The organism is Veillonella faecalis (assembly GCF_024677885.1).
Taxonomy (GTDB): domain Bacteria; phylum Bacillota; class Negativicutes; order Veillonellales; family Veillonellaceae; genus Veillonella; species Veillonella nakazawae.
The window spans coordinates 230,687-461,372 of the sequence record NZ_JALBWL010000002.1 but is presented as its reverse complement, the minus strand read 5'-3'; the positions used below and the strand labels follow the sequence as shown (position 1 = coordinate 461,372).

The window sequence follows — 230,686 nt, the reverse complement described above, 5'->3', positions numbered from 1 at the left end:
CCAACTCTTGAAGAGTTACGTAATGGGTCCCATAACACGACGATTACATTACCTAAATACAAAGATCTTAAAACAGCATTAGAGGCTGCAAAGCAAGATAGCCCTACTCCATACGAAGATGTAAATCAATCAACTAATGATGTATTAGCAGTGCTAGATCAATTGATTCCTGTTGCGGATCAATTGCAAGCCTACTATGTAGAACGTCGTTTTGAAAAAGATAATTTCAAAGGTAGCGATGAGTTAGCAGCACAGTATGTACCTCTAGCTGAACAATTCTACGCTACATACAACGCTTTAGATTTAGCCTTAGATAATCGTAATAATGAGCTCTATACAGAACGCATGACTGAATATCAAGGTGAAAAACGTGAAAATGCAGTTAACTTCATCGAGTTAAATCTCATGACTGCCCAAACAATCGACCTTATCGATCCAGATGGAAATACGGATACCCAAAAGGTTGAAGCAAACTTGCAACAAATCACGCAACGCATCAACAAATTACAACCTGGTACAACATCAGAAACGCAAAACGCAGTTCGCGAGTATCAAGATTCTGTAAAAGAATTTGTCGCAGAGGCTCGCAACTATATCATCATCAATTCTTCCTACGGCGAAGCATATACACAACTTTTTATAAAATATAATAAAATGGTTGGTAAAGCAAATGTCGTAAATATGGCAGAACTTGATGCAACAGAGCAAAAGAAAAAATAAGGAACCTACAAAAATAGGACTAGCTCAAAGCTAGTCCTATTTTTATTATTTACGCTTTAAATCTTTCGTAATGATATAGTATTCAGATGGAGATATCTTAATACCATCAATATGGTTATTCCCTACAATGTTGATTTTAGGATATCCAAGGAAAAGTGCTACGGAGTCATCAAGCATCAATTGTTGTGCATTGATCACCGCATTACGACGCACCAGTGGATCGTTAGCGCTTTCACCAAGAGCTAACAATTCATCGAAACGTGGATTAGAGAATCCAGAGCCGTTTGTATCACTACCTGTCCCCCAGTATTGTTTCAAGAACCATACAGGTTGGCCAGTATTAGCAGTAACTACACTAGAGATGAGCATATCGTAATCTCCAGATTGCGCCAATGTATCAATCACAGCATAGTCTACGATTTTAATTTGTAAATCTACACCAATTTTTTTGTAGTCCGCTTGTAATGCCTCTGCATATAATGGCAATTCAGGCCGAGATGTATAGGCATAGAAATCAAGTACTAGGTTTTCACCATCTTTATCTACAATACCATCACCATTTGTATCAATATAACCTTCACGTTTAAGTAATTCTTTAGCACGTTCAACATTATATTTATTAGGATCCCGCAATTGATTGAATCCATAATCAATGGACGGTGGCAATGGAGCCTTGCCGGCAATAAAGGTATCCTTCATAAGGTTCTTTGCATAGGACTCACGATTCGCTCCGGCAATGAGGGCCGCTCGAAGATTAGCATTCTTAAGCTTGCCTTTTTGGCTCATCCGAACGAATACATCACGTAAAGATGATACTTCATAAATAGTAAATTTCTTATCGTTTTGGAAGATACCATATTCGCCAGGTCCAATGCTAACGGCCATATCTACATCACCCGCTTGCAATGCCATAGCTCGTGTATTGGCATCGTTAATAGATGGAATTTCAACCTTACCGAAGCCTGGCTTGCCATCCCAGTAGTTATCATTCCGTGCTAGCTCAGCACGCTCTTTTGTAAATGATGTCACTACATAAGGACCAGTACCAATAGGACCTTCCTTTGCAATATCACGACCATTTGCCTCAGCAGTTACATCCATAATCAAGAATAATGGATCTCCCAACAAGTTTGGCAAATTATAGTAAGGCTTATCGGTCTTAATTGTGAGCTCTTGACCATTAGCCGTCATTTCAGTGTAATTAAAGAATGATTTTGCCCGTTTACTCTTCCCGAAGGTTCGTTCCAAAGACGCCTTTACGGCCTCAGCAGTAAGAGCATTACCGTTAGAGAACTTAACCTTATCGTTGATGGTGAAAGTCCAAGTCAGCTTATCATCACTTTGTTTCCAAGAAGATGCTAACCAGGGTTTAGCATTCATGTGATCATCAAATTTTATTAGTGTTTCCCCAACACCATATCGTACAACGGCCCAGCTAAAATAGTTTTCTGTTGGTTCTAATGTACCTGCAAAGCTAATAGCTCCTACCTTTAATACATCATTAGATGAATCGGATGATTGATTCATACAGCCTACAGTACCAAGAACCGTAACACCCAGCATCATACCAATCAGTAACGCCTTACGCAATCCTTTCATTCACACACCTAACCTTTCTCTATATGTATATGTATATCACTTCATATGAGCATATTTTAAATATACCCATAGGGGTATATTGCTTAGTCAACTATACTATATATCTAGTGTTAACACAATCATTTTCGAGAAAATTTTCGATATATTTATGTAGAAGAAAAAATTATCCGCATAATAAATAATAGATAATATAAAAATAGCAGTTAACCAAATGGCTAACTGCTATTTTATATAATCAAAATTTACGCTTTCCCAGCTTCTTCTAAGGTAAGTGGCTTATGATCTTTACCAATTTCAAAGATAGAGCTCAATAGAACCTTTGTATAAGGATGTTTTGCATCTGCTAAATGGAATGCGTCTAGCTCTTCAACGATAGCGCCTTTGTACATTACGACCACCTTATGACACATCGTGCGAATGAACGCAATATCATGAGCAATGAATAGGTATGTTAAGTTTTTCTTTTTTTGTAAACGCGCTAGTAAATAGGCGATGGAGTCTTGTACAGACACGTCTAGAGCACTAGTTGCCTCATCTAGAACAAGAATTTCTGGTTCAAGTACAATGGCACGAGCAATAGCTACACGTTGACGTTGACCACCAGACATTTCATGAGGATAACGATGCATAAACTCGCGAGGTAGGTCTACCATTTCAAGATAGTCACCAGCGATTTGTTCTTCTTTTCCTTTTTCAAGAAGCCCAAAATTGTATAACGGTTCAAGGATAATATCCTTTACCTTCATACGCGGATTGAAGGCTGCAGATGGATCTTGGAATACCATTTGAATTTTCTTGCGGTATTCTTTCGTTTGCTCAGAGTTCATATGTTGAATCTCTACACCATCTACATAAATCTCGCCTTCCGTAATAGGCAGCATCTTCATAATCATACGAACCAAAGTCGTTTTACCAGAGCCAGATTCCCCTACAATCCCAAGGGACTCGCCTTTTTCTAAGGTGATATTAATACTCTTACACGCTTCGAGCTCACCACCAGTAGGAAGTGGGAATCGTTTACATACATTTTTTAATTCTACAGCGTAGTTAGTCAATGTAACGACCTCCTTCCAATGTTGGTACAGCATCTTTTAATTGCTTCGTATATTCGTTAGATGGGTTTTCCAAAATATCTTGCGGTGTGCCAGCATCAACAACACGACCCTTTTTCATAACAATAATATAGTCGGACATATAGGCCGCTACACCAAGGTTATGCGTAACCATTACGATAGCAGAATTATGCTCTTTAGCAAGTTCTAGCATTTGCATAACAACTTGTGATTGTGTTGTTACATCTAAAGCAGATGTAGGTTCATCACCAATTAATAACGCAGGATCCATCGCTAATGCCATAGCAATGCCCACACGCTGGCGTTGACCACCAGATAATTCATGAGGATAACGGCGCAATATATCTGCCCCATTAGGAAGAGACACAGATTCTAATAACTCAATTGCTCGTCGATCACATTCATCATTGGTAATTTCTATATGAGATTTGAATAATTCTCTAAACTGTTTACCAATGCGAACTATTGGGTCTAAAGCACTACCACTATCTTGGAAAATCATGGCCATGTCTTTACCACGTATAGCTCTCCATTCAGACTTAGATAGGGTGCGAAGGTCTTGACCATTAAAGAGCATTGTACCATCTGTGACCTCACCACCTATAGGCAATAAACCCATGAGGGCCCGGATCACGGTAGTTTTACCGGATCCAGATTCCCCTACAATGGTCAATACCTTACCGCGTTCCAAGGTAAAGTTTACATCCATAACAGCAGGCACACCTTGGTACGCGATGTTAAGGTTCTCTACAGTTAGTATGTTTTCTGCCATTATAGCTCCTTATTATTTTGTAATTTTATTAGTAATCCAGTAGTAGTCACTTGGGTACATGACAGCACCTTTCAAGTAAGAACCAGTAACGATATTAGTTTTAGGGTAACCTAAGAACAATGCAGCACCATCATTCATCAATAATTGTTGAATTTGAATTGCATAGTCACGACGTTTTGCAGGATCAAATTCAGTTTCAGCAGCATCTAACAATTGGTCAACTTGTGGATTGGAGTAACCAGAACCGTTTTGAGGGTTGGAACCATCCACATTAGTATGCCAGTAGTTAGCTAAGAACCAGATTGGATCGCCTGTATTAGCAGTTACGATGTTGGAGATAAGCATATCATAGTCGCCATCTTGACCCATTTTATCAATCAAGTTATAGTCAACTGTTTTGATTTTCATGTCGATACCCACTTTTTTAAGGTCTGCTTGAACAGCTTCTGCATAAAGTGGTAATTCTGCACGAGAATTATATACTACGAAGTCAAATGTTAATGGTTTGCCATCTTTATCAAGGATGCCGTCCCCATCAGTATCTTTCCAACCATCTTCTGCTAATAATTGTTTAGAACGTTCAGGGTTATACGCATTAGGATCTTTCAAATCTTTGAAGCCATAGTCCATGGATGGTGGAATTGGTGCGGAACCAGGAATGAATGTACCTTTTAACAATACATCAGCATAGTTTTTACGGTCTGTTGCGGAAATAACTGCAGCACGTACTTTGTCATCACCAAGAACACCTTTTTGGTTGATACGAGCCAATACTACGCGAAGAGATGCGATTTCATCAACCTTGAACTTATCGTTATTTTGGAATAAGCCCATTTCACCAGCACCGATGTTAACCGCCATATCTACGTCACCAGATTGCAAGCTCATAGCACGCGTATTAGGATCGTCGATGGAAGGAATTTCTACAGTTTTAAATGGTACTGTACCATCCCAATAGTTTTCGTTAGCAGCCATCTCAGCACGATCTTTTGTGAAAGATTTAACTACGTATGGACCTGTACCGATAGGACCTTCCTTGGCAAAGTTACGGCCATCTTTTTCAGATTGAACGTCAACGATTAGGAACAACGGATCCGCTAAAAGGCCAGGCATATTAGGATATTCTTTTGTTGTATGAATAACTAATTGTTGACCATTAGCTTCCATAGAGTCATATTCGAAAAATGTTTTTGCACGATTGGATTTTTCAAAAGCCCGTTCGATAGATGCTTTAACTGCTGCAGCATCAACTTTTTTACCATTAGAGAATTTCACCTTATCATTGATTGTGAAAGTCCACGTTTTATGGTCTGGGGATACTTCCCATTTAGATGCAATCCATGGTTGAGGTTTCATGTGTTCGTCAAACTTAGCCAATGTTTCGCCTACACCATAGCGCATAACAACCCATGCGAAGAAGTTTTCTGTAGGTTCTAATGTGGATGCGAAGTTAGTTACACCAACTTTTAAAACATCCTTATTAGCAGCACCATTATTATCAGAGCCGCAACCAGCGATGAAGGAACCCATCACTACAATGCTAAGACCTGCTAAGAGGGCTTTTTTCCAAGATTTTTTCATGTAAAATCTCCTTGTTCCATTACATATAAACATAAAACATACACATCATGACCACTACAATCTACAATAGTCATAATGGAAAAACCTTATTACCGCCTATTTATATAACAACTTTCACAACACAACCTATAAATAAGCATCACACATAACTAACCTTGGTTCTTAGGATCCACTACGTCCCGTAAGGAATCAGACCAAAGGTTAAAGATAGCAACTACGATAAGGATGGACATACCAGGGAATGCCATCAGCCATGGACTGGTTTGTAAATATTGACGACCTTCGTTAAGCATAAGGCCCCATTCTGGTGTTGGTGGTTGAGCACCAAATCCAAGGAAGGAAAGACCAGCAACCTCAATCATAATAGCCCCAATATCTAGTGCACCTGTTGTAACAACAAGAGGAAGGATATTGGGAATGATATGACGTCTTAGAATAGTCGTTGTAGAGGCCCCCATCATGACAGCCGCCGTTACATACTCTTCACCGCGAACTTTCAACGTCATAGACCGTACAAGACGAGCATATTTTGCCCAACCAACTACAGATAGCGCTATAATCGTATTCACAATGCTACCACCCAAAATACCAGCAATGGCAATGGCTAATACTACACCCGGGAAGGATAGCATAATGTCCGCAAGACGCATGAGGACCATTTCGATTTTCCCGCCGAAATAACCAGCTACAGCACCGATAATAGTACCAATGCTTACCATGATAACAACGATACTGACACCCATAAACAAGGATAACTGTGTACCATAAATGATGCGAGACAATACATCACGACCAAGCTTATCTGTACCAAACCAATGTTGACTACTTGGCGCTTGTAATGCTTGACTCAGATTTGAGCTAAAAGCATCACCCGGAGCAAGCCATGGTGCAAATATAGCTATGAGAACTACCACAATCATCAAGGCGCTATAGAAAGAGAACAATTTATGTTTTTGAATAAATTCTGCCATTATGCTCTCTCCCTTTTTAATCTAGGGTCTAACAAGATATATGACGCATCAACTAATGCATTAATACACATATATGCTAAGGCAACCCACAACACAAAACCTTCGATCAATGGATAGTCGCGCATGGTAATGGCATATACTGCCATATTCCCAAGGCCAGGCCAGGAGAATACCATTTCAATAACTGCAACACCGCCTAATAACCAACCGATAACAACGCCCAGTATAGTGATAAGTGGTAATACTGCATTAGGCAAAATATGACCGAATAAAATTTTCATCTCACTCACACCACGAGCACGTGCGCCGATAACATAATCCTTTTGCATTTCTTCAAGAATAACGAGACGAACTTGGCGCATGTACTTGGACCCGACTACAACAGCTAATGTAACGGCTGGTAGAATTACACCGATAGGAGTTACACGAGAAGATGCAATAGGAACAAGTCCTAATTTAAGGCCAAAGATATAAATCAGTACAAGGCCTAACCAGAATGATGGCATAGACACGCCTACAAAGGAAGCAACGCGCAACAGATAGTCGATCCATTTGTTTCGATTTAAGGCGCTTATAATCCCTGCCGGCAATGCATAGAGCAATGTAAATACTAATGCTGTACCTGCTAGCATAACTGTCCCTGGCAAAGCCTCCAACATACGATCTACAACAGGCTTTTTAGCAGAGTAACTCATCCCTAAGTCACCTTGTGCAGCATTCACAACCCAGTTTGCATATTGCACTATAAACGGTTTATCTAACCCAAGCTGAGCTCGAGTTTCATCGATAAGCTCCTGAGATACAATTGTATCTGCCGTTTCTAGTAACATCGTTACTGGATCGCCTGGTGCTAAATAAGTGAGACAAAATGTTAAAAAAGTAATGCCAAACAGTGTAACAATGAATTGACCTAGCTGTTTAGCAAAGCGTTTGCCCATAGGCGCCTCCTCCTATACTCTCTAAATACTACAATAATCTAAATGAACAACTAATATGCTTATTTCTCCCGATATAGCAGAGGTGCATATAGGAAAACGACAAAAAAGGTTAGTCCACCTGACTAACCTAAATTAAGTATAGTATGTACAATACCATACATTTAGAGCAGGCTTTCTGACTCATGATTCATCGCAATATTTCGGCCTTCCCAGTTTCCCAGTGACCCTATAATGAAACCTTGCTCCTCATTACAGCTATTTGCATAGTATGGGATTTACACCCATTTTCCTCTTTTACGCTCGGTAATACCGACACTCATTAGTTTATTCATTTTTATCGATTATAAATATACTATATTAATAATATGTTTACAATACATATACCCCTTAGGGGTATTGTTATATTTAGTAAAATCAATATAATTTTTATACTAATAAAAATTATCGATTACTGAACAAGTCTCTATTTATGTATAAACCCATACAAATCACTTTATATATATGATTTTTTCCGTATTAACTGTATCCAACTGTATATATATTAATTATTATTATAATGGTAATTTTCTCATGAATTTTTTTTATACATACCGAAAAAACTCTTAATCACTTTAGCAACTATCAATTATTTATAATTAATAAAATCATAATTAATAAGTCTGATTAATATACCAAAAAGAGGCTGTTACTAAGTAACAACCTCTTATAAGACGAGAGTTATTTAATTAATCGATACTTTGTTGTAAGCGGTGCGCTTTGCGTGTAGCCCACGCTTTACGCAAAACATAGATCACAAGACCAATGCTTACTGCCACGGCACTACCAACCATAGCATCAAAGCCACATGCGTAAATAGCATATAAGCAGTAGATAACGCCAGCACCAAATACGTAGTTAAAGCGTTTAATGCGGCTTTCAGCTACGCCAGCCATACGCATCATTGTAGGTACTGCTAAGATGCACAATACATATGGTACTACGTTAGTTACAACCGCCAAGTTTACCAATACTTCAAATTGCTCACGCAAAGAATCACTTGCAGTGAACAATGTAAGTAATGTTTCAACAGCGAGTAGAATGAATACGCCACGAACAGGAGCATCATTACTATTTACACGAGCGAATACTTTAGGGAAGTAACCATGTTCCGCTGCGCTTTTAAATACGCGAGACAATGTGAATTGCCAGCAAAGTAAAGCGCCAAAGCAAGAAATAACCATTGCAGCCATCACGATGTTTGCAATTGTATCATTGAACATGTATACGAATGTCAAACCAAATGGTGCATTAGAATTTAACAAGTCGATGTTAGGCACGATACCGGCCATAACATTTGTGGACAAGATGTAAACCACTGCCACTGCTAATGTACCTGCCACAGTTGCGATAGGTACGTTTTTCTTTGGATTCTCAACAGCATCAGCATTAGCCGCTGCGGACTCAAATCCTAGGAAGCCCCACAAAGTGAGGGAAATGGATTGTTTTACTGCATCGTAAAACGGAAGATCATTTGGGTTCCAAGCCGCCCAATAGATAGACGGGTCAAACCAATACCAGCCGATTGTACCAATTAATAAAACCGGCACAATAGAGCCCCAAATAGTCATGTTGCTGAGTCGACCTGTGAAGCGATTACCACGGAAGTTCAAAATCGCTGCAAACCACAAAAGCACAATTGTTACTTGGCTTGTTTGTGTTGCATTGAGGTCAACACCAAAGAAAGCTGCGCCATAACCTACGGCAGATACCGCGATGGCGATATTAGCAATGATGAGAGATATGCTGTAAGCATAGCTCGCCATAAAATGTCCAGTTTTACCGAAGCGGTGTTCTGCATAACCGCCCATGCCCCCCTTAATCTGGGAGAACATACCCGCTTGAGCAAAAATATACGCTAACAAAAGCGCACCCACAGCTGTTACGAGCCAAGATAAAACTGAAATAGTACCAACTTGAGCCAAATTAGTTGGTAACATAATGATTCCAGCTCCTAGCATATTGGCTGCTACCATTGTGGTTAGCTGGAATACAGACATTTTTTTAGCGGTGGTTTTCATGTATCAATCCCCTTTCAAAAGGTGAATTTTTTCTCGTCCATAATTCACTTAAATATAATATACCGCTAAGTAAATTCAGTTCGTGCTGTGATGGGCTTGAATGTGAATTTACCGTTGTTATTCTTATTACGAATTAAATAATAACACCTATGAACTCAAAATGAAAGTACTTTATTGGCGGACAAGCCATATTACACGAATTGAATAAATCATAGTTAATTTATCATCTAAAACGAACAGAACTCATTTTAACAATGACAGAGTATATTTTTACCCCATTTTATTCTGTGTATATATGTGATTTTTACTATCTATCATGGTTATGGTGTCGTAGTACAAGACTATTGTTTTCGCACAGTCCACTGTACGCGTACATAAATTTACACTATTTTAATAGTAATTTATCAATTAGAATGACTCTTTTTCTAGGTATCATCTATCATATAAATAAAAAATCGATATACACATAAGCTTAAAGGTTAATATAAAGCGCTTTACCATAAGACTTATATGTATATCGATCTTAAAATTTTAATATCACAAGTAACTGTTACTCTGAATGTTACTCTTGTACAGGATGTGGCCCTAAATCAAAATATTAGGCTTACTAAAGCAGCTATGCTTGCACAGATTCAACAATTGCTTTCCACTGAGCAATTTGTTTTTCTTCTCCGGCGATAACAGCTTTACCATTGTTCCGTTGTCTTTCCACACATTCTGGAGCAGTACCAGAATAGTTATTACGACCAGCTATGCAAGCTTCGATGGAAATGGCATCAAGGATATCTGCATCAAAATGATCGGATATAGCTTTAAAATCCTCAACAGATAAATCAAGCAATACGCAACCTTTTTCAATGCAATGATGTACAGCATTACCTACGATTTCATGAGCTTCACGGAATGGAACGCCTTTTTTCGCAAGGTAATCGGCCATATCTGTAGCATTAGAGAAGTCATCATCGAGGACTGCTTTCATATGCGCCCCATTGACCTTCATACCACGGACCATCGCCGTATTAATGGACAATGCAAAGTGTACTGTATCGATAGCATCAAAAATGCCCTCTTTATCCTCTTGCATATCTTTATTATATGTAAGTGGCAAGCCTTTTAATGTAGTTAATAAACCTAACAAGTGGCCATAGGTACGACCTGTTTTACCACGAACAAGTTCACATACGTCAGGATTTTTCTTTTGTGGCATAATGCTAGAGCCTGTGCAGTGAGCATCATCAAGTTCAATAAAATTAAACTCATTGGTAGACCACAAAATCAATTCTTCGCTAAGACGGCTCAAATGCATCATCACAAGAGATGCAAAGGACAAGAATTCAACCACATAGTCACGGTCGGATACGGCATCCATACTATTTTCGTAAATACGAGAGAAGCCTAACAGTTTTTGTGTATAGGTTTGGTCAATACCATATGTAGAACCTGCTAAGGCCCCTGCACCAAGTGGCATGATGTCTGCGTGTTTAAAGACCATCAACAAACGATCAAAGTCGCGTTCTAGCATAGAGAAGTATGCCATCATATGATGACCGAACAATACAGGTTGAGCCCGTTGTAAATGCGTATAGCCAGGCATGATAACATCGCTGTATTTTTCAGCCGTTTCAATGAGGGCTTTTTGCATATCTACGATGAGCTCGCCCATTTCTACTACGGCTTTACGCACGTACATATGTAAATCTACTGCACATTGGTCATTACGGCTACGACCTGTATGTAAACGACCACCTGCTTCGCCAATATCATCGGTTAAGCGCTTTTCAATATTCATATGAATATCTTCAAGAGCCACGGAGAATGGGAACTCACCTTTATAGATTTGGTCTTTAATCTTTGTTAAGCCCTCAACAATAGCATCCCGATCTGCGTCGGAGATAATATTTTGTTTTGCTAGCATAGTCGCATGTGCTTTACTGCCTGCAATATCTTCGGCGTACATCCGCGCATCAAAAGCGATAGAGGATGTAAAATCCTCTACCGCTTTATCAGTGCCTTTTGTGAAACGCCCGCCCCACAATTTAGCCATTATTTACCTGCCTTTTCTTTCATTAATGCATTAATTTTAAGAGGTAAACCGAACAAGTTGATGAAACCAGCCGCATCAGCTTGGTTGTATACATCATCTTCTTCGAATGTTACGAAATCTTCGCTGTACAAGGAGTATGGAGAAGTTGCACCAGCAGAGATAATGTTGCCTTTGTACAATTTAAGTTTTACTTCACCAGTTACAGTTTTTTGAGTTTCATCAACGAATGCTTGCAAAGCGTTCATCAATGGTGCGAACCACATGCCATCGTATACAAGTTCAGCGTATTTGTTAGCAATGAGTTCTTTGTAGTGGTATGTAGCTCTGTCGAGGCAGAGGTATTCAAGTTCTCTGTGAGCATACATGATAATGGATCCACCTGGGTTTTCATAAACGCCACGGGATTTCATGCCTACTAATCTATTTTCAACAATATCTACAACGCCTACGCCATAGTGTGCACCGATTTCGTTGAGTTTTTCTAACAATTGTAATGGAGTACCTTCTTGGCCATCTACTGCTACAGGTACGCCATCTTTGAAGGATACAGTTACATAACCAGCTTCATCTGGAGCTTGTTCAGGAGTATGTGTTACTAAGTATACATCATCTTTAGGAGCATTTGCTGGATTTTCAAGATCGCCGCCTTCATGGGACAAATGCCATACGTTTTGGTCCATGGAATATGGATGGGATTTCGTAGCTACAACTGGAATATCATGTTTAGCTGCATATTCCATGCAGTCTGTTCTGGATTTCAAATCCCATTCTCTCCAAGGAGCGATGATTTTCATATTAGGAGCCAATGCTTTGATAGCAAGTTCGAAACGAACTTGGTCATTACCTTTACCAGTCGCACCGTGAGCGATAGCATCAGCGCCTTCTTTTTTAGCAATATCTACAAGGATTTTACCAATTAAAGGTCTAGCGAAGGATGTACCTAATAAATATTTACCCTCATAAACTGCACCAGCTTTTACTGTTGGCCATACATAATCTTTTACGAACTCTTCTTTAGCATCAACGATGTACGCTTTAGAAGCACCAGATTTGATTGCTTTTTTCTCAACTGCATCATAATCCTCAGGTTGACCTAAATCTACGCATACGGCGATAACTTCAGCGCCATAATTTTCTTTTAACCAAGGAATGATAACGGATGTGTCTAAACCACCAGAATATGCGAGTACTACTTTATTTGCTTTACCCATGATAACACCTCATAAAAAACTTACTATGTATTTTAACTCATATAATCAATATTATATCAGATAATTGTGAAAGCACCGTGGCATCTAGCTCAACGGTCATTCCCTCTTTCTGACAAAAAATAGTATACACCTGTATAATTATAAATGCAAGCATTATTTTTATTCAATTTAGTAATATATTTCGGAACGTAACCATCTTCGCAAAAAAATCTCTGTTCGCCAATTAATTATTCATTAGCAAACAGAGATTATAAAATATATTCAATTATTCGTCCACAAGTTCCAAGTCTTGTTGGTATGCATAGTCTGCTTCCGCTTGTGTAATCATGCCTTGGTCTACCATTTGTTCAAGCACCAGTTTTTGTCTAGCCTTAGCCCCTTTATAGTTCGTATAGGGATCTAAATAGGATGGTGCATTAGGTAGTGCTGCAAGGAGTGCACTTTGCCCTAATGTCAATCGGCTTGGGCTCGTTCCAAAGTAGCCATGCGCAGCTTCGTAAATGCCGTAATAATTATGACCATAATATACTGTATTTAAATACATGGTGAGGATTTCTTCTTTCGAGTAGTAATGTTCCATTTCACTAGCAAGGATTGCCTCCTCCACCTTACGGCTCATGATGCGTTTTGATGAAAGGAAGAGATTTTTTACTACTTGTTGTGTAATAGTACTACCCCCCTCTACGGTTTCGCCTGCTATAGTATTGGTATAAAAGGCGCGAATAATACCGAGCACATCAATAGCTCCATGCTTATAGTACCGCTTATCCTCAATGGCGATAAGTGCATTCTTTGTATATTCTGGAATGACATCCCCCTTCACCCAGTGTTCTTTAGAAACACGTTGATTAAGGGCCGCCTCTACCTTTTCTTTAAATGTAAATATTCGTATGATACGATCTGTACGGCTGAGGGTATCTTCACTTTGTTCTATGCGTTTTTCAACAGTTGTGTGAGCCTTACTTTCAAGATCTGTACCTTGAAAGCTATGGTATCCGTCATATATAAACATGGCCAATATGATGACCACCACGAACACCACTAGATTCCGAAGGTAGCGAAACACTTTCATTGCTTTCACCTATTTCATAAAGGACCTTAGTATACATACAGTTATTAACTAACAGTATCTACAACGCCTTATATACATATACTACTATAATGTGTATTAAATGTATTGTATCACATCAATCAAGAAGAAGATATGGATAGACCTTGCTATTATAGCTGTTAGGAAAAGAATTCTAACAATATAAAAGAGAGAATCTTAATATTTATAACCAAGCGTATATCTACATATACAGATTTTATTCATATTAGGTATACTTATAAAGTTGTATTATAAACTTTACATGGAGTATAATAGTAAAGATGATAAAAACATGCCCATTGGAGGAGTATTATGAAACAATGTATGGATTCAGAAAATCTACATCGTCGATTGCGTAAAATCCTTGGTCAAGTGCAAGCTATTGATCGAATGATTGAAGAAGACATTCCATGCGAAGATGTGTTGAGCCAAATTAATGCAGCTAAATCTGCACTACATAAAGTAGGTCAAGTAGTTCTTGAAGGACATATCAACCACTGCGTACGAGATGGTATCGAACACGGTGACGTAGAAAAAACCATTAGCGACTTTACAAAAGCTGTAGAGCGTTTTGCAAACATGGGAAAATAAAGAAGAGGCTAAGAGGCCTCTTCTTTTTTTACAAAAAATAAGGCTCTACTAAATCTCGAAGACCTCACAATAAAGCAAATAAAAATCAAATCTGATTAAAGCATCCATCATATATAACTCAAGAAAAAAGGACTCTACATTCGTAGAGTCCTTTATATTACCACAAAGTATTAGTCGTGGTTAGTTGTTAAGAATTCGCTCAATGCAGCGAGTGCGTCATCTTCGTCAGCACCGTCAGCTGTCAATGTAACAGATGTGCCTTTTGTAGCGCCCAAAGTCAATACAGTTAAAATGGATTTAGCATCAGCTGTTTTACCGTTAGCAGCGATTGTCACTTTGGAAGCGTATTTAGCAGCCAATTGTGTGAAAGCTGTAGCAGGACGAGCATGTAAACCAGATTCGTTAGTAATTTCTACTGTTAATTCTTTCATGATAACCTCTTTCTATCTCGATAGGTAGTACCTATCCCATACGTTCTAATAGATATATTGTATCAATTTCAAGCATTTTAATTCAAGTATATAAAAAGTTCTTTGCTATATACTGATGAGCTTAACAATTTTCTTAGAGTTATACAGAATTATAATAAGCCTTTTTCGGCTAGTACAGATTTAGCATATTCTGTAATCTCTTCAGCTGTATCCATAGCAAGCGCTTTATTAGCCACCTCTTCACATTCTGCTTTAGAAACGGAACGCAAGATTTTCTTAATAAGTGGTATAGATGACGCTGTCATAGAGAATTCGTCAAGACCAAGGCCTAATAAAATCATTGTAGCTACAGGGTCACTAGCTAGTTCACCGCACATGCCTGTAAATTTACCTTGTTCATGGCTCGCATCGATAACAAGCTTGATAAGACGTAATACACCTGGATGCAATGGTTGATATAGAGAACCAATAGACTCGTTCATACGGTCTACCGCCAAGGTGTATTGGCATAAATCATTTGTACCAATACTGAAGAAGTCTACGTATTTAGCCAAAATTGGAGAAATAACAGCCGCCGCTGGTACTTCGATCATAATGCCAACCTTGATATCCTTGTTGAATTCTTTGCCTTCAGCTGTAAGTTCTGCCTTACATTCTTCGAGCATAGCATTCGCTTGTTTCACTTCTTCTACGGAAGCAATCATAGGGTACATGATGTGAATATCACCAAAGGAACTAGCACGCAATAACGCACGTAATTGTACTTTAAAGATATCCGGACGGTTCAAGGAAATACGAATCGCACGATAACCAAGGAATGGATTCATTTCACTTGGCAAATCAAGGCATTTCAATTCTTTATCGCCACCGATATCCATGGTACGGATAATAACAGGTTGGCCCTGCATATCTTCTGCAACCTTTTTATATTCTTCAAACTGTACATCTTCTGTTGGCAATTCATCGTTTTCCATGTACAAGAATTCTGTACGATATAAGCCGATGCCTTGTGCGCCCATTGTAAGAGCGTGTTTAGCATCTTTAGACTTACCGATGTTACCGAATAATTCTACATGATGACCATCAGTAGTCTTAGCTTCAAGATTGGCAGATTCGCGCAACCGTTTCAATTCTTCTTGGTATGCAGCCGCTTGATTTGTATATTCAGTCCAATCCGCATCAGATGGATTTGTTTCCACAATACCATCTGTACCAAGTACAACTGCTTTCTCGCCATCTACGAAGCCTTCAATATCACCAACGCCCATAACGGCAGGAATTTCCAAGGTGCGCGCCATGATAGCTGCATGAGATGTAGGACCACCAGCAGCTGTTACAATGCCTTTTACCACATTTTTATCAAGAGAAGCTGTATCAGATGGTGCCAAATCATGAGCCACCAAGATAACCTCCCCAGAAATATGGGATAAACCACGAGGGTTCATGCCTAACATATTGCGCATCAAACGATCACCAATATCTTTGATATCTGCACCGCGTTCACGCATATATGGATCGTCCATACCGAGGAAGATATTCGCAAAGGTTTCAATAGTTTGAGCTGTAGCCGCTACCACATTAGTATGGCTAGTCTCAACAAGGGATTTAATACCATCAGACAAAGATGGGTCTTGAGCAATTTGCATATGTGCTTCGAAAATAGCCGCCTCTTCAGGGCCCATGTCTTTCAACGCCTTTTGACGAATTGTATCCAATTGCTTTAAGGTAGCTGCCATAGCAGAAGCGAACTTACCAATTTCCACTTCTACCTTATCCTCTGCTACAGTGTAATCAGGAATGACAATTTCCTCTTGAATATATCTATATACATTGCCTACTGCAACGCCACGAGATCCAGAAATCCCTTGAATTCGCATATGTGTTCCTCTTTCTATTACGATAAACTACATTACTCTATATTTTATCATTTCTCTGACAAACAATAAAGTAATAGAGCCCTTTATATCCGCCCATTTAATCGTCCCACGTGGGTTATTTTTCGCTTACTTTCGCTATAATTTTATAAAGTTCCACCACATAATTAAGGGTCATTTATGATATAATATAGAATATATAATAATATACATATGAGACTTTCACGGGCTTCATGGTGAAAGTCTTACTTATTGATAGGAGACTTTATGAAATTAACTAAAATGCATGGTCTTGGCAATGATTTCATCCTCTTTGCCGACCCTCAAGGTGCTAACAAGGACTATACTGATTTGGCGATTCGCCTTTGCGATCGTCGTACTGGTATCGGTGCTGATGGTCTTGCCATTCTAGTTCCTTCAAAAACCTGTGATGTGCGCATGCGCATCATCAACTCTGATGGTAGTGAAGCAGAAATGTGCGGCAATGCAATCCGTTGCTTTGCCAAATATGCCTATGAACACGGAGAAATTACTAAAGAAACTTTTACCATCGAAACCTTAGCCGGTGTAATGAAGCCAACCTTGACCATCGAAAATGGTATAGTCACACAAGTTACTGTAGACATGGGCAAGCCATTCTTTGCAGCCCAAGACATTCCGATGGATGTAAACATGGATAAGGTTATCGACGTAGACCTCGATGTAAACGGCGAAACAGTAACGGTAAGCTCCGTATTACTCGGCGTGCCTCATACAGAGGTGTATATCAATGACATTACAAAGGCGCCTGTAACGACACAAGGTCCTATCATTGAAAAACACGATGCATTCCCATCCAATACAAATGTTAACTACATTGAGGTAGTAAACAACAAGCACATCAAGGTTCGCACATGGGAACGCGGTGCTGGCGCTACACTAGCATGCGGTACAGGCTCTTGTGCTTCTGCTGTTATGTCCTTCGAAAAAGGCTTAACTGGTCGCGAAGTAGATGTAGAGCTCTATTTAGGAACATTACATATTTCATACTTGGAGGATGGCACGGTGCTCATGACTGGCCCTGCTGAGGAAGTCTTCGAAACAGAACTTCCTATTGATTAAGATGAAGTGGTTACAACTCATATTAAATGCATTTCTAAAGTATCAACAAGGCCGTTCTCTAATGCCGAAAAATACGGAGTCGCTCATAGGTTTACTCATATCTATCCTCGTCATTATTATCGCCGTAGCTAACGGTATTGCTATTGGTTACGCCTTGATAGTGGTATGGTGCATCATGGCCTATGTATTCTATCGCAAAGGATACCAACCAAAAGAACTGCTAAACCTATCATGGACAGGTGCAAAAAGCTCGATTGTAGTAATGCAAATATTCTTGCTTATCGGTTGGCTCATTGCTATGTGGCAAGCAGCAGGGATCATCCCTATGATTATCGCCACCGGCATCGACTTGATTGATCCGTCCCTCTTTATTGCTTGTGCCTTCTTATTAACAGCGATTGTTAGCATGCTATTAGGTACAGCTTTCGGTACTGTAGGCACCATAGGCATTGTACTCATCACGATGGCAAGAGCCGGTAATATTCCAGAGAATATCGTAGCTGGTGCCATTATAGCCGGTGCATACTTTGGTGATCGCAACGGCCCATTGTCATCTAGCGCATCACTGGTGGCAGCCTTAACACATACTAAGATTTCTAGTAATATACCAATTATGTTTAAAGCGGGACTACCTGCACTTGTTATTTCTACAGTGCTCTACCTAATACTGTCCCAGTGGTTCCCTCTAAACTATGAAAATAGTTTGTTATCCGATACAATCCACTTTATCTTCAATATTGATTGGACATTGTGGATTCCAGTGATTATCGTCATCGCTTTATTGCCTTTGAAAGTATCCATCCGTTGGCCTATCGGCCTCAGCGCATTAGCTGCAGCCATTCTGGCTTATACTAATCAAGGGGCTACCCTTTCCGATTTAGGCTGGTATACCTTAACGGGCTTTGAACTACCACATTATAATCCACTTGCCAATATCATTCATGGCGGCGGATTACAAACGATGTTTATCCCTACCCTATCCATCTTTATGGCCACTGCCATTTCAGGCATGCTCGAAGGGGTTGGCTTCTGGAATGATCTTAGACAACTATTAGAGCGAGCTAAAACGCGGAGCGATGTATTTGCTGCCAATGTAGGTCTCGCACTCTTAACTGGTGCTGTAGGTTGTAGCCAAGCTATTGCGGTTGTAATGACACATTCTATTATGCGTATTACCTACGCACAACGGGGTATTCAAGATGAAGATGTGATGCTCGACTTTGAAAACAGTGGCATTCTCATTGCTCCACTATTACCATGGAACATCGCAGCTTACGTACCTATTGTTATGCTGGGTACTAGCATAGCTGGCTATGTGCCATTCGCCTTCTTCCTATACCTCGTACCACTCCTTTACTGGTTACGACTACGGAATCAAGATCAATCAATGATACGCTAATTACAAAATCAACAAATCATAGGCTAATTAATTAATCTTAAAGGGGAATTTGTATGATTTATACCATTACCTTTAACCCAGCCCTCGATTATATCGTACGACTTGAGCAACTCAAGACTGGCACCATTAATCGCACCACCCAAGAATACGTTCTTGGTGGCGGCAAGGGTATTAACGTATCTATCGTGCTCAACAACTTGGGCATGGATACAACGGCACTCGGTTTCATCGCCGGCTTTACAGGTGAAGAAATCGTTACGCAGCTCAATAGCTTCGGCGTAAAAGAAGATTTCATTCGACTCCGCGAAGGATTAACCCGCATCAATGTTAAGGTGAAAGCTTCTGATGAGGAAACAGAGATCAACGGCCGTGGACCAATTATCTCAGATGACGAATTAGAAGCACTTTACAAACAGCTCGATGCATTGACAGATAAGGATACACTAATCCTTGCAGGCAGTATTCCTTCTAGCTTACCAAGCGATATGTACGAGCTCATTATGGAGCGCTTACAACATAAAAACATTCGTATCGTCGTAGATGCGACAAAGGATTTACTTACACGAGTATTGCCATATAAACCGTTCTTGATTAAACCTAACAATCATGAGCTTAGCGAAATCTTCGGTCGCCCCCTTTCTACAAAGGATGACCTTGTAGAATCTGCCAAAGCATTGCAAGAGAAAGGCGCACAGCATGTGCTTATCTCCATGGCTGGTGATGGGGCTATCTTGGTCGCAGCTGATGGCACTGTATATACGAGCCCTGCCCCTAAGGGGACGCTCGTAAATTCTGTAGGCGCTGGCGATTCCATGGTAGCAGGCTTTATTACAGGCTTTGAAAAGACAGGGGATCTACAAGAGGCACTTTACTGGGGTATCTCCAGTGGCTCTGCCTCCGCTTACTCTGAAAACCTCGCTACACTGGCAGAAGTAGAAGCATTACTTTCACAAGTACGAGTTAACTAGTTTTACATTTTATTTGCATCAAGGAGTACACATATGCAAATCACTGATTTATTAAAACCTCAATCCGTCCTGCTAAATGCAGACCCTGTTACAAAGGCTGACGCTATTTATACCTTAGGCGAGTTAATGGAAAAAGGCGGTAACCTCATCGACAAAGGTGAGTACTTAGCAGCCGTTTTCGCTCGTGAGGAATCTGGCTCTACCGGCCTTGGTGACGGCATCGCTACACCACATGCTAAATCTGCAGGCGTAAAAGAAGCAGGCCTAGCAGCTATGGTTGTGCCTCACGGCGTAGACTTCGAAGCACTCGACGGTCAACCTTCTCGTTTATTCTTCATGATCGCTGCCCCTGAAGGCGCAGCTGACACTCATGTAGAGGTATTGAGCCAATTAGCTATGATGGTTATCGACCCGGATTTCAAAGAAGCCCTCATCGCTGCACCAACTGTAGAACGTTTCTTGGAACTCGTAACAGCTAAAGAGCAAGGTAACTTTGACCCATCCGTTGAAGGATATATCAAACAGCCAGAATCTCAAGAGACTCCAAGTATTACCGATGCTATCGAAGCTAAAGCTACGGAAGCTATCGAAAAAGTGGCTCCTAAGATTTCTGTAGATAACCCGCACTACGATGTATTGGCTGTAACTGGTTGCCCTACTGGTATTGCTCATACCTACATGGCTGCAGAATCTTTAGAACGAAAAGCCAAAGAAATGGGCATTTCCTTAAAGGTTGAGAAAAATGGTGCTTCTGGTGTTAAAGATGCTCTTACAGCAGAAGAAATTGCTCATGCTAAATGCATCATCGTCGCTTCTGACCGTCAAGTAGAAATGGCGCGCTTTAACGGCAAACCTATGATTCAAACTAAGGTTGCGAACGGTATCAATAAAGCAGAAGAGCTTTTAACCGAAGCCATGGCTGGCACAGCACCTGTATACCAAGCATCCGCGGCAGACCGCGAAGCTGCTGAAATTGCTGCTAGCGCATCTGACAGCGTAGGTCGTCAAATCTACAAACACTTGATGAACGGCGTATCTCACATGTTGCCATTCGTTATCGGTGGCGGTATCTTGATTGCCCTTGCATTCTTGTTCGATACATTTGATCCTGCGAACCCTAAAAACTTCGGTTCCGGCACACCTTTATCTGGCTTCTTAATGCAAATCGGTGGCGCATCCTTTGGCTTCATGTTGCCTGTACTCGCAGGTTACATTGCAATGAGTATTGCGGACCGCCCAGGTCTTGTAGCTGGTTTCGTTGGTGGCTTATTGGCTAACCAAGGTGGCTCTGGTTTCCTTGGCGCATTAATCGCCGGCTTTGCAGCAGGTTATTTAGTATTATTAGTTAAAAAATTAGTCTCTGGTTTACCTCAAGCGTTAGAAGGTACAAAACCAGTTCTCTTCTATCCTGTACTTGGTGTATTGTTCATAGGTCTTGCCATTACCTTCGTAATCAACCCTCCTGTATCTGCACTTAACCACTGGTTAATGGACTCCTTGCAATCCATGGGTACTACTAGCCGCGTATTGTTAGGTCTCATCTTTGGTGCTATGATGTCCGTTGATATGGGCGGTCCTGTAAACAAAGCGGCTTACGTTATCGGCACTGGCGCACTTGCTACTGGTGAATATGGTATTATGGCGGCTGTAATGGCAGGTGGTATGGTTCCTCCATTGGCAATCGCTCTTTGTACTACATTCTTCCCTAGCCGCTTTACAGAAGCAGAACGTAAATCTGGTATCACTAACTACATCATGGGCCTCTCCTTCATCACAGAAGGGGCTATCCCATTTGCAGCGGCTGATCCAGTTCGCGTATTACCAGCTTGCATCATCGGTGCTGGTACAGCTGGCGCATTGTCCATGTTCTTCGAATGTACATTACGCGCTCCTCACGGCGGTATCTTCGTAGTACCAACAATCGGTAACCCACTCCTATACCTTGCATCCATCGCAATCGGTTCCGTCGTGGCTTGCTTCATCTTGGCACTTGTAAAACCAAGCCTAAAAAAATAATTGTAAAAGCTAGTTTAATACTAGTACATATGACAAAAACGTACATAAGCTAAATAAGTACATATAGCAAAAGGACTAGAACAAAATGTTCTAGTCCTTTTCTTATGTAAACTATCGACTTACATCATCATAAAATATGCCAAATACTTTCTTGAAAACTCGATTTGCTACATGATAGCTTTCAAAATCAAAGTCAGTCGGTGTTAAAAATGTAACATGCTCATACCCTTTATAACCTGGTTGTGTAGGTTTACTTTCACCATTAAGAGTATAATCCTGTTGCGCCTTAACAGTACCTACAATACCAGATTCATCCATTTTAAGATTCCATATATCATTTAAACTAAAATCAGGAAATCGTTGTTTAAACTCTGGCATTTTTGCTACTAAATTGGCAAAGGAGTAATTTAAGTTATAGTCATACCGAATTGTGTATTCCCGAATCAAATCAGAAGACGGTAATACAACGTATATCTTAGTCTCTATACTTTTTGTACGTGCATCGGTAGATATATCTCGAAGTGTGCTCAACTCAATATATTTACCATCTCCACCACCTGTGTCACCTTTAGAAACGATATGTTCAAAACGACTTGTATCTTGTAGCTCAGCATTAGAAACAGCTTTTACAGAATTAAAAGAAATACACCAAATACATAGTAGTGCCATAAAAAATAAGAAACGTTTCATAAGGCACCTCATTTCACCACAATATCATCAAAATGCTGCTGATATGCAACGACAAACATGGCATCTGCTATAGCAAAGAGATCTTGATCGAAACGACTGCGATCAAGCGGTCGTGATTGATGTAGCAATCTAGCTGGGCTATTAATCACAGTGCCATCCCAAGTGTATCGTTTGACCGCTTGTAATTCAATTTGTATACCAGACTCATCTTGTGCAGCCTTAATCACTGCATACATAGCTGGTGATGATTTTACACTCTGTTGAGCTTGTATTAGACTAGCTAACGAGTAATTCGTATTATAGGTGGCAGTCAATTCATATTCCGTAATAGCCTCACCACGAGCCCGCTCGCTAACAGAATAAATAATACCTTTCAGCTTATAATGTGGAGCTGCATACTCTAAACTTTCCACAAAATAGGTATTTAAAAAGAATACATCCCTATTACTTGAATTATCATCATAAGAATATGTTTTCTCATATACATTTTTAAACTGGGGCGAACTATTTAACTCATTAATCGATATCGCTTGTGTCTGTATGGTAAAAGTAGCTAGTACCATACAGGCTAGCAAGAATTTTCTAAACATACTCTCTCCTTTATAATTGAAATTCCGTTAAATTACAAAAAGCATATCATATTTTATAGAAAGATGTACACATACGAAAAATGCCATTTCAAATCATTATAGATAATATAAAAGTAATGATCACTATTGTACGTACTTTAAATTTATTTATATTTTTCTAAGTTTATCTTCTTCGTACTCATCCAGTATTCATCTATCCTTCTATAAATTGTACAAATATATCGATTTATGTTAAACTATATAAATATAAATAAATTTTAAAATTATAAATTATTTTTTTCAATTCTAGTTCGGAGAGTAATTCATGAAATCATCTAGGAAACGTAAGGTCACTGCCGCATTTTTTGCAGCAGCAGCGTTGGGTGGTGTTGCCCACGCAGCCCCTACCCTCAACATGAATGATTTAGTAGGTTCGAACACTACCACTGAATCAACGGCTCAAGGCAATAATAATATTGCTACTCCAGTCGTACGACCTATGGCAACTCAGCCTACCCCTGTAACTACACAATCAGTTCCAAAGGTAACACCTTTAATACCGCGTGTACGTCCAGTACCTGTAAACGATATTGCGAAAGCTTTATCAGATCAACAACGGGCTGTTTCACAACCACAATATGTTGTTAACAAACAAACTAATGCTGTCATGGAACCAACATTGGCCATGCATAGCTTGATGAACGTACAACGTAAAACTGAACCTGTTACAGTACAAAAACAAGTTGATGGCAAACAGCAAGTACAAACGACACAGGTACAACGTACTCCTGTAATGGTTCAACAAGAATCTACAACACCTTTAGTTATTGCTAATACAACTCAAACTAAAGCCGTTGTAGCAAAACAAAAATTAACTATTCGAGATATTCAACGTGCAGAACGTGAAAGATTAGCTCAATTAGCAGCAGAAGAAGCGGCGCAACAAGCAGGTACAAACCAAGTTGATCAGCAAATGGTTGCTCAGAAACAAGCTGAAGCTCAGCGTCAAGCTGCAATTCTAGCAGAACAACAACGTCAAATGGCTATGCAAGCGGAACAGCAACGGATTGCACAGCAACAAGCTGAGGCTCAACGCCAAGCGGCTTTGCAAGCTGAACAACAACGTTTAGCTACCGAGCAAGCTGAAGCTCAACGTCAAGCAGCTCTAAGAGCCGAGCAAGAGCGTATCGCTGCACAGCAAGCTGAACAAGCTCGTATCGCTGAAGCACAAAGTCAAGCTGCAGAGCAAGAACGTCTTCGTATCCAAGAGCAACAACGTCGCATTGCACAACAACAGGCCGAGGCTCAACGTCAAGCGGCTATACAAGCGGAACAACAACGTATGGCTGCAGAGCAAGCTGAAGCTCAACGTCAGGCGGCTTTGCAAGCGGAACAACAACGTATTGCTGCAGAGCAAGCTGAGGCTCAACGTCAAGCGGCCTTAAAAGCTGAACAAGATCGTATTGCAACAGAGCAAGCTGAGGTTCAACGACAAGCTGCCTTAAAAGCGGAACAAGAACGTATCGCTGCTGAACAAGCTGAGGCTCAACGTCAAGCGGCCTTAAAAGCTGAACAAGATCGTATTGCAGCAGAACAAGCTGAAGCTCAACGACAAGCGGCTTTGAAAGCGGAACAACAACGTATCGCAGCAGAGCAAGCTGAAGCTCAACGCCAAGCTGCCTTAAAAGCTGAACAACAACGTATCGCTGCTGAACAAGCTGCTCGCCAACGTGCAGAAGCTGCTGCTAAAGCTGAGGCAGAACGTCAAGCGGCTATAAAAGCTGAACAAGAGCGTATCGCAGCGGAGCAAGCTGAGGCAGAACGTCAAGCAGCTTTGAAAGCTGAACAACAACGTATTGCTGCCGAACAAGCTAAAGCTGAACGTGAAGCGGCACTCAAAGCTGAACAAGATCGCATTGCAGCACACCAAGCAGAAATGGCTAGACAAGCTGCAATTAAAGAAGAACAAGAACGTTTAGCTGCTGAGCAATTAGCAAAAGAAGAAGCTGAATCCGCTGCTAAAGCTCAAGCTGAGGCAGAGGCAAAAGCTAAAGCCCAAGCTGAAGCTACCGCTAAAGCTCAGGCTGAGGCAGAGGCAAAAGCTAAAGCCCAAGCTGAAGCTGCCGCTAAAGCTCAGGCTGAGGCAGAAGCAAAAGCTAAAGCCGAAGCTGAGGCAAAAGCTAAAGCCGAAGCTGAGGCAGAAGCAAAAGCTCAAGAAAATAAATTACCTCAATCTTATGTAGATGCTCGTAATGAAGCTTCCACAAAAGGTGCTGGTGTAACGGAAGAAAAAAATATTCTTTCTCAACCAATAGAACCACCATTGCAGGCCGATACATCTGCGAAGATTAGCCTTGCTTTCGACGTGAAGAATTATGAATCCATGTCTACTACTGTAGATAATAAGGAAATCAAATATCGCGCCTTCGAATATATCCCTTACGTGGCTAATCCAATCGATATCGATCAACAGTACATGAACATTTATGTACCAGAAGAATACTTCAACAATGGCACTATAAATGGTTACAATACGCAAACAGCCCCTATCTTCATGCCAAATGCGGTAGGTGGTTATATGCCAAGCCAAGCTATGACTCCAAAAGTAGAAAATGGCAAACCTAATAGTGTTCTTTACGCATTATCCCGTGGCTATGTAGTAGCTTCCCCGGCTACACGCGGTCGTACAAATAAAGCATCCGATGGCAACTTTATCGGTAAAGCGCCTGCAGTTATTGTTGACTTACAAGCTGCTACAGCATACTTACATGCTAACGATTCCACAATGCCAGGTAATGCAAATCGTATCATCACTAATGGGACAAGTGCTGGTGGTGCTGTATCCTTATTGCAAGGTGCCACTGGTAACAACTCTGACTTCCAACCATATTTACAAGCATTAGGTGCTGCTACAGCGGCAACCAATGTATATGCAGTTTCTGCCTATGCACCTATTACAAACCTTGATGCGGCTGATATGGCCTATGAATGGAGCTATAAAGGTATTACATCTTTCAATAAAGTAACGATGGGCCAAGGTGAATTGCCTCAAGCCAGCGCAGGTGGCAATACAGCTCCTCCGCAACGTACAATGCAACGTGTAAACTTGAATGCTGATGATGTAGCATACTCTAACTTACTAAGCGAACACTTCCCAGAATACGTAAATAATTTACAATTGCATGACTCTATGGGGCGTGTATTGAAACTAGATAAGAATGGCAATGGTACTTTCAAAAATTATGTGAAAGCATTCATCATCGATGCAGCTAATAAAGCACAAGCTAAAGGTACTGATTTATCTAAACATACATACTTTGTACGAGATAATAAAACAGGCGCTATAAAAGATATTAACTGGGAAGCTTACAATCAATTTGTAAGTCGTTCTAAAGCACCAGGTGCATTTGACTCCCGTTCTAATGACTCTGGCGAGAATAACCTATTCGGTACAAGTGCTACAGATAATAATCACTTTACAATTACTGCTGCATTACACGATACAACACCTAACCAAGATGTATACGTAGAAAATGCTAAAATTGTTACTATGATGAACCCAATGAACTATCTCGGTTCTCCAGCAGCGACAAATGCACGCTACTATCGTATCCGCTATGGTACAGCTGATAGCAATACATCCGTAGCCATCCCATTGATCGTAGGTACACGTGCTCAAAACCTTGGGTACAACGTAGATATGGCAACACCATTTGGTGTAGACCATTCTGGCGACTACGATTTAGATGAATTATTCAACTGGATGGATAATATCGTTAAAAACGGTAGATAATAACAACTAAATACATACCATAACAAAAAAGGAGCTACCTAGTAGCTCCTTTTCTTTATGTTAAATTAAATATCTCTAACATAAACTTCCACTATGTTAAGCACGAAAAAGCCCCTCTACCGAGGGGCTTTGCTATATCAGGAAAGCATATTCACTACTTTCACCAATCGTATTCTATTACACTTCAGGGAATAAAGCTGTAGACAAGTAGCGTTCACCTGTATCAGGAAGAATTACTACGATGTTTTTGCCTTTATTTTCAGGGCGTTTAGCCAATTCTTGAGCAGCCCAAAGAGCAGCACCAGAGGAAATACCAACTAAGATACCTTCTGTATGGCCAAATGCTTGAGATGTAGCGAATGCATCATCGTTAGTTACTTGGATTACTTCATCGTAAATATTGGTATCCAAAGTATCCGGAATGAAGCCAGCGCCTAAGCCTTGGATTTTGTGAGGACCAGGTTTGCCATTGGACAATACTGGGGAATCAGTTGGTTCAACAGCCACAATTTTTACGTCAGGGTTTTGTTCTTTTAAATAACGACCTGCACCAGTCAAAGTACCGCCTGTACCAACACCAGCTACGTAGATATCTACTGCACCATCTGTATCTTGCCAGATTTCAGGACCAGTTGTTTTATAGTGAATTGCTGGGTTTGCTTGATTTACGAATTGGCCTGCTTCGATTGCACCAGCTGTAGCTGTTACTATTTCTTTAGCTTTTGCAATAGCACCTTTCATACCAAGAGAGCCATCAGTCAACACGAGTTGAGCACCATAGCCAAGCATCAATTTACGGCGTTCGATGGACATTGTTTCTGGCATTACGATTACAACTTTATAGCCAAGAGCAGCACCAACAGCGGATAAACCGATACCAGTGTTACCAGATGTAGCTTCTACGATTGTACCACCTGGTTGTAATTCACCAGATTCAACAGCTGCTTGAATAATTGCTGCAGCAATACGATCTTTAACAGAGCCACCTGGATTAAAGTATTCCAATTTAGCAAAAATATTTGCATCTGCGCCATATTTTTTACCAAAACGTGTAGCTGCCAACAAAGGTGTTTTACCAATTAATTCAACGAAAGATTTTGCAATATTAGACATAATAGTTACTCCTTATTAAATAGAACCATCCCAATTATCATATTTTGTATCAAGTTTAGCGTAAGTTCCATCAATTACATCTTGAAGAGTTACGTTTTCTAGATAATCATGAATATAGTTTTGTAATCCTGCCCAGAAACCAACAGTTCTTTCATTGATTACTGTATCAGTACTCACCCCTTCATCAAGAGTGGAGATGATAGCCATGGATTCTTCCGTGGCAAGCAAAATTTCAATAATAGTGTACTCTTTAGGGCTTTTAGATAAGCGATAGCCTCCGTATTTACCACGAATACTATCCACTAGGTTAGCGGCACCCAAACGAGCCACAATACCCTCAAGGTATTTCTCAGATATACCTTGTCGTTCTGCAACGGATCGCAAGGAAACCGGTTTATCCTGACCTTCCTCTGCTAAATCGATGAGAACCATCAATGCATAGCGACCTTTTGTGGAAATCCTCATATATCTTGCCTCTCTTTGTAAAAGTTAGTGCTAACACACCCCATGTTATAAAGCACTTATCCTACTTCATTTATAAAACCTTGTGTATCACTAGGAATTAATTTCATTATAGACCACTAAATCTAAAAATGCAAGAACTTATTTCCTACTTTTATAAAGGGGTATTTAAAAACCCTTATATTTATTGGCCTAAGCCTATATTATTGATTTATTTTATTCTATTATTAGACTAGCAATCACACATATCGATACATTAACTATTTTACATAACACAAAAGGACTAGCCCGAAGGCCAGTCCTTTTGCGTATAGTTTGTAGTTTGTTATATGAGGTTTACCATGATGAATTGGAGAGGGTTCATCTGGTATTGGGACTTACCGTATCGTCAGGAAAACGATGCGCGCCCGTTTTGTCATTTGAGGAGTTGTCTAGATTATTCTAGCGTCTAAGTTATTTCTAAATTAGATTTTACCTACTAGATCAAGACCTGGTTTCAATGTGTCTTTACCTGGTTTCCAACGTGCAGGACACACTTGGTCACCATGTTTTGCTACGAATTGAGCCGCTTGTACTTTACGAACCAATTCTTCAGCAGAACGGCCGATACCCATATCATGGATTTCAGCTGTACGAACGAAACCTTCTGGATCTACTACGAATGTACCACGGTAAGCCATAGCAGATTCTTCTTGGAATACGTCGAAGAAATCAGCTAATTCATGTTTTTTATCAGCTAACATGTAGTACTCGATTTTATTAATGCTTGGAGAAGCATCAGACCATGCTTTGTGAACGAATTCAGAGTCACAAGATACGGAGTAAACTTCGCAACCTAGTTCTTTCAATTCTGCATAAGAGTTTTGTACGTCTTCTAATTCTGTAGGGCAAACAAATGTGAAGTCTGCTGGATAGAATACGAAGATGGACCATTTGCCCAACACATCGGCAGTACTAACTTTTACTAATTCAGGTTTTTTGAAAGCATCTAGAGTAAATTCAGGAAGTTGTTTACCAATAATAGACATGTTATGTCCTCCTTAATTGAGTTCTAATGTAACAGTTATATTATTATCAGTGTACTTATCACCAAATCTATATCTATATCTATCTTTGTCTATATAATAACAAATATCATTCAAGATTGCAAGTGTTATTTTTAAATTTATCGATATATTTTTCCAATATTTTTCGATGTAAACAAAAAAGAAGAAAGATGCTCATTTCTGAGCATCTTTCTTCTTTTTACGTACTACAATAGATTTACTACTTACAGTAGAATAGTAGTCTATTTTTTAAGTTCCAAAATCGCATCTACGAAGCCGCGGAATAATGGATGTGCATTATTTGGACGGGATTTAAGCTCTGGATGAGCTTGTGTACCAATGAAGAATGGATGATTCTTCACTTCAATACTTTCAACTAAACGACCATCTGGAGATGTACCAGAGATAACAAGGCCAGCATCAGTCAATTGTTGACGATATTCATTGTTGAACTCATAACGGTGACGATGACGTTCATAAATCAAATCTTCACCATAAGCTTCATGAGTTTTTGTACCTGCTTCTACTTTACAAGGATAAATACCAAGACGCATTGTACCGCCTTTTTTATCTACATCAACTTGATCACTCATCAAGTCGATTACTTTGTATTTAGCATTTTCGTCGAATTCGCTAGATGTAGCACCTTCCATACCGCATACGTTGCGAGCAAATTCCATTACTGCAGATTGCATACCAAGGCATAGACCGAGATATGGAATATTATTTTCACGAGCATATTGAATTGTACGAATTTTACCTTCTACACCACGGGACCCAAATCCACCAGGTACGATGATACCTTCAACACCATCAAATACATCTTTAGGATTTACAGATGTATCATCTAGTTCTTCGGAGTCAATCCAACGAATATTCACTTTAGTACCCGTAGCAATACCAGCATGATCTAGAGCTTCCACTACGGATAAATACGCATCATGTAATGCTACATATTTACCAACGATAGCCACTGTAATGTCTTTACTAGGGTTCAAGATTTTATGAACCATTTCTTTCCACTCAGTCATATCGCAAGGGCGTTCTTCAAGGCCTAATTTTTTGATAACAATATCATCAAGACCTTGATCTTGCATCATCAATGGTACTTCATAGATGGAGCTACAAGTTTGGTTTTCAATAACTGCTTCTGGTTCTACGTCGCAGAATAAAGCAAGTTTTTCTTTCATTTCATCAGAAATGTGTTTTTCGCTGCGGCATACCAAGATATCTGGTTGAATACCAATGCTGCGCAATTCTTTTACGCTATGTTGTGTAGGTTTAGTTTTCAACTCGCCTGCTGCATTGATGTAAGGCACCAATGTTACGTGAATGTAAAGTACATCATTACGACCTACGTCTTTTTTCACTTGGCGGATAGCTTCCATGAATGGCAAGCTTTCAATATCACCTACAGTACCGCCGATTTCAGTGATAACTACATCTGCGTTATCCTCTTTACCTACGCGGTATACGTTTTGTTTGATTTCATTTGTAATGTGTGGAATTACTTGTACAGTGCTGCCCAAGTAATCACCTTTACGTTCTTTATTGATTACAGACCAATACACTTTACCTGCTGTAATGTTGGAACGTTTACTAAGGTTAATGTCGATGAAGCGTTCATAGTGGCCTAAATCAAGGTCAGTTTCAGCGCCGTCATCTGTTACGAATACTTCACCGTGTTGGTAAGGGCTCATCGTACCAGGGTCAATATTAATGTATGGGTCAAATTTTTGAATCGTTACATTGAAACCGCGGTTTTTAAGCAAGCGACCCAAGGATGCTGCTGTAATCCCTTTACCAAGAGAAGAAACAACGCCGCCAGTTACGAAAATATACTTAGTTGCCATGATGCCTCCCACCTATTACATTTTTTCCGGAGCAGAAATACCTAAAATACCCAAGCCTTGACGAAGTACGAGGGCAATCGCTGTGATTAATCCTAGACGAGCTTGTTGCAACGCTGGATCTACGCCAATGATACGACCTTGACGATAGAAGGAATGGAACATGCTTGCCAAATCGAATAAGTAACGAGCAATACGATGTGGTGCACGATGTTCGGCAGATTGAACGACCTCTTCTGGATATTCAGCTAATTTTTTAATCAATTCTAATTCCATTTCGCTTGTAAGCGTTGTGAAATCAGTTTCACTATAATCACCAAATGCGATGCCTGCTTCACGCACTTGGTTGTAAATGCTGTGAATACGAGCATGAGCATATTGGATATAATATACTGGGTTATCATTGCTACGAGATTTAGCCAAGTTAATATCGAAATCAAGTTGACTATCTAGAGAACGCATCAAGAAGAAGTAACGAGATGCATCTACGCCAACCTCTTCAATCAATTCATCTAATGTAACGCTATCACCGCTACGTTTAGACAATTTAACGAGTTGTCCATCGCGGAATAATGCTACCATTTGTAACAATAATACTGTTAGTTTATCTGGGTCATAACCAAAAGCAGCCATAGCAGCTTTTACACGGCATACATAACCATGATGGTCAGCGCCCCAAATATCAATCATTTCTTTGAAGCCACGATCATATTTATTGCGGTGGTATGCAATATCTGCCGCTAAATATGTAGGAACTCCATTATCACGAATAACTACGCGGTCTTTATCATCGCCATAGTCAGTAGATTTCAACCACAATGCACCGTCTTTTTCATACACTTTGCCAAGAGCCTTTAACGCCTCTACGGAGTGATGAATTTCATCAGCTTCATGAACAGTACGTTCAGAGAACCAATTATCGAAAGTAACACGGAAATTGCTTAATGTTTCCTCTAAGCGAGCTAATTTTTCTTTTAAGCCCTCTTCTTTAAACAATGCTACACGATCAGCTTCGTTCATAGCATTTAATTTATCGAAGCCTTCTCGTTCTGCAATAGCTTTTGCAGTCTCGATAATATCAGGACCACGGTAGCCATTTTCAGGGAATACGAGAGCCCCTTCTGGAATATCGAATTCAGGCATGGAACCATCTTCGTTGCGCTTAGGTGGGAACACTAATGTAGCACCTTGCAACTCTTGGAAACGGTACTCAATGGAGATAGCCATATTATCGATTTGGTTACCTGCATCATTGATGTAGTACTCGGATTGTACATTGTAACCTGCTGCACGCAACAAGTTTACAAGCGCACTACCATACGCAGCACCACGACCATGGCCGACATGTAACGGACCTGTTGGGTTCGCACTTACGTACTCTACTTGAATCGTATCGCGTGCACGCAATGGTTGAATACCATACTGATCGCCAGCATTTAAAATAGCTTTCAACGTATCGTATACTATATCAGATTTCAAGAAGAAATTGATGAAACCTGCACCAGCAACCTCAGCGCGTTCGAGCCAATCAAAATTCATATGGCTAATCAAAGCCTCTGCAATAGCACGAGGGTTTTGACGGGCTACACGAGCGGATTGCATAGCGATATTTGTAGAAAAATCACCGAATTCTTTTTGAGGTGGCACTTCGAGAACGATTTCTGGATATTCACCAGCTGGTAAGCCACCGCTGTTAATCGTATCTTGTAATGCCTGTTCAATCCCCGATTTCAGGATTTCCTTCATTTCCATGCTCTGTATCCTCCCGCACGTCTATATCTAACTGATTATAAAATTGCCATTCACCTTCGACGGAAATGTCATATCCTAAATGAACATGACCTACGCCTTCGTGAAAGTCTACTGTTAATTCATGAGTGTTCACGGCCATGTGTAAATCACCATACGGTGTTTCATACACGGACTCGCGCTCTTCACCACGGACATATTGATGACGCATATTCACAGCCCCTGTTCGAAGCAATACAATAGAGTCATCATGGATTTTAATGGTCGTCTTTACCCCATCTAAGCCAGTCACACTAGATTCTTCGTAACGCACATACTGGGCATTACCCTTTTCATGTGATGTACCTGGGGAAATCAGTTCCACTACGGTATCCTTGCCGTCCATATCTCGTTGTACACTTTTTACGGACACTAGAACCCGCTTCATTTTTCAACCTCCATGGCAGTAATTAATCATCATATTATACCATAATCAAAGACTATTTTGCACCCTCAATGAGTCGCAATTTCTTAGTCTTTGTCATCTGTTTTATGGCATATTCTCTACGTTGTGCATCTTGTTTATTGTGAAAGCTTTCAGAATACACCAATTCAACAGGACGTCGCCCTCTCGTATACTTAGCACCGCCTGGAATAAGCCCATTATGAGCCTCTATACGGCGTTCAATATCGGTGGTCCACCCACAATACAAGGAATCATCTGCGCAACGCACCAAGTACACATAGTGCCGCTCTTCAGACTTAACCTCCTTATTTGCCATTTTTTGCATCATCAGTAATCGGTTCCAACGTAATAGTATTGATGATTACTGGCTCTACTGGTTTATCATTACGGCCTGTTTTTACTTTGCCAATTTTTTCAACTACATCCATACCTTGTACTACGGTACCAAAGATAGTGTGTTTGTTATCTAACCAATCTGTAGGTCCCAAGGTAATAAAGAACTGAGAGCCACCTGTATTAGGGCCTCGGTTTGCCATGGCAAGAACGCCCATTTTATTGAAGTGTAAATCATTGGAGAACTCATCAGGAATTGTATAGCCTGGACCGCCAGCACCTGTACCATCTGGATCCCCGCCTTGAATCATAAAGCCTTCGATAACGCGGTGGAATGTAACACCATTATAGAAACCTTTTTTCACTAGGTAATCAAAGTTTTTTACTGTAATAGGTGCTTTAGAGCCTAACAATCGAACTTTGAATTGACCATAATTTGTATCAAAAATAGCGTATTCATCAGCAATTGGTGCGTTAGAGAAGTTAGGCATAGCTACCGTTTCTGCTTTTACAGTATTTCCTTGTGGTTGTTCCCCACTTTTTGTACCACATGCCGCTGTACCAAGCATTGTAATCCCTAACATTGCGCATAAAGCCAAGCGTTTCCAGTTCATAGTTCCCCCAAAAATATATCGTATATACTAACATGTATGTAAAATTCACATAGAAAAGCCGCTCAACCCGTGAGCGGCTCTTTTTTAGTATATCATGTTTTAGAGAAAATTTGGTTTAAATAATTATTAAATTTACCAATTTATATAACCTTATACTTTCAGTTATATATTATCTATTATTTACCATCAAATTGTTCTGGGTTCGTACTGTTATAGGTATCAATATAAGCATTGAAGGATTGAATCATTTCGTCAAGATTGTTTTCGTTTGAATCTGCAAGTACTTGACGTACGGAACCGACTACGGAATTGTAACGATCAGCCAGAACTTGTCCACGATCATTATTCACACTCTTGAGCAATGCATCGATTTCTGAAAGCTCTTTTTCTACAGCTGCCTTATCAGCTTTTTGAGGAGCTTTTTCAAGGTTTTCTACAAGGTTAGTCAAGCGAAGCGTAGATTCCATTGCTGCCGCATAACCTTTCTTGCCTTCTTTTTTCAATTTTTCAACTTGTTTTTGAGTTTGTTCATTGTTAGTTTTTGTAAGAACATCACTAAATTTAGCATACGCTGCATCAAATTTTTCTACAGAGGCTACATATTTAGCAGCTAACTCTTTACCTTTAGCACCGCCATCGTTCATATAGGCTTTAGAGTCATTATAAGCAGTCAACTCTTTATACACTGGCACTAATTCATTAAGAACATTCAATAGATTGTCCCGTTCTGCATCAAGATCTTTGAATGTAGAACCTTCTTTTTTAGATTTTTCCAAAGCGTCTTGTAATCTGTCATAGTGAGGTTGATTAGTAATAGCACCTTCTTGGAAGCCACCTTTTAATTGCGCCAAACCGTCTGCTTGGAATTGAGCAAATGCCGCATTATTGCTATTGAACTGGTTAGTTGCATCGATGAGAGTATTAAGCTTTGCAGCCGCCTTCTCATCATTATCACCGACTACAGAGGATACAGCAGAGCCAAGATTACTTACCTTATTAACACTACAACCAGAAATCAATAGACCTGTCGTCAGGGTTGCTACACATAGTAAAGTGGTAAAAAATTTGCGTTTGTTATTCATGACTTCTCTTCTCCTATAAATACACAAGTATGAATCTAAGCGCATTATACTAATTAATCTACCACAAATCTGTAGCTACGGTTACCAAACATTATAATTCACATAACTTACAGGAATTAACTCAAACTAATCAATCCACTTGAAATGCTTACACGCATTATAAATACCATCCTTATCACAGTCGGTAGTGATATAATCGGCTTTTTCTTTTAATTCAGCACGTGCATTCCCCATGGCAATATTAAGCCATTCTGGTCTAAACATAGACAAATCATTATATCCGTCACCAAACACTACGGCTTGATTAGGTTTCATACCAAAATGATCAAGCATATTGCGAATACCCAAAGCTTTTTCCATTGGTTCATATAAAACACAGCCATCGCCATAACGAATGAGCTTATGCGTCATATGCTCAATTTCTTTTTCCTCTTCTTCCCCTTCTTTAAAGAACACATAAATCTTATAAAACTCTTCTACATTATGAAAGTCAAAATTAGGATCTACTGTCGTTTTAAAAACATCCCAATTCGGATGCCAATCTAATATCTCCTTATACGGCGTAATTCGGCCTAATTTATTCCGATCTGTTACAGCCCAAGGAATATTATGGGACTCTAAATATTCCAAATAGTTAATGCATGCATCACGATCCATGCCAATCATGGACACTAGTTCATTATTAACAGTAACACTATGTCCGCCATCTGCTACAAAATCTGTAAGACCTGCTTGCTCAGCAAAACGCTTTGCATCTACTTGGATACGGCCTGTCGCTAGTGCCACCCTATGACCACGGCGCTTTAATTCATCTAAGCTATATTGAGCACTGTCAGGAATTTTACCTTCCGGCCACACAGCTAAGGTATTGTCTATATCGAAAAAGAAAAATTTCTGTTCCACAGGCCCTCCTAATCACGTCCGCTCATTAACTTAAATCGCTCTTTCTGCTCTACATCAGGATATTTTTCTTGATCCACATCACTCAAAAACATATCTAGTGGTCGTACATATAAGTCACGTTGATCATATAATTTTTGATACACTACGAACTGTTCACTCGTTTCCGAATGAGTTGCAACATCTAACACATAATAGTACATGCCTTTAAAATGACGATATAAGCCACCCTTTACAATTTTTCGCATTTATAACCTCATCACATAACATACACAAACGGTTACAAATTATATTAATCAAGAGATTCCATGTATTGAATAGCCTTAGTCAACATATCTGCTGTAATTTTGTACGGAGATACATCAATATCATGAACAGATGTAGCCTTTTCAACAATTTGAGGAATATGCGATGCAGTAAGACCTAACTGTGAAAGTTTAGTAGGCCAACCTAATTCCCGGTATATTGGCAACCACCGTTGTAATTCATCCATTTGTTGGTCAACGGTTAACAAAATAAGTAAGCCATATGCTACCATTTCACCATGCAAATGGTTTTCTTCTGTTTCTTTATTAGTAACACAGCCATAACATACAGCATGAGCCATATTACTATTATATGCCATAGGAACACAACCCGATACAATACCGGTAGTAAAGATAACAGTCATAGCAATAGTATCAAATGCATCACTACGTTTTTTAGCTTGACTGTCTTTATAGGCTTGTATACCATGTACTAAAATTGGTTCACTACACATAGAAGCTAGAGTAAGGCCTAACTGAGTATTATAATCTTGCTCACGATTGCGAGCAGAAAGATGAGTTTCATAGTGTTTTGCAATAGTATCTCCCATTCCCGCCCACAAGTAACGGCTTGGTGCTTCTACGAGAATATCAGCATCAATAAAGCAGTGCACAGGAGGATGATTTACAAAGGCTACGTCATCAAAAGTATGCTCTGCAGTGTATACAGCTGCTACTTCTGACGTTGCAGCACAAGTAGAGGCAATGGTCGGAATTGTAAAGAATGGTTTATCATCTAACTCTAGAGCTACTACTTTTACCGTATCCATGGCCTTACCACCACCAACAGCAAACATAAAGTCCGCATCTTTTACAGAAGCCATTTGTGCAATTTCCTTACCTCGAGCGAAAGTACACTCTCCACCAAAGTGAATAATATCTAGCACTTTAATCCCCGCTTTATCAAGCACTGGACGAATGTGTGGCAAAGCTTTAGAAAGAGCTGTCTCACCACCGATGATAGCTACAGACTTACCATATAATTTTGTAAATTTGGGAATAGCGTCAAACACCTCATGACCGCCAAAACTATAACTAGGTAAACAATGAGTACTACGCATAAAATCTTCCTTCCTTCTTTCATTATCTATATTCTTATTATAGAAACTTCTACTCACAAAATCAATTTTATATGACAACCCTTAAGACACTAAAAAGGTTCTATACTTTCACCCAAAACGAAAGTATAGAACCATTAATGATATTATTTATTTTCGGACACAAGACCTTTATGGATAAGACCTACAACGAAGCCTAATACCGCAAAGCTCACCCAGCCCATCCCAGCAGCCTGGAATGGAATGTATTGAGTAAAGAGCTGTTCCAATGCAGCAGGTGCAATACCTGCCGTTTCAAGACCAGTCATAAGAGCAGAGATCATTGTGAAAGCCATTGTCCATGCGTATACGCAACGACGACCACCGAACACATTGTGAAGAAGTGCCAACAAGATGATTACAATCGTTAACGGATACAAGAGCATCAACACTGGAATCGCTGCACTGATGATTGTTTTCAAACCGAACATGCTAAGACCAAATGCTGCTACGGAGAAGATTACTACATATAATTTATAGCTAATCTTCGGTGTCAACTTGTGGAAGTACGTACCACAAGAAGTGATAAGACCGATACTTGTAGACAAGCAAGCTAGAAGAACGATGATAGCCAAGATAATTTGACCGAATTCACCGAACAAGTAGTTAGCACTTACGGACAACACAGGAGCACCTGTATCAAACAAACCAAAACGTTCAACACTAGTAGCACCAATGTTAGCGATAAATACATAAACAATACCGAGAAGACCTACAGCAATAGCGCCTACTTCCATTACTGTTTTTGTAATAACCGCACGAGATGTAGCGCCGCTAAGACGAACAAAGTCGATTACAAGAATAGCAAATACTACGGAAGCCAACGCATCCATCGTATTATAGCCGTCCAAGAATCCTTGCAACACAGCTGTAGGTGCATCACCATACGCTGGTTGTGGCACTGCATAGCCGCCTAGCGGAGTCATAAAGGATTTAATAATTAACAACAGAATTACAAGTAGTAATGCTGGTGTCAAAATATTACCGATACGATTAACAAGCTTTTGTGGACTAATGGATAACCACAAAGAAACACCAAAGAATAATGCCAAGAAAATTGGTTCCATATTCATGCTTAAACCTTCTGTGAAAGGTTTAATTGCAATTTCATAAGCTACAGTACCAGTACGTGGCGTCGCAAACATTGGACCGATACTCAAGTAAAGAGAAATTGTGTACAACAAGCCATAAATCGGATGAACACGGCTCGCAAGTTCTTCAACATCTTTACAGGAGGAGTACCCCATCGCTGCAACACCTAATAGTGGAAGGCCTACACCTGTTAATATGAAGCCGAGCAAAGCCCAACCTACGTTATCACCAGAATGTTGACCTAAGGCCGCTGGGAAGATCAAGTTCCCTGCCCCAAAGAATAGGGCGAATAACATCATGCCTATAGCCCAATAGGCACGGGCAGATAATTTATCATTACCATTCATAAACGTAACCCCCTTCAGGTTATATATAGAAATAATATTACTATTATAATCCTAATGAGGATATGTATGCAATAAAAATATTCTTGTTATGACATATTAGCATAACGTTATTCCTATAAGTAAAGGAAATTAAACATCCGCCTTTTTGATGTGAACTTGCACATCGTAGAATGTACTACCCCAACCTTGATCCGTAGGTCTGTCTGCTGTAAGTACATTAATACCTACATTAGGATCACTAGATTGTGATTGCCACCATACGCCAAGGGTTACCAATGTACCTCGTTGTACCTCTTCATCGTAGTAACTTTTAATTCTTACACTACCACGTTGATTATAGATTTCCACTTCGTCGCCATCATTAATGTTATATACTTTTGCATCTTTAGGATTGATGCGTAGTTTCATCAATTCAGGATCATCAAATTCTAACTCACAGAAGCTAGAATCTAAAATGCGAATATCATTGCCGATAATAAGCCAGAATGGTGCACTATCTCCATAAGGCGGTAAATAACGAATTAGTGGCTCCACATCATGTGGATTATATAACTCAATCTTTCCAGATGGCGTTTTAAAATCTAATTTATAATTTTCAGGCAACGTCATCTCTACTGGTTCACCTTGGAGAATTAAATTTTGATCATCCTTAGAAATACGGTGCGACGCACTTACAATTTGGTCTATTAAATCTCGTTCACTATGCTTAAAGAATTCATCTGTAAGTCCCATACGTTTAGCTAATTCAGAAATCACTTGCCAGTTAGAGCGGGATTCGCCAATAGGATCGATTAATTTATAACCCGTTCCAATTGTATAGTGCCCATAGGAGTTATATATATCGTCATGTTCTACTGATGTTGTGGCGGGCAATACAATATCGGCGTATTTACATGTGTCGGTAAAGAAGCGTTCGTGAACAACCGTAAATAAATCATCTCTCATCAAGCCTTTTCGCACTACATTTTGATCAGGTGCTGTTATAGCCGGATTACTAGAGAATACATAAAGACTATGCACAGCTGTACCTGATGGGTTTGTAAGCATTTCACCTAGTTTAATCATAGGCATCAATCGCTTTGCTGGTGCATCCACATGAGCCTGTTGCATCACTTCTTTGCCCACAAACTTACTACCACTAGCACTCGATAATAAGCCACCGCCTAAATATTGCCAAGCTCCAACTACAGCAGGTAATGCATTAATAGCACGACAGTTCATAGCACCATTCCCATAGCGTGATAACCCACTGCCAAGACGTATAAATGGAGCCTTAGCTTTAGCATAGGCATGGGCAAACTCAATCATACGTTCTACGGAAACGCCACAAAGTTCAGATGCTTTTTCCGGTGTAAAATCAAGCAACACATCGTTTACGAGTTCATCATAACCTTGTACATGTTTCTTAATAAAATCTATATCTGCTAAACCGTCTCGATGAATAATATGAAGCATACCTAACGCTAAGGCGCCATCACTACCAGGTTTTACGTAAATATGTTCATGAGCTTGATTAAAAGTATAGGTTTTATGAGTATCAATAATCCAAACTTGAGCGCCATTCTTTTTTGCTATGTTTACATCATGTAAGATATGAACATCAGTAGCAGTGGCATTAATACCCCATAGAACAATTAAATCACTATGTTGTGCCTCTTGCGGTTTAATGGCTAGTGTATCGCCATAAACAGAGCGGAATCCTGCCTGTTTTGCAGGGGAGCAAATACCACGGTCCTGGTCTGTAGCACCAATACGGCGGAAAAAGTAATCTGCTGCTGGGCTTTGAATCACACCCATCGTACCTGCATAGGAGTAGCGCAAAATACTTTCACTGCCATGAGTACTAATAGTTTCTTTAAAATTATTAACAATGGTATCTAATGCCTCATCCCAACTGATACGTATATATTGGTCTTCACCGATTCCTTTTTTACCAATCCGTTTCATTGGGTACTGTAAACGCAATGGAGAATGAACCACTTGTTCGTAATGCGCCATTTTAGGGCACAATGTACCTCTTGTAAAAGCATGATCTCTATTACCACGAACAGATACTACTCTATTGTTCTCTACCGATACAATTAGACCACATGCGTCTGGGCAATCATAAGGACATACTGATTTGTATTCTTTCAAAATAAGCACCTCGCTTATAAATTATATAAACTATAGGATGTATATTTATATTATATTACAGCATTGTCTGTATAAGTGTAACCTTTAACACATTTTCTATCTTCACAAAGATTAAAATCATTGCATATCATGCATATCAATACATTCAGTTATCACAATACGTTGCTATACATATCAAAAATTTTTATATATGTTATTGAACATTTCAAGTTTTATCGATGTTTATCCATTCTCATTCTTGCTCAAAGCCTAAACAGATATACTAATAAGCTCTATAAAAATACTGAAAATCTATAAAAAAATCATGCAATTATAACTAAAAGTCATAACCATATAGTTTTAGGTATAATCGGATGTTTCAGTAATCGACCTCGGAATATGTGACAAACATCACCGGTACGTATGCGTATTTAGTAATGTGTTTCAGACTGTAAGACTATTCAATCTCACTTCTTTCTGTGCTATACTGACATTGTCATTTGAGAGGATATAGAGCTCACCAGATATCATTTAAACTTCATGATATTTTAGAGTGACGTTACTATATCAGGTACATATTTTCTGAAAAGAGGTTTTAACGATGGCAGACGCAAAAAACACTGTGTTATTCCCTTATGAAACATTGAAAAAATTAAGCATGGACGCTTTCCAAAAATTCGGTTTCTCCGAAAAAGAAGCTGACATCATCCAAGACGTACTTTTGACTTCCGACTTGTTCGGTATTCAAAGCCATGGTATGCAACGTATGGTTCGTTACCACAAAGGTATCACTAATGGCTTGATCAAAATCGACGCAAAACCTGAAATCGTAAAAGAAACTCCAATTTCCGCAGTTATCGACGGTCATGACGGCATGGGCCAAATCTTGGGCCACATGGCTATGGAAATGGCTATCGAAAAAGCTAAAAAATCCGGTGTTGGTATCGTATCCGTACGTAACTCCAACCACTATGGTATCGCTGGTTACTATGCTAAAATGGCATCCGACCAAGGCTTAATCGGTTTCTCTTGTACAAACTCCGAAGCAATCATGGTTCCTGTATATGCTCGTAAAGCTATGCTTGGTTCTAACCCTATCGCTTGGACTGTACCAGCTGATCCTGTTGACTTCTTCTTCGATTGCTCCACTACAGTAGTAACTCGTGGTAAACTTGAAATGTACAACAAAATGGGCAAAGCTACTCCAGATGGTTGGGCTGTTAATAAAGACGGCGTTCCTTCCACTGATGCAGCTGAAGTATTGGGCAACATCTCCCGTCATGAAGGCGGCGGTATCCTTCCTTTAGGTGGTGCTACAGAAGTTCTTGGCGGCCACAAAGGTTATGGTAACGGCATGATTGCTGAATTATTCTCCTCCATCTTGTCCCAAGGCGGTACTTCCAACAAATGTATGGTTGGCGGTAAATCCAATATCTGCCACGGCTTCATGGCTATCAACCCTGAATTCTTCGGTGACCCAGCTGAAATCAAAAAACACTTCTCCCAATTCTTACAAGAATTACGTGAAGCTCCTAAAGCTGCTGGTCAAGACCGCATTTACACTCATGGTGAAAAAGAACATGAATCCGTTGAAAAAGTTAAAGCTGAAGGCATCCCTGTACTTAACGGTACAATGCTAGAAGTTCAAGATCTTTGCAACGAATTAGGTCTAGACTTCAAATCCTACTTCGGCGATTATGTACCAGAAGCTCCTGCTACAATGTTCAAAGGTAACTACTAATACCTAAGACCTTACAAAGGCCCTAACACGGACATGTAGTCAGTAAAGAAGGGGACATAAACACTGTTTATGTCCCCTCTCTTATATTCTTAACCTCATGTGTAATGAGGTTAAAAATTTTTAAGAGACATATCACTTTTTATGATAAGTATATCTGTTATTTTATTGTAATCCTTTATTTTAACTGAACTTTTACAACTTAATACAATAGCGATTTACTCATCAATTAAATTGATTAAGCTACATCGTCCTGTTAAGCATATATTTTTATTTTTCTTGAAAGGATGATTTTAGAAATGAGTGCTATCACCGTTCTATTAGCGCTATCTCCAATCATTTGGTTGATCGTAGCGTTATCCATCTTGAAATTACCAGCATGGCAAGCAACAAGTGTTGCTGCAATCGGTTCTTTCATCATCGCTATTACAGCATTCCAATCTGATCCATTTATTATGGTCACTGGTGCCCTTGAAGGTGCCGCTTTGGCAATCTGGCCAATCCTATTAGTTATTACAGCTGCTATCTTCGTTTATAACTTGGTAGTACATACGAAAGCAATGGAAACTATTAAAACAATGCTTTCTTCTGTAACATCTGATACTCGTGTACTTGCATTGTTACTTGCATGGGGCTTCGGTGCCTTCATGGAGGGTATGGCTGGCTTTGGTACTGCCGTTGCAATTCCAGCTGCTATGATGGTTGCAGTAGGTTTTGACCCACTAAAATCTATCATCGCATGTCTCGTTGCGAACTCCGTACCAACAACATTTGGCTCCATCGGTATTCCAACAACTACTTTGGCATCCTTAACAAACCTTGATCCAAGCCATTTAGGTACATTCATTTCCGTACAATTATTCTTACTTAACCTTATCGCTCCATTCTTCGTTGTTATGATTATTGGTGGCGGTATCAAAGCGTTAAAAGGCGTATTCCTTGTTACATTACTTTCCGGTTTAGCATTAGCTGTTCCTGAAACTATAATCAACGCTGTAATGGGTCCAGAATTATCCGTAATTTCTGCATCCATCGTAATTATGGCAGTTATCATTGGTTGTGCAAAAATTATGCCTCCTAATGATCCTGAATATGCAGTTAAACAAACTGGCGAAGTTCCTAAAGTTTCTGGTAGCGAAGGCCTTATTGCCGCAATGCCATTCATCTTGATCTTCGTATTATTGTTATTAACTTCCAAATTATTCCCTGCAATTAATGGTCCTCTTGCATCCATTAAAACATCTGTACCTATTTACCAAGGCGCTGGTGCAAAACCTTACACATTCGTATGGATTGCAACTCCTGGTATCATGATCTTCATCGCTGGTATTGTTGGTGGTTTCATCCAAAAAGCAAAAGCTGGCGAAATCTTCGGTACATTGGGTTCCACAGTTAAAAACTTGAAATTCACATACCTTACAATCATCACAGTTGTTATGACAGCTAAATTGATGACTTACTCTGGTATGACTGCAGATATTGCGAAAGCAATGGTTGCTGGTACAGGTTCCTTGTATCCTCTATTCGCTCCTATCGTAGGTGCGTTGGGTGCCTTCTTAACTGGTTCCGGTACAAACTCCAACGTATTGTTTGGCCCACTTCAAATCGCTGCAGCTCAAGGTTTAGATCCTACAAACTTCGAAGACCTTGGCTTCTGGTTGGCAGCTGTTAACTCCGGTGCAGCTGGTATCGGTAAAATGTTGTCCCCACAATCCATCGCGATTTCTATTGGTGCCGTAGGTCCTGCTTTGAAAGCATACCTAGAAAACCACAAAGAAATTAACTCTGAAGAAGCTCACAACTTAGAACATGAAATCGAAGCAAGCGTTATCATGAACAGCGCATTCAAATACTTCTTGATCTTCATCGTTATGCATGGTTGTATCTCCTTCTTCGGTCAACATTTCATCCATGAAATTCACCACTTCTTCTTCTAAGATTTGGTAACATAAAAAGAACAGCTCTTGATGAGCTGTTCTTTTTTATTGCCACATATAAAATATACAAATAATACTGACTAATGATAATACGTTTAGAGTTCACTAATTTGCTACATATAATTGTAACAATCTATTAATAAACCTCTTGTTCTACTTCCCATTTAGTAATGGTCCCAGTATCTGCATCAATTTCAAAATCATATTCATAACCGTTATAATGAATTTCACCTTCATACTCTAAACGGCCATTTTCATAATCACGATTGAATTCAGTTACATTTGTAACTGTTGCACCCGGTACACGTGCTAAGGCGCTTTGAACAGCCTCATCAGAACTAATTGCTTCTACAGATGAAACCGTAGCTGTCCCGATTACTACTATTGCAGCTAACACAAAACCTTTTATTAAATATTTCATATAATTCTCCCATCGACAACAAGTATATTGATGTTTTTAGATATAATTAATATACTAATTGTAATCTATAAATAGAGATAAAGCAAACTCAATATTTCATATAGATATTTTTTCTCAATCATGATAAAATACATCGTATCAAATAGAAAAAATTAAATGCAGTCTGCGAAGTGCGATTCGCAGGCTTTTATTTTTCCCATTTTAAGATAGGAGGATTGTATGACTCAAGAAAATTCTGCTAAGGTTTCCTTTATCTTGGTAGTATTCCTTGGCATGTTAACAGCTATTACACCGCTCGCAACAGATCTGTATTTACCGGCATTACCGATTATGCCTGGCGAATTAAATACAATAGCATCAAATATTCAAATGACCATTGGTATTATGACCTTTGGCGTTGCATTAGGCCAATTATTTGGCGGTCCTATAAGTGATACAATGGGGCGTAAGGTACCACTTATTATAGGTAATTTACTATGTGTTATTTCTGGCCTTATATGTGCCTATGCACCGAGTATCGAAATACTTTTACTAGGAAGATTTCTACAAGGTTTAACCGGATCTGTAGGCGTTGTAATTGCCAAAGCCATTGCTCGAGACTTTGCATCTGGTCAAGAACTGACTAAACTTTTTGCTATGCTCATGATGGTTAACGGACTCGCACCAGTCCTTGCACCTTTAGTAGGCGGTCAACTGCTCTTATTTACTACATGGCGTATAATCTTTGTTATCTTAGCAGTATTCTCTGCTATTTTATTGGTAGGCTCTTTTCTTTTCCGTGAAAGCTTACCAAAAGAAAAACGTATAGCAGGCGGTATCGGGACAGCAACAAAAAACTATATTACACTTATTAAAGATAAACAATTCTTAGGACAAACATTAATTCAATTCTTTGCTTTCGGCGCTTTCTTTGCCTATATCTCAGGTTCATCCTTTGTATACCAAAATATTTTCCAACTTTCAGCCCAGAAATTTAGTTATCTTTTTGGTATCAATAGCTGTGGTATTATCTTGGCCAGTGCCATTAGCGGACGAGTAAGTAATGCTATAACATCTCGTCAACTACTTACGTTCAGCCTATGGGAACTTACAATCGGCTCTTTACTATTCTTAGTAGCCATGATTTTTGAATGGTCTCTCATTCCTGTAACAACAATCCTATTCTTTACGGTGTGTACAGTATCCCTATTCGGTTCTGCCTCCTTCTCTATGGCTATGACTAACTATGGAAAAATGGCAGGCAGCGCCTCTGCCATACTAGGCTTTGCAAGCATGTTTGCAGCAGGTATTGTATCTCCATTAGTTGGTATAGGTGGGGATCATACGGGCATACCAATGGGGATTACAATGCTAGTATGTGCGGCGCTTTCCTTATTGTGCTTGTATGGTTTGGTAGAGAAAGAATAATCTCTTTTAAACATTTGTGTGAGCCCTACAATGGGGTCCAACTACAACAGAATAATTTTAGTATATAAATAAGATACCCCTTTCCTTGCTCAGTACGGCGCTACGCTTCGTAAAATCGCTTCGGAAAGGGGTATCTTATTTATATTAACACTACCTGTAGAGGCGTCCCATTGTGGGGCTATACAGCTTAAATTAAAATCTGCTAATTCTTTTTTACAAATACACTATGCACAATAAAGGAAAGCACCTGTCCAACTGATTGTAGGGAATAAACTAAGTCGTAATGGGGCCCCGTTACAATTGAATAAATTTAAGTATAAAAATAGCACCACCTTCTTCTTGCTCAGTACGTCACTACGTTCCGTAAAATCGCTGCGAAAAAGGTGGTGCTATTTTTATTAACATTTTTTGTAAAGGTGTCCCATTACGACATAAGAGCATCAATGTAAGTACCTAGACACATATATTTAACATAATTTTACCTTGGCACTATTCTTTTCTATCTACACCAATATTAAGCACAATAACGGAAAGCGCAGGCTCAACTGATTGTAGAGAAAGAGATGTGGCACAGCCACATCTCCTCCCTACTGCAATAGTCGTATTTTCAATGGGACATCTTCATAATTAGCGTACATAGAAAAGAATACAGCCCTCTCTGCAGCGATTTTACGGAACGTAGTGACGTACTGAGCCAAGAGAGGGCTGTATTTTTTCTATACTAATGATATGCAGTTGTATCCGGGCCCCATTATAAAATGAAAGCACCTTATCACTTATTACTTATTCACTAACTCCCCTCCCGTCTCCTCCTCCCACTGCACTAGTTATATTTTCAATGGGACAGCTTCATAACAGGTGTATATAGAAAAGAACACAACCCTCTCTCCTCTTTTCCGTTAGATGTATTGCGAATTTTTTTGTAAATAATGAGATAAATAACTCGATGGAGCTATTTGGTATATAGTAGGTTCGATCATTTACATTTTATAATGGGACATCTTCATAATTAGCGTACATAGAAAAGAATACAGCCCTCTCTGCAGCGATTTTACGGAACGTAGTGACGTACTGAGCCAAGAGAGGGCTGTATTTTTTCTATACTAGTAATATGCAATTGTATTCGGGCCCCATTATAAAACGTAAGCCTCCTTATGACGGATTAAGTAATAGCACTTTTCCCTTCCCCCATCTGCACTAGTTATATTTTCAATGGGACATCTCCATAATTAACGTATATAGAAAAGAACAAAGTCCTCTCTGCAGCGATTTTACGGAGCGTAGCGACGTACTGAGCCAAGAGAGGACTTTGTTTTTTCTATACTAGTAATATGCAGTTGTAACAAGGCCCCATTGAAAATATAACGGAGCACGCTTTTATTCAAACATTGTCGATAGTAATAGTTTTAGTCGATTTGCTTGGTTTACTGCACTGGAGCCTGGATCGTAGTCGATAGCGGCAATGCGCACGTCTGGGTAGGCAGCGGATAGTGTTTTTACCATGCCTTTACCTGTTACGTGGTTTGGTAAGCAGCCGAATGGTTGCAAGCATACGATTTGTTTTGCCCCTTTTTCGATGAGGTCGATCATATCGCCTGTGAGGAACCAGCCTTCACCACATTGGTTACCAAGTCCGATGAATTGAGCAGCTTCTTTTGCTACTTCTGTCATACGTTGTAGAGGGTCGAAGTGTTTGGACGCCGCTACGGCTTTAGCGTATGGCAATCGGTAGAGTTCAAGGGCTTCACGAGCCAATGTTCCGAAGAAGCCAGATAGCCATGTACCATCAAGGTGTTTAGCACGGTATGTGCTATCCATTGCGCAGTACAAGAAGAAGTCTAATAGGCCAGATGTAACAACTTCGCCACCTTCTTTTTCAATGAGTTCATTGATATGGTTGTTAGCGCTTGGATGGAATTTAACATAAATTTCCCCTACGACGCCAACGCGAGGTTTTTGTACATCTTTATTGACCGGTAAGTTATCAAAGTCATGAATGATTTCTTTGATGTACTTATTATACTGACGAAGGCTGGCAGATGTAATGTTTTCACGTAATTTTTTAATCCAGTAATCACATAATGCATCTGTAGAGCCCGGATTAGTTTCGTAAGGACGTGTAGCCAATACGCATTGCATAAGAGCATCACCGTAAACAACGGCTTGAATCATGCGATGCAAGAAACCTTTTGTCAATTTGAAGCCTGGTTGACGTTCCATATCGCTTGCATTAAGAGATAGGATTGGCACTTGTTTCATACCAGCGTCAATCAATGCTTTACGCAAATAGCCAATATAGTTTGTAGCACGGCAACCACCACCTGTTTGAGAGATGATAACAGCTGTTTTATCGATATCGTATTTACCAGATAATAGTGCAGACATGAGCTGACCAACAACGATAATCGCTGGGTAACATGCATCATTATTGATATATTTCAAGCCCACTTCAATGTCGTCACGCGTTGGTGCTGGCAACATTTCAAAGTTATAGCCTTCGTTTTTGAGGACTGGATCTAAGAGGCTAAAATGCAATGGTGACATTTGTGGCACCAAGATTTTATAGGTCTTACGCATTTCCTCTGTGAACACCACGCGATTATAATCGTAGGTTGGCAATTGTTCTTCCACCACTTCTGGTGCCTCTGGGTTGTGATGACGACGCAAGCTACGTTCCATTACAGATTGCAAGGAACGCAAACGAATCGTTACAGCCCCAAGGTTTGTACCTTCGTCAATTTTGAGTAAGGTATGAATCTTATGGTTTGCTGAAAGTATATCTTTTACTTGATCCGCTACGATAGAATCGAGACCGCAACCAAAGGAGTTAAGCTCAACAATTTGGAAGCCTTCTGTTCTACTTACGAATTCAGCAGCGCGGTATAAACGGCTATGGTAAGACCATTGGTCTACAACACGTAGATGCTTGATTTCATTCCCCAGTGGCGCAACGCCATCTTCTGTAAGAACAGCCATACCAAGGGATGTAATAAGCTCTGGGATACCGTGATTAATACCAGAGTCCAAATGATATGGACGGCCAGCCAATACGATAGTAGGAATTTGTTCTGCTACGAGGCGAGATACGGTTTTCTTCGTTGTTTCACGGTAAGAAGCCTTACAGTTTTCTTGTTCTTCCCAAGCTTTTTCTACAGCATTAGCAATATCTTTCTTCTTGAGGTTCAAGAAGTCCAATGCTTTCACAAGAGCAGGAACAAGAGATTTCTTATCAGCCAATGGCAAGAATGGTGCGTGGAATGGAGTATCCCCTAGAACCTCCTGCATGTTATTTTTAATAAGTTCTGGATAGGAAATAACCATTGGACAATGGTAGTTATTGTCGCGGCTAAATTCCTTAGGGCCATGTTGAATACAAGGGTACCAAACAAAGTCTACTTGTGCATTCGCAAGATCACGAATATGACCATGTACCGCTTTTGCTGGGTAGCAAGCTGTATCGGATGGAATCGTATCGATAGCCTTGTTGTATTGGTCCTTTGTAGTGTAATCGGAAAGGATTACTTCGTAGCCAAGTGTATTAAAGAATGTAAACCAGAATGGGAAATCCTCATACATATTGAGGACACGAGGAATACCTACGCGCATTTTACCTTCGAACTCTGGAATATTTTTCTTCAAATAATAGTCGAAGTAACGACGCAATTTAACGTCTACTAAGTTAGGAACTGCTTTGCGTTCCTCTTGAATCATACCGCCCGCACCGCGGTCACAACGGTTACCCGTTACGTAAGTACGACCATCAGAGAAAGCATTGATGGTAAGCATACAGTTATTGGAGCAAAGTCCGCAGTTACGCATTGTCGTAGATACTTGTAAGGAGTTAAGACCTTCACTATCAAGCAAAGTACTTTTTTCCTTTTGTAACTCTTCTGCCGTTTCAGCTGCAAGAAGGGCCATACCATAAGCACCCATCAATCCAGATACGTCAGGACGAATTACTTCTACGCCCATCAATTTCTCGAAGGCACGCAATACGGATTCATTGTAGAATGTACCACCTTGTACAACGATATGATCACCCAATTCTTTAGGGTCTTTTACCTTAAGAACCTTATAAAGGGCATTTTTAATAACAGAATAAGCAAGACCTGCCGCGATATCTTGTACCGTAGCACCTTCTTTTTGAGCCTGCTTAACCTTAGAGTTCATAAATACAGTACAACGAGAACCCAAGTCGATTGGCAAGGATGCCAATAAACCTTCCTTCGCGAATTGATCGATTGGAATGCGTAGACCGGATGCGAATGTATCGATGAAGGAGCCGCAGCCAGAGGAGCACGCTTCGTTCAATACGATATCTTCGATATAGCCATCGCGAACCTTACAGCATTTCATATCTTGACCGCCAATGTCCAAGATAAAGGATACATCAGGGCAGAAGTAACGAGCTGCACGATAGTGAGCCATTGTTTCTACTTCACCAATATCGATGCCAAGGGCGCGTTTAAGGAATGCTTCACCGTAACCAGTTACACCAGAATGCGCAATATACGCGCCTTTTGGTAACAGTTCATAAATCTTCTCGATCATTTCACGAGATTTTTCTAATGGTTTACCATGGTTAGGACCATAGTGAGAGAATATGATTTCCTTATTACTATTGATGAGAACTACCTTAAGAGTGGTAGAACCAGCATCAATACCAAGGTAACAAGGACCTTGCGCATCTTCAATATTCGCTTTTGGCGTTACTGCCTTAGCGTGACGAGCGCGGAATTCTTCTAATTCTTGTTCATTTTTAAATAGAGGTTCTACACGATCTGTAGCCTCCATAGGAATACCGATGAGGGCACCAATTTCCTTTGTTAATTGACCAACCGTAATCTCACGACAGTCTTCTTTCATCAAAGCCGCCCCTAAGGCGATGAATAATTCACCGTTTTCAGGGATAATGCGATGTGCTTCATCTAGTGCTAAGGTATCGCAGAAACATTGACGAAGTTCGGACAAGAATGTCAACGGACCACCAAGGAATGCTACATTACCTTCAATTTTATGACCGCATGCAAGGCCCGCAATTGTTTGGTTTACAATAGCTTGGAATACGGATTTTGCAATATTTTCATGAGATGCGCCTTGGTTTAACAAAGCTTGTACGTCTGTTTTAGCAAATACGCCACAGCGTGCAGCAATTGGATAAATCGTATCAGCATTCATGGCCAATTGGTTAAGACCAGATGCATCAGTTTGCAATAAAGTCGCCATTTGGTCGATGAAAGCACCTGTACCACCTGCACAAGAACCATTCATACGGTGTTCTGCCGTTTGACCTAAATAGGTTACCTTCGCATCTTCACCACCAAGTTCGATGATAACATCGGTTTCTGGATACAACGCTTTTACAGCACGTGTTTCAGCAATAACCTCTTGCACGAATGGAATGCGTACCTTTTCAGCCATCGCCATACCACCAGAACCGGTAATACATACATGAACTTGATCATTTTCATGGCCCACTTGAGCCTCTTGGAGCAAGGTATATACGGTGTCCAAAATGTTTGCATAATGGCGTATGTACTTTTTATACAAATAATTATCGTGTTCGTCTAATAGTACAACTTTAACAGTTGTAGAGCCCACGTCAATACCCATGCGTAGCATGTGTTGCATAAATACCTCTCTTTTCAAAAAACGTATGACCACACAAGATCATACTCATATTGTGAAAGTAGTACATTGAGCTTGAATCTAAAATAAAATGCACCAAACATCTAATTAAACTTAGATAAGGATAGGCTTTCACAAAAACATCTAATTTTTTAAATATCCTATACATATTATACAACAAATGTAGATAAAATCTATGTTTTTCTATATTCCAATGAGTTATATGGAATATGACTAAACTTGAATAATACCTCTACATCGAGATAGGATGTAAAATTTATTATATCATTCTAAGATGAAAAAAAGTGTACCTAACAGCACATAACTTAAGCAATAAATAGGTAAATATTATTTCTATTTCTATTTCAGTTAACAAGAATAAGGGAATACAAAAAGAGGCTTCCATGAAATCATTGAAGCCTCTTGTATTTGTATTGTTCATTATATACTTTTGAGTTTTATTATTCACTCTATATAGGTTACAAAACCTTTTTATATAATCCGATAAGATCATCATGGTTAGCTGGGTATGGATTAAATCTATAACACATATCCTCTAGTGCTCTATCTGCCATGAGGTTAAGTTTTGGTTCAGATGTAGCCTTATCTACACCAAATTCAGTCAGTGTCATTGGACATTCTAAAGTTCGTTGTAGTTTTACAATCGCCTCTAGTAATGCACCTATTTTATCTCCATCGGATGCTTTATGCGATGCAAAGCCCAACTTAGCAGATAGATGGGCATATTTCTTGGCCACCTCTTGGTTACGAGAGCAATTAAATCCAATTACATAAAGCAAAAGCATACTGTTAGCTAGGCCATGAGGCACATGAAATTGTCCTCCCAACTGATGAGCCATGGCATGAACTATACCTAATCCGGCCTTGTTAAAGGATAGACCTGCTAAACATGAAGCCTCATGCATAGACATTCTATCTTGCTCTGTAGCTGTTGGCTTATGACATCTTGGTAAATAAGTAAAGACTAGCTCAATCGCCTGTTGTGCCAACGCATCAGTAAAATTATTTGCAGCCGTTGCTACATAAGCTTCCAATGCGTGAACTAGCACATCCATACCACTGAATGCAGTAACACTTGGTGGAGATGTTTTTACAAATAATGGCGTTAATAATGCTTCATCTGGTAATACTGCATCATCCACAAGAGGATATTTAATTTGTGTTTCGCTATCTGTAAGAACAGCAAAAGAGGTCACTTCTGATCCAGTTCCACTAGTAGTAGGAACAGCAATAAAGGATTTGATATCCATATGCTTTAACTTACGACCAAAGTAAGCAATGCCCTTACTCATATCGATACAAGAGCCCCCACCTATGGCAATGATTACAGTTGGTTTAATGCCTTCCATAAACTCAATACCCTTTACTACATGCGTTATGGGTGGATCAGGCACTACATCAGTGTAGATGGTTACCTTATTTTTACTGTCCATTAATCCCATTACATATGTAAGGCTTGGAGAATCTTTTAAAAATGGATCACATATGATAAGGATGGATTCATTATTAAATTCTGTAAGACGATTCAACGAATCTGGCCCTGCATAAATCTGGGTTGGAAAAGTCCATTTATTCATATGCTCACCACCTATCGAATATTAAATCCTGTTGTTAAACAACATCTACGACGTCGTGCAAAGCAACGAGCCGATGTAGTAGATTCTCCAGTAGGTGTAGCAATTGTAAAGGTTGTCGTACCCTCACCACTAAATCCAAGTCCTGCATAGGACGGACCATTCTTAACAAAAATGGAAGTTTTCATTTTACGAGCCATCCGGTTGAGGCGTTCCATATTCAAGGAATGCATTGTGGCCGTATGATGTAAGCCTGCTTCTAACATCAAGCATACATCAAGACCTTCGTCAAAGCTATCTACTGTAACAACAGGTAAAATAGGCATTAACATCTCAATTACTGCAAATGGATGGTCTTTTGGTGTACGCATGATAATCAATCGTGGATCACCGTTGTACGGAATATGTGCTGAATCAAGAATGACGCTTGCATTCTTACCGACGAACTTTTTGTTTGGTGTCCCATTCGGTAATACAGTTAAATCCACTAAGCGTTGAATATCTTGTTGATTTTCAATGAGAACACATCCTGCTTTTACCATTTCTTGAACTAGCTGTGGCTCAATTTGGCGCATGGCTACAACACTCTTTTCAGCGATACATAGAATATTATTATCTAGACTAGCGCCGAGAACAATATCTTGAGCAGCCTTTTTAATATCTGCCGTTTCATCTACAAAGGCCGGTGGATTGCCTGCACCAGCACCGATAACCTTTTTACCACTTTGAAGCGCTTGTTTTACTACGCCAGGACCTCCAGTAACAACCAATAGGCTCACATCTGGATGTAGCATCATCTCTTGAGCAGACTCAATAGATGGCTCCCGAAGTGTAACAATAAGATTTTCAATGCCAATCGATTTGGCGATGATTTGATTAAGTTCACTAACTAGCAACCGACTAAGATGCTTAGCACCAGGATGAACGCTAAAGAATACAGCATTCCCTGCGGCTAGCATACCTATTGTATTACATATTAATGTTTCCGCTGGATTCGTACTTGGCGTAATAGCACCGATGACACCATAAGCAGACAATTCGTATAGTGTCATACCATTATCGCCTGTTTCACACTCTGTAACGAGATCTTCTACGCCCGGTGTTTTATCGAGTGTTAGATTTAATTTTAGTACTTTATCCGCAACGCGACCCATCCCCGTTTCGTCAACGGTTTTCTGAGCCAACTCTTGCACTCGTGGACGCATGGCAGCACGGATGTCTGCTATTACCTTTTCACGGGTTGCCAAGGTGCAATCTTCAAAGCGCGCTTGCGCTGCTTTTGCAGCTTGAATTGCTTCATCAACCGTATCAAACACACCTGGCTCAACTTGACCTCTAGGCGCTTGTTTAATAGGTTGTGATGAGGCCATTTCTTGCTTTTGCCCCTGTAATATATCTATAACCATGGAGCGGATCATTTCTTTCAACTGTATATTGTTTTCCATCATGAACCTCCATATAGGTTGCATTGCTGATGCAATGACCATGTCAACTAACGGTGTCCACAATCAAGGATACATTCATGATGTGACACAATAACTAGGTTTAACTCTGGCACCAGCTATTTCCTATACAATTATTTTTCAAAACTATCAATAATACCCACAATAGCGCAATCTACTGCGGTGCCTTTATCATCTTCGAAAATATGCCGTGCCGATGAGCCTCGAGTTAGAAGCACATATTCACCTTCACCAGCACATACTGTATCGACGGCGATTTCTATGCGCCCCGTCAACTCTTGTTCTCCATCGAGAATATCTACCATCATCAGTTTCATTCCCTTTAGAGATTCATGCTTTTGAGTAGATACGATACTACCCACAACTTTACCGACTTGCATACTTCTCGTTCCCTTCAATTATTGTGATACCTAAGCGCTCGATTTCATCTCGAGCAGCCATGGTGAACCGTTGTCCCCTATATATGACGATAATAGACTGACTTTCACAAGATCTAACAAAAGAGGCCGTTATCCACGCTTGATGACTGGCATATATAGGACGACCAAATTTATCTAGAAATTTGATAGGCCAATCTAAAATGACTGATGGATTCATCAACGAGGTTACAGGAACTGCTAGGTGTATCGTCACCTCACAGTCATACGCTAATGCACGATGTAAATAGGCAACCCAAGGCACCAATGTATCGCACATTAACTCTCGTATATGACCATAATCTATACCACTGAAAGAAATGAGTTGGTTCTGCAACAATATATGCTCATCATAGCTATTGCACTCTGTGACCATAAAAGTAGCAGTGGATGTCATCCGCTTCTCTAGGCGTTCTAGCACCAGTTTAACTAATGCATCCATATTAATGCTCACTTCCCATGGCAATCCCTAAGGGCGTTACAAACTCTGGATATAATGGCTTATCTACGGGTAATCCTATATATTGACTAAAAGTCTTTGTGAACTCCTCAAAATTAGAGGCACCGCCCACAACAACAATAGGAGTCCCCTTTTCATAGCCGCCCTCTTGTAACGCACGCTTAGAAATAGCTGCCATTTTCTCTACAACCGGCCGTATGGTTGCATATACATCTCGTTTATTAGCTTCATTGCGCTTATAGGCCTCTGCTTCAGGGATGGAAATCCCATAGGCTCCGCTAATAACAAGGTTCATATGGGTGCCTCCTGTAGGCTCATCTACGGTATATACAACTCGGCCATCTTTTAAAATGCTTATGCCCGTAGTACCACCACCAACGTCGATAACAGCGCCATCGGTGATGCCTAGCACATTAGCAGCAGCGGTAGGTTCGTCTAGAATGCAGGTCACTTCAAAACCAGCACTTTCAAGAACATGACCTACTACATCTTTATTCTTGCCTATCGTTCCAGGTGGAACAGCTGCTGCGGCATATACAAGCTCTGTGCCTAAGGCGGCTTCCGCCTTAGCCTTTAAAGCTCTCGTAATCGTAACAGCTCCCACATAGTCAACTACAAGGCCATCTCGAATAGATTCGTTGTATTCAAAAGCACCATATATAGGTTTACCTTTATCGTTTACTACGGATAGGACAATAGATGATGTACCAAGGTCGATGCCTACGCGTAAATTCTTTTGATTATGAGAGCTCACTTGTTTGGACTCTACAAGATCAAAGAACTCTTGCAAGGTATTATTTGCCTTTTTCAAACCTTTCATCATATCACCTACTTTACTGTACAATTCTCGCCATCACTGTACCTTGTACATTGGCAGCATTTGCCTCATCTGTATCAATATGGAGTTCTAGGACAAAACCGGGTACGGCCCGAACGATGACATCACCAAATACAGTGGTGCGCTCTGGTGTTTGAATTTCAACATTTACGCTGTCGCCATCGTTTACATTAAGCCGTTTTGCATCATCAGGAGACATATGAATATGTCGTTTTGCAACAATGCAAATAGGTTTTGTAATTTCCCCGTTTTCAGTACATAGAGTAATCTCTACGGCTGATTCTAAATGACCAGATAGCACAATAGGAGGTTTTATACCCAATGCACGAGCATCGGTCAAAGATACCTCTACTTGTGACTGTTTTCTAAGAGGACCTAATACGCGGACATTTTGAATGACCCCTTTAGGCCCCACTAAAGTAACTGTTTGCTCTGAAGCAAACTCTCCAGTTTGTTTTAAGTCACTTTTTTTAGTAATAGCCTGGTTAGGGAATAATATATCCCAGTCATCCTGACATAGATGGACATGTCTATTGCTCACACCTACGGGAATGGACGATTCGAACATGGCTTCGATCACTTCTCGTACGATAGCACGAATCTGTTCCCGATCCATAAGCTATTATCCTTTCTTAGGTAAGATCAATTCTACATCGCTATGAGGGCGTGGAATTACATGAGTAGATACTACTTCACCTACTTTTTGTGCTGCTGCACAGCCCGCATCAACAGCCGCTTTTACAGCGCCTACATCACCGCGAACCATTACTGTTACAAGACCAGAACCGATTTTTTCAGTACCTTCTAATGTAACGTTAGCTGCTTTTACCATTGCGTCGGCCGCTTCAATTGCGCCTACTAAACCTTTTGTTTCTACCATGCCTAATGCGTTATTCATGATAATCTCCTTTATTTCTTACTACTTTATTTCTTTTTAAGGTTTTTCTTTGGTGTTATTTTCTTTGTACCTGTTGATTTAGAACTTTTCGGTTCTATGATCGTAGATACTATCTCATCTAACACCTCAACAACCTTTTCATCTAATTGGGGTTTCTCTGTTTCATCAGCTACCTTAGCCGGCTTATCTGTAAAATCATCATTAAAGGATTCTACTAAGCCTTCTGCAGGTCGAGGAATTACTTTGTGAGCTACATACAAGTTCATACCTTTTGTAATCGCCACACCGGTTTGAACAGCTGCTTCAACAGCTCCCACATCACCAGCAACCTTTACGGTCATCCAGCCAAGTCCTCTCGCCTTTTCTATTCCTATGAGCCGTACATTTGCAGCTTTAACCATTGCATCTGATGCGGTGATAGCCCCCAGCAAACCAGCTACTTCTAGTAACCCTAGTGAATCTTTCACCATGCCACCTCCCGACGTTTATTCATTAGATGATGTAAGCATTACCTTTGTTTTTAGCTCTTTCTCCCATAGTTTCTAGTAACGCTAACCCCACATCACGTGCTGCTTTTACAGCTTGTTTAACAGCGCCAGAGTCACCAGAAATTAGTAAAACAACTTCATTTGACATATCTGAGCTCGATGGAGACTGATAATCTACCACATCTACATTAGCTGATTTAACTGCTGTATCTGCCATAACTACACCTATTGCTGCTGGGGCACCTACTAATAACCCAAAGGCTTTACCTTCTGGTGTCCCAAAAGCAGTGACTAAGGCTTCTCCTGCACGCGCTGTATATTGGACCTCCACATGGCCTGCATCATTCATATATACTTCGCCAAAGGTGCGTTCTAATTCACGTAATGCTACTTCCACAGAACGTCTTACATCGGATACGTCATCGCCACCAAATATGATAAGGGAACCAGAACCAGCGCCACCTTTCATATCACGGGCCAGTTCAATGCTAACAATCTCTGTATTCGTTGCTTTTACAGCTTCATCAGCGGCCATAATTTGCGGCCCTGCACCTGTACGTGAACCTAAGATACCGATGGATCGATATAACTTAGTGAGCTTCATAGCTTCCAATACTTGACTATCAACATTGGCAATTACGAGACCAATTGTATCGCCTGTTGTAGTGCTACCTACGTGTTCAGTAATCATAGAAGTTTGTAGTTGACTTACAGCAGGTGAACTTACAGGTGCCGAAGTACATGATGCATTACTAGTGGCGCCTAAAGTTTTGCTTAAATCAGCACTATCGATACGCATCAATACGCGCTTTAAAATCTCGTCTACCAGACTTTTAGTATCGGCCATAATTATTCACCCTTTGTTGGTAAAATACCTTCTACATCTTTATGTGGTCTTGGAATTACATGAGTAGAGATAACAATGCCTACCCGTTCTGCAGCAGCTGCACCTGCGTCTACAGCAGCTTTTACAGCACCTACATCACCACGAACCATAACAGTAACGAGACCAGAGCCAATTTTTTCATTGCCTACGAGTTCCACATTAGCTGCTTTAAGCATTGCATCAGCTGCTTCAATAGCGCCTACTAGACCCTTTGTTTCCACCATACCTAATGCTTCTTGTGTCATCTGTTTTCTCTCCTTTTACAAAACATAGAATAAAGATTACAAATTTATTTTTCTAATAGTTCCACCATAGTACCTATATTCATAAAGGCAAAGTGCGCTGTTTTAAGTAGTTGTACCATGAGTACAGCACCAGTACCTTCACCTAACGCCATTTGTCCATGGATTGGAACTTCATCAAGACGAATATTTGCATAAGCCAATGCTGCGGCCATCCCTACCTCGCGAGAATAATGAGATGGAATACCGTATAATGGAGCGTCTCCATTCATTTGAGTAGCACAAGCCATGGCAACTGCTGTAATATATCCATCGATTACAAATGGGATATGTAAGTCTGTACAAGCTACCATAGCACCTGTAATAGCGGCTATATCAAAGCCACCTACGCGGCTAATTACCTCTTTAGGACTATTTAAGTGTCCCTTATGATGAGATAATGCAGTACGTACAAACTCTCGTTTTTGATTCATGTACGCCTCTTCATCAGGGCCAGATCCAGGACCTACAGTTATCCGTGGGTCTAGTTTTGTAAGGCCACTCAGGACAGCTGCTGACGTAGTCGTATTACCAACACCCATTTCGCCAAAGGAAAATAGATTGATACCCGATTCTGCATAGTAAACAACTCGGTTATATCCAGCTTGATATGCTAGGTCAAACTCTTCAGCACTCATAGCGGCACCATCTAATATATTTTTTGTGCCTTGAGCTACCTTTCGATTTATCCCAATACCTTGTGGGCACGCAATGCCTACATCTACTACTTCATAAGGAATATGGTTAAAGATACAGTAATTAGCAACTGCACTTTTACCATCAATCATATTCTGAGACTGTTTACGAGTAATCTCATAGTTATAACCGATTAGGCCATCTACGGAAATACCATTATCTGCAGAAAAGATAATATGCTGAGCCTGAATCTCAGGTTTCATATCTTGCCACGCGAGACACATTTTTTTGAAATATCGTTCCCATAGACCCAAGCTTTTTGGAATGATCGCCTTATTTAAAATAAATTGATTAAGTTGTTCTTCAAACACTTTGTCCATGGAAAAACCTTCTTTCAACTAACCGTATATGTAGTTACATAATTGTTTTAACGACTCTTCGTCGTGAACTGATATTTCAAAAATATTAGTGGCTCCCGCTAGTTTAAGATTGCGCCGAGGCGCCTCAACATCTTTACCCGTATCCACCTTTGATACAACCCCTATAACCTCGCGATTTAAGGAGTTTCCAAAGTTTGGTGGGAATATGGTTGTTTCATCACCTGCAGGAATCATGAAAATCACTACGTCCGCATCATAGGCGTGCAAGATAATGCCTCGATAGTAATTAGGATTCTCCATATATTCTCCAGGGGTATCGATGAAGTTTCCCACTCTCGTTATGGCTTGTGTCTTATGATACGTAGCCGAGCCATGAGTAATCGTATCTGCTAATGTAGTCTTACCACAACCGCTACGACCTACTAGAAGGATACGTTTTTCTTTCTTTTCGGTGCTCATAATTACCCTTTCATTAGGATCTTGTTAAATCCGTTGGGAAGAATCCTAATATGCGTTGCAGACCTTCAATTACGCTGCGCAAAGCAGATTCAACAGCAGATACATCACCAGTTATGAGAAGTGCCCCCGAAAACCTATCGATGAAACCGATTTCGATATCACCAGATTTACTTGCAATATCGGCTGCAATAATGGTCCCTTCGCCAGGTGTTATGGTAAGAATTCCAATGGCATTGCGTCCTTTTTCCTCAAGCCCCATTTTTCTAAATAGATCTGGCTTAGGATTGGCAATAACATGAGCTATCGTAACCTGCTTTCCGGGTACAAACTCTTGTATGATGCGCTGTTTTGCATCAATTACCTCTTGAAAGGCCATATAATCTCCTCCTAATGTAATATGTATTCTTTAAACTATACTGACATGTTATAGTTTGTCGTTGTTTTATATACTCTAGCTATAATTAAGGTGCCACTAATTGGAAGAACAATACAGCTAAGCCTGCCCCAATCAATGGGCCAATAAATGGTACCCATGCATATTGCCAGTTCGCAGTTCCTTTATTAGGAATCGGTAATAAGAAATATGCTAACCGTGGACCAAAGTCACGGGCTGGATTTAATGCATATCCAGTAGTTGCACCAAAGGACATACCAATGGATGCTACCAAAATACCGATGACAATAGGTGCTAAACCATCGGCCATTTTTCCTAAGCAGAGAATCGCTAGCATAAACATAAATGTTGCTATAATCTCAGATATCAAATTGAAAGGTTTATTATCGATTGCTGGACCTGTTGCAAAAATCCCTACACAGTTTCCTTCGTCAGGACCGGTTACTTTAAAGTGTGGATAATAGAACAATGCAGCAATGGCAGCACCTGTAAAACCACCTGCAATTTGAGCTATGGACATTGGAATAACTTGATCCCAAGGGAATATACCTGCCACAGCAAGAGCAAAGGTAACGGCAGGGTTCAAATGCCCTGGGCCACCAAGTGTAATCCCTACATATACACCAAAGGCTACGGCAAATGCCCATCCGAAGATAATGTGTAGCCAGTTAGTACCAAAAATACTAACAATGGTTTTCTTTAACAAGATAGATGCATTAGTAGTATTACCAAATGCAATTAAAACGGCAGTACCAACAAACTCACTAATATACATTTGCGTTACGTCCATTGTTTTCACCTCATTGAGTTAACAGAGATTGTAATGCATGAGATGCAATGTCCATATCCTGTGCCACGGTACCACCGCTAATGCCTAGTCCACCAATCATTTTTCCATTAATCATGATTGGATATCCGCCACCAAAGGTGCAAATTTTACGGTTTACCATGGATTCTATGTTGAATAGATCGCCATCAGGCTGTGCGCTTGGATGTATTTCATGAGTTGCTGATTTAAGCGCCACTGCGGTGTACGCCTTTGCCTGTGCGATGTCGTTACTGATGAGCAATGCATCTGACATACGTTGGAAATACATTAATATACCGTTTGCATCTACTATAGATACAACGATAGGTACGCCTATGGACTGAGCGTAGTCCAATGCCGCTTGTGAAAGCTTCGTCATAATATGTTCTAACTCTGTTCTAGTCGTCATATCAATAACTCCATTTTCAGCAGTATGCTCTATATTACTTACGCATTGATCGCTTTCTGTCAGTATTTCCTCACGACTAGTTGCTACACGTTCTGAAACGCGTTCTACAATTGTTTCTACAAATTGTATATAGTCTTCCATGCGAGCCATGATATATAGAGCATCAGATAGTCGATTAATAAATTTTCGAACCTCATTGCGAATAGGTTCTACAGAACCTAAGCTTATAAGCAATCGTTCACCACGACGACAAATGGTACGCGCCACGTGTAGCTCTGCAGCAGATAGATAATTTCCGCTTAATATAAAGCTATGTTGCTGTGGCAATCGCTTTGTATAGTCATCAATCAAACGTTCCAAATCGCTAATATCTTGTTGTGAAATCAAATTGCTGCTTTCACTAAGATTTTCTACATGAGGCGTGGCTACCTCCGCACATAAGCGGAATAGCTGATGTTGTAATGTGTGAAGCACATGTTTATTGTCTGGTGAGACGACTAATTTCTCACATACACTAACCTGTGCATTTAATTCATCAAAGGTTCCATATGTGTCCACACGAAGTGAATTTTTAGGTACCCGTGTGCTATCAAAAAGGGCTGTTGTACCTGCATCACCGGTTTTCGTATAAATAGCCATATGCACCACCTCTCAAATTCGTTGTGTTTAAAAGGCCACTTCCAATCGTTCATCAGAAACGAAAGGATTTCCTTTTACAAGGCGAGCTGCATTGACACCTAAGGTGCGTAAGCTATCTGGATATTGACTGTAACCACTTAGTCGATAAATAAATTGATGAGCTGGTATATTTTTATAGGTCAATACAATAGCCTGTTCATCAACGCCTATACCTACAGACAAAGCAGAATTACGAGATGCTAGATCAGCCAATGCCATATGCGTACCACTGTGGGACTCAATGACAACTGGTAGACCTTCCTCTTCAATACCATGTAGAACGGGTTTTAGTACATCCTCACTAATATGCTGTGTAGCATACAGCAATATGGTTGGCTTGCTGATAATACTTTGGTCCATCATAGGCCTCCCTTCTGTGCATAGGATAATACCAAACCTGTCGCTACCGCATTACGTGCCCCTTCAACGCCTCGAATATTGCCTCGACCAGCTACTAATGCATATTGTGAAAGTGCATCGGTTACGAGTTGAGGAATTTCAAAGTCTAATGCAGAACCACCTACGATAACTACGAATGGTATATCTCGCACATTATGAGTAGGACTCACAGATGCCAAAGCACGGAGTGAATTTGTGACAAACACCCGTTTCTTTGCGGTTTGACGAACGCGCTTAATCGTTTCTAGAGGAATATCTCGCTCTACAGGAGCGAGCCCATCAGGTGTAACGATAACAACGCGGCCAAACAATGCTGCCGGAAGTGGTTCATTAAAGAACTGCACCGTTCCGTCTTCGTGACGAATGTGATATACACTGAGTACTTGAGCCAATGGGTCTCGTTTGATGGCTTCTGCAATATGCATATCCTCTAAACCAAGTTCAGAATTGATGAGCATAGTTACCATATTTCCTGCCCCTGCAAGATGAATGGCCTTAATTTTTCCTTCTTGGTTAATGATGGATGCATCAGTTGAGCCTGCCCCTAGATCGAGTATGGCCATTGGTTTTGCTGTCCCCGGTGTAGTCAAAGCGCCTAAGATAGCTGATTCAGCCTCTTCACCACCGATTTCAACTGGTACGCCTAACTCTTTTTCTACCTGCTTTGCAATGATTTCCATTTGTAGATGATCTGACTTAACCATGGAGGCAATGCCTACGGCTTGTTCCATAGAGAATTCACCTGCAAGGCCACCCTTTACATTGATAGGAACAGCTACATCTACGGCTAGCAAGTCTTGGATGAATACATCTTGCGGGGATTTATTCGTCAATTGAGCCATTGTAAGGCGAACCTTTTCAAGCATGCCACCTACGTTCGTACCTGCTTCACCACTGATATCATCGATAGGATGAACAGATTCGAGGGTTTCCATAATCCTCTCTGCCCCAGCAGATACATCGACGGATACAGTTCGGTCATTCCCCATAACAATGATGGATCCTGCCGGTATTACCCGCTCCTTAACGTCCCCTGCTGGTGTTTTGATGACTACAGCTGATCGATTTCCGATAAGAGCTCTAGCGATAGGTACAATATTCTTTGTTTCCTCTGGTGAAAGCTTAAATACAGTGGCGATTCCATAAGGATTTGATAATTGTGATACCACTTGCCCCGGGTCTACAACCTCTACCGCAGAAAGCATACCCATTGGGATTTTATCGATATACGCAACCTCGTCTACGATAGGAATTTTATGATCCAATCGATTGTTAACGAGTACGCCGTCATCGGCTTGAAGGATAGCAGCTCGAATATCATAACCTCGCTTACAGTACGCATTAATTAGCTGTGCTACCAATTCAAAATCGATAATCTTTGGAGCTACCACGATGTATGGCTGACCTTGTGGCTTATCAATCAGTTGCTCAATGGGAACTGTATAGCCTACGCCAAGGCCTAAACCACCTGGTGTTTTAGGATTGTGACCAATCATGGTAGATTCTGTAATTATGGTTTCTGTAATCGTTTCCATAGCCACATCACCAATAACTGGTGTAGCCTCATTAATACGAACTAAGTCAATGTCTCGTAATGTAAGATTAGCAGACCTGATTAGCGACTTGAGGGCATCCATGAGACCTACGATATTTTCGCGTGTTCCTTTAATACCTGTGGTACTAGCGATGGCAGAAGATAAGAACTTTACCTCGCCATTGCTATGAATTTCGGCCAAGGCCGCTTCTGTTGTAGAGTTTCCAATATCGATGCCAACAATTCGTTTCATAATGACATCTCCTATAGGTTAATTATCACCTTTAAGTTTTTTACGACGTTCGTAATTTTCTGCAGCTTCTCGTACAAAGTTTGCACAAATTGGAGCCCCTAAACCATCAAGTTCGCTAGCAATATCTAACAGTTCTTGTTTAGAAGAACGATATGGACGAAGTGCATTGTACATTTCAAGTAAGCGTTTATCGCTAACTTTCGTCATTTCTGCGGCACGGGAGAAGTTGAGTTCAATTTGATCTCGGCCCCCAGCCTTAGCAATTTGACCTTGAGCTTTTAAAATAGATGGAGAAATTTTTAAATCGTCCATTGTGATATGTCCGGCCATTACGTTATCCATCGTAATATGGCTTAAGTCTCGACCTTGACCAAGATCAATCCATTCTGGATGTTTTTTAGCAATCGGATAATCTTCGATTGTAACTACTCTATCTACTGTATTAGTTGTAGATGGTGTATGAGGCGCTGAATACTGTGTTGTACTACCTTTCGCCCCTTCTATTTCAGATACGATCTGCCGAATTAAGGCTTCTAATTCGTTAGCCATAGTAAACCTCCTTATACAGTGACACGAACTTCATCAGCTGGCTTACCTTTTACTACATGCTTAGTTTCCTTGATATGAAGCAATGCAGATAATGCTTGATATTTTGGACGAGCCATTTGATCGTTCAATGTTGGTACTGGTGTTGGGGATTCGCCCTTAGCATATTTAGCAGCATTTTTACCGATAGCACGGTATGTTTCAGCTGTTAATAGAGGCGCTTGAGGGAATAATTCCAAATTTGAAAGTGGTTGTAAATCGCGTTGGTGAATCAAAGTAGTACCTTTAGATTGAATACCGATGCATACACCAGATCCAGAAATAGAATCGCCTTCAACGGCTACGGCCGCTACGTCAGAGGAACGGTATACGCGAATTACACGAGCTTTTAAACCTTCTTCTTCGATACCAGCTACTAATTGGCGAATTACCTCTTGATGCGGTACGCCAACGATAGTTTGTCGTTGACTACGGCCAAAGGCAGGGCCAACAGCAATAACTACTTCATCTGCGCTTGTACCAGGTTGTGCAGGGCCACCAGTTTGGAGCCAGCTATCGTCACCAGTTGGATCTTCATGTCTAGGAGCCACACTTGATGTTGTGCTTTCACCAACACTAGCCTTGAATTGTGGTGCCTCATGAACACCACCCATTTCTTGTAAAACGTCTAGGATAATAGAACGTAATACATCTCTGTTAATTTCAGCCATCATGACACCTCCTTATATATCCCGTGGATCAATGGCGTTTGGAATATCTTTAATGCGTTCCCAATCTTCACCTTCCACACGATAACCTGTGCCAACACCTTGATAGTCATTTCTATTGTTAATCGCGGAGATAACGTTGAAATCACGGTCAAAGATGGCCGATGTTTGTAAGTAATCGCCGGAGATTTTTTGTTTTAATAAGTTCAAAATACTTTGTGCTACATCTTGATGACCTTCTTTAGCTAAGCCTTTTACAAAGTCAACGCCTGTAACACCGCGGTTTAACAAGTCTTGAGCCGCTTTAATATCTGCAACCTTATCGCGAGGAGGCATATCTTTAGAGCCATTTGCATATGTAGCAGCCTCTACCTCTTGATCTGTAATTGGAGGCAAGCCTAATGCTTTGAACAACGCTTGTAGTGCACGAGCCGCTTTATTACGAACCGTTACAACTTCTTCTTCGCGAGCAGGGATAAGACCGCCATTTACCTTAAGGTCACGTTGAATAACTGTCCAGTCATCATAGTCCTCTGCATCCCAGTTGGAGCCAGCAAACATGTTGTCATAGTTTGGTGTAGAGCTATAACCAGAGCAGATAAAGTCAGTACCTGGTGCAAATTGCATCAATGTACGAGCTGTTCTACGCAAATCAGAATGACTGAATGTTTGGTCATTACTAGATGCACATTCTAGGTCGAGCATAGCTGCTACAAGGTTTTCTGCTAATACGGCGCGGATACCAGAAGGTACAGCTGCTGGAATACCGATACAGCTTACAGAGCCATTTTGGATACCTTGTACGCCAGCGCCTTTTGTGATGTATAGGCAACGGATTTCAAGGTACAACATAGATTTACCTTCTGCTTGGCCCATTTGTACTTCAGAACCTGTACCAGAGGTGAAGCGCATTTTAAGACCACGAGATGCATAAGCAGATGCGAGGAATCCTTTAGACCAAGGTGTATCATCACCATCAGTAAATACGTCTTCTGTACCATATACGGAAATTGTTTCTGCATATGCTGTGAAGCCACGCATGCCAAGTTCCAATTCTGTCGCTTCTTCCAAGGAGCATTGTGTCAATACACCTGGTCGACCACATTGAGAGCCTACGAGTAAGCTAATCGCATTGAGTGGTGCGTAACGAGCAACGGCTACTGTTGTTTCTTCTTCTGCGAACCCACGAAGTGCACCTTCCGCAGCATCGGCTGCGATTTGCACTGGATTGTCGTTTACGTTCGTTACATGGGCTTGGTTAGCCATTGTACGACGAGCACGCATTTTTTGCATACATTGCATCATTTCAACAACGTTCATAGTAGAAACAACTTCCAACATTTTCGCTGGAGTAATAGATTTACAAATCTTAACGATTTCTTCACGAGGTACTGATGGTGTAAGCATCATATTAGCAATCTCTTTTGAATCCTTTGCCATTGCTTCTTGAGCACCATCGAGAACGATACCGTAATTTGCAATAAATGTATCGATAAGATCAAAATCTTCGCGACGTTTACCATCGAGTTCAACGATGCGACCACCTTCGATTTTGAGGCTAGGCTTTGGATCTTGAGGAGATTCCATGGCTATAAAACCTTCCTCTACCCATTCCTTTACATAACCATCCTGATTGACAGGACGTTGACTTAAGACTTCGAAACGTTTTGATTTCATAGGGCATACCATCCTTTCAGATTAGATATAGGAAGGGGCTCCGTTCACTGGTTCGTCACCCATCGTACCGAGCAATTGTTTACCAACTTCACGAGCAGAGATAACCGCTTGTCGTACAGCCCCAGAATCGCCAGAAATCTGTAAAATAACTTCGTTAGAATTACTTGTACCTGCAGAAGGAGATGCATAACCGATTACATCAACATTTGCAGATTTAACAGCTACATCGGCCATAACTACACCAATCGCTGCTGGAGCACCTACGATAAGGCCAAAGGCTTTACCTTCAGGAGCGCCAAATGCTGCATTTACTGCATGACTAGCGCGTGCTGTATATTGAAGTTCAATATGACCAGCATCGTTTGCGTATACATCGCCAAAAGTACGTTCCACTTCGGCTAATGCCACTTCAATAGCGCGTTTAACATCGGATACATCATCACCACCAAAGATGATAAGAGAACCGTGACCTGCGCCACCTTTAGTATCGCGAGGTAATTCAATGCTAACAATTTCAGTATTGGTTGCTTTTACTGCTTCATCAGCAGCCATAATGTGTGGGCCTGCACCAGTACGAGCACCTAAAATACCGATGGAACGATATTTTTTCTTTAGTTTCATCGCATCTAATACTTGTTGATCTACGTTAGCAATTACGAGACCAATAGTATCACCAGTTTTACTAGTCCCTACAAATTCAGTTAATCCACATGTTGTCGCCATAATACCCTCCATACGTATAATGAAAGTATCAAAGTATCTATGTACAGAAAACTATGTTGCGGTATACCATTTTATATTTTTTATCATTTCTTTAATCATTCATATGTATGCAACCCTAAATTCTGTACACCATATATTACTATAGAGCATGCCTTGCTATTCAGTCACAACCCATCGGACTCAATCCTTTCTAAATACATGTACTATAAGGCTTTTATCTATCTTTATTATAAAAATTATTAAATGCAACTTTTTTATGTATATTCGTAAAATGCGATTTTTCTATTACTAAAATACGACAATCCTGTTATACTTATACATATAGAAGCAAGAAATAACGTAATTTTATAGGTATATGAATTTTAGGTGGTATGTCACTTTTCTCTTTTCTCAGGTTTAGAGCCTACCCTTTAGATAGAGAGCAAGTAGAGCTATTTAGCGGTGTGCTTACTAGCCCTCTTAACACATTTGTGATTGGAGGTTTTACCATGATTTGTACGAATGAAGATACTAAGCTTATCAATGAAATCATGCGCGATTTCACAAACATAACAAAGATTGCTGCTATTTTTGTTAATAATCGTGGAAAAGTGTTATCTCAAGAATATAACTTTTCTCCATTTTGTAAGGTCGTAAGGCGCAATCCAATCTATGCCAAGCGCTGCAATCAATGCGACTTATATGGTGGCCTAGATGCTACAAAAGAACTATCATCCTGCCCGTATCGCTGTCACATGGGCCTTATAGATTTCTCTGTGCCCATCATGAAGGATGGTGCCATCTTAGGCTTCATCATGGCAGGACAAACAAAAACAGAAGATACGACGATCAAACCTATTCTTCCTACCCAAACCGATTGGCATGATGATACTAAGCTTCGCACCTTATATCGGACCTTACCAGTTTTGACAGCCGAACAAATTTACAGTGCTACAAAGGTTTTACGGATTTTGGTAGAACACTACTTCCCATTTAACGATGCCATAGCAGAAGAGATGCCTTATGAACAATTGCCAGACTTTGTGGAGTCTGAACGACCTATTAATCGTCCAGAAATTCGAAAGGCTATGTTATATATAGAAAAAAATCTGAGCAAACGAGTGTCGCTCAGAAGGATTTCGGAACATATTCATTTAAGTGAGTCCTACTTCTCTAAGATTTTTAAAGATGATACGGGACTTTCAGTAGTGCAATATATAACACTATTACGCATACAAGAAGCAAAGAAACTATTAGTATATTCCCAACTAACAGTTAATCAGATCAGTAAAACATTGGGCTACAACAGAACTAGTTATTTCTGTAAAATTTTCAAAATGGCTACCACTGAAACACCACATTCATATCGGAAAAAATATGCAAAACCAATTCATGCATAATATAATAAAAAAGGCGTAACACCATTGGTGTTACGCCTTTTTCGTATCTATAGAGTTTGTCATGAGAAGGTATTGTATCAGATACATATGTTATTAACGATCAATTAGAACGCTGGGATGATAGCTCCCTTGTAGTGTTCTTCGATGAACTTCTTAACTTCTGGAGATTGTAATGCTTTAGCTAATTTTTGGATAGCTGGTTTATTTTCATCACCAGGGTTAACAGAAAGAAGATTTGCATATGGAGAGTCAGCTTTTTCTACGAATAAGCCATCTTTTGTAGGATTAAGACCAGCTGGCAACGCATAGTTAGCATTGATTACTGCTGCATCTAAGTCTTGGATGGAACGAGGAATTTGAGCTGCTTCTAACTCAGTAATTTGAATATTTTTAGGATTGCTAGTTATATCAAATGGTGTGTTAGTCAAACCAGTTGGATCTTTCAATGTTACTAGACCAGCACTTTGCAACAAGAGAAGTGCACGAGCACTGTTTGTTGGATCAGACGGAATTGCTACTTTTGCGCCATTTGGCAAGTCTTTCAAATCTTTAATTTTTTGAGAGTAGATAGCCAATGGTTCGATGTGAACTGGTGCAAAGCTTACAAAGTTTGTACCATGATCTTTATTGTAGTTATTTTGGTAAGGTACGTTTGCAAAGAAGTTTGCATCTACCTCATGGCTAGATAGAGCCATATTTGGTTGGATGTAGTCTGTAAATTCAACGATTTGTAAGTCTACACCTTCCTTAGCCAAAATAGGTTTAACTTGTTCTAAAATTTCAGCATGAGGTACAGGATTTGCTGCTACCTTTAATACCTCTTTAGAGCCACTAGAGCTCGCGTTATTTGTGGAAGAGCCACAACCACTAATCAATAAGGACGCACCCAGTACGGCCGTCGCTGCTAATGCTAACCATTTTTTCATGTAATCCTCCTATCTACGATGAAAACCTACATCTCGGACGAGGACTCATACGTATACAATATTCGTAGATATTATAATAAATCTATTTTTCTTATCTTGTATCTACATTTGATTATTTAATAATTTCGATGTAGTAAGTATAGCAATTTAATTCCTACTCGTATAATAGATTTTATATATGTAATAATATAACTTTAATCTATAGCAAGATAAGAGTAATTACATTTAGCTATGCCAAGTACATAAAAACGGTACTAAGATGATTCCCCGTACTACTAGGTAATATACCTAATAGGTACAATCAAACTTAGTACCGTTATAAATATCGCTCTATATAATAAACAATCTAATCAAAATCCAAAAATCAACTTATAGAGTTGACGTTGTTTGCTCCACAGAAATAGTTACAGGTGCTGATAATTTAGCCTCTAACCAAGCTTTTATTCGTTTCAAATCTGCATCAGATATAGTGGATGTAGTATGGATAATCACCATATATCGACTCGCTTTAGGCTGTTCTAGATTATCTATCAAAGGCATGCCTTCCACTTTGCTTACAAACGGGAATAACGCCTTTGCTTCAGCTTCTGTCGTTTTCATAGTATTTATAGTTTCACTTACTAATTGATAAGTCGGCTTGTAGAGATTACTCAAGTTTTTATATGTTCCAAGATTCTCTGAAGATTTATTCAAGTTCGTCTTATCCATAGTAGATTTTTGCTCATCTACGCTATTAACAAAACGTAATGTATAAGGCTGCAAGTATTCATCCTTCTGTAACTTGTCATCCAACTGGGCTCGCTCCTCTGAAGTCACAGGAGCTCCTATAACTACTATGTTTACTAGCTTATTCGTTTGATCCAATGAATAATCAATCACTTGTCGACGTCCCTCTTGATTAATATCATTCTTAATAAACTGCTCCATATGACTTGACTCAGAATACTTGATGGTCATATCATAGCCTGCATAAATACTTGGTATAGCCATAATAAGACCAATCACGAGAAATATTAGCTGGTTACGACGATTAACCTCTTCTGCTTGTTTATGGAATGGCAAACTATATACACCCTTTAAAACAATAAAAGCTGCAAAGAAGATGAAAAATGCATTTATAAAGAATAGATAGCCAGCCCCAATGAAATATTGCCAATTTCCATTAGCCAGTCCATATCCTGCCGTACATAGTGGTGGCATAAGTGCAGTCGCAATCGCAACACCTGGTATAACATTATCTAAGGTCTTACGCGTTTGCCCAATAATCCCAGCTAACCCACCAAATATAGCAATGAATACATCAAAAATATTCGGTTCTGTACGTGCTAATAGTTCAGATGTAGCCGCCTGAACGGGAGAAATATAAAAATATAAAGCAGATGCCAAAACAGCAATCGTAACCTGTAAGGACAATCTTAAAATACCGCTTTTTACAACTGTAAAATTAAGCGTAGCAAAGCCAAAACCAGTTGCTAAAATAGGTCCCATCAACGGTGATATAAGCATAGCACCAATAACAACTGCCGTACTATTCATATTCAACCCAATAGAGGCGATAAATATGGAGAGAATCAGGGTAACCAACGCAGGTCCCTTAATCTTAGCCCCACCTATCAACCTTTTAGCGATAGTTGCATCATCAGCGCGCTCAAAATGTATATCAAAGTATTTATTTATTTTCATTCTTTCTCCTTATAATTTCATCAAATCTGCAAAGGTCCCTATATTTACAAACATATGCTGTGTCGTTTTCAACATTTGAACCATTAAGATAGCTCCTGTCCCTTCCCCCATCGACATGTGGGCTTGAATAGGAACCATGTCTTGTGTAATATCTACCTCTGCTAAAGCTAGCTCTGTGCCTTTTTCGCGGGAATGATGTGACGGCAATGCATAGTCTGTAATGCGCTCGTTCATATGTACCGCACAAGCTGCCGCTACAGCTGTAATAAAGCCATCAATGACAAAAGGCTTTTTAAACTCAACACAAGCCAGCATAGCCCCAAGAATAGCAGCAATATCAAAGCCCCCTACATGGGCTACAATTTTACGAACTCTTTCAACTTCACTCTCAGAAACAATACTAGCCTTATGCTTATCTAATACAGCGCGCACAAAATCAATTTTTCGTTTCATCAAATCTGGTTTATTCGGCCAAGAACCAGGTCCTACTGTTTCAGTGGGATCAGCTCCAGTTAAGGCAGACAACACACAGGCAGAAGTCGTCGTATTACCGAGTCCCATTTCACCAAAGGAAAAAAGATTTATTCCTTGCTTTACATAATGTTCAACTCGTTCATAGCCAGATTGAAAGGCACTATTAAATTCATCCTCAGTCATAGCAGGGTGGTTTAATATATTCTTTGTCCCCTTTGCGACCTTGCGATCCACTCCGATGCCATCATCTGAGGCAATTCCTACATCCACAACTTCAAAAGGAATATTGTTAAAGTTACAAAACTGTGTAGCCGACGAACGACCCAAGAGCATATTACGCGACTGCTTTTGCGTTACCTCATAGTTATAGCCTACATAGCCTTCCATATTACAACCATTATCAGCAGAAAATATGATATGCTGAGGTCGAATTTCACCACTAATCTCGCCCCAAGCAGTACAAATCTTTCGGAAATACTCCTCCCACAAGCCTAGACCGCCAGGGATTAGGCATTTTGGTTGAAGAAATCTATTTAATTGTTCCTCAATTGGTAATACTGACTTATCTTTCATTCTAATCTCTAGTCTACACAGAATATGCCAACTAGCCTTCTATTAATTCGATATTTTTCTATATAAAAGTATAACACAAATTATATAATTAGTAATATAGGTTTTGTACTAGTACTCATATATACGAATTATCCTCTCATCAGGGAATAATCTATGCTTTTTAGCCTTAAACTCTGGATTATTATTAGAATCAAAATATTCAATCGTATTTCTTAACTGCTCATGAGTAAAAGGACTAGTGCTTGGTTTATATTCAAGCTGATTAAACACAGCATAACGTCCATCGTATGTAACAAATTGTAACCTAGATTTTTTATCTGGATGATATGAATCTACTAATATTCCAGGTAAGCCATTATTCCATACCGCTGAATAAGTAGTATCATTTGGTTCATAGTACGGTCCCCAAATGCGCCAATATGTTTGTAAAGAATGATAAAAATTATACTCTTTATCTACAAGCACTTTATTTTCTATATCTGTACTATCAGGATGATCTACATCTAAAGGAATAATCTGAATAGAATACCAAATATCTCCTATCTCATACTCTATAAAAATATTGTTATCTAACATATAGAACATCTTCAACTCTGCACCTTTGGGAATGCGGAATGTCATGCCTTTACGAGTAATAATGTCTGTATATGAATCTATATCATTTAAATTCTTCTTACAAGGAACCTTGCTTCCCACTGGATACGATAAAAGAGTAGTCTTTTTCTCATCATGAATGAGCTTATCCGTTGAATGATACAATCTCCCCCGAATTAAACTTAATTCTTGAGCATACGTTTCTTCTTCACGTAAATACCCCTTTGCTATGTCCTCGGTCCTCATTCGTTCTAAATGTCTTTGTAAATCAGCTTCAATCTTATCATTAGTTTGTTCACTACTAACGCACTTCTCTTTAGCACTACCAGAAATATCACTTTGAGTAATCTGCTCTTTTGCATGTACTTGTGAAGCCATAAGACTTATCATTAACAGTGCAGCAAGGTATGAATATATTCTTTTCACAATACAACTCCTTAGCTTTATAACAACCACTACAATCAACTTCAATCTCTACTAGTATTGTACCTTTTAATACTTGTAGAATCATCAAAGGGGCTGTAACAAAACAGCCCCTTTGTTCCAAATTTTATATACAAACTCTGCCCAACTCTAATGATACATATCTATATCTACAGTAATCATTCGCGTTCGTTCCGGATTAAACATAAAGTAAATCACTCTTGGCTGGTCATGATCAAAGTTATGGTAAACAACATATACTACATATTTCTCAGCTGATACTCGAGTGCTATAATAAAAATCTTCATTAGGATCATCACCGACACTCTGGCTGCCATCAATTAACCAGGAAAATAATTTCCAGTTTTGTCGTTGAATAGTGATAATCTCATAATAATTCTTTATGTCACTAACCAATACATTTTTATCTTTTGGATATGTAAACGAATTAAGTACTTCAACTGTAGTATCTTTATCCCTGCCATTTATAAACGAATACCAAGCATTAGATTTAACAGTTTCCTCATACCTTGAAATCGTTGCTTTATCACCATCTAATACTAAACAGCTTTGATTCCCTCCCATTCCAATTACTTCAGCAGAAGAAATCACTTTCAAACTCTCAGGTAAAAACTTAGGTGCTTGTAATGGAGACGGAATATACCCCGCCTTAGATGAAGGCCATGTAGAGTGCCACCGTTGAGTATCATAATGGGATATTCCTACAGCAGAAAATACTAAAGTAACAGCTAATGTAGGAAGCATACACAGAAAAAAGATAACATAAAAATATGATAAAAATCTTTTACGTACAGTTTTCTCACTATCAATAACTCTACATTTTTCAAGCAATAATACAATCGTGGCGATTAATAAAATCAGATAGTACACCCCAGAATACGAGATATAATCTGAGAAGAAAAATGTTAATACCCAAAGAATTATAAAAAACCATATACTCTTTCTATAAGGATTAGAAAAAAACAATTTCTTTAAGTAAATTAAACACCGTTGCATTTACGATCTCCACAACAATACCTACTCAAATTACTTAGATTGATAAAACACAGCCCGTGTCCCATCATTACTAATTAACAATTCCACAAAATGAGGTCTTTTAGTATTCCCATCATCTACAAACACATATAATCTATGATTTCGAGTAGAATTATATGTATCCTTGACTACTGTTTTTGTTTCTTTTCGAGGTGCAAAGCGTAGCCACTCAATAAAAGTCCGTTCTGGCAAATTAAGGGATTCTTCTTCTATACTCTCTACAATATTATAGCTATTAGGGTGAGATATAAAACGCTTTTTCTCCCCAGTATCTAAATCACGCAATACACCATCCGCATCAATTTGCGCTGTATAGGCTGCATTTTGCTTTGCTATTGCCTCATATTGTGCAATTACTTTAGGGTCCCCCTCAAGTACAGTATATCTCTCTGGATATGCATTAGCCCAAGCTAAACTACTACGAAAAGCAGACGCTCTATAAATACCGTCGGGAAGTTTTCCTGGTCGTTTTAACCCCTCTGGTAGTTCTCCACTATTAGGCCACCCTTGAGTCCAATCCATGGTACTATACTCGAAGGAATCAAATTGCTCAATGCTTGTTTTTAAGTCGTACCTAAACCAATCGCTTACTAACCAAGAAAAGCTGAGGGTAAAGGCAATATACAAACACCAAGCCAACTGAGTGTGCCTTTTTTCAGATATGGACTGTTTCTTAAAGCGCCTATATTGTAGAAATATACTCGATACTATGGCTATACTAAAAACAATATATGTAATAGGCGCTATATTAAATAGCACTACCACAATTGCAAACAACACGCATAGCATAACCGTTAATAGACCATAAAATCCTTCGAACAAAACTCTCTCCTATTATGACAACACTTAGAACATTTTCTTATACAACGCTTCAATATCTTCACGGCTTATTTTAGCTATTGTATTAGCTATATTGCCTGTAGCTACAACGTATACATTATCTACGAGCCATGGAATGTCTTTTTTCGTAAAGCCTAATTCTGTAAGGTTTGTAGTAAGGTCTAGGTCATGGACGATTAGGCGTAATGCTTCGCCTAGTTCGGAACCATCTCCGTGGTTAAATATCCGAGCTAAGGCACTAAATTTATCAGGGTTTGCACTCCATGTATATTCCACTGCAACAGGTTCAATAATAGCAAGGCCTACACCATGGGTAATATCTTTAAGGCCACTGGCTGGATGTTCCATACCATGTGCTAATGTTACACCAGCTGTATTAATAACCATGCCCCCAATTGTGCTAGCTAATGTAACGGACTCCCAAGCTTTTGTAAGTTGAATTTCGTTGAGAACAGCTGATTTGCCTTCCGCCGTTGCTTTCACATGTTTATATAGAGGTACAAGGTATTGTGCTAATAAGGTTACAGCATAATGAGCTAACGCATCGGTGAAAGGTTGTGCTGTTTTAGAGGTATAAGCCTCGATGTTGTGGCATAGTGCATCAAAGCCTACAGATGCCAATACATGAGGTGGCATTGTACCCATTACAGCAGGATCTACAATAGAAACCTTTGGCACAATAGCATTGCAGCGTAAGGATTTCTTATCACCTGTTTCAGGATTAGTAAGAACACCAAAACCGTTGCCTTCAGAGCCGGTACCACAAGTCGTTGGAATAACAATAAGAGGCAATGCATTATCACTTGTTTTACGGTTGAAAATATAGTCGTTAATATCGCCTTCATTCACCGCCATAAAGGCAATTCCTTTGGCACAGTCCATGATGGAACCACCGCCGATAGCAATAACCATATCACAGCTTTCAGATTTAGCTAACGCAGCGCCGTCTAAGGCAGTTGTGGTCAATGGATTGGCATCCACTTGATCAAACAATACATGACCGATATGAGCTGCATCAAGCTTTGCTACCACCCGATCATATAAACCAGATTTTTTAGCACTAGTACGACCAGTTACAATAAGTGCTTTCTTGCCATACGGTGCAGCAAAATCAGCAACATTATCTACTTTATTCCAACCGAATTGGATGTTTACAGGTAAAAAATAAGAGAATTCCATGTGATAACCTCTTTTCTTTGAAAACTAGTTCTTAGTGTTATTGTAAAGGATATTTAAAAGCATGTAAAACCTCATAGGGCTTTCACCAGAAAACAGGTATACTAATAATAAGAGAGGTATTTATATTTATATTTATAGAGGGAGAGAACATCTATGAAATTTGCTATTAAACATTTATGGTCTTCGCTGAGGGACCTAGCAACGCAGTCGCCTATATTACTGGCATTAATTGCCATATTTTCATGTACACCGTTGTATATTGAACAAGATTGGTTTGCCGAAATCGACATTAAGCTATACTCACTGTATTTCTTTATCGTTATATTACAAAGCTATATAACAAGGGCTCGAAAGTTTTCCGTTTTATATACATTAGTAAGTATCGGAATCAGCGTTGGCCTTTATATGATTCACGAAGGCTACGGCTACGTGCGAGGTATTGAACTAGCTACGGAAAATATATCGTACCTATGGCTGTACTCCATGATTGCCTTGTATTTCACATCGCCTGGTGAACACTACATCGGTGAAATCATTAACCGCATCAAACGGATTGGCATCACCCTTGTTACATCTACGCTATATAACATTGTTATCATCATGAGTTTATGGTTCTTCTTCATCATCGTGGACCAACCATTCAACTTTGAAGAAACCATTTTTAAGGTACTCGCATCCATTAATATGTTCATTTGTCTATCTATGGTATGTTCTTACAAAGAGGATCCCGCAGGTCCTCCGGCACCAAACTCATTTTTTACTGTTGTATTCGGTATCATCTTACCTAAGGCGTCCATTATTACAGGCATTCTAGCTAATATCTATTTAGTCTTGATTCTGTTAGGGCTTCGAGAGGATACGCGTTTCTTCTACACCTATTATCCGTATGTAGCCATTTTCTACCTATTCTACTTGGCTAGCTTTAGATCTAGTGAAAGTAGCAGAACACAGCAAATACTATGCTTCTTGTTCATTACGCTAACTACACTGTGCTTAGCTCTTATCGGTAAGCGTGTGATTAATGAACCAGTGCTCTGGCTCAATACGATTTACGTGAGTGCATTCAATTTAATCTTCTTAGTACACAATGTATACTCTCTTGTGAAGGGTTTAAAACCATCTGTACACACAACAGTTATGGCTCTTGCCTTAGGTACTGTTCTCTTAACGCCATTCATAGGCTATACAACGTATCGTGAATTTGTGACCTATACTAAAGTCGATGGCGAATGGCATGCAAGCCTACCAATAGCTGCTACCTTTGATCCTAACTTCACGGACTATGGCACACCATATGTCCCTGTAGATGATTTAAAACTGCCAGATACCAACCCAACAAACGGCAGACGAGTTGAATATATTAATTTTGATGCTATAACTGCACCAAAGGTTATTTCGATTGCAGGATACGATAAATACATTGAAAACATCGAATTAATAGTCTACGAAAGAGACCTTAAGGAATACGAAGTAGAATCTGCCAACTTCGACTCTATCTCCTTCAAGTTCCTCAACAAAGGCCTTGATTTAGAGGTATCTCTACCAAATGGTGTGACAGAGGTGCATCATATTTATGATAAGTTCCTTACAGTCGATAAAACAGCTATCGATCCTGTCATTATAGAAGGCACTGGATACAAACTATTGATTACATCGTACTTCATAAACCAATTCGATACACGTAAACTTAAATTTAACGTACTTTATAATTAAGCATATAATACAATATAGTAATAATTACAACATCATATATAATATGACAAAAGCAGTACCCCACAGGGGTACTGCTTTTATTCATCGATCTAACTTGACTAGAATATGTTGGGCAAAATCTTGGGCCGCTTTAAAATCGTCTTCATTTGGGTGTACTGCAGCTTGTTTATGACGTGCATCGCGATCAGCAGATTGACCGTGGCTATGCCCTTTCGGGAACATCTTGTACATCATTTCGATGACCTTAGGGTCTACCTTGCCTTGGCAGATGAAAGTCCCTACAGGCTCTACGCCATCTGGCAAACAATTTGCTGCATTGATTAAGCTCTCCTTAGCATGTGCCATTTGCGGTGGAACACCAGCCGTTGCAAATAGAGCAATATGAGAGTTATGCAATGTGCCTAGTACATCACGGGCCTCTTTATTAGCTGTCCCTTTATCCACCCAGAATCCTGCAAACACAAGATCATAAGATGATAAATCGGACGGCAATTCTTTCATAGATACACATGGTGTACCTGCTGGCAATACACTAGTAATAGCCTCTGCCACTTGTTTAGTATTTCCCGTAAGGGATGAATATATAACAATAGACTTCATGTCTTACCTCCTATTTACTATATATATATCTATTATAGGACATGTATGACATGCTTTTAATAAAATAAATCACAATAGTATAGAGAAGGATATAGAACGGAATTTCATATATTGCCACGTACTATTTTACTATTCACAAAAGAGATACATCATTCAAAATCATCATATATGCTCTTTATATAGTACTTTCTAGCATTTATAACTATATCGATAAATTTAAGCATTCTATATTTATAAATTTCTAAATGTCAATATTGAATGTATAGAATTTTTTCGCTATAATCGTAACATAATGTATAAGCTCAATAGGAAAACTACAACATATAGTAGTTTTCTTATTTTTCTGATTAGACTTAACTTAAAGATATTTTATACTTTTCAGTCTAATCTTATATATGCTTAGATTAACAGTTTTATTACTTTTAAGACTCAAGGGGAACAGTAATGGAGATTATGATCAAGAAACGGGATGGCCATTTCGAGCCTTTATCCGTTGAAAAAACGAAACGTATGATTGCCTTCGCATGTTTGGGGTTAGATTCTTGTGATCCACTAGAATTGGAAATGGATGCGAAGTTACAATTCGTTGATGGCATGACAACTAAAGAAATTCAAAAAACTTTAGTACAAACAGCTATCGAAAAGGTTATCTCTAAAAAAGACGACGGCTTCGGCAACCAAGTTAATAAAATGAACCAAGATTGGCAGTTTGTAGCAGCTCGCCTCTTCTTGTTCGATCTCTATAAAGAAGCAGCTATCACTCGTCGCTACAAAGCGTTTGGTTATGGCAACTTCCCAAATCTTGTACACATGCTCGTAGAAGAGAAAAAATACGCTGACTTCTTCGTTACAGAATATACACCTGATGAATTGCAAGAGTTAGGCGATTACATCAAACCTAAACGCGACTACCTCTTCAACTATGAAGGTCTTAAATTATTGGCTGACCGTTACTTGGTAAAAGGCTTCAACAAAGAAATCTTTGAATTGCCACAAGAACGCTTCATGGCTATAGCAATGCACTTGGCATTGGTAGAGGGCGAAAACAAAGTAGAATACGCTAAAAAATTCTACGATTTGATGAGCCAATTAAAAATGACAACAGCTACACCTACATTGGCAAATGCTGGTACACCATTCCATCAATTGTCCTCCTGCTTTATCTCTGGTGTAGATGATAACTTATGGTCCATTTATGACGTAAACAGCAAGTTCTCCCGCGTATCTAAACACGGTGGTGCTCTTGGTATCTACCTTGGTAAAGTTCGCGCATTGAACTCCGATATCCGCGGTTTCAAAAACTCCTCTGGTGGCGTTATTCCTTGGATCCGCTTATACAACGATACAGCGGTTGCAGTAGACCAATTGGGTAAACGTAAAGGCGGTGCTACAGTAACACTTGATATTTGGCACAAAGACTTCTACGAATTCGTAGAGCTTCGTACAAACAATGGTGACGACCGTCGTAAAGCACATGATATCTTCCCTGCTATCTCTGTTCCAAACATCTTTATGGAACGTATGATCGGCCGTGAAAACTTCACACTCTTCGATCCTCATGAAATCTTGGCTGTAAAAGGCTATGCCTTAGAAGACTTCTACGATACAGACGATAACAAAGAGTTCACAAAACGTTACCTTGAATGTGAACAAGATCCGAACTTGCACGGCATCGAAGTACCAGCACTAGACATGATGAAAAAAATCATGCGCTCCGCTGTTGAAACTGGTACACCATTCATCTTCTTCCGCGACACTGTAAACGCTGCAAACCCTAACAAACATGCAGGTATGATTTACGCATCTAACTTGTGCCACGAAATCGCACAAAACGTTGGCTTCACAAACCTTGCTGAAGAAATCATCAACGAAGACGGCACTATCACTACGAAAACAAATACAGGCGACATGGTTACATGTAACTTGAACTCCATCAGCCTTGGTCGCATTTCTGACGAAGAATTGGAAGAAAATATCGCTCTTCAAATTCGTATGTTAGACAATGTTATTTCCATTAACCAAGCACCAGTACCAGAGTCTCGCATGACTTCTGATAAATACCGTGCTATCGGTCTTGGTACATCTGGTTACCACCACTACCTTGTAAACCACGATATCCAATGGGAGTCTGATGAACATATCGAAGTAGCGGACAAGTTGTTCGAAAACATCGCGTACTATTCCATCAAAGCTTCCATGGAATTGGCGAAAGAAAAAGGTGCATACCCTGCATTCAAAGGTTCCGAATGGGAAACTGGTGAATACTTCACACGTCGTGGCTACACATCCGATCGTTGGAAACAATTGGCTGCAGACGTTGCAAAATACGGCATCCGCAATGGTTATTTGATGGCCGTAGCTCCTACAGGTTCTACTTCCAACATTGCGAACACAACGGCTGGTATCGACCCTATCTTCAAAAAATTCTTCATCGAAGAGAAGAAAGGTTCTTTCACACCAAAAACTGCACCAGATTTGAACAACAAAACATTCTGGCTCTACAAAGAAGCGCATACAATCGACCAACAATGGTCCATCAAAGCTTGTGGTGTGCGTCAGCGTCATATTGACCAAGCTCAATCTTTCAACTTGTATATCACACCTCAAATGAAAGCAAAAGAAATCCTAGACCTTTATGTTGAGGCCTACAAACAAGGTATCAAAACAATCTACTACATCCGTAACCAATCCCTTGAAATGGATGAGTGCACTAGCTGCTCCTCCTAATACGAGATGTGTTTATAAATCTGATGACGACCTATAGCAGTATAGGTCGCATCGTTGTATAAAGGAGTCCTACTATGGATAAAAAATTGATTTTCAACGAACATGGTGAACGTGGCACGCAATCTATGATTGGCGGCAACACCACAAACCTTCGCGAATGGAATCGTATCAAGTACGACTGGGCGAACCAAATGTACCGTACAATGCTCAACAACTTCTGGATTCCTGAAGAGATTTCCTTGAACGAAGACGTTAAGCAATTCCCATACTTAACAGATTACGAACGCCGTGCATTTGACAAAATTATTGCATTCTTGAACTTCCTTGATTCTATTCAATCTGAAAACTTGCCTAACTTGAGCCGTTATATTACAGCATCTGAAGTGGCATCTTTATTGAATATCCAAGCATTCCAAGAAGAAATTCACGCTCAAAGTTATTCCTACATTTTGGACACTGTAACAAATCCTATTACACGTGACAAAATTTATGACGAATGGCGTACAGATAAGACATTGCTTGCTCGTAACCGCTTTATCGCTGATGCATACCAACGTTTCAGCGATGATCCTAGCGAAGCAAACCTCATTCACACAATCATCGCCAACTATATCTTAGAAGGTATCTACTTCTACTCCGGCTTTAGCTTCTTCTACACATTGGCACGCCAAGGTAAAATGACAGCTACATCCACTATTTTCAAATACATCAACCGCGACGAAGTAACTCATCTTGTATTGTTCCAAAACATCATCCGCGAGTTACGTCGTGAACGCCCTGACTTGTTCACACCAGAACTAGAAGCAAAAATCACTGACATGATTCGCCAAGGTGCAGAAAACGAAATCGCTTGGGGTCAATACATCACTGATGATAAAATCCTCGGCCTTAACAACGTTCTTATTGAACGCTATATCAAATACCTTGCCAATATCCGCTTAGAAGCAATCGGCTTGCCTCATCTATATCCTGAAATCAAGGATAATCCAATGGAATGGATCGAAAGCTTCTCCAACTTGAATAGCACAAAAACTGACTTCTTCGAAGCAAAAGTTACAAACTATACAAAAGCAGCGGCATTTGATTTTGATGATTTAGAATAATAAAAAATGATAAAAGAAAAAGTGATTCTCACGGTGGGAGAATCACTTTTTTCATTATAAAGGTTATTCAGTTAATAACGGTTAGCCAGCTGTATATGGGCCGAATCTACCTGCAAATAGATAGGAACCCATTTTACCAAGTTTGGCAGCAAAGATAGAAGCTACGATACCTAAAATAATCATGATCCATGCGTTATCAGCATTTACACCATTAGCAATAGCGATATAGGCTTGTGCACAGGAAAGAATAAAGTAGATAACTGTTAAGTAAATCTTTGCTTTAGGAATTTTAGATGTTCCTGTTTTGTAACGTAATTTACTACCAATATAACCAGAAATACCACCAATGATAACGAGAAGTGGTAATATCATTGCTACTAATGTAATGGCAGGGAATAATACATTTGCAATAGATGGAATCAACAATGCAATAACAGGTACTAAGAAAGAAGCTGCTGTTGCTGCGATTGGGAAATGTACCGCAATTGGATGTAAATGAAGATCTAGCAATTTTTCACGTTTTGTATCAATGCGACGTGGCTTGTAATCCATCCAAACTGTTGGAGGAAAACCACATGTTGGACAAGGTTGATCCCTGTACTTAGCATCCTCAATATATCCGCATACACGGCAAATTATCCATTCGGTACCTTGTTCAGGTGTTGGTTTAGCTGCGGTAGAACTTGTTGCTGCCGTAGCTGCTTTTTGTTCTGCTGTCATAATGAAATCTCCTTACTTAAGAAATTCTATATAATTAAATAATGATTATTATTTAATTATATTATAACATAATTCACTAAGTAAAAAAGTAAAATTTATATGCTTATCAAAAAATTAAATATACCGTAGTACTAACGTACCTATAATCAAAGGTAGCGGTATTTGATTTCCATAAATTAGAATACTAAGAAAAAAGATACCCAATCCAGATCTTTGGATTGAGTATCTTTTTATCGTTTATATTTAGAAATAGTCCCCAACGCCACCCTCGTTTGTACAGTTGACACGTGGTAATACATTGTAAATTGTATCAATACATTTGTGCGCAAATAGGCCTACACTGTAGATTTTTATTCGCCCCATGAATGTATTCATCAAACGCTTGGTAAAAGCAAAAGTTTTGTGTCCACCCTGTTTCAAACTACCAACTATATAGATATTAGCTTTCAATCAATTCGGTGGTCCAGTTAGCAGACTGCAATAAATTGTCTAATAAACGAACTTGTTTTGCTATATTGTCAGCTTCTTTTTGGATATCTTTAACATTGATGGTCGGGATTAATTTGATTTCAGACCCTCTCGCACGAAAATTGATACTACCCGCGCTAGACGCCAATGTCCGATAAGCACTTAGACGCAATGCAGCACTATCTTTTTCCGCAATAATTTCAGTAATAGAACGACCTTCTACAATAGTTTTACAATTTGTTAAATTAATATCTGCAATTAACTTTTGTAGTCTAGTTACACATTGATCTAATGTTTTTAAAAGCTCTTCAGGGTTCTCATTCGGTGCTTCCCCTTCTTGCACTAAACTATTTTGAGTCAAACGAAGCTCTAAATCACTAATTTTATAATTCAAATCAGATCGCTCTTGTAATGCTTCTGCTAGTTTCATAAACTCTCACCTCATATTTTGAAATATATGGATATTAATATACTGACTGAACTAATACAAACTATTATATTTAGTATCTAGTTTCTTATAATACTTTCCGCATCATCACATGTGGACAGCCTTCATCAAGGTATTCCTCGCCTTCTGCCTTATAGCCAAGAGATTCGTAGAATGCTTTTGCCTGTACTTGCGCTGATAAGGAGCAGGTCTTAAATCCATCGCGGCGAATGCCGTTTTCTGCGGCCATCATAATCTTAGTACCTAGATGTTGTCCACGATACAACTTACGCACCGCCATACGGCCAATATGTGCGTCTCCAGCTACGTCACTAGGAAAATATCGGCAAGTCCCCGACGGCTTACCATCTATAGATAAGAGGACAAACTTTGCTATTTCATCTATTTCATCGAACTCGTCTTCAAAACCCTGTTCCTTCATAAACACATCAATGCGTATTTGTTTTATTTCATCAGTTATATGATCTAAGATTTGAATAATCATAGGTAACCCTTTCGCAGAATAAGTATATTTATAAAAATCGATTTAAGCTTATTACGAAACATAATATAAACACTGAAAACTTCTTATTTTTATTATATCAAAAACACGCTTAATTCCAACAAACATCTTAAATTCTATTAATTCCCACAGCCAAAATATTTTAAAACTTCTATGAAATTCATTTTTAGGTATTGCATAATTTTATCATTTGGGTTTATACTATACCCATAATTTTTAGAAAGGAGCAACCAAAGATGACTAACCAAATTAGCTTAGCTACAAAACAATACTTTTATTGGTTCTTTATCCAACGTACGGGTAAGGAACTATTTGTGGTACGCTAATTAAGATTGAGTCATTATTAGTTGCTTAGAATAGTAAAAGGGCTGCCCGTATTAAACTACGGGTAGCCCTTTTTTGTTTGCTATCCCGTATGGTGAGCCCTACTATTCACTGTAGTTACAAGGAGGAATTATCATGATTATCACATTGAAACAAAACGCAGCAGAAACAGAGGTGTCTCGTTTACGCAGTGAATTAGAGGAAAAAGGCTTCATTATCCATCCTGTAGAAGGTGCACGCTATAATATTTTAGGTCTTATCGGCGATACTGCATCCCTCGATGCTCGTCAAATCGAATCCCTTGATTTCGTAGATAAAGTAACTCGCATCCAAGAACCATACAAAAAAGCAAACCGTAAATTCCATCCAGATGATTCTGTAATCAACGTAGGTGGTGCATTGATCGGTGGCGGTCACTTCGCAGTAATGGCAGGTCCTTGCTCCGTAGAAACGCCTGAACAAGTATTAGAAACAGCAAAAGCTTGTAAAGCAGCAGGTGCTACAATTCTTCGTGGTGGTGCTTTCAAACCTCGTACTTCTCCATACTCCTTCCAAGGCATGGGTCCTGAAGGTTTGGAATTATTAGAACTTGCTAAAAAAGAAACAGGTCTACCTATCGTTTCCGAAGTTATGGATATCTCCCAATTACAATACTTCGATAATGTAGATATGCTTCAAATCGGCGCTCGTAATATGCAAAACTTCACACTTTTAAAAGAAGTAGGCAAATTAAACAAACCAGTTCTTTTAAAACGCGGTTTATCTGCTACATACGAAGAATGGTTGATGGCTGCTGAATACATCATGTCCGAAGGCAATGAACAAGTTGTATTATGCGAACGTGGTATCCGCACATTCGAAACTAAAACTCGTAATACATTAGACGTGACAGCAATTCCTATGATGCACGAATTATCTCACTTGCCAATCATCATGGACCCTAGCCACGCTGCAGGTATGAGCCGCATGGTTCGTCCACTTTCCCTTGCATCCATAGGCGGCGGTGCAGACGGCCTTATGATCGAAGTTCACAATGATCCATCCAAAGCATTATGCGACGGCCCACAAGCATTACGTCCAGACCAATTCACTAGCCTTATGAAAGAAATTATCGCATTGCGCCAAGCATTGGTAGAATGCACTAAATAATCTTAGATAGCACACAAATAAGCTAGTATCCGTTATAATAGGTACTAGCTTATTCTTTTATGAAAGGAACTGTTATGACTCGCATTCATATTAACGCGTCCACCCCTTATGACGTTGTCATCGAGGAAGGCGCTTTACAACGCATCACCGATTATATTAAACCGTTAAAACCAAATTGCCGTGTTATCATCGTTAGCGACAGCAATGTGGCACCGCATTATTTGGATTCTGTGAAAGCTAATATGGAACGTGCGGGTTATACTGTTTGTGATTATGTATTCCCTGCTGGGGAAAGCTCAAAAAACGCTCATCAACTCATCGATTTAGTAGAATATATGGCAGCTCAATCGTTAACGCGTAAAGATTTACTTATCGCTCTTGGCGGTGGCGTTGTGGGCGATATGGCCGGTTTTGCAGCAGCTACCTACTTACGTGGTATCGACTATGTACAGGTTCCTACATCCCTATTAGCCGCAGTAGACTCCTCTGTAGGCGGTAAAACAGCAGTCAATCTAGAAGCAGGTAAAAACTTGTGGGGTGCTTTCAAACAACCTATCCTTGTCCTCTGTGATCCTACAACCCTCCATACATTGCCAGACATGGAATGGAAAAATGGTTGTGGGGAAATTATCAAATACGGTTTCCTCGATGTACCAGGTTTATTAACCCAACTCGAACACAAACCATTAATAAAACATCGCGATAGCGTGAGTGCCGTCATCGCTCGTTGCGTTCAAGCAAAGGCGGATATAGTTGAGCAAGATGAACGCGAGTCCGGTGTTCGTGCCCTCTTAAACCTCGGTCATACCTTTGGTCATGGCATCGAAAAGGCCAGCCATTTTGAAGTCCACCATGGCTATGCTGTAGCCATCGGTATGGTCCTCATGGCACAAGGTGCTGTAAAACATGGAGAATTAGATAAAGAGGCATTAGAAAAATTAAAAGCCCTCATCGAAGCACACGATTTGCCAACTACTACGACCATAACGAAAGAAGAAATCTTAGCAGCTGCTAAACACGATAAAAAAAGCGAAGGTGCTACCATTAAAATTGTAGTTCCTACAACCTACGGCCATAGCGAACTTAAGGTGGTAACACACGAAGAACTTGCCACCTATTTAGACTAAACCTTATTAATTCGTTTGAAGGCTTACGTAAGATACAAACTATCTTTTTCTCTATAGATAGAATTATAGTTATATGAGACCTAATACTTAAAGGAGATTTATATGCATTCCGTAACGAACGCCATCCCTACAGGGACGGTTGCGTCTATCCCAGCAAAGGCCCATGCACACCGCGCATTGATTTGTGCAGCTCTTGCTACCTCTCCATCTACTATATTACTGAGTCGTACCTCTAAGGATATCGATGCAACGATGGACTCTTTGCGAGGCTTAGGGGCTCACGTAGTATATGAAAATAAAATTGTTACCGTTACTCCTGGCCCCGCTCCTGCAAAGGGCAATGTAGTACCTCACGAATCAGGTACTACGTTACGCCTTTTATTACCTGTAGCAGCATCCATCTGTAATGATATAGATGTAGATGCTAAAGGTCGTTTACCAGATCGTCCACTAGAACCTATGCTAGGGGAAATGAAAGCGCACGGCGTAACTTTTTCCCAAGATAAACCGCCATTCACTATGACAGGTCGTCTTCAAGGGGGCAATTTCTCCATGGTAGGAGATGTGAGTAGCCAATTCTTCTCTGGTTTATTGTTGGCTGCTCCTCAAATCGGCTTATCTACCATCACGTCAACTACACAACTACAATCTAGCGATTATGTAACATTAACAACTGAAACTATGCGCGATTTTGGTGTAGAAGTAGAGCATACCTTACCGGATACCGATATTAATGAGGCTTTCACAGTCCCATTTGGTGCATCCTTCATCGGTCGTGATAATTACCAAATCGAAGGCGACTGGTCTAATGCAGCAATCTGGATGGTGGCAGCCGGTATGACTGGCAAACCAATTACGATTACAGGTATGAACAAAAACTCTGTACAAGCGGACCGCCGCATCATGCAAGTTATGATTGATGCTGGTTGTGATGTTGTCTGGGATGGTATGAATGTGACGGTCACAGGTCGCGCTTCTAAACCGATTCATGCTGATCTCGAGCAAATGCCTGATATGTTGCCTGTTATGGCGGCCCTTGCTTGCTCTATTTCTGGTGAAAGTTCCTTTGTTAAGGGTGCTCGCCTACGTTTAAAGGAATCGGATCGTCTCGTAGCCGTTGCTAATCTCGTAAGAGACTTAGGCGGCACAGTTCGTGAAGAAGGCGATGACCTATACATCATCGGTAGTGGTATACTTAAAGGTGGACTAGGTGATTGCGTAAATGACCATCGCCTCGTTATGGCTGGCACATTGATGGCTCTCATCAGTGAAAATTCTGTTACCTTAAAAGATAGCGAAGCTATCACAAAATCCTATCCAGACTTCTTTGAGGACTGGAACTTAGTGGGCGGTAATGCACAACCAGTTTAGATTTCTAATCGTATCTGGTGAAATCTAATAGATAATAGAAATAGTACGTACTATATAGTAGGAGTTAATATAATGGCATCTAATTTCGGTAAAACCATACAGGTATCTACCTTCGGCGCCTCTCATGGGTATGCCATCGGTGGTATTGTAGAGGGTCTACCTTGTGGACATACCATCGATATCGATGAATTAAAATCCTTTTTAAAGCGCCGTGCGCCAGGGCAAAATCAATTAACAACGCAACGTAAGGAAGCCGATGTACCTGAGTTTTTAGCAGGTATCGTAGATGGTATGCTTAGCGGTTCTCCATTGGCATTTATGATCCGCAACACATCGCAACATTCTAGCGATTACAATAACTTGCGCGATATCCCTCGCCCATCTCATGCGGACTTCACAGCGCGCATGCGCTACGGCGACAAGGTAGATATGCGCGGAGGTGGTCACTTCTCAGCTCGCCTTACAGCACCACTTTGCGTAGCTGGTGGCATTGCCCTTCAACTATTACGTGAAAAAGGCATCGAAATCCACGGCCATTTAAAACAAGTGGGAACGATCCAAGATGCTCCTATCGATATGGTTCATCCAGATATGAAAGCATTAGCTAGTATCGCTACAGAGCCAATCGCTATGATTAATCCAGAAAAGCGTAACGAAGTAGAAACCCTTGTTATGAAGCTCAAAAAAGATGGAGACTCTACAGGTGGTATCGTTGAAGTCGTTGCTACAGGTCTACCAATTGGCCTTGGCAATCCAAACTTTGATGGCATTGAAAACCGCTTAGCTCGCGTAATCTTTGGGGTGCCCGCCATTAAAGGCGTATCCTTCGGTGGTGGCTTTGATATGTGTGCACAACTTGGTTCCGAAGTGAATGATGCTTTCACCATGGATGACGACAAGATTACAACGACAACGAATAATAGTGGTGGCATCCAAGGGGGTATTACCAATGGTTTGCCTCTCGTTATGCAAGTGGGCATCAAGCCTACACCATCTATTTATAAAGAACAACATTCTGTGTCACTTTCACAAAAAGAGGACACATTACTCACAATCCAAGGTCGTCACGACCCATGTGTAGCGCTTCGTGCAGTACCTGCAATCGAAGCTGTTACGGCCCTTGTTATACTTGATTTCTTAGGAGATATTGACCATGAACTTAGATGAAGTACGCGTTAAAATTAACGATATAAACGACCAAATGCTCGCCCTCTTCAAAGAGCGCATGGAACTCTCCAAGGACGTTGCGGCAGCGAAAAAAGAAATGAACAAGGCTATTTACGATGCCAAACGGGAACGCGATATTCTCGACAAAGTAACGAGAGATGCAGGCCCAGACCTTGATTTATATGCGCGCCGTTTCTTTGAAGCATTATTCAGCTTGAGCCGTACGTATCAGTCTGAACAATTATTTCAAGATAATGAGTTCACTGTAAAAATGAAAAAAGCCATTGAGCAATCCCCTACCTTGCCTCCTCAACGAGGCAGCGTAGCTTGTGCTGGCGTATTCGGTAGCAATGCACAAGTGGCATGCGATAAATTATTACCACTTAGCCAAATTCACTACGTAACAGGATTCCGCGCCGTGTTCGATGCCGTTGAGTCTGGCGAATGTCAATTCGGTGTATTACCTATCGAAAATAGCTCTAATGGTTCTGTAAAAGAGGTATATGACCTTCTAGAGGATCGTAAATGCTATATCGTGCGCGGTACACGCCTATGGATTTCTCACGACCTACTCGTAAAAAAAGGTACAAAACTAGAGGATATTCATACTATCATCTCTCACCCACAAGCATTGGGCCAATGTAGCCACTTCCTAGAAAAATTAGAAGGTGTCGAATTACGCTCCTTTGATAACACAGCACGTGCTGCACAGCTAGTAGCAGCTAGTGATGATCCAGGTGTAGCCGCTATCGCAGCACCTCAATGTGCAGACTTGTACAATTTGTCTCCATTGATGCGTAACATCCAAAACAGCGATAACAACTATACCCGCTTTATCTGTATTAGCAAGGACTTCCATGTATACCCAGGGGCTAATAAAATCTCTGTAGTAACCACAGCAAGCCATGCTCCAGGTGGCCTTGGTACATTGCTTACCAAGTTTGCTAACATCGGCGTAAACCTTACAAAACTTGAGTCTCGCCCTATCGTAGGCCATAACTTTGAGTTCTTGTTCTACCTCGACTTAGAGGCATCCCTAGCGGATCCTAAGGTATTATCCGTTCTAGCAGAGCTTCATACATCCCAAGATAAATTCCGCTTGCTCGGTAATTATCCAGAAAACTAATATATTCATCCGTACTAGTGCCTATAAGAGCATATATAGTACAATGAATGTAGTCATAAAATTCCAATGGCTAATAGGTAGCAGCCTATTAGCCATTCTATGTATATTGACCTAGGAGGTCCTATGAAATTTGGTTTACTTGGCCGTACGTTGGGCCATAGCTTCTCCCCTCGCATTCATAGTGCGTTAGGGAATACAAATTACGAATTATTTGAGCGCGAACCAAGCCAATTGCAAGAGTTCTTCGCTGATCCAGAACTACAAGGCATTAACATTACCATTCCTTACAAGGTAAATGCCCTTGAAGCTTGTGATGTTGTGGATCCTCGTGCAGAACGCATCGGTTGTGTAAATACAATGGTTCGCAAGGATGGTAAATGGCACGGCTATAATACAGACTATGATGGTTTCGTGTTTACCTTACAACATGCAGGCATCGATGTATCTGGCAAGGAGTGTATCATTCTTGGCGATGGTGCTTCCTCTGCTACCGTCCACGTAGCTCTCGAAGATTTAGGTGCAAAAAACATCGTTCATTTATCTCGCAAAACAGCTCCATTCTATGGTGATGCGCCAAACTATTATGAAACAGCGCAGATTATTATTAACTGTACCCCTATCGGCATGTATCCTCACAATCCAGCCAATCTCATCGATATTACGCAGTTTTCTAAATTGGAAGGCGTTGTAGACCTCATCTACAATCCACGCCGTACGATTTTACTGTTACAAGCAGAAATGATGGAAATTCCTCATTGTGATGGCTTGCCATTCCTTGTAGCCCAAGGCGTTGAGGCCGCTAACCATTTCCAAGGTGAAAGCTTTGGCACGAAAGAAATCGAGCAAATCTTGCGCGATATGCGACGTGAAAAGGAAAATATCATCCTCATTGGCATGCCTGGTGTAGGTAAAACAACGGTTGGTAAAGCCCTTGGCGAAAAAATGGGCCGTACTTGCATTGATGTGGATCAAGAACTAGAAAAAGAAATCGGTGACATTTCTACCTATATTACGGAACAAGGGGAACCAGCGTTCCGCGAAAAAGAAGCAGAAATGATTGCAAAACTCGGCACTCAAACAGGCCTTGTTATATCCACTGGCGGTGGCTGTGTAACAGTGCCTAAAAACTTTGCACACCTACGCCAAAACAGTCGTATCTACCAATTAACACAACCTATAGAAAACCTATCTACCACCGGCCGCGTACTCTCTAGTGGCGGTATCGAGCGCTTACGCGAGCTCGAAGAAATTCGTACACCAATGTATGAAAGCTTCGCTCAATGCATAATAGAACATAACCGCAATGCACCAGAAACAGTAGCAGCTATCCTAGAAGACTTCGAAGCAAACTTATTATAAGAGCCTGTATATCACATTTGTAAAACCCTTTACAGATAAATGGCTAAGAGCATCTACATCTGAATTAGTAAGAGCCTCAATAGCTTTATAAGTAAATGCATTTACATCTGTGTTTCTAGATAAAACTAAAACTCATATTTTAACTTCATAGATATAGTACTAAAAGCAGTAGTTATTCCTAAGATAACTACTGCTTTTTTATATGTACTATTAATTATAGGTATTTGTAGAAAACTACATTTGCAATTACAATGTAATTACAAATGGAATTGATTAACGTAAATACCTTTTAATATAAAATCAACAATATGACCAATGAATTACAGTCACAGGTCAAAAGAATACTAGGAGAGATACTATGAAAACCGTAAACCTACAAGTCCGCATCAACGAAGAGCTAAAACAGGAAGTATCTAGCATATTAAAGGCACAGGGTCTATCCTATACATCCATGCTAGATGCACTATTTCGTCAAATTATAAAAGAACGTCGCATTCCTTTCGCTATTGCTTTACCAACAACTCCTACAGAAAAAACACCAACGCCAAGTACACTCAACAATGACGGCACCTACGAACAACCCCGAACAACATTAAAGGCCTCAGATACAATAAATACATATGGAGCATCAACAGAAAACGAGGTAGAAATATCCTTTGATAAAATTGATAAAACAGGCATACTCAATATCCGTATAAACCCTAAAGTTAAGGCACTCACTACGGCAATTCTAAAAGAAATGGGATTAACCATATCTCAAACCGTCACACTTGTATCTAAACAAATACAATTCACTAACGATATTCCTCAAACTATCCATCGTCCAGAATGGATTGATGCTATAAATGATGATTTATGGACTAAAGAAGATTTAAACACAAGAATAGAGATAGGACTTAATCAAGCAAAAAATGGAATTGGCGAACCTGCTGAAAAAGTCTTTAATGAGCTCCTTAAAGATTTATAAGTATGGAGGTTAAAATGAGATATACAATAATTTTGACCCCTACTGCTAAATCTGACATAGTAAATCTCAAACTTTCATTAAAGCAACGCTTTATAGACACTGCGTTTATCCAAAAAGAATTATCGCAAATTTACCAAAAAATATGTTCATTATCTATTTTTCCTGAGCGCTATCCTATTGTAGATAGTAAGGAAAAATACAGAAAATTATCATACAAAAAGTATCTTATTCTATATAAAGTTATAGGTAATTATATCTATATTTTCTATATTCGACCATCTCGTATGAATATATTACAAGAACTACAAGACAAATAAAAAAGTCGGCTATCGCCGACTTTTTTAATGCACTTTTACGCGTTTATGTTGTTGTTCATCGAAGACGCCATCTACGTCGATGGTATCGAGGATACGTTTTAGTTCATGCACATCGATTTGACCTGGTGCTGATGATTTGCCAGCGGAGGCAAATGTCATAGCATTACCAAATAGAGCGCCTGCAGTACGTGTAACAGCACCGAGTGGTCCCATAGCCATCGTAATGATTGGGTCAGATGGATACAAGGCTTTAACTTCAGCCGTTGCTTCAAGGAGAGTTAATACATCCCCTGTTGTATTAGGCATAACAGCCATCTTTGGCACGTCGGCTAAGAATTCTTTCATTTGAAGAAGACGATTTACAATAACTTCATGGCTTGGTGTTCCATTAAAATCATGATTACTCATGATAATTGTAATGCCATGTACCTTAGCAAACTCAATAGTCTTGAGCATTCTATCTTGATCAAAGAAGAGTTCAATATCAATAGCATCTACCAATCCAGTAGGAATGATGCGCTCTAACATGGTGAAGTAGTCTTGTGAAGAAATGGATTTTTCCCCACCTTCACCTTTCGTGCGCCATGTAAATAACAAGGCACGACCTTTTAATTGAGGCTTAATGAGCATTAATAATTCAATAATAGCGTCAATGGAGTAGGCCCGCTCGTAATAGTCAATGCGTAGCTCCACTACATGACACGGTGTATTACATGCAATCGCAGTAGCATCTAAAATTTCTTTCATTGTTGTGCCCACAATAGGAACACATATCTTTGTACCCTTTTCGCCGAGTACAGCATGACCGATACGGACCATAATAACTCCTTTCCGTCCCACAGGGTGAGACAAATGACTTACCTTAAACTAACTATATACCAATATTTTGGTAAAAGCAATCAATCCGGCTATATTGGATTGCTATTCACAAAAAGCGTATGAAAGCCCGTTATTATGCACTAAAAATGTATTCTTAGATTATCGATTAACATAATTTTTTCTTATATCCTATTTTCTCGGTCTTATTAAAATTGGTCATATTATTCAATCCTGATAAGTATATCTACTCTCTCTAAATAAAAACTCCACACATAATCGTGTGGAGTAATCATTTATAGCATTATTCGTGCTTGGCAGATAGTTTTCTAGATTGGAATGCCATATATAGCAATAACAAGCCTGTAATACTAAATACATAGGATATGCCAACATAAGTAGATACAATACTTGCAAACACAGGACCAACCATAGACCCAAATTGTTGAGCCGTCGTAGTCATACCAAACATGCGGCCTCTAAAACTTGGATCTGTATTGAGGGTTACTGCTGCACTTAAGGATGGGTTAATCCCTACAATACAAGAACCAATTAAGACTTGTAACACACCAAACCACCAAATACCTACTGGCAAGCTTTGGAGTAAGAGGACAACACCACTCCCCATCATACAGTAGGAGATAGTCTTAAAATAACCACGGCGTTCACCAAGGCGGACCCATAGGTTCGTCGTTAAGGATCCTGCTAAGCCGCCAATACTGAGGATTGTGCCAGAAATAATAGCAGCCCCTTCCATAGTGCCTTGCATATCTCCTACATAGAGGGCCAAAATAGGTTGCAACATCATAATAGCGCATTGCATGAAGAAGAATATCCAAAGTAATCGTACTAATACAGGCTGTTGTTGAACCGCTTTAAAGTCTTCACGTAAGGATGTAGATTTGGTATGGTGAGCAGCTTGTTCTTTTCCATCGGCACCCACAGCATGTAATTTTGGTTCTTTCACAAAAAATAATACGGCCAAAGTCGCAATAAATACAACAATACCAGATACATAAAATACAGGTCGCATGCCTACAACACTCTCAACAGCGCCACCTAAAAACGGGCCAATGACATTGCCTAAGATAAGACCAGTTTGAAATATACCTAATGCTCTACCAACCTGTTTTTCATCAACACTAAGGGACACCATAGTCATTGCCGCTGGATAGAATCCATTAGCAAAACCAACGAGGGCACGACCCATGAGTAATTGATATTGATCTGTAACCAAGCCAATTAATACATAACAGATAGCGATGGCAAAGCCAGCACGCAAGGCCATCCGTTTTTTACCTTTATTGTCGGCAATCTTGCCCCATATAGGAGCCATAATGCCTGCAATGAGAAAGGTAATACCGAAAACGAGACCCGACCAAAGAGCTACGTCAGCCTTTGGAACGCCTAATTCTAAGAGATAGATAGGCAAAAACGGAATGATCATAGTGTAACATATGGCTAGCACTGTCATGGCCGCCGTAATAATCCATACATTGCGCATGCCACCGCGAGCGTCATATGTAGTTGTACTCATTCGGTCCCTCCTTTCATATATAAAAGTATATATAGCAAGATACTTTTACATTCTATAAAATCATAACCACCCGTAGAACGGGTGGTTTGCTCTGACCCTATAAGGGTCTTTCTCTAGTGGTGGCCCTCTAAAGAGGGCATTGAATGATCTGACAACCACTCTATTACCACTGGCTGCCCCCTACTCGGGGGCTTTTATTCTGCCTATTTTACTGGCTCACCCGTAAACGGGTCGGTATACTCTTTAAAGTTTAATGTATCTTGTGCTATATCTTCTTGTAGTTGATTGCGAATATACTCTTTTATCGCCCCTTCATATCGTCCTACCGTATCCACATAATATCCTCTACACCAGAAATGTCTATTTCCATACTTATATTTTAAATTTGCGTGTTTATCGAATATCATGAGGCTACTTTTGCTTTTTAAATATCCCATAAAACTCGATACGCTTAAATGTGGTGGAATCGTTACTAGCATATGGATATGATCCGGACAGCATTCCGCCTCTATAATCTCTACATTTTTTCTCTTACATAAATCTCTTAAAATTTTACCTACATCAGCTTTTATCCGACCATAAATTATTTGTCTTCTATACTTTGGAGCAAAAACAATATGATATTTACATCTCCATTTACTATGTGATAAGCTTTTTACGTCATTCATTGACATTGAACCTCCTATGTTGAAATGTTGTGGTTGCCAGACCAACTTCATTTTATCACTAGGAGGTTCTTTCCTTTTCTCTAAGAAATTTTGCCAACCCCCAGTTTAACTGGGGGATTAGTCATGCCTATTCGGCGTACATAAATAAGAGCCGCATATGATACGCGACTCTCTCATTTATTCCGTTGGAAACTTGTGATCCATTACATCCTGTAAGGATACGCGTTCCATAACGTGACGGAATTCATCTTGCAAGTACTGCCACAATGGAGCAGTCAAGCAATCGTTAAACATCGGACATGGCTCTACATCGTCTTCTAAGCAAGATACGAGAGCAATGGAGTCCTCTGCAGCATATAAAATTTCATATACATTGTATTCAGCAGGTAATTTCACCAAGCGATATCCACCGTATTTACCACGTCCACTTTTAACGAGGCCAGCGGAGGATAAGCGAGATACAATCCCCTCTAAGTATTTATCGGAAAATCCTTGGCGTTCTGCAATCTCACGAATTGGTACATTTTTTTCTACCCCGTGCTCTGCAATATCCGCCAATATCCGTAAGGCATAACGCCCTTTTGTAGATATTTTCATAAGTTAACCTCTAAGTCATTTCATAATATATTTATAGTATATCACAAATTCATACAAAAAATGGTGGGAAATATGATACACTATACATATATCGAAATATTTTATTTGGATATTTTTTTAATTTCATATAGGAGGATGTTATCTAATGTTAGATAAACTATTTCAACTCAGTGAACGCGGTACAACTGTTAAAACCGAAATTTTAGCTGGTATTACTACGTTTATCACGATGGCGTACATCCTATTCTTGGCGCCTAACATTCTTAGTCTCGGAGGGATGGATAAAGATGCAGTCCTCATCGCTACTGCCTTAGGTGGTGGCCTTGTAACGATTGCTATGGGTTTATTCGTAAACTATCCGATTGCCCTCGCTCCAGGGGTTGGCCTCTTAGCCTTTTACTCCTTTACCGTAGTTCTCGGTATGGGCGTATCCTGGCAAACAGCATTAGGTGCGGTGTTCATTTCCGGTCTCGTATTCCTCGTATTAACACTTACGTCGATACGCCAAATGATCGTTGAAGGCATCCCAGCCTCTATGAAGGTTGCCATTACCGTTGGTATCGGTCTCTTCATCGCTATCATCGGTTTGAAATTATCCGGCTTGATGGCTATCTCCATTAGTTTGTCTCCAAACTCCTTAGGTCAAGTTGTGCAAACACACGGCAACTTAGTACCCCCTGCGTCCGAAGCGCTCTTAACGCTCGGTAATTTGCACAGTGGCGAAACATTGTTGGCTCTATTCTCCCTCATCTTTACAGCTTTATTGATGGCTCGTAAAATTCAAGGTTCTCTCTTGATTGGTGTGGCAGTAACAACAATTCTTTCCTACGCTACTGGCCTTTCCACAATGCCTGAGAACTTTACTGTATTAGCAGTACCAGATTTCTCTAAAGCAGCATTCCTTCAACTAGATATTCCTGGTGCGCTCCATATGGGCTTAATCACGATTATCTTCTCCTTCACCTTCGTAGAATTGTTCGACTCCATGGGTACTTTGATTGGTACGGCTACGGAAGCGAAAATTGCAGATCCTAAATCTGGTAAATTCCCAGGTCTTGGTAAAGCTATGACTGTCGATGCTATTGGCGTTAGTGCTGGTGCATTGCTCGGTACTTCTACAATTACTGCCTTTGTTGAAAGTGCGGCAGGTGTAGGTGCTGGTGGCCGTACAGGCTTAACGGCGGTCACAACAGGCGTATTATTCTTAATCTGCTTGTTCTTGGCTCCAATCGTATCCCTGGTACCAAATGCAGCCACATCTCCTGTGCTTATCATCGTTGGTGCCCTCATGTTAGGTGCTATTCGCAATATCGATTTCGATGATTGGACAGAAGGCTTCCCTGCATTCCTCGTTATCGTTTTGATGCCGTTCACATACAGCATCGCTAACGGTATCTCTGCAGGTCTTATTGCATACCCTCTACTCAAAATTATTGCAGGTCGTGCAAAAGAGGTTAACTGGATTATGTACGTATTAGCGGTACTCGTTATCATCCGTTACGTATTCTTCTAATTAACGTATACTCATAATCAAGCTATTAATGAAAGTAACATTTGATTGCTATAATCACTAATACGCTGAGAACTAATTGTATGTAAATTACATATACTAAAAGAACCTATCTCCAAAGATATTAGTAATATATCTAGGAGATAGGTTTTTTTAGTATTAACGAATTGTTTTTACACCAATTAAGTCTGTACGATTTGGATCGATGTCTTTTAATGGCACTACATGATTTCTATAAAAGTCTGCTTCAGATGCTTTCACAGGCACTTGGAAGAACAAGAAATACGCCATATTATCCTTGTACCACGTAACACTGCGCACTAAGCCCTTATCTACATCCCCTGTATATTGAACCTCCCCTATTGGAGTGGAGTCGCTCCACTGTACGTCATGGTACTCCATTGGGATATATTCTTCAGGCCATACAGTATCCATAGAGTAGCTCATGCGGAAGACCATAGTATGAGTTACCCAACGACCGCTGCGCTCTTGATACTCTTCACCTTGCTTCCAATATACAGTTTCTAATACATCATTGTCATAAAAATGTGTAGCATAGTATGTATAGCCAAACGGTAAATAACTTGGTACAGATACGTCATAGGACATCTTATGAGATGCATTAATTACACCGCTAGGTAAACCGATGGTTTTGCTAGTAAGTATAGGCCACACAGAATTCGTATGTGTACGCAATGGCAACCCAATCGTTTCATAAGGAGGCCAATCCGGATCATCATTTTGTTTAACCTTTTTCGCATCGTTTTCTTCAACATTTTGCTTATCATTGCGGTCACCACGTAGTCGAGTATCATCAGCAGCTACGTTACTCACAGGACCTACAGAGTCTACAATTTTGCTTACAAAGCTTTGGTCTCTTGAAGAAGCAAAGTAGAGCATATACACTTTGTGATCTTTTTCCCAATAAGCGATTTGAATAGCGTCTTTACTATAACCTAACGTATGTACAGAAATCCCATTAGGGGTAGTAAAGCTAACTGCATCCTTAGCATTGTACTTTGTCTTTTCTAATATAGGCATTACCACTGTATCAATAGCCCAACCCATGCGATATGCAATATCTGTATTAGAGAAGGTTAGCTTCGGACCAAATTCTCCATCACGGCCCGTTTCCGTATATACAATTTCTAATACGTCATGGTCCTTGGCTTTTACATCACGTACTGCATAGTCTTTAGGCATATAAGACGGAACTTGTATAGGATAGCCAAATTCCTGCACAGTACTCTCAATATTAGTTTCAACTAAATCATAATCATCAACTTGATCATACCAACGATAACGATCAGCGAGTTTTTTATTATCATCGATGAGTTTTTTATTATCTACATCTCGTTCAACAGGAACAGTGTTACCATTTTTATCGATTAACGGGTATGTAGCACTAACTGGCTGTACACCAAAGGTGCTTACTGCAGTAGCCATCGCGGCACATAAAACAGCAGATGTTATTAGTTTCTTCATATTCTCTCCTCTTCGAGCGGTTACACACATTTCGCTTTATTCCAAATAAATGGCTACGTGAGCTATCTATTTTTTACAGGCCCCACATGCTCCTTATAGAATTCAGCATCAACTGATTTCACAGATTCTAAGAATAATAAGGAATATGCCATACCGTCTTTTGTCCACGTAATGCTGCGAATTAGTTGTGCTGCTGGATCCCCGGTGTAAAAGACTTCGCCAGATTCACCTTGTTCAGACCATTCAAAGTCCTTATACTCAGCAGGAACATACGGTACATCTTTTACATCTTCCACTGAATAGCCCATTCTATAAACGAAAATACTACCAGAGTTTCTCTTCCCAACTCGATATGTTTGGGAATTTTTTATAAAATATACAACCTCTAATACATCATTTTTGTCTTGACGCACTGTATAGATTTCATAGCCATAAGGGATATAGCTAGGTGCCTCAGCCTCATATGGAAGCTTCTTTGCTGCCTCTAATAGCTTTCCGTTAAAAGTATGCGCCTTTTTTGTATTCTCTATAGGCCAATCATGAAAGTGCCACTGTAAGCTATCAGTTCTAGGCTCTACATTTTTAAAATTATGTCCTAGCTTAAGTGTTTTAGTGGATCCAGCCTGATCTATAGTATCAGGAGTATCTACCGTTTCTGCTGTGGCCATTCCTACAGATAATAACCCAGCAGCAATAACAGCTAAAACGGACTTATACATTGTTCTTCTCATATTTTTTCCTCTTTATAAGCGATTACAAATTCTACTGCTATTACACAATATATTGTTCTAGATACAATTTGTATAACATCAGTTTATCTGCTAAGGAATCATTCGTTCTTTATTATATTCATCAATTGTTTTGTTTGAAATCTTCGTAACCGGATAGTTTCCTAATAATTCATAACGTGAGCTATCTATATTTTTTACAGATACTACATGTTCCTTATAGAATTCAGCATCAACTGCTTTCACAGGTTCTAAGAAGAATAAGGAGTACGCCAGGCCACCTTCCGTCCACGTAATGCTACGGATCAGTTGTGCTGCTGGATCACCGGTATAAAAGACTTCGCCAGATTCACCTTGTTCAGACCATTCAAAGTCCTTATACTCTGTAGGAATATACGCTGTATCTCTTACGGTATCCACGGAATAGCCCATTCGATAGGCCATAGCATTAGTAATAAATTTTTTCCCAGCCTGATAGATAGGTGCACCTTTTTTGTAATATACAACCTCTAGTACATCATTTCGATCAAGACGTGCTGTATAAAGCTGAAATCCATAAGGTATATAACTAGGTGCCTCAGCCTCATACGGCAATTTCTGAATAGCCTCTACTATCCCCTTAAAATTACGAGCACTGTCTTGAGTCATTAAAGGCCAGCCTACTAATTGCGTTCTTGGTATTTGTTTAATTGGAGAAGCATTATTCATGTTTGGCGTAACATTTTTAGACTTAGATGCGGACTCAGAATTATTAATCGATACAGACTGATCAACAGTATCTGCGGTTACATAGCTTATAGATACTAAACCAACAGCTATAGCAGCCAAAATGGAGTTACATATTAATTTTCTCATATTCTCTCCGCTTATAAAATTTTATAATATACTTCACACATATAATGATATATTTTCTTATTTATATCAGAATCAAGAAACCTATTCTGTAGCTCCAGCTACTTCATAAAACTTTTATCTTTCCTTTTGTGAAAGCATAGGCATCATCAACGAATGTATCTAATACTTAGGTTCGATATAAAAAACATCCTACTGAGCGCTATATCTTTATAGCGTTCAATAGGATGTGGTGTCTTTATTCGTTTAGTGGAGGCATAATAATATCTTGTTCAAGTTGTCTTCGTCTTTTTGCAGTATAGTCTACCACTTTTATTTGTACTACGCCCACAGAGTTTACCATGGCTTCTGTAAAAGTAAATTCACGTCCTGTTTGGTGTTTCATCAATACTTGTAGCCCATGAGCCTTTTCATCAATTCTCTCTAAATAAGTAGCCTCTCCTCGCCCCATGACACTGGAATAAACTGAACTATATTTACAAGGTATATCTCCACCTGAAACAAGGGCCTCATCACTGCCATCAATTTCAATAAATACATGAGAGTTCTCTTGAATCAAATCAAATTTCTTTCCCTCATGATTCCCATGCACATAAATATAAAGCACCTCATCTATAAATTCATATCCAAAATGTAGGGGTACTACGTAAGGGTAATCACCATCCATCATGCCTAGGTGAATGATACGAGTGCTATTTAAAATGCCCTTAATTTCATCTATATCTGTAATCTTGCGGTCTTGTCGTCTCATATAGCCTCCACGAATTGATGTATAAAATAATCTATATATTATTATAACAAATTTTGGAAACCTTTTAAGGCTAAGTATTCTTTTAAAAATATAAATAATTTCTCTTTTATTCGTATACTAATAATACTATTTTCTCTATATGTCTACTGTATAAATACATTTGACTTTTTACAATAGATACTGTATTATAAGAAAATAGTTTTATAGATTCTATAGATTATAAAAGCTATGGTCATCCATGGCTTTTTATATTTGTAGATAGTTTGTAGAAAAGAGGTCTTTACTATGTCTGATACGCATCAGTTAAAACGGGGCCTTAAGAACCGGCACGTACAGTTGCTCGCCATCGGCGGTGCCATCGGTACAGGCTTGTTCTTAGGCTCCGGCCGCGCCATTCACTTGGCAGGTCCATCCATTATTTTTGCTTACCTAATTACAGGTATTATCTGCTTCTTTATCATGAGAGCATTAGGCGAGTTATTATTATCTAACTTGAACTACCACTCATTTATTGATTTCGTAGAAGAGTATTTAGGTGATCGAGCAGCCTTTATCACAGGATGGACATATTGGTTCTGTTGGCTTTCACTAGCCATGGCCGATTTAACAGCCGTAGGCCTCTATATGCAGTTCTGGATACCGTGGCTGCCTCAATGGATACCCGCCCTTGTCGTCTTAGTGGCATTGCTATTAATGAACTTAACAGCCGTAAAGTACTTCGGTGAAATGGAGTTCTGGTTTGCCTTAATCAAGGTAATTGCCATCATCTCCCTCATCATCATCGGTATTATCATGATTGTCACAGGTTTTACTACAGATGCAGGCGTTGCCGCCTTTAGTAATATGTGGAATTATGGAGGTTGGTTCCCGAACGGAACGATGGGCTTTATCTTATCATTCCAAATGGTTGTTTTCGCTTTCACAGGTATCGAGCTCGTAGGTTTAACAGCTGGTGAAACAGAGGATCCTGAAAAGGTTATCCCTATGGCGATTAACAACATTCCATTACGCATTATTTTGTTCTATGTGGGCTCTTTGGCTATCATCATGAGCATTTATCCTTGGACAGCCGTCAACCCATCTGCTAGCCCATTTGTGGCCGTATTTACAGCAGTTGGTATTGCAGCCGCTGCAGGCATCGTAAACTTTGTAGTTCTTACATCTGCTGCATCTGCAACAAACTCTGGTATCTTTAGTACAGGCCGTATGATTTACGCCCTTGCTAAACGCGGTCATGCGCCAAGCTCTATGCGCCGCTTAACACACAGCAGTGTACCCTACCAAGCAACCATTTTCTCTGCTGCAGTACTATTAATTACAGTTGTACTTAACTATGTAATGCCAGAAGCAGTATTCGTTATGATTACATCTATCTCTACATTCTGCTTCATCTTTATTTGGGCAATGATGGTTATTTGTCACCTTAAATATCGCAAGAAAAACCCTGAATTAGCGGCACAATCTAAATTCAAAATGCCTCTATTCCCAGTGATGAATTACATCATCCTTGCGTTCTTTGTTTTCATTCTAGGTATTCTCGCCTTAAACGAAGACACTCGAATTGCCCTCTTGTTTACACCAATTTGGTTCGTTATTCTCTGGGCCTTCTACTCCATGCTTAATACAGATGATGAAGATGCTCTCAGTGAGGAACTTATCGAGATGGCTGGTGTAAAGGAAATTTACAAAAAACCTAAAAAAGAAGATTCTGACGATTACATAATCTAACAAAAAGGCCCGTGCTATGCACGGGCTTTTCTCTTACTTCATAGTAGGGAAGTTTTGTTGTTCATACTGTTGTTGATAAGCAGGTAAATTACTTGTATCTTCGCCATAATTAAAGATTGTCTTAGTACGATATCCGCCTTGGGTAATGATAAGATCAATGGAGGATGGTACCTCTTGACCATTCTGTTGCAAATGGTTTACTAATTCTTGTAATGCTTCAACTTGTCGTAAAGAACCAGTCATATATTTGCCTTTGGATAGGCCTGTATTTCTAATAACTTGGCCATTATATACTTGACCATTTTTATCTGTGTAATAGAAACGTACAGCGGCTTTATCTCCTGTAGGCACTGCTTTAATATAGATAGTCTTCCAATTCTTCTTAATCATCACTCTTGTAGCATCTGCTAACTTATTAGATAAACGTTGTGTCTCTTTATTGGTAGACTTGGATACACCATTAACCTGTTGAATTTCATCATTCATAGGCATTTCAATAGGTGATACCGCAGGATCTTGTTGTACCTTCTTCGCATCTACAGGCTGAACCGCCAACACACCAACGGCCGCCATTACAGCTAATGTTGTAAGAGCAAATTTCTTCATTCTATCTCTCCTCATATAGGATTCCCTAAACAAATTATATTTTACACAATATATTATATGCACTTAGTGCATAAATTTCAAGTTAGTCTAACTTTGTAGAACTTGTATTCTTAATTACCTGATTCCAATGTTCAAATCTTTCAGTATTATAATTCATATCCATATATTTGATATTGAAGGAATCTATAGGCATCAAGTTATTATAAAACTCCATCTCATCTGTATTAGTATTCCAGAATAACATCATATTTTCATATATAGGTATACCATAATACTGTTCAGCTTTTAAAAATTCAAATGGTAAATTCATGTTAGGCTTCGCATAGTTAAGAGGACTAACAGTAAGCAAATAGGTATCGCCTGCCTTACCATTCATGTATAAATCTCTAGGAATTAAAGAGTTTGATATTACTTTATCCTTCTTTATACCATGTTTACTAACATTCTTATTTTGAACAGAAATCGAGTCTGTATTCACTATTTTGCTAGCAGATAAATCAGGACTTAAGATATATTTCGCGTTCCCATTAGAAGCTATAATTTTACCATCTATATAGTCTAATGAAGCAGAGAATTTATCTAGTTCATACCCGATAACATTAGAGTATAAAGAGGTATCATTAATCTTAAAAATTAAAAGTGGATACAAATTCATATTAGAAATTGCATCATTAGAACGTGCAAGAAGATATAATTCATTATTAACGATAAGAGAGTCAAAAATATAACAGTTATACTCTTTCATAATAGGCAATACATCAACTACATAAGATTCAGAGTAATTACTTGCATTTATAACGGTTAGGCTTGCATTAGGATTATGATTAAGATCAACTGTAATATCTTTCTCTAGAATTATCCCTTGTTTCGGCAAAATACGTATCTCATTTCTCGTACCACTAAAGTGCAAAGCACACAAAACAAGAATAAGGAAAATAATAAAACTTACAATATAATGTTTCTTTATCCATTGCAACATAGAACCACCTCTCTCTTACTTATAGTATAGCTAACTTTATAGTCTAATAAAAGAAAAAGACTTTTACCAATTTTTGACCAGATATTCTATCAATCATCGGTAAAAGTCTTTTATCTTATAACATAACTATATTTTTTGAACTAGTTACTAAAGTCTGTATCTACAATAGCAAATTGTGTATATTCAGGGCAGCGTTTTTGCATTTCTGCTTTAATTTTTTCTAATGTACCATGCGGATCTTCTTCGTCAAAATCAAAGATAATATCGTAGTAGATAACTTTCTTTTCTTCGTGTACGTAAAAGGCATGTACTTGTACTACATGAGTATATAAACTTACAACTTGATCAAGAGCTTGTCTAATTTCAAGTACTTCCACACTTGGTTGGTTTTCAGCATATACACCAACGGTCATAGCAATACCAAATTTTTTATAAAGATGAACAGCGATACCTTTTGTTAGTGGATGGATATCCGCCATCGTCATCGTATCAGGCACTGTAATATGTACGGAGCCAATTGTTTCACCAGGGCCGTAGCTATTTAATACTAAATCATATACACCACCCACATTTGGATGTTGAGCGATAGTTTCTTTAATTTCACGAACTAAGTTATCATCGGCACGAACGCCAAGCAAGTGATTATACATTTCTTTTAAAATGTCATAAGATGCTTTCAAAATCAATATAGAGATTGCTGCACCTACATAGCCTTGAATATCAAAGTTAAAGAAGAATACCAAGCCTGCAGATACTAATGTAGCAAAGGTAATTACCGCATCAAATAGGGCATCTATACCAGACGCTACAAGCGCATCAGATTTATATTTTTCACCTTGAGCCTTGATATAGCGGCCCATCACAACTTTCACCACAATTGCAACGGCGATGATAACTAGGCTCGGAACATCAAAGGTAGATACCTCAGGGTGAAGAATTTTTTCAATAGATTCCTTGAGGGATCCAATACCTGCACCAAGGATGATGAAAGCAATTGCCATGGTAGTCATATATTCTATACGACCATGACCAAAAGGATGCTCCTTATCGGCACCTTTGGCAGCTAATTTTGTACCAACGATGGTCAATACAGAGGACAATACGTCCGTTAAGTTGTTCACCGCATCAAGGATGATGGCGATGGAGTTAGACGCAAGGCCTACAATCATTTTAAAGATAACGAGAACGACGTTACCTATAATTCCTTTTATACTAGCAAGCGTAATCCCCCGATTACGTTCTGCACCATTTTCTTGCAAAATCATATTGAACTACACCTCTTACATTCAATTCACTAAGCTATAAATCGAAGCCTATCGATTTATTTACATTTCTATTATAGCTTATCGATTATCATTTGTCATTATATTTTTTGAAAAATTTATATAAAATCATTGATATCACTAAGTTATCAATAATTCTCATTTCTCAATTAGAACATTTGATGTATTGTGACTTCACAATCTATAGTGTAGATCTATTGTTAATAAACTACTATCTAATTATTAATACGTACTATATATTACGCACTTCTTAATACTTACCTAGTGATAAGTATCAAAGTAATTAGAGGTAATTATGCAGTAACCGTAATACGCTCGCCTGTGCGCATGTGTGTAAATACAACCTTTTGGGCACGCAATTGGAACGGCTGCCCCGTTGGCTGTGCGCCATATAAGGTATCCCCTACGAGAGGGTGACCTATATGGCTGAAAGCCACACGAATTTGATGTGTTTTTCCTGTGTACAAACGGACTAAAACCTCTGTATATCCACATTCTTGGAAGTTATACACAGATTTGTCCACATTTTGACCACTTTTATCCACATCTGATAGTTCTATATCCACATTTTTTGATGCTATATCCACAGAATTTTTGGACTTATTCACAGACTTATCCACAGGCTGTGATTGATGTCTACATAGGACGGAATAATCTGTACGAGTCTCTTTTCCCTTAGGATTTACTTCGTAATGAATCCCATCAGCACTGCGATCCATAGGGAATACCAAGGAATCCTCATCAGCTTCTACGATGCCTTCCACAGTAGCCATATACCACTTTTCAAAGGCATTATCATCCATTTGCTGTTGATAAAGGCTTTGGGCTAATCCACTTTTAGCAATCGCAATACAGCCCGTTGTATCTCTATCTAAGCGGTTCAAGAAACGGACCTTACGCTTAATACCATTTTCTTTGAAATAGTACGCTACCCCATTGGCAAGGGATACTTGGCCTTTGGAGTTTACTGTCACACCAGCCGGCTTATCCACAATGAGGAGATCATCATCTTCATATAAGATATGTAGATTCATTTCAATTGGTTCATGATCTATTTTTTCCTTCGCCATGGCAATCCAAATCTCGTCACCTTCGGAGATAACATCCTTTGGCGTCGCCTTATGGCCATTGATATGGATTAGTTTTTCCTCAAATAGCTTAACTAAGGACTTACGAGGATATCGAGTATCTAGTACCGCACCAAGTGTAACCTCAGTTTTTTCACTACATGTAGCCTCTATATCTGCGGCAGTGACAGTCCACAAAATATCGTCTGGACGATGTGTTTTTCGGGCCATTAGTATCTCCTTTCTACGAGTTCATTGTCTCGTGGCATATAGTTTAGTAGCGAGCTTGGTTGAACCGCTCGGCCACGTATATTAGTTTGTTCAAAGGTAATAGTAAGCTCTTGCTTAGGGCGCGTTATGGCCACATAGAACAAGCGCTTTTCTTCGTCTACACGCCCTTCTGCAATGGCAAACGGGCTTGGGAAAGTACCTTCGTTGAGGCCTGCTAGGAATACATGGTCAAACTCGCTCCCCTTTGCTTGGTGGATGGTAATGATAGGAATGCGGTCTTCGTTTCGTACCTGTTGAGCTGGCTCACCTGCGGTAAGGGCCGCCATCTGCAAGATTTGATTTAATCGAGCTAACCCAGCCGGGCCCTCATAGGCAGCATCTAGTTTTTCCATGATGCGATATAGATCCCGTATATGCTCTACCTTTGCCGCTTCCCCATGGGATTTATAATATTCTAGAACCCCCATTTGATTCATTATGTACGCCAATAACTTCGTTGGTAATTCCGTATAGGCCTTTCTACGTAACGTTGCCATTTGGGACGCAATATTGGTGAAAGCAGCCTTATACTTGTTAATTGCCACCATACGACCAGTCGTTGTAGGCACGATATTTTCTTTCACTGCATAGATTAAAAGCTGTGCTGTAGCCAAGATATCGTCCATCGCATTGTGCGTAGGCTCATGATTGATAGGAAACTCTGACGCTAAGAAGCCCAATTTATGGTTTGGCAAATTAGGATAGAAGCGACGATAGATGTCGAGTGTATCGTAGATAGCCTTGAATTCTGTATTACCTAAATTATGGCGTGCCAATTCATTAGTAAAGATAGTCACATCATAGTTTACATTATGGCCTACGATAATGGCATTCTTGGAGAATTCCTTAAAGGCTTGTAGCACTATGGCTGGTTCTTCGCCGTGTTCCTGTAAATACGCATCGGAGAAACCGTGTACCTCTTCGGATTGTCCCACAGGTACGCCTGGGTTGATAAAGCGTTCAAAGGTTTCTAGGACCTGCCCATTTTCATCGATGCGGATGGCCGCAATTTGAATGATACGATCCTGAGACGTATCGGTGCCTGTACTTTCTACATCATACACCACAACCTCATGGTTTTCTAAACCACTGACGAGCTTCGCATAAGGCTCGGCTTCAAAGATAGGCATATCCATAAAGTCCGTCAATTTTAAGCCCACTTGACGCGTCTCAGGGCTTTCAATAGCGGCTATACGCGCGTCACCGATACCAGCAACATAGCGTTTTATAATGCGCTTAGCGCTGACGGAGTCATTCGGGTTCATAAGCAGTTTAAAGTAAGCCATAACGTCTTTAATTTCTTGACGTCTAAAGAATTTAAACTCATCAATGATCATAAAATGACGACGTTCGTCTTCAGGTTTTTCATTGTTGAGGCGTTCAAAAGAGTCGCTCAGTCGTTGCGCCTTTTTATTATCTCGTACTAAAACGCCAATATTGGCATCCTTTGGCAAGGCGCAGATAGCTTCATAGATATATCTGCCCTCAAGATAGCTATTTTTACAGCCTTTTATGAGAACAGGCTTACCCTTTCTTTCACTATTGGCGCGAGGCAATTCAGTATAGATAGAACCTACCAGATCAGGGAACATATTCTGCAATGTTTTGAAAGCCATCGTAAAGAGAGTCCAATTAGAGCGGTAGTTTTCGTAGAAAATAATTTTTAAAGGCTTAAAGTCCGCATCAAACTGCTTGAGCAAACGGAATGGATCGGACCCACGCCATTCGTATATAGTTTGGAAATAATCCCCACATAATAGGACGTGATTACCTTCCCACAGCATTTCTAGAACCTTGTACTCTAGTACGCCTGTATCTTGCATTTCATCTACAGAAATATAGTTGTAACGGCTACGCCAACGCTCCCGAACTACAGGGTCTTGAAATAGACGATGAACACCACAGATAAGATCCGTAAAATCTAGACCATGTACAGAGGCTAAGCTTTCATCATAGGCGGCAATCCATTCGTGACCATGGTTCAAGAAGTCATGGAGTTCACTGTAGAGTACATTGCCAAAGCTAGAGAACTGTTGCTCAATAGCAGGACGTTGTTCCTTTTGTAAACGCTCAATAGTTTGTTTATAATCGCCTAGGAGATCATCAGAATAGAACCCATATAAGGAGCGATATTCTTTTACCATACTGATGATGTTGGCAAAGGACATTTCTCGCAACTTACCTGGACGATACGGTTCAGATAATTCCTTGCAATCCTCTTCATCAAAGATAGTTACATCCGTATACAAGGTTTCATTGCGCTTCCCCTCTTGTTGGAGTACGAAAAAGCAAAAGCTGTGGAATGTACTAACCTCCACAGCCTTTGCAGGACTGCCTACGAGCGATTGAATGCGGTCTTTCATCTCGTTTGCCGCCTTGTTCGTAAAGGTCATGCACAAGATATTCTCCGCCTTCGCATAGCCGCCCTCGATGAGGTGAGCCACTCGATAAGCAAGTGTATTCGTTTTTCCCGTCCCAGCGGACGCTAACAAGAGGATATTCTGTTCAACTTCATCAATAACGCGTTGTTGTTCACGATTGATAAGCATGAGGTCCTCCTATTTTAAAAAGCCGTACCATCCGGCTGCAATGAGCATTGGAATAGGGCCTAGAATTGCTGTTAAAGCCCATACGCCCAAACCAATATCCATAGGAATATTGAGGATATGAACGCATACTAAATACGTCAAAATACCTGTTACTGCATTCATAGCCACTCGTTTAATGGTGAAAAATGCTACTTTGAAAGCAATGTAGGCTACAGCAACGGATACAACCGCCGAAATAATCGGTGATGCTAATAAAGCTCCCATATTATCCTTTCATTTCTTGGCGGTTCACTACGGCACCGCCTAATGTTAATTCATCGGCATATTCGATATCGCCACCTACAGGAACACCGCGGGCAATGCGCGTTACCTTAATGCCACTTGGGCTTAATAAACGCGCCAAATAGAGAGCTGTCGCCTCCCCTTCTACGTCTGGGTCAGTAGCGAGGATAACCTCTTGTACGACACCATCCCGGAGGCGGGCAATCAATTCTTTTACGCGAATATCGTCAGCACCGATGCCCTCCATAGGGGACAAGGCACCTTCCAATACATGATATAAGCCCTTATAATCACCACTGCGCTCGATAGCAATCACATCGCGAGATGTTTCAACGACCATAATCGTTGTTTGATCGCGGTTCGGATTGCTACAGAATTCGCAAGGGTCTTGAGCTGATAAGTTAAAGCAAATAGAACAGTGACGCGTAGCCCCCTTCGCTTCCACGATGGTTTCCACGAGACGGTCTACCTCTTCCTTCGGCATTTCTACCAAATGATAGGCCAAGCGTCTAGCCGACTTGGAGCCGATACCTGGCAAGCGGCGCAACTGCTCTACGAGCCGTTCTAAAGCATTTGTCATTTAGAATAAACCTGTTGGCAAGTTAAGACCACCAGTTACTTTGCCCATTTCTTGAGCCAAGAGGTCGTCTACTTTTTTGCTAGCTTCGTTTACAGCTGCCATCACTAAATCTTCTAACATTTCTACGTCTTCAGGATCAACTGCCGTTGGGTTCAATTTCAAAGACTCGATGATTTTTTCACCGTTCATCACAACTGTTACAGCACCGCCACCAACGGAAGCCTCTACTGTACGAGTTTTTAATTCTTCTTGCATTTTCTTCATATCTGCTTGCATTTTTTGAACTTTTTTCATCATGCCAGCCATATTGCCCATACCTTTACCAAACATTGTAATTCCTCCTTTTAGGATCTACGTCCTATACTAATATTCTAATTGATTTATTCTTCGATGACCTCGACGATGATGTCATGGTCTTCAGATAGTTTTTCTAATGTTTCTGCCAAGAGAGGATTATTTCGCTCCTCTTCCGTCATATTTGCTGGGTCCCATGCGTATTCACGAGCAACCGTCACACTATCGATAGGTGCGACCTCAATAGGTGCTTGTGAAAGCATAGTATGATCATCACTTTGATGAGGGGCTCCCTGTTGTTCGCCCCCATTAGACTTTGGGACAGCTTCTACCTCGATATGTGCACCGCTATCCATAGGGCGTTCTAAGACTTCACCATCATCGCTAATAACAGTGACACTATCTAACGGATGTGGTGGCATATCATCTAAAGATGATACGTAAGATTCCTCCATATCGTCTACAGGCACATCATCAAAGGAATGAACTGGAATATCATCGCCTTCCATAGAACCTGCTAAAGACTCGATAGGAATCTCCCCATCAATCACCTGTGTGGATGGACTGCCATCAAAGGATGTAATCGGTACATCTCCATTAGATGGTGATGTTTCTGCTCCGACCTCACTCGTATCAGCACCAGTTGAGGCACTTACAGCAGCACCGCCAGTCTTTTTCGCTAAGAAGGCCAAAGCCGCCGCTTTTGCCGCGTCTACCGCTCCGGAATCAGGCTTACTAGATTGTTCACCAGTGGTTGAACCGCCAACCTGTGCGGTAGGTTGTTGAGCTTGTGACACGCTACTATCTTGAGCGCTATTAGCTCCTACTGAACTATTTCCCATTGGTACATTATTAGTGCCTTGTGGTGCCGATGGATTTGTTAAATCCATTTGTATCGGTTGACCTCCAGAGGTCTTCTGTACATCTACCATCGGTTCTGGTGGACGTGGCGGCGCTTTTACTTGGTGCTGCGTCGTACTGCCAGAGGCCCTTTTATAGTCTTTGTAAACTTGTGTGAGAGCATCAACAATTTCTACATGAACTGGATAGCCTAGTGTATAGGTGAAAGCATCTGCCGCTTCTGCCAAGTTTACTTCGTTGGTCATTACATTGAGGTGCAATGTATTTTTAAAGGCCATAACAGCCTTGCTTTGATCTACGTATACAAGCTGACCTTGGCCAATTACGGTAGAGGTCATATTGCGATTGCTGTCCTTCAAGTATTTAATGACATTGGACTGTACATTGCGATACTCTTGAGCCGACAAGATTTGATCACTAATGATAGCCTGCGTACTAATACCTTTTTTACCACGACCTTTGGCTTGATTTCTAGCAGGTCGTTCTGGTGCACTGCTTGTACTTGGTGGCGCCATACCAACACCGCCCATTGGAGGCGGAGCCATACCTACTCCATTCATAGGAGGCGGTGTACTACCTGGTGCACCCATAGGTGGAGGTGTCATGCCTACACTCGCAGGCGGTGGTGTCATCCCTACGCCACTTGGGGGCGGCACAGTACCAACAGCACTATTTTGAGTACTATTCATGGAAGCATTCTGTACAGCAGCAGTATCTACAGGAACAAAGCTATTGGCATAACCACCTGGCGGTCCAAAGGAATTAGCACCATAAGCAGGTGCAGTTGCGACAGCTGGGCCTCGTTGTTCTAATTGAGCCATGCGGTTCAATAAGTCGTTTCGTTCAGATCGTTCTGAAGACTCTAATGCATACACACGGTCTTCTAAGCTTTCATCAACAGAGCCTAATTTAGCACAAAGCACTAAAAGGCCCATTTCGATGATAGTTCGTGGATTATCCACCTGTTTTGCATCATTCATGATGGATTGCGCACTGCGCACATACTGGTTAAGCTCATTAAAATCGATGCTTTCAGCTTGAGCTAAAAACTCAGCCTTAAAGGCATCATATACCTTGAGCTCATCCGCATCAGGTGCGACCTTACCAACTAATAAGGCCCGCACGTGCTGAATGAGGGCTTCCATAATCTGCGTCGCATCACGACCTTCTGCTAAGGCATCGTGGATATAGGACAACAATTTGGGACCATCCCCATTGCGCAATGCATCTAGGAAGTGAATAATCCATTCTTTGCTAACAAGACCGATTAGTTCTTCTACTACTTGCGGCGTAATAGTACCTGTTGCCATACCGGCACATTGGTCTAAAATACTCAACGCATCGCGCAAACCGCCATCTGCATGGACGGCGATGAGCTGCGCTGCTGCAGGTTCTAAGCCAAAGCCTTCTTTTTCCGCTACATAGGATAAACGCTGGGCGATATCATCAGACGTAATGCGTCTAAAGGTATAGCGCTGACAACGAGACACGATAGTAACAGGCAATTTTTCAATTTCTGTAGTAGCAAAGATAAACATAACGTGAGCCGGTGGCTCTTCGATAGTTTTTAAAAGCGCATTCCACGCCTCAGTTGTGAGCATGTGGGCTTCGTCGATGATGAACACCTTTTTACGGCCTTCAACCGGCATGAATTTGACGCTTTCACGAAGGGCACGCACCTCATCGATACCACGATTGGATGCAGCGTCGATTTCGAGAACATCCATGGACTGACCGCTCAAAATCGATTTACAAGCACTACACTCGTTACAAGGATGATCCGTTGGCCCATGCTCGCAGTTGATAGCGCGTGCGAAAATCTTGGCCATACTCGTCTTACCAGTCCCTCGCGGACCAGCAAACAAATACGCATGAGCTACCTTATCCTCGCGGATAGCACGCATCAACGTATCCGATACCTGATGCTGACCAACCACATCGGTAAACGTCTGCGGACGGTACTTACGATATAACGCAATATATGCCATTGGAACACCCCCTTTTTCCGAAAATTACAATACTTTATTATACCATATTCAGAAAATTCTGACTTCCTTAATAAAGTGCCATGCATTCTAAATTAGACATAAAAAAAGCGGCCTCTCAGGCCGCCTTGCAATATTCGATCACGACAGCCCCCGGGTTCCCCGTGGCACATGAAGGTTACCGCTTAGTGCTGCTACCTCTCAGTCCTGACACGATTCACAGGCCCCCATTGCACAGGCCCGAGAACTGCCATGATCCAATATTGCAATACAAATATTATACATGAAAATGCCTCTATAGTCAAAGCTATAGAGGCATTTCATATGTCTTATCTAAATGATATTCAGTTAGATTAGAAATTATTTTGCATATTTTTCTTTGAATGCAGCTAATTGTGCTTCTTCCAAGGATAAACCTTGTTCTTTATAGCGTTCAATAGCAGCGTGCATTTCTTCGTATGCTACAGGTACAACTTTTGTAAATCTGTTTACAAAGTTATTCCAGTTTTCTAGGATGTGACGGCCTTTAGAGGAATTAGTATGCAATACGTGTTGTTCTACTAATTCTTTAATACGTTTAAGGTCATCATTATTAGCAGGACGTAATTCTACGAGGCCTGTATTTACATAGCGTTCATCGCAATCGAGGATGTATGCATAGCCACCGGACATACCTGCTGCAAAGTTACGTCCGATTTTACCGAGTACAAGAACTTCGCCACCAGTCATGTATTCACAACCATGGTCGCCTAAGCCTTCCACAACAGCAGTGATACCACTGTTACGAACAGCGAAACGTTCACCAGCCACACCGTTAATATAGGCTGTACCAGATGTGGCACCATAGAAGGCAACGTTACCGATAAGGATGTTTTCGTCCGCTTCGAAAATAGATTTCTTAGGCGGATATACAGTGATTGTACCACCGGACAAGCCTTTACCGAGGTAATCGTTCGCATCACCTTCAAGTTCTAATGTCATGCCTTTAGGAATGAAAGCACCAAAGGATTGGCCTGCAGAACCTTCAAAGTTCAACTTGATTGTGTTATCTGGCAAACCGCTTTCACCATAACGACGTGTCACCTCAGAACCAACCAAGGTACCTACAACACGGTTAATGTTGTTGATAGCCAATTTAGCGCGAATTGGTTTTTGGTCCTCAATGGCAGGACGGCACATACGCAAGAGCTTGGACATGTCCAATGTGCGTTCCAATTCGTGATCTTGGTCAATCATATGCATATGACCTACAGATGCATCGATGTATGGGTGGAACAATACGCGTTTAAGGTCAACGCGAGACAATTTGAAGTTATCGTCTTGAGATTTTTGACGAACAAGGTCGATACGGCCTACAAGTTCAGCTACGGAACGTATACCTAAGCGAGCCATGATTTCACGCAATTCACGAGCGATGAAGATCATCAAGTTTTCTACGTACTCAGGCTTACCTGTGAAACGAGCGCGCAATTTTTCATCTTGTGTAGCTACGCCATAAGGGCATGTGTTGAGGTTACATACACGAGCCATTTTACAGCCTACAGCAACGAGTGGCAATGTACCGAAACCGAATAACTCAGCGCCAAGCATAGCCGCAACGGCTACGTCGAAACCAGTCATCAACTTGGAGTCTACTTCCAATTTAACGCGGTCACGCAATCTGTTGAGCATCAATGTTTGATGAGTTTCAGACAAGCCTAATTCCCAAGGCACACCAGCGTGTTTTACAGATGTACGGCCTGCCGCACCTGTACCACCATCGTAACCAGAGATTAAGATATTATCTGCTTTTGCTTTTGCCACACCAGCAGCGATAGTACCAACGCCAGCTTCAGATGTCAATTTAACGGAAATACGAGCATCTTTGTTAACGCATTTCAAATCGTAAATCAACTCAGCCAAGTCTTCGATGGAGTAAATATCATGATGTGGTGGTGGAGATACGAGCTCTACGCCAGGAGTGGAGTGACGAGCTTTCCCGATTTCAGGGTATACTTTCTTACCTGGTAATTGACCACCTTCGCCTGGTTTAGCACCTTGTGCGCATTTAATTTGCAACTCTTTTGCGTGGATGAGGTAATTTGCAGTTACACCGAAACGGCCAGATGCAATTTGTTTTACTTCGGAGTTCATGCTGTCGCCATTTGGCAATGGTTTGAAACGAGCTACGTCTTCGCCGCCCTCACCAGAGTTAGATGTGGAACCAAGACGGTTCATAGCGATAGCAATCGTTTCATGAGCCTCTTTACTGATGGCACCATAACTCATAGCGCCCGCTTTAAAGCGTTTTACGATGGATTCTTCAGGTTCAACCTCTTCGATAGGAATACCGCCGCCCACTGGGTAGTTCAATTCCATCAAGGAACGCAATGTTACATGGTAATCGTTGCGAATCGCTTTAGAGTATTCTTTATATTTTGCGTAATCACCGTTAATAAGGGATTCTTGTAAAAGATCAATTGTTTTAGGATTGAATAAATGTTCTTCCCCATCTTTTACAGGGCCATACCAACCACCTGGTTCAAGCACAGATTCGTCGGATTTGAAAGCACGGTCATAACGAGCCAATGCTTCATTGGCAACGCCTACAAGACCAATACCGCCAATACGTGTTGGTGTATTTACGAAGAACTTATTAATAAAGTTGGTGTTCAAGCCCAAAGCTTCGAAGATTTGTGCACCATGGTAGGAACGAACTGTGGAGATACCCATTTTGGACATAACCTTCATAATGCCGCCTACAGCTGCTTTAATGTAGTTCTTTTCTGCTTGTTCAGGTGTAATATCACCAAGACGTTTACGAGCTTGTAAATCACGTACAGTTTCAAGAGCCAAGTAAGGATTGATAGCTGTTACACCATAACCGATCAATGTACAGAAATGATGTACTTCGCGAGGCTCACCAGATTCGAGGATAAGACCAATTTCTGTGCGCAATACTTTTCTAATTAAGTGATTATGAACAGCTGCTACAGCTAACAACGCTGGAATTGGTGCATGATTTTCATCGACTCCACGGTCGGATAAAATCAATACATTTTGCTCTGTACGTGCTGCTTCTTCTGCTTTTTCGCACAATTCATTCAACGCATCACGCAAGCCATCCGCACCCTTAGTTGGGTCGAAGAGGATTGGCAATGTAACAGATTTCATGCGACGGCAGTCAAGAGCCTTAATGGACGCCAATTCTTGATTTGTAAGAATTGGTGTACGCATGGACAACGCATAGGTACCAGCTTTATTAGGATCTGTTAAGTTACCAGAGTTACCAAGCATAACACGAGTAGATGTAACCATTTCCTCACGAATAGAATCGATTGGAGGATTTGTTACTTGCGCGAACATTTGCTTGAAGTAGCTGTATAACAATTGTGGTTTATCGGACAAGATAGCAAGTGGAGCATCGGCACCCATGGCACCTACAGGGTCTTTACCATCTTTTGCCATAGGGACAATCATACGTACAAGATCTTCTTGAGTATAACCAAAGGCTTGTTGCTTTTGGAACAAATCTTCTACTTTTGGAATATCGCTTTCATCAGCTTGCGTAATTTCAGACAAGTGGATAACGTGCTCTTTTACCCATTCATTATACGGCAATTCAGTAGCAACGCGTTGTTTGATTTCTTCGTCGGAAATAATGCGTTGTTCCTCTGTATCGATGAGAAGCATTTTGCCCGGTTCCAAACGACCTTTAGCGCGAATATTTTCAGCATTTTCGTTTACTACACCCACTTCGGACGCCATGATAACGCGATCATCAGTTGTTACATAGTAACGAGCAGGACGCAAACCATTACGGTCAAGTACGCCACCGATAACAGTACCATCAGTGAAGCCCATAGCAGCAGGGCCATCCCATGGTTCCATCATGAAGCTATTGAACTCATAGAAGTCATGTTTTTCTTGGCTCATGAGATTATTGCGTTCCCAAGGTTCAGGAATCATCATCATAATCGCATGAGGCAAGGAACGACCTGTCATGTGCAAGAATTCCAAAGTATTGTCGAACATAGCGGAGTCAGAACCGCTATCATCTACTACAGGGAATACCTTTTTAATATCTGGGAATAATGGAGATTCTGCTTTACCTTCACGAGCATTGATCCAGTTTACGTTACCACGGATTGTGTTGATTTCACCATTATGCACTAAGAAACGATTAGGATGCGCCCGAGCCCAACTTGGGAATGTATTCGTACTGAAACGGGAGTGAACCATAGCCAATGCAGATGTAAAGTCAAGGTCGCTCAAATCAAGGTAGAAGTCACGCAATTGACCAGGTGTCAACATACCTTTATATACGATTGTCTTAGAGGACAAGGATGCAATATAGAAATCACTAGATAATTCCTTGCTCAATGGAACAATGCGTTTTTCTGCTAATTTACGAATAATATATAATTTACGTTCAAATTCTTTATTATTAGTTACGTCTGGGCCTTTGCCGATGAGGATTTGAATCATCCAAGGACGGATAGCAGCTGCTTCTTTACCAACCTTTGTACCATCTACTGGTACTTCACGCCAACCGAGAACAACTTGACCTTCTTCGCGTACAACCTCTTCAAAAATGCGTTTTTGCTCGTTACGGAGGCTTTCATATTTATGGGCAAATATCATACCTACGCCGTACTCACCAGCTGCAGGCAAGTTGATACCAAGCACTTCGCATTCGCGTTTAAAGAACTCATGAGGAATTTGTACCAAAATACCGGCACCATCCCCTGTGTCCTTATCGGCACCAGCACCACCACGGTGTTCAAGGCGCTCTAAAATACGCAAACCATCATCGATAATATCGTGGGATTTTTTACCTTTAATATTAACGACAAAGCCCATGCCGCACGCATCCTTTTCAAATTGGCTGCTGTACATACCATTAGCTTCTAGTCTAGCTTGATCTAGACGTTGTTGCTCGATTGTGCTCTGATTCATATCCATAACGTGCACTCCTTCATATCACTTGATCATCCCAAGCGCTGCGGCATCGTTCCGTTCGGTCTTGGTGAAAGTATAACTATAAACTACTTCTAAAGAATCCATTCTGTAGTGATATTATCGGCTGTAACCGTCCATAACCTCATCTAAATTTTAAATTCTATAGAATTTTTGTCTATACATAGTATACTCCTGTCCACTGTGAATTGAAAATATAAAAAAAACATAGTCTATGACTTTAAGTCATAGATTATGCATTTTTATCACCATTGTTTTTTGTATACACGAATACACAATCATCAATTGAGCTTTTTTTGTTTTACGTGGCACGCTCTATGTCCACATCTAACGATTGAGCTTGCTTTATTTTACGTGGCATGCTCTATGACCACATCATCATTTAGATTATAGTTGATGATACTTATAAAATCAATTACTATTTTTCACGACCAAATTCGTCCCCTACTTCACAGTTTACCGTCATAGACTCATCCTTACCATAGGGAACAAAGGTGAGCTCTGATGCGTGCAAGCATTGGCGTGTATATGGCTTATTACGTGTACCATACATGGCATCACCAACAATAGGATGACCAATGTGTTCCATGTGTATACGGATTTGGTGTGTTCTGCCTGTTAATAATTTAAATTTTAATAACGTATGATCTCCTTCGTGACCAAGAACGATATATTCCGTTTGGGCTGGTTGACCCAATTCATCGACAACGCGACGGTTATCAAATACTGGATCAACGCCAATAGGTGCATCGACTACGCCATTCTCCTCAATGTGACCTTCTACGAGACCCGTATAGATACGATCGATATGACCAGCTTGTAGTTCATCACTGTAATATTGCTGAGCTTCCTTTGTTTTTCCAAAGAGAATACAACCCGATGTGTCTCGGTCAAGACGATGTACAGGACGCACCTTATGTACTACACCTTTTTTCGCATAGTATCCAGCCACATAGTTACTCAATGTACCAGATTTAGTTTGCCCTGCAGGATGAACAAGCATGAATGGAGCTTTATTAACCACCAAGGTATGAGCATCTTCGTAGAGCACATTAATAGGCCCTTTCTCAACGTCCACACCATAGTCCTTATCCTGTGGTAGTTCCAAGGTTAATACATCACCTTTTTTGAGGGAACGCTGGGAATGGGCTACACGGCTATTTACTTTCACCCGTTTCTTGCGAAACATCATTTGAATATCCCGAGAGGACAAGGAAAAGCGTTCCTTTACATATTTAGAGACCGTCAGTTCTGTCGGTTCTTTCACTGTATATGTTTTCCAGCTCATATTACCACCATTCGTTAATATATGTTTTTTGTTCAGGATACAAGATATCAAAGAACTCTAACCATTCTTCATTAGCTGAAAGTTTACCTTCAAAGGCAAGATCACGAGCTGTTAATGTACCAATCAAGAGTTGGCTTAAAGCACCAACTTCAACAGTAATATCTACGTCCCCATCCAATGTATCAGACACCTTTTTAACAGATGGAGTCAATGCGCCGCCATATTGGACTTCATAGCGTCCTTCATTCCACTCACAAAGACTATCTTTCACACCAAAAGTCATTGTAATCGGCATCATCAAAGCCTCTGGATTGACAGGAATGGCTTCGAAAGCAGCTTTCACATCTACAATACGGCTCATCATGTACGGCATGGTAGCATGTCCGCTTTTACCATCAGGATAGAAACGATAGTACGTATCGTGAAGGCCTTCATTCCAACGAATCGCAGTGCCTTGAGAACGGTGATTATAGAAGTAATTCAACAATGCTCGTTGGGCACGGCGCGTAGTGTAAACTAATTCGGAAACAGGAATTTCAGGTTGACCTAAGCGATATACCGCATAGCCTTCGATAACACCTTCATCATTGCGCACCACAGCGATATTCACACCTTCTGCAAAGAAGCTACCAAGCAAGCGTTTCCATTCCTTTTCACCGCGCTCAGCATAGCCAGAAAGACGAGTTGTATACGCTTTATATACAGGGTCCAACAATGTCCATTGATCTACGCTATTTAGCAAACCAAAGCTCAAGGATTTATCCGTCATAGGGCGCAAGTCTTCAAGAGACATCGTATTTACCCATTGATGTGCATATAATTCCCAACCATATTGTTGGTAGAATGCAGCCTTGGAAGGCATTAAAATCGTCAATGCTTGACCGCGGTTGCGAAGTTCTTCAAGAGAAGCCTTTAGCAAAGCACCACCTACGCCACCACGACGAGCTGCTGGATGTGTTGCTACACCAACCATGTAGCTTGTAGGCAATACAGCACCACGAACATTGATATTGTATTGACGCAAATGAACAGTACTCAACAATTGACCTTGTTCAAGGCCAACCATTGTATTTTCTGGTTCATAGCAATTTGTAAAGTAATATTGGAAGAATGGATCTTCCTTTGGTTCAAAGCAGTACGCCCATAGATTTTCCACATGTGGCGTATCTTGAGCCGTTGCAATTCTAAATTCCATAAGTATATCCTCGTTATAGTAATAAACCACTTTCTATCTGTTGCATCGCATCACATCGCATCGCATCGCATCGCATCGCATCGCATCGCATCGCATCGCCATGATGATACAAAATATATCCTCAAATAGATAGGCTAACACTTCTATTATAACAAAAGGAGCTATGAAGCACATCGGCTTCATAGCTCAGATTTTTATTTACCGCCTGTCGCATTGTCTGCTTCGTTAGCATATACTGCGTCATATTTTTCAGCAAAGTGATCTGGATTGTAAGATTCTTTTGCTTGACGAAGACCAGGCAAGCCCATATCTTCTTCACGGTTAATGAATTCTACATCGCTAAATTCATGACGAATGAATTCATTATTGATAGCTTGGTACAAACCACGAATATCTGGATTTGCTTTTTCAATGTGAATCAACGCCATTTTATCATTCAATAATTCACCGATACTGAAAGCTTCAACGCGGCCAAACAATTTGATGGCGCCACCTTTAAGACCTAGAGCATCCCAGTTATCGAATAATAAGTTGATAGCTACCAATTCATCTTCGATTCCTTCTTCATGATGAGTTTCTACCCAAGATGCTGCTGTTTCGCGGCACAATGGAATGATATCTTCAGTGATTGGCATATATTCATAGTTAGAATATTGCATACGGAATTGGTTCAAATGGTTTTTCTTTTGACGGAATTTCTTACCAGACAAGTTGATAAGATCTTCGGATTTGTAAATGTATTCGTAGTTGTCGCGGTCAGGTGTAAATTCATAACGGCCAGGACATAACTCTTCCATGCGTTCTTTTACAACTTTGCTAACACCTTTGAAACGGAATGGCAAGTTATTTTCTACGAACCATTCTTTAGCGCGTAATAAACCATCAAGGAACTTTGCATCTTTACCGGCAAATGGTGGTAATAGGAACGGTTCACGTTTACCGCCACCTTGGATGTACAATACGCCATTTTCCTCAGCCCAACGAATACCATACGCATCTTGCCACATAAACAATGTAGTAAAGCAGTTATCAGATGCTTCGTAATGATGTTGTTCAAAATATTTATCGATTAATGGTTTATCTCTTAATTCAAAACGTTTAAATTCTAAAATAATAATCCCTCCTATCAGATTCCTCAGTCGAGGTATTCACCATCAGTGAAAGTTTAATGTTGTTCATTATAATTTAACGGATTCGCCTAATTCAAAGGTTCCATCACTTGTGATTACCTTATCGCCTTCGTTTAGGCCTGAAATAATAGCTACATCATCATCTTCTGTCATACCAACCTCAACGACACGTACGTCAACTGTATTATTTTCAGTCAATACATATACATATTTGCCGTCTTGGTTTTCACGAACTGCTTTACTTGGAACAGTGAGCATCTTCGCTTTTACATTAGACTCGATAATCAATGTATAGAATTCACCAGCCTTGATGAGGCCTTTGTCATTGTTGAAAGTAGCTTTCACAAGAACACTTGGCACATTTTCTGGCTGTGTTACATCTACATAGGTCAATTCACCAGGTAATTCTTGGTCGCCTACCTTAAGGAGTACCTTGATTCCCTTTTTAGCATCAGGTGTGCCAAGCTTCATCGCCGCATCACGAGGGATACTAAGGGATGCTACCATCGGTGTAGATTGTTGAATCATCATGAACGGACGATCTGCAATGGCCATTTGACGGTCTTCATTGTAAATAGCCGTTACCGTACCAGCTATAGGCGCTACAATTGTAGATGCTGCCATTTGTGCAGATACTTGAGCGATTTGAGCCTCAATAGCCGCCGTATTAGCGCCACCGCCGCCACCGCCAGTTGTTACTGTCGTAGTTTGTGGTTGAGACCGCTCTACAATGCGATCATATTCTTTTTGAGTAATCATGCCCGCTTCGCGCATCTTCTGAGCTTGTGCCAATTGAGCACTATCTACAGACGCTGCTGTCGTAGTTGTCACAGACGTCGCATAAGACTGAGCTGAGGCTTGCGCTAACTGACCTTGTAAGGATGCTAGCTGTTGCTGTAAAGCCGATGTATCTACAGTGGCCAAGACTTGACCTTGTTGTACTTGGTCGCCTACTTTCACAGCATATGCGACCTGCCCCGTCAACGTCGGCGTTACCGTCGCCTTATTGAGAGCTGTTACATTGGCGTCATTATGGATCTGCAGCGGCATATCCTTGTATGTTACATCAGCAACGGATACCGTTTTCGTACCGCAACCAGCGATGGCCAAGGCCATCATCACAACACCAAGCATAGCAACTACAGAATAAATTCGTTTTAATTTCATTCTGTCACTTCCTATCATATTGATTTTTATCAATACCTTAGTATATCATAAAATCAATTAGAATTGTATGAAAGCTAATTCCTTTAATTAATGGATATAACGGAGGTTCTCATGGAAGAACGGATGGATTTTAGAATTTTAAATAACGGTAGCTTTATTCCCTCTATCGGTTATGGTACCTACAAAACAGGTAGCGAAGGGGAAACAGAACAAGCCGTAACTAATGCATTAAACGTAGGTTATCGATTGCTCGATACAGCTGCTTACTACGGCAACGAAGAGGCCGTTGGTAGAGGCATCAAAGCATCTGGTGTTAAACGTACGGATATTATTGTAACTACCAAGATTTGGCATACCGACGCAGGCTATGATAATACAATGCGTGCTGTTGAAAGCTCCTTAAAAAAATTAGACACTAATTATATCGACATCATGCTCGTACATCAACCCCTTGGCGACTATTACGGTTCTTGGCGCGCCATGGAAGAGTTATACGATCAAAACGTATTGCGTGGGTTAGGCCTGTCTAACTTTTACGAAGATCGCTTAATCGACTTGCTATATCACTGCAATGTGAAACCGGTGGTGAACCAAATTGAATGTCACCCATTCAACCAACGCCAATCTCTTATCCAATTGATGAGAAAGCATCAAGTAGTAGGCATGGCTTGGTCTCCATTCACCCGTGACCGCCAACCTATTTTTGACCATCCTATCATCAAAAGCTTGGCTGAAAAATACGGAGTGTCTAAACATCAAATCATCTTGCGTTGGCACATCCAACGTGGCATCATTCCATTGCCAAAGGCAAATAACGTAAGCCATATGGAGGCTAACTTTGATGTATTCGATTTCAAGCTCACAAACATCGATATGGACGTTATGGAACTATTAGACCAACAAAACTTCTTAGAAGATCACCATACAGCACCAGGTCTTGAACGACTATTACAACTTAAATAGTACATACTAACTCCTATTTGTAGTTAGCATCAATTATAATACACACTACAACTATGATGACAAAGTAAATAAAACAATATATGTAAAAAACCACTTATATCTAAGTTAGATAGATATAAGTGGTTTATTTTATTTTGGTACATTAAATACGGCTTGTACGAGTATCATATAAATCACTGTACCGGCAGCAATCGATATGAGCATGTTACGCTTCCATAGATGTAATCCTACCGTAACGACTAATGCTATGAGCTCAGGGATACCATAAGGATATGCTAGAACGACAGTCTCTTTAAAGGTATATACAACGAGCATGCCCATAACGGCAGCCGGCAAAGCCTTACCTAAAAAAAGTACAAAATCTGGCGCCTTTTTTCCTGGTGGAAATACGAGGAAGGCACCAAAACGAGTAAGTAATGTACCGGCTACAACAATAGCAACGGTGATGACCATTTCTGTACTAGTCAAGATGTACACCTCCCCACTTATACGCAATATAGCAGGCTACTAGCATACAGCTCATAGATAAAAGCATAAAGAGCGATTTGCCTACCAATAAGAGCATAACTATCGCCATAGCGGCACCAGCTACGCCAAAGGCTCTTATCTTGTTATTTTTTGCGTTGAGCAGCATTTCAAGGAATACCACAATGAATAGACCTGGTAATACAAAATCGATGCCCCGTAAATCTACGGTGGCCAAGAGATTGCCAAACAGACCGCCTACAAAGGTACTAAATACCCAGAACACATAGTTAAGCCAAGACACGTGGAAGTAAAACCACTTTTCATCCACATCATCCGGTAACTTAGTAGCCATATTGATGGCAAAACTTTCATCACACATCCAAGCAACCGTAGGAAACCATTTCCAGCCCATATGTACATACCGTTGTAGTGCAGATAGTCCATAAAAGAAATGGCGTCCATTAACGAACATGGTCAGTATAAACGCATTAATCGGATCAAATCCGGCCATCAACATGCCAATCGTCACAAACTCCATGGATCCTGCAAAAATGGTAGCCGCTAAAACCGGCGCCGTCCACCAAGGGAACCCTTGGCTCGTTGCATATAAACCAAATCCTAAACCTATGAAAAAGAAGCTGATACCCATAGGAACCATAATAGGAAATGCAAAGGAAAATGCACTTCGATTTTTTATTTCATTCATAGGGGTCGCCTCCTTTCCACATCACATACATTTAAAGTGTTAATGTCATTTATTATAAAGCACGCGTTAAAATTTCGCGAGCTACTTCTGGTGTTACATCACCTTTTTCACCAAGTCGTGTCATACCATGGTCTTCTAATTGTTTCACAATTTTATCAACGGCTTCAGCGCCAAGACCATGATCTTTCAAATGAGTAGATACGCCAAGGGACTCGAAGAATTCACGAGTTTTTGCGATAGCTTTATCCGCTTTCTCTTCCTTTGTACCTTCTGTAATATTCCATACACGTGTAGCATATTGTGCCAATTTATCGAGCTTGTCAGCTTTTTTCACCTCTAACAACGCAGGCAATACGATAGCCAATGTAATGCCGTGGTCAAGATGGTAAGCCGCCGTTAACTCATGACCGATAAGATGTGTTGCCCAGTCTTGCGGCACACCGGCACCGATCAATCCATTTAATGCTAAGGTAGAGGCCCACACGTGATTAGCACGAACATCGTAGTTTTCTGGGTTCTCTACTGTTTCTTTGCCGATTTCAATCATAGTTTTCAAGATACCTTCACTAAAACGATCTTGAATACGGCCGTCTACAGGATATGTTAAATATTGCTCTGTGGTATGCACAAATGTATCGATAACGCCATTCTTAACTTGTTTTTCTGGCAATGTGAAAGTCAATGTTGGATCGAGCATAGAGAACTTAGGGAACACTAAGCTACTGAACACAGGGAACTTACCATCACCATAGGTAATAACAGCGCCATTGTTCATTTCAGAACCTGTAGCAGGAAGTGTCATAACGGTACCAAATGGCAATGGATTTGGCACCATTTCTACTGGAACCTCTGGTACACCAGCTTTCATAACATCAATAACAGGGCCATCATAAGTAGCACCCATAACGATGAGCTTTGTAGCGTCCACTACGGAACCACCACCTACAGCAAGGACGAAATCTACGCCATGTTCTTTAATAAAAGCAACGGCACGTTCACATGTTTCAAGAGATGGGTTTGGTTCAATGCCGCCGAACTGCTCAACCTTACGATTGCCAAGAGCTGCAACAATGCGGTCAATAAGACCACTGCGCACAGCGGAGCCACCACCATACGTAATGAGTACCTTTGCATCCTTTGGCACTAATGCATTTAATTCGCTCAATCGATCTTTACCGAATACAATATGTGTAGGGTTATAAAAATCAAAGTTAAACATAGTGACCTCCTATGTATATCATATAAAACCTATAAGTCTAATTGTACGAAATTTATATCTATTATATCATTTTTTCGATATTCTTAGATATGCTACACCCCTTATCATCAGCGAGCTCATAAAAGCCATAGCTTTAATCTATAGCTAACCGATATCTTTTGCTCTATATACAAAATCCCATTCACATGATAGGATATATACATTATATGTATATAGAAAGGGATGTTCACATGAAATTAAAAAAATTTATTGCCCCTCTTCTCGTTGGCGTTCTAGCATTCGCCATCGCAGGTTGCGGCACAGATACAAATCAATCTAGCCAAGCACCAAAAGAAATTAAAATCGGTGCTACTGCAGGTCCTCACGCTCAAGTAGCTGAAGCAGTTGCAAAAGAAGCTAAAAAACAAGGTATCGACCTTAAAGTTGTAGAGTTCTCCGATTATGTAACACCAGATAAAGCTCTTGCTGATGGCGACATTCAATTGAATGCGTACCAACACGTGCCATTTATGGAAAACTTTAACAAACAAAATGGTTCCAACTTAGTAGCAATCGGTAAAACCCTTTTAGTGCGTATGGGATTATATAGTAATAGTGTACATAGCGTACAAGATGTACCTGAAGGCGCTACGGTTTCTATTCCAAATGACCCTACTAATGGTGGTCGTGCATTAGTATTATTAGCTAAAGCTGGATTAATTACGTTAAAAGATGGTGTCGGCTTCAAAGCAACTGTTGCAGATATCACATCTAACCCGAAAAATATAAAGATTCAAGAATTAGAAGCAGCTCAATTACCTCGTAGTCTAGATGATGTAACAATTGCAGTTATTCCAATGAATTATGTACAAAGTGCTGGCCTTAGTGTAGAAAAACAAGGCTTCTTCTTCGAATCAAAAGATGAACCACTAACAGTCATCGTACTTGCGGTACGTAGTGAAGACAAAGACAACGAAACTTACAAAAAAATTGCAGACATTTACAAATCTGATGCAATCAAACAATTCATCAACGATACTTTCAAAGGTAGCATTACATCTGCAAACTAACCAAAAGACCGACCTCAATACGAGGCCGGTCTTTTTGATAAACAATCTTTTATAGATCTATAAATACGACTATCACCATAACAAATGTAGTAACTACAGCAAAATATGTATAATGCCAAAAAGCGATACCCTAACTGTTTAGAGTATCGCTTTTATTTTATTCTTTAGTATCAATCACTATTATTAGTAATCAATCACTACTATTCTTCAGTATCGAATGTTACGTCCAATGGTTGGCGTTCCACGATGTTACGGTAACGAACCTTTGGATAGCCCATCAAGATACCACCAGCAATGATTTTATCCTCTGGTACACCTAATAGTTCCAATAGTGGTTTATACTCTGCTTCGCCTGCATGTTCAAAGAAGCCAGCCCAACAAGTGCCTAAACCTAATGTTGGTGCATACAACTCTGCATAAGACAAGCAGGAATGCCCGCTATCGTGAGTACGGTGAATATCTTTTTTAGAACCGATGGCCACTACTAACGCAGGCGCATCGCGCAAGATGTATTCCTTACCCTTATCGACCTCAGCTTGTGCTGCACGAGCATAAAGACGCATAATCGGCACAGTTTTCGCAGCCAAATGCATCCACTCAAGAACGAGATCAGCAATGCGGCGCAACTTTTGTTTGTCCCGAATTACAATATAGGAAATACCTTGTGTATTTGTTGCTGTTGGAGCCATTCTCGCAACGTTTAACACCTTGCGAATAAGCTCGGCAGGAACTGGTTTATTTTGATAATTACGAATAGAGCGACGGCTGCGCAAGAATAACTCAGCTTGCTCTGGCGTTAATTTTTGTTCTTTTGTGATATCGATTTGCTCTTTACGTGGGGTCATATCACTATCAAGAGCAAGCGTTGGGCATACGGAAATACAATGCCCACAGGAGATACAACCTCCCTTGCCAGTCACAGGCCCATTCTCGGACATCACTAGCAAGCCTGTCGGACAGTCAGCTACGCAAAGGCCGCATCGTGTACAGACTTCTGTATTGACGGTAAATAACATCTGATAAATCCTCCAAAAACTACTATAAAATTTATTATAACACAATTAATCGAGGGTTATCTAGGCGACGTACTCTTTTGAAAATCAACCAACCTATTTTGATGGGGCCCCGTTACATTTCGACAACCTAGTAAAAAAAGTACCAATATACTTGCTTGCTCCGTTCTTCGCAAAGTCGCTGCACAAGTATATTGGTACTTTTTTATTACTATATTTATAAAGACGTCCCATCAAAACAGGTATATCGACCATTAAATACGTAACCCCTAGATAACCTAATTAATTCCTATAAAAAAACTTTATAGTAGTGGTGCCACGCCCTCCATTTGGGAGAAACTAGCCTACAGCTAGCTTTATAGTAATGACCTCAGGCCCATCGTGGGGAAAGGCCAGCCAAAGGCTAGTCTTTTCCTTCCTCCATCATACAAAAGCAGATTGAGTAAATGTCAGATGTAGCTTGTGATGGGGGGCATCAATATACAGAAGGAGATCAGTCGCTTGCTATGGGACTAATTCACAGCAAGTGTTATAAAAATAAAACTAGGTAATTCTGCAGCGACTTTACGAAGGACGGAGCAAGGAGATACCTAGTTTTATTTTTAATTGAGTTGTCGTAATGAAACGGGGCCCCATAGCAAGCGATTTAACTACAGCTTATATGGTGGGCCCCATCACAAGCGGAAATGAAACTTACTCAAATGCTTTTATAAGTTCCATGTATTCCGCTTTGTGTGTCATTCTCCAGGATCCAAAGTCTGGTTCTGGGGATTGGTTTAGGATATTTGCTAGTGCTTCTAGGAATTCTGGAATTTTTGTGGCTACGATATTGCCTGCCATTTTGCCGAAGTTTTCGGAGCCCATGTGTTCTGAGCCACCGTCTACGAGGATGAAGGCTACTGTAGGTTTCTTGTCTACTAGTTTTACAGCTCCATGGAAGCCAATTTCACCGATTTGGTGTGTACCACAGGAGTGTGGACAGCCGGAGATGTGTAGACGAGGTAGTTTACTTGTATCTACACCTTTTTCTTCAAGGTGTCCGAAGATATCTTTCAATAGGCCATTGGAGTCTTGCATGCCGATTTGACATACTGTGGAGCCTACGCAGGATACGGAACGACGGAAATCATTTTCCGCACTGTCGTCTGTTAACTCTGCGATTTTACGAGCCTCATCAGCAGTAAGGTTGATGAAGAACAATGCTTGGTCTGGCGCAATACGCGCTTCTACTTGATCAAGTGTTACAGCATAATCAAGAGCAGCCAATAGGTGTTCTACATTAGCATCGCCACCTGCTGGATGATATTCTACGTAGTATAAACCTTCTTGTTTTTGACGGTGAATACGATCATTTTCCACGGAATCATCACGCTTACCAGTTTTTGTAATTTCATAGGCATAGTCGGCTGGATTAATGGTTAATTTCTCTACTTCTTTCACCATTGCTAATGTTTCTTCATAGGTTTTGATGAAAGCTTCAGCCCCACCCATTTCCGCAGGCATATAGCGGGTACGAGCTTTGCCACGGTTTTTGAAATTTCCATGGTTAGCAAAGACCATAAGCATAGCTTTCACATGGTACAAAACATCCTCTGGCTGCACATCATGGGCCACAGGAATACCAATGCGAGGATTTGGACCAATGCCACCACACGCGTATACATCAAAGGTATTGTGTTTGGTCAAATTAAAACCAAGGTCCTTGAATGTAGCATGAGGCGTACTATCAAAGCCATTATCGATACCCATTTTAAACTTGCGAGGAATTTTGATGTAGAACATTTGCTCTAAAAGGAACTCGCTGATAGCCGTCGCATATGGTGTAATATCTAATGTTTCACGAGGATCAATGCCGCGCAAAATACTAGCCACTACATTTGGATTGTCCCCACCAGCACCACGGTTATAGATACCGTGATCATAACATTCTTTATATAGATTTAGAATTGTATCACCATCGAGGCCATGCATTTGCAAACATTGGCCTGTAGTGAAATGTACGTGCTGCAAATTATATTTGCGAATAGAGTCCGCTAAAAACTGCATGTGCTCGCGTGTCATGCGTCCACCATTAAAGCGCCAACGGCTCATACCCGTGTTTGCACCGCGCTCAGCGTAACTACCATAGGCACCTGATTGCCCTTTATAGTCTGCAATAGACATTTCTTTCTTATAGAACTTATGCGTCATATCTTCAAACTTTGGATAATCTGCAATTAATCGATCTTTCAACTCTTGTGTAATCATATTAGTACCCTCTTGGCTTATATTTATTAAGCATAATACAGAACTTTTCATAGGCTAGTATACCATACACGCATATGTATGTTAGTAGCCAAGCTCACAATTTTAATATCAATTACAAATAACATGCTTTACAATCTGTAATAATAATTACTTTTAATAAGAGTCGAATCAGTATGGAGTAAATTTTAAAAATAAAAAAGAACAGCCCGAAGACTGTTCTTTTCATATGATTAGTTCTGATTTTAATGACTATCTTATGACGTCAATTTTTAGTACGAGAATTATACTCGACCTTCATTAGGGTTATTATAGGCGTCTTTATCGATAGTACCCATAATCTTATCTACTACGAGAGCATTTGTTAAGGAACCAGATACGTTCAAGCATGTACGGCCCATGTCGATCAATGGATCGATAGCAAGGATTGGGCTGATGGATGTAAAGTATGCACCAAGACCTGTACCGCTAAGGGATACAGATGCAGCCATTGTAGCTGTACCAGGAACGCCTGCGATACCAACGGAACCAATAGCGATAACGATAACGCTCATAATGTACATAGTCAAATCAAATGGGATACCCGCTACGTTAGAGATGTACACAACAACAAGCGCTGGGAACACGCCGGCACAACCTTGCATGCCTGCAGTAGTACCGAAGGATGCTACTGTATTTGCGGTTGTAGCATTTACGCCAAGACGTTTTGTCAATGTTTCAACAGTTAAAGGCAATACGCCCATAGAGGAACGGGATGTGAAAGCTAACAAGAGTGGAGCTTTTGCTTTTTTGAAGTATGTAATTGGGTTGTAACCGAAGCTAGAAATCAAGATAGCTTGAACAACGAACATAATTAAAAGACCAACGTAAAGCAATACTACGAATAGGCCCATATCTAAGATAGCTTGCAAACCACGTGTTGCCAATGTAGATGCCAATAATGCAACTACGCCGTATGGCATAAGACCAATAATGAAGTCTGCAACCCAAGAAATTAATTGGTGAAGCTCATCAAATAGCTTTGTAAAGATTTCCATACTATTTGTGCCTGTTTTCTTCAACAAGCGAGCAACACTGCCCAAGATGATTGCAAATACTACGATGCCGATAACATTTGTTTCAGCTGCAGCTTGAATTGGGTTACTTGGAATCAATGCACGGAATGTATCAACCATTGGTTTGATTTCACGAATCTTTTTACCAGATTCAACAATATCAAAGCCTTGACCTAAGCCGAAAGCATTACCCAAGATAAGGCCAACGATAGCAGCAACAGCTACCATGCCAAGATTTGTAGAAACCATGGCAACCACTAATTTCTTAAGATTTGCACCTGCTTCCATGTGCAAGATAACATGTACAATGGAAATAAATACGATAGGAATAACAAGCATGCGGATCAAATCAATAAAGCCGCCCCCTACAAGGGAGAACCACTTTGTACTTTCCTTGATGTAAACCACTTTAGATGGATCATCTGGGAAGCCTGCAATAATTTGAATAGCAATACCAAGTACGGCACCAACAATAGTACCAATAATAACGAGATTACCAAAGGATGTGCCCTTGCGTTGCAAAGCATAAATACCGATTAACGCAAGTACAAACACTACGATAATACCGATACTTAATGGATTGCTTAGCATGAGGTAATCTGTAAAGAATGGAATATTCATAATACACCTCTTCTAATTCATATCACAATAATAGGTTATGAACTCAGTATATCATATATCGAAAAATTTACAAGTAAAATAATTCAAATTATATAAGTTTTTCTATGCGGATTCTGCAAGTTTTCTAAATATCTTAATCTCCATGGATGTACCGATACCTTTGCCTTTTCAAGATGCTCTATATCACAATAGAAAGGTACGCATATAAAAAGGTGACCTTCCATAGGAAGATCACCTTTAAATGTATTTAGTTATAACACTACCTAGTTATAGGATTATCTGTTAACTAAAACGTAAGTTACTTGGATAGGACCATGAGCACCATCTACAGTAACCAACTCAATATCAGCTGTACGGGATGGACCGGAAATCAAGCAGATATTTGTAGGGAATTTAGATGGATCGTTGTGATAACGTTCAGCCAAATGTTCCATTGTTTGAGTCATACGTGGATTGATTGTATCAGTGTACAATACAGCGATATGTGTAGTAGGCAACAAGCTAATAGAACGGCCAGATTCTTCACCAGACGCTTGTACTACAGTAGCAGTTTCAGCAATACCGCAGTATGGGAATGTAATACCGATATCTGCATTAGCAGTGTTGGAGATACATTCTTCACGGCCTTTAGCTGGATCCCATTGGAAGTATGTACGAATGCCGCCATTATTAGCTGCATCTTGTTCGAATAATTCTTTTAATTTATATTCTTTTACTTCTGGAACACTTGGGAATACAACTTTACCGTTACCCCAGTCTTCAATAGCTGCCAAAATTGTTTCACCTAATTTATCAGGTGTAGTTTCAACGAATTTTGTACCAACACGTTGACATTGTTCCTTAAACATTGTCAAAATTTGATCTTTATTCAAATCTTTGAACATAGTTTCTTGAGGACCATGGCTGTAATCAAAACCCTCTACGAATGCAGGGCACATTTCTTGATCACGGCCTAATGCACGAGATAAACGTGCAATAAATTGTTTACGTTTAGCTTCATCCATTATTTTTTCTCCTTCTTCTTGTTCTTTTCATGTTCAGCATATAAGTCACGGAATTTTTTGAACTTCAATGTACCCATTTCTTTGGATTTAGTCCAGCCGTTCATAACTGGAACAGCTTGAGTCCATGTAGGCATATTGCCTTCTTTATTACTAATCAAGTTCATACCGATAGCGCCAGCTTTTGTGCCAAGGTCGAATAATGTGGAGTTACCGAACATCTTAGCTGCTGCAGTAAAGATTGCTTCTTCTGCTTTTGGACGAGTTTTTTCGATGTCAGCCATAATATGACGGTGTTCCATCAATAATTCATGCAATGGAATAGCTACTGGACAGTTTTCTGTACATGCACCGCACAATGTAGACGCATATGGAAGATCGCCTGCTACTTCGTAACCTTTGAACAATGGTGTCAATACAGCACCCATTGGACCTGGATATACGGAGCCATAACCGTGACCAGAGATGTGACGGTATACAGGACAAATATTCATACATGCACCACAACGGATACAACGTAACATTTCTTGGAATGTACCACCTAAGATACCGGAACGACCGTTATCAATAATGATGATATGAGTTTCTTCAGGACCGTCTGCTTCACCAGCACGACCAGGGCCAGTCATCATGGAGAAGTAGTTGGAAATTTTAGCACCTACTGCAGAGCGGTTCAACATTTCCATCATAACGTCAAGAGCTTTGAAGTCAGGAACGATACGTTCTGTACCTAAGAAGATCAATTGAGTCTTAGGAATGGAGCTAGACATACGACCGTTACCTTCGTTGGAAACGATAGTACAAGTACCGGATGCCGCTACCGCAAAGTTACAACCATTAACACCTACGTCAGCTTTCAAGAAGCGCTCACGTACATAACCACGTACGAAGTGAGTCATTTCTGTAGGGTTTTCAGTACCAGTGTAACCTAATTTTTCAGCGAAAATTTCGCGGATTTTGTTACGTTCGAAGTGAAGGCCTGGTACAACGATATGAGATGGTGGGCTCACTGCTGTTTGCAAAATGAATTCAGCCAAGTCAGTTTCGTTTACTTCGATACCAGCTTCTTCAAGAACTTCGTTCAAACCAATTTCTTCAGTTAAGATAGTTTTGGATTTAACGATCATTTTAGCTTCGCGTTCACGAAGGATATCTAAAGCGATTTGAGTCGCTTCTTTATCGTCGAATGCAAAGTGAACTTTAGAACCAGCTTTTTCAGCGTTTTCAGCAAATTGGTTTACATAGTAATCCAAATTATTAAGCACGTGATCACGAAGTTTAGCTGCTTCTGCGCGGAAATCTAACCATTCAGGAACGTCCGCAACTACTGTATTACGTTTATCATAAAACACGTCTTGTGCTTTTTTGATAGCTGCAACTTTGAAATCGTCAGCCAAACATTCTTTTATACGTGTCTTATAGGGGCGATTGTCATATATAAGTGCCATGTCGTCTCCTCCTTAACGGCAGTTTAAGATTTCAGCAATATGCATTACTTTGATACGGCGATCGATTTCGCCTTCTTTGTGAAGACGGTCAAGCATACCAGCGATGTTCATCAAGCACGCTTGGTCAGAACCGGAAATAACGTTAGCACCTGTGCCAGCGATTTCCAATGCTTTTTCGCGTGTCATAACTTCACTAATTTCAGGGTTCTTAACGGAGAATGTACCGCCGAAACCACAGCAACGGTCTGCACGTGGTAATTCAATCAAGTTGATATCTTTAACATTTTTAAGGAGTTTGAATGGAGGTTCTTTGACGCCCATCAAACGAGTAACGTGGCAAGAAGTATGGTATGTAACGGATTCGTTAAAGCGTGCGCCAACGTCCTCTACGCCCAATACATCAGTAATGAATTCAGTGAATTCATAGATTTTGCCGCTCAATTTTTCTGCACGAGCCAACCACTCAGGTTGATCTTTCAAGAAATGATGATATTCATCACGGATTGCAAATGCGCAAGAGCCGGACATGCTGACTACATATTCAGCGTTTTCGAAGCATTCGATTGTATTCTTAATTGCATCCATAGCTGCTTCGTTGTAACCAGAGTTAGTGAACATTTGGCCACAACATACTTGTTTCTTAGGTACTACGAGCTCGCAACCTAATCTTTCAAGTACTTCTACACCAGCCATGCCTACATGTGGGTAGAACATGTCAATCAAACACTGTTGGAAAAGATGAATTTTCATATTATCGTCCTCGTCTTTTCTAGTACTTAACCTAATAAAAAATTTTGATATGTATGTGTTATGGCAAGAATTCTAGTGAAAGTTTTCAATAATTTTCTGCCCGAAACATTACTTATGCTTTTAAATAAATATTCAAAAGCTTTATCGATATAATTATAAATTAATCATATAGAAAATGTCCAAAGAATTGCTATATTAGTATGCACCCTTTTATTTCTCATATCGTTATGACTTTTTGTAATAGCAAACATTGCATTTTATCACAAATGCCTTCTTATTTATAAATTATTCATGTAAAAGTCCCTTAAATTCTAGATTTTGGGAATGTTTATCATTTCGCATTTTCCAATGGCTCTCATATCGTTATTTACCTATAATTCATTGAATATTTATATAAATAGGCTTTAATTTTCAAATTCATGTAACTTTTATCCTTATATATTACATTTTCTTATAGTAGTGTATAAATTTAAAAAGTGTTATAATTTATTTTATATAAGTATAGTTTGAAAGGAGCCTTTTCAATGAAACTAAATAAATTATCTTTATCCTTAGCTATTACATTAGCCCTCGGTTCCACATTCGGCATGGCTCACGCTGAAACAACTGCGGCTCATGTAAAATCTGAAATATCTGCTACAGCTAATAAAGCTGAAGTGGCTGCTAAAGCTGATGAACACCGTGTAGATACATCTGTTAAAAATGATGCTAAACGTATTGATACTTCTGTAAAAAACGATGCTAAACGTGTAGATACATCTGTAAAAAATGACGCTAAACGCGTAGATACTTCCGTAAAAAATGATGCTAAACGCGTTGATACATCTGTTAAAAATGACGCTAAACGCGTTGATACATCCGTAAAAAATGATGCTAAACATGGCACTACAGTTGTAAAACATGATGCAAAACATGCTAATACATCCGCTAAAGCCGATGCTAAGCGTGTAGATACATCTGTGAAAAACGATGCAAAACGTGTTGACACTTCTGTAAAAAACGACGCTAAACGCGTTGATACATCTGTAAAAAATGATGTTAAAGAAGATGCTGCTAAAGTAGAAGGTAAAAAAGCTGTAAAAGCTAAAGAAAACTTACCTGCTGGTGTATATCCTGACACTAAAGATAACTGGGCTCGCGATGCTATCCAAGCAATGACACAAGCTGGTTACCTTTCTGGTTACGCAGATAACACATTTAAACCTAGCGCTCAAATCACGCGTGAACAAGCAGCTGCTATTTACGGCAAAGTATTACAACATAACTTAAACGAACAAGAATTAGCTGATATCGTAACAAAAGAATCTTCTACATCCTACTCTGACGTAGAAGCAGATCGTTGGTCCAGCTCTGCTATCAAATTAGTAAGTGCTGCAGGCGTAATGGAAGGCACATCTAAAACAGCTTTCACACCTAGCAAAACTATGGACCGCGAACAATTCGTAGCATCCGCAGCAAGCTTGGCTAAGAAGTTAAACCTTTCTACACCTGTAAAAACAGAAAAGGTTACTTTCAAAGACGAAGCTAGCATTTCCTCTACTTACTTGGCAGATATTCAATACATGGCACAACGTGGCATTGTAGCATCTGGGGCAACAGAAAACTTTAACCCTAAACAACCTGTAACAAGAGCACAAGCGGCTACAATTTTGAACCGCATGCTTAACGGTGCTGGCCTTGCAACACCAAAACATACTGCAACTGAAGCTAAAGCTGAAACAGCTGTAAAAGAAGATGTAAAAAAAGCTGATACAGCAGCAGAAAAAGATGCATCCAAAGTAAGTAAAGATGCAAAAAAAGATGTAGCTAAAGCTGACAAAGCTGCAAAAGCTGATGCAAAAAAAGTTGAAAAAGACGTAAAAGGCAATAAAAATGCTGCAGTAGCTCAAAAAACTGAACCTACTCGCACAGTTCGCCCTGTTCGTCGCAGTACTTTAAAAGCACTTGATCAAAAACAACAAGCTGCTTTAGAAGATAAAGTATTCAATGAATTGAATAAAACATATAAAACAGAAGATGCGTTCCAAGATTATGGTGTAATGTACTGGCGCGATAATCAATTGCACGTAGCATTGAAAACAGATAGCGATATCTCCACAGTAAAAGCTAACCTTGCTGCACGTGGTGATTCTACTGTAAACAACTATGTTGTAGTTGAACCATCCCAATACAGCCAAACAGAATATGATGCAATCGATGCGAACTTCCGCAACTACTACAACAAAAACGAAAAAGCTGGTACAATCCTAGCTACATTCCCTGATGTAGAAAACAACCAACTTTATGCTGTTGTAACAACTGCATCTAAAGAAACTCAACAAGGAATGTCTAAATTATTCGGTTCCAAAGTAAAAATGACAGTTAAACGCTAATAGGCGTTCACTCAACTAGCCAAGGCAGCGTATACGTTTAGTATTACGCTGCTTTGTTTATATCACTATGCATGCCTTATTATTCGCTATATAATGGATATAGATTTTATTGTTGGTGAAAGTTTATATTCTTCGGCTATAGAACATTAGCCGTTTACCATAATTAGGAAGGATTTTTATGTACAAGAATACCCCTTATGTATTACGTGCCCTTGTTTTAGGCACACTATTAGCTACAACAGGCCTTAGTTTTGTGTCTGCTAATACTACAACTCATGCTCCTGCAGTAGCCTCCACAAAAGCTGAAGCGTCTACAGTAGTCAATACAAAAGCAGTTACACCAAAAACAGATGCTTCTAACGTAGAAGCAACTAAAGTAGAGTCTCCTAAATTTGATGCTGCTAAAGCTGCCACACCTATGGTTGTAAATACATCTATTGGTACGCCTCAAGATATTCAAAAAATCCGTGCCCACATCTTCTCTGATGTACCTAGCGATTTCTGGGCTGCCAACTCTATCAGTACTGTAACAAAAGCAAATCTTATGAAAGGTTATTCTGACGGTACATTCCGACCTAACCAACCTATGACTCGTGAAGAAGTAGCTGCTCTCTTCAACAACATCACAGATGATGGTACAGCAGCCTTCTTATCTAGCAAATTTAAAGATATTACATCTGATCGTTGGTCCGCTCTTGCTATCGAATCTGTAGCGCGCAAAAATATCATCAGCGGTTATGGCGATAACACATATAAACCTGAAAAATATATGTCTCGCCAAGAATTTGCTGTAGTAGCAGACAACTACATTCACTACTTAGGATACACAACAGAGGATCCAACAGCACTTGATAGTATTGCTTATGGAGACCAAAAATTCGTAGCTCCTTGGGCTCAAGACGCAGTTCGTGAACTTGCATACCTTGGCTTTACAAACTACGCTCCTGGCACATTATTCAACCCTGAAAAATATGTAACTCGTGCTGAAGCAGCTGAGATTGCATACCGCATGACACAAACAGAGCAAGCACTTGCCTTCCACAATACATTGTTCAAACAACAAGTAGAAAGCAAAATAGCTACTATTATCGACAAAACATTAGGCTATGGCAATGACTTCACTAAATTCCGTCAAGACGGTGCCCTCTTCTGGGATGGTGGAAAATTACATGCTTCTTTAACAGATAAGAAAAAAGCTGATGCTGTGGCGCATGCAATTTCTGAAACGCAAGATCCACAACTTGAAAGTGCTCTTGTAGTATCTCAAGGTAAATTAAATCAAGCTCAACTTGAAGATTATCAATCCGATGCTCTTGATTTATACAAAGCTAAAGAGCCAAAAGGTAATATCATTTCCATCCGTCCTAATGACGATACAAGCGCTCTTATCATCACAGCAGACTCTGTTCAAAAGGACACTGTGAAAGCTTTCAAAAAGAAATTCAAAAACAATGTAGTCGTAGAATTACCGCAACCTGAGACAGTAAAACCGGATGCAGCTATCCAATTCCCATTGCCTCCACGCGTAAACTACTACGACACAACAAATAAATAATTAAATAATCTCAACGATAAAAAGCCGTGTTCTTACACGGCTTTTTGTTGTATCTCCATCAAAATATATTATAAGACTATTATTAAATCTATAATGCAAAAAAAGAACCGCCCCCAAAGGAGCGGTTCTTCTCACAATAAAACAGCTGTTACTATACACACATAATCGAATTCACACAGTTCGATTATTTTTTTGTTACATCATTTTGGCGGTCACGTAAGTTACCAACTGGTACATATACGGTACCTGCACTGTGGATTGTATCCACGTCTTGTTGCAATACCATTACAACAGAATAGTCATCGGTTGTGTAGAATTCAGTAGGCATTTTGTCGATGTTTACTTCGCCACCTAATTGATGCTTCACATCTTGATTATTGTCGATAGCATTCACTAATTCTTTTTTATTAAGACCACCAAGGTCATACAAGGATAATTGACGACCTGTTGTAGTGTTGAATGTGAAGCCTTTTACATAGTTGATGCCATTAGCATCACGATCACGCATTGTGTACGTATGAATCAATACACTGAAGATACCATTTTTGTCTGTTTTAACATCGTAGTACATAACTACATTTGTTTTATCAGATTCTTTGGTATTCATTTTTTCTACGTCGTTTTGTACTTTAGCAACGTATTTTTTAATAGTATTATTGATTGCTTTTTCTACAATTGGACTAACAGATTTAACTGTTGGGAACACTAGATCAAGATGATCTGTAGTGGATTCCACTGGAGATACAGCCACCTCTTTGCGGTCCATATAGCGGTCCGCATTAGGTGCTACTACTTCAACTGCATCGCGATCAACCTTAGATGCTACAGAGCGCAACGCACGGTTTTGCTCTGGTGTAGCAGTACTAGAGATACGGTATGTTAAATCGTTGCGATTTACTTTATTCGTATCAGCTTGAACTGTTTGCACTGTGGCAGTGTCTTTAGTTACAGGAATTTCGCTTGCTGCGAAAGATACTACTGGCAATGCAGCAGCCATCATGATGAGTACAGACTGTTTTAATTTCATTGTTTAACCTCTTATTGTTGTTCTTGCTCAGCTTTCATTGCTAAAGCTTCTTCTTTATTGAATTTGTGAGTTACAACACGACGAACAAGGTATAAACCAGAGAAGATGAATGCAAGCAATCCTAACCATTGTGCTGTGCTTTCAAAATCAGGGCCTACTAATTCAAGTGGAGATTCACCACCACCAGTTGTAACGGACAATACAATAATAACAGCTATGATTACACCAATCAAGCTTTCACCAACAATCAAACCAGAAGCGAAGAGAACGCCACGGCGGTTAGATTGTTCAACATCGTACTCAGCGAGTTCGCCAGCACGCATTTTAGCACGAGCTACTAGGTAACGGCCTACGAAATAGCTAATGAAAGAACCTAAGATGAGTGGCACTTCCAATGTTGGAGGTAAGTAGATACCCATGCCAACTGCCAATGGAGGCAATGTTAAAGAAGCTGTTGTGCTCTTAAGAATCAAGTTAACGATGATTGCTACTACGCCAACACAAACGCCAATCAAGATGTAATCCCAATCCATGCTGGAGCTGAAGATACCTTGAGCAATTGTAGTCATCAAAGTTGCTTGTGGAGCGGATAATGCAGCATTAGGGTCCATTTCAGCACGTGGTAACGCACCTGTGAAGCCATATGCTTGGTAAAGCAAGTTAAGAACAGGAGCAATTGCAACTGCACCAGCTACAGAGCCAAGTAACAATGCAATTTGTTGACGCCAAGGTGTAGCACCAACGAGTTGACCTGTTTTCAAGTCTTGCAAGTTATCATTAGAAATAGATGCGATTGCGATAACTACGGATGTCATGAAGATAGCCATAGCTGTAGCGAATTGTACGCCTGCTTCTGTAGCGAACAAATTATTTTCAGAAGCGATGAAGTACACCACTAAGGAAGAAATAATAGTCGCCAAGATACCAATACCAGAGATTGGAGATGCAGATGTACCGATAAGGCCTGCCATGTAACCACATGCAGCAGCTACGAAGAAGCCGATTAGCAATGCTACAAGAACACCTACGATAACAAGTGTCCACATTAAGCCTGCGCTAATAGGTACTGCAGATACGAAGTCCCAGAATGTAAGAACTAAGCCTAAAAGAATGATACCGAACACGATGATAACAGATTTTGTGCTCATATCTGTATCCATACGATGCAACGCACGTTCAGTAGAACTGCTGTTCATGGATTTAACAGAAATTTTCATACCTTCGATAATAGGTTTGATCAATGTAATCAAAGTCCAAATCGCTGCGATACCAATAGCACCAGCGCCAATAAAACGAACTTTAGATTTCCAAACAGCCATAGCGAATTTAGCAGTAGCACCACCATCTGGAGCAAGCATGTTAGTCAAGTAAGGTACAAAGCCAGCCCAAGCGATGAGTACACCAACTAGGATAGCGATACCAGAAGCGATACCGATAAGGTAACCAGCACCTAACAATGCTGTAGAGAAGCCCAACGGAATTTGAGTAATACCCTTGCTACCTACAGGAAGCCAGAAGCTCATGCTATCACCAAGCACTTTGAAGCCGTTCGCACAAAGACTGATAAGACCAGCTACAAGACCACCGGATACGATGTCACCCATACCGGAGCTAGATTGAGTTCCTTCGCCAGCATTGTGAGAGCCAACTTTCAAAATTTCTGCTGCTGCACGGCCTTCTGGATATGGTAGATCACTATTTACTACCATGGCACGACGCAATGGAATAGTGAATAATACACCTAGAGAACCACCGCATGCGCAGAGCAAGAATGTTTGCCAGAATGGGAAACCATTCCAATAGCCAAGCATTAATAGACCTGGCAAGATAAAGATAATTGCGGACAAAGTACCGGCTGCGGAAGCCTGTGTTTGTACCATGTTGTTTTCAAGAACGTTAGAATCCTTGAAGAAACGTAAAATTGCCATTGAAATAATGGCTGCCGGAATGGATGACGAGAATGTCAAACCAACCTTCAAACCGAGATATACGTTAGATGCTGTAAAAATAACAGTAATTAATGCACCAAGTAGCATCCCACGTAGTGTCAGTTCCGGCAGATGAAGGTCATGGCTCATAAAGTCATGTTTCATAAGTACTTACCTCCTCTGTGAAACTAGAGCTTACAACAATATAATAAGCTACTTCCATTTTATCGTGTTAAAGCGATGATTTCAACATTTATGCAACATTTATAATGTATACATGTTTCATTAGACCATTAACTATGTAGGAAAAGGCAATAGTCCAAAAGCCTCCAAAGCCACCTACCCCGCTACGCGGGGCCGCTAAGTCGTTTTTGGACTATCGCCTTTCCCCTCTCAAATCAACCCTCTATGAAACATGTATACAAATTAATATAAATCGTCGCATATATATTGGGAGAGGAGAAAAGGTGTATATGCACAAATCGCATATACACCTCTCTTCTATATGAAAATAGAAATCATTATCTTTTATTCTGTACAAATATACAGGATTTTATATAATTAAAGTACCGACGATAAGGTCGGCATGTCTTTTAAGGAGGTTGTAAACATTATGGAAACAAGAATTGAATACGATTCAATGGGACCAGTCGAAGTCGACGCTAGACGAATTTACGGACCTCAAACGCAACGCTCGTTCAATAATTTCAAGATCGGTGACCACCGCATTCCTATTGAACAAATCAAAGCGCTTGCGCTTGTCAAAAAAGCATGTGCTTTAACTAATGCTAAGTGTGGCGCAGTAACTGAGGAAAAAGCGAAACTCATCGCTCAAGTAGTTGATGAAATCGTGGACGGCAAATGGAATGATGAATTCCCGTTAACAGTATTCCAAACAGGTTCTGGCACACAAACTAATATGAATGTGAACGAAGTAATCGCTCACCGGGCTAAACAGTTAGATGAAAGCAACCCACTCCATCCTAACGACGATGTAAACCGCGGCCAAAGTACAAATGATACATTCCCTACGGCAATGCATATCTGCGCATACTTTGAAATTACAAAACGCGTCATCCCTGCATTAGACGGCCTTATCGCATCCTTCGAGAAATTGCAAGAAAAAGGCAAAGGTTTGCAAAAAGTTGGTCGTACCCACCTACAAGATGCTACTTTCATCATGGTAGACCAAGAAATCAGCGCCTTTGTGGACGGCTTAAAAACTGCTAAAACTATGCTCCTTCAAAACGCGGACCACCTACTCGATGTAGCTCTCGGCGGCACTGCTGTTGGTACTGGCGTAAACACGCCTAAAGGCTATCTAGACGTTATGGAAACTGTATTGCCAGAGGTAACAGGTGCGCCATTCCGCGTGAAGAACAACAAATTCCAAGGACTCGCTCTTAAAGATGCGTTCATGATGGCTCACGGTGCACTTAACACATTGGCTACGACACTATTCAAAATCGCTAACGACGTTCGTTTCTTAGGCTCTGGCCCTCGTTGCGGTTACGGCGAATGGCATCTTCCTGAAAACGAACCGGGCTCCTCCATCATGCCAGGTAAGGTAAATCCTACACAATGTGAAGCCTTAACCATGGTATGCGCCCAAGTATTCGGTCACAATACAACTATGACGCTCTGTGCAGGCAGCGGTGCGTTCCAATTGAACGTATACATGCCTATCATGATTTACGACTTTGTTGAAAGCTGTCGCCTCCTCGCGGACGCTATGAACTCTTTCACAACACACTGCATCGACGGTGTCGAATTCGTACCTGAAAAACTCAACTTCTTTGTAGAACAATCCCTTATGATCGCTACATCCTTAACACCATACATCGGCTACGACAAGAGTGCTAAGGTTGTAAAAGAAGCGTACAAACGCGGTTGCTCTATTAAAGAAATCATCTTGGAAGAAAAACTCATGACCGAAGACGAATTTGCTGAAGCAGTTCGCATGAAATAAAATCTCTCTCATCTCTATGATATATCTATAACATCCTCTCATACCTCAAATGAACGGAAAAAAGCCCCGATACATTGATATGTACCCCCTTTACTGGTTGTCCAGGAAAATGGGTACATATCAATGTATCGGGGCTTTATTTTAAATTAAACCTTCATTACATATTTAATAAGTAGATAACCTAAAACATAAAATATTCCCACACCAAGATATACATATGGTAATGAGCTTAGTAATCCATCAATTGGAATACCATTTAGTATACAATATAAAATCTGAATTATAGGAAATATAATAGCTACGATTATAATACTATAAAAGATAAACTTAAAAACACTTTTCACTTTACTGCTCCCATAAAACAAAAGGACTCTATATAAATACCCTTTTATACTCTACTTTTTACGTTTCTAATATTTTATAAGATTTATAGTCATTAATACGACAAAGGATATGATAAAAAGCATATATTTCGTATTTAGCAGTTCATAGGTCTCATTAAATGTATCATTCTTGAATGCTTGTATTATCAATTCTTCTTGTTTGCTTAGTTCCAAGTATATATCTAAATGACATCCAACTGCCACTAGTATTGCTATTTTGAGATATCCCTTATATATATCCGCTGTCATATCATAGAGAAGAGAGATATCAAATAGAGCAAGTAGAATGATACATATAAGAAATTTATGGATAAAGGATATATTATACATGATTGCATCCCTATAATGAGCTCACTTTTTATTCTAAGGAACTCACCTTTACTTCTAAGCTACACCGTCAAAGAATGTAATGACTGTAATTTCTCGTGGACAGTTGATACGGATTGGGAACCAATGTCCTGATCCGTTATTAACGTAGCACACGCTTTGTTCTTCTACGTATCGACCTTTTGTATACGGTGTACCTGTTGGTACCAACGGCATGCCCATGAATACGATTTGTCCACCATGAGTATGACCAGAGAGGGTCAACGGAATTTTACGTTCAATAGCTTCTTCAAAGAATTCAGGGTGATGGGCCAATAGGATAACAAAGGCATAGTCGGGAATGCCAGATAAAGCCTTATCAATCATAGCTTCACGTTTTTCTTTTTCCCGATCATTGTCATACGCAACACCAGCAATGTATACAGGTTGCTTACCACCCATAATTTGAATATTGCTATTCACAAGGATATTCATCGGTGTATTGTGTTTCAATTCGTCTAGTACCTTATTTACATCGTGATGGTACTCATGATTACCCAAGATGAAATCAACACCGTCTGGAATTTGCTTTGCAAAGGTTGTTAATCTTTCACAGACTTGTGGTAACCAAGCTAGTTTATCGATTAAATCACCAGTGATAACAACGCGATTAGGCTTTTCTACAAGGGCAAGCTTTAAAATTTCATCAAGATCATCTAAGTCGATGCTTGGCCCTACATGAATATCGCTGAGTTGAACGATTTTATAGTCCTTTAACCCAGGCGGTAAGTTCGTATACCCGAAGCTTTCATGAGTAACCTCAATCTCATGTTGACCTACATAGGCAGCATAGCTAGAACCACCAATTGTTGCCAACGGTACCACTGTTGCTGCCGTTCTAAAGAAGGCGCGACGGCCCGTTCTATTTTCCTCTGGCGTTTTGCTCCAAATTTTATTAACCGCCCAGTATAGTAAACCGAGGACGATAAATACAGGAATAGCCAAGAATATGCCAAAGAGGAAACCGTAACTTTCAGTACGGAATAGATTCATCAACGGATAATACATCGTTCCGTATAGATCCACTTGATTGAGTATATAGTATCGGATGGCAGCGAACCACGCACCGATAATAATTATATAACCTACCCAAGCAGGCCATTTCTTTTTAGGCTTCCACAAGTTGAGGAAAAGCGCCCAAAATCCTACTAATCCTATTACGAGGATAGCAGAAAAAATGATATTAAATAGAATTCTCATTCATTGCTCCTACAAATTATTTTGCCATCTCCGTCAATTTACCATGAGGACCTGCCCAAGCATAGTTGGCGAACTCGTCGCGCTTAATGAGCATCCAATCCTTCGGCAATTGCTTTTGGATATCTCCGATTGTTATATTATCAGCCTCTCCTGCATACGTTAAATCGCCGCGGAATGCTTTCATAAACCATTTCCGATGAGAGAAAATGTGTGTTAATTCTTTTACTAATACTGGTTGTAAGGATAGTGCAAAGCCTAGGTCCTTAACTAATGTTTCAAGACCTTGTTCCCCTTCGTCAAAGGCAGATACCATTTCTACCGAAGGAAATTCCCACATGGACCGTAACAATCCGTGATTAGGACGTTTGTGCAATAGATAATAGTCTTCATATTGCAAGATACCCACAAATAGAGGGACCTCTACTACCTTTGTTTTCTTGATGCGCACAGGTAGTTTGTCAGTATCCTTATGTTGGTATGCTTCACACATGTTTACAATGGGACATTCTCCACAGCGTGGCGTTTTGGGAATGCACACGGCAGACCCAAAGTCCATCAAGGCTTGGTTAAAGTCACCAGGTCGATCGTGAGGCAATGTTTCCTCTACGATAGCGGTTATGGCCTTCTTGCCTTTGGTACTCAAAATATCATCAAAGATGCGATATAAACGAGCATAAATGCGCAGTACATTGCCGTCTACAGCTGCCTCACGTTCGTTGTACGCCATGGATAGCACGGCCCCAGCCGTATAGGAACCTACGCCCTTCAAGGACTCCATGGTCTTGCGGTCATGAGGCACGATACCACCATAATTTTCCACGACATCCTTTACACCAAGGCGCAAGTTGCGAGCACGGCTATAATAGCCAAGCCCTTGCCAAGCGTGAACTACCTCATCCTCTGAGGCCTTTGCCAAGTCCTCTAAGGTTGGGAATAATCGCATCCAGTTATCATAATAAGGCTTCATCGCCTCAATGCGGGTCTGTTGGCTCATCACCTCAGAAACCCAAACCTTATAAGGGTCTCCACAATCACGCCACGGCAAATCCCGCTTATTCACATCATACCACGCCAATAACTGTGGTACCCACTTGGGGCTCTTTTTATCAGTCATATTACCTCTTAACCGTTTATATACAGATCAATGCGTGCCAAGTGTTCACTTTCAAGCACGGTGTCCACAGCGGTCAAATCCATCTTATCTACCGCACTATTATCTCGACCAAATACAATGGGCCCTTTTAACTTCTTGCCTTCTAGCAGCATTGGCAACCATTGGCGGTCACCATCCCACATGTGCTCATAGGGAATTTCATCGACCGTTAGCCAATGAGGCTCCATCTCGTCGGTTTCCTCTACATTTCCTGTGAAAGTACGCAAAAAATACACATAACCAACATGTGTTAAACTTTCATCAAAGGGAAATTGAAAGTCAAAGGCAGCCACGCATTCTAAGTCTTCTGGGCGACCATGAAGGCCAGATTCCTCATACAACTCACGGATAGCACAGTCTCGGAAGCTTTCACCAGCCTCGAGTTTACCACCAAATCCATTATATTTATCAGCCCCGAAACCGCGTTTTTTACGACCTAGCAATATACGATTTTGTTCATCAATAGGAAATACGAGCGTCGTCGGTTTCATAGAGCCTCCTTAATCATTTATATAATACCCTATTATTATACCATTATTTCATGTACGAATGGGCTAATTATGGTATGATTAAGAGTATAGATTTTCTTACGAGGAAGGAGGCACATGATGAATAAACCACTACGATTTAACATCGCACTAGGGCGCACAAAGCCTGTTAATATTCGGAACGAAGAAGTGCGCTGCCCCTTCTGTGATCGTTCAAAATTAACGGATATCCTAGATACTTCAGGTCATATCATTTGGCTCATGAACAAATATCCTGTACTAGATAAAACATGGCCGACGGTTATTATTGAAACGGAAACGGACGAAGGTGAATTTTCCACCTTGCCTGCTGATGAAGCAGCCCGTATTCTCCAATTCGGCCTTGATAAATGGCGTGAAACACGAGATCGGAAAGAGTTCAAATCCGTACTGTTCTTCAAGAACCATGGTTATATGTCCGGTGGTTCCATCCGCCATCCTCACAGCCAAATCATAGGCCTTGAAGATTACGATTACCACGAAGATATTACAGCTCAAAATATGGAAGGCTGGCTCTTGCATGAAGATCAAGATGTGCGCATCACCTTATCTACACAGCCTATCATTGGCTTCTTTGAGTACAATATTCGCTTCAAGCCAGATGCACCGGTTCGCTCCGTTGCATTGCGTTTACAACAGGTATTGCGTTATGTATTGCGCAGCATCGCCAATTATAGCCAGTCCTATAACTATTTTGTATATAATCTTGAGGACGGCTACGACTACATCAAGGTAGTAGCCCGTTACGTAACAACACCACTCTATGTGGGCTACAAAATTCCTCAAACTTGCGACGAAGAGCGCGCTGCAAAAATCATCCAAGACATTGCGCCGTACTTCCACGCTTCAAAATAGTTTTACTTATACATATTGTATCTAAATAATTTTGATATATTTGAAAGGATATTTATGAAAGTATTTGCCATCGGCGACCTCCATCTATCTGGCAATCCTCCTACAAAGCCGATGGATATTTTTGGTCCTCACTGGGATAACCACTGGAGCCGCATCAAAGAAGATTGGATCGACCGTGTAACAGATGAAGATATAGTCTTTCTCGTAGGTGACATGAGTTGGGCTCTTCGCCTAGATGAAGCGGCTTGCGACTTACAAGAAATTGCATCTATGCCGGGTAAGAAATATATGATTCGCGGCAATCACGATTACTGGTGGGCCTCTGCCAACAAGATGCGAAACCTCATGGGTGATGCTATCACCTTTTTACAAGGCCATGGTACAGCAGAACTCATTCAAACAGAAGAAGGCCCTCGCATTATTGCCTTTGGTGGAACACGCGCCTACCTCTGCCCTGGAGACTCCCATTTCACACCAGAAACAGACCAATCCATTTACGATAGAGAACTGATGCGTACCGAATCAGCGCTACAAGAAATGGATGCAGCTGTAAAAACACTAATAGAAGAAATCACAGTTGAAACCAAAGAGGATACAACAGGTTCTAAAAGGACAGAGCCATCAATAATAGACATACACAACACACCAGTAACAAAACTGTTATTGTTGCACTATCCTCCATTCAATGAGTCCAATGCTCCTTCAGGCTTTACAGCACTCATGGAGACATACAATGTAGATACTTGTATCTTTGGACATTTACACGATCAAATATCCTTTAAGCGCATTCCAAAGGAATTTGGTTCTACTAAATTAGAGCTAGTGTCTGCAGATTACCTAGACTTTAGACTGAAAGAAATTATGTAAGGAGAGACCATGAGTCGCATTCATAAAGAACATTTACAAGCGGGATATATCTTTGGTGATACTATCAACCAAGAATATATTTACTTGCCCTCCGGTGAGGTAGGCACTGACCATCCTTTGGCAGTTCTGGAAACACCGACAAAGCGTGAGGATATCACATTGGACGAAGCGGTCCACATGATTGACACATTAACACTAAAACGTTGTAGCCATCCTACACTAGGAAAAAAATCATTTTAATAGAAAAAGGGGTTACAACTAAATGCGGTGATAACGCATTAATTGTAACCCCTTTAAAATGTGAAAACATCAAGAAAATTAGATGGTTATAGGACAAATTAGATTTGTATAATCTTAGTCTTTCTTAATATTTTATATGCATTTCCTATTTAAAATAATATCCGTCTAAACGCATATATACAGACAGCAATGAACATTAACATCGAAAATATAGCAATAAGTCCACGCCTATAATATAAGCTATCTCGTTTTTGAAAATAGCCTGTACACAGTGTAATCAGTGTAAAAATAGTCCAAACACTTCCATAATTTACAATTACTTTATAATCCCTATCAATTATAATTTTAAGAATTAGTAGTATTAAGCTTATAAGAGAAATAATAGATAAATATTTTGTTAAACTACCAAAAACTCTATGTTTTTTTATATATTCATACTCTTCATTAATAGCAGTTTTACGAATTTCAAGTTTATATAAGGCTATACCAGAAATTATAGATGCCAAAATAAATATATTTCCTAATATTATAATCTTACTCATTTTTCACCTTATTTTTCCACTTAAGCGGGTAGATATCTACCCGTTTTTTGTATGGACTTATACAGTTTTTAGATGTTCCATAAAAGGATTATCCCAAGAATCCGCCATGCCCCATGCGAATGCAGTCTTCTTTAGTAATTTCATCGTTTGCTACGAGGCGTGGCAAGATTTCATCAAATGCCGTTGGTTTGCTGAATAATACGCCACCTGGAATGCCAAGAATCGGTGTACCATCAGCACAGTAAGCAATACAAACCATAGAACCTGGCAATACAGGTAATCCGTATGTCACTACGCGATCTGCATAACGTTTAATGGCCCCTGGTGTTAAATCGTCAGGGTCAACGCTCATGCCGCCGGTACAAAAAATAATATCAGCACCAGCTGCTTTTACCTTGTCGATAGCCGCCACAATATCGTCTGTATTATCCGTTACGATTTCATGGGCTACTTTATTTACACCAAACTCTGCACAACGTTCCTCAATGATTGGGGTGAAAGCATCTTTAATACGGCCTTCAAATACTTCGGAACCTGTAGTAACAATGCCCATTGTTTTGCGTACGAATGGTTTTACATTAAGTAAAGGCTTGCCATTAGCAATTTTCTTTGCATCCTCCACTTGTTGTTCCTCTAATAACAATGGAATACAACGCATGCCCGCTAATTTATCGCCTACTTTCACCGGTGTATTATTAAACCTCGTTACGATAGTAAGCTCGCCAATACTATTAATAGCATGTAGTCGCTCTACATCAACTTTAAAGAGACCGTCTACGTCTGCAATAGCTTCGATTTTACCTTGCGCCATAGGTCCATCGTGCATATTTTCGCCACCTGCCATATTGTACAAAGCACGTGCTACGTCCTCTTCGTGCAAGAATCCTTCATCCTCAGGTTCCATCACAAAGATATGCTCTTTACCAAGGTCTAGTAATTTTGGAATATCCTCTTCCGTAATAACATGGCCACGACGGAATGGCGTATCTTTCACCTCACCGATAACAATGCGTACTAAATCATGTATTAATGCATGCCCCACGGCATCTTGTGTTCTAATGGATTTCATAATATCTCCCTTTATAATCTAGAATTCTATGTAATGTATTATACTCAAAATTTTCTTCAAACTTTAAATTCTGAACTCTATACAATGTATGTTATAACAACAAAATGTACCTAATCCTATTCTAAATTTCTTGCAAATTAGTTTATAAATATCTTCCGAATAAGACCTAAATAGTCTTATGTATTAATCATATAAAAATAGCTTTATATATGCTGTAACTCAAGTCACCTTATTTGGTAAGATCAGAGTGCACAGAGTATACGCGCAAGTAGTACACCAATCCAGCAAAGGATTAAGCCCCCTACAATTTGTACAAAGCCATAGAAAAAAGCCTGTACATAAGACTCCGTCATCATGAGTTGTAACATTTCAAAGGCAAAGGTAGAGAATGTTGTAAATGCACCGAGTCCACCAACAACGAGGAAAAATCTCGCCAACTGCGATAAATCTGGCTTTTGCATATATAGACCTAATACAAGGCCAATAATGAGGCAACCAATGAGGTTTACTACAACCGTTCCATATGGAAAGGAACTCACCTTTGTCATAACCCATTCGCCAAGAGCCATGCGACACAAAGCACCAACAGCTCCACCAATGGCAACTGCAATGTATTTTTCCATATTGCCTCCTATACTTACAGTAGTATCCTACGATTTTCACAATCCGTGTAATTATCTGAAATAACCGATAAATATCTAGTTTTCTATATTAGTCAACGACCAACAGTCTCAGTATACTATATTTAGAGAGCAGGGAAAAGAAAGGAATCCCTATGAAACCTGCAACAACACCGTTAACTGAGCTTCGAATAAATACCTACGAAGACCCATTTTTACAACATCAATATGTGTGTTTAGGTCATAAAATTGCCAACATTCGCATATCTCTAAATATGTCCCAACACGAGCTAGCACGCCATGTTGGGATTAGCCGCAGTTATCTGAGCAAGCTAGAGTGTGGCACCGGCATATCCGGCATGTCTTTAGAAATTTTATTTAAAATCGCTGAAGCATTCCAAATTGATGTAGCTCAGCTTGTAAGGTTGCGTATCATAGATTATAAAAGTTGCAATGCTCATCTTACGTCACACTATAAACGATTAGAATTTCTAAGTCATACGAGGAACAGCGCCCTAACTAAAGTTAAGCCAAAGCTAAGTTAAGCTAATCAAATACAGTGTTAACGCTCGTACAGAAAAAGCCCCGCCAACGGCGGAGCCTTTCATAAAGCATGCCAACAATTGGCATTATACTTCATTAAGTTTTTTGTGTTGCACTTCAGCATTTGCTTTTTTGAAGATAAATGCATTATTAATATGCTGACGCATAGCAGTTTCTGCTGCCACTTCATCATGACGCTCAATAGCATCTACGATATGATCATGTTCATCGTCGCAATCATGAGTACGCACTGCATTAAAAGAGCTAATGTACATATCGCGGTTAACGCGTTCACGGAAGCTCGCTAAGTATTCTACAACGCGTTCATTACCAGAATAATGAGCAATCATAGTATGGAAATGACTGTTTACTTCAACGCGTTCTGTAGCCTCTTCAATTTCATGCATTTCTTTACAAATTTCACGCAACTCTTTAATTTGTTCATCAGTCGCATGACGGGCACAAAGTCGCGCACCAAGGCCTTCCATTACTTCACGCACTTGATACAATGCAATAATCTCTTCAGGAGTATCCGCCTTTACAGTAACACCCTTCCAAGGAACGATAACTACGAGATTATCTTTAGCCAATTTACGGAATGCTTCGCGAACAGGTGTAGCACTCACTTGCAATTGTTCTGCAATTTTTACTTCGTTAAGCTTTTCTTGTGGCATCAATTCGCCTGTTAAGATAGCTGTTTTTAATGTTAAATAAACTTGTTCACTAAGTGGTAATCTTTCAATGGAGTCCACAGCGGACAATTTGTATTTATCTTTAGAATCTTGTCGTCCCATTAATATCCCCTAATCTTATATCCCCTCAACTCATTCGTACTTTCAAAGAACGGCTAAAATGAGTATAATATATTGTACGATATATTTTGTATTTTGAATAAATATGTTATATGTGATTTAGTACATATAGTATAATTATAGAGCTCACATCTAAGACTGTCAATTTAACGATAGATAATAGCTATATCTCATTTTTGAAAGTAAGGAAGTTGTACCATGAGCCGTTGTTTAGTTATCATAAATCCTGTATCAGGTGGCGGTGCGGCACGTCGCTATGCCCTCGATTTACAATGGAAATTGAGCACCTTGTTTGAAACGATTGAGGTCAAATTCACTACTGGTGAAGGCGATGCTACACGTTTCGCAAAGGATGCTTGCGAACGCGGATTCGATGCTGTATTCTGCATGGGCGGTGACGGCACCGTAAATGAAACCGTTAACGGTATTGCCCAAGGTGGCTTTAAATCTACCTTTGGTTTCATTCCTGTTGGTACTGTAAACGATATGTCTCGTGCCCTTGGTATTCATCAGAATCCAACACAGGCGATCAAACGAATTGATATCAATCAAACACGTACCATTGATATCGGTCGTTGTAACGACAGATATTTCTGCAATAATATCGCAGCCGGTGTTATTCCAAAGGTAATCGAAGAGGTTACCCCAAAGGAAAAGAGCATCTTAGGCCCTCTAGCCTACTTTTTACGCGCAGGGCAAGCCTTATTTACAACAAAGGACTACACATACCGCATCAAAACAGAGAATGACGATTTTATCTGTAAATCCCCACTCGTTCTTGCATTGCTCACCAATGTAGTATCTAGCTTTGAACGCTTCATGCCGGAAGCATCTGTAGATGATGGTTATATGCGCATCATAATATTCAAGGAATACTTCATCCTCGATATTCTAAGCGTATTGCCACTTATCATTAGTGGTGCCATCTACAACTCCCGTTATACAACAACACTAACCGTGAAAAAGGCTCATATTGAGTTATTATCTAATATCGGTGATTTACCTACTAATATGGATGGCGACCAAGGCCCATCCATGCCAGTAGATATCGAAGTATTGCCACGGGTTCTAAAAGTATTTGCCCCAGCAAAACACAAAAAGAAAAAGGCTTTGAATTTGCCTATACTACCACATATTTAATAAATTGTAGAGAAATCTACAGGACAAAACTATATAACAATCTATAACATAAAAGCTCTCTATTCAAGAATAGAGAGCTTTTTTATGTTCATTACCTTATAGGAAATACCTACCTAGTCCCTGCATATTTCTCATGCATAGCACTAAGTTAAGCATATACTTACAAGGCTAGTCTATGCTGATAGCATCATGCAAACGGAAGCTATAGATATAACATGCTTTCACAGGCATCCCTGTCAATCGCTGCAAGGCCTCTTTATAGAGATCCATTTGTATTTTATAACGCTTGATGAGGTCTTCCCCAGATTTGACGCGGTCCGTCTTGTAATCTACAAGAACCCACTCACCATCTTCTTCAAAGGCAGTATCGATAATACCTTGGAGGAATAGATTTTCGCCGTCCTCTAAGGTATCATATACGCGTTTCCCTTCAAAAAGCATACTAAACGGCATTTCACGTTCTATGCGCTTCGCATTGATAAGACGCTTCCCAAGGTCAGAACTAAAGAATTTATATAGACTTGTATCGCTTAATAGATTTCGTTCTTCCTCTGTGAAAGTCCCTTTCGTTACGAGTGCATCAAGCTCTTTCGTTAAAGAAGCTTGAGTATACTGCGCAAGAGGAAGCCATTGCATGGCCTCATGCATCAAGGTACCCCATTGAGCCCCTGTCAACACATCCTCTTCGGACTGCAGTGCTTGCGGCTTGCGGCCGAATACGGAATTCGCCAATTCGTCGGATGAAACAGTTACATCTGAAGCCTCTGTAATTGGTAAACCAGCAGCATTGGTATTCTTCGCCTCAACATTTGCAGATGATTTTGGATCTAGCTTAATAGCTTGACCTAATATTGCATCTGAAACAGCTCGTTTAGCGCCTGTATCGACCGTTACAATCGGTTCGTTCAAAGTATCAATAGTGCCTGCTTCAAGTTCCCGTTCTTGGAATCGTCGTTTCAATTCACTGACGGAAATCTTAGCCGTGCGCCGCGTAGCGTCACTGTACGGATAGGTATAGTTGAAGCGGTCTTCGATTTCCGGTGGCAGTTCCACGGAATTAACAGCTTGTAATTCTCGTACCTTATTGATGGTAGTTTCATCGATATCTGCTTTATAATCGAGATCACCGTAGAGAGAACCATCGTGGACTTCGACCTTGATGCGACATTTTTTATCTGGTAAGTCAAAATAGGTCGGTCCTTCGTACTCAATGGCTACGCGCAATGGGTTACCACCGTCCAAATGACGAGCAAAGCCCATAATGAGCCAATCCAAGTACGTATTGGCTTGGGTGATAATATCCGTCGGCAATTGTTGACCTTCTACTGACGCTGTATTTTTAATGAGTTCACCTAAGGTACTCAACTTACCTTTAGCATTTTTAAAGCCTTTAAAATGACCTGTCATAATCAGCTTATCTCGTGCCCGTGTTAAGGCTACGTATAGAATCCGTTCTTCCTCTGCTTTGAGGGCCGCTTCCTTTACATCTTTTACATAGAACCACGGCATAGTTGGGAAGGATACCCGAATATCTGGGAAATATCCCTTAAGACCAAGTCCTGCGTTTTTATCGATGAGGAGTTCTGAACGAAGATCCATCATATTGAACCGTTTTTGAACGCCAGATAAGAATACTACAGGGAACTCAAGGCCCTTACTCTTGTGGATGGTCATGAGGCGCACTACATTGTCCGCTTCGCTTACCACATTGGCTAGGGGCATATCTTGGTTACTATCGCGCAAGCTTTCCACAAAGCGCAAAAATCTAAAGAGTCCACGGAAGCCAGATGCCTCATAGCCCTTAGCTCGGTCGTATAAGGCGAGCACATTCGCGCGGCGCACGAGACCATTTGGCATGGCACCTACATAGTTTACATAGTCTTGAGATTCGTAAATATCCCATAGTAAATCGGTTACACCGTGACGGCGCGACAAGGTACGCCAACGCTCCATATGGTCAATAAAAGCTAATAAGCGTTCATCTTGAGCCTCTTCAGCATAGGCTGGCATGAGAGACCACAGAGAACCCTCTCCAGATAGGCGCAGTGCACCTAGTTCGTTTGCATCAAGACCTACGAGACCAGAGTGCAACACTGCTGCCATCGGCAAGTCTTGTTCCGGATTATCTATGATAGATAACAACGCTAGTAAGAGCTGAATTTCTTGTGCTTCAAAGTAGCCATCTCGTTCGTTTACCACCGCAGGGATACCCGCTTGACGCATAGCCTCTACAGCACGAGTACCCCAACCAGCCAAGGATCTGCGCAAAATAGCAAAGTCACGCCACTCGATTTGACGGAATGTACCATCTGGATTTTGCACCTTCTTCTTAGCACCGTGGGTTTCCTTAATCTTTTGAATGATGAAATCTAGCTCGCGCTCGTTGTTTTCAGGGTCATCCCCTTCATCTTCATCGCTTTCACTAGCACTGAGGGTATCCTTACTCACATCGAGGAGCTGCAATTCCACATCTCCTCCAACCCAATCCTCAGGCGCATCCTCTACGATACGGCCAGGAATGAGGGATTCTGCCTCAGTATAATTGAGCTCCGCCGCCTCTTCCGTCATGATTTGATAGAACAAGAAGTTCGTAGCGGCCAAAATATTTTCGTGAGATCGGAAATTCTTTGCTAGGTCGATACGGCGTTCTACCGCATCAGTGTCGCCGTAGGTATTGTATTTCTCCATAAACAGAGAACTGTCAGCCATACGGAAGCTATAAATCGCTTGCTTCACGTCCCCTACGTAGAACCGGTTATCGACGCGAGAAATCAAGTTGATAATCGTCTCTTGCACGCCGTTCGTATCTTGGTATTCATCGACCATGATTTCTTTGAAAGTATCTTGCAGCTCCTTTGCCACCTCAGACGGCTGAGGATCATCCTCTGTACCAGGTTCAACAAGAAGAGCTAAACATAGATGCTCCAAGTCACTAAAGTCCATGATACCTTGTTCTTGTTTCATATCCCGGTACGCCTTATGAAACGCAATCGTGAGCTCTACTAAACCTTCAATGATTGGATATTGAGCCTTGAACTGCTCTTGCAAGGTAGCTTCTGGCACGGTAAACACAGCCCCTTGCATCGCTTTAAGGTCATCTTTATTTTGGGAACCTAAGGATTTAAACTCTGCTACCAATATAGGATCAAAGGCTTGTGCCTCTTTTGACCCCATGCGGAACTGGTCCTTAATAAACGTATCCGTATGCTTACAAGCTTCACCCATATCATCCCAAGTTTGGGCTGATGAAAGCATGCCTAGTGCAGCTAGTTGGTTATCATATATGTTTTGCCATTTATGAGGCCCCACTGGATCCAATAAGATTTGTTCCATCCGCTCTAAGCGCTCACGAATACGGTCAATAACAGCTATATGGTTGTCCCACATATATTGGCCCCATAGAGTATCACTTGGGTTTATAGTCATAGCCTCTTTATAAGGCTCTAGGGCTTTTCGTAACCACCCATCAGGATTAGCAAGGGACATGGCGTAGTTATATAGAGACATAATCTTCGCCGTTAAGCCTGCATCCGATTTATCATCACTAAAGAAGTCCGCCAATTCGTAGATATTATAAAGGCCTTCCTCATAGGATTTGGTTAATAAATCGGCTAATACCTCTTGTTGTAAGAGGGCCATTTCTGCTTCGTTACCAATGCGAGCAGTAGGGTTAATATCGAGCTTGTAAAAGTAAGAGCGAATCACCCATTGGCAGAAGGAGTGCAACGTAGAAATATGCGCAGACGGCAACAGATTGAGCTGTCGTTCGAGGCGCTCTTGCATGGCTGCATCCTCGGTGGATTCCATGGCTTTCGCCAAAGCAAGACCAATACGAGCACTCATCTCTTGAGCAGCTGCCTTTGTAAAGGTTACAACCATGAGCTCTTGAACGGATAAAGGATTATCCATATCTTTAAGCCGCGTAATAATACGCTCTACGAGAACTGCCGTTTTACCAGATCCCGCAGCAGCCGCTACTAGTAAGGTTTGATTATCTAAGGACGAGTCCTTCGGCGCTATGATGGCAGACTCCTGCTCTGGCGTCCATTTAACACCCATGGTTTTCACCTCCTTCGCTACTATTATTTCCGTCATTGCTATTATTGCTGTCGATACTGTTGTTTCCTTCGTTTAAAACCTCTTTCATCCGTTCTAACGCATCATCTTCAGATAAGCCGGACAGATAATTATACTTATTACGGCTAGAGTCAAAGCGGCATACAGTATTGTAATCACAGTATGTACAAGGTCTATTCTTATTTAACTGGTAAGGCTGAATTGGGAATTGACCGTCCCCGATGTGGCGACCGATGTCAGCCATTACGTGATTGGTGTAACGACACATCACGTCAAATTCGCCAGGATTCTTAACCTTACGTAAGTCTCTACTAGAAATAGTTTGATCCTTTTTCGTCGCGATTGGTACATATGGTCCTCGTTTAGATCCATAGGACAAAAATTTATTATCGATATGCGTCAACAACTCGATATCATCAGAGAAGTATCCACTGTTTTGCCATGCATCGCTTTCCTTAGCCAAAGATACTGCATCTTCATAAGATATAGGCGCATCGGCAGGAATTTTAGGATTTTTCACATAGGAGTACACCACTGCCGCAGGAGCTATAGAGTCGCCTTGCGTTTTGCCGTAAGCGGATTCTAAGGCTAGTAGATAGGTCATAAGCTGCAATTTAAGGCCATAGTATACATCTTGGGCCGTCACATGGGCACCGCCCGATTTGTAGTCAATAACCATGCCATAGGTTTGACCATCCCTTGTATATTCATCGATACGGTCAATTTGACCGATGAGGCGTAAATAGCGATCCTCTCCAAGTGGTACGCGAATTGGATCCCAGCCGCCTTGACGGCCAAAATCTTGCTCCAAGTATTTCGTATCAAAATCACTGCGCTTCGACCACTCTACGAGGCGGTCTACCGTCACATGTAATGTTCGTTGTACACGCTGCTCGATAGCTTTTTGGTAGGCGTCACTCGTGTCCTCGCCGCCCTGATTTTCTTGTAAAATTTCTTCCGCCACGGAGCGACACAAATTTTGTTGATCCTCTTCGTTAAGGTCACGCCATTGTTTATTGTTATCTAATAGATAATTACCTAAACGCTCTAAGTTAGCGTGAAGGAATGTACCGATTTCAGGGGCTCCAAAGGAGCGCACCCGACGCGGTTCTAGTTTCAAACCATATTGAGCATAGAACTTGAATGGACATTGCTGATATCTCTCTAGACGCGTTACAGAACCAGACATATAGCCTTTAGATAGGAACAATCCATTCACTAAATCCTTCGTAATGACAGGTACATCATTATTATCTCGAATACCACGAGACACCTCACCTAAACGAGGACGGTAGGTGTCGCTTTCACGAGCCCAGTTATAGAGGCCCCACCACAATGGATTGACCTCATGACCACTAAAGAGGGCGCCCCAGCGCTCAGACAATAGGGACAAACTCTGTAAAGGTCTCCATACATAATCCGACTCAGTATCAGGTGCAATGGAGAGTGGAATATCTACCGCCTTATCTACATAACCAAGGGATTCTAGTCGTTTCACCACGAGGGATGGCTCAAGGCCTGTTCCATCTTCGCCAGAGCTTGCATAGGACAGCGTCAAGGAATCGGATGCGCGTGTCATAGCTAGGTATAGTAGGAAATTTTCGTTGAAAGCCTTCGGCAAAGCACCTTCAGCAAGGGTAATACCTGCATCGGCTAACTCTTGGCGTTCCTTATCCTTAATAAGGCCTTCATCGCCCATGCTTTGTGGGAATACGCCTTGGTTGAGGCCCATTACAAATACCTTAGGCCACCATTGGCTATAACCACGTTCGATAGTAGTGATTACCACATGATCCAAGGACGGTGGAATCATAGAGTAATTTACATCGCTCAAGCCCTCTTCGAGGAGCAACATCATCTCATCTAGGGTCAACAATTCATCCTTCATGACCATAGAGATTTCATCTATGAAAGAAATAACCGCATTGTACATCTGTTCATGGCTGGCTTTTGACTCTTGATCCCCCACCGTTTCAGCATCTTGTGCCCATTCATAGAGACGCTGTGGCACTTGTAAGGTTTCTAAGAGACTATACAGCTGTTCGCCCCAATCAGCGCCCGTATGACCTTCGCTATGAGCGGCAAAGTCAAACCATGGGGATAGAATGTCCATAATGGTTTGCCGGGCTTTGTTAACACGAGCTCTACGCGGTGCATCTACATGACTTTCTTCATCTTGCCCTTCATGAAAGCCTCGTAAATAGGGCCAGCTTTCACATTCCCATTTATAATGGTCGATACCAAACTCAAGTACGTAGTTTTCTAATTCATCTACGGCCTCACGGGAAAGAGGCATCAAGTCTGTTTTAAGCAATAAGAACATGCTGTCTCGACTGTAGCTATGGCGCACGATATCAAAGAGAGCCGTCAACAACTCGCCTAATGGATGATTTTTCATAGGCCGCTGGCGATCGATAAAATGCGGAATACCATACCGACCGAAGACCTTTTCTAAGGTATCTCCGTACGTTTCCGACTCGCGAAGCATGATGCATACATCGCGGTAACGTGCCTCTGGAGAGGACTCTACGTAGGCTAAAATACGGCGAGCCACCGCATCAGCTTCCCGTTCTCGGTTGTAACCACGAATGAGCGGAATAGTAGTGTCGGTAGAATTTTGCTTACTAGGACTAGTAAAATAATTAGCTTCTAATTCTTGAACGATGTGAGGGCCCCGTTTACCATCAAAACCAACCCAGTTAATGCTAGATCCATAACGAGCCACTAAGGTGTCATAAATCTCTAAAGGACGGCTAAAGAGATGTTCCCCTCGACGTGCAATATGTAAAGCCTTTGGAGCCATTGGCAAGTCGATAGTAATAACCGCTTCCTTAGCCAAATCAAACAAGGTATAAATCAACTCGTAGTGTGTAGGTGTAAACCAATGGAATCCATCGATAAAGACATGGCTATTTTCCATCAGTGGAGATTGAGGCAAAGCCTCAACGATTTCCATGATAGGATCGATGTCGCGCTCCCCATGACGACTGATTTCCTCTTCATAGGCAGCCATACAGATGGCAAGTTCCTGCAATTTCTTTTGTAATACTTTATTTTTAACGGACTGTGCCCCACGTTCAAGGTCATTAGGACCGACGCGAAATGCACGAAACTCAGAAAAGAGCTGTTGCAATACAGAAGAAAACTCAGGACGTTTAGTAGCCTGTTCTAAGAGACCTAGCTCCTTTTGTTTCCGCTTCATAACAAGGCGCAACAACATAGACCGGCCAAAGCTAGATAAGCTTGATTGACCGGCTCCTTTGGACCCTATGGATTGATATACTTGGTAACCCAAACGACCAAAACCTACGACGCGAACCGTAGTAAAACCTTTTTCAGGCATAAATTCTGCCAGTTCCCGCTCTACCCGATACGTAGCTGGTTCAGGAACGAGTAAGATTATGGGTTCCCCTGGACAATCTGTCATGACTTGACGTATCCGTTCATATACGGCATGGGTCTTACCAGATCCTGCTCGTCCATAATAGACGCTAATACTCATGAGACCTCCCTAGTGAAGCTTTCACCATCTCAATTTATATAATTTATATAATTCGCAAATTTCATCTTATTTATATATTTCTTGTTCTTAGGTATAGCCTAAAACTATTTTTTTCGATATAATAATGTCATTATACATAAATACTATTATATAGTAATATGATATTCTGTGCTTAATTCTGGGGTTAATTTAAGCTAATTGTACAAAATTTGACTCATTTGATTATATTTGTTTATAATTAAGAAAAAAATTTATATTTTATTTACAATTAACAGAATTTCATATATAATACATGTTAGTATTTGTGTTATTTGTAAAAATCATGTATTTAGGAGTGAACTATTATGAACAAAAAACATTTAGCAGCTGCTTTCGCAGTATTTGCAGCTACAACTATGTCTTTCTCTGCTTTCGCAGCATCTGTTGATGCTAATGCACGTGCTTACGAACGCGCTGCAGCTGAGCAATATACTTACGCTGCACCTCAAGCAGCTACACCAGCGTACCAATCTGGTTATGTAACAAGCGCACCACGCCCTGGTTACAAACCATTACCAGCGGTACCTTACACAGCAGGTGACATGGCTCAACAAATGCCTGTATCTAAAGAATTAGGCGATCCAATCTTCGTAGCACCTGAAACAACAGCTGTAGGTCTTCAAATCATGGACCCTATCGCTACTAACAGCCAACCTGTATACCAAGAAACTGTAACTTCCGTAACAGCTAATGGTAACGGCAGTGCATATGTTTCCCGTTATAAAACTAACCAATTAAACGCATTCGACTTGTTGTTGAACGGCAAATCTTACACTTACGACTTGCCTGCATACACTAACGGCTACCAAGTGAAAACTGCTAGCTCCTACAACCGTGCTGGCGACGGCGTTGCAAATGTATTCTCTACAAACGTAATCACTGAAGCAGTTGTAAACAACAACTCCTTGCGTATCACTGTTAACATGACTCAACCAACAGCTGTAGCAGCTGCTAAATTGCGTTCCATGCAACAAACTGGTCAAGTAGCAGGCGGTGAAGTAGCTGCATTGTTCGCTTACAATGAAAGCTATGATGGTGTAAAACAAGCTGCTCATTACGACGTATTCAACAACGGCAACCGTTACATCGTTGTTAAATCTGGTGCTGTAACAGTTCCAAATGGTGCACAACACCCTTACGCAACTGCATTGTTCGCAGTTACTGACGACACTGTAGCAGCTGTAACAGTATCTGGCAACACTGCTGATACTTACGACTTAGTAAAAGGTACTGCATACGCAATTGCACAATCCGCTCGCGTATCTAACGCACGTACTCGCTAATTCTAACTATAATTCGTTACGAATTAACTATAATGGTGAAAGCTACAAGCCTTCACACCTAAAGACTATATAAATCACCAAAGCCCCGAATGAGATATCTCATTCGGGGCTTTTTTATGCATCTTACCAATTGAATTCTTAGATTTATTTTTTACGATAATCTTGTAAATACTTCTAACGCTTTATAAGCCATCAAACGATAGCCTCGTGCATTAGGATGTACTTCACCGGCAAAGACAATTTGGCCGATTTGATCCGCTTCGTATAATGTTGTATAAAAGTCTATAACCTTCAAATCATGCTCTTTAGCATAGGCTTTCAGTTGTTCATTGACCTCTCGCACCACAATGTCGAGTCCATCCATATCACTATCGATTTGTGTTTCTAAACCAATAATAACCTTCCCCTTTGTGCTCGCTAGTTCAATAGCTTTCACCAAGGTCTTGAACACATATGTGCTATCTCGACCTTGCAAAATATCATTAGTACCACACATTAAGAAGATATGACGCGTGGAATCAGCTACAGCTGTTGGTAGCCATTTTTCAATGTTATAAATCATACCCTGAACGGAGCATCCGTCTTCACCATAATTTGTAAAATGTACACCCTCTATAGATGCATCACAAATTTCAACCCAACCTTGGCCATAAGGCACATCATAACCGCGGGTAATGCTATCGCCAAAACAGATAATTTCCATATCTAAACCTCCTGTACTATGCATTAATCATATAACAAAATGACAATTATATACAATATACATACTATGGATTTTTATATGCATTTTTTATAGAATTACATGTTTGACTATGGTATACTAATTCCACATAAGAGAGGTCAAAGATGAGAAAACTATATCCCTTTTTAATACTAGCATTAGCAACATTACAATCAGCTAGTGCCATTTCACAATATGAATTAGAGAACAAGCCTACTCAATACCAAGTTGCTTATAATAGCCCTTCGGAGACTGTGTATATCGACTTAAGTACACTTAGCCTAGCGCAGTCAGGTCCTACATATAGTACGCTTCACGCTCGTACAATTAGTCTCTATAAAAAGCAGAATATTATTGCTGATTATTCAACTAATTATACATACCATCGTGGTAACACATCTAAAGATATTTACCTCATGGATTGGCATGTAGCACCGGCGAAATTCTACCAAGTAAATGGCGCACCTATAGGAACTGCTAACAATCAACGTTCTGTTCTATCTACAGGTGCTCACGTCGCTACAAAGGGTTCTCCTGTAGCTGAAATAGGTCAATTTATTTTACATAATGCATTGGAATTAGAGCGTATTACCTATACATCTAAGAACCCATACGTACCACCTCGTCCATATAAACCATTGAGTACACCGGCTCCAACAGAAGATAGGCCATTATTTGGAGTTCAACCACCAGAAGGTGTCTATAAACCGCTAAATCAATTAGAATCTCCTTATACATCTAATCAACCACGGCTATTTCCTTCTAAATTAGGTATGTATGGACCCGTTCCAGCACCGCCTCCACTAGGGCCTCGACCTAGTGATTGGATTCTCGACATTCAAAATCAGGACATGCCCGATCCAAATACACCTATGAGTGATTGGAGACCTCAACCTGATTATCATGCACCGCAAAAACCATAATCAAAAAATATAGTTACTCGTAACGTATAAAAAGAGACTGAACTGTCCCCTATTTTGAACTGCACCCCAAAAATTGTGTCCAATTTTTGGGGTGCAGTTCATTTGGGAGAGCTAATTCAGTCTCTTTTGTTTCATATTTTGTTTGTTTCCATACAATCAGAGGAACCTATTGTATGATGCTTTCACATTATTTAAGACGTACAAAGAACAATGCAATAGCACCGATAACTGGTGCAATGGCAAGGGTCATCAATGCAGATTGATAACTGCCTGTAGCTGTTAACATGCTACCTAAAATCATAGGTGCCAACATAACGCCAATCTGATTAAACAAGTTTACAAAGCCTGCAGTTGTACCGCGTAAATGAGGTGCTGCAGATTGAATTACGAGAGCATTTGTTAAAGCACTATGCATGAAAGCACCAATACCAAGAATTGGACCTGTTATAAAGAGCATATCTGGATTTGTGGTGCTCGCAAAGAGGATCAATGCTGGTGCAAATAAGAACATAACAAGCGCCACCAAATGGTTCTTCTTAATCGGTAATATATCGGACAAAATACCGATAGTCGGTTTCGCAATAAGCGCGGCTAAACCAAAGGCAGACATTACATGGCCTGCATAGATGGCATTAACGCCGAGCTGTTTAACCATGTACAAGTTTGACCATTGCGCCACGGCCCAAGTAGCACCGGTAGCAAAGAAGCCTGCAAAGGCAAGACAACAAATATTGCGATTCTTCAAAACATGTAACAAGTTTTCCTTTAAAGAAGTCTTTTCCCCTATATGAGCAGATGCAGCACTCACCTCTGCTTCTCGTTGAGCTAAAATCTCAGCACTTGGCTTACGAACCGTAAAGTAGCTAAGAATGAAAACAAGGATTGGTAATACTGCTGTTAAAAGAAATGCATTTTGCCAACCATAATTAGTTGCCACATATGGTGCATAAAGGTTTACAGTAGTCAATCCAAGGGATGTACAGGACATGAAGATACCCACGGCCGCACCACGTTGATTAGGCCCAAAGTAATCCCCAATAGCACTTAAACAAGATGCTTGTACCGGACCAGATACAATACCTAATAAGAAACGTAATACCCATCCATAGGTGTAATTATCGATAGTACTCATCAATGCCGTAATAACTGCCATGGCAAGTAAGCTTACCAAAATGGTGTAACGATAACCAATGCGATCCGCTAAGATACCACCTGGTAGAACCATGATGGCATAGCCCATATAAAAGGCGGATAAATAAGCCGTACCCATTTGAGGCGTGAAACTCAAGGCTTCATTAACGATAGGCATCAAGGATGCCCAAGATAAACGCATAACAAAGCTAATCAAAAATGTTAGCCACACGCTGACAAGAATTAAAATCTGAGTTCGTGAGAAACTAAGTCGATTCATACGAGCTCCTTTCTACAGAAAAATAACATATAAAGTAATCATACTATAAATACAGGGCATTTTACAAACTTCATAGATTGTTAAAATATAATAAAAAGCCCTCTAGGTATAACCTAAAGAGCTTTCTAAGTCGTGGAGGAAATAGTAGCTATTTCGCATTAGTTGCTTTCTCCGTCTTCTTTGGTCTGATTAAATCCTTTTTAGTTTTGTTTAAGTTGTTTGAACGAAGAATAATCCACCAGATAGATCTCGATTTATAAAAATATATCCGATGTTCTCAGTTAGATAAAAAATTTCATTTACTTCTTCAGGTAGATCCATTCCTAAGATTTGACCTATGAAAATATATTTTTCTAGACAACAATCACTCTCTTGCTGTAAATATTCAGGTTGTCCTCCTAGAAAACTCATTTCATCTAAATTCTCAATAGGATTAATTGGATAAAATTTATCTAGGTTAAACTTGAACAGATTTTTTCAATTTTCTAAGAAATTTCTTGGCTTCTTTTCTTGATCCTCCTCCAGAAGTTTTGGGGTTGTAATGATAATCCGCTAAATCTTATTAATTAATTGATATTTACCAATATTTTTATTTCGTCTGGTAGGTTGGCACCATTTCTATATGCCTTTTTAGCCCAAAATATGGCTTTTTCTTTATTGCCTTGTGTGAAAAATAAATCGGCTAAATTGGATTGGGCAATTGGATGTCCATTTTTTGCCGCTATCTCTAGCCATTTAAATTCCGAATCTTGATCTAAAGATACAAACATATGGTATTGATATAATTTGAATGCTGAGTTTTTATCTCCATTAGTGGCGTTCTTTTCGAAAATTTGAATTTCTTCATCTGAAATCCAATAAGTACTACCTGTTGATATAAAGTTAGTCATTTTAAAGTTCTTTCCGGATGTTGTTTACATGATATTAAAGGGGTGTACCTGTGCGTACCGCACATGCCCTACGTCAGGATTGGAGGTTTCATACGGGCTACAACTTACTCATTCATCTTCATAAGCATCACCATAGCTTTGAAACGAGGAATCTAACCAAAACCATTCTTTTTCATTGGAAACCAATTTCTCCAGTAGTTCTGTAAATGACTTAGCAATAATGGGAGACTCATCAGGTGTAGCATGAGTTTCTATAAAACTATCATAACAAAAACCAAATCTTTTTTTGTTTAAGTCTATACTGATATATTGACTAAGCTCTTGCGAAGATGCAATCATGAACCAATCATTACTGATATCATCTGCCAACTCCTCCCAAATAACATCATCAGCTGGATATAAAATTTGGTTTGTTGGTTGCAATTCTGAAAGTGAACTTATTCTTATCTCACAATAAGTATCAATATTGAGAATAGCATATTCATAATTTTCATAAAAGAATTCTAAATCTTTTGGCAAAGGAAAAGCAAATTCTGGTTTTGATACTGCTTTCAAAAATTGATGGCTATTTTTTTGCTCTAATTTTTCAATTAATTCTTTGATTTTCATAAAATACTCCTTAGGACTAAGAGTTTTTGTTCAGGCTACAGCTTGCTAATTATTGATAATAGATTTTTTAGCTATATGTATTAGATCTTTATAATTCTCCATAAAAGGTTCTTCTAATGTAGATTCTAATAAGCATTCTAAGTCATATAGTATTTTTTGCTCAGCTTCATCAATAATTTGATTATTTTCAACGAATTTAACAAGCCATTCAAAAAAAACTAAGACTTCATGGTTGTTAAATTTAATAATATAATCGTTAGACTCTTTTTTAATTTCCATAATATTATAATGCTCCTCGAGAAACTACATTTTGTAAATGACTGGTAATGAGATTCTTAAAGAACCAATATTTCAGACGACCTTAAAGAGGATAGTGAGGTCGTCGTAGTAGTAACTTGTGCCGTTGTAGGTTTTCAGGCGGTTATCTTGAACGGTAGGGATAACGAGTTATTTAATCAAATTTATTTTCAAATCGCATAAAAAAACATCCTTTATACATATTCAATAAAAGAATATTATCATTATTTTCAATAATACATATTTTTTCATATAGAAAATTTGGAAAATCAGCCAATACATCTGTAACAGCACTATCTATTGCTTCATACTCATCATCTGTCAGTGGCGAATCAATATATACATAAAGAGTAAATAATTCTTCAGTCATATCAAATGCAATAAGTCTGACTTTGTTACAAATTGCTCCAAGAAAAGCCGTTTGCATACTTAAAATAATTTCTTTTTTTTTCATAATTAATTCCTCAAATGAAACATAGAATTTATGTTATATCAGGCAATGCAGGAACAATATGGGCTCCTTTTTTGGATGAATGAATTATTCCCCATTCTGTCATAGTCTCATCTCCTGTATCCTTATCAACACAACTTCCAATAAATCCTGAGGATTTGCAGTTAGAATGCTCCGACCAGGGATAAAGTTATTATGCTCCGCAATATGTTTCCCCTTTTTTCCCATATGAATGACTGTTGAAATAGATAGCCCCAATGGGTTACCCCACCCCGCATCAGGCTCGTAATACCTGAAGAAGTTGTAATGCAGTCCAGTTTCACGGTCGGCATACTGGTTTTGCAGACGGAAGGGCTGGTATGCGCTATCCGTTACCTTGAGTTCCTCTTTCAGACGCCCTCAAAAGGAATATTAAAGTCGTCTGAAAACCTTGCGTTGGATTCAATGCTTTATCTAGATGGCGATTATCATGTTTTTTATTTAAGCTAGTTTAATTTAAAAACGACAAGCTTCCCCTCAGGATATTTACCTTCCCATCCACAAGGCCAACCCCCTTTAAAATAAGCATCTTCTATCATATTCCAAAAAGGATGATTTTTCTTATATTTGTTATTTAAATAACAATTAAATAAATCGGCATCTATATCACTAAATAAACTATCTTTTAATCCCTCCTCTAAGTGAAAGGAATTCAATTTTTTTTCAATTGCAGGAACAGCATATTCATCCCAAAAATTGTCATCTTCATCTGTAGATAGCTTTAAAATTAGTGAGTTTGATTCACGCAAATCCGCCCAAACAGTCTCTAAATCATACTGCTGATATGCATATCTTTGTGCTACTGAAATATCTTGAATAATTTTCCATTGGCTGTTTTGATAATTACCTAATACTTCTAATAAATTATTTTTTATAAATCCTAATATTATATTCATTATGTTATTCCTTATTATGTTAAGTAACTAATCCAATCTTGTTTTCTTATTGGTTTATATAAAGACATACTTCCTGACTTAAGTGCCTTATGAATTTTGGATTGTAATGATTGAATTTTTCTAGCCTTTTCTCTCTCACATTTAGAATTTTTATCAATATTATCTACTATTTCCATAATTGCTTGGTTATATCCTCTATGATAGCCCTTATGTTTAGAATGGGTAGTCCCTTTAGATAGAGATTCCGATAACATAATTCCGTTACCTTGGTTTCCTCTTTCAGATGACCCCAGCCGGTATAGTTGCCGAACCACAGCAAATTACCGTCCTTATCGGTCATCTCTCTAGGGATCCCGATTTCGTCACAGTGGAAGTAGTGGGTATATTACGTCTTTTGCCTTCTTCGTTGATCCAGTTGCATACCTGTGCCAAGGGGTCGTAGCTATTGTATTGAAAGTATCGGTAATGGTTTCGGGTAGCCATTGGGCGTTGTAGCCGTAGCTTGTGGTGGAACAGACGGGGGCGGTGATGCTGACGAGGTTACCGCGTCCGTCGTAGGTATAGGCGGTAATCCTGCCGGCGGAATCGTTGACGGCAACCAGCAGGTTGAGAGTTTCGTGGTAGTCGATTTGGGTGCTGCTGCCGTCCGGCGCGGTGATGGCGATGACGTTGCCTTTGGGTGAGACGACATCTATGTTAACTGCTAATGAGATTGTTAAAGAACAAATAGTTCAGACGACCTCAAAGAAGATAGTGAGGTCGTCTGAAAACAGAAACCGCGTGCGTGCCGCACACCCCCTACGTCGGGACTGAAGGTTTTGTGCGGGCTACGGCTTGCTACCTATAAATTTGAAAATTTATGCAGGCTACGGTTTGCTTGTTATTCCCAATTATTCAAAGAAAAAATTATAGAAGTTTTTTACTTCAATACTTAGTTTAGTTGACTGAAAAAAAACATTAAGTTCAGCAATAAATTCATCGTCCTCTAGAATAAAATAATCATCATTATTAATATTCTTCGAAAAGAATTTTTCCGACAATGCCATTATTTCAGACAATGTTTGTATAAAATCTCCTAAAGAAGAAGCTATTTTTTTAGGTTCTTTTGACCCTAATCGTAAAGAAAAGATTTCAAGGGTTTCCTTTGAAATTAATATAGGTTCGTCATTTTGATTAGCTATATAGAGATAATTCTCTATGTTTATGGCTTCTTGCCATCCTACTAAGCCTTCTTGATTTTCAGATGATGCAAAAATTAAATTAAATGGCTGACCTATATGAATTTGAGGATTTAATGTTATCAAATTGAAAAAATAGTTAATGATAGACGCATTATCTTGTAATATTTTTTCGTCAATTATAATTTCCCCAAAATCAATCTCCTTACGAGAAAGTTGACCATAAATATTAGAAAAATTTTTAACTGCTGTTTTTAAACTAAACATAATAATATACTCCTATCTTGTGCATTTTTTAAGTTGTTGCAACATTGCTCGCCTATCAATTAACCTACCGCTCCCCAAATTGGTCCAGCGACCTCTATGCCCTTGATTAGAATGTAAATGTTCGTCAACTCCTCCAGGATGGTTACTATTAGGCAAAAATACAATATTTCTTGGATCACCTTTCCATTTTTGACCTAGACTGCCTAATTCAACAGAATTAATATGATGTCCAGTATAACCTGCTCCAGACATAACAGAGGTCAAATTTTTATTTTTCGTGTTCAAAATCAAATCTCTTTCTGCTTGTGTCCAATTTCGAGTACCCCCCCCCTACTTCAACTAAAGCTTTTTCCTCTCTCCAAGCTCTATCTATGGCTGTTCCACGTGCACCATTTTGAGCCGAAATAGTATCTCGGAGTTTGTAACGTATAAGGCGAACCAAACCCCATGGATCAATCCAAGCCTGCGTATTCAGCGCAAACTGATATAGATTATCTCCACCAATTAATTTAATCGGATCCTGATTCACAAACCGCCCTGCATCAGGCTCATAATACCTGAAGAAGTTGTAATGCAGCCCCGTCTCACGGTCAGCGTACTGGTTTTGAAGACGAAAGCAGGTTTGCGGTTGAGGCGTACGTCAAGAAACTATTTAAATTCTTCTAATAATTTTTTTCTTAATTCCGCAAATTCATCCGATAAATTATTTTTAAGTTCAGTATAAATTTCATCATCGATTTTACTTTGAGTGAATAGTGTCTTTTCAATATAAGGGATAACTTTTTTAGAACTAATTGAAATTAAAAATGCAATAATTTCATTGTAAATATAAGATTTTTCATTAAGTTGGCTTAGTTTATGTATTAGTAAATTTTCAATTGATTCTGATTTATAATGTTTTCCTTTTAATCCATACAATACCCATGAAATAATTTTGTGATGCTTGCTGTTTAAATTTTTTATAAGATATTCTTTTATATAATTTCTTTTTGGGAAATATGCAGAACTAAATGCAATAGAAATAATTATAGAATATCTATTTATATTCCAAATAGAACTAATATTATTTTCTATAGTGCGAAACTCTTCTTCTCCTAGATTATATTTTTTGAATAGATGTCCTAAAGAAGATATTGCAGATGATTTTACTTTAATACTTTTGTCATTTTGAATAGAGTAAATTAATATAGAGAAAATTTCTTTCAATTCCGTAGTGCTAAGTTCTTCTTGTATTTGTCCCAAGATAAAATTTGCAATTTCTCTATGTTTACTATATCGACTTGTTAAGAGGATATTTCTGATTATATCAATAATCTCTTTATACTGAAAAAATTGTAGTCTTTTTGCTGCTTCATATTGAATAATAGTATTAGAATATAGTAGTTTTTCTAATAAGTCATTGATTGATAGATCTTTACATTCTAAAAAAGCATCAAAACTTGAAATTCTATCATTTACCATATTATTTTTTCCGTGCTTTGAAAATACTCATTTATTTTTTCATAAACTTGATTAGCAACCCCAGAATCTACTTGATTACCATTTACTGACATCATTACTGTATCAAGAGCTTTTTTCCCTTTTTCATAAATAATACCTATACCTAAAGTTACAAGCGCAGCTTTACTTAATGCAATCAATTCAGGGGCAATAATGGGTATTGCAAAAACTGCCAAGCCTTTAGGGTCGATCCATCTTTATCGGTCATCTCTCGAGGGATATCGATTTGGTCGCGGTGAAAGTAGTGGGTTTGCTGACGGCTTTCTCTTCGAGGCTGTCTGAGAAGCAGAAGCCGCGTGCGTACCGCGCACACTTACGTCGGGATTGGAGGTTTCATATGGGCTACGGCTTGCTTTGAAATCTATTTTTGAACGTAAGAAATTTATCATATGAATTTAGTTGTTCAGCAGAATAATTTTCCATAATCTCAGAATTATCACTATCTACAATAGAAACAAAAAATATGACATTATTTGTTTTTTTCTTATCTATATTTTCTATCGCTTTTTTAAATCCTTCTATAATTGAATCATATACTTCCGCCTGATATTGCTCAAAATTATCTTCTGTTATTAATGTATTTGCATCATTAAGAATATTTTGAATCTCATTATTGAATATACTATCTATTTTCTCAGGAACATCTCCAAGTCCTATTGCAAATTGAGGGTAATACCATTTAATAAAAGGCTGATCTTCTTTTGAGTAGATTACTTTTTCTATTTCGTAGTGAGAAATAGTGTTAGCAGCCCACCCCAGATATGAACAATAGTCATCAATATATAATGTATAGGCAAAAACTTCATTAGAATTATATCTTTCTAATACAAATTTAAATGACTCTGTAACTCCTTTAGATACATTCTGGATTAAATCTTGAATTATATAATTACTTAAAACACTCATTTTAATGTTCCTTTTATAAATTTTTATTATCAATCAGTTTCTATGCACATTTACTACGTGATCCGTATTTTCCAAAAACCTTACCACCAATTCTAGTTAATTGCTTACTCATGTATCTATCTGTTTGAGCTTTGTTATGCTTATCCAATACTTTTGAATAAATTCTTTAAATTTAATTAATATGAAAGTCCTTTGGCTATGATGTTTATAGCATATCCTTGAGTTATATTTGTTCATATAAAGTTAAATTCTTTTCTGTGCTTTTATACATATCTGTATAGAAATAAATTCTATTATCTTTTATCTCTTTCAGATAAACCAAGTCTTCGATACCTCCAATATACTCAATTGATAAATCATCTAAATTTAATATTGCAAGCCTAAATCCCACAACGCAAAATCGTCTAATGAAAACTGGAATATAAATTTTCCTACTGAAATACAACAACGGCCCTCCAAACCCCTGTTCTTTAATAATAACTTGACCATTAATGGATAGACTTCCAACTAAGGGAGAACCTTGATTTACTTCCATCAAATCAAGGTAACTGACTTCCCATTCGTCAAAAAAATTTTTTTCTTGAAAGTCTAAAGGAGTTTCATTCAAAATTTTTAACTTAGGCATTTTTATATTTTTTCTTGTCAAAGAATTGAAATCTTCTTCTAATTCTACAAGGAGTTTAGCTACTTCATTATTAAATGGCCAAGAATCAATTACTATCCGAGACAATAAAAATTCTTTTCCTTTTTTTTGTTGAAAAATACTTTCTGAATTTAGATAGTTAATCATGTCATATAGTTCATTTTTTATAGAAATCAACTGCTGGTTATTTGTATAACTATATTCATCACAATTATTAATCATTTTATCAATTTCGACTAAAACTATATTGATCTTTTTTATAAATTGCTCCTGATTCATTGTCTTATTGACCTTTCTAAGACATTAATATATTTTTGTGTTTGTCCACCAAGCAACCCCAAACCTTGAGGTGCAGCTTTACCTTCAATAATAGTTGTTCCTGATTTCACTTTAAATTGAGCAATATTAGTCATGAGGTTCCATTTTAGTTTGACTGCGAGGCTACTTCTGGTAGCAGGGAGTGTTTCAAATAAATAACGACCTTTAGCTTGAGCATTTACTTAAACCAAGAGGATCAACCTAAAAGACGGCCCGGATGCCTTATTCAACATTGTCATAAATTATGTTTTATTTGTAGAAAATATATTATCTTCTATATGACAGTTTTGAAAAGAGCAGTTAGATATTAAATCATCTTGTATATGCATTGATCTGAATACACAATTAATGAATGTACAATTAGTAAATTTTGTATTACAAACTATTGCCGTAATAAAAGAACAATTAATAAAATTACAATTAGTAAAGGAACTATAGCTTATGAAAGCACCACGAAATGAACAGAAAGAAAATTTGAGACTTTCAATTTTCCTATGGGATATTTCGTATCTATGAAAATCAATATTATCTATATGGGTTGACTGTCTAGAAATTAAAGCATCTAATTCTTTTGTTTCGATTTTAATTAGAGACTTTGTAATATTTTTAAGTAATTCTTGAATGTCATTTGATATCATTTTTATTACCACCAATCTATAGGGTCTGGTTGTATATCTTTCAAAGGTATTCTTGGACACCCGTTACGTTGGTTTCGCTCTTCAGTTTGCCCCAACCATAATAATCCCCAAACCAGATTGCCGACCTTATTGGCAATCTCGCGTGGGATGTCGATTTGGTCGCAGTGGAAGTAGTGGGTTTGTTGGCAGTTTTCGCCGTCTTCGTTGATGTGGTTTTGATAGGCGAAACCACGTACGTGCGTGCTGTACACACCCTACGTCAGGACTAAAGATTTTGTGTGGGCTACGGTTTGCTATGGCTTACTTGTGATTACCAGCTAGTAATAGGTCTATGCAAATTTACCCAAAATTTTAATAATGATTGTTCAAAAAAACGAAATTCGGACAGATCTTTTTCTACAACTAGACCTAATTCTTTGAAAAGATATTTAGATTTCGTTCTCTCAATAACTTCATATTGACTTAATAACTCAGTAAGCCCTTTTTTTGATGATATATCCATTTCATTATAGTATATTGCAAACTCTACTTTCTTATCATTGAAAATTGTAACCTCAGTTAACTTTTCATTATCAAACCTTAGTACAAAATTGTTTATCTCTATAATATTTTTTACCTTCGGGATAACATTGTTTGATATGTCATATTTTCTTATAACATCTGATAGAGAACAATTTAATTCAAAATCGCCTATGCTCTTATAAGGAATAAATATTAATTTATCATGATTTAAAGTTGGGTTTTTAAGTTTACTTTTTTGAAAGTCTGAGTACTTTTTACCTTTATTATCATATAAATCTCTTATACTCTCATCGTAAATTAATATCTGCAGAAACAAATTATCCTTATAGTCAACATATAAAACTAAATTATATTTTGGAAAAATATAAAAATAATTTTCTTCATCCGAAACTTCTATTAGAGGATCCTCCTCTTCTAAAAATTTTTCAAGATTTGAAAAGTTAATAACTTTTCCATTTAAGCAAAATTCATCACAATTCCTCAAGGAGGATACAGTAATCAATTCTGAATCAGATTGTATCTTGTGTTTTCTATCAAACTCTAATGAGTAATTAGGATTATTTAAAATAACATCATCAAAGTCAGCCTTTTTTTGACCCAATACAATTCCATCCAAAGAATTATTCAATATTTTCAACATAATATATATCCTTTCCTGTATTTGTCTATGTCAATTAGCTTCTCAGCCATCAGGAAAAACGACCTCTAGATAGAATGCCATTGCTAATGGTAATGAAACTGTTAAAGAATCGATAGCTCAGACGCCTTCAAAGAAGATTTAGATGTCGCTTAAAAAGTAGAAGCTGCGTGTATGTTACGCACATACCCCATACCATAATTAAAAGTTTCATACAGGCTACAGTTTGCTTTTTTCATTCGAAAGAAAATTTTAACATTTTTGATAAGCGATTTATAAAATATAGAATTGCCAAATGTTCATCTTGGCAACAATATTCTTCGGTTCTCAATCCTCTTTCAGAATAGAATATATGCCATTTTTTATTTTCTTCAACAATACATAATGATTCATCATTTACTTCATTGATTGAGTAACTATCTTCTGGTACTCCTTTACTTTTAAGATATGAATTCAATTCATTAATTTTTAACATTTTCCTATTTTCACCTCTTCCAGATGCTCAGATTCTATATGATTTAACAGATTTGGGTAAATCATACTGTGTCCCTAATCCAATCTCTCCAAACAACGGCATAATTTTACTTGCAGCTACATTATCAATTGGTTTCAGTACCCTATATATGGTATAAGGCTTTCGATTAAAACCAAGAGGTAAGGCTCTCATAGGGTATGGTATTCCTACTGGAGATACAGATTGTCTCCGCCTGAAAGCCCAATCGGGTCCTGATTCACAAACCGACCCGCATCAGGCTTATAATATCTGAAGAAGTTGTAACGCAGCCCCGTCTCAAGGTCGGCATACTGGTTCTGTAATCGGAAGGGTTGATATGCACTATCCGTTACTCGGGTTTCCTCTTTCAGACGACCTTTGCCCGTATAGTTACCGAACCTCAAGAGGTTGACGTCTTTATCGGTCATCTCGCGCGGGATACCGATTTGGTCGCAGTGGAAGTAGTGGGTTTGTTGGAGGCTTTCGCCGTCTGCGGTTGTCCAATTGCGGGCTTTCGCCAAGGGGTCGTAGCTGTCATATTGTAAGTGTCGGTAACGACGGTCTGGTCTTTGCGGTAGTCGAACGTCCATTCTTCGCCGAGGTTATTGCTGCTTTTGAGCACTTTGCCGTCGGTGTCGTAACGGTCGTATTCGTAACGGGACACCAGTCCGTCGGGAGAGGCGATTTAGTAGAGGTCGTCTAAAAAACAGAAACCGCGTGCGTGCATACTGCACATACCCTACGTAAGAACTGGAGGTTTTGTGCAGACTACTGCTTGCTTTTTACACTTTTAAATTCCGGTGGTGAATTTTTTGAAACTCATCCGAAATAAAATCTCCAAATTCTGCAAACGATTCCATAGGTAAATTAAAAATTTCTGGTTTACGACGAATAAGAAAACTTAAAATATGATAATGGCTATTGGGTGTTTCAAGCAATTCAATGCTCTTGAGTATTTTTTGCCTTGCATCCTCTTCATCAATTTCTTTCTCGATGGAAAAGTCTGCATTGTGAGCCAATCCCATAGCAGGATTAATGGAAGTAATTTCACTAGGGATTGGATCTTGGTAATTGGGATCTTGAGCAATTATCCGCCAGTCTGACTCTAGCTTTGATTCAAATAAGGTATGGCAGTCTAAAACAGTTTTGAATAGAATTGGGTAATTTCCAGCGTTTTTATAATTGAATGGTTCAACCGGGCTTGAAGTAAACAAATCAAAAATTCCTACAGTGGCACCAAGCTTATTTTTAGCGATTATTCTACCGTAACCGAATAATTTATCAGCTATTTTAAAACAAAATAAATCACCATTCTTAAGATATCTATATAAAGTTTTGTTTTTATCCCAATTAAATATTTTCATAATACTTTTCCTTTTCTATAGCATAGAATGTTAAATTATTGGAAGATTTTGTGTGGGCTACAGCTTGTTACAAGGACTAATTATTGCATAATTTGTTGTTTTAATTTTTGGTCAAAAGAATTTTCCAGGAAAATCAAATCATGCTTGCTAAACAATCCATTATCATTTTCTAATACTTTTTTATCAAACAATAAAATATTCTGTATTAAAGGATCATTTAGTGATAATTCATTCTTATTTATAATAAAAATAGCGGTTAATGCTTTAAAACGAAAAGCCTCTGGATAAAGTGCTAAATATTTTAAAACTTCTTTGCTACAGGAATGGAAGGCCATAATGATTGGAATATGATCTTGCTGCAAATGCTTTAATACATCTGGATAGATGTTTTTTGCATCATTCTCAGATTCAGGTAATTTAATGGTATCTCCATAAGGAAATGAGGTAATAGGGGGAGCTTTAAAAAAATGCGCCTGCGAGATAGATGGTTGTACAAATACTAAATCATATGGATTTGACGATTTATCATAAGGAGGAACATTTTGAGAGAAAAAATTTCCCATTTCAGAATTGTATGCATATAGGTGAAGTATGACCCCCTCGAAAGTACGAGAATTACTAAAGGATATTTCACCATAAACATATTTTCCTTTTTTTAATTTAATCCTATCTTTTAGAAAATTAGCATCAGGAATATTCAAATTATTTTTTAAATATTCAATAAGGCCTTGAATAAATTCTTTACTTTTCATAATTATCGTCCTTAAAATCAATCTTTGAATACTAAAGTCATAAAGCAAGCAACGCCTTTGGATGAACCCACATCCCTTTGCTTATCCTTATTTTTTGTTGAAACCATATATGCAACCTTCGGATATTTTCCTCCAGCATTGTGCGGTTTTTTCAAATTGTTATCAATTCCACGTTGAGCACTCTCTGATTGTACAGATAATCCTTATGGATCGTATTAGGCGCAAACGAATACAAATTCTCTCCACCCCACAGCCCAATCGGGTCCTGATTCACAAACCGACCCGCATCAGGCTTATAATATCTGAAGAAGTTGTAATGCAGCCCCGTCTCACGGTCGACATATTGGTTTTGCAGTCTGAACGGCTGGTGCAAGTTCTTGTAAACCCACTCATCTTTTTTCAGATGACCGCAGCCGGTGTAGTTGCCGAACCATAAGAGGTTGCCGTCCTTATCGGTCATCTCGCGCGGGATACCGATTGGGTTGCAATGGAAGTAGTGGTCTTATTGGACGCCTTCTCCGTCTTCGGTTGTCCAATCGCGAACCTTTGCTAAAGGCTCGTAGCTGTCGGGATCGATGTAGATATAGGTATATCTGCCGTCCGGTTGGACTTCCTGCAAGAGGTGGCTACCGTCCCAAACGAAGCGGGTTTGGTTGAGTCCGCTCCCGCTTAAATCATGCAGGAATGACATTTCTGAAACTTCTATGTCTTTCAGACGACCTCAAAGAGGTATTGAGGCCGTCTAAAATGGTTCGAGTTTAAACAGTTTGCTAAATTTGCTTTTTAAGAATTTTCTCTAAATAATCTGAAAAATTAGCTGCTAAAGTTAGCAATTCATCAGTATCATGATTGTAAATCATTACCGTTTTAGATGGAGAAATATAAATAGGATTTCCCCAGCCATCGGTGCCAATTATTAAATTACTTTGACCATCTTTAAGATACTCGGAAAATTCTTTATTCAAATCAATAATTGTATCTTCCCCAAGAAATTCGGAATTATATATTCCATATATTTGAGTATCCCTAACGACACACCCTCCAAATCTCATTGTAAATTCTTTAAAATCGTCATCTAACTTAATATTAAGTGCTTTCTCTATATTGAGAACCTCATCATCAGTTGTTGGCTTACCTTGAGCCACTGGATTTTTTTGAAAGAAAGCAATTAACTGCTCTAAAACAAATTTATTTAACATAAATATTCCTTATTAAACTAACAAAACTTACCTACTTTTAGGCCTCTACATCTTAACTCTTTTCTAGCTTTATATTTCCAATATTCTCTGCGCCAATTTCCAAAATCACTTCTGACACTGCCATTTCATGTGGGATGCCGATTTTGTCGCAGTGGAAGTAGTGGGCTTGTTGGACGCCTTCTCCGTCTTCGGTTGTCCAATCGCGAACCTGTGCTAAAGGTTCGTAGCTGTCGGAATCGATGTAGATATAGGTATATCTGCCATCCGGGTGGATATCCTGACTAATGTTTCACTATCACTAGCGATATTTTTTTCTTGGATCTTTAAAAGTTCCTATAAACTTCAAATCATTGTAAAGTTTACCTGGATTTTCCTCATTAAATGTTGCATTAGAATAGTAATATAAAGAATTACCTTCATTTATTCCTTTCTCTTTTGCTACTTTCACAATATCTTTTATAACTTTATTGGAGTGTGCCCCAACTTCTTCTGCTAACACTTCAACTGGCACAATTTCTCCATTATCTGTCTGGAATGCCACAAAATAATCGGAATCAATAAATGAAACTCCAAAATCTGCAAAAGCTGGACAATGAGAATCTGAGTCCTCCATTCCATCTGTATATTCATTAAACTCATCAGGTGTTTTAAAAGATGTCCCCATCCACACAGAAATCATATCTTTAGTTGTTGAATCAATCATATAACATCCTCTTTTTATTCATAAATAATGTTAATTATATTTTAACATAATAGGGTATTAATCTATATTCCTCAACATCCTCCACCATTTCTCAAAGCATTTGGTATTGCATTCTTAGTATTTGGATCTGCCATAACTTTGCAAATATCTGCAACATTTGCACTATCAAAGCTACCTTTCCCCCATGGAGCTTCGGGAAGTCCCAGTGCATCGACCCATATCTGGCTATTGAAAGCAAATAAATATAGGTTATCTCCACCATCCAACCCAATCGGATTCTGATAAACAAACCGACCTGCATCAGGCTCATAATACCTGAAGAAGTTGTAATGCAGCCCCGGCTCACGGTCGGCATACTGGTCTAGTTGCATACCTGTGCCAAGGGGTCGTAGCTGTCGTATTCGTAGCAAGACACTAATCCGTCGGGCTGGCTGTGTTCGACCATGAGGTATTTCGGTAGGCGAAACCGCGCAGCTTTTTACCATCGCGTCCGTAAACGGTAGTGAGAAGTTGAATTGTTAAAGAACGAGAAAGGCCGTCTGAAAAAGTTTAGGATAGTGTTTTCAGACGGCATGGTGTTATTTTTATTAGATTTGCTAAATGATAAATATTTTTAAAATTGGTTATTCAAATTTTTCAAATTCAGTATCCTCTTCCCACTCTTCAGGAGGAATATCAGGAAAAAAAACACCAAAATTTTCATTTTCTTTTGTAAGAAGGAAACCAGCTTGCCTTCGTCATCGGTCATCTCTCTCGGGATGCCGATTTGGTCGCAGTGGAAGTAGTGGGTTTGTTGGCGGCTTTCTCCGTCTTCGTTGATGTGGTTTTGATAGGCGAAACCGCCTTCGTGCGTACCACAATGCTCTACGTCGGGATTAGAGGTTTCGTACGGGCTACAGCTTGCTATTTTGAATGGGTTATTTTTTCTACTCTCCCATCTTTTTTAGAAATAACTATATGGAAATTACCACCTAGTGCTTGTGGAGGGGCTCCATTAATGATCCAGACATCTTTCTCTTCAATAATACGGTATGGTTTTTGATTTATTGAAACAGTATTTCCATATACGTTTTTTATGTATATTTCAGCAAGCTCAAGCGCCATATTTTCTGAACTGACCAACATATTGCTCTCCTTTTTGTCTAAAAAATCTTTTGCAAAAACTGAAGTAAAACAAAGAAATACTAATATAGTAAAGAGCCAGATTTTATTCATCATTCTTTCCTTAATACCAAAATTTAAATTGAGTCATAAGCCCCATGAGTATGGTAATAAGCCACATCTTTTCCTTTTTGATTGCCAAAGGGGTGCATTTTTTTATTCCCTAAATCATGTTTACTTTTTGGTAGTTCTATAATTGGGCCTTCTGGATTTTGTTTTTGCCACCTCCCACGGGAGAAGGGGAAGGGTATGGTTTGACCTTTTCTAGAAACCTTGGCTTATATATTTGATTAACAAAATAATAAGTAGATTTAGGAATTATTTATTAACTTTTCGAGATATTCAATACTTCTGAATAAATAATGTTCACCTATTTGCTGTATCAAATTTGATGAGCCCCCAAATAATATTTTTTCTAAATACTTTTTAAGAATTATAAGCTCATCTTTTTTTAAGAGATTTAAAGCATGAGTGATGTTTTCTGCGGTAGGTATATTTATAATAAATTCTTCTATATTTACTGGAATATCATCATTTCTAATGCCATTACTGATGCTATCAAAAATTTTAGGCATTAAATAATTTATTCCTTCTGGTGAAAAAAAGATGAATGGTACTAAATTATGTTCATCAATAATAATTTTCTCTATTGGGGTATATTCGTAATACTTAAATTCATCTTTAAATTCCTCTATTTTATAGATGTTTTCTCGATAAAGGTTTTTAAACAATCCTTCTTCAGGATAATCTCTATAAGGAATTTTCAGGAAGGGCATATTTATCTCCATTTTCGGCAATCAATCGGTCGAGGCCGTCGTAGTTAAAGCGGTAGCACGCACCGTTTTCATTGGTGATGGCTGACCGACTATTTTCCCAAGCATACCTTTGTCAGTATTTTTTGGATAAAAATCATAGGGAAGGTCTTCTGAAAATTGATTTTAGACGACCTTGATGTTTTGTTGGGGCTCGATCCAACCTATGGTCAAAAAAAAGGTCTTAAAGAGGCTTGTTACCTTTAAATATATTAAATCTTAATAGATTAGCGCCTTTTGATTGAATATGTTTTATAGCTAATCCAAGTTCATTAAATTCATTAAATTCTTCTATCTCATAATCTTCAGCCTGATCCAATTTATTTTTTGGTACTGTATAGTAATATGTGCTATAAGTTCCATTATTTTTCTTAATAGCAAATACTTGATAAACAATCTCTCCATCAATTTCAATAAGTTCATCATATCCTTTTGTTTGTAAATTAGTTAAATGTAACATATCTATTTTCCTATAATATCAATACGCATTTGTTTCCCATCCGTAATAATCCCCGAACCAGGTCGCCTTTATCATCAGTCATTTCACGTGGGATGCCGATTTTGTCGCAGTGAAAGTAGTGGGCTTGTTGGACGCCTTCTCCATCTTCGTTGTTCCAGCCTCGAATTTGTGCCAAAGGCTCGTAGGGATCCAGATTGGTCTAGATATAGATATATCTGCCGTCCGGTTGGATTTCTTGCAGTAAATGGCTGCCGTCCCAAACGAATCCGGCTTCCTCTTCGAGGCTGTCTGAGAAGCAGAAGCCGCGTGCGTGAGTTCCATTCGCACTCTACATCGGAATTGTAGATTTCATTGGCTACAGCTTCCTCATTTATAGAGACTGTATTACTTCTATATATCTGTCTGTTTTTTTATCCCAAAAAATGTACAAATAAGTAGTATCATGCTTCAACTTCGATATATCTAACTGCCCTAGAAACATTGCGGGAATATTATCACCGATAGGCCAATCAGGCTCCTGTAACCATTTGGGATGTTTATCCATGCAAATGAAATGTTCCTTAATAATCTTTTTAAAAGTAGTCGCCGTCTTAGGTTTGTACTTAGCATACAAGGAATTTAAATAACCCATATCAGCTGGTATCCAGTTAGGAATAGCCTCCAAAATCAAATCAAAATTTTTTTCTGTCGTTGAATTCGAAGAGTACGGGACATGCTTGTAATCTAAAATTCCCCTGAAAATATCCATCAAATTTAACTTTGCATCAAGAGATGTCAAATCCTGACTAATTAAATATTCATAAGTGGAATTACTATTCATATAAGGTTTAGCTTTAGTATTTTCCAACAAGGAAATTAATTCTTGATTGGAATACAATGCCATTTCCAATTCTTCAGTTGATAATTTTTCTTCTACAAAATTCTTTAAAATTTCTATTGCTTTCATAGCTAATCTCCTAGATTCCTATAAGGGTCAAGCGCTGCATGTTGTTCTCTAGTTACTTCTCTCAAATTAAAAGGAGTATGCCTATTCTTCTGCCCAAGGCGTCGTAGCTGTAGTATTGTAAGTGTCGGTAACGGTTTCGGACAGCCATTGGGCGTTATAGCTGTATCTTGTGGTGTAACAGGTGGGGGCGATGATGCTGATGAGGTTGTTAAAGAACCAATATTTCAGACAATTATTCTTCTTCTAAGACCATACGATTAAAACAGTCATACAAATCTTCTCCGACTAAATACATATTTTGCATCTTTACTTCTTCAGGCATAGTTTTTCCAAAATCATCAAAATAATCTTCTTCATCCCATTCGTTTTCATGGTACCAATAAAAAATTTGTCCTATTTTTTCCCCTTTTATACAAAGACATATCCTATCTCCGCAGTTATTCTCAGCAATAGGTATAAAATTCTTAGGAATCCTATTTTCCATTTTTTTTATAGCATTGCTCAATGAATAGCCAGTTTGATACGATTCCCCTTCCCCATAGAAACAACCAAATTCCCCTTTCTTTATTACAACATTTTCTATTGGTGAATCAGAGGGATAACAATAGCTTGGTAGTCCATTGTTATACATGGTTAATTTATAAAATACTTCATTTAGATATGTCTCTCCTCCAAAACACGTCAAATAATCTAAATAATCAGAAAATTCTTTTCTATCAACATCTAGAAATTTTGACATTATTTTTCGTGATACAGGATCGAAAGGCTTTGCTCCGACCCTTACAACTCCACCCATTTTCTCAATTAAACTCTTAATTTTCATTTTTATTACTCCTTTCAGTTATAATTTTGTCAAATAATCAACATTTCTTCTTAGGTTGTTTATTACGCATCACACTGGCAGGACCTGTATGTCGAATACCATCATGTAAAGATTCAGGGATCAATTGAGTCGTATTCCTACTAGAATAATGCAAAATCAGATTATTTTGTCGTAAATAGGCTTTAGTATCTTGTACCATAATTTGGAAGGATTATTTGGGATAAAAGGAGAATGTCCTGAAATTCCTGCCCATGTTCCATCTTTTAGCTAACGCCAACCAGGAGGTTTAGGAGTACTTTTCTTCCAATAAATCCATCCTAATGGATCTATCCAACTTTGTGTATTGGGAGCAAATTGATAGAAATTTTTTCCTCCTGCTAACCCAATCAGATCCTGATTCACAAACCGACCCGCATCAGGCTCATAAGGCCTGAAGAAGTTGTAATGCAGCCCGGACTTACGGTCGGCATACTGGTTCTGTAAGCGGAACGGCTAGTATAAGCTATCCGTTACCTTGGTTTCCTCTTTCAGACGGCCTCAGCCAGTGTAGTTGCTGAATCAAACCAGATTGCCGTCCTTATCGGTCATCTCTCTTGGGATACCGATTTGGTCGCAGTGGAAGTAGCGGGTCTGTTGTCTACTTTCGCCGTCTTCGTTGGTGGGGGTTCGATAGGCGAAGCCGCGTACGTGCGTACCGCTCATGTCCTAAGCCAGGATCGGAGGTTTCGTACGGACTACGGTTTGCTATAACTTACTTACAGAGTATTTCATGTTAGAGGAAGAAATTCCATCTTCAAATTATTACTCACAACTAATTCTTTGAATTTATCAGAAAAAGCCCAAATTAAATCATCATTTATATCTTTTGCACAAAACTCGAAGCCAGATATATTTTCAAAGAATACAGGTGGATAATCGATAAATTTCTCTCCATCTATTTCATAAAAATTTGATTTTTCCATATTTACCAATTCAGCAGTTAATTTAATTTTTCCAAGGAAAAATTTAAATTCATCATTCTTGATTCTAAGTTTAGCCGGAAAAAAATCTAATTCATTTTTTAATTTATCAGCCAATTTATTAATGAAAGTTTCAGAGAACAATAACATCTTAGGAATTGTTTGAATAAAATCTGTTTTAGAAATATTTTTGGAGGTATATCCACTCTGAGCTATAAAAACTGCTTCCTCTGTATAATTACCTTTATTGTAATTAATAAATTCTACAATTTTTCTATCATCCTGTTTTAAGTCCACATACGCTTCTTCATTATCAACAGCAGAGTATATTTGATAAAGAGTCATCATTTTTTCCTTTTTTACTATTACTTTTAGAAATTGGTGCAGTACAAGTATATTTACCGGTCCTAACCCCTTCTCTTAATTCGTTTTGCATTTTAAATATCTCTTCGGTGTTGTCAAACAATAATTTGATGCCATAACCGCATAGAGGCCGTCGTTATTGTTATTATAGATTTCTAATAAAATTAATTTGGTCAGATAAATTATCTTTCTTAAAGATAAGTCTATTTCCTTTATTATCAGTAACAAAAATAATATCTTTAAGTTTCTTGCTTAATTCGCCCAAATCTCCAATAACAAAAAAAACTAATGTATTTGTTCTATATAAATCATCATTTATCAAATTCCAAACCATCTCAGAGCCAGAAATATAGAATAAATCTGAACTATCAGCATTTTGAACATGCCAACCATAATCTAGTAAGAGGTTTATAAAATTATTTATTAGTTGATAACTCATCCTTCTTCCCTTTGTAATTTTTCTAGAAAAATCCTTTAGGTACAGTCACAGCTGATTTTCCTAATCCTTTTATTATCGTTTCTTTAGATATTTTTGCTCCTCCGAATGACCAAATATAGGCACTATTTATCATATATTTCCAAATTTTCTAATTTCCCTTCATAAGTTATTTGAGCAGATATTTCCATATCGGGAAGAAACGAATTAGAATAGTATATAAATACTAAATCATCAAAATATGCTGTAATATTCATAATTCTTAAGTCATTTGCTAACTCTTTATTATCGGACTCCATTGATTCATAATCACTTTGCTCATAACAGGCTTGATTAATCTCTATTGAGATTTCTCTTATTAAATCATCAATGCTTATTTGTTTAAAAAAGTTCTCTATCCTATCAAGAATTGGATGAATTTGGCTTTCTCTTTGTATATCTCCTGATTCATCATCAATAAAAATGGTTATATCATGCGGTTGCATACCACTAGGCGATAAAGATATTAAAGCAGTAGCTTTACCGTCATTAATTTTTAAATTTTTAATCATGGATTAAATCCTTTCTAGGCGGTATGCCGATTTGGTCGTTGTAGAAATAGGAGAGGTATTATTTGCTGTCTTTGGAAAGGCGGCATCCGAATGGGTCGTAGGCGTATATCCAGATTTCGGTATTGCCGGCGGACTTTTTGATTTCAGCACGGACGAGCTGGTTTTCTAAATCGTATTGGTAATATTGGTTCTCGCCATTAGTCAACTGGCGGTTGATCAGGTTGCCCAGTGCGTCGTAGATGTAGCGGAGGTTGAACACAGCACACAACCTACTTCGAGACTGGAGGTTTTATACGAGCTACGGCTTGCTTTAATTATTAAACTGGAATCATTCTACTAAAGCAATCATATAGATTTTTACCAATTAAATAGATATTTTGGAATTTTACTTCTTCAGGCATTTGTACACCAAATTCATCAAAATAATCTTCTTCATCCCATTCATTTTCATGATCCCAATAGAAAATTTGTCCAATTCTTTCTCCTTGAGTACATAGACAAATTAAATCACCAAATTCATTACTTGATATTGGTAGAAAATTATCTGGTATTCTATTTTTGTATTTTTCAAGCCTTTCACTAATTTGGGAGTTTTTTTGGTAGTTTATATTTTCACCATAAAAAAAGCCTAATCACCACCATTCCATTCGATATTACCACCCACAGGAATATCGTCATCAGGATAACAATATTCAGGCAAATTACTATATGGTGTTAACTTAAATTCTTTTATAAATCCTGTCTCTCCACCAAATAATTCAAGATAATCCAAATAATCTGAAAATTCTTCTTTAGTAATATCTAAAAATTTAGACATTGATTTTCTAGATGTAGGAATCAGTGGTTCAAATGTAAACCTTTGAACTCCACCCATTTTCTCAACTAAACTCTTAATTTTCATTTTCATCACTCCTTTCAGTTATAATTTGTCAAATAATCAACATTTCTTATTAGGTCGTTTATTACACATAGTACATGTATGTATTCCACATATGCGTTACATTAAAACTAAAAATTTCATGTAGACTAAGAATTTCTTAAATCAGGAAGGATAATAGGTTTGTAACTAAGTACTTTATCAGCTATTTCCTCGGAGCTCATGTTTGTCCAATATATATAATCTGATATATTTGGATCTGTGACCAAATTTACTAATTTTTCAAAAAATACAGCTTCATCCTCTTCTGAACCTTCAAAATTTCTTAACTGATCAATCAGTTTGATTAAATATAATCTATCCAACATAATCCTATCCTCTTCCATAAAGATTATCCCCACCCAACAGCCCAATCGGATCCTGATTCACAAACCGACCGACCGTCCTGACCATATTTGTAGGCGGTTTTGGCCTAGATAGTTAAAGAACCAATATTTCAGACGACTTCGAAAAATGATTGAGGTCGTCTGAAAAACAGAAACGGTGTGCGAACCACATACACTCTACATTAGGACTGAAGGCTTTGTGCGGGCTACGACTTGCTTAATAAATTTATTGAATATTCCAATTAAAAATACTTATATGGATAAACATCAAACAAATTATTACTTATACTATTTACTGAATATATAAACTCACTTTTTATATTATCCGTAAGTGTCTCTCCTTCATCTAATAGGTGCTCTAAATCTCTGTATAACAAAGCAAACTGGATAAATTGTGAGAAATCTATCCCTAAATTTGTAAAGCAAGATCTGGTATACTCTCCAGCATCATGATTATAATGAAAAATGGTATTATCAATTTTATTTAAAAACCATCCATCTCCTTGTCCTGCTTGCCCAATACTCCAAAAACACCTTGATATTTCGGGATAATTACACTCTAGGTATCTATTTTCATTTAAAGCCTCTTCATAATTAAAAAGAGAAATATCAGGTATTATTTCTACTTCCTGATACTTAGCAATAAATAACAAATAGTTATTATCCAGCTTAGGAAGTTTATCTAACTTTTTAATTTCTACTTTACGCTTAATACATATATTAAAAAAATCCTCGGGAAATAATTTTGATTTGAACATAAAAGTATCCTCCATAAATCACAAACCATGTATCGGATTCACCGGCCGACCGACGCCCACCGCACCTTTGAAGGTCGGGAAGTTATAAATAAAGTTGGATAGTACTTGTTATTTTTTTTTGTGTTTCGACACTAATTTCCTGGTTAAAATTTTGGATGAATTTTAAAAAATCAATAATTAAGTTGATTTGAGTAGTGTTAAATATCGTACTTTCATTTCTTAGGGCAATATATAAAAATTCAACAACGTAACCATATAAATGAAATTTAGATAAATTAGAAAAAATATATTTTAAACAGCAAGGAGTAAAATATAATAAAGCCTTATTAGTAAAAGCTTGCCACTCTAGTGATTCAAGTATTGAGAGAAAATCATCGTATGTTATCTCAATCCAAGTTTTAGTAGATAGTTGCATTATAGAAAATATATAAGAGTCATCACTATCATCAAAACTTATGATGTTATTTTTATCAACTTTGAAAACTGGAAAAGTAGGCCCAATTTTTTCCTCTAGATAATTTCGTTCTTGTATATATTTTACTTCCGTTAGAAAGTTTTCAAATTCACAACATAGTCCTAAGTCTTTGATAAACTTGGAAATATATTCTAAAAAATCATGAATTATATTGATTTCATTTTTGGTTAAAGATTGCAGTAAATTAAATAGTTCACTTACTTCTCCTTGGGATATGTTGGAATAATAGCTAAATAATTCTATGAAGCAATCATTATCTATACTAGGATTTTCTATCGAGCTTAGTAAAAGTGTATTTAAATGTAAAGCATCTTCATTTTTTGGGTTATCTGACATTTGATTTTTAATTAATAAAATTAGATTGTTTTTTTTCATGTCTTACTTTCTACATTTTAAGATATGGCACCATTTGATTGATTTATAATCTATTTTTTATTTACGCTTTTTTAACGTCATTTAATAGTTTTACTATCTTCTCTTTATTTTCGCTGGATGAGTTAATTGCAATTCTAACAGCATTTTCTCCAAATTCATTTTGTATATTTTTATCAGATCCATTATCAAGGAGTACTTTCACCATTTCTATATTTCCAAACATGCATGCATAATGTAGGGGAGTATATCCTAAGTCCCCTTTAAGATCGATCAATGCCCCATTTTGAAGAAATACAAGAGCATCATTTAAAGAATTATTTCTAGCTGCAATATGTAAAACTGTATCATCCATGCCCCCTACTTGATTTATATCTTTAATAGTGTCACCCAAAAAATCAGGATGTGTCTCATATTTTTTTAAAATACATAATAATTCTTTTTTCATTAATTATTGTCCTTGACCAAGAATTTCTTCTCCAATTATTGAATCTAACTCTATCCATGCTTCTTCAAGTTGATTAACAATAGAAGATTCATTTTTATTTGGATCATCTTTTAGATTGAGATACCAAATATGTGTTAATTTCGGTATTTCATATAAAATAGACGCTAGTCTTTTTTCAATTAGATCATGATTATGAGTATAATGCTTTATTTCATTTAAAATTTTTAATAATTCTTGATAGTCTTTTACATCGAATTCAAGATCCATTCTTACCTTATAAATAAACCTATTATTTTCAAGTTTTTCTAATAATTCTTTCATGGTTAACACCTCTAAGTTATACAAAACCAAGAATTGCTTCTGCTAGAATAGTTTATTTATTTTTAAAGTTAAACGTTCACTCCAATAGAAATAAATAACACATCTTCCTCATTACCGAGTAGAGATATATCGATAACTTTATCTATTTTATGACTAAAGAATTTTAAACAATAAAAATTTGGTTTATTTATTAATTCTAGCCAATTGCTAATATTTTTTATTTTGATAATAAACAAGGGGAATAATTCTATTGGCATTTCAGCCGAATCATTTATTCCTCCATAAAAGTATACATAAGCAATATCATTTTCCTCTGGTGCAAAAAAATTTAATATTTCATTTTTTATCGATAAACTAAATTTTTCTTTTGATAATTCTATATTTCTATAGGGGGTAAAAGGACGATTTATTATTTCACATGAGAGTGGATATGGAATAATTTTTTCAGAATCTGAAATTAAATTATTCAAAAAATGAATTTCTTTCATTTTTTTCATTAAATGATTCTGTTTTAAAGTAAAGATCTTATTTTCTAAAGTTGTCATGATACTATTTCCTATGTTGTTCGGTTACATTATCTTTGTAGTACTTCCAAGATAATGTACCATTCCCATTATTTCTTTCTTGAATAAGATTTCCATCTATTTTGGCAGTAGCTACATGCCAGTGCGGACCAGTACCAAAGGTTCGTAGCTGTCGGGATCGGTGTAGATATAGGTATATCTGCCGTCCGAGCTGGCTTCTTGCAGTAAATGGCTGCAGTCCCAAACGAAGTGGGTTTGGTTTTCGAGCCGTCTAAAAAGCGGAAACCGCGTTCGTGAGTACCGCACACGCCCCATGTTGAGGCGGTAAGTTTGCTAGTCAAGGAGTAAAACGACGAAGATTAGCATTTACTTCCGCCCATGCGATTGCTGTCCGTGATTGACAAGTGCTAGCACGCAGACAGAACGGAGATAGCGAACCGCTGAGTGTGTCGCTCTGCTCGTAAAAGCTTAGAAACCTTTGAACGAAAGGGATAATGAAAGCCTTGATTGCAAGGCTTTTTGCTTTATGGTGGGTAAGTATCAGAGTGAGAAAATTTTTGGAATGAGTAGAAGTGATAGCTAGAAATTATCAGTTTCTATTTCCATTTACCCTGTGGGTACGTGTTTGTTTCCATTGACAAGGAGTTTGTGGGAATAGAAATGTACCCACCTTGTTTGAATCAAGTGAAGTGTAGTTGAAGGAAATCTGTTGAAAGCAATACTTCATTTTACCGAATAAGTAATAATTTAGGCAACTTCAAATCGATTAAAAAAAACTATTTTAAAGGTTAAGAGTAGACAAAAATTGTCCACTCTTTTTTGCAAACTCAATTTATCAATAAATGAAATGAGGGAATGTAAAACGAAATATTTTGAGGTTGAGTTAGAAAATCCTGATGAATTTTTAAAACTACAAACAGAAGATTTTGTGAAAGCTAATCGCTTGCTACTAAGGAAGATAATCCAGAGCGTTACAGTCTATGAAGAAAACTTCGTCATATCCTTTAAATCTGGCATCGAATTGGAAGTATGAGTCTCATTCCATAACTTTTATATTGAACATATCATCTTGTTGTGTTATACTATAAATTGATATAAACAAAGATGTAGGAGGAACCGAAACTATGACAGCCTCAATGCGTTTAAGATAAGCTGGCAATAAAAAAAGCAGAATCTATACCCGATGATAGGCTTTTTTGTTGTGCTTATTTATACGATATTGAGCATTCATTAGTTACGGTGAGGATATTGGTTATTTAACTATACCTTTATTTAACTATGTCTTTAATATGAATGTTTCCAAATTGTATGTATGCAGACCAAAAGCCACATTGTGGGGTTTGGCCTGCATTTTTTATTGCCTAGAATGCTATTCAAAATAGAAATTCAAGCAAAATAATATGCAGGAGATAATATAAATGGAAAAATACAACAATTGGAAACGAAAATTTTATGCAATATGGGCAGGGCAAGCAGTATCATTAATCACTAGTGCCATCCTGCAAATGGCGATTATTTTTTACCTTACAGAAAAAACAGGATCTGCGATGGTCTTGTCTATGGCTTCATTAGTAGGTTTTTTACCCTATGCGATTTTGGGACCTGCCATTGGTGTGCTAGTGGATCGTCATGATAGGAAGAAGATAATGATTGGTGCCGATTTAATTATCGCAGCAGCTGGTGCAGTGCTTGCTATTGTTGCATTCTGTATGGAGCTACCTGTCTGGATGATTATGATAGTATTGTTTATCCGTAGCATTGGAACAGCTTTTCATACCCCAGCACTCAATGCGGTTACACCACTTTTAGTACCAGAAGAACAGCTAACGAAATGCGCAGGCTATAGTCAGTCTTTGCAGTCTATAAGCTATATTGTTAGTCCGGCAGTTGCAGCACTCTTATACTCCGTTTGGGATTTAAATGCTATTATTGCCATCGACGTATTGGGTGCTGTGATTGCATCTATTACGGTAGCAATTGTACGTATACCTAAGCTGGGTAATCAAGTGCAAAGTTTAGAACCAAATTTCATAAGGGAGATGAAAGAAGGAGTTGTGGTTCTGAGACAAAACAAAGGATTGTTTGCCTTATTACTCTTAGGAACACTATATACTTTTGTTTATATGCCAATCAATGCACTATTTCCTTTAATAAGCATGGAACACTTTAATGGAACGCCTGTGCATATTTCTATTACGGAAATTTCCTTTGCATTTGGGATGCTAGCAGGAGGCTTATTATTAGGAAGATTAGGGGGCTTCGAAAAGCATGTATTACTAATAACAAGTTCATTTTTTATAATGGGGACCAGTTTAGCCGTTTCGGGAATACTTCCTCCAAATGGATTTGTAATATTCGTAGTTTGCTGTGCAATAATGGGGCTTTCGGTGCCATTTTATAGCGGTGTGCAAACAGCTCTTTTTCAGGAGAAAATTAAGCCTGAATATTTAGGACGTGTATTTTCTTTGATCGGAAGTATCATGTCACTTGCTATGCCAATTGGGTTAATTCTTTCTGGATTCTTTGCTGATAAAATCGGTGTAAATCATTGGTTTTTACTATCAGGTATTTTAATTATTGGCATTGCTATAGTTTGCCAAATGATAACTGAGGTTAGAAAATTAGATTTAAAATAAACAATATTGGAGGAATATTTATGTATCTTATTTTCATGTAACTCTTCCTGCTAAAATCGCAGGGTTTTCCCTGCATACAAGCAAATGAAAGCATGCGATTATAGACAGGAGGAAATGTTATGGAATTAATATTAAAAGCAAAAGACATTCGTGTGGAATTCAAAGGACGCGATGTTTTAGATATAAATGAATTAGAAGTATATGATTATGACCGTATTGGTTTAGTAGGAGCAAATGGTGCTGGAAAAAGCACTTTACTCAGGGTACTTTTAGGAGAATTAACTCCCCCAGGATGTAAAATGAATCGTCTGGGTGAACTTGCCTATATTCCCCAGTTGGACGAAGTAACTCTGCAGGAGGAAAAAGATTTTGCACTTGTAGGCAAGCTAGGTGTTGAGCAATTAAATATACAGACTATGAGCGGTGGTGAAGAAACAAGGCTTAAAATAGCACAGGCCTTATCGGCACAGGTTCATGGTATTTTAGCGGATGAACCTACGAGCCATTTAGACCGTGAAGGAATTGATTTTCTAATAGGACAGCTAAAATATTTTACAGGTGCACTGTTAGTTATTAGCCATGACCGCTATTTTCTTGATGAAATAGTAGATAAAATATGGGAACTGAAAGATGGCAAAATCACTGAGTATTGGGGAAACTATTCTGATTATCTTCGTCAGAAAGAGGAAGAACGTAAGAGCCAAGCTGCAGAATACGAACAATTTATTGCGGAACGTGCCCGATTGGAAAGGGCTGCGGAGGAAAAGCGAAAACAGGCTCGTAAAATAGAACAGAAGGCAAAAGGTTCTTCAAAGAAAAAAAGTACTGAAGACGGAGGGCGTTTAGCTCATCAAAAATCAATAGGAAGTAAGGAAAAAAAGATGTATAATGCTGCTAAAACCCTAGAGCACAGGATTGCGGCCTTAGGAAAAGTAGAAGCTCCGGAAGGCATTCGCAGAATTCGTTTCAGGCAAAGTAAAGCATTGGAGCTCCATAATCCATACCCTATAGTCGGTGCAGAAATTAATAAAGTATTTGGGGATAAGGCTCTGTTTGAAAATGCATCTTTTCAAATTCCGTTAGGAGCAAAAGTGGCGTTAACTGGTGGTAATGGAATCGGAAAAACAACTTTAATCCAAATGATCTTAAACCATGAAGAAGGAATTTCTATTTCGCCTAAGGCAAAAATAGGTTACTTTGCACAGAATGGTTACAAGTACAACAGTAATCAGAATGTTATGGAGTTTATGCAGAAGGATTGTGACTACAATATATCAGAAATTCGTTCAGTGCTAGCATCTATGGGGTTCAAACAGAACGATATTGGAAAAAGTTTATCTGTTTTAAGCGGTGGAGAAATTATAAAATTGTTGCTTGCTAAAATGCTCATGGGTAGATATAACATCCTAATAATGGATGAACCCAGTAACTTCCTTGACATACCAAGTTTAGAGGCTTTGGAAATACTAATGAAGGAGTACACCGGAACTATCGTGTTTATCACCCACGATAAACGATTACTCGAAAATGTAGCAGATGTAGTTTATGAAATTAGAGATAAGAAAATAAATCTGAAACATTAAATTTAAGGTAGTCGCTGGTCAGTATAGTCTGTTCTGGTTGGCGACTCCATTGTTAAAGAGTATAAAGACTTTAGATTTTATGAATATTAAAAATAGGAACAGTCAATTGAACTGCTCCTATTTTTCTGCTAAATATATTGTAGTTTTCTTATATGTATAATGATAGATTAGCGGATTCTCATCTACGGTACTTACTTCAAATATGAAGAAGTGATCGCGGTTATCTCTGGACTTTTCCTTATTGAGGACAAAGTAATTCTTACGTGAAGTCGCCATTGTTTTTAAGATATCATCAGTTAGGAAGGTCAATGGAATATTCATGTTAGAGTAGCGGTAGAAGTCACGTTCAAAATCTTGGTAGCTCTCGCTATAATAGTCCATTTGTAGGTGATTACGCTGAAACTCAAGCTGATTCATAGAGCACCTCCTCGACAAGTTCAATACTAATAATGTCTTTTAATTTCAAATTGATGTGACCTGTTGTAGTTTTTATCAAAATGAAATCTTTGGTCAGACTTGGTATTGTTCCAGTGTAGGAAACACGCTTGTTTTTTTCAATCACTTGAATGCGTGTGCGTAGCTGCCCGGCGTATACTTGACTGAGGAGTAATAATTTCTTCTCTAGTGATAAGTCAGACATGTACGTTACTTTGTTTGTATCATCAGAGAGTGCTGATGCATGTTCAGATAGGAAAAATCCCATCCATTTTTGCATCTTTGTATCCTGGTACTCTCTTGCTGATTGAAATGGTAAATATGAACGGTCAATCATATCAAATCCTTTCTATGCAGAGGCAAGGGTATTTTTATCAAATTGAATCGTAAAACCTTGAATTCCCCCACCTGTGTAACATTCTTTAAAGCGATTGATTACCTCAGTATAGATTATCACAGATGAGCTTGTTGGCTTAATGCTAAATGTAAATTCCAATGGTAATCGGTTTTCAGATTTAGCATGTACTAGTCGTATCGATATTTCAGTTGTTTTGAGTTTTCTCTGACGAAGTTTTGAAGTTGCTGTTTCAACGATTCCATGTAAAAATCTTTCAAGCATTTCAATATCATTACATCCTTTGCTACGGATTTCTGAAAATTGTACTGTATTTTTTTCTTGTTTCATTTTAATCCCTCCAATCCACCCGCGGAATGACCACCGATAAGTTTACTGCGTTCAATATTTCTGGAACCTTCAGTTAGGACGGTTCCTTTTTGTATGGCTAAAAAACCAAACTGTTCTCTGACAACATCAATAGCTGTCTGAAGTCTATTATCTTTTTCAATTTGTTCTACATCATCAAAGAGTGATAGTAGAGTATAGCTTTCATCTACGAAGCCACTATAAGATACACCAATTTGTCTCACTGCACCAGAGGTGTATTTTTTCGGAATAATACAAGTACATGACTCACCATTGTTTTGGGGAGATTTGCGGGTTCAATTTTATTCTGAGCATTTATAGATTTTTTCATCTCAGTCCTAGAATAGCCAATATGAATAGAAACGACAGTAGTCAATACTAGGGCTACTGTTCCGTTCCACAGTATCATTTAAAAATCATTTTCACACCCTTTCGTCTATTAGTATAGAAGAAAGCTCTCAGCACACGTCAGGATTGGAGATTTCGTACGGGCTACGGCTTGCTTGGTTGTACCCAACCTGTGTTTTTGGGGGTGTGCGGGCTAGAACTAGTTTTCTAAATAATTAAACAATCCTTTTTTTACTAATAGAAAGTCTTCTAAAGAAGATGATATTTTTTCTAAGGAGTCTTCGCTCATTACTCCCATGCCGACAGCAAAAATATTTTGATTTTTATTATCCATCAGAATAGCAACCCCTCCACCATTATCTCCAATCATAAGAAAATTCGGCAAATATTCTTTTACTTCATAGTCAATATTCCTTTGTTGGATATCCTCGGCCTCCAAAAGGGTTATCTCATCTCCAAATAATCCATTGCTTAGTTCTAAAAATTGAAGATATGAAGGATATAAACTATGCCACTCTGGAGGTAACATTTTTATAGCTTGGCTAGTAGCAGGATCATTTAGAGTATATAAGGTTTCTAATTCATGTTTATTCATTTTAAAGTGCTCCTTGTTCTTTGAAATACTTGTAACTTTGACTTAGTGCTTGTTTAATTTGCTTGGGCTCAATCTGCCATGGGAATCCACGTCATAGGTTATATAGCCTCCAGGTCTTCTTGCTGAAGGATGTTTTTTATTTAAGCATAGTTTAATTTAAAAACGACAAGCTTCCCCTCAGGATATTTACCTTCCCATCCACAAGGCCAAAACCCTTTAAAATAAGCATCTTCTATCATATTCCAAAAAGGATGATTTTTCTTATATTTGTTATTTAAATAACAATTAAATAAATCGGCATCTATATCACTAAATAAACTATCTTTTAATCCCTCCACTAAGTTCAAGGAATTTAATTTTTTTTCAATTGCAGGAACAGCATATTCATCCCAAAAATTGTCATCTTCATCTGTAGATAACTTTAAAATTAGTGAGTTCGATTCACGCGAATCCGCCCAAACAGTCTCTAAATCATACTGCTGATATGCATATCTTTGTGCTACTGAAATATCTTGAATAATTTTCCATCGACTGTTTTGAAAATTACCTGATACTTCTAATAAATTATTTTTTATAAATTCTAACATTATATTCATAATGCTACTCCTTATTATGTTAATTAATTAATCCAATCTTGTTTTGTTGTCGGTTTTCTCCGTCTTCGTTGGTGCAGTTGTGTACCAGTGCCAGGAGTTCATAGTTGTCGGTAACGGTATCGAGATAGGTATACCTGCCGTCCCAAACGACCTTCATGCTGACTAGTGATGAGATTGTTAAAGAGAAAACATTTCATACGACCTCAAAGAAGATAGTGAGGTCGTCTGAAAATATCGAATCTTACTTTTTGGTTTTTTTCTTAGGATTTAATTCTTCTTTACGTTGCTTATAAAATTGCCAATATTTTTTGTCTTCCATAGAGAAAGGTGTGTAACGTAGCTCATTATAAGTTAGATCAAAATATTTATAGGCATTTTCCATATCACCCAATTCGTAATAAACGATTCCTGTCCATATAAACACACCTGCTGCAGGTTCATCTTTTCGTGCCTCAAGTGCAATTAACATCCACTCAAGGGCTTTTTGATAATCACCTAATTTTTTATAATTTTCTGAAACACCACAGGCGATTGCCGAAGTAGGCTCAACAAATTGAGTGGCTGGTTTGGGTAAAAGTTCCCATGCCTGCTTTAGAATATCAATTCTTTCCTCCGGTGTGGGCGCGTCATTTGAGTTACATACAAACTCATTGATTTTCTTGTTTAATTCATAATTTACTTGATCTAAATACATAATTTCTCCTTCTTATGTGCATTCTTTAAAGAGTATTTATTACCATGTTGGTCCGGTTGTGTACCTGTGCCAAGGGTTATAGCTATAGGAATCGGTGTAGATATAGGTATATCTACCATCCGGCTGAACTTTCTGCAAGAGGTAACTGCTGTCCCAAACAAATCCGGTTTCCTCTTCGAAGCCGTCTGAAACTTCTTCGTTTTTCAGACGGCCTTAATGTTTTATCAGGTTTCTATTAAATATGTAACTTATTGTTTGTAATATCCCATTAGGTTTCTAATTTCTTTAGATTTCTTTTTATCGTGATATTCTTCAGATGTATAATGTTTTGCATCATATCCAAACTCATTTTTTATATTTGTTTTAGCTCCATTTTTTAAAAGAATTTCAATAATATCAAGATTTCCATGAAGACAAGCATTTTGAATAGGAGTGAAATTTAATTCACCTTGTTGATTGACATTTGCTCCATTTTCTATTAATAGAATAACATCTTTTTTAGATTGGGAATTAACTGCTAAATTTAATAATGTTTCTCCCATAGATCCTAAGTCATGTACGGAGGTTATAGGACTATGATTCAAAAAACTAGGGAAATCCTGATATTTAAAAAAAAGATTTTTCAAGGAATTATTCATTATTTAGCCTCATAAAGAATTTATTTAGTATATTCAGATTTTGCTTTTTCTTTTAAAGCATCTAGCCTATTTTAACAACCATTTATTTTGATTGTATGTCTCCAGGGTTACATTTTTCTATCCCAATTAGTTATAACTCGATATATCTTTTGGCATGATTAATTTGCGCACTTAGAGTTGCGCATATAGACGCTTGAGGTGATACTGGAGTATCACAAAACCTTTTCGCTAGTTGATATTCTCGATCACGTTTATCAGATTTATTATTTTTTTATTTGCTTTGTTAAACAATTATTGTAACTTTGCAAAACACTCTAAAGGGATTTAATCCTAGAAAATCTACCCAATTTACGATACTAAATGCATAAGTATAAAAATTTGTACCTCCTAAATATTTAATAGGATCCTGATTCACAAACCGCCCGGCCTCTGGCTCGTAATAACGCATCAGGTTGTAATGCAGCCCCGTCTTACGGTCGACATATTGGTTTTGCAGGTGGAAAGCTTACTGAATGTAGATATAGGCGTAGTGACGGTTAAGTACGGCACCAAAAAGGTCGTCTGAAAATATTGATCTGCACCCATTTTCCTGGACACATATTATTTACTAGCCTAAACACATTGATGCTTCCCTGTATTTTACAGGAGGCATCCATTTTATTTTTTTCTGGATCCTTTTGTTGTTGTAATAATTAATGTATTCTTCTATCGTTACTGCAAAAGCATTAAATAATATATATTCTTTTTCAAAACCATAATATATTTCTGTTTTCAATCTACCAAAAAAGGTTTCTATCACAGAGTTATCATAACAATTCCCTTTTCAATTGCTTTACTTTTAAATTCATAACTATATCTCATTAAAATACCCCCTTTACTGGTTATCCAGTAAAGGGGGTAGATATCATAACCTAAAGGGCTTTCTAAATTGTGGCGGAGAGGGTGGGATTCGAACCCACGGCCCCTTGCGGAGTCACTGGTTTTCAAGACCAGCTCCTTAAACCACTCGGACACCTCTCCATAACGGTATTATTATATCAGATTGGCCCAATAATAAGCAACAACGTAATATCGTACAAGAAAAAAGCTGGCTCAAAGCCAGCTTTTTCATGTATATTTGTTGTTAAAGTAATGTTTCAACTACTTACTATTGAATTAAGTATTCACTAATTATCATAAATTAGAATAAATCTTTTTTCCACATACCGATAATGGCAATAATAGAGAATACTAATGCAACACCTATAACCTCATAGAATCCCTCTGGATCCTCTTGGAATGGCAATGGCACGTTTGTTCCCCACAAGCTAAATACAATGGTTGGCACCGCCATAGCAATAGTAAGGGTCGCCAACATTTTCATAACCAAGTTAAGGTTATTAGAAATGATGGATGTAAAGGCGTTCATCATGTTCATCAAGATATTAGAGTACATTTCAACCATCTCGATGGCCTGTTTATTCTCGATGATAACGTCCTCTAGTAAGTCCTCATCCTCTTCGTACATCTTGAGAAGATGTTTATAGGAACTATGACCACGCAAGCGCAATAGACGTTCCATAACGGTACCATTCGTACGCAATGCAGATGTAAAGTATGTCATGGATTTCTGTAATTCTAACAATTGGAAGAAGTCTTTATTCTTTGTAGTATGACGCAATTGGACTTCAATATCATCGGTACGGCGGTTGATTTGTTGCAAGTAGCGCAAGAACATAGTTGCTGTGCGATACAAGATTTGGAACAAGAAACGCGTCTTTTTGTATGTATAGAACGTAGAAATCTGATTAGAAATAAACGGATACAATACTTCAGATTCTTCGAGACAGACCGTAATAAAGAAATCTGGCGTCAAGAAGATACCAAGTGGTACTGTATCATACATATCGTTACCGCGGATAACCGGAATATTAATAACGATAAAGATGTAGTTATCCTCTAACTCCACGTGAGAACGTTCTTCCATATCGAGAGCGGTCTTTAAAACGTCCGTTGGGATTTCCGTCAAAATATTGATAAGGGATAACTCATCGGGGTCTGGGTTCACCAAATTTACCCAAGAACCTTTTGTGGCATCTGATACAGTGCTATCGGAAACTAACTCTTCTTCTATGTGTTTATACACCGTAATCATGCTATCCCTCCTTCCAACGAACTTATAGTAATCATCTAATAAATTATATACTATTTTATAGCTATTATTCAATTCAATTGTGAAAGTTTTGTGTATCTAGAACATACATATACAGTTTTATGTCTATTTATGATGTACAAATGTATATAGTAAAAGTATCGTAAATGTTTAATCCACACAATAAAATAACCTCTAAGTTAGTCAGTTACTAACCTAGAGGTTATTTATATCAACCCTGATCATTCAGATCAGGAGAATGTAATTTATTTCGTTCCTCTACAGAGCTATAAACTCTACTTTCACTAATTGCGACGCAAGATACGAATAGAGTTCAAGATACAAAGGATAGATACGCCAGTATCGCCGAATACTGCCCACCACATGGATGCATAGCCCATAAGGCCAAGTACCATGATAAGGATTTTTACAGCAATTGCGAATACTACGTTTTGCCATGCTACGCGCAATGTCGCTTTAGACAAATCAAGGATATGTGCGATAGCAGTCAAGGAAGGACGCATGAACACAACGTCTGCCGCTTCAATAGCCGCATCAGCACCGCTACCCATCGCGCCACCTACATCAGCACCAGCAAGTACTGGAGCATCGTTGATGCCGTCCCCTACGAACATAGTTGGACCATATTCAGAGCGAATATCTTGTACAACGGACAATTTATCTTGAGGCAACAACTGAGCACGTACAGCACTTACGCCAGTTTCTTTAGCGATGTAATTTGCACTTGCTTCAGCATCACCTGTAAGCATAACAGTTTTAATATCTTGACCATTAAGATTAGCAATCGCTTCCGCAGAGTCTGGGCGAGCTTCATCGGCGATGATGATACGACCTAAGTATGTATTACCTTCTGCTACAAGAACTTCTGTGCCATATTCAGCAGCCTCTGTTGGATAGCCTTGCACATTATAGCGTTCCATAAGGCGACGGTTACCAATAAGTACTTGTTGACCATCAGTCATACCCACCATACCTTCACCAGCTAACTCTTGAACGAAATCAGAAGGTTCCACTGTAAGGCCTTGATCTTTTGCTTCAGACACGATGCTTGTTGCAATTGGATGAGTAGATACAGCTTCGATAGCTGCCGCCATGGATAACAATTGACTGGAACTTACATGAGAGCCTACAGTTTCTACGCTGTGAACTTTGAACTCACCAGATGTGATAGTACCAGTTTTATCAAGAGCTACTGCTTTCACATTAGCCAACGCCTCGATAACTCGACCACCTTTTAATAAGATACCGTGTTTAGACGCATTGCCGATACCGGAGAAGAATGCAAGTGGCACGCTAAGCACCAATGCACATGGGCAAGAAATAACGAGGAATGTTAAGGCTGTGTAGATCCATTTATGCCATTCACCAGTAATAAGGGATGGAATGATAGCTACAGCCAATGCAAGAGCTACAACGATTGGTGTGTATACGCGAGCAAAACGCGTAATGAAACGGTCGATTTTAGGTTTAGAAGATGCTGCATTTTCCACGGCATCAAGAATTTTAGTAACCATGGATTCTTCAAGAACCTTATCTACACGCATTGTAATGCGACCAGATTCGTTGATACAACCAGACATAAGTTGAGTGCCAGGTACGGCGCGAACAGGTACAGGTTCACCTGTTACAGGCGCTGTATTAACGCGTGTTTCACCTTCAAGCACTGTGCCGTCTAGAGGAATTAAATCGCCAGGACGAACTTCGATAGTCCAGCCTACTTCAACCTTTTCAGGAGCCATAACTACGATTTCACCACCGCAGTCTGTATCTACAACCCGCACCTCTTGAGGACGCATATCGACAGCGTTCATGATTTCTGTACGACTACGATCAGTTGCTTTTTCTTCGAAGAACTCACCAATACGGTAGAACAAGATAACGCCTACGGCTTCAGGCAATGCATCGATAGCAATAGCGCCCAATGTAGCGATAGACATCAAGAAGTTCTCGTCGAACACTTGGCCTTTTAAGATATTACGACCTGCGATGCGCAATACTGGGAACGCAAGAAGAATATACGCAACATAGTAAATTGGAGTTTCAATGCTCTCTGGCAAGCTGATAGATGGCACAAAGGAAGTCAATGCTTCATAAATCATGAATAGCAAGCCAGCTACAATAACAGCAATTGTTACAGCCTCGCTACCGTGGTCGTGATCATGACCATGGTCATCCATAGCCGCTTTAGATTTACGTTCATAATCAGCTACTGTTACGCCCTCTTCGATGGCATCACAAATGTCTTGAATGTCACGTTTAAGAGCTTCGCGGTCTTCCCAAGAGCCGGTTAATTTTAATTGATGTGTAGCAAGTGTAAAATTGGCAGTCTCTACAACATCCATTTTACGGATACGATCTTCAATTTTTGCTGCACAGTTCGCACAGTTCAAATCCTTCAATAACAATGTTTCTTCCATGATATCTCCTTTGATAATAGTGAAAGCTTCTATCCTGTATTGTAAGTTAATAGGTAATATTTTTCTAATACTTATTAGACATATCTTGTTTCATATCTTGTTATATATGTTCCTAAACATTTTTCATCAGATATTTTTATTTATATGAATACCCATTCATATGTTTATTTTAATAGAAGATATGGTGTATGTCAAGAAGAATTATCAAAATATCTATGATAATAAACAATAGTAAAGTAGCCTATACTCATCATACATGAGCATAGGCCAAATCTGTATTTCTTCACTTTACAATTTACTTTACTGAGTTTCTTTATTTGATTACTTTACATTTTATATCAGTGCTATTATTATCAACTCTTCAAAGGTTCTTATTCAAAAAGATTAATTTCCTTTATATCTTTAAAAGCAATGGCTACGCCCTCAATAGATAGACTATGTGCAGGTTTACCTATCGCCTCGATAGTCCCTACTAATTCCGTATAGCAATGACCTGTATAATAAAGCACTCGCACAAAATCCCCTTCCACCAAGGATTGTATAGTACGGTTTAATTCCTCTATTTGATCCTCCGATAGCTCTACACGATTCTCTTTAGGCCGTGCCACAGCTGCCAGCAATACTTCAAATCCCTTTAATGCCGCAAAGGGCATAAATTGTTTCGCCCGTTGTAACCGGGACATGCGATGTTTCATTAATGTATACCTCCCCTTATGCGACTAATCTATTTTCAATTGTATTCTCCGTTCAATTGCCATTGTATCCATTACACTATTTATTCCCCATTATGGCCACCTACCAAAGTATTTCTAAAGCGCATTGTCCCTTCATCTTGCAAGCTAGAGGCACGTAAAATAGAGTTTTTACCGAACTGCTCCTTGATAGATAACATCGCCTCATGGACTTGCCGTTCCTTTTCTTCTTCATCCGTCGCAAGGGCGCTAAATAAATCTACCTCTTGAGGAATAGCAGAGCGATTGACTAAATCCTCAAAGCTTACACCTATACGCCGTATAAGTTCATTTTTATGGCAATGTTGTTCGTACAATTTAATTACTGCCGTTGTTAATGCTTGCAATGAATCAGTGTACTGTTTAAGCTTTTTAGAACCTCCAGTAGAGCGCACCATATCATCTGCATAGCCAATATGAACATGAATATGGTTCGTAACCCCTTTGATTTGTAAAAGCTCTAATACCAAGGACTCCACCATTTCTCGCATAGGCACGTAGGCCTCTTCGTAAGTATAGTTACGCAACAAAATCTGGCTATGCGAGATAGAATGCTTAATAGGACGATACGCATGGATATCTGCAATCGTACACGGCTCACGGCCCCAAGCATGATCGATAATGAGCTCTGCATTAACACCAAATTCCTTGTACAACTTGGCCTCTGGAACCATGGTAATACCATGCAAATCATAAGCTCCATATTTATGTAAGCGGTTGGCTATACCCTTACCAATCTGCCAAATATCGGTCAAAGGCTGATGATACCAGATTTTCTCTTTAAAGAGGCTTTCATCAAGATACCCTATAAAATCAGGTGCATGTTTTGCGAGAATATCGAGAGCAATCTTGGCAAGGAACAAATTTGTTCCAATTCCAACAGTGGCATAAATCTTGGTCGCCTCTAGCACCGCATCAAGTAGCATCTGCGCTAGCTCTCGAGGCGTTTTCTTGTAGAGCGGTAAGTAAGGCGTAATATCGATAAAATACTCGTCGATAGAGTATACATGTACATCCTCAGGTGCCACATACTTGAGCAAAGTCCCGTAAATCTCAGCAGACGCCTGCATATACCGCTTCATATGAGGCTTCACCGTCAAATACTCAATGTGCGGAGGGATCTCAAAAAGACGACTGCGATTCTTAACACCTAGCTTTTTTAAAGCCGGTGAAATGGCCAATGTAATAGCCCCTTTGCCACGAGACCCATCGGCCACCACCAGAGGCGTTGTAAACGGATCCAGCCCCAAATCGGCGCACTCCACAGACGCGTAAAAACTCTTCAAATCAATGCACATATACATTCGATCCGTATCAGCTGAACCCATACAAACACCTCCTCAAACCGCTAAATAACTAGACTTTACAAGAAATATGAAAAGAAGAATTTCTATGATTATTATAACAAAAATACGGAGTATTTTCAAACATATGTTTGTTATTATAGTGGCAAATTTTGGACATAAAAATGAAAAAGTACCTACTATTAGACATCAAATCTAATAGTAGGTACTCTTAAGTACGTGTATAACCTAACCCAAAACTTCTATTCCCAGTTCTTTCAACAATACACTGAAAACTATCTAGTGCCAATATATTGATGGGACTTATTTTAGCTAACGTAATACAAAAAGAGCACCACCTATCGAGGGGCGACTTACGTGTCGTTTGGAGCCACGAGATAGGTGGTGCTTTTTTGTAACTAAGTTGTCGAAATAAGGTCGGGCCCCATCAATATATAGGAACTAACCGATAGTTTTCATTATTGTTCCGGCCCCATGTCTCGGAATTCCACGTCTCTAAATTGGGTTAATTCCCCAATGAATTGGAGTTCCACGGTACCGACAGAACCATTACGGTGCTTACGAATGAGGACTTCTGCGTTGTCCCCTTTTTCGGAGTTTTCATCGTAATATTTATCGCGGTACAAGAAGATAACGATATCCGCATCTTGTTCAAGAGAACCAGATTCACGAAGATCGGAAAGTACAGGCCGTTTATCTGGTCTGCTTTCAACACTACGAGACAACTGAGACAAGGCGATAAGCGGCACATTGAACTCACGAGCGATCAATTTGAGGTTACGAGAGATTTCAGACACCTCTTGTTGACGGTTCTCGCTGCCCTTACCAGAGTTGCGGCCTTGCATCAACTGAATATAATCGACGATAACGAGATCAAGACCATGCTCCACCTTAAGACGGCGCAATTTAGATCGCATATCTTGTACGGTAAGGCCCGGCGTATCATCAATAAATAGCTTGGATTTACTCATGCGATCCGCTGCAGCGATAACCTTTTCCCAGTCAGTAGGATCCATGTTCGCACGGCGCAATTTTTCAGAACTCACACCTGCCACGGAGGATAGAATACGACCAACGAGCTGTTCCTTGCCCATTTCTAGGGAGAAGAACGCTACCGTCTTATCGTACAACATCGTTACGTTTTGAGCGATATTCAAGGTGAAAGCCGTTTTCCCCATCGCAGGACGGGCTGCTACGAGGATAAGGTCAGATTTTTGTAGACCATTGAAGACATGGTCCACATCTTTAAAGCCTGTTGGAACGCCTGTAATAGCACCATCATGCTGTTGCAATGCATTTAATTTATCTAAGTTAGATAATACAACCTCCCCAATAGGCGCAAATGATGATTCGGACTGTGTTTGACCACTTACGTCCAATACCATTTGTTCCGCCTTGTTAAGGATAGCCGTTGGCTCATCTTCGCCAGCGTACGTCATGCCTACGATTTTATTCCCTGCATCGATAAGGCGGCGCAACTGAGCTTTCTCACTAATGATTTTCGCATGTTCCTCCACATTGTAGGACACCGATTCATTAGCCAAAGATGTAATATATGCAAGACCGCCTACCGCATCGAGTCGCTTGCGACGATCTAGCTCTTCACCAACAGTGATAAAGTCCGCCGTCTTGTTAGCATGCACGATTTCTAAGATAGCATCATAAATAATACGATGCGCATCGCGGTAAAAGTCTTCAGATTTTAGAATACTCGTTACCGTATCGACAACGGCACCCGAGTTGGATCCATTCGTTAATAAAGCCCCCAAAACGGCTTTTTCCGCATCTAAATTATGCGGTGGAATGCGTACATCCATGATAATCCCCTTTATAAAACCACTAAGGATAAAAGAATTCACCATACTCAAAGAGCATGGTGAACACTATTATTCAGCTACTACGTTAACCTTGATAGTACTTGTAATTTCAGGATGAACACGAACGAGTACATCATGTACGCCTAATGTTTTCAATGGTTCTTTGATTTCGATTTTCTTTTTATCGATATCTACTTTGTATTGCGCTTTAGCTGCATCGGAAATATCTTTTGCAGTAACGGAACCGAATACACGACCTTCTTCGCCCATGCGAACTTTTACAGTTACTTCAACCTTAGTCAATTGAGCTGCCAAGATTTTAGCTTCGTCATTGGCAACAGCTTTATTGTGAGCGATGGATTCTTGCTTTTGTTTCGCATTATTTACGTTAGTTGCTGTACCTTCAAGGCCAAGACCTTTTTTGATTAATACATTACGGCCATATGCATCGCTAACTTCAACGATTTCGCCTTTTTTACCAACCTTTTTAACGTCTTCTAACAATACTACTTTCATTGTTCTTCCTCCTCTTTCTCTGCGGAATGAAGGGCTTCAAGAGCATGGTCTAAAATAGCCTTCTTCGCTTCCTCTATTGTCATACCTTGTAATTGGGCACCAGCCACAGTTCTGTGACCACCGCCACCCAAGGCTTCCATTACAACCTGTACATTTACCTTGCCTTTGGATCGAGCACTAACGCCGATACCGCCGTCATTCAAGGAATACAGTACAAAGGCTGCTTCAATATCTTCATTACTGATAAGCATGTCTGCACTTTGTGCAGCTAATGCCATCATATCCTTCAAACCTTCAGGGGCTACAGAAATAGCAATTCCTTCAGTTCGATTGGCTTCAAATACCATTTTAGCACGCAATTGAACAGAATCGAAGGTTTCAATAAATAATTGTTTAACGCGTTCAATATCTGCCCCTGCACGGCGTAAGAATGCAGCCGCTTCAAAGGTACGTGCCCCAGTTTGTTGCACAAAGTTCTTCGTATCAAGCACGATACCCGCATAAATGCCTGTAGCTTCTGCTTTTGAAAGTTTTACACCACCACCTGCGTATTGTACAAGCTCTGTAACAAGCTCAGATGTAGATGATGCAGTTGGTTCCAAGTATGTAAGCAATGGGTTTTCTACGAAGTCCGCTGCACGACGATGATGATCGATAACGATGCGTCGTTCAGAAATTTCAAGAGCCTCTTGAGCTGCGACCATTTCTTGGCGATGTGTATCACATACAATGGTGAGCGTATTAGCATCTACCCAAGTTTTTGCCGCTTCAGGAGTAATAATATGTTCTGTCCAGAAGTCATCCTCTTTCAGAACAGTCACCATTTTATCAATGGCGCTCGTTTCCTTTGAAAGTACGATGCGTAATTCTTTACCCAAGGTACGCGCAATAGCTACAACACCGACAATGCCACCTAACGCATCATAGTCTTCACGCTTATGACCCATCACAAGGATTTTATCGGAATCAAGCATAAGCTCATGTAAAGCTTGCGATACAACACGAGCACGAACACGGGTATTCTTCTCAACACCAGCTGTATTGCCCCCAAAGAATCGGGTACTTTCACCATCCATAATACACACTTGGTCACCACCGCGACCTAATGCAATATCTAAGGCGGCGCGAGCACGACTAGAAACCTCTTTTACAGAGCCTACGTTCTCGCTAATCCCGATAGAAATCGTTGCAGGCACTTGACGGGGTGAAGGCAATTTACGGATTCTCTCAAGGATTTTAAACCCATCTTCCTCCATCGCATGAAGTGCACCACGAGAAATAGCAAAGGTATACATATCATCTTGGAAGTTACGAATGAAGCCTTCTTGTCTATCAATTTCATCCATAATAATGTTATTAATATCTGTCCAAACGCTAGTATACTCGCGGTCACTAAGACCTTTTGTCAATTCTTCGAGATTATCGATTTGAATCATGCCCCACACAGGCTGATTTTCTTCGGCTTTAATACGGGCCTTTTCTAAGTCTGTAATATTCTTAAAGTAAAGAGCCATTACTGCATGCTCTGCCAATTCATCTTCACTATGAATATCTGGTCGTGCATCACGAGGATCAATGAATTTGTAAATAATTTGGAAATACTTATCTCCATACTGTTCCGTCATAAATCCAGATTTTCCCCAGATTTTATCAATACGGAAGCCAGGCATAAGAGCAGACATTTTTTGAAGTTTATTCCAATCTACCTTAACCCAGTCTGCAAAGACACTATTATTCCATACGAGGGTACCTTGTTTATTAACAAGAGCAATCCCCATTGGCAAGTTTTGTAAAGCAAAGTTCGAAGCTTGTGTGACGTTTTTCATCATCGCCCCAAACTGTTCCCTTGCTAAACGACGCCGGTTATGAAGGGTGTTATAATTAACCAAATACGCCGCTACCACGATAATTAAAGCTAGAATTGCAATGGCCCAATTTAGATAGGCCAACAATAATAACAATAATACGATAACGGTAATAATGGTAATTTCTAAACCTTCCCATTTCCGTTGAAAGGATTTCATAACGGCCTCCTTTCTATTACTATTGACGCGCTTTGTAACGTGTCCGTAAATCTAAAAACATATCTATGACACCAAATATGGCTAGTGCTTGTCCAAAGAAAAAGGCATATACCCCTAGCAGTATCCACTTCAATTTATTACTCATGCGGTAACTACTCATTAAATCTGCTAAAGCTGCAAAACCATGAATAGAACACATAGAGCTACCAAGGAGTAATACATTAGTACTAATGGCTATGACCCAGGAAGAGTCCATATTGATATGCGGCGTACCATATATACCAATAATACCTAAAGCGTATAGCCCTGCACTCCAGACAGGCATCCTCCATTCTTCAATTGGTAAAAATCGAGGTATGGAGATACGTAATCGCTTACCTAGCCATATAGATATCTGAATAGTTATATAACTGTATGATACTGCAGCTATAGCTACAGCCACAAAAAACGCATCCTTCAAACCAGTAGCAAGCTTATCTACATTTTTTACAAATAAATCAACTTGTTCCTGTGTGATATTAGGATTCGTCTGTAAGGCTTGATCAGCAATCATACGAGCTTGCTCGGTCATCTGTGTATCTATCATTGATAGAGTAATACCAGATACATATACTTGTGCCATTAAAGTTACTAATACAGCAACAAACATAGCAATACTAGGGAGTAGTAGTCGCTTAATCGTCCCTAAAGAAAGACGATTTCCTTCTCCTACCCCTACACCTACCGCAGCAAATAAGCCAACAGGTATACCATTCCATGGTCCAAACAAAACTACCGCTAAGAAAGTAGTAACAACAGCTGCCGATATACTATACTTGCGACCCCATTTTGTTCCAATTATGCCAATGGCTGCAGGTGTAACAAAAAATGATAAAAAAGCGAAAGCTGGTAAATACACACTAACAGCACTAAGGATGACACCTATAGCACTAACAAATCCTGTTTCTACCATCGCTCTTGTATTTGTTTGTTTCATAAATCTCCATTCTAAATAAAAGAAGATAGATTAATTGGTATCTTTTAATTATAACAGTTTAAAAAGGTAACTTCAAATACCCTATATAGTAGACAAATGCGATGACACCGCTATTTATAGTAGATTCCATAGGTCCTTTTTAAAATGTTAAAAGTACCACACCATAGGGTGCGGTACTTTTGTTTATTATATGTGATTATACGTCTTGAATAATCGGCAGGATCATAGGACGGCGACGAGTTTTATCATAGAAGAATTTACCCAACGCGTCGCGTACATTTTGCTTGATTGTAGTCCAATCTTTAATGCGTTGTACTTCACAATCTTCAAGAACTTGTTCTACCCTACGTTCTGCAGCAAGCATGAGTTCTTCTGCATCGCGTACGTATACGAAGCCACGAGATACGAGGTCTGGACCAGCTACGATTGTACCAGAAGCTTTATCCATCGCCATTACAACGATAACCATACCTTCTTGTGCCAATTGTTGACGGTCACGGATAACGATGTTACCTACATCGCCAACGCCAAGGCCATCAACGAAGATAGCACCAGCTTGTACACGACCACCTTTACGGCCACCATCTTTATCAAATTCAAAGATTTGACCATTGTCGCCGATAAGGACTTTCTTAGGATCTACGCCCATAGCAACACCAAGTTCACCATGACGGCGCAACATGCGGTACTCACCATGAACTGGGATGAAGTATTCTGGACGAACAAGGTTAAGCATTGTTTTAAGCTCTTCTTGGCTCGCATGACCAGATACGTGGATACCACGATCTTTACCATATACAACGTGACAACCTAATCGGAGCAAGTTATCGATAGTTCTACCTACAGCACCTTCGTTACCTGGAATTGGTGTAGCAGAGATGATAACTGTATCATTCGGTGCCAACTCTACAGTGCGGTGGTTGCTTGTAGCCATACGGGACAAGCCTGCCATCGGTTCACCTTGAGAACCAGTTGTTAAGATCATAATTTGGTCATCTGTGTAGTTGTGCATTACATCTACGTCGATGATTGTATTTGGTGGAATGTTCAAATAACCGCGTTCTTGAGCGATTTCTGTAACATTTACCATGCTGCGGCCCATAACGACAACCTTACGGTTGAACATAACTGCCGCATCAATAGCTTGTTGGATACGAGATACGTTAGATGCAAATGTAGCTAACACAACGCGACCTTTTGCTTCTCCAACAGCTTGTTTAATAGCAGGACCTACGGAACTTTCAGAACCTGTAGTACCTGGTTTTTCAACGTTTGTAGAGTCGGACATCAAGGCCAATACACCTTTATTACCGAGCTCAGCAAATTTGTGCATATCCATCAAACGACCATCAACTGGTGTTTGGTCGATTTTAAAGTCACCTGTATGAAGTACAGTACCGATTGGTGTATCGAAGTACACAGCACAGGAGTCAGGAATGGAGTGGTTTGTTTGGATAAAACCAACCTTCACTTGACCAATTTGAACTTCATCGCCTGCAGCAATAGTACGAAGACATTTTGGAGATACCTTATGTTCTTTAAACTTGCCTTCAATCAAACCACAAACGAGATTTGTTGCATATACTGGGCAGTTAATTTCTTTCATAAGGTATGCCAAGGAACCAATATGGTCCTCGTGACCATGGGTAATTACGACAGCTTTCACGCGATCCTTATTCTCAATGATATAGCTCATATCAGGAATAACGATATCTACGCCAAGCATATCTTCGCTAGGGAACGCAAGGCCAGAGTCGAGAACGATAATTTCGTCCTCATATTGGAAGATGGTCATGTTTTTACCGATTTCACCAAGACCGCCAAGAGGGATGATTTGGAATTTACCCTTATTAGCGCCATTTGGTGTACGACCTACTAATTCCACAGGAGCCTCTTGATTGTTGCGGTTTGTGGAGCGATTATTTGGACGGTTGTTATTACGGTTTTGACTATTGCGACCATTGTTAGAGCGCGTATTACGCGTATTTTCACTACGTTCACCACGTGGTGCACGAGTTTGACGAGGTTTACGTTCTGTACGTTCTTGACCTTCACCTTGCTCAGCATTGCGACGTGTATTTGTACGGCGTGTCGTATTAGTACGACCACCATTTGCATTTGTACGAGTATTTGTACGGCGTTGACGTGTTGTGCCTTCACCTTCACCAGCTGCATGTTGACGAGTACGACCCTCGCCAGCAGGGCGGCGTGTATTAGTGCGGCGGCGAGTCTGTTTATGTTCGCCTTCAGCCGCAGCTGTACGAGTAGCAGGTTTTGCTACTGTTGGTTCTGCTTTCACTTGTGCAGTAACCTGATTATCTGTTGTATTCACAGTTCCTCCTAAAATTTTGTTCATTATTTTATTTAACATAGTTTCTTTTCTCACCTATCACTTGAATTGATCTATGCTATGGAGGCCACACAAAGAAAAAGGCGCTAAAATACTAGCGTCTCGTCAAATGGGCGCAAAAATGCGCTATCAACTTTTGCCGTTCCTAGTGTTGTTGTGACCATTTGCCATAGCAAATGAGTATATTGCCATCATTAGACATGTCAGCCGCGACGGGTACGTTCTCTTCGTTCCAATCTAATGAGTTTTGCAATATAATCCGATCGATTTTGATGAAAGCCTCGCTTTCATACGTTATGTCTATTGTAACATAAAAATAGCGTTAACAAAAGAGGGTAGCCCCCATGTTAACGCTACTTAGATATATCACATTCTATTTATCATCATCGGGCATAGTTTTGTAAAACCCTTCGATACGCCACGCACCATTCTCTTCAATGACAGAAATATAGCGCTTCATCGGCGTTGATTCTACAACACCGGCGCCAACCTTTGTAGTTTGTAGGTTTGCATCAAAGACAATGCGCTTCAAATCCCCTGTGCGACTCACCCGTGTAACACCTAGGGATACTACATCCACCTTTGGCGCCTGTTTCATAGATGCTAGCCATTTTTGTTTTTCTGTCGGGTTTGTACTAGCTTGGCTAATGATATAGGTGAAAGCCTTATCATAATCCTTGTTATTCAGGGCATCAAAATAATTTTGCACAGAAGCTCGCGCTGCTTCCGCACTGCCTTCACCAACGATAGAGTTTGTAAGCCATCCGTCAGGGAATACTTCATTAGCTGGGCCCATCGCACGTAAAGATGTGCCAAACACACAGATTACTATAACAAGTAATCCCACCAGAACACGCGTTGTTAAAGCACTACTCGTAGGGGATACCTTCATAATAGATGCCAAACGCTTATCTATGATGATATGTTGCAATGCGCTGCCATATTGATTGTCTTGAGGCTGACCTTTTAAGCATAATAATCCTAATAAGATCAGTGGCCCTACAAAGGGAATGAGAAACAGCAACAATGTAGCACTACTTTTACCTGTATCATGAAGACGTCGTACAGATAAAGCAACCAAAGGCATTAAGGAAACTAAGCTAAGTATGGCAACGATAAGACCAGCTAATCCGATTAGATAGGGCCCCGTTTGGAATATGGCTGTCAATCCATAAAACACTGCTAACAAGCCAATAATAGCAATATGCCACAACAACAGAAATTGGAAAAACTCTCTACGAGAGGCGCGTCCATCCGTATCCATGAACTTTTTCCCCATTACATAGAGGAATGTATCCTTATAACTCATTTGGTAATGGGCGAAAGGATAAATCACATCACCTTCTGGTGCGATGCGCTCCACCTCTGTTGCCACCGTATACTGTCCACACGTAGGACAAAACATAGCCGCCTCATCACAATAATGACGACATGCATCACAATACCGTTTCATAAACTTCTCTCCAAAACTCTCAATCTTTTATTATTTTAACTATCTCAATTACTTATTATTTTAATTATCTCAATCACCTATTATTTTAAATAGGTATCTACCGCCTCAGCAAATCCTTGTCGATATAGATTAGCTCCACCGTTTGCGGGATGGCGCAAACCAATGGCAGATAGACCAAATTTGCCCATCGTATCCGCAGACTTTTGCCCTACGGCGAGCATAAGAGGTTCTAGACCTCCTAGCTCAAGATGTAAATCTAACAAGCGTTTTGTGTATTCCCAACCTACTTGTTGTTCTCTATCCGTAGGTGTACGGTTAGTCAATGGATTTCCATCCTTATGTGGGTGGAATGGGAATATATTCCATAGCAATGTATCATAGGTATTGATACCCTTTTCAACAATGGCACTCCATACCACAGTATCAGTAGGTTCATTAAAACCATCCTTTTGCTGTGCTCCTTTTAACAAAGAGCTAGTAGGTGAACTAGTACGTTCCAACTGAATAGGAGTTACATCCTTCGCACGAATGGTTTTGTGCTTATCTAGTAGCATTCTTTCACAAGTAATGGCAATCCCTGAAAAGCGGCCTCCTTGATAGCCTACAGCCTCTGCCACTACAAAGACCTTAGCTCGACCTAAGCGCGGCAATAAATAAGCGACCAAATTATCTCGGCGCACCTGTGCCGCATCAAAGCCCTTTGTGACAATCTCTAAATCAGGATTAACCTCACCCCAAGGATTATGGACAAGACTCCCCGAATACTGGGCGAGCCAATCTACAAAACCGCGCACCGTCTCTACGCGCTCTGTATCAAAGGACCCTATATATTCATCAAAAGACAAGGTCTTCTCTAACTCAAACAAAGACATACAGCCTCCAATTTAAATTTCATATGTTATTACCGATATATATCTACTATACATGATAATTACACGAATTGCATAAGAAATATATAGTTATATGTACTACAATCAAGATGTCACCACTCCGTTCTGGGGAAACAGGTACAGAAAGGAGGTGCAACAGTGAAAGATATTCTTATAATCCTTCTAGTTCCTATCGTGGTAAATGTGACCAGCTATCTCATTTGCAAGTGGTTAGATAGGAAATTTCATGGTGATTAACCCCGTTAGCTTAGACGACCATAAGCAATAAAAAACTCCCTCAAGTATTTCGCGGTTCTTGAGGGAGTTTTTTTTGTGCTAACAGTGAATTCTTACAATCCTTCAGCTACTTATAGTATACATTATTTTAGAGTTTTGTCTATTATAAAACACCCAAGCAGAAAAGTTCTTGGGTGTTTCTTTTGAGATGTATATAACTGATATATAAAACTAAATATAGAACTCGATTTTGTCTTCTTTTGCGAGTTGGAATTGTTCGAAGATATGGTTACGTATATTAACAAAGTTCGGCGATGTACGATCGGTTCTGTCGATGATGTTCACAGGGATGATAGTTTGTACACGACCTGGATTTGCCGCTAGTACTACGACGCGGTCCGCAAGGACTACGGCTTCTTCAATATCGTGGGTAACAAATACAACCGTCTTACCTTCTTCGCGGCAGATGCGAGAGATTTCGTCTTGCAAGTTGATACGTGTTAATGCATCGAGGGCGCCTAACGGCTCGTCCATGAAGATAATATCTGGATCTACCGCTAGTGCACGGGCAATGGATACACGTTGTTGCATGCCCCCAGATAGTTCTGCAGGATAGCGATTGCGAGCGTGATCGAGGCCTACCATTTTAACGTATTTATCGATGATAGCGGGACGCTCTTCTTTAGGCACCTTTTTACTTTCAAGACCAAGCTCAATATTGCTTTCCACCGTACGCCATGGCAACAAGCCATAATTTTGGAATACCGTTACATATCTGAGTTGAGGCGCTTTCACCTCTTCACCGTCGATAGTAATGGAACCAGATGTAACGAGCTCAAAGCCTGCTATAGCGTTTAATAGCGTACTTTTACCGGAACCAGAAGGGCCTAAGAGGCAAATAAACTCGCCCTTTTCAATATCTAGATTAATATCTTCAAGAATGGTGAGTGGTTCCCCATCTTTCATAAATTCCTTGTGTGCATTGCGCACCGAAATGTAACCCATGAGGCCACCTCCTATTTCTCAATACCCCAACGTTTGTAAATCCATTTTTCGATGAGGGACACGCCCCAATCGAGTAAAAGCCCAACGAAACCGATGGTCAAAATAGCTACCATCAAGAGATCGTTACGCAAGTTATTTCTCATATCGATAATAAGGAAGCCAAGGCCTGTTTGGGAGCCTACCATTTCCCCTGTTACAAGGAAGATCCACGCCGTACCGAGAGCGATGTGAAGACCCGATGCAATGCCTGGGAATACGGCAGGTAATACGATTTTAAATAATAGTTCTGGCTGTTTAATACCAAAGTTGCGTGCTACCTTGATGTACACAGGGTCAATATTTTGAATAGCAGATACGGTGGACAATAGCACCGGGAAGAATGCTGCAATAAAGATGATAACGATAGCTGGTGCTTGACCGATACCGAAGAAGAGAACGATAAACGGCAACCACGCCACAGGAGAAATTGGTCGAATGACTTGAACGATTGGATTGATGTAGTTCCAAATCCCCTTATACCACCCCAAGATAAGGCCGAAGAATACGCCAGCCACAACGGAAATGATGTAACCGATAAAGAAACGCACTAAACTATCTGCAATATCTTTAAAAAGAACACCGTCGCCTATAAGTTCTCCAAATCCGAGTAATACCTTATATGGCGTTGGAAATAGCGCTTCATTAAAACCGCCGAGTCGAACGATCAACTCCCAAATTAGCCAAGCTGCGATAAATGAACCTGGCACATATGTATATTTCTTCATGGTCCCCCTCCTATGGTAACAATGATGTATCTACAAACTCTGAATAGGTCGGCACTTTTTTGATTAAATCAATATGTGTCATATGATGCACAAGCGCATTATAACGGTCCTCTGTAAGGGCTAAATCTTTAAACCCAATCACTTGTAAGGAACGTTCAATAATAGGATCCTTAAACTTTAAATATTTTAAGGCAATTTCTTTTTGGGACTCTGGATGCTCATCTAGGTATTTACCTGCATCGAGATAGGCTTTTGTGAAAGCTTTTGCCAAGTCATGATGTTCATCGACGAATTGACCATTAAACACAAGAGCACAGCAAATATTATCATGCCAGAGATGGTCAGGATCTTCAAAGACCTTCCCAGTTCCCATTTCAAGGGCTAGAGAGCCAAATGGTTCGGCTACACTATACCCAGCAATTTGACCTACCGATAGAGCAGATGGCATTTCTGGAGGGCTCATTTCTACGATTTGTACATCTTTTTCAGAAAGACCCGCTTCTTCAAGCATGCAATCCACGAGAACTTTTTGAGTAGATTGTTTATGAGGGATAGCAAAGGATTTGCCTTTTAAGTCTTGAACGGAGTTAATATCCTTATTGACGATGATAATATTACCCTCTGTATGACCAAGTGCAGCAGCACGAACATCAATGCCTTGTTCACGAGCCTTTACACCCAGTTCAACAAGAACAGCTGCGGCATCTACCTTACCAGTATTTAACGCATCCATAAGCTCTGGCCAAGACCCATATTTAACAAGCTCTACATGAACAGGACCATCTGCCGTTTCTAATTCTTTTGTGGCGAATACTGGCAATGCATGGGTAATTGGTAAATAGGCTACGCGTACAGTCTTTAATTCTTGAGCCGTCTTTGGTTTATGGTGTTCATAATAACCATAGGCTATGCAGCCAATAACCAAGAGAACCACTCCGATGATTAGATACCATGTCTTCTTCATAACTTCCCCTCTTTCTACCTCACAACAAGGGGCGTTTTTGACACATGTCATTTTTCACACTTTTCTAAAACCTAGATGAAGTCTGGTTCTAGAATACCTTGTCTTCTAAACTTATTTATACCCTACTATATCAATATGTATTAATTATGTCAATAAAACACAGTAATATTGTAGGTATTATTATTTAAGTACGAAATACATCAATATAGACCAAATAAATCCAAATAAATATAGTAGTCTAAGTATAGTAGTCTAAAGATATGAACTACTATATCTACAAAACGATTTAGCACTCCAGCTTTAGCAATACTATAAACAAGAACTCTATCACTAAACAAAAAAGCAGGTAGTATCCATTGGATACTACCTGCTACTAGCTTTAATATTTTCAGCTTTAATATTTTCACTTATTGTTAGATTGTATGTGAAGATTCACTTAAAACAGTGTCTTTTTATTTAGTATATATACTTCCGCTGTACCAGCTTCGCTAGACTCAGATACATTTGGGTAGATAGTAGACTGACGGAAGTGCTTGATTTCACCTTTTGGAACGATGAGCATTAGAGGTTTACCAGAGGCGATTATCTTGTTAAATTCCTCTTCGTTAACTTGTTCCATAAGATATTTCTTTGACCACTCGGCACTGCGTTTTTTAATTTTATCTCGATCATCCCAGCGACTTTCATCACCGTTGATTTTAATAATCTTATGACCTGTATAGTATACAGCGGATGTACTGTACCCGTTGTAGTAATAGATATCCCCATCATAGGAGTCTACCACAGGCACTACATCGATATTACTACGCTGTTTTACAAATGGTTCTAACCCTTCTACCACAACAATGGAAGAAATAACCATCGTACCTAGGACAATGACACTAACAAGACGATACCCTTTTTTCGTATACCATGCGTGGAATAAAAGGATTACGGCTACAGCCGCCACAACATAGAGCAAGAAATAGAAACCCCATGGAGCGAAGAATGATCCCGCTACATAAGCAATCCATAAGAGTAAGGTAGGTCCCATAATGACCCATTTTACAGCTCTAGATTTACCTTTACGTATAATCTTCATAACGCCCATAGCGCCGATGGCACTAAAGGGAACTAAGCTCACGAATGTATATAAAGGATATTTTGTAGCCATTAAGGTGTAGAACAAAACGACCCCAACACCCCAAATCATGTTATAGATAAAGGCTGTATGACGCTGTTTAAAACCATCAATCATACCGTAAATAACAGCACCAGTCCACGGCAAAGAAGCACCTAGGAAGATGGCGATATAATACCACCACACATTATCTTCAGGATGTTCAGATTGTGTGGCCCGTGTTACATTGTGAAGCCCTAAGAAGCCATTGATAAAATCTTGACCGTGAACGCTGTACATATACATATACCACGGCAAGCAGACTACACAAAAGGCAAGAATGCCACGCCAATCAAAGATAGCTTTCACCATCGACCAAGAACGATTGATACCGGCAAAAACGAGTAAAATCATCCCCGGCAAAACGAGTGCTACAGGCCCCTTTGTGAGCACCCCGAGGGCTGCAAAGATATAGGCCACAATCATAGCATGTGGTTTCTGTTCCACCATTCCCTTATAGGAATAAATCATGACCATGATCGTCGTATAAAGTAGCACCATATCCGTAATAACGCCATGAGCTACGGTCCAGAACATGAGGGATGTACCAAGAACACCGGCCGCAATTAAGCCGAGGGCCCACTTGCCGCTCATAGTACGCGTCGATTGATACATAGTCGCTACAGATAAAGCGCCAAAGATAGCACTGGGTAAACGAACCACCCAATCGGCAATACCAAAGATTTTAAATCCAAGGGCAATGAGCCAATAAATCATAATCGGTTTATCGTACCAATAGGTGCCGTAAATTTGAGGTGACAACCAATCTCCGGAGAGAACCATTTCCTTAGCAGTTAACGCATAGTTAGATTCCACAGGATCCGTAACAGGCAACATATTATTGCCAAACAGATAAAAAACAAGCCATACAATAAATACGACTGGAGTTAATCGTGAAAGTTTCATAAGGGCCTCCTTATCGGCGATTGCGATAGTATTTAAAGCCCAATACAGCCGCTATAATAACGAATACAACAATCATAATAACCAAGAACTCATGATTATATTGGATTAGATCTTTCCAGTTTTCACCGAGTACTTTACCCAGGTAAACAAGAAGGATTGTCCAAGGAATCGTGCCTAGTACAGTCCAAATGACAAAATGCCACATTGGATAACGAGCCATGCCAGCTGGGAAAGAAATAAATGTACGAACACCTGGCAACAAACGGCCAAAGAACACCGCGGCACCACCATACTTATTAAACAACTTTTCAGCGAGTTCAAATTTATGTTCATTAAAGAATATGTATTTGCCATATTTCAAAAGAAGTGGACGTCCGCCATGCTCACCCATCCAGTAGGATAAGATAGAGCCTACAATCCCTGCTAAAATACCTACAACCATAGTCGTATGCAAATCAAATATGCCCTGAGCAATCAGATATCCAGCAAAACCTAAGACGATTTCACTAGGAATAGGAATGTTAGCATTTTCCAAAACCATTGCAATAAACATGGCTCCATAGCCATACGTTTCCATAAATGAAATGATATATTCCACTGTTTTACCCCTTTTTAATTCCCATACGGGTCCATTATGCACAAATTTTTGGGCATAGTATTTTCATCATTACCATACTTATTCGGTATATCTTATATTTTACCATAATAAAAAGGCCCTCACCACAGGTGAAAGCCTTTTTACCATTTAACTGTATACGATTATTGCAATTCAGTAGTTTGAGTTGTTACTTCACGAGCCGTAGTAAATGCAGCAAGTTCTGCATCACCAGAACCAAGGATTACTTTGTTAGCTACTAGCGCATTAGCCGCTGTTTTAGCATCTTGTAAAGTAATTCCAGCACGAGGAGCACTAATTGTGACTGATGTGCTTTTACCACCGACCGTAGAAAATGTAAGATATACAACGCGTTTTTCCGCCATGTGGGCGCCTCCTTTCACGTTTCATAAACAAGTTCTCGAATTTAGATAGAATAGGATGATTTCTGTAACTCTGCAATTCTGTAATTACACAAATTACAATTAGATTAAATATATCTATCTACAATTCATATCAATAAGGATGGGAATGTGAGGGTTTGCAATCTCTATATCCTGTTACGACTATGGGAGGATATAAAAACTAGCAATAAGAATGTGTTTGGATCACTTAAAAAACGAATAGATAAGATTCAATTAATGTCCTAAGGATACTTCATTGACGCGGACCACGTCGGACAAGCTGTGGTCATACAAGGCTGCCAGCGCATTACCAACGGTTTTTATATTATCGTCGGACGCTTCTTCTGCAACACGTGTATAGGTTACGTCTTTGTACTTCGGCGCATCTTCGGTGCCGATGTTAAAACGCAACACCAATTTAGTGCGTTTAATGTTAGCCATCATATCACCTCCTTTCACCCTCTTATATTCCTGAGGGTCCCTCTCGACAACCCCCGCTAGAGTAATTAAGGTAATCATTGTGAAAGTCAGAGAACAACAACTTTAAATCTATATTTCTTACAGTATTTATATAAATCTAACAAACAATACAGAAGTATACACGCTATAAACATGTCATAAATACAGAAAAAGACCCTTACAAATCATTAGCTATACAAATATAACTAACAACTGTAAAGGTCTACATAAGCCCATAAAGGGCAATGAAAATCTATAAAGTACCATAAACCATTATTAAGGTCTGTGCTCAATAGATAAATACTATTCAGTTTTCAAGGCTAGCATAAAGTCATGTGCTTTTACAGCTGCTTCAGTATCTACAAAGTGTAGCGGGTTTAATAAGCGACAGAATTTAAAGAGATATTCATGTTTACGTAAAATTTCTTTTACATGTAACACCGTATCGCGCGCCGTACGAGCCGAACTATAGCCATTCATCATAGCGTATAGGTAAGAAATCGGTAGATTATCTTCACGCAAATAGCTATGCACAAAGATGAGTAAATCCCAACCTTGTGGTGTAAATTCAGGCCAACGACGACCATTTTCCCAATCTAATAAAGTAACCTTATCAGTATCTGGATCATAGGTGATATCTCGCATGGCAGGACGGCCATGGGACAAACCATAGTCATGAAGTTGTCCCAATGTTTTACCAAAACTATAGAAGATATGAGTAACCATATCTTGTAAGCTATCATCATCAGGATGTTTAGCCGGCAATTCGCTATAATAGGTTAATGTTTTACCAGATCCTTCTGTAACGAAATAATGCTCTCTAAAACCAGCAATCACTGGCGCTACAGGCAACTGAGTATTTACGAAGGAAATTTTATAAAACTCATAATCAAAAGAAGCTCTAGGAGCTGGTTTAATCCAACTAGAGCGGTGATTACTGATATCTTGTTTTACATAATAGGTTTTATCATTAAACTCTACAGAAAAAACACGATGGTCTTTCTCTTCATCGATTATGCGATCAATATATTCTAATAACATATCATTCATTATAGCCTCCCTGTGTATAACACTCTACAACACTAGTGTCCCTCAGGCATATATTTCAAAAAAAATATAATATAACAATTTACCCTTCTATTGTTATATTCCTCGAAATATATAATATTAAATAATTTATGAGTAATAGCATATTAGCTATTACTCATTTAAGTGTATACAATTAATGTATTTATTATACTACAATTATCATCTCATATCAAAGAGAATTCACTTCACCAATACAGATAAACACTGTATTATCGGCAAACTCTTCATGTTAATCTCAAATAACTTACCTTGGTTTTAACCCACAAAAGAAAAACCCCCTAGCCTAAGCTAGGGGGTTCTTCTGGTAATTATGATAATAGGTTTAGATTTAAGACAATACGAGGACCAACTGAGGTCATGTCTAAATCAAACGAATTAACCAACGAATTTAGTCACTGCTGCAGTATCAGTTAAGTGACGTTTAGGCATGCCCATTTCTTCAGGGGAAATGCCAAGAGCAAGACCCACTAATTGGGACATGTGCAAGATTGGCATATCTTTGCCACCGCCAACAACTTCTTTTGCTTCTTTTTGGAACATATCAAGTTGCATTTGGCAAAGTGGGCAAGGAGTTACTACGCAATCCGCGCCTTCTGTAGCTGCATCTTTGTTGATGGAGCCAGTCATTTGCATTACGGAATCATGTGCAGGGTATACAGCATGGAAACCGCAGCAATCAAGTTTACGGGAGAAGTCGATTGGTGTAGCACCGATAGCAGAGATCAAATCTGCTAAGGATGTAGGCATTTGATAATCTTCGAAGCCCAATTCAGTTTGAGGACGAAGAATATGGCAACCATAGTATTCAGCTACACGTAAACCAGTTAAAGGTTTAACAACTTTAGCTTTCAATTTATCCAAACCGTAATCGCGGATCAATACCCATAAGAAATGAGTGATATCAGTTGTACCGCGGTATTGTTTACCGATTTGAGCTAATTTTTTGTTAACTTCGTTCTTTTCTTTTTCGTTTTTATCAAGCTCGTTTTTAGCTTCACGAAGCATCAAAGTACAAGTGTTACATACAGTTAAAAGGTTCAAACCTTTTTCTTCTGCCAATGCAATGTTACGAGCATTTGTAGCAAGTGTAATTTCTGGAGCGATGTCTTGAACGTGGGACGCGCCGCAGCAAGTCCAGCCGTCAAGCTCTTCCAACTCGATGCCTAATTTTTTAGCTACAGCAACTGTTGCTAAGTAGTCTTCTTTGGCAGCGCTTTCAAGAACGCAACCTGGGAAAAATGCGTATTTCATTATTTGCTTACCTCCTCAGCTGCTTTCATAAGTCTGCGAACACCATCAATACCATTTACAGGTTTTTGAGGTACTACAAGTTCGAATGGATTGATTTTGCTGTGTTTCCACAAACGTAAAGCATAGAATGCTTGTTTAGCGGAATCAACAACACCATCAGATTTCAAGCTCATAGAAACTTCTTTCAAGCGACCAGTTTTGTAGAGATCGTCTTTGAAAGCAACTGCATGGCGAACGCCTTTGCTGTTAGTAAGACCAGCTTTTGTAGCTTCTTTACGCAAGTTGGAAATATCTTGAGCAGGTTTTAAGTGTTTAGGACAACGGGAGATACAGTTCATGCAGTGAACGCATTTCCAAAGACCGTTGTCGAATGCAGGTTGAATGTGAGCCATAGGTGCATCATCACGGCTATCCAATACGAAACGGTTAGCTTTTGTGAATACATATGGTTCTAAGAAGTCATCTTGACGTGCAGTCAATTTGTTACATTCAGATGCGCAGCAACCACAAAGGATACATTCTGTACCAGCAACGAATTTTTTGAAGTCAGCTGGAGTTTGGCGAACGATTTTGTCACCTTCGTTGAATTCTGCTTTAAGGAAGATCCAAGGAGCAACTGTTTTCAAACGATCAACTTTTGCTTCCCAGTCAACAACTAAGTCGCGGATAACGCGGAAGTTGCCGATTGGTGCAATTGTCAATTCATCAGTACCATAACGTTCTGTTAATTCGTCGATTTTAGCTTCGCAACCAAGCATTGCTTCGCCATTTACGCGAATGGAGCAAGCGCCGCAAACTGCGG

216 protein-coding genes, 1 tRNA gene, 1 other RNA gene, 7 pseudogenes and 1 riboswitch (2 of these 226 cut by a window edge) are annotated in these 230,686 nt (G+C 39.4%); of the genes and pseudogenes, 38 read left to right on the top strand and 187 right to left on the bottom strand.

What is annotated here, in order from left to right:
* Positions 1–720, top strand: partial view of a YiiG family protein gene (locus tag MOQ65_RS05845; RefSeq protein WP_105084960.1) — the 3' portion only. It extends 216 nt beyond the left edge of the window; the window shows 720 of its 936 coding nt (coding positions 217–936); the start codon falls outside the window, past its left edge; it ends in the stop codon at positions 718–720.
* 45 nt (positions 721–765) lie between these two features.
* Here the strand turns inward: MOQ65_RS05845 and MOQ65_RS05840 are convergent, their stop codons facing one another.
* From MOQ65_RS05840 to MOQ65_RS05795, 10 genes are all read right to left on the bottom strand, one after another.
* On the bottom strand, positions 766–2,319 hold the full coding sequence (locus tag MOQ65_RS05840) for an ABC transporter substrate-binding protein (RefSeq protein WP_257846958.1): 1,554 nt from the start codon (positions 2,317–2,319) through the stop codon (positions 766–768).
* Positions 2,320–2,561: 242 nt separating this feature from the next.
* Positions 2,562–3,374: an ABC transporter ATP-binding protein gene (locus tag MOQ65_RS05835; protein ID WP_156719994.1), complete on the bottom strand. Its 813-nt coding sequence runs from the start codon at positions 3,372–3,374 to the stop codon at positions 2,562–2,564.
* On the bottom strand, positions 3,367–4,164 hold the full coding sequence (locus MOQ65_RS05830) for an ABC transporter ATP-binding protein (protein WP_227721086.1): 798 nt from the start codon (positions 4,162–4,164) through the stop codon (positions 3,367–3,369). Before MOQ65_RS05830 ends, MOQ65_RS05835 begins: the two co-directional genes overlap by 8 nt.
* A 12-nt stretch (positions 4,165–4,176) precedes the next feature.
* Positions 4,177–5,745 (bottom strand): ABC transporter substrate-binding protein, encoded by a 1,569-nt coding sequence (locus tag MOQ65_RS05825; protein ID WP_178885538.1) that lies wholly within the window; start codon positions 5,743–5,745, stop codon positions 4,177–4,179.
* Between the two features lie 149 nt (positions 5,746–5,894).
* Entirely contained in the window at positions 5,895–6,716 is an 822-nt protein-coding gene (gene nikC / locus MOQ65_RS05820) for a nickel transporter permease (protein ID WP_105089750.1), read from the bottom strand.
* Positions 6,716–7,654, bottom strand: a complete 939-nt coding sequence (nikB, locus tag MOQ65_RS05815; protein WP_178885540.1) for a nickel ABC transporter permease — start codon at positions 7,652–7,654, stop codon at positions 6,716–6,718. The genes nikC and nikB overlap by 1 nt, the downstream gene beginning before the upstream one ends.
* Positions 7,655–7,802: 148 nt before the next feature.
* A riboswitch (cobalamin riboswitch) is annotated at positions 7,803–7,989 on the bottom strand.
* Between the two features lie 390 nt (positions 7,990–8,379).
* Positions 8,380–9,711 carry a putrescine-ornithine antiporter gene (gene potE / locus MOQ65_RS05810; RefSeq protein WP_257846957.1) on the bottom strand — a complete coding sequence of 444 codons (1,332 nt, stop codon included), beginning with the start codon at positions 9,709–9,711 and terminating at the stop codon, positions 8,380–8,382.
* 616 nt (positions 9,712–10,327) lie between these two features.
* Positions 10,328–11,755, bottom strand: coding sequence for an argininosuccinate lyase (gene argH / locus MOQ65_RS05805; protein WP_257846956.1), 1,428 nt, complete (start codon positions 11,753–11,755; stop codon positions 10,328–10,330).
* Positions 11,755–12,966, bottom strand: coding sequence for an argininosuccinate synthase (locus tag MOQ65_RS05800; RefSeq protein ID WP_005381291.1), 1,212 nt, complete (start codon positions 12,964–12,966; stop codon positions 11,755–11,757). Before MOQ65_RS05800 ends, argH begins: the two co-directional genes overlap by 1 nt.
* Before the next feature lie 265 nt (positions 12,967–13,231).
* Positions 13,232–14,038: a transglycosylase domain-containing protein gene (locus tag MOQ65_RS05795; protein ID WP_257846955.1), complete on the bottom strand. Its 807-nt coding sequence runs from the start codon at positions 14,036–14,038 to the stop codon at positions 13,232–13,234.
* A 330-nt stretch (positions 14,039–14,368) separates the two neighbouring features.
* Between MOQ65_RS05795 and MOQ65_RS05790 the strand changes: the two genes are divergently transcribed.
* The gene (locus tag MOQ65_RS05790; protein WP_004695033.1) at positions 14,369–14,647 is read left to right on the top strand and encodes a metal-sensing transcriptional repressor; all 279 of its coding nucleotides are present in this window, start codon (positions 14,369–14,371) and stop codon (positions 14,645–14,647) included.
* 170 nt (positions 14,648–14,817) lie between these two features.
* Here the strand turns inward: MOQ65_RS05790 and MOQ65_RS05785 are convergent, their stop codons facing one another.
* Both MOQ65_RS05785 and ptsP read right to left on the bottom strand, forming a co-directional pair.
* A complete protein-coding gene (locus tag MOQ65_RS05785; RefSeq protein ID WP_009352491.1) occupies positions 14,818–15,078 on the bottom strand; it encodes an HPr family phosphocarrier protein in 261 nt (86 codons plus the stop codon).
* 149 nt (positions 15,079–15,227) lie between these two features.
* Positions 15,228–16,955 (bottom strand): phosphoenolpyruvate--protein phosphotransferase, encoded by a 1,728-nt coding sequence (gene ptsP / locus MOQ65_RS05780; RefSeq protein WP_257846954.1) that lies wholly within the window; start codon positions 16,953–16,955, stop codon positions 15,228–15,230.
* A 264-nt stretch (positions 16,956–17,219) separates the two neighbouring features.
* Here ptsP and dapF point away from each other — a divergent pair, with 264 nt between their 5' ends.
* The 4 genes from dapF (at position 17,220) to MOQ65_RS05760 (ending at position 22,436) form a co-directional block, all read left to right on the top strand.
* Positions 17,220–18,053: a diaminopimelate epimerase gene (dapF, locus tag MOQ65_RS05775; RefSeq protein WP_156719239.1), complete on the top strand. Its 834-nt coding sequence runs from the start codon at positions 17,220–17,222 to the stop codon at positions 18,051–18,053.
* Positions 18,054–18,114: 61 nt separating this feature from the next.
* Positions 18,115–19,452 (top strand): Na+/H+ antiporter NhaC family protein, encoded by a 1,338-nt coding sequence (locus MOQ65_RS05770; protein WP_257846953.1) that lies wholly within the window; start codon positions 18,115–18,117, stop codon positions 19,450–19,452.
* A 53-nt stretch (positions 19,453–19,505) separates the two neighbouring features.
* Positions 19,506–20,420 (top strand): 1-phosphofructokinase, encoded by a 915-nt coding sequence (gene pfkB / locus MOQ65_RS05765; protein ID WP_257846952.1) that lies wholly within the window; start codon positions 19,506–19,508, stop codon positions 20,418–20,420.
* Positions 20,421–20,453: 33 nt separating this feature from the next.
* On the top strand, positions 20,454–22,436 hold the full coding sequence (locus MOQ65_RS05760; RefSeq protein ID WP_257846951.1) for a PTS fructose transporter subunit IIABC: 1,983 nt from the start codon (positions 20,454–20,456) through the stop codon (positions 22,434–22,436).
* A 111-nt stretch (positions 22,437–22,547) separates the two neighbouring features.
* On the opposite strand, the gene MOQ65_RS05755 is transcribed toward MOQ65_RS05760, so the two are convergent.
* Complete coding sequence (locus tag MOQ65_RS05755; protein WP_257846950.1) at positions 22,548–23,126, bottom strand: hypothetical protein; 579 nt, start codon at positions 23,124–23,126, stop codon at positions 22,548–22,550.
* A gap of 8 nt (positions 23,127–23,134) precedes the next feature.
* A complete protein-coding gene (locus MOQ65_RS05750; RefSeq protein WP_257846949.1) occupies positions 23,135–23,716 on the bottom strand; it encodes a hypothetical protein in 582 nt (193 codons plus the stop codon).
* Between the two features lie 304 nt (positions 23,717–24,020).
* Here MOQ65_RS05750 and MOQ65_RS05745 point away from each other — a divergent pair, with 304 nt between their 5' ends.
* Positions 24,021–27,488: a subtype B tannase gene (locus MOQ65_RS05745; protein WP_257846948.1), complete on the top strand. Its 3,468-nt coding sequence runs from the start codon at positions 24,021–24,023 to the stop codon at positions 27,486–27,488.
* Between the two features lie 177 nt (positions 27,489–27,665).
* Here the strand turns inward: MOQ65_RS05745 and cysK are convergent, their stop codons facing one another.
* From cysK to MOQ65_RS05675, 14 genes are all read right to left on the bottom strand, one after another.
* The gene (gene cysK / locus MOQ65_RS05740; RefSeq protein WP_178885568.1) at positions 27,666–28,601 is read right to left on the bottom strand and encodes a cysteine synthase A; all 936 of its coding nucleotides are present in this window, start codon (positions 28,599–28,601) and stop codon (positions 27,666–27,668) included.
* A 15-nt stretch (positions 28,602–28,616) separates the two neighbouring features.
* Complete coding sequence (locus MOQ65_RS05735; RefSeq protein WP_156719234.1) at positions 28,617–29,066, bottom strand: RrF2 family transcriptional regulator; 450 nt, start codon at positions 29,064–29,066, stop codon at positions 28,617–28,619.
* 461 nt (positions 29,067–29,527) lie between these two features.
* Entirely contained in the window at positions 29,528–30,091 is a 564-nt protein-coding gene (gene ahpC, locus MOQ65_RS05730) for an alkyl hydroperoxide reductase subunit C (protein WP_004698190.1), read from the bottom strand.
* A 260-nt stretch (positions 30,092–30,351) separates the two neighbouring features.
* Positions 30,352–31,962, bottom strand: coding sequence for a CTP synthase (gene pyrG, locus MOQ65_RS05725; protein WP_257846947.1), 1,611 nt, complete (start codon positions 31,960–31,962; stop codon positions 30,352–30,354).
* A 15-nt stretch (positions 31,963–31,977) separates the two neighbouring features.
* The gene (gene argS / locus MOQ65_RS05720; RefSeq protein ID WP_257846946.1) at positions 31,978–33,711 is read right to left on the bottom strand and encodes an arginine--tRNA ligase; all 1,734 of its coding nucleotides are present in this window, start codon (positions 33,709–33,711) and stop codon (positions 31,978–31,980) included.
* On the bottom strand, positions 33,677–34,135 hold the full coding sequence (locus tag MOQ65_RS05715; protein ID WP_005385333.1) for a YwiB family protein: 459 nt from the start codon (positions 34,133–34,135) through the stop codon (positions 33,677–33,679). Before MOQ65_RS05715 ends, argS begins: the two co-directional genes overlap by 35 nt.
* A 52-nt stretch (positions 34,136–34,187) precedes the next feature.
* Complete coding sequence (locus MOQ65_RS05710; RefSeq protein WP_227283576.1) at positions 34,188–34,469, bottom strand: GIY-YIG nuclease family protein; 282 nt, start codon at positions 34,467–34,469, stop codon at positions 34,188–34,190.
* Positions 34,459–35,100, bottom strand: coding sequence for a peptidylprolyl isomerase (locus MOQ65_RS05705; RefSeq protein ID WP_105084982.1), 642 nt, complete (start codon positions 35,098–35,100; stop codon positions 34,459–34,461). Before MOQ65_RS05705 ends, MOQ65_RS05710 begins: the two co-directional genes overlap by 11 nt.
* Positions 35,101–35,276: 176 nt before the next feature.
* Positions 35,277–36,182, bottom strand: coding sequence for a DUF3829 domain-containing protein (locus tag MOQ65_RS05700; RefSeq protein ID WP_257846945.1), 906 nt, complete (start codon positions 36,180–36,182; stop codon positions 35,277–35,279).
* Positions 36,183–36,308: 126 nt separating this feature from the next.
* Positions 36,309–37,085, bottom strand: coding sequence for an HAD family hydrolase (locus tag MOQ65_RS05695; RefSeq protein WP_005385327.1), 777 nt, complete (start codon positions 37,083–37,085; stop codon positions 36,309–36,311).
* A gap of 8 nt (positions 37,086–37,093) precedes the next feature.
* Positions 37,094–37,330 (bottom strand): DUF1653 domain-containing protein, encoded by a 237-nt coding sequence (locus tag MOQ65_RS05690; RefSeq protein WP_005385326.1) that lies wholly within the window; start codon positions 37,328–37,330, stop codon positions 37,094–37,096.
* Positions 37,331–37,374: 44 nt separating this feature from the next.
* Positions 37,375–38,448, bottom strand: coding sequence for an iron-containing alcohol dehydrogenase family protein (locus MOQ65_RS05685; RefSeq protein WP_213467254.1), 1,074 nt, complete (start codon positions 38,446–38,448; stop codon positions 37,375–37,377).
* Between the two features lie 143 nt (positions 38,449–38,591).
* Complete coding sequence (gene brnQ, locus MOQ65_RS05680; protein WP_156719226.1) at positions 38,592–39,923, bottom strand: branched-chain amino acid transport system II carrier protein; 1,332 nt, start codon at positions 39,921–39,923, stop codon at positions 38,592–38,594.
* 129 nt (positions 39,924–40,052) lie between these two features.
* Entirely contained in the window at positions 40,053–42,059 is a 2,007-nt protein-coding gene (locus tag MOQ65_RS05675) for a molybdopterin-containing oxidoreductase family protein (RefSeq protein WP_257846944.1), read from the bottom strand.
* Positions 42,060–42,639: 580 nt separating this feature from the next.
* Between MOQ65_RS05675 and MOQ65_RS05670 the strand changes: the two genes are divergently transcribed.
* Both MOQ65_RS05670 and MOQ65_RS05665 read left to right on the top strand, forming a co-directional pair.
* Positions 42,640–43,779 carry an Ldh family oxidoreductase gene (locus tag MOQ65_RS05670; protein ID WP_105084988.1) on the top strand — a complete coding sequence of 380 codons (1,140 nt, stop codon included), beginning with the start codon at positions 42,640–42,642 and terminating at the stop codon, positions 43,777–43,779.
* Positions 43,780–44,075: 296 nt separating this feature from the next.
* Entirely contained in the window at positions 44,076–45,713 is a 1,638-nt protein-coding gene (locus MOQ65_RS05665) for an L-lactate permease (protein ID WP_257846943.1), read from the top strand.
* A gap of 136 nt (positions 45,714–45,849) precedes the next feature.
* Here the strand turns inward: MOQ65_RS05665 and MOQ65_RS05660 are convergent, their stop codons facing one another.
* A complete protein-coding gene (locus MOQ65_RS05660) occupies positions 45,850–46,134 on the bottom strand; it encodes a PepSY domain-containing protein (RefSeq protein ID WP_257846942.1) in 285 nt (94 codons plus the stop codon).
* A 219-nt stretch (positions 46,135–46,353) separates the two neighbouring features.
* On the opposite strand from MOQ65_RS05660, the gene MOQ65_RS05655 reads away from it, so the two are divergent.
* Positions 46,354–47,541, top strand: coding sequence for a multidrug effflux MFS transporter (locus MOQ65_RS05655; protein WP_257846941.1), 1,188 nt, complete (start codon positions 46,354–46,356; stop codon positions 47,539–47,541).
* A 1,377-nt stretch (positions 47,542–48,918) separates the two neighbouring features.
* Here MOQ65_RS05655 and MOQ65_RS05650 read toward each other — a convergent pair.
* The 22 genes from MOQ65_RS05650 to pduB (MOQ65_RS05545) form a co-directional block, all read right to left on the bottom strand.
* On the bottom strand, positions 48,919–53,172 hold the full coding sequence (locus MOQ65_RS05650) for a 2-hydroxyacyl-CoA dehydratase (protein ID WP_257846940.1): 4,254 nt from the start codon (positions 53,170–53,172) through the stop codon (positions 48,919–48,921).
* A 476-nt stretch (positions 53,173–53,648) separates the two neighbouring features.
* Positions 53,649–54,767, bottom strand: a complete 1,119-nt coding sequence (locus MOQ65_RS05645) for a 1-propanol dehydrogenase PduQ (RefSeq protein ID WP_257846939.1) — start codon at positions 54,765–54,767, stop codon at positions 53,649–53,651.
* Positions 54,768–54,778: 11 nt separating this feature from the next.
* A complete protein-coding gene (locus tag MOQ65_RS05640) occupies positions 54,779–56,212 on the bottom strand; it encodes an aldehyde dehydrogenase family protein (RefSeq protein WP_257846938.1) in 1,434 nt (477 codons plus the stop codon).
* A gap of 128 nt (positions 56,213–56,340) precedes the next feature.
* Entirely contained in the window at positions 56,341–56,607 is a 267-nt protein-coding gene (locus MOQ65_RS05635; protein WP_024066335.1) for a EutN/CcmL family microcompartment protein, read from the bottom strand.
* A complete protein-coding gene (gene pduM / locus MOQ65_RS05630; protein ID WP_257846937.1) occupies positions 56,594–57,085 on the bottom strand; it encodes a PduM family microcompartment protein in 492 nt (163 codons plus the stop codon). Before pduM ends, MOQ65_RS05635 begins: the two co-directional genes overlap by 14 nt.
* A 1-nt stretch (position 57,086) precedes the next feature.
* A complete protein-coding gene (gene eutJ, locus MOQ65_RS05625) occupies positions 57,087–57,926 on the bottom strand; it encodes an ethanolamine utilization protein EutJ (protein ID WP_257846936.1) in 840 nt (279 codons plus the stop codon).
* 10 nt (positions 57,927–57,936) lie between these two features.
* Positions 57,937–58,557 (bottom strand): phosphate propanoyltransferase, encoded by a 621-nt coding sequence (gene pduL / locus MOQ65_RS05620; RefSeq protein ID WP_257846935.1) that lies wholly within the window; start codon positions 58,555–58,557, stop codon positions 57,937–57,939.
* A 6-nt stretch (positions 58,558–58,563) separates the two neighbouring features.
* Positions 58,564–58,839 carry a propanediol utilization microcompartment protein PduA gene (gene pduA, locus MOQ65_RS05615; protein ID WP_005385294.1) on the bottom strand — a complete coding sequence of 92 codons (276 nt, stop codon included), beginning with the start codon at positions 58,837–58,839 and terminating at the stop codon, positions 58,564–58,566.
* Between the two features lie 26 nt (positions 58,840–58,865).
* Positions 58,866–59,309: a BMC domain-containing protein gene (locus tag MOQ65_RS09540; protein ID WP_308221108.1), complete on the bottom strand. Its 444-nt coding sequence runs from the start codon at positions 59,307–59,309 to the stop codon at positions 58,866–58,868.
* 22 nt (positions 59,310–59,331) lie between these two features.
* Positions 59,332–60,174: a propanediol utilization microcompartment protein PduB gene (gene pduB / locus MOQ65_RS05605; protein ID WP_156719215.1), complete on the bottom strand. Its 843-nt coding sequence runs from the start codon at positions 60,172–60,174 to the stop codon at positions 59,332–59,334.
* Positions 60,175–60,176: 2 nt separating this feature from the next.
* Positions 60,177–60,458, bottom strand: a complete 282-nt coding sequence (gene pduA, locus MOQ65_RS05600) for a propanediol utilization microcompartment protein PduA (protein WP_005385289.1) — start codon at positions 60,456–60,458, stop codon at positions 60,177–60,179.
* A gap of 44 nt (positions 60,459–60,502) precedes the next feature.
* Positions 60,503–61,510, bottom strand: a complete 1,008-nt coding sequence (locus MOQ65_RS05595; protein ID WP_105084998.1) for a nicotinate-nucleotide--dimethylbenzimidazole phosphoribosyltransferase — start codon at positions 61,508–61,510, stop codon at positions 60,503–60,505.
* An 18-nt stretch (positions 61,511–61,528) separates the two neighbouring features.
* Positions 61,529–61,969 (bottom strand): EutP/PduV family microcompartment system protein, encoded by a 441-nt coding sequence (locus MOQ65_RS05590; RefSeq protein WP_129823408.1) that lies wholly within the window; start codon positions 61,967–61,969, stop codon positions 61,529–61,531.
* Between the two features lie 13 nt (positions 61,970–61,982).
* Positions 61,983–62,345, bottom strand: a complete 363-nt coding sequence (eutS, locus tag MOQ65_RS05585; RefSeq protein ID WP_038117203.1) for an ethanolamine utilization microcompartment protein EutS — start codon at positions 62,343–62,345, stop codon at positions 61,983–61,985.
* 85 nt (positions 62,346–62,430) lie between these two features.
* The gene (locus MOQ65_RS05580) at positions 62,431–63,153 is read right to left on the bottom strand and encodes an MIP/aquaporin family protein (protein ID WP_156719214.1); all 723 of its coding nucleotides are present in this window, start codon (positions 63,151–63,153) and stop codon (positions 62,431–62,433) included.
* A gap of 10 nt (positions 63,154–63,163) precedes the next feature.
* Positions 63,164–64,219 (bottom strand): cob(I)yrinic acid a,c-diamide adenosyltransferase, encoded by a 1,056-nt coding sequence (locus tag MOQ65_RS05575; RefSeq protein ID WP_257846934.1) that lies wholly within the window; start codon positions 64,217–64,219, stop codon positions 63,164–63,166.
* 27 nt (positions 64,220–64,246) lie between these two features.
* The gene (locus tag MOQ65_RS05570) at positions 64,247–64,621 is read right to left on the bottom strand and encodes a glycerol dehydratase reactivase beta/small subunit family protein (protein WP_105098111.1); all 375 of its coding nucleotides are present in this window, start codon (positions 64,619–64,621) and stop codon (positions 64,247–64,249) included.
* Positions 64,618–66,444, bottom strand: coding sequence for a diol dehydratase reactivase subunit alpha (locus MOQ65_RS05565; RefSeq protein WP_257846933.1), 1,827 nt, complete (start codon positions 66,442–66,444; stop codon positions 64,618–64,620). The genes MOQ65_RS05570 and MOQ65_RS05565 overlap by 4 nt, the downstream gene beginning before the upstream one ends.
* An 18-nt stretch (positions 66,445–66,462) precedes the next feature.
* On the bottom strand, positions 66,463–66,993 hold the full coding sequence (locus MOQ65_RS05560; RefSeq protein WP_105089792.1) for a diol dehydratase small subunit: 531 nt from the start codon (positions 66,991–66,993) through the stop codon (positions 66,463–66,465).
* A gap of 11 nt (positions 66,994–67,004) precedes the next feature.
* Positions 67,005–67,703: a propanediol/glycerol family dehydratase medium subunit gene (locus MOQ65_RS05555; RefSeq protein ID WP_257846932.1), complete on the bottom strand. Its 699-nt coding sequence runs from the start codon at positions 67,701–67,703 to the stop codon at positions 67,005–67,007.
* Between the two features lie 9 nt (positions 67,704–67,712).
* The gene (locus MOQ65_RS05550; protein WP_257846931.1) at positions 67,713–69,374 is read right to left on the bottom strand and encodes a propanediol/glycerol family dehydratase large subunit; all 1,662 of its coding nucleotides are present in this window, start codon (positions 69,372–69,374) and stop codon (positions 67,713–67,715) included.
* Positions 69,375–69,395: 21 nt separating this feature from the next.
* The gene (gene pduB, locus MOQ65_RS05545) at positions 69,396–70,097 is read right to left on the bottom strand and encodes a propanediol utilization microcompartment protein PduB (protein ID WP_038124004.1); all 702 of its coding nucleotides are present in this window, start codon (positions 70,095–70,097) and stop codon (positions 69,396–69,398) included.
* A gap of 488 nt (positions 70,098–70,585) precedes the next feature.
* On the opposite strand from pduB (MOQ65_RS05545), the gene MOQ65_RS05540 reads away from it, so the two are divergent.
* Positions 70,586–71,476, top strand: coding sequence for a PocR ligand-binding domain-containing protein (locus MOQ65_RS05540; protein WP_257846930.1), 891 nt, complete (start codon positions 70,586–70,588; stop codon positions 71,474–71,476).
* 104 nt (positions 71,477–71,580) lie between these two features.
* On the opposite strand, the gene MOQ65_RS05535 is transcribed toward MOQ65_RS05540, so the two are convergent.
* The 7 genes from MOQ65_RS05535 to MOQ65_RS05505 form a co-directional block, all read right to left on the bottom strand.
* A complete protein-coding gene (locus MOQ65_RS05535) occupies positions 71,581–72,402 on the bottom strand; it encodes a MetQ/NlpA family ABC transporter substrate-binding protein (RefSeq protein ID WP_060924427.1) in 822 nt (273 codons plus the stop codon).
* 369 nt (positions 72,403–72,771) lie between these two features.
* The gene (locus MOQ65_RS05530; RefSeq protein WP_308221107.1) at positions 72,772–74,085 is read right to left on the bottom strand and encodes a DUF389 domain-containing protein; all 1,314 of its coding nucleotides are present in this window, start codon (positions 74,083–74,085) and stop codon (positions 72,772–72,774) included.
* A gap of 9 nt (positions 74,086–74,094) precedes the next feature.
* Positions 74,095–75,132: a nicotinate-nucleotide--dimethylbenzimidazole phosphoribosyltransferase gene (locus MOQ65_RS05525; RefSeq protein ID WP_257846928.1), complete on the bottom strand. Its 1,038-nt coding sequence runs from the start codon at positions 75,130–75,132 to the stop codon at positions 74,095–74,097.
* Positions 75,133–75,240: 108 nt separating this feature from the next.
* Positions 75,241–76,152: a hypothetical protein gene (locus MOQ65_RS05520; protein ID WP_178885614.1), complete on the bottom strand. Its 912-nt coding sequence runs from the start codon at positions 76,150–76,152 to the stop codon at positions 75,241–75,243.
* Positions 76,153–76,299: 147 nt separating this feature from the next.
* Complete coding sequence (locus MOQ65_RS05515) at positions 76,300–77,166, bottom strand: hypothetical protein (protein ID WP_213467270.1); 867 nt, start codon at positions 77,164–77,166, stop codon at positions 76,300–76,302.
* A 30-nt stretch (positions 77,167–77,196) separates the two neighbouring features.
* Positions 77,197–77,994, bottom strand: a complete 798-nt coding sequence (locus MOQ65_RS05510) for a hypothetical protein (protein WP_373027848.1) — start codon at positions 77,992–77,994, stop codon at positions 77,197–77,199.
* 57 nt (positions 77,995–78,051) lie between these two features.
* Positions 78,052–79,224, bottom strand: a complete 1,173-nt coding sequence (locus MOQ65_RS05505; RefSeq protein ID WP_195186166.1) for an iron-containing alcohol dehydrogenase — start codon at positions 79,222–79,224, stop codon at positions 78,052–78,054.
* Between the two features lie 153 nt (positions 79,225–79,377).
* Between MOQ65_RS05505 and MOQ65_RS05500 the strand changes: the two genes are divergently transcribed.
* A complete protein-coding gene (locus tag MOQ65_RS05500) occupies positions 79,378–80,937 on the top strand; it encodes a hypothetical protein (protein WP_257846927.1) in 1,560 nt (519 codons plus the stop codon).
* A gap of 81 nt (positions 80,938–81,018) precedes the next feature.
* On the opposite strand, the gene MOQ65_RS05495 is transcribed toward MOQ65_RS05500, so the two are convergent.
* Positions 81,019–81,537, bottom strand: coding sequence for a flavodoxin family protein (locus MOQ65_RS05495; protein ID WP_257846926.1), 519 nt, complete (start codon positions 81,535–81,537; stop codon positions 81,019–81,021).
* Positions 81,538–81,981: 444 nt separating this feature from the next.
* Here MOQ65_RS05495 and MOQ65_RS05490 point away from each other — a divergent pair, with 444 nt between their 5' ends.
* The gene (locus MOQ65_RS05490) at positions 81,982–84,264 is read left to right on the top strand and encodes a ribonucleoside-diphosphate reductase subunit alpha (RefSeq protein WP_257846925.1); all 2,283 of its coding nucleotides are present in this window, start codon (positions 81,982–81,984) and stop codon (positions 84,262–84,264) included.
* 74 nt (positions 84,265–84,338) lie between these two features.
* Positions 84,339–85,367 (top strand): ribonucleotide-diphosphate reductase subunit beta, encoded by a 1,029-nt coding sequence (locus MOQ65_RS05485; protein WP_009661519.1) that lies wholly within the window; start codon positions 84,339–84,341, stop codon positions 85,365–85,367.
* A gap of 81 nt (positions 85,368–85,448) precedes the next feature.
* Here MOQ65_RS05485 and MOQ65_RS05480 read toward each other — a convergent pair whose 3' ends face one another.
* From MOQ65_RS05480 to MOQ65_RS05470, 3 genes are all read right to left on the bottom strand, one after another.
* Complete coding sequence (locus MOQ65_RS05480; RefSeq protein ID WP_257846924.1) at positions 85,449–86,087, bottom strand: hypothetical protein; 639 nt, start codon at positions 86,085–86,087, stop codon at positions 85,449–85,451.
* A 439-nt stretch (positions 86,088–86,526) separates the two neighbouring features.
* Entirely contained in the window at positions 86,527–86,985 is a 459-nt protein-coding gene (locus tag MOQ65_RS05475) for a DIP1984 family protein (RefSeq protein ID WP_257846923.1), read from the bottom strand.
* Between the two features lie 85 nt (positions 86,986–87,070).
* Entirely contained in the window at positions 87,071–87,487 is a 417-nt protein-coding gene (locus MOQ65_RS05470; protein WP_257846922.1) for a GNAT family N-acetyltransferase, read from the bottom strand.
* A gap of 477 nt (positions 87,488–87,964) precedes the next feature.
* Here MOQ65_RS05470 and aroF point away from each other — a divergent pair, with 477 nt between their 5' ends.
* The 8 genes from aroF (at position 87,965) to MOQ65_RS05430 (ending at position 96,412) form a co-directional block, all read left to right on the top strand.
* Entirely contained in the window at positions 87,965–88,978 is a 1,014-nt protein-coding gene (gene aroF / locus MOQ65_RS05465; protein ID WP_119207088.1) for a 3-deoxy-7-phosphoheptulonate synthase, read from the top strand.
* Between the two features lie 74 nt (positions 88,979–89,052).
* Entirely contained in the window at positions 89,053–90,105 is a 1,053-nt protein-coding gene (gene aroB / locus MOQ65_RS05460) for a 3-dehydroquinate synthase (protein ID WP_257846921.1), read from the top strand.
* A gap of 102 nt (positions 90,106–90,207) precedes the next feature.
* Positions 90,208–91,476: a 3-phosphoshikimate 1-carboxyvinyltransferase gene (gene aroA / locus MOQ65_RS05455; RefSeq protein WP_257846920.1), complete on the top strand. Its 1,269-nt coding sequence runs from the start codon at positions 90,208–90,210 to the stop codon at positions 91,474–91,476.
* Positions 91,477–91,548: 72 nt separating this feature from the next.
* The gene (aroC, locus tag MOQ65_RS05450; RefSeq protein WP_257846919.1) at positions 91,549–92,643 is read left to right on the top strand and encodes a chorismate synthase; all 1,095 of its coding nucleotides are present in this window, start codon (positions 91,549–91,551) and stop codon (positions 92,641–92,643) included.
* The gene (locus tag MOQ65_RS05445; protein WP_005379588.1) at positions 92,630–93,769 is read left to right on the top strand and encodes a bifunctional chorismate mutase/prephenate dehydratase; all 1,140 of its coding nucleotides are present in this window, start codon (positions 92,630–92,632) and stop codon (positions 93,767–93,769) included. The genes aroC and MOQ65_RS05445 overlap by 14 nt, the downstream gene beginning before the upstream one ends.
* Before the next feature lie 123 nt (positions 93,770–93,892).
* Positions 93,893–95,128 carry a shikimate kinase gene (locus MOQ65_RS05440; protein WP_257846918.1) on the top strand — a complete coding sequence of 412 codons (1,236 nt, stop codon included), beginning with the start codon at positions 93,893–93,895 and terminating at the stop codon, positions 95,126–95,128.
* Positions 95,129–95,486: 358 nt separating this feature from the next.
* On the top strand, positions 95,487–96,095 hold the full coding sequence (locus MOQ65_RS05435; protein WP_195186173.1) for a type II toxin-antitoxin system RelB/DinJ family antitoxin: 609 nt from the start codon (positions 95,487–95,489) through the stop codon (positions 96,093–96,095).
* A 14-nt stretch (positions 96,096–96,109) separates the two neighbouring features.
* On the top strand, positions 96,110–96,412 hold the full coding sequence (locus MOQ65_RS05430; protein ID WP_005377462.1) for a type II toxin-antitoxin system RelE/ParE family toxin: 303 nt from the start codon (positions 96,110–96,112) through the stop codon (positions 96,410–96,412).
* A 24-nt stretch (positions 96,413–96,436) separates the two neighbouring features.
* Here the strand turns inward: MOQ65_RS05430 and aroD are convergent, their stop codons facing one another.
* The 4 genes from aroD to MOQ65_RS05410 form a co-directional block, all read right to left on the bottom strand.
* On the bottom strand, positions 96,437–97,231 hold the full coding sequence (aroD, locus tag MOQ65_RS05425; protein WP_257846917.1) for a type I 3-dehydroquinate dehydratase: 795 nt from the start codon (positions 97,229–97,231) through the stop codon (positions 96,437–96,439).
* 301 nt (positions 97,232–97,532) lie between these two features.
* Complete coding sequence (locus tag MOQ65_RS05420; RefSeq protein ID WP_257846916.1) at positions 97,533–98,765, bottom strand: MFS transporter; 1,233 nt, start codon at positions 98,763–98,765, stop codon at positions 97,533–97,535.
* A 203-nt stretch (positions 98,766–98,968) separates the two neighbouring features.
* The gene (tnpA, locus tag MOQ65_RS05415) at positions 98,969–99,433 is read right to left on the bottom strand and encodes an IS200/IS605 family transposase (RefSeq protein WP_038125930.1); all 465 of its coding nucleotides are present in this window, start codon (positions 99,431–99,433) and stop codon (positions 98,969–98,971) included.
* A 177-nt stretch (positions 99,434–99,610) separates the two neighbouring features.
* Positions 99,611–100,030 (bottom strand): RrF2 family transcriptional regulator, encoded by a 420-nt coding sequence (locus MOQ65_RS05410; protein ID WP_024066769.1) that lies wholly within the window; start codon positions 100,028–100,030, stop codon positions 99,611–99,613.
* 145 nt (positions 100,031–100,175) lie between these two features.
* Here MOQ65_RS05410 and MOQ65_RS05405 point away from each other — a divergent pair, with 145 nt between their 5' ends.
* Complete coding sequence (locus MOQ65_RS05405) at positions 100,176–101,543, top strand: NCS2 family permease (protein ID WP_024066768.1); 1,368 nt, start codon at positions 100,176–100,178, stop codon at positions 101,541–101,543.
* A gap of 156 nt (positions 101,544–101,699) precedes the next feature.
* Here MOQ65_RS05405 and MOQ65_RS05400 read toward each other — a convergent pair whose 3' ends face one another.
* The 4 genes from MOQ65_RS05400 to MOQ65_RS05385 all read right to left on the bottom strand — a co-directional run bounded on the left by MOQ65_RS05400 (position 101,700) and on the right by MOQ65_RS05385 (position 105,356).
* Complete coding sequence (locus tag MOQ65_RS05400) at positions 101,700–103,025, bottom strand: hypothetical protein (RefSeq protein WP_257846915.1); 1,326 nt, start codon at positions 103,023–103,025, stop codon at positions 101,700–101,702.
* A 62-nt stretch (positions 103,026–103,087) separates the two neighbouring features.
* Positions 103,088–103,756, bottom strand: coding sequence for a hypothetical protein (locus MOQ65_RS05395; RefSeq protein ID WP_257846914.1), 669 nt, complete (start codon positions 103,754–103,756; stop codon positions 103,088–103,090).
* A 90-nt stretch (positions 103,757–103,846) separates the two neighbouring features.
* The gene (locus MOQ65_RS05390; protein WP_257846913.1) at positions 103,847–104,608 is read right to left on the bottom strand and encodes a hypothetical protein; all 762 of its coding nucleotides are present in this window, start codon (positions 104,606–104,608) and stop codon (positions 103,847–103,849) included.
* Between the two features lie 235 nt (positions 104,609–104,843).
* Positions 104,844–105,356 carry a pyridoxamine 5'-phosphate oxidase family protein gene (locus tag MOQ65_RS05385; protein ID WP_257846912.1) on the bottom strand — a complete coding sequence of 171 codons (513 nt, stop codon included), beginning with the start codon at positions 105,354–105,356 and terminating at the stop codon, positions 104,844–104,846.
* 285 nt (positions 105,357–105,641) lie between these two features.
* On the opposite strand from MOQ65_RS05385, the gene MOQ65_RS05380 reads away from it, so the two are divergent.
* On the top strand, positions 105,642–107,084 hold the full coding sequence (locus MOQ65_RS05380) for an amino acid permease (RefSeq protein WP_257846911.1): 1,443 nt from the start codon (positions 105,642–105,644) through the stop codon (positions 107,082–107,084).
* A 33-nt stretch (positions 107,085–107,117) separates the two neighbouring features.
* Here the strand turns inward: MOQ65_RS05380 and MOQ65_RS05375 are convergent, their stop codons facing one another.
* From MOQ65_RS05375 to MOQ65_RS05305, 15 genes are all read right to left on the bottom strand, one after another.
* Positions 107,118–107,690 (bottom strand): immunity protein YezG family protein, encoded by a 573-nt coding sequence (locus MOQ65_RS05375; RefSeq protein WP_257846910.1) that lies wholly within the window; start codon positions 107,688–107,690, stop codon positions 107,118–107,120.
* An 82-nt stretch (positions 107,691–107,772) separates the two neighbouring features.
* Positions 107,773–108,669 (bottom strand): hypothetical protein, encoded by an 897-nt coding sequence (locus MOQ65_RS05370; RefSeq protein ID WP_257846909.1) that lies wholly within the window; start codon positions 108,667–108,669, stop codon positions 107,773–107,775.
* 140 nt (positions 108,670–108,809) lie between these two features.
* Complete coding sequence (locus MOQ65_RS05365; protein ID WP_257846908.1) at positions 108,810–109,934, bottom strand: cation diffusion facilitator family transporter; 1,125 nt, start codon at positions 109,932–109,934, stop codon at positions 108,810–108,812.
* A 311-nt stretch (positions 109,935–110,245) separates the two neighbouring features.
* Complete coding sequence (locus MOQ65_RS05360) at positions 110,246–111,250, bottom strand: RluA family pseudouridine synthase (protein WP_257846907.1); 1,005 nt, start codon at positions 111,248–111,250, stop codon at positions 110,246–110,248.
* Complete coding sequence (locus tag MOQ65_RS05355; RefSeq protein WP_257846906.1) at positions 111,250–113,838, bottom strand: 3'-5' exonuclease; 2,589 nt, start codon at positions 113,836–113,838, stop codon at positions 111,250–111,252. Before MOQ65_RS05355 ends, MOQ65_RS05360 begins: the two co-directional genes overlap by 1 nt.
* Positions 113,839–113,847: 9 nt before the next feature.
* The gene (locus MOQ65_RS05350) at positions 113,848–114,102 is read right to left on the bottom strand and encodes a hypothetical protein (protein ID WP_005385224.1); all 255 of its coding nucleotides are present in this window, start codon (positions 114,100–114,102) and stop codon (positions 113,848–113,850) included.
* Between the two features lies 1 nt (position 114,103).
* Entirely contained in the window at positions 114,104–114,700 is a 597-nt protein-coding gene (gene recR, locus MOQ65_RS05345) for a recombination mediator RecR (RefSeq protein WP_004694915.1), read from the bottom strand.
* A complete protein-coding gene (locus MOQ65_RS05340; RefSeq protein ID WP_008602262.1) occupies positions 114,701–115,030 on the bottom strand; it encodes a YbaB/EbfC family nucleoid-associated protein in 330 nt (109 codons plus the stop codon).
* A 50-nt stretch (positions 115,031–115,080) separates the two neighbouring features.
* On the bottom strand, positions 115,081–117,843 hold the full coding sequence (gene dnaX, locus MOQ65_RS05335; protein ID WP_257846905.1) for a DNA polymerase III subunit gamma/tau: 2,763 nt from the start codon (positions 117,841–117,843) through the stop codon (positions 115,081–115,083).
* Between the two features lie 144 nt (positions 117,844–117,987).
* Positions 117,988–118,087: signal recognition particle sRNA small type (gene ffs, locus MOQ65_RS05330), an RNA gene on the bottom strand.
* Between the two features lie 113 nt (positions 118,088–118,200).
* Positions 118,201–122,784: a glutamate synthase large subunit gene (gltB, locus tag MOQ65_RS05325; protein WP_257846904.1), complete on the bottom strand. Its 4,584-nt coding sequence runs from the start codon at positions 122,782–122,784 to the stop codon at positions 118,201–118,203.
* 433 nt (positions 122,785–123,217) lie between these two features.
* Positions 123,218–124,087 (bottom strand): RluA family pseudouridine synthase, encoded by an 870-nt coding sequence (locus tag MOQ65_RS05320; protein ID WP_257846903.1) that lies wholly within the window; start codon positions 124,085–124,087, stop codon positions 123,218–123,220.
* 1 nt (position 124,088) lies between these two features.
* Complete coding sequence (locus tag MOQ65_RS05315; protein WP_257846902.1) at positions 124,089–125,282, bottom strand: GNAT family N-acetyltransferase; 1,194 nt, start codon at positions 125,280–125,282, stop codon at positions 124,089–124,091.
* Between the two features lie 194 nt (positions 125,283–125,476).
* Positions 125,477–126,412, bottom strand: coding sequence for a DUF2156 domain-containing protein (locus tag MOQ65_RS05310; protein ID WP_199176271.1), 936 nt, complete (start codon positions 126,410–126,412; stop codon positions 125,477–125,479).
* A 48-nt stretch (positions 126,413–126,460) separates the two neighbouring features.
* Positions 126,461–127,597 (bottom strand): efflux RND transporter periplasmic adaptor subunit, encoded by a 1,137-nt coding sequence (locus MOQ65_RS05305; RefSeq protein ID WP_373027844.1) that lies wholly within the window; start codon positions 127,595–127,597, stop codon positions 126,461–126,463.
* Between the two features lie 93 nt (positions 127,598–127,690).
* On the opposite strand from MOQ65_RS05305, the gene MOQ65_RS05300 reads away from it, so the two are divergent.
* Complete coding sequence (locus tag MOQ65_RS05300) at positions 127,691–128,542, top strand: aldo/keto reductase (protein WP_257846900.1); 852 nt, start codon at positions 127,691–127,693, stop codon at positions 128,540–128,542.
* Positions 128,543–128,671: 129 nt separating this feature from the next.
* Here the strand turns inward: MOQ65_RS05300 and MOQ65_RS05295 are convergent, their stop codons facing one another.
* From MOQ65_RS05295 to MOQ65_RS05285, 3 genes are all read right to left on the bottom strand, one after another.
* On the bottom strand, positions 128,672–129,010 hold the full coding sequence (locus MOQ65_RS05295) for a branched-chain amino acid transporter permease (protein WP_295794594.1): 339 nt from the start codon (positions 129,008–129,010) through the stop codon (positions 128,672–128,674).
* Positions 129,003–129,668, bottom strand: a complete 666-nt coding sequence (locus tag MOQ65_RS05290) for an AzlC family ABC transporter permease (RefSeq protein ID WP_369819991.1) — start codon at positions 129,666–129,668, stop codon at positions 129,003–129,005. The genes MOQ65_RS05295 and MOQ65_RS05290 overlap by 8 nt, the downstream gene beginning before the upstream one ends.
* 100 nt (positions 129,669–129,768) lie before the next feature.
* Positions 129,769–130,935 (bottom strand): iron-containing alcohol dehydrogenase, encoded by a 1,167-nt coding sequence (locus MOQ65_RS05285; protein ID WP_257846899.1) that lies wholly within the window; start codon positions 130,933–130,935, stop codon positions 129,769–129,771.
* Between the two features lie 230 nt (positions 130,936–131,165).
* Here MOQ65_RS05285 and MOQ65_RS05280 point away from each other — a divergent pair, with 230 nt between their 5' ends.
* The gene (locus MOQ65_RS05280; protein ID WP_105089831.1) at positions 131,166–131,984 is read left to right on the top strand and encodes a MetQ/NlpA family ABC transporter substrate-binding protein; all 819 of its coding nucleotides are present in this window, start codon (positions 131,166–131,168) and stop codon (positions 131,982–131,984) included.
* Positions 131,985–132,184: 200 nt separating this feature from the next.
* Here the strand turns inward: MOQ65_RS05280 and MOQ65_RS05275 are convergent, their stop codons facing one another.
* The 6 genes from MOQ65_RS05275 to MOQ65_RS05250 all read right to left on the bottom strand — a co-directional run bounded on the left by MOQ65_RS05275 (position 132,185) and on the right by MOQ65_RS05250 (position 140,116).
* The gene (locus MOQ65_RS05275; protein WP_105089832.1) at positions 132,185–133,000 is read right to left on the bottom strand and encodes a nitroreductase family protein; all 816 of its coding nucleotides are present in this window, start codon (positions 132,998–133,000) and stop codon (positions 132,185–132,187) included.
* A gap of 690 nt (positions 133,001–133,690) precedes the next feature.
* Positions 133,691–135,244, bottom strand: a complete 1,554-nt coding sequence (locus MOQ65_RS05270; RefSeq protein ID WP_257846898.1) for a nitrite/sulfite reductase — start codon at positions 135,242–135,244, stop codon at positions 133,691–133,693.
* Positions 135,245–135,525: 281 nt separating this feature from the next.
* Positions 135,526–136,917 carry a cation:dicarboxylate symporter family transporter gene (locus tag MOQ65_RS05265; RefSeq protein ID WP_257846897.1) on the bottom strand — a complete coding sequence of 464 codons (1,392 nt, stop codon included), beginning with the start codon at positions 136,915–136,917 and terminating at the stop codon, positions 135,526–135,528.
* A 275-nt stretch (positions 136,918–137,192) separates the two neighbouring features.
* Positions 137,193–137,921: a LutC/YkgG family protein gene (locus tag MOQ65_RS05260; RefSeq protein ID WP_105089835.1), complete on the bottom strand. Its 729-nt coding sequence runs from the start codon at positions 137,919–137,921 to the stop codon at positions 137,193–137,195.
* Positions 137,921–139,366 (bottom strand): LutB/LldF family L-lactate oxidation iron-sulfur protein, encoded by a 1,446-nt coding sequence (locus tag MOQ65_RS05255; RefSeq protein ID WP_105089836.1) that lies wholly within the window; start codon positions 139,364–139,366, stop codon positions 137,921–137,923. Before MOQ65_RS05255 ends, MOQ65_RS05260 begins: the two co-directional genes overlap by 1 nt.
* A gap of 12 nt (positions 139,367–139,378) precedes the next feature.
* Entirely contained in the window at positions 139,379–140,116 is a 738-nt protein-coding gene (locus MOQ65_RS05250; RefSeq protein ID WP_060924469.1) for a (Fe-S)-binding protein, read from the bottom strand.
* 524 nt (positions 140,117–140,640) lie between these two features.
* Between MOQ65_RS05250 and MOQ65_RS05245 the strand changes: the two genes are divergently transcribed.
* Together MOQ65_RS05245 and MOQ65_RS05240 are read left to right on the top strand one after the other, a co-directional pair.
* Positions 140,641–142,488, top strand: coding sequence for an S-layer homology domain-containing protein (locus tag MOQ65_RS05245; RefSeq protein ID WP_257846896.1), 1,848 nt, complete (start codon positions 140,641–140,643; stop codon positions 142,486–142,488).
* A gap of 178 nt (positions 142,489–142,666) precedes the next feature.
* Positions 142,667–144,043: an S-layer homology domain-containing protein gene (locus MOQ65_RS05240; protein WP_257846895.1), complete on the top strand. Its 1,377-nt coding sequence runs from the start codon at positions 142,667–142,669 to the stop codon at positions 144,041–144,043.
* 184 nt (positions 144,044–144,227) lie between these two features.
* Here the strand turns inward: MOQ65_RS05240 and MOQ65_RS05235 are convergent, their stop codons facing one another.
* Together MOQ65_RS05235 and MOQ65_RS05230 are read right to left on the bottom strand one after the other, a co-directional pair.
* Complete coding sequence (locus tag MOQ65_RS05235) at positions 144,228–145,070, bottom strand: polysaccharide deacetylase family protein (RefSeq protein WP_257846894.1); 843 nt, start codon at positions 145,068–145,070, stop codon at positions 144,228–144,230.
* An 11-nt stretch (positions 145,071–145,081) separates the two neighbouring features.
* Positions 145,082–147,163 carry an OPT family oligopeptide transporter gene (locus MOQ65_RS05230; protein ID WP_156719163.1) on the bottom strand — a complete coding sequence of 694 codons (2,082 nt, stop codon included), beginning with the start codon at positions 147,161–147,163 and terminating at the stop codon, positions 145,082–145,084.
* Between the two features lie 448 nt (positions 147,164–147,611).
* Between MOQ65_RS05230 and MOQ65_RS05225 the strand changes: the two genes are divergently transcribed.
* Complete coding sequence (locus MOQ65_RS05225; RefSeq protein WP_257846893.1) at positions 147,612–148,967, top strand: class II fumarate hydratase; 1,356 nt, start codon at positions 147,612–147,614, stop codon at positions 148,965–148,967.
* Between the two features lie 767 nt (positions 148,968–149,734).
* Here MOQ65_RS05225 and MOQ65_RS05220 read toward each other — a convergent pair.
* From MOQ65_RS05220 to MOQ65_RS05210, 3 genes are read right to left on the bottom strand one after another with little or no spacing between them, the layout of a single operon-like run.
* Entirely contained in the window at positions 149,735–150,916 is a 1,182-nt protein-coding gene (locus MOQ65_RS05220) for a metallophosphoesterase (RefSeq protein ID WP_257846892.1), read from the bottom strand.
* 16 nt (positions 150,917–150,932) lie between these two features.
* Positions 150,933–152,030, bottom strand: coding sequence for an A/G-specific adenine glycosylase (gene mutY, locus MOQ65_RS05215; protein ID WP_257846891.1), 1,098 nt, complete (start codon positions 152,028–152,030; stop codon positions 150,933–150,935).
* Positions 152,031–152,038: 8 nt separating this feature from the next.
* Positions 152,039–152,560 carry an 8-oxo-dGTP diphosphatase gene (locus MOQ65_RS05210; RefSeq protein ID WP_257846890.1) on the bottom strand — a complete coding sequence of 174 codons (522 nt, stop codon included), beginning with the start codon at positions 152,558–152,560 and terminating at the stop codon, positions 152,039–152,041.
* A gap of 117 nt (positions 152,561–152,677) precedes the next feature.
* On the opposite strand from MOQ65_RS05210, the gene MOQ65_RS05205 reads away from it, so the two are divergent.
* Genes MOQ65_RS05205 through MOQ65_RS05195 form a run of 3 tightly spaced genes read left to right on the top strand, consistent with a single transcriptional unit; the run spans position 152,678 to position 154,558 of the window.
* Complete coding sequence (locus MOQ65_RS05205) at positions 152,678–153,451, top strand: DUF4931 domain-containing protein (RefSeq protein WP_257846889.1); 774 nt, start codon at positions 152,678–152,680, stop codon at positions 153,449–153,451.
* 54 nt (positions 153,452–153,505) lie between these two features.
* On the top strand, positions 153,506–154,318 hold the full coding sequence (locus MOQ65_RS05200; RefSeq protein ID WP_257846888.1) for a metallophosphoesterase: 813 nt from the start codon (positions 153,506–153,508) through the stop codon (positions 154,316–154,318).
* Between the two features lie 9 nt (positions 154,319–154,327).
* Positions 154,328–154,558, top strand: a complete 231-nt coding sequence (locus tag MOQ65_RS05195; RefSeq protein ID WP_005385164.1) for a hypothetical protein — start codon at positions 154,328–154,330, stop codon at positions 154,556–154,558.
* A 630-nt stretch (positions 154,559–155,188) separates the two neighbouring features.
* On the opposite strand, the gene MOQ65_RS05190 is transcribed toward MOQ65_RS05195, so the two are convergent.
* Positions 155,189–156,169 carry a molybdopterin-binding protein gene (locus MOQ65_RS05190; protein WP_257846887.1) on the bottom strand — a complete coding sequence of 327 codons (981 nt, stop codon included), beginning with the start codon at positions 156,167–156,169 and terminating at the stop codon, positions 155,189–155,191.
* Positions 156,170–156,411: 242 nt separating this feature from the next.
* Positions 156,412–156,792, bottom strand: coding sequence for a fluoride efflux transporter CrcB (gene crcB / locus MOQ65_RS05185; RefSeq protein ID WP_257846886.1), 381 nt, complete (start codon positions 156,790–156,792; stop codon positions 156,412–156,414).
* A gap of 152 nt (positions 156,793–156,944) precedes the next feature.
* Between crcB and MOQ65_RS05180 the strand changes: the two genes are divergently transcribed.
* Positions 156,945–157,334 (top strand): helix-turn-helix domain-containing protein, encoded by a 390-nt coding sequence (locus MOQ65_RS05180; RefSeq protein ID WP_257846885.1) that lies wholly within the window; start codon positions 156,945–156,947, stop codon positions 157,332–157,334.
* 84 nt (positions 157,335–157,418) lie between these two features.
* On the opposite strand, the gene MOQ65_RS05175 is transcribed toward MOQ65_RS05180, so the two are convergent.
* The gene (locus MOQ65_RS05175; protein ID WP_257846884.1) at positions 157,419–158,126 is read right to left on the bottom strand and encodes a GntR family transcriptional regulator; all 708 of its coding nucleotides are present in this window, start codon (positions 158,124–158,126) and stop codon (positions 157,419–157,421) included.
* Positions 158,127–158,342: 216 nt separating this feature from the next.
* Between MOQ65_RS05175 and MOQ65_RS05170 the strand changes: the two genes are divergently transcribed.
* Positions 158,343–159,284, top strand: a complete 942-nt coding sequence (locus tag MOQ65_RS05170; protein WP_156719570.1) for a diacylglycerol/lipid kinase family protein — start codon at positions 158,343–158,345, stop codon at positions 159,282–159,284.
* A gap of 168 nt (positions 159,285–159,452) precedes the next feature.
* Here the strand turns inward: MOQ65_RS05170 and addA are convergent, their stop codons facing one another.
* On the bottom strand, positions 159,453–163,343 hold the full coding sequence (gene addA, locus MOQ65_RS05165; RefSeq protein WP_257846883.1) for a helicase-exonuclease AddAB subunit AddA: 3,891 nt from the start codon (positions 163,341–163,343) through the stop codon (positions 159,453–159,455).
* Complete coding sequence (locus tag MOQ65_RS05160) at positions 163,333–166,863, bottom strand: PD-(D/E)XK nuclease family protein (protein WP_257846882.1); 3,531 nt, start codon at positions 166,861–166,863, stop codon at positions 163,333–163,335. Before MOQ65_RS05160 ends, addA begins: the two co-directional genes overlap by 11 nt.
* A gap of 344 nt (positions 166,864–167,207) precedes the next feature.
* Between MOQ65_RS05160 and MOQ65_RS05155 the strand changes: the two genes are divergently transcribed.
* The gene (locus tag MOQ65_RS05155; RefSeq protein ID WP_105093665.1) at positions 167,208–168,185 is read left to right on the top strand and encodes a hypothetical protein; all 978 of its coding nucleotides are present in this window, start codon (positions 167,208–167,210) and stop codon (positions 168,183–168,185) included.
* A gap of 151 nt (positions 168,186–168,336) precedes the next feature.
* On the opposite strand, the gene MOQ65_RS05150 is transcribed toward MOQ65_RS05155, so the two are convergent.
* Positions 168,337–168,888 carry an SGNH/GDSL hydrolase family protein gene (locus MOQ65_RS05150; protein ID WP_257846881.1) on the bottom strand — a complete coding sequence of 184 codons (552 nt, stop codon included), beginning with the start codon at positions 168,886–168,888 and terminating at the stop codon, positions 168,337–168,339.
* Positions 168,889–169,031: 143 nt separating this feature from the next.
* Between MOQ65_RS05150 and MOQ65_RS05145 the strand changes: the two genes are divergently transcribed.
* The gene (locus MOQ65_RS05145) at positions 169,032–169,829 is read left to right on the top strand and encodes a hypothetical protein (protein WP_257846880.1); all 798 of its coding nucleotides are present in this window, start codon (positions 169,032–169,034) and stop codon (positions 169,827–169,829) included.
* Positions 169,830–170,016: 187 nt separating this feature from the next.
* On the opposite strand, the gene MOQ65_RS05140 is transcribed toward MOQ65_RS05145, so the two are convergent.
* The 50 genes and pseudogenes from MOQ65_RS05140 to MOQ65_RS04955 form a co-directional block, all read right to left on the bottom strand.
* Positions 170,017–171,240, bottom strand: a complete 1,224-nt coding sequence (locus MOQ65_RS05140) for an MFS transporter (protein WP_060924489.1) — start codon at positions 171,238–171,240, stop codon at positions 170,017–170,019.
* 566 nt (positions 171,241–171,806) lie between these two features.
* Positions 171,807–172,130: a tetratricopeptide repeat protein gene (locus MOQ65_RS05135; RefSeq protein ID WP_257846879.1), complete on the bottom strand. Its 324-nt coding sequence runs from the start codon at positions 172,128–172,130 to the stop codon at positions 171,807–171,809.
* 108 nt (positions 172,131–172,238) lie between these two features.
* On the bottom strand, positions 172,239–172,739 hold the full coding sequence (locus MOQ65_RS05130) for an SMI1/KNR4 family protein (protein WP_257846878.1): 501 nt from the start codon (positions 172,737–172,739) through the stop codon (positions 172,239–172,241).
* Positions 172,740–172,784: 45 nt separating this feature from the next.
* Positions 172,785–173,018 (bottom strand): hypothetical protein, encoded by a 234-nt coding sequence (locus tag MOQ65_RS05125; protein WP_195186205.1) that lies wholly within the window; start codon positions 173,016–173,018, stop codon positions 172,785–172,787.
* A gap of 172 nt (positions 173,019–173,190) precedes the next feature.
* The gene (locus MOQ65_RS05120; RefSeq protein WP_257846877.1) at positions 173,191–173,490 is read right to left on the bottom strand and encodes a MafI2 family immunity protein; all 300 of its coding nucleotides are present in this window, start codon (positions 173,488–173,490) and stop codon (positions 173,191–173,193) included.
* 28 nt (positions 173,491–173,518) lie between these two features.
* A pseudogene (locus tag MOQ65_RS09640) lies at positions 173,519–173,715 on the bottom strand (polymorphic toxin type 50 domain-containing protein).
* A 257-nt stretch (positions 173,716–173,972) separates the two neighbouring features.
* Positions 173,973–174,422, bottom strand: a complete 450-nt coding sequence (locus tag MOQ65_RS05115) for a hypothetical protein (RefSeq protein WP_257846876.1) — start codon at positions 174,420–174,422, stop codon at positions 173,973–173,975.
* 14 nt (positions 174,423–174,436) lie between these two features.
* Positions 174,437–174,676, bottom strand: coding sequence for an AHH domain-containing protein (locus tag MOQ65_RS09635; protein WP_373027843.1), 240 nt, complete (start codon positions 174,674–174,676; stop codon positions 174,437–174,439).
* Positions 174,589–174,789: pseudogene (locus tag MOQ65_RS09630) on the bottom strand (RHS domain-containing protein); the annotation flags it as partial. The gene MOQ65_RS09635 and the pseudogene MOQ65_RS09630, both read right to left, overlap by 88 nt.
* A 523-nt stretch (positions 174,790–175,312) precedes the next feature.
* Positions 175,313–175,867 (bottom strand): hypothetical protein, encoded by a 555-nt coding sequence (locus MOQ65_RS05110; protein ID WP_049228865.1) that lies wholly within the window; start codon positions 175,865–175,867, stop codon positions 175,313–175,315.
* Between the two features lie 12 nt (positions 175,868–175,879).
* Positions 175,880–176,152 (bottom strand): hypothetical protein, encoded by a 273-nt coding sequence (locus tag MOQ65_RS05105; protein ID WP_257846875.1) that lies wholly within the window; start codon positions 176,150–176,152, stop codon positions 175,880–175,882.
* Positions 176,136–176,480: pseudogene (locus tag MOQ65_RS05100) on the bottom strand (RHS repeat-associated core domain-containing protein); the annotation flags it as partial. The pseudogene MOQ65_RS05100 and the gene MOQ65_RS05105, both read right to left, overlap by 17 nt.
* A gap of 35 nt (positions 176,481–176,515) precedes the next feature.
* On the bottom strand, positions 176,516–177,328 hold the full coding sequence (locus MOQ65_RS05095) for a hypothetical protein (RefSeq protein ID WP_257846874.1): 813 nt from the start codon (positions 177,326–177,328) through the stop codon (positions 176,516–176,518).
* Positions 177,322–177,543 carry a hypothetical protein gene (locus MOQ65_RS05090; protein WP_257846873.1) on the bottom strand — a complete coding sequence of 74 codons (222 nt, stop codon included), beginning with the start codon at positions 177,541–177,543 and terminating at the stop codon, positions 177,322–177,324. The genes MOQ65_RS05095 and MOQ65_RS05090 overlap by 7 nt, the downstream gene beginning before the upstream one ends.
* Before the next feature lie 166 nt (positions 177,544–177,709).
* Complete coding sequence (locus MOQ65_RS05085) at positions 177,710–178,273, bottom strand: DUF4303 domain-containing protein (RefSeq protein WP_257846872.1); 564 nt, start codon at positions 178,271–178,273, stop codon at positions 177,710–177,712.
* A 223-nt stretch (positions 178,274–178,496) separates the two neighbouring features.
* Positions 178,497–179,195, bottom strand: a complete 699-nt coding sequence (locus MOQ65_RS05080; protein ID WP_257846871.1) for a hypothetical protein — start codon at positions 179,193–179,195, stop codon at positions 178,497–178,499.
* Positions 179,192–179,329, bottom strand: coding sequence for a hypothetical protein (locus tag MOQ65_RS05075; RefSeq protein ID WP_257846870.1), 138 nt, complete (start codon positions 179,327–179,329; stop codon positions 179,192–179,194). Before MOQ65_RS05075 ends, MOQ65_RS05080 begins: the two co-directional genes overlap by 4 nt.
* A 147-nt stretch (positions 179,330–179,476) precedes the next feature.
* Positions 179,477–179,872, bottom strand: coding sequence for a pentapeptide repeat-containing protein (locus MOQ65_RS09620; RefSeq protein WP_373027842.1), 396 nt, complete (start codon positions 179,870–179,872; stop codon positions 179,477–179,479).
* A 310-nt stretch (positions 179,873–180,182) separates the two neighbouring features.
* Positions 180,183–181,034 carry a hypothetical protein gene (locus MOQ65_RS05070; RefSeq protein ID WP_257846869.1) on the bottom strand — a complete coding sequence of 284 codons (852 nt, stop codon included), beginning with the start codon at positions 181,032–181,034 and terminating at the stop codon, positions 180,183–180,185.
* 232 nt (positions 181,035–181,266) lie between these two features.
* On the bottom strand, positions 181,267–181,506 hold the full coding sequence (locus tag MOQ65_RS05065; RefSeq protein WP_054747177.1) for a hypothetical protein: 240 nt from the start codon (positions 181,504–181,506) through the stop codon (positions 181,267–181,269).
* A gap of 27 nt (positions 181,507–181,533) precedes the next feature.
* Positions 181,534–181,713: pseudogene (locus MOQ65_RS09615) on the bottom strand (TNT domain-containing protein); the annotation flags it as partial.
* Positions 181,713–182,114 carry an RHS repeat-associated core domain-containing protein gene (locus tag MOQ65_RS09610; protein WP_373027841.1) on the bottom strand — a complete coding sequence of 134 codons (402 nt, stop codon included), beginning with the start codon at positions 182,112–182,114 and terminating at the stop codon, positions 181,713–181,715. The pseudogene MOQ65_RS09615 and the gene MOQ65_RS09610, both read right to left, overlap by 1 nt.
* Positions 182,115–182,306: 192 nt before the next feature.
* Positions 182,307–182,888 carry an Imm26 family immunity protein gene (locus MOQ65_RS05055; RefSeq protein ID WP_257846868.1) on the bottom strand — a complete coding sequence of 194 codons (582 nt, stop codon included), beginning with the start codon at positions 182,886–182,888 and terminating at the stop codon, positions 182,307–182,309.
* Positions 182,889–182,968: 80 nt separating this feature from the next.
* Positions 182,969–183,640, bottom strand: a complete 672-nt coding sequence (locus tag MOQ65_RS05050; protein WP_257846867.1) for a hypothetical protein — start codon at positions 183,638–183,640, stop codon at positions 182,969–182,971.
* Between the two features lie 151 nt (positions 183,641–183,791).
* Positions 183,792–184,043 carry an RHS repeat-associated core domain-containing protein gene (locus tag MOQ65_RS09605; protein ID WP_373027846.1) on the bottom strand — a complete coding sequence of 84 codons (252 nt, stop codon included), beginning with the start codon at positions 184,041–184,043 and terminating at the stop codon, positions 183,792–183,794.
* A gap of 15 nt (positions 184,044–184,058) precedes the next feature.
* A pseudogene (locus MOQ65_RS09600) lies at positions 184,059–184,127 on the bottom strand (hypothetical protein); the annotation flags it as partial.
* A gap of 283 nt (positions 184,128–184,410) precedes the next feature.
* The gene (locus MOQ65_RS05045) at positions 184,411–184,839 is read right to left on the bottom strand and encodes an SMI1/KNR4 family protein (RefSeq protein ID WP_257846866.1); all 429 of its coding nucleotides are present in this window, start codon (positions 184,837–184,839) and stop codon (positions 184,411–184,413) included.
* Between the two features lie 298 nt (positions 184,840–185,137).
* Positions 185,138–185,542: an immunity 22 family protein gene (locus MOQ65_RS05040; protein ID WP_257846865.1), complete on the bottom strand. Its 405-nt coding sequence runs from the start codon at positions 185,540–185,542 to the stop codon at positions 185,138–185,140.
* 71 nt (positions 185,543–185,613) lie between these two features.
* On the bottom strand, positions 185,614–185,913 hold the full coding sequence (locus MOQ65_RS05035) for an RHS repeat-associated core domain-containing protein (RefSeq protein ID WP_257846864.1): 300 nt from the start codon (positions 185,911–185,913) through the stop codon (positions 185,614–185,616).
* 242 nt (positions 185,914–186,155) lie between these two features.
* A complete protein-coding gene (locus MOQ65_RS09595; protein WP_373027845.1) occupies positions 186,156–186,302 on the bottom strand; it encodes a hypothetical protein in 147 nt (48 codons plus the stop codon).
* A gap of 143 nt (positions 186,303–186,445) precedes the next feature.
* The gene (locus tag MOQ65_RS05030; protein WP_257846863.1) at positions 186,446–186,757 is read right to left on the bottom strand and encodes an NTF2 fold immunity protein; all 312 of its coding nucleotides are present in this window, start codon (positions 186,755–186,757) and stop codon (positions 186,446–186,448) included.
* 257 nt (positions 186,758–187,014) lie between these two features.
* Entirely contained in the window at positions 187,015–187,479 is a 465-nt protein-coding gene (locus tag MOQ65_RS05025; RefSeq protein ID WP_257846862.1) for a hypothetical protein, read from the bottom strand.
* A 220-nt stretch (positions 187,480–187,699) separates the two neighbouring features.
* Positions 187,700–187,975, bottom strand: coding sequence for a hypothetical protein (locus MOQ65_RS05020; RefSeq protein ID WP_257846861.1), 276 nt, complete (start codon positions 187,973–187,975; stop codon positions 187,700–187,702).
* A 10-nt stretch (positions 187,976–187,985) separates the two neighbouring features.
* The gene (locus MOQ65_RS09590; protein WP_373027840.1) at positions 187,986–188,150 is read right to left on the bottom strand and encodes an RHS domain-containing protein; all 165 of its coding nucleotides are present in this window, start codon (positions 188,148–188,150) and stop codon (positions 187,986–187,988) included.
* A 195-nt stretch (positions 188,151–188,345) separates the two neighbouring features.
* Positions 188,346–188,921, bottom strand: coding sequence for a hypothetical protein (locus tag MOQ65_RS05015; protein WP_257846860.1), 576 nt, complete (start codon positions 188,919–188,921; stop codon positions 188,346–188,348).
* A 232-nt stretch (positions 188,922–189,153) separates the two neighbouring features.
* Entirely contained in the window at positions 189,154–189,744 is a 591-nt protein-coding gene (locus MOQ65_RS05010) for an SMI1/KNR4 family protein (RefSeq protein ID WP_257846859.1), read from the bottom strand.
* Between the two features lie 267 nt (positions 189,745–190,011).
* Positions 190,012–190,221, bottom strand: a pseudogene (locus MOQ65_RS09585) (RHS repeat-associated core domain-containing protein); the annotation flags it as partial.
* 81 nt (positions 190,222–190,302) lie between these two features.
* The gene (locus MOQ65_RS09580) at positions 190,303–190,446 is read right to left on the bottom strand and encodes an RHS domain-containing protein (RefSeq protein WP_373027839.1); all 144 of its coding nucleotides are present in this window, start codon (positions 190,444–190,446) and stop codon (positions 190,303–190,305) included.
* Positions 190,447–190,511: 65 nt separating this feature from the next.
* On the bottom strand, positions 190,512–191,051 hold the full coding sequence (locus MOQ65_RS05005) for a hypothetical protein (protein WP_257846858.1): 540 nt from the start codon (positions 191,049–191,051) through the stop codon (positions 190,512–190,514).
* A 160-nt stretch (positions 191,052–191,211) separates the two neighbouring features.
* A complete protein-coding gene (locus tag MOQ65_RS05000; RefSeq protein WP_257846857.1) occupies positions 191,212–191,505 on the bottom strand; it encodes a hypothetical protein in 294 nt (97 codons plus the stop codon).
* 122 nt (positions 191,506–191,627) lie between these two features.
* A complete protein-coding gene (locus MOQ65_RS04995) occupies positions 191,628–192,053 on the bottom strand; it encodes a hypothetical protein (RefSeq protein WP_257846856.1) in 426 nt (141 codons plus the stop codon).
* A 58-nt stretch (positions 192,054–192,111) separates the two neighbouring features.
* Entirely contained in the window at positions 192,112–192,312 is a 201-nt protein-coding gene (locus tag MOQ65_RS04990; protein WP_257846855.1) for a hypothetical protein, read from the bottom strand.
* A gap of 58 nt (positions 192,313–192,370) precedes the next feature.
* A complete protein-coding gene (locus MOQ65_RS09575; RefSeq protein ID WP_505513518.1) occupies positions 192,371–192,583 on the bottom strand; it encodes a hypothetical protein in 213 nt (70 codons plus the stop codon).
* 98 nt (positions 192,584–192,681) lie between these two features.
* Complete coding sequence (locus MOQ65_RS04985) at positions 192,682–192,954, bottom strand: hypothetical protein (protein ID WP_257846854.1); 273 nt, start codon at positions 192,952–192,954, stop codon at positions 192,682–192,684.
* 125 nt (positions 192,955–193,079) lie between these two features.
* A complete protein-coding gene (locus tag MOQ65_RS04980) occupies positions 193,080–193,298 on the bottom strand; it encodes a hypothetical protein (RefSeq protein ID WP_257846853.1) in 219 nt (72 codons plus the stop codon).
* Positions 193,299–193,558: 260 nt separating this feature from the next.
* A complete protein-coding gene (locus tag MOQ65_RS04975) occupies positions 193,559–194,074 on the bottom strand; it encodes an SMI1/KNR4 family protein (RefSeq protein ID WP_257846852.1) in 516 nt (171 codons plus the stop codon).
* Positions 194,075–194,156: 82 nt separating this feature from the next.
* Complete coding sequence (locus tag MOQ65_RS04970) at positions 194,157–194,924, bottom strand: hypothetical protein (RefSeq protein ID WP_257846851.1); 768 nt, start codon at positions 194,922–194,924, stop codon at positions 194,157–194,159.
* A gap of 61 nt (positions 194,925–194,985) precedes the next feature.
* Positions 194,986–195,369, bottom strand: coding sequence for an ankyrin repeat domain-containing protein (locus MOQ65_RS04965; protein ID WP_257846850.1), 384 nt, complete (start codon positions 195,367–195,369; stop codon positions 194,986–194,988).
* 3 nt (positions 195,370–195,372) lie between these two features.
* Complete coding sequence (locus MOQ65_RS04960) at positions 195,373–195,690, bottom strand: hypothetical protein (protein WP_257846849.1); 318 nt, start codon at positions 195,688–195,690, stop codon at positions 195,373–195,375.
* Between the two features lie 68 nt (positions 195,691–195,758).
* Positions 195,759–196,235, bottom strand: coding sequence for a hypothetical protein (locus MOQ65_RS04955; RefSeq protein ID WP_257846848.1), 477 nt, complete (start codon positions 196,233–196,235; stop codon positions 195,759–195,761).
* Between the two features lie 1,397 nt (positions 196,236–197,632).
* Here MOQ65_RS04955 and mef(A) point away from each other — a divergent pair.
* Complete coding sequence (gene mef(A), locus MOQ65_RS04945) at positions 197,633–198,850, top strand: macrolide efflux MFS transporter Mef(A) (protein ID WP_000417519.1); 1,218 nt, start codon at positions 197,633–197,635, stop codon at positions 198,848–198,850.
* 119 nt (positions 198,851–198,969) lie between these two features.
* Positions 198,970–200,433 (top strand): ABC-F type ribosomal protection protein Msr(D), encoded by a 1,464-nt coding sequence (gene msr(D) / locus MOQ65_RS04940; RefSeq protein WP_000420313.1) that lies wholly within the window; start codon positions 198,970–198,972, stop codon positions 200,431–200,433.
* A 117-nt stretch (positions 200,434–200,550) separates the two neighbouring features.
* Here the strand turns inward: msr(D) and MOQ65_RS04935 are convergent, their stop codons facing one another.
* The 32 genes and pseudogenes from MOQ65_RS04935 to MOQ65_RS04790 all read right to left on the bottom strand — a co-directional run.
* The gene (locus MOQ65_RS04935) at positions 200,551–200,850 is read right to left on the bottom strand and encodes a DUF5960 family protein (protein WP_001072467.1); all 300 of its coding nucleotides are present in this window, start codon (positions 200,848–200,850) and stop codon (positions 200,551–200,553) included.
* On the bottom strand, positions 200,837–201,205 hold the full coding sequence (locus tag MOQ65_RS04930; protein WP_000567222.1) for a hypothetical protein: 369 nt from the start codon (positions 201,203–201,205) through the stop codon (positions 200,837–200,839). The genes MOQ65_RS04935 and MOQ65_RS04930 overlap by 14 nt, the downstream gene beginning before the upstream one ends.
* A 12-nt stretch (positions 201,206–201,217) precedes the next feature.
* Positions 201,218–201,553: a DinB/UmuC family translesion DNA polymerase gene (locus tag MOQ65_RS04925; protein ID WP_000806926.1), complete on the bottom strand. Its 336-nt coding sequence runs from the start codon at positions 201,551–201,553 to the stop codon at positions 201,218–201,220.
* Positions 201,550–201,795: a hypothetical protein gene (locus tag MOQ65_RS04920; RefSeq protein ID WP_001813542.1), complete on the bottom strand. Its 246-nt coding sequence runs from the start codon at positions 201,793–201,795 to the stop codon at positions 201,550–201,552. Before MOQ65_RS04920 ends, MOQ65_RS04925 begins: the two co-directional genes overlap by 4 nt.
* A 323-nt stretch (positions 201,796–202,118) precedes the next feature.
* Positions 202,119–202,514, bottom strand: a complete 396-nt coding sequence (locus MOQ65_RS04915; protein ID WP_125329053.1) for an SMI1/KNR4 family protein — start codon at positions 202,512–202,514, stop codon at positions 202,119–202,121.
* Between the two features lie 140 nt (positions 202,515–202,654).
* Entirely contained in the window at positions 202,655–203,110 is a 456-nt protein-coding gene (locus MOQ65_RS04910; RefSeq protein WP_156719825.1) for a hypothetical protein, read from the bottom strand.
* A 241-nt stretch (positions 203,111–203,351) separates the two neighbouring features.
* Positions 203,352–203,804 carry a tetratricopeptide repeat protein gene (locus MOQ65_RS04905; protein WP_156719824.1) on the bottom strand — a complete coding sequence of 151 codons (453 nt, stop codon included), beginning with the start codon at positions 203,802–203,804 and terminating at the stop codon, positions 203,352–203,354.
* Between the two features lie 248 nt (positions 203,805–204,052).
* Positions 204,053–204,442 (bottom strand): ankyrin repeat domain-containing protein, encoded by a 390-nt coding sequence (locus MOQ65_RS04900; protein ID WP_156719823.1) that lies wholly within the window; start codon positions 204,440–204,442, stop codon positions 204,053–204,055.
* Between the two features lie 283 nt (positions 204,443–204,725).
* On the bottom strand, positions 204,726–204,938 hold the full coding sequence (locus MOQ65_RS09570; RefSeq protein ID WP_105093678.1) for an RHS repeat-associated core domain-containing protein: 213 nt from the start codon (positions 204,936–204,938) through the stop codon (positions 204,726–204,728).
* A 111-nt stretch (positions 204,939–205,049) separates the two neighbouring features.
* Positions 205,050–205,250: pseudogene (locus MOQ65_RS09565) on the bottom strand (IS3 family transposase); the annotation flags it as partial.
* A 123-nt stretch (positions 205,251–205,373) separates the two neighbouring features.
* Positions 205,374–205,462: transfer RNA gene (locus tag MOQ65_RS04895), tRNA-Ser, on the bottom strand.
* A 160-nt stretch (positions 205,463–205,622) separates the two neighbouring features.
* Positions 205,623–206,576, bottom strand: coding sequence for a magnesium transporter CorA family protein (locus MOQ65_RS04890; protein WP_156719822.1), 954 nt, complete (start codon positions 206,574–206,576; stop codon positions 205,623–205,625).
* Between the two features lie 302 nt (positions 206,577–206,878).
* On the bottom strand, positions 206,879–209,011 hold the full coding sequence (locus tag MOQ65_RS04885) for a heavy metal translocating P-type ATPase (protein ID WP_257846847.1): 2,133 nt from the start codon (positions 209,009–209,011) through the stop codon (positions 206,879–206,881).
* A gap of 371 nt (positions 209,012–209,382) precedes the next feature.
* The gene (locus tag MOQ65_RS04880) at positions 209,383–209,706 is read right to left on the bottom strand and encodes a YolD-like family protein (RefSeq protein WP_213467990.1); all 324 of its coding nucleotides are present in this window, start codon (positions 209,704–209,706) and stop codon (positions 209,383–209,385) included.
* Between the two features lie 80 nt (positions 209,707–209,786).
* Positions 209,787–211,070 carry a Y-family DNA polymerase gene (locus MOQ65_RS04875; protein WP_257846846.1) on the bottom strand — a complete coding sequence of 428 codons (1,284 nt, stop codon included), beginning with the start codon at positions 211,068–211,070 and terminating at the stop codon, positions 209,787–209,789.
* Between the two features lie 434 nt (positions 211,071–211,504).
* On the bottom strand, positions 211,505–212,863 hold the full coding sequence (gene dnaB / locus MOQ65_RS04870; protein WP_039968875.1) for a replicative DNA helicase: 1,359 nt from the start codon (positions 212,861–212,863) through the stop codon (positions 211,505–211,507).
* A 69-nt stretch (positions 212,864–212,932) separates the two neighbouring features.
* Complete coding sequence (gene rplI / locus MOQ65_RS04865) at positions 212,933–213,379, bottom strand: 50S ribosomal protein L9 (RefSeq protein ID WP_004694699.1); 447 nt, start codon at positions 213,377–213,379, stop codon at positions 212,933–212,935.
* Positions 213,376–215,403 carry a DHH family phosphoesterase gene (locus MOQ65_RS04860; RefSeq protein WP_195186226.1) on the bottom strand — a complete coding sequence of 676 codons (2,028 nt, stop codon included), beginning with the start codon at positions 215,401–215,403 and terminating at the stop codon, positions 213,376–213,378. Before MOQ65_RS04860 ends, rplI begins: the two co-directional genes overlap by 4 nt.
* A 19-nt stretch (positions 215,404–215,422) precedes the next feature.
* Positions 215,423–216,379 (bottom strand): DUF2232 domain-containing protein, encoded by a 957-nt coding sequence (locus MOQ65_RS04855; RefSeq protein WP_195186227.1) that lies wholly within the window; start codon positions 216,377–216,379, stop codon positions 215,423–215,425.
* Positions 216,380–216,575: 196 nt separating this feature from the next.
* The gene (locus MOQ65_RS04850; protein ID WP_257846845.1) at positions 216,576–218,711 is read right to left on the bottom strand and encodes a ribonuclease J; all 2,136 of its coding nucleotides are present in this window, start codon (positions 218,709–218,711) and stop codon (positions 216,576–216,578) included.
* 391 nt (positions 218,712–219,102) lie between these two features.
* Positions 219,103–220,182, bottom strand: a complete 1,080-nt coding sequence (locus MOQ65_RS04845; RefSeq protein WP_257846844.1) for a DUF805 domain-containing protein — start codon at positions 220,180–220,182, stop codon at positions 219,103–219,105.
* Positions 220,183–220,262: 80 nt separating this feature from the next.
* The gene (locus MOQ65_RS04840; protein ID WP_257846843.1) at positions 220,263–221,054 is read right to left on the bottom strand and encodes a uracil-DNA glycosylase; all 792 of its coding nucleotides are present in this window, start codon (positions 221,052–221,054) and stop codon (positions 220,263–220,265) included.
* Positions 221,055–221,519: 465 nt separating this feature from the next.
* Positions 221,520–222,293 (bottom strand): ABC transporter ATP-binding protein, encoded by a 774-nt coding sequence (locus MOQ65_RS04835; protein ID WP_105081743.1) that lies wholly within the window; start codon positions 222,291–222,293, stop codon positions 221,520–221,522.
* Positions 222,294–222,304: 11 nt separating this feature from the next.
* Positions 222,305–223,057: an ABC transporter permease gene (locus tag MOQ65_RS04830; protein WP_038122972.1), complete on the bottom strand. Its 753-nt coding sequence runs from the start codon at positions 223,055–223,057 to the stop codon at positions 222,305–222,307.
* Positions 223,058–223,067: 10 nt separating this feature from the next.
* Positions 223,068–224,021 carry an ABC transporter substrate-binding protein gene (locus MOQ65_RS04825; RefSeq protein ID WP_156719814.1) on the bottom strand — a complete coding sequence of 318 codons (954 nt, stop codon included), beginning with the start codon at positions 224,019–224,021 and terminating at the stop codon, positions 223,068–223,070.
* Positions 224,022–224,457: 436 nt separating this feature from the next.
* Positions 224,458–226,086 (bottom strand): ArnT family glycosyltransferase, encoded by a 1,629-nt coding sequence (locus MOQ65_RS04820; RefSeq protein WP_257846842.1) that lies wholly within the window; start codon positions 226,084–226,086, stop codon positions 224,458–224,460.
* A 10-nt stretch (positions 226,087–226,096) separates the two neighbouring features.
* Positions 226,097–226,684, bottom strand: coding sequence for a DedA family protein (locus MOQ65_RS04815; protein WP_105093691.1), 588 nt, complete (start codon positions 226,682–226,684; stop codon positions 226,097–226,099).
* Between the two features lie 161 nt (positions 226,685–226,845).
* Positions 226,846–227,067, bottom strand: a complete 222-nt coding sequence (locus tag MOQ65_RS04810; protein WP_009352278.1) for a DUF2922 domain-containing protein — start codon at positions 227,065–227,067, stop codon at positions 226,846–226,848.
* A gap of 252 nt (positions 227,068–227,319) precedes the next feature.
* Positions 227,320–227,526 (bottom strand): DUF1659 domain-containing protein, encoded by a 207-nt coding sequence (locus MOQ65_RS04805; protein ID WP_105093692.1) that lies wholly within the window; start codon positions 227,524–227,526, stop codon positions 227,320–227,322.
* Positions 227,527–227,847: 321 nt separating this feature from the next.
* Entirely contained in the window at positions 227,848–228,594 is a 747-nt protein-coding gene (locus tag MOQ65_RS04800; protein ID WP_257846840.1) for a BUD32 family EKC/KEOPS complex subunit, read from the bottom strand.
* Between the two features lie 414 nt (positions 228,595–229,008).
* Positions 229,009–229,884: a CoB--CoM heterodisulfide reductase iron-sulfur subunit B family protein gene (locus MOQ65_RS04795; protein ID WP_060923769.1), complete on the bottom strand. Its 876-nt coding sequence runs from the start codon at positions 229,882–229,884 to the stop codon at positions 229,009–229,011.
* A protein-coding gene (locus MOQ65_RS04790) for a succinate dehydrogenase/fumarate reductase iron-sulfur subunit (protein ID WP_005385096.1) crosses the window boundary here: on the bottom strand, positions 229,884–230,686 show its 3' portion. The gene runs 160 nt beyond the window's last position; only the last 803 of its 963 coding nucleotides appear in the window; its start codon lies off the right edge, out of view — the gene reads right to left on this strand; it ends in the stop codon at positions 229,884–229,886. Before MOQ65_RS04790 ends, MOQ65_RS04795 begins: the two co-directional genes overlap by 1 nt.

What these genes read in the sequence shown, in the direction of transcription:
- MOQ65_RS05840 (WP_257846958.1), bottom strand. Translation starts at nt 2,319, where the DNA reads ATGAAAGGATTGCGTAAGGCGTTACTGATTGGTATGATGCTGGGTGTT.
- MOQ65_RS05830 (WP_227721086.1), bottom strand. Translation starts at nt 4,164, where the DNA reads ATGGCAGAAAACATACTAACTGTAGAGAACCTTAACATCGCGTACCAA.
- MOQ65_RS05825 (WP_178885538.1), bottom strand. Translation starts at nt 5,745, where the DNA reads ATGAAAAAATCTTGGAAAAAAGCCCTCTTAGCAGGTCTTAGCATTGTA.
- nikC (WP_105089750.1), bottom strand. Translation starts at nt 6,716, where the DNA reads ATGGCAGAATTTATTCAAAAACATAAATTGTTCTCTTTCTATAGCGCC.
- nikB (WP_178885540.1), bottom strand. Translation starts at nt 7,654, where the DNA reads ATGGGCAAACGCTTTGCTAAACAGCTAGGTCAATTCATTGTTACACTG.
- potE (WP_257846957.1), bottom strand. Translation starts at nt 9,711, where the DNA reads ATGAAAACCACCGCTAAAAAAATGTCTGTATTCCAGCTAACCACAATG.
- argH (WP_257846956.1), bottom strand. Translation starts at nt 11,755, where the DNA reads ATGGCTAAATTGTGGGGCGGGCGTTTCACAAAAGGCACTGATAAAGCG.
- MOQ65_RS05800 (WP_005381291.1), bottom strand. Translation starts at nt 12,966, where the DNA reads ATGGGTAAAGCAAATAAAGTAGTACTCGCATATTCTGGTGGTTTAGAC.
- MOQ65_RS05795 (WP_257846955.1), bottom strand. Translation starts at nt 14,038, where the DNA reads ATGAAAGTGTTTCGCTACCTTCGGAATCTAGTGGTGTTCGTGGTGGTC.
- MOQ65_RS05790 (WP_004695033.1), top strand. Translation starts at nt 14,369, where the DNA reads ATGAAACAATGTATGGATTCAGAAAATCTACATCGTCGATTGCGTAAA.
- MOQ65_RS05785 (WP_009352491.1), bottom strand. Translation starts at nt 15,078, where the DNA reads ATGAAAGAATTAACAGTAGAAATTACTAACGAATCTGGTTTACATGCT.
- ptsP (WP_257846954.1), bottom strand. Translation starts at nt 16,955, where the DNA reads ATGCGAATTCAAGGGATTTCTGGATCTCGTGGCGTTGCAGTAGGCAAT.
- dapF (WP_156719239.1), top strand. Translation starts at nt 17,220, where the DNA reads ATGAAATTAACTAAAATGCATGGTCTTGGCAATGATTTCATCCTCTTT.
- MOQ65_RS05770 (WP_257846953.1), top strand. Translation starts at nt 18,115, where the DNA reads ATGCCGAAAAATACGGAGTCGCTCATAGGTTTACTCATATCTATCCTC.
- pfkB (WP_257846952.1), top strand. Translation starts at nt 19,506, where the DNA reads ATGATTTATACCATTACCTTTAACCCAGCCCTCGATTATATCGTACGA.
- MOQ65_RS05760 (WP_257846951.1), top strand. Translation starts at nt 20,454, where the DNA reads ATGCAAATCACTGATTTATTAAAACCTCAATCCGTCCTGCTAAATGCA.
- MOQ65_RS05755 (WP_257846950.1), bottom strand. Translation starts at nt 23,126, where the DNA reads ATGAAACGTTTCTTATTTTTTATGGCACTACTATGTATTTGGTGTATT.
- MOQ65_RS05750 (WP_257846949.1), bottom strand. Translation starts at nt 23,716, where the DNA reads ATGTTTAGAAAATTCTTGCTAGCCTGTATGGTACTAGCTACTTTTACC.
- MOQ65_RS05745 (WP_257846948.1), top strand. Translation starts at nt 24,021, where the DNA reads ATGAAATCATCTAGGAAACGTAAGGTCACTGCCGCATTTTTTGCAGCA.
- cysK (WP_178885568.1), bottom strand. Translation starts at nt 28,601, where the DNA reads ATGTCTAATATTGCAAAATCTTTCGTTGAATTAATTGGTAAAACACCT.
- MOQ65_RS05735 (WP_156719234.1), bottom strand. Translation starts at nt 29,066, where the DNA reads ATGAGGATTTCCACAAAAGGTCGCTATGCATTGATGGTTCTCATCGAT.
- ahpC (WP_004698190.1), bottom strand. Translation starts at nt 30,091, where the DNA reads ATGTCTATTATTGGTAAACAACTTCCTGAATTTACTCTAGATGCTTTC.
- pyrG (WP_257846947.1), bottom strand. Translation starts at nt 31,962, where the DNA reads ATGGCAACTAAGTATATTTTCGTAACTGGCGGCGTTGTTTCTTCTCTT.
- argS (WP_257846946.1), bottom strand. Translation starts at nt 33,711, where the DNA reads ATGGAAATGAAGGAAATCCTGAAATCGGGGATTGAACAGGCATTACAA.
- MOQ65_RS05715 (WP_005385333.1), bottom strand. Translation starts at nt 34,135, where the DNA reads ATGAAGCGGGTTCTAGTGTCCGTAAAAAGTGTACAACGAGATATGGAC.
- MOQ65_RS05710 (WP_227283576.1), bottom strand. Translation starts at nt 34,469, where the DNA reads ATGGCAAATAAGGAGGTTAAGTCTGAAGAGCGGCACTATGTGTACTTG.
- MOQ65_RS05705 (WP_105084982.1), bottom strand. Translation starts at nt 35,100, where the DNA reads ATGAACTGGAAACGCTTGGCTTTATGCGCAATGTTAGGGATTACAATG.
- MOQ65_RS05700 (WP_257846945.1), bottom strand. Translation starts at nt 36,182, where the DNA reads ATGAATAACAAACGCAAATTTTTTACCACTTTACTATGTGTAGCAACC.
- MOQ65_RS05690 (WP_005385326.1), bottom strand. Translation starts at nt 37,330, where the DNA reads ATGCGAAAAATTGTAAAGGGTGGCTTATATCGTCATTTTAAAGGCATG.
- MOQ65_RS05685 (WP_213467254.1), bottom strand. Translation starts at nt 38,448, where the DNA reads ATGCGTAGTACTCATTGTTTACCTAGTTATAGTTTTGGCGGTCATGAG.
- brnQ (WP_156719226.1), bottom strand. Translation starts at nt 39,923, where the DNA reads ATGAATGGTAATGATAAATTATCTGCCCGTGCCTATTGGGCTATAGGC.
- MOQ65_RS05670 (WP_105084988.1), top strand. Translation starts at nt 42,640, where the DNA reads ATGGCAGACGCAAAAAACACTGTGTTATTCCCTTATGAAACATTGAAA.
- MOQ65_RS05665 (WP_257846943.1), top strand. Translation starts at nt 44,076, where the DNA reads ATGAGTGCTATCACCGTTCTATTAGCGCTATCTCCAATCATTTGGTTG.
- MOQ65_RS05660 (WP_257846942.1), bottom strand. Translation starts at nt 46,134, where the DNA reads ATGAAATATTTAATAAAAGGTTTTGTGTTAGCTGCAATAGTAGTAATC.
- MOQ65_RS05655 (WP_257846941.1), top strand. Translation starts at nt 46,354, where the DNA reads ATGACTCAAGAAAATTCTGCTAAGGTTTCCTTTATCTTGGTAGTATTC.
- MOQ65_RS05650 (WP_257846940.1), bottom strand. Translation starts at nt 53,172, where the DNA reads ATGCAACACATGCTACGCATGGGTATTGACGTGGGCTCTACAACTGTT.
- MOQ65_RS05645 (WP_257846939.1), bottom strand. Translation starts at nt 54,767, where the DNA reads ATGAATAAATGGACTTTTCCAACCCAGATTTATGCAGGGCCAGATTCG.
- MOQ65_RS05640 (WP_257846938.1), bottom strand. Translation starts at nt 56,212, where the DNA reads ATGATGGAAAACAATATACAGTTGAAAGAAATGATCCGCTCCATGGTT.
- MOQ65_RS05635 (WP_024066335.1), bottom strand. Translation starts at nt 56,607, where the DNA reads ATGCAAGTCGGTAAAGTTGTGGGTAGTATCGTATCTACTCAAAAGCAT.
- pduM (WP_257846937.1), bottom strand. Translation starts at nt 57,085, where the DNA reads ATGGATGCATTAGTTAAACTGGTGCTAGAACGCCTAGAGAAGCGGATG.
- eutJ (WP_257846936.1), bottom strand. Translation starts at nt 57,926, where the DNA reads ATGATGAAAGGTTTGAAAAAGGCAAATAATACCTTGCAAGAGTTCTTT.
- pduL (WP_257846935.1), bottom strand. Translation starts at nt 58,557, where the DNA reads ATGGATCGGGAACAGATTCGTGCTATCGTACGAGAAGTGATCGAAGCC.
- pduA (WP_005385294.1), bottom strand. Translation starts at nt 58,839, where the DNA reads ATGAATAACGCATTAGGCATGGTAGAAACAAAAGGTTTAGTAGGCGCA.
- MOQ65_RS09540 (WP_308221108.1), bottom strand. Translation starts at nt 59,309, where the DNA reads ATGGTGAAAGATTCACTAGGGTTACTAGAAGTAGCTGGTTTGCTGGGG.
- pduB (WP_156719215.1), bottom strand. Translation starts at nt 60,174, where the DNA reads ATGGCCGATACTAAAAGTCTGGTAGACGAGATTTTAAAGCGCGTATTG.
- pduA (WP_005385289.1), bottom strand. Translation starts at nt 60,458, where the DNA reads ATGACACAAGAAGCATTAGGTATGGTGGAAACAAAGGGTCTAGTAGGC.
- MOQ65_RS05595 (WP_105084998.1), bottom strand. Translation starts at nt 61,510, where the DNA reads ATGGACAAAGTGTTTGAAGAACAACTTAATCAATTTATTTTAAATAAG.
- MOQ65_RS05590 (WP_129823408.1), bottom strand. Translation starts at nt 61,969, where the DNA reads ATGAGCACCGAAAAGAAAGAAAAACGTATCCTTCTAGTAGGTCGTAGC.
- eutS (WP_038117203.1), bottom strand. Translation starts at nt 62,345, where the DNA reads ATGGCCTTTCAAGAGGTAATTGATGCAAAACAGCGCATCATACAAGAG.
- MOQ65_RS05580 (WP_156719214.1), bottom strand. Translation starts at nt 63,153, where the DNA reads ATGGACGTAACGCAAATGTATATTAGTGAGTTTGTTGGTACTGCCGTT.
- MOQ65_RS05575 (WP_257846934.1), bottom strand. Translation starts at nt 64,219, where the DNA reads ATGGCTATTTATACGAAAACCGGTGATGCAGGTACAACAGCCCTTTTT.
- MOQ65_RS05570 (WP_105098111.1), bottom strand. Translation starts at nt 64,621, where the DNA reads ATGATGGACCAAAGTATTATCAGCAAGCCAACCATATTGCTGTATGCT.
- MOQ65_RS05565 (WP_257846933.1), bottom strand. Translation starts at nt 66,444, where the DNA reads ATGAAACGAATTGTTGGCATCGATATTGGAAACTCTACAACAGAAGCG.
- MOQ65_RS05560 (WP_105089792.1), bottom strand. Translation starts at nt 66,993, where the DNA reads ATGGCTAACGAATTAGAAGCCTTAATTCGGCAGATCGTATCTGAAATA.
- MOQ65_RS05555 (WP_257846932.1), bottom strand. Translation starts at nt 67,703, where the DNA reads ATGATGGCTGAAATTAACAGAGATGTATTACGTTCTATTATCCTAGAC.
- MOQ65_RS05550 (WP_257846931.1), bottom strand. Translation starts at nt 69,374, where the DNA reads ATGAAATCAAAACGTTTCGAAGTCTTAAGTCAACGTCCTGTCAATCAG.
- pduB (WP_038124004.1), bottom strand. Translation starts at nt 70,097, where the DNA reads ATGGCGACAACATGTGGATTAACTGAATTTGTAGGGACTAGTAAAACT.
- MOQ65_RS05540 (WP_257846930.1), top strand. Translation starts at nt 70,586, where the DNA reads ATGATTTGTACGAATGAAGATACTAAGCTTATCAATGAAATCATGCGC.
- MOQ65_RS05535 (WP_060924427.1), bottom strand. Translation starts at nt 72,402, where the DNA reads ATGAAAAAATGGTTAGCATTAGCAGCGACGGCCGTACTGGGTGCGTCC.
- MOQ65_RS05530 (WP_308221107.1), bottom strand. Translation starts at nt 74,085, where the DNA reads ATGAAAATAAATAAATACTTTGATATACATTTTGAGCGCGCTGATGAT.
- MOQ65_RS05525 (WP_257846928.1), bottom strand. Translation starts at nt 75,132, where the DNA reads ATGAAAGATAAGTCAGTATTACCAATTGAGGAACAATTAAATAGATTT.
- MOQ65_RS05515 (WP_213467270.1), bottom strand. Translation starts at nt 77,166, where the DNA reads ATGCAACGGTGTTTAATTTACTTAAAGAAATTGTTTTTTTCTAATCCT.
- MOQ65_RS05510 (WP_373027848.1), bottom strand. Translation starts at nt 77,994, where the DNA reads ATGCTATGCGTGTTGTTTGCAATTGTGGTAGTGCTATTTAATATAGCG.
- MOQ65_RS05505 (WP_195186166.1), bottom strand. Translation starts at nt 79,224, where the DNA reads ATGGAATTCTCTTATTTTTTACCTGTAAACATCCAATTCGGTTGGAAT.
- MOQ65_RS05500 (WP_257846927.1), top strand. Translation starts at nt 79,378, where the DNA reads ATGAAATTTGCTATTAAACATTTATGGTCTTCGCTGAGGGACCTAGCA.
- MOQ65_RS05495 (WP_257846926.1), bottom strand. Translation starts at nt 81,537, where the DNA reads ATGAAGTCTATTGTTATATATTCATCCCTTACGGGAAATACTAAACAA.
- MOQ65_RS05490 (WP_257846925.1), top strand. Translation starts at nt 81,982, where the DNA reads ATGGAGATTATGATCAAGAAACGGGATGGCCATTTCGAGCCTTTATCC.
- MOQ65_RS05485 (WP_009661519.1), top strand. Translation starts at nt 84,339, where the DNA reads ATGGATAAAAAATTGATTTTCAACGAACATGGTGAACGTGGCACGCAA.
- MOQ65_RS05480 (WP_257846924.1), bottom strand. Translation starts at nt 86,087, where the DNA reads ATGACAGCAGAACAAAAAGCAGCTACGGCAGCAACAAGTTCTACCGCA.
- MOQ65_RS05475 (WP_257846923.1), bottom strand. Translation starts at nt 86,985, where the DNA reads ATGAAACTAGCAGAAGCATTACAAGAGCGATCTGATTTGAATTATAAA.
- MOQ65_RS05470 (WP_257846922.1), bottom strand. Translation starts at nt 87,487, where the DNA reads ATGATTATTCAAATCTTAGATCATATAACTGATGAAATAAAACAAATA.
- aroF (WP_119207088.1), top strand. Translation starts at nt 87,965, where the DNA reads ATGATTATCACATTGAAACAAAACGCAGCAGAAACAGAGGTGTCTCGT.
- aroB (WP_257846921.1), top strand. Translation starts at nt 89,053, where the DNA reads ATGACTCGCATTCATATTAACGCGTCCACCCCTTATGACGTTGTCATC.
- aroA (WP_257846920.1), top strand. Translation starts at nt 90,208, where the DNA reads ATGCATTCCGTAACGAACGCCATCCCTACAGGGACGGTTGCGTCTATC.
- aroC (WP_257846919.1), top strand. Translation starts at nt 91,549, where the DNA reads ATGGCATCTAATTTCGGTAAAACCATACAGGTATCTACCTTCGGCGCC.
- MOQ65_RS05445 (WP_005379588.1), top strand. Translation starts at nt 92,630, where the DNA reads ATGAACTTAGATGAAGTACGCGTTAAAATTAACGATATAAACGACCAA.
- MOQ65_RS05440 (WP_257846918.1), top strand. Translation starts at nt 93,893, where the DNA reads ATGAAATTTGGTTTACTTGGCCGTACGTTGGGCCATAGCTTCTCCCCT.
- MOQ65_RS05435 (WP_195186173.1), top strand. Translation starts at nt 95,487, where the DNA reads ATGAAAACCGTAAACCTACAAGTCCGCATCAACGAAGAGCTAAAACAG.
- MOQ65_RS05430 (WP_005377462.1), top strand. Translation starts at nt 96,110, where the DNA reads ATGAGATATACAATAATTTTGACCCCTACTGCTAAATCTGACATAGTA.
- aroD (WP_257846917.1), bottom strand. Translation starts at nt 97,231, where the DNA reads ATGGTCCGTATCGGTCATGCTGTACTCGGCGAAAAGGGTACAAAGATA.
- MOQ65_RS05420 (WP_257846916.1), bottom strand. Translation starts at nt 98,765, where the DNA reads ATGAGTACAACTACATATGACGCTCGCGGTGGCATGCGCAATGTATGG.
- tnpA (WP_038125930.1), bottom strand. Translation starts at nt 99,433, where the DNA reads ATGAATGACGTAAAAAGCTTATCACATAGTAAATGGAGATGTAAATAT.
- MOQ65_RS05410 (WP_024066769.1), bottom strand. Translation starts at nt 100,030, where the DNA reads ATGAAAATATCTACAAAAGGGCGTTATGCCTTACGGATATTGGCGGAT.
- MOQ65_RS05405 (WP_024066768.1), top strand. Translation starts at nt 100,176, where the DNA reads ATGTTAGATAAACTATTTCAACTCAGTGAACGCGGTACAACTGTTAAA.
- MOQ65_RS05400 (WP_257846915.1), bottom strand. Translation starts at nt 103,025, where the DNA reads ATGAAGAAACTAATAACATCTGCTGTTTTATGTGCCGCGATGGCTACT.
- MOQ65_RS05395 (WP_257846914.1), bottom strand. Translation starts at nt 103,756, where the DNA reads ATGAGAAGAACAATGTATAAGTCCGTTTTAGCTGTTATTGCTGCTGGG.
- MOQ65_RS05390 (WP_257846913.1), bottom strand. Translation starts at nt 104,608, where the DNA reads ATGAGAAAATTAATATGTAACTCCATTTTGGCTGCTATAGCTGTTGGT.
- MOQ65_RS05385 (WP_257846912.1), bottom strand. Translation starts at nt 105,356, where the DNA reads ATGAGACGACAAGACCGCAAGATTACAGATATAGATGAAATTAAGGGC.
- MOQ65_RS05380 (WP_257846911.1), top strand. Translation starts at nt 105,642, where the DNA reads ATGTCTGATACGCATCAGTTAAAACGGGGCCTTAAGAACCGGCACGTA.
- MOQ65_RS05375 (WP_257846910.1), bottom strand. Translation starts at nt 107,690, where the DNA reads ATGAAGAAATTTGCTCTTACAACATTAGCTGTAATGGCGGCCGTTGGT.
- MOQ65_RS05370 (WP_257846909.1), bottom strand. Translation starts at nt 108,669, where the DNA reads ATGTTGCAATGGATAAAGAAACATTATATTGTAAGTTTTATTATTTTC.
- MOQ65_RS05365 (WP_257846908.1), bottom strand. Translation starts at nt 109,934, where the DNA reads ATGATTTTGCAAGAAAATGGTGCAGAACGTAATCGGGGGATTACGCTT.
- MOQ65_RS05360 (WP_257846907.1), bottom strand. Translation starts at nt 111,250, where the DNA reads ATGGCCCGAAAAACACATCGTCCAGACGATATTTTGTGGACTGTCACT.
- MOQ65_RS05355 (WP_257846906.1), bottom strand. Translation starts at nt 113,838, where the DNA reads ATGCTTATCAATCGTGAACAACAACGCGTTATTGATGAAGTTGAACAG.
- MOQ65_RS05350 (WP_005385224.1), bottom strand. Translation starts at nt 114,102, where the DNA reads ATGGGAGCTTTATTAGCATCACCGATTATTTCGGCGGTTGTATCCGTT.
- recR (WP_004694915.1), bottom strand. Translation starts at nt 114,700, where the DNA reads ATGACAAATGCTTTAGAACGGCTCGTAGAGCAGTTGCGCCGCTTGCCA.
- MOQ65_RS05340 (WP_008602262.1), bottom strand. Translation starts at nt 115,030, where the DNA reads ATGTTTGGTAAAGGTATGGGCAATATGGCTGGCATGATGAAAAAAGTT.
- dnaX (WP_257846905.1), bottom strand. Translation starts at nt 117,843, where the DNA reads ATGGCATATATTGCGTTATATCGTAAGTACCGTCCGCAGACGTTTACC.
- gltB (WP_257846904.1), bottom strand. Translation starts at nt 122,784, where the DNA reads ATGGATATGAATCAGAGCACAATCGAGCAACAACGTCTAGATCAAGCT.
- MOQ65_RS05320 (WP_257846903.1), bottom strand. Translation starts at nt 124,087, where the DNA reads ATGAGCTGGAAAACATATACAGTGAAAGAACCGACAGAACTGACGGTC.
- MOQ65_RS05315 (WP_257846902.1), bottom strand. Translation starts at nt 125,282, where the DNA reads ATGGAATTTAGAATTGCAACGGCTCAAGATACGCCACATGTGGAAAAT.
- MOQ65_RS05305 (WP_373027844.1), bottom strand. Translation starts at nt 127,597, where the DNA reads ATGATAGGAAGTGACAGAATGAAATTAAAACGAATTTATTCTGTAGTT.
- MOQ65_RS05300 (WP_257846900.1), top strand. Translation starts at nt 127,691, where the DNA reads ATGGAAGAACGGATGGATTTTAGAATTTTAAATAACGGTAGCTTTATT.
- MOQ65_RS05290 (WP_369819991.1), bottom strand. Translation starts at nt 129,668, where the DNA reads ATGGTTCCTATGGGTATCAGCTTCTTTTTCATAGGTTTAGGATTTGGT.
- MOQ65_RS05285 (WP_257846899.1), bottom strand. Translation starts at nt 130,935, where the DNA reads ATGTTTAACTTTGATTTTTATAACCCTACACATATTGTATTCGGTAAA.
- MOQ65_RS05280 (WP_105089831.1), top strand. Translation starts at nt 131,166, where the DNA reads ATGAAATTAAAAAAATTTATTGCCCCTCTTCTCGTTGGCGTTCTAGCA.
- MOQ65_RS05275 (WP_105089832.1), bottom strand. Translation starts at nt 133,000, where the DNA reads ATGTTATTTACCGTCAATACAGAAGTCTGTACACGATGCGGCCTTTGC.
- MOQ65_RS05270 (WP_257846898.1), bottom strand. Translation starts at nt 135,244, where the DNA reads ATGATTACACAAGAGTTGAAAGATCGATTAATTGCAGATTATCCAAAG.
- MOQ65_RS05265 (WP_257846897.1), bottom strand. Translation starts at nt 136,917, where the DNA reads ATGAATATTCCATTCTTTACAGATTACCTCATGCTAAGCAATCCATTA.
- MOQ65_RS05260 (WP_105089835.1), bottom strand. Translation starts at nt 137,921, where the DNA reads ATGGATGAAGCTAAACGTAAACAATTTATTGCACGTTTATCTCGTGCA.
- MOQ65_RS05255 (WP_105089836.1), bottom strand. Translation starts at nt 139,366, where the DNA reads ATGGCACTTATATATGACAATCGCCCCTATAAGACACGTATAAAAGAA.
- MOQ65_RS05250 (WP_060924469.1), bottom strand. Translation starts at nt 140,116, where the DNA reads ATGAAAATTCATCTTTTCCAACAGTGTTTGATTGACATGTTCTACCCA.
- MOQ65_RS05245 (WP_257846896.1), top strand. Translation starts at nt 140,641, where the DNA reads ATGAAACTAAATAAATTATCTTTATCCTTAGCTATTACATTAGCCCTC.
- MOQ65_RS05240 (WP_257846895.1), top strand. Translation starts at nt 142,667, where the DNA reads ATGTACAAGAATACCCCTTATGTATTACGTGCCCTTGTTTTAGGCACA.
- MOQ65_RS05235 (WP_257846894.1), bottom strand. Translation starts at nt 145,070, where the DNA reads ATGAAATTAAAACAGTCTGTACTCATCATGATGGCTGCTGCATTGCCA.
- MOQ65_RS05230 (WP_156719163.1), bottom strand. Translation starts at nt 147,163, where the DNA reads ATGAAACATGACTTTATGAGCCATGACCTTCATCTGCCGGAACTGACA.
- MOQ65_RS05225 (WP_257846893.1), top strand. Translation starts at nt 147,612, where the DNA reads ATGGAAACAAGAATTGAATACGATTCAATGGGACCAGTCGAAGTCGAC.
- MOQ65_RS05220 (WP_257846892.1), bottom strand. Translation starts at nt 150,916, where the DNA reads ATGAGAATTCTATTTAATATCATTTTTTCTGCTATCCTCGTAATAGGA.
- mutY (WP_257846891.1), bottom strand. Translation starts at nt 152,030, where the DNA reads ATGACTGATAAAAAGAGCCCCAAGTGGGTACCACAGTTATTGGCGTGG.
- MOQ65_RS05210 (WP_257846890.1), bottom strand. Translation starts at nt 152,560, where the DNA reads ATGAAACCGACGACGCTCGTATTTCCTATTGATGAACAAAATCGTATA.
- MOQ65_RS05205 (WP_257846889.1), top strand. Translation starts at nt 152,678, where the DNA reads ATGAATAAACCACTACGATTTAACATCGCACTAGGGCGCACAAAGCCT.
- MOQ65_RS05200 (WP_257846888.1), top strand. Translation starts at nt 153,506, where the DNA reads ATGAAAGTATTTGCCATCGGCGACCTCCATCTATCTGGCAATCCTCCT.
- MOQ65_RS05195 (WP_005385164.1), top strand. Translation starts at nt 154,328, where the DNA reads ATGAGTCGCATTCATAAAGAACATTTACAAGCGGGATATATCTTTGGT.
- MOQ65_RS05190 (WP_257846887.1), bottom strand. Translation starts at nt 156,169, where the DNA reads ATGAAATCCATTAGAACACAAGATGCCGTGGGGCATGCATTAATACAT.
- crcB (WP_257846886.1), bottom strand. Translation starts at nt 156,792, where the DNA reads ATGGAAAAATACATTGCAGTTGCCATTGGTGGAGCTGTTGGTGCTTTG.
- MOQ65_RS05180 (WP_257846885.1), top strand. Translation starts at nt 156,945, where the DNA reads ATGAAACCTGCAACAACACCGTTAACTGAGCTTCGAATAAATACCTAC.
- MOQ65_RS05175 (WP_257846884.1), bottom strand. Translation starts at nt 158,126, where the DNA reads ATGGGACGACAAGATTCTAAAGATAAATACAAATTGTCCGCTGTGGAC.
- MOQ65_RS05170 (WP_156719570.1), top strand. Translation starts at nt 158,343, where the DNA reads ATGAGCCGTTGTTTAGTTATCATAAATCCTGTATCAGGTGGCGGTGCG.
- addA (WP_257846883.1), bottom strand. Translation starts at nt 163,343, where the DNA reads ATGGGTGTTAAATGGACGCCAGAGCAGGAGTCTGCCATCATAGCGCCG.
- MOQ65_RS05160 (WP_257846882.1), bottom strand. Translation starts at nt 166,863, where the DNA reads ATGAGTATTAGCGTCTATTATGGACGAGCAGGATCTGGTAAGACCCAT.
- MOQ65_RS05155 (WP_105093665.1), top strand. Translation starts at nt 167,208, where the DNA reads ATGAACAAAAAACATTTAGCAGCTGCTTTCGCAGTATTTGCAGCTACA.
- MOQ65_RS05150 (WP_257846881.1), bottom strand. Translation starts at nt 168,888, where the DNA reads ATGGAAATTATCTGTTTTGGCGATAGCATTACCCGCGGTTATGATGTG.
- MOQ65_RS05145 (WP_257846880.1), top strand. Translation starts at nt 169,032, where the DNA reads ATGAGAAAACTATATCCCTTTTTAATACTAGCATTAGCAACATTACAA.
- MOQ65_RS05140 (WP_060924489.1), bottom strand. Translation starts at nt 171,240, where the DNA reads ATGAATCGACTTAGTTTCTCACGAACTCAGATTTTAATTCTTGTCAGC.
- MOQ65_RS05135 (WP_257846879.1), bottom strand. Translation starts at nt 172,130, where the DNA reads ATGACTAACTTTATATCAACAGGTAGTACTTATTGGATTTCAGATGAA.
- MOQ65_RS05130 (WP_257846878.1), bottom strand. Translation starts at nt 172,739, where the DNA reads ATGAAAATCAAAGAATTAATTGAAAAATTAGAGCAAAAAAATAGCCAT.
- MOQ65_RS05125 (WP_195186205.1), bottom strand. Translation starts at nt 173,018, where the DNA reads ATGGAAATTAAAAAAGAGTCTAACGATTATATTATTAAATTTAACAAC.
- MOQ65_RS05120 (WP_257846877.1), bottom strand. Translation starts at nt 173,490, where the DNA reads ATGAAAAAAAAAGAAATTATTTTAAGTATGCAAACGGCTTTTCTTGGA.
- MOQ65_RS05115 (WP_257846876.1), bottom strand. Translation starts at nt 174,422, where the DNA reads ATGAATATAATATTAGGATTTATAAAAAATAATTTATTAGAAGTATTA.
- MOQ65_RS09635 (WP_373027843.1), bottom strand. Translation starts at nt 174,676, where the DNA reads ATGTTATCGGAATCTCTATCTAAAGGGACTACCCATTCTAAACATAAG.
- MOQ65_RS05110 (WP_049228865.1), bottom strand. Translation starts at nt 175,867, where the DNA reads ATGTTTAGTTTAAAAACAGCAGTTAAAAATTTTTCTAATATTTATGGT.
- MOQ65_RS05095 (WP_257846874.1), bottom strand. Translation starts at nt 177,328, where the DNA reads ATGGTAAATGATAGAATTTCAAGTTTTGATGCTTTTTTAGAATGTAAA.
- MOQ65_RS05085 (WP_257846872.1), bottom strand. Translation starts at nt 178,273, where the DNA reads ATGAGTGTTTTAAGTAATTATATAATTCAAGATTTAATCCAGAATGTA.
- MOQ65_RS05080 (WP_257846871.1), bottom strand. Translation starts at nt 179,195, where the DNA reads ATGAATCAGGAGCAATTTATAAAAAAGATCAATATAGTTTTAGTCGAA.
- MOQ65_RS05075 (WP_257846870.1), bottom strand. Translation starts at nt 179,329, where the DNA reads ATGACTAATATTGCTCAATTTAAAGTGAAATCAGGAACAACTATTATT.
- MOQ65_RS09620 (WP_373027842.1), bottom strand. Translation starts at nt 179,872, where the DNA reads ATGATATCAAATGACATTCAAGAATTACTTAAAAATATTACAAAGTCT.
- MOQ65_RS05070 (WP_257846869.1), bottom strand. Translation starts at nt 181,034, where the DNA reads ATGTTGAAAATATTGAATAATTCTTTGGATGGAATTGTATTGGGTCAA.
- MOQ65_RS05065 (WP_054747177.1), bottom strand. Translation starts at nt 181,506, where the DNA reads ATGTTAAAAATTAATGAATTGAATTCATATCTTAAAAGTAAAGGAGTA.
- MOQ65_RS09610 (WP_373027841.1), bottom strand. Translation starts at nt 182,114, where the DNA reads ATGGACGTTCGACTACCGCAAAGACCAGACCGTCGTTACCGACACTTA.
- MOQ65_RS05055 (WP_257846868.1), bottom strand. Translation starts at nt 182,888, where the DNA reads ATGAAAATATTTAATTGGGATAAAAACAAAACTTTATATAGATATCTT.
- MOQ65_RS05050 (WP_257846867.1), bottom strand. Translation starts at nt 183,640, where the DNA reads ATGAAAAGTAAAGAATTTATTCAAGGCCTTATTGAATATTTAAAAAAT.
- MOQ65_RS05045 (WP_257846866.1), bottom strand. Translation starts at nt 184,839, where the DNA reads ATGTTAAATAAATTTGTTTTAGAGCAGTTAATTGCTTTCTTTCAAAAA.
- MOQ65_RS05040 (WP_257846865.1), bottom strand. Translation starts at nt 185,542, where the DNA reads ATGATTGATTCAACAACTAAAGATATGATTTCTGTGTGGATGGGGACA.
- MOQ65_RS05035 (WP_257846864.1), bottom strand. Translation starts at nt 185,913, where the DNA reads ATGCAACTAGACCAGTATGCCGACCGTGAGCCGGGGCTGCATTACAAC.
- MOQ65_RS05030 (WP_257846863.1), bottom strand. Translation starts at nt 186,757, where the DNA reads ATGAATAAAATCTGGCTCTTTACTATATTAGTATTTCTTTGTTTTACT.
- MOQ65_RS05025 (WP_257846862.1), bottom strand. Translation starts at nt 187,479, where the DNA reads ATGCCCTTCCTGAAAATTCCTTATAGAGATTATCCTGAAGAAGGATTG.
- MOQ65_RS05020 (WP_257846861.1), bottom strand. Translation starts at nt 187,975, where the DNA reads ATGTTACATTTAACTAATTTACAAACAAAAGGATATGATGAACTTATT.
- MOQ65_RS05015 (WP_257846860.1), bottom strand. Translation starts at nt 188,921, where the DNA reads ATGAAAGCAATAGAAATTTTAAAGAATTTTGTAGAAGAAAAATTATCA.
- MOQ65_RS05010 (WP_257846859.1), bottom strand. Translation starts at nt 189,744, where the DNA reads ATGAAAATTAAGAGTTTAATTGAGAAAATGGGTGGAGTTGTAAGGGTC.
- MOQ65_RS09580 (WP_373027839.1), bottom strand. Translation starts at nt 190,446, where the DNA reads ATGAGCGGTACGCACGTACGCGGCTTCGCCTATCGAACCCCCACCAAC.
- MOQ65_RS05005 (WP_257846858.1), bottom strand. Translation starts at nt 191,051, where the DNA reads ATGATGACTCTTTATCAAATATACTCTGCTGTTGATAATGAAGAAGCG.
- MOQ65_RS05000 (WP_257846857.1), bottom strand. Translation starts at nt 191,505, where the DNA reads ATGAGTTATCAACTAATAAATAATTTTATAAACCTCTTACTAGATTAT.
- MOQ65_RS04995 (WP_257846856.1), bottom strand. Translation starts at nt 192,053, where the DNA reads ATGATTAAAAATTTAAAAATTAATGACGGTAAAGCTACTGCTTTAATA.
- MOQ65_RS04985 (WP_257846854.1), bottom strand. Translation starts at nt 192,954, where the DNA reads ATGAAAATTAAGAGTTTAGTTGAGAAAATGGGTGGAGTTCAAAGGTTT.
- MOQ65_RS04980 (WP_257846853.1), bottom strand. Translation starts at nt 193,298, where the DNA reads ATGTTGGATAGATTATATTTAATCAAACTGATTGATCAGTTAAGAAAT.
- MOQ65_RS04975 (WP_257846852.1), bottom strand. Translation starts at nt 194,074, where the DNA reads ATGTTCAAATCAAAATTATTTCCCGAGGATTTTTTTAATATATGTATT.
- MOQ65_RS04970 (WP_257846851.1), bottom strand. Translation starts at nt 194,924, where the DNA reads ATGAAAAAAAACAATCTAATTTTATTAATTAAAAATCAAATGTCAGAT.
- MOQ65_RS04965 (WP_257846850.1), bottom strand. Translation starts at nt 195,369, where the DNA reads ATGAAAAAAGAATTATTATGTATTTTAAAAAAATATGAGACACATCCT.
- MOQ65_RS04960 (WP_257846849.1), bottom strand. Translation starts at nt 195,690, where the DNA reads ATGAAAGAATTATTAGAAAAACTTGAAAATAATAGGTTTATTTATAAG.
- MOQ65_RS04955 (WP_257846848.1), bottom strand. Translation starts at nt 196,235, where the DNA reads ATGACAACTTTAGAAAATAAGATCTTTACTTTAAAACAGAATCATTTA.
- MOQ65_RS04935 (WP_001072467.1), bottom strand. Translation starts at nt 200,850, where the DNA reads ATGAATCAGCTTGAGTTTCAGCGTAATCACCTACAAATGGACTATTAT.
- MOQ65_RS04930 (WP_000567222.1), bottom strand. Translation starts at nt 201,205, where the DNA reads ATGATTGACCGTTCATATTTACCATTTCAATCAGCAAGAGAGTACCAG.
- MOQ65_RS04925 (WP_000806926.1), bottom strand. Translation starts at nt 201,553, where the DNA reads ATGAAACAAGAAAAAAATACAGTACAATTTTCAGAAATCCGTAGCAAA.
- MOQ65_RS04915 (WP_125329053.1), bottom strand. Translation starts at nt 202,514, where the DNA reads ATGAATAAACATGAATTAGAAACCTTATATACTCTAAATGATCCTGCT.
- MOQ65_RS04910 (WP_156719825.1), bottom strand. Translation starts at nt 203,110, where the DNA reads ATGAATATAATGTTAGAATTTATAAAAAATAATTTATTAGAAGTATCA.
- MOQ65_RS04905 (WP_156719824.1), bottom strand. Translation starts at nt 203,804, where the DNA reads ATGTATTTAGATCAAGTAAATTATGAATTAAACAAGAAAATCAATGAG.
- MOQ65_RS04900 (WP_156719823.1), bottom strand. Translation starts at nt 204,442, where the DNA reads ATGAATAATTCCTTGAAAAATCTTTTTTTTAAATATCAGGATTTCCCT.
- MOQ65_RS04890 (WP_156719822.1), bottom strand. Translation starts at nt 206,576, where the DNA reads ATGATTACGGTGTATAAACACATAGAAGAAGAGTTAGTTTCCGATAGC.
- MOQ65_RS04885 (WP_257846847.1), bottom strand. Translation starts at nt 209,011, where the DNA reads ATGGAAGAAACATTGTTATTGAAGGATTTGAACTGTGCGAACTGTGCA.
- MOQ65_RS04880 (WP_213467990.1), bottom strand. Translation starts at nt 209,706, where the DNA reads ATGAAACATCGCATGTCCCGGTTACAACGGGCGAAACAATTTATGCCC.
- MOQ65_RS04875 (WP_257846846.1), bottom strand. Translation starts at nt 211,070, where the DNA reads ATGGGTTCAGCTGATACGGATCGAATGTATATGTGCATTGATTTGAAG.
- dnaB (WP_039968875.1), bottom strand. Translation starts at nt 212,863, where the DNA reads ATGGATGTACGCATTCCACCGCATAATTTAGATGCGGAAAAAGCCGTT.
- rplI (WP_004694699.1), bottom strand. Translation starts at nt 213,379, where the DNA reads ATGAAAGTAGTATTGTTAGAAGACGTTAAAAAGGTTGGTAAAAAAGGC.
- MOQ65_RS04860 (WP_195186226.1), bottom strand. Translation starts at nt 215,403, where the DNA reads ATGAAATCCTTTCAACGGAAATGGGAAGGTTTAGAAATTACCATTATT.
- MOQ65_RS04855 (WP_195186227.1), bottom strand. Translation starts at nt 216,379, where the DNA reads ATGAAACAAACAAATACAAGAGCGATGGTAGAAACAGGATTTGTTAGT.
- MOQ65_RS04845 (WP_257846844.1), bottom strand. Translation starts at nt 220,182, where the DNA reads ATGAAACGGTATTGTGATGCATGTCGTCATTATTGTGATGAGGCGGCT.
- MOQ65_RS04840 (WP_257846843.1), bottom strand. Translation starts at nt 221,054, where the DNA reads ATGTCTTTGTTTGAGTTAGAGAAGACCTTGTCTTTTGATGAATATATA.
- MOQ65_RS04835 (WP_105081743.1), bottom strand. Translation starts at nt 222,293, where the DNA reads ATGGGTTACATTTCGGTGCGCAATGCACACAAGGAATTTATGAAAGAT.
- MOQ65_RS04830 (WP_038122972.1), bottom strand. Translation starts at nt 223,057, where the DNA reads ATGAAGAAATATACATATGTGCCAGGTTCATTTATCGCAGCTTGGCTA.
- MOQ65_RS04825 (WP_156719814.1), bottom strand. Translation starts at nt 224,021, where the DNA reads ATGAAGAAGACATGGTATCTAATCATCGGAGTGGTTCTCTTGGTTATT.
- MOQ65_RS04820 (WP_257846842.1), bottom strand. Translation starts at nt 226,086, where the DNA reads ATGAAACTTTCACGATTAACTCCAGTCGTATTTATTGTATGGCTTGTT.
- MOQ65_RS04810 (WP_009352278.1), bottom strand. Translation starts at nt 227,067, where the DNA reads ATGGCGGAAAAACGCGTTGTATATCTTACATTTTCTACGGTCGGTGGT.
- MOQ65_RS04805 (WP_105093692.1), bottom strand. Translation starts at nt 227,526, where the DNA reads ATGGCTAACATTAAACGCACTAAATTGGTGTTGCGTTTTAACATCGGC.
- MOQ65_RS04800 (WP_257846840.1), bottom strand. Translation starts at nt 228,594, where the DNA reads ATGAATGATATGTTATTAGAATATATTGATCGCATAATCGATGAAGAG.
- MOQ65_RS04795 (WP_060923769.1), bottom strand. Translation starts at nt 229,884, where the DNA reads ATGAAATACGCATTTTTCCCAGGTTGCGTTCTTGAAAGCGCTGCCAAA.